This window comes from Streptomyces sp. NPDC012825 (genome assembly GCF_042900925.1).
Lineage (GTDB): Bacteria > Actinomycetota > Actinomycetes > Streptomycetales > Streptomycetaceae > Streptomyces.
The window spans coordinates 1-220,190 of the sequence record NZ_JBIBBZ010000001.1; the positions used below are offsets into that span (position 1 = coordinate 1).

218 protein-coding genes, 1 tRNA gene, 3 pseudogenes and 1 riboswitch (1 of these 223 running past the window's edge) are annotated in these 220,190 nt (G+C 72.7%); of the genes and pseudogenes, 123 read left to right on the forward strand and 99 right to left on the reverse strand.

Annotation, left to right across the window (positions count from 1 at the left end; all coding sequences use genetic code 11):
- Both ACFY7E_RS00005 and ACFY7E_RS00010 read left to right on the forward strand, forming a co-directional pair.
- Positions 1-919: NlpC/P60 family protein (locus ACFY7E_RS00005; protein ID WP_389478961.1), on the forward strand; the 919-nt coding region annotated here is incomplete at its 5' end.
- 206 nt (positions 920-1,125) lie between these two features.
- A complete protein-coding gene (locus tag ACFY7E_RS00010; RefSeq protein ID WP_389478963.1) occupies positions 1,126-1,857 on the forward strand; it encodes a phosphatase PAP2 family protein in 732 nt (243 codons plus the stop codon).
- Positions 1,858-1,894: 37 nt separating this feature from the next.
- On the opposite strand, the gene ACFY7E_RS00015 is transcribed toward ACFY7E_RS00010, so the two are convergent.
- Positions 1,895-2,080 (reverse strand): hypothetical protein, encoded by a 186-nt coding sequence (locus tag ACFY7E_RS00015; protein WP_389478966.1) that lies wholly within the window; start codon positions 2,078-2,080, stop codon positions 1,895-1,897.
- Positions 2,081-2,206: 126 nt separating this feature from the next.
- On the opposite strand from ACFY7E_RS00015, the gene ACFY7E_RS00020 reads away from it, so the two are divergent.
- Both ACFY7E_RS00020 and ACFY7E_RS00025 read left to right on the forward strand, forming a co-directional pair.
- Positions 2,207-3,049 (forward strand): hypothetical protein, encoded by an 843-nt coding sequence (locus ACFY7E_RS00020; RefSeq protein WP_389478968.1) that lies wholly within the window; start codon positions 2,207-2,209, stop codon positions 3,047-3,049.
- A gap of 139 nt (positions 3,050-3,188) precedes the next feature.
- Entirely contained in the window at positions 3,189-3,374 is a 186-nt protein-coding gene (locus ACFY7E_RS00025) for a hypothetical protein (protein WP_125667292.1), read from the forward strand.
- A gap of 43 nt (positions 3,375-3,417) precedes the next feature.
- On the opposite strand, the gene ACFY7E_RS00030 is transcribed toward ACFY7E_RS00025, so the two are convergent.
- Entirely contained in the window at positions 3,418-3,801 is a 384-nt protein-coding gene (locus ACFY7E_RS00030) for a metal-sensitive transcriptional regulator (RefSeq protein WP_389478970.1), read from the reverse strand.
- Between the two features lie 192 nt (positions 3,802-3,993).
- On the opposite strand from ACFY7E_RS00030, the gene ACFY7E_RS00035 reads away from it, so the two are divergent.
- Complete coding sequence (locus ACFY7E_RS00035; RefSeq protein ID WP_365548667.1) at positions 3,994-4,614, forward strand: DUF47 family protein; 621 nt, start codon at positions 3,994-3,996, stop codon at positions 4,612-4,614.
- 6 nt (positions 4,615-4,620) lie between these two features.
- Positions 4,621-5,619: an anion permease gene (locus ACFY7E_RS00040; RefSeq protein WP_389478974.1), complete on the forward strand. Its 999-nt coding sequence runs from the start codon at positions 4,621-4,623 to the stop codon at positions 5,617-5,619.
- Between the two features lie 184 nt (positions 5,620-5,803).
- Here the strand turns inward: ACFY7E_RS00040 and pstB are convergent, their stop codons facing one another.
- The 11 genes from pstB to mshD form a co-directional block, all read right to left on the reverse strand.
- Positions 5,804-6,580 (reverse strand): phosphate ABC transporter ATP-binding protein PstB, encoded by a 777-nt coding sequence (pstB, locus tag ACFY7E_RS00045; RefSeq protein ID WP_383444489.1) that lies wholly within the window; start codon positions 6,578-6,580, stop codon positions 5,804-5,806.
- Positions 6,581-6,605: 25 nt separating this feature from the next.
- Positions 6,606-7,679 (reverse strand): phosphate ABC transporter permease PstA, encoded by a 1,074-nt coding sequence (gene pstA / locus ACFY7E_RS00050; protein WP_389478976.1) that lies wholly within the window; start codon positions 7,677-7,679, stop codon positions 6,606-6,608.
- Positions 7,676-8,650, reverse strand: a complete 975-nt coding sequence (gene pstC / locus ACFY7E_RS00055) for a phosphate ABC transporter permease subunit PstC (protein WP_383444518.1) — start codon at positions 8,648-8,650, stop codon at positions 7,676-7,678. The genes pstA and pstC overlap by 4 nt, the downstream gene beginning before the upstream one ends.
- Positions 8,651-8,762: 112 nt before the next feature.
- A complete protein-coding gene (gene pstS / locus ACFY7E_RS00060) occupies positions 8,763-9,905 on the reverse strand; it encodes a phosphate ABC transporter substrate-binding protein PstS (protein WP_389478979.1) in 1,143 nt (380 codons plus the stop codon).
- 567 nt (positions 9,906-10,472) lie between these two features.
- Positions 10,473-10,886, reverse strand: a complete 414-nt coding sequence (locus ACFY7E_RS00065) for an NUDIX hydrolase (RefSeq protein WP_389478981.1) — start codon at positions 10,884-10,886, stop codon at positions 10,473-10,475.
- Positions 10,883-11,866 carry a CHAD domain-containing protein gene (locus ACFY7E_RS00070; RefSeq protein WP_389478983.1) on the reverse strand — a complete coding sequence of 328 codons (984 nt, stop codon included), beginning with the start codon at positions 11,864-11,866 and terminating at the stop codon, positions 10,883-10,885. Before ACFY7E_RS00070 ends, ACFY7E_RS00065 begins: the two co-directional genes overlap by 4 nt.
- The gene (locus tag ACFY7E_RS00075) at positions 11,853-14,081 is read right to left on the reverse strand and encodes an RNA degradosome polyphosphate kinase (RefSeq protein ID WP_389478985.1); all 2,229 of its coding nucleotides are present in this window, start codon (positions 14,079-14,081) and stop codon (positions 11,853-11,855) included. The genes ACFY7E_RS00070 and ACFY7E_RS00075 overlap by 14 nt, the downstream gene beginning before the upstream one ends.
- Before the next feature lie 208 nt (positions 14,082-14,289).
- Positions 14,290-15,237, reverse strand: a complete 948-nt coding sequence (locus ACFY7E_RS00080; RefSeq protein WP_389478987.1) for an ABC transporter permease — start codon at positions 15,235-15,237, stop codon at positions 14,290-14,292.
- Positions 15,234-16,076 (reverse strand): ATP-binding cassette domain-containing protein, encoded by an 843-nt coding sequence (locus ACFY7E_RS00085; RefSeq protein WP_389478989.1) that lies wholly within the window; start codon positions 16,074-16,076, stop codon positions 15,234-15,236. Before ACFY7E_RS00085 ends, ACFY7E_RS00080 begins: the two co-directional genes overlap by 4 nt.
- A complete protein-coding gene (locus tag ACFY7E_RS00090) occupies positions 16,073-16,462 on the reverse strand; it encodes a GntR family transcriptional regulator (protein WP_389480977.1) in 390 nt (129 codons plus the stop codon). The genes ACFY7E_RS00085 and ACFY7E_RS00090 overlap by 4 nt, the downstream gene beginning before the upstream one ends.
- Before the next feature lie 89 nt (positions 16,463-16,551).
- Positions 16,552-17,478 carry a mycothiol synthase gene (gene mshD, locus ACFY7E_RS00095; protein ID WP_383444512.1) on the reverse strand — a complete coding sequence of 309 codons (927 nt, stop codon included), beginning with the start codon at positions 17,476-17,478 and terminating at the stop codon, positions 16,552-16,554.
- A 156-nt stretch (positions 17,479-17,634) separates the two neighbouring features.
- Here mshD and ACFY7E_RS00100 point away from each other — a divergent pair, with 156 nt between their 5' ends.
- On the forward strand, positions 17,635-19,464 hold the full coding sequence (locus tag ACFY7E_RS00100) for a bifunctional metallophosphatase/5'-nucleotidase (protein ID WP_389478993.1): 1,830 nt from the start codon (positions 17,635-17,637) through the stop codon (positions 19,462-19,464).
- A 111-nt stretch (positions 19,465-19,575) separates the two neighbouring features.
- Complete coding sequence (locus ACFY7E_RS00105; protein WP_389478995.1) at positions 19,576-20,430, forward strand: phosphatidylinositol-specific phospholipase C domain-containing protein; 855 nt, start codon at positions 19,576-19,578, stop codon at positions 20,428-20,430.
- Here ACFY7E_RS00105 and ACFY7E_RS00110 read toward each other — a convergent pair.
- The 5 genes from ACFY7E_RS00110 to ACFY7E_RS00130 all read right to left on the reverse strand — a co-directional run bounded on the left by ACFY7E_RS00110 (position 20,395) and on the right by ACFY7E_RS00130 (position 25,781).
- The gene (locus ACFY7E_RS00110) at positions 20,395-21,786 is read right to left on the reverse strand and encodes an ATP-binding protein (protein WP_389480979.1); all 1,392 of its coding nucleotides are present in this window, start codon (positions 21,784-21,786) and stop codon (positions 20,395-20,397) included. The two genes, ACFY7E_RS00105 and ACFY7E_RS00110, sit on opposite strands and share 36 nt — an antisense overlap.
- Before the next feature lie 104 nt (positions 21,787-21,890).
- Positions 21,891-22,613 carry a response regulator transcription factor gene (locus ACFY7E_RS00115; RefSeq protein ID WP_383436121.1) on the reverse strand — a complete coding sequence of 241 codons (723 nt, stop codon included), beginning with the start codon at positions 22,611-22,613 and terminating at the stop codon, positions 21,891-21,893.
- Between the two features lie 20 nt (positions 22,614-22,633).
- A complete protein-coding gene (locus ACFY7E_RS00120) occupies positions 22,634-23,761 on the reverse strand; it encodes a S1C family serine protease (RefSeq protein WP_389478998.1) in 1,128 nt (375 codons plus the stop codon).
- Between the two features lie 124 nt (positions 23,762-23,885).
- Positions 23,886-24,947 (reverse strand): LacI family DNA-binding transcriptional regulator, encoded by a 1,062-nt coding sequence (locus tag ACFY7E_RS00125; RefSeq protein WP_389479000.1) that lies wholly within the window; start codon positions 24,945-24,947, stop codon positions 23,886-23,888.
- Between the two features lie 24 nt (positions 24,948-24,971).
- Positions 24,972-25,781 carry a winged-helix domain-containing protein gene (locus ACFY7E_RS00130; protein WP_389479003.1) on the reverse strand — a complete coding sequence of 270 codons (810 nt, stop codon included), beginning with the start codon at positions 25,779-25,781 and terminating at the stop codon, positions 24,972-24,974.
- Positions 25,782-26,226: 445 nt separating this feature from the next.
- Here ACFY7E_RS00130 and ACFY7E_RS00135 point away from each other — a divergent pair, with 445 nt between their 5' ends.
- The 7 genes from ACFY7E_RS00135 to ACFY7E_RS00165 all read left to right on the forward strand — a co-directional run bounded on the left by ACFY7E_RS00135 (position 26,227) and on the right by ACFY7E_RS00165 (position 30,649).
- Complete coding sequence (locus tag ACFY7E_RS00135) at positions 26,227-26,481, forward strand: MoaD/ThiS family protein (RefSeq protein WP_125668242.1); 255 nt, start codon at positions 26,227-26,229, stop codon at positions 26,479-26,481.
- Between the two features lie 11 nt (positions 26,482-26,492).
- Complete coding sequence (locus tag ACFY7E_RS00140; RefSeq protein ID WP_389479007.1) at positions 26,493-27,809, forward strand: hypothetical protein; 1,317 nt, start codon at positions 26,493-26,495, stop codon at positions 27,807-27,809.
- Between the two features lie 147 nt (positions 27,810-27,956).
- Complete coding sequence (locus ACFY7E_RS00145) at positions 27,957-28,643, forward strand: DUF2993 domain-containing protein (RefSeq protein WP_389479010.1); 687 nt, start codon at positions 27,957-27,959, stop codon at positions 28,641-28,643.
- 214 nt (positions 28,644-28,857) lie between these two features.
- Positions 28,858-28,938, forward strand: coding sequence for a putative leader peptide (locus ACFY7E_RS00150; protein WP_350497993.1), 81 nt, complete (start codon positions 28,858-28,860; stop codon positions 28,936-28,938).
- A 151-nt stretch (positions 28,939-29,089) separates the two neighbouring features.
- Positions 29,090-29,935 carry a sulfurtransferase gene (locus ACFY7E_RS00155; RefSeq protein ID WP_383436103.1) on the forward strand — a complete coding sequence of 282 codons (846 nt, stop codon included), beginning with the start codon at positions 29,090-29,092 and terminating at the stop codon, positions 29,933-29,935.
- Positions 29,936-29,987: 52 nt separating this feature from the next.
- Positions 29,988-30,275 carry a DUF1416 domain-containing protein gene (locus tag ACFY7E_RS00160; RefSeq protein WP_030220952.1) on the forward strand — a complete coding sequence of 96 codons (288 nt, stop codon included), beginning with the start codon at positions 29,988-29,990 and terminating at the stop codon, positions 30,273-30,275.
- A gap of 110 nt (positions 30,276-30,385) precedes the next feature.
- Positions 30,386-30,649: a DUF3099 domain-containing protein gene (locus ACFY7E_RS00165; RefSeq protein ID WP_389479013.1), complete on the forward strand. Its 264-nt coding sequence runs from the start codon at positions 30,386-30,388 to the stop codon at positions 30,647-30,649.
- An 18-nt stretch (positions 30,650-30,667) separates the two neighbouring features.
- Here ACFY7E_RS00165 and ACFY7E_RS00170 read toward each other — a convergent pair whose 3' ends face one another.
- The gene (locus ACFY7E_RS00170) at positions 30,668-31,030 is read right to left on the reverse strand and encodes a DsrE family protein (protein ID WP_383436097.1); all 363 of its coding nucleotides are present in this window, start codon (positions 31,028-31,030) and stop codon (positions 30,668-30,670) included.
- Between the two features lie 103 nt (positions 31,031-31,133).
- On the opposite strand from ACFY7E_RS00170, the gene ACFY7E_RS00175 reads away from it, so the two are divergent.
- The 6 genes from ACFY7E_RS00175 to ACFY7E_RS00200 all read left to right on the forward strand — a co-directional run bounded on the left by ACFY7E_RS00175 (position 31,134) and on the right by ACFY7E_RS00200 (position 36,019).
- Entirely contained in the window at positions 31,134-31,937 is an 804-nt protein-coding gene (locus ACFY7E_RS00175; protein ID WP_389479016.1) for a hypothetical protein, read from the forward strand.
- Positions 31,938-31,954: 17 nt separating this feature from the next.
- The gene (locus ACFY7E_RS00180; protein WP_389479018.1) at positions 31,955-32,749 is read left to right on the forward strand and encodes a hypothetical protein; all 795 of its coding nucleotides are present in this window, start codon (positions 31,955-31,957) and stop codon (positions 32,747-32,749) included.
- Positions 32,746-33,648 carry a hypothetical protein gene (locus ACFY7E_RS00185; protein ID WP_389479021.1) on the forward strand — a complete coding sequence of 301 codons (903 nt, stop codon included), beginning with the start codon at positions 32,746-32,748 and terminating at the stop codon, positions 33,646-33,648. The genes ACFY7E_RS00180 and ACFY7E_RS00185 overlap by 4 nt, the downstream gene beginning before the upstream one ends.
- A gap of 241 nt (positions 33,649-33,889) precedes the next feature.
- On the forward strand, positions 33,890-34,462 hold the full coding sequence (locus ACFY7E_RS00190) for an FABP family protein (protein WP_383436086.1): 573 nt from the start codon (positions 33,890-33,892) through the stop codon (positions 34,460-34,462).
- 70 nt (positions 34,463-34,532) lie between these two features.
- A complete protein-coding gene (locus ACFY7E_RS00195) occupies positions 34,533-34,979 on the forward strand; it encodes a Fur family transcriptional regulator (protein ID WP_389479023.1) in 447 nt (148 codons plus the stop codon).
- A 59-nt stretch (positions 34,980-35,038) separates the two neighbouring features.
- Positions 35,039-36,019, forward strand: coding sequence for a YgfZ/GcvT domain-containing protein (locus ACFY7E_RS00200; RefSeq protein ID WP_383436080.1), 981 nt, complete (start codon positions 35,039-35,041; stop codon positions 36,017-36,019).
- 13 nt (positions 36,020-36,032) lie between these two features.
- On the opposite strand, the gene dtd is transcribed toward ACFY7E_RS00200, so the two are convergent.
- A complete protein-coding gene (dtd, locus tag ACFY7E_RS00205) occupies positions 36,033-36,458 on the reverse strand; it encodes a D-aminoacyl-tRNA deacylase (protein WP_383436077.1) in 426 nt (141 codons plus the stop codon).
- A 129-nt stretch (positions 36,459-36,587) separates the two neighbouring features.
- Between dtd and ACFY7E_RS00210 the strand changes: the two genes are divergently transcribed.
- Both ACFY7E_RS00210 and ACFY7E_RS00215 read left to right on the forward strand, forming a co-directional pair.
- Entirely contained in the window at positions 36,588-37,187 is a 600-nt protein-coding gene (locus ACFY7E_RS00210; RefSeq protein WP_389479026.1) for an ABC transporter substrate-binding protein, read from the forward strand.
- Positions 37,188-37,274: 87 nt separating this feature from the next.
- On the forward strand, positions 37,275-38,519 hold the full coding sequence (locus ACFY7E_RS00215) for a GNAT family N-acetyltransferase (RefSeq protein WP_389479029.1): 1,245 nt from the start codon (positions 37,275-37,277) through the stop codon (positions 38,517-38,519).
- Between the two features lie 240 nt (positions 38,520-38,759).
- On the opposite strand, the gene ACFY7E_RS00220 is transcribed toward ACFY7E_RS00215, so the two are convergent.
- A complete protein-coding gene (locus tag ACFY7E_RS00220) occupies positions 38,760-39,179 on the reverse strand; it encodes a VOC family protein (protein ID WP_383436068.1) in 420 nt (139 codons plus the stop codon).
- A 68-nt stretch (positions 39,180-39,247) separates the two neighbouring features.
- Positions 39,248-39,643, reverse strand: a complete 396-nt coding sequence (locus ACFY7E_RS00225; protein ID WP_383436132.1) for a helix-turn-helix domain-containing protein — start codon at positions 39,641-39,643, stop codon at positions 39,248-39,250.
- A 140-nt stretch (positions 39,644-39,783) separates the two neighbouring features.
- Between ACFY7E_RS00225 and ACFY7E_RS00230 the strand changes: the two genes are divergently transcribed.
- Positions 39,784-40,347, forward strand: a complete 564-nt coding sequence (locus ACFY7E_RS00230) for an HAD domain-containing protein (protein WP_389479031.1) — start codon at positions 39,784-39,786, stop codon at positions 40,345-40,347.
- Here the strand turns inward: ACFY7E_RS00230 and ACFY7E_RS00235 are convergent.
- On the reverse strand, positions 40,344-41,300 hold the full coding sequence (locus ACFY7E_RS00235; protein WP_389479033.1) for an endonuclease/exonuclease/phosphatase family protein: 957 nt from the start codon (positions 41,298-41,300) through the stop codon (positions 40,344-40,346). The two genes, ACFY7E_RS00230 and ACFY7E_RS00235, sit on opposite strands and share 4 nt — an antisense overlap.
- A 153-nt stretch (positions 41,301-41,453) precedes the next feature.
- On the opposite strand from ACFY7E_RS00235, the gene ACFY7E_RS00240 reads away from it, so the two are divergent.
- From ACFY7E_RS00240 to ACFY7E_RS00250, 3 genes are all read left to right on the forward strand, one after another.
- Positions 41,454-41,843 (forward strand): helix-turn-helix domain-containing protein, encoded by a 390-nt coding sequence (locus ACFY7E_RS00240; RefSeq protein ID WP_383436033.1) that lies wholly within the window; start codon positions 41,454-41,456, stop codon positions 41,841-41,843.
- Between the two features lie 31 nt (positions 41,844-41,874).
- Positions 41,875-42,465 (forward strand): hypothetical protein, encoded by a 591-nt coding sequence (locus ACFY7E_RS00245; protein WP_389479034.1) that lies wholly within the window; start codon positions 41,875-41,877, stop codon positions 42,463-42,465.
- Positions 42,466-42,553: 88 nt separating this feature from the next.
- A complete protein-coding gene (locus ACFY7E_RS00250; protein WP_383436129.1) occupies positions 42,554-42,892 on the forward strand; it encodes a DUF2516 family protein in 339 nt (112 codons plus the stop codon).
- A gap of 43 nt (positions 42,893-42,935) precedes the next feature.
- Here ACFY7E_RS00250 and ACFY7E_RS00255 read toward each other — a convergent pair whose 3' ends face one another.
- The 3 genes from ACFY7E_RS00255 to ACFY7E_RS00265 all read right to left on the reverse strand — a co-directional run bounded on the left by ACFY7E_RS00255 (position 42,936) and on the right by ACFY7E_RS00265 (position 46,704).
- Positions 42,936-44,171: a PP2C family protein-serine/threonine phosphatase gene (locus ACFY7E_RS00255; protein ID WP_383436126.1), complete on the reverse strand. Its 1,236-nt coding sequence runs from the start codon at positions 44,169-44,171 to the stop codon at positions 42,936-42,938.
- A 456-nt stretch (positions 44,172-44,627) separates the two neighbouring features.
- A complete protein-coding gene (locus tag ACFY7E_RS00260) occupies positions 44,628-45,674 on the reverse strand; it encodes an NlpC/P60 family protein (RefSeq protein ID WP_389479037.1) in 1,047 nt (348 codons plus the stop codon).
- Positions 45,675-45,909: 235 nt separating this feature from the next.
- Entirely contained in the window at positions 45,910-46,704 is a 795-nt protein-coding gene (locus ACFY7E_RS00265) for a class I SAM-dependent methyltransferase (protein WP_389479039.1), read from the reverse strand.
- Positions 46,705-47,012: 308 nt separating this feature from the next.
- On the opposite strand from ACFY7E_RS00265, the gene mshA reads away from it, so the two are divergent.
- On the forward strand, positions 47,013-48,380 hold the full coding sequence (mshA, locus tag ACFY7E_RS00270) for a D-inositol-3-phosphate glycosyltransferase (protein WP_389479042.1): 1,368 nt from the start codon (positions 47,013-47,015) through the stop codon (positions 48,378-48,380).
- A complete protein-coding gene (locus tag ACFY7E_RS00275; protein ID WP_389479044.1) occupies positions 48,373-48,906 on the forward strand; it encodes a YbjN domain-containing protein in 534 nt (177 codons plus the stop codon). Before mshA ends, ACFY7E_RS00275 begins: the two co-directional genes overlap by 8 nt.
- A gap of 16 nt (positions 48,907-48,922) precedes the next feature.
- Here ACFY7E_RS00275 and ACFY7E_RS00280 read toward each other — a convergent pair whose 3' ends face one another.
- Positions 48,923-50,299, reverse strand: a complete 1,377-nt coding sequence (locus tag ACFY7E_RS00280; RefSeq protein ID WP_389479047.1) for an MDR family MFS transporter — start codon at positions 50,297-50,299, stop codon at positions 48,923-48,925.
- 124 nt (positions 50,300-50,423) lie between these two features.
- Here ACFY7E_RS00280 and ACFY7E_RS00285 point away from each other — a divergent pair, with 124 nt between their 5' ends.
- Entirely contained in the window at positions 50,424-51,185 is a 762-nt protein-coding gene (locus tag ACFY7E_RS00285; protein ID WP_383436012.1) for a phosphoglyceromutase, read from the forward strand.
- A 207-nt stretch (positions 51,186-51,392) separates the two neighbouring features.
- Here the strand turns inward: ACFY7E_RS00285 and ACFY7E_RS00290 are convergent, their stop codons facing one another.
- Together ACFY7E_RS00290 and ACFY7E_RS00295 are read right to left on the reverse strand one after the other, a co-directional pair.
- Entirely contained in the window at positions 51,393-51,512 is a 120-nt protein-coding gene (locus tag ACFY7E_RS00290; protein WP_389479051.1) for an LPXTG cell wall anchor domain-containing protein, read from the reverse strand.
- Between the two features lie 30 nt (positions 51,513-51,542).
- Positions 51,543-51,935 (reverse strand): hypothetical protein, encoded by a 393-nt coding sequence (locus ACFY7E_RS00295; RefSeq protein WP_389479053.1) that lies wholly within the window; start codon positions 51,933-51,935, stop codon positions 51,543-51,545.
- Between the two features lie 324 nt (positions 51,936-52,259).
- On the opposite strand from ACFY7E_RS00295, the gene ACFY7E_RS00300 reads away from it, so the two are divergent.
- Positions 52,260-52,757 (forward strand): GNAT family N-acetyltransferase, encoded by a 498-nt coding sequence (locus tag ACFY7E_RS00300; protein WP_389479056.1) that lies wholly within the window; start codon positions 52,260-52,262, stop codon positions 52,755-52,757.
- Between the two features lie 52 nt (positions 52,758-52,809).
- Here the strand turns inward: ACFY7E_RS00300 and ACFY7E_RS00305 are convergent, their stop codons facing one another.
- Both ACFY7E_RS00305 and phoU read right to left on the reverse strand, forming a co-directional pair.
- Positions 52,810-52,962 (reverse strand): hypothetical protein, encoded by a 153-nt coding sequence (locus ACFY7E_RS00305; protein WP_383436000.1) that lies wholly within the window; start codon positions 52,960-52,962, stop codon positions 52,810-52,812.
- A gap of 215 nt (positions 52,963-53,177) precedes the next feature.
- A complete protein-coding gene (gene phoU / locus ACFY7E_RS00310) occupies positions 53,178-53,858 on the reverse strand; it encodes a phosphate signaling complex protein PhoU (RefSeq protein WP_389479059.1) in 681 nt (226 codons plus the stop codon).
- A 305-nt stretch (positions 53,859-54,163) separates the two neighbouring features.
- On the opposite strand from phoU, the gene ACFY7E_RS00315 reads away from it, so the two are divergent.
- Complete coding sequence (locus tag ACFY7E_RS00315) at positions 54,164-55,390, forward strand: sensor histidine kinase (protein WP_383435994.1); 1,227 nt, start codon at positions 54,164-54,166, stop codon at positions 55,388-55,390.
- Positions 55,387-56,067 carry a response regulator transcription factor gene (locus ACFY7E_RS00320; RefSeq protein ID WP_017242433.1) on the forward strand — a complete coding sequence of 227 codons (681 nt, stop codon included), beginning with the start codon at positions 55,387-55,389 and terminating at the stop codon, positions 56,065-56,067. Before ACFY7E_RS00315 ends, ACFY7E_RS00320 begins: the two co-directional genes overlap by 4 nt.
- A gap of 82 nt (positions 56,068-56,149) precedes the next feature.
- On the opposite strand, the gene ACFY7E_RS00325 is transcribed toward ACFY7E_RS00320, so the two are convergent.
- A complete protein-coding gene (locus ACFY7E_RS00325) occupies positions 56,150-56,794 on the reverse strand; it encodes a DUF461 domain-containing protein (protein ID WP_389479062.1) in 645 nt (214 codons plus the stop codon).
- 729 nt (positions 56,795-57,523) lie between these two features.
- Between ACFY7E_RS00325 and ACFY7E_RS00330 the strand changes: the two genes are divergently transcribed.
- From ACFY7E_RS00330 to ACFY7E_RS00355, 6 genes are all read left to right on the forward strand, one after another.
- Positions 57,524-58,006 (forward strand): CarD family transcriptional regulator, encoded by a 483-nt coding sequence (locus ACFY7E_RS00330; protein ID WP_003953493.1) that lies wholly within the window; start codon positions 57,524-57,526, stop codon positions 58,004-58,006.
- Positions 58,007-58,332: 326 nt separating this feature from the next.
- Complete coding sequence (ispD, locus tag ACFY7E_RS00335) at positions 58,333-59,082, forward strand: 2-C-methyl-D-erythritol 4-phosphate cytidylyltransferase (RefSeq protein ID WP_389479064.1); 750 nt, start codon at positions 58,333-58,335, stop codon at positions 59,080-59,082.
- On the forward strand, positions 59,072-59,581 hold the full coding sequence (gene ispF, locus ACFY7E_RS00340) for a 2-C-methyl-D-erythritol 2,4-cyclodiphosphate synthase (protein WP_389479067.1): 510 nt from the start codon (positions 59,072-59,074) through the stop codon (positions 59,579-59,581). Before ispD ends, ispF begins: the two co-directional genes overlap by 11 nt.
- A gap of 73 nt (positions 59,582-59,654) precedes the next feature.
- Entirely contained in the window at positions 59,655-61,052 is a 1,398-nt protein-coding gene (gene cysS / locus ACFY7E_RS00345; protein WP_389479070.1) for a cysteine--tRNA ligase, read from the forward strand.
- 77 nt (positions 61,053-61,129) lie between these two features.
- Positions 61,130-62,086 carry a 23S rRNA (guanosine(2251)-2'-O)-methyltransferase RlmB gene (gene rlmB, locus ACFY7E_RS00350; RefSeq protein WP_389479073.1) on the forward strand — a complete coding sequence of 319 codons (957 nt, stop codon included), beginning with the start codon at positions 61,130-61,132 and terminating at the stop codon, positions 62,084-62,086.
- Positions 62,087-62,192: 106 nt separating this feature from the next.
- Positions 62,193-63,827 carry a DoxX family protein gene (locus tag ACFY7E_RS00355; protein WP_389479076.1) on the forward strand — a complete coding sequence of 545 codons (1,635 nt, stop codon included), beginning with the start codon at positions 62,193-62,195 and terminating at the stop codon, positions 63,825-63,827.
- Between the two features lie 84 nt (positions 63,828-63,911).
- Here ACFY7E_RS00355 and ACFY7E_RS00360 read toward each other — a convergent pair whose 3' ends face one another.
- The 3 genes from ACFY7E_RS00360 to ACFY7E_RS00370 all read right to left on the reverse strand — a co-directional run bounded on the left by ACFY7E_RS00360 (position 63,912) and on the right by ACFY7E_RS00370 (position 66,492).
- Positions 63,912-64,628, reverse strand: coding sequence for an NDP-sugar synthase (locus ACFY7E_RS00360; protein ID WP_389479078.1), 717 nt, complete (start codon positions 64,626-64,628; stop codon positions 63,912-63,914).
- A 130-nt stretch (positions 64,629-64,758) separates the two neighbouring features.
- Entirely contained in the window at positions 64,759-65,169 is a 411-nt protein-coding gene (locus tag ACFY7E_RS00365; RefSeq protein WP_389479080.1) for a hypothetical protein, read from the reverse strand.
- Between the two features lie 225 nt (positions 65,170-65,394).
- A complete protein-coding gene (locus tag ACFY7E_RS00370) occupies positions 65,395-66,492 on the reverse strand; it encodes an ABC transporter ATP-binding protein (RefSeq protein WP_383441488.1) in 1,098 nt (365 codons plus the stop codon).
- A gap of 182 nt (positions 66,493-66,674) precedes the next feature.
- Here ACFY7E_RS00370 and ACFY7E_RS00375 point away from each other — a divergent pair.
- A tRNA-Thr gene (locus ACFY7E_RS00375) sits at positions 66,675-66,751 on the forward strand.
- Between the two features lie 189 nt (positions 66,752-66,940).
- Positions 66,941-67,294 (forward strand): hypothetical protein, encoded by a 354-nt coding sequence (locus ACFY7E_RS00380; RefSeq protein WP_389479082.1) that lies wholly within the window; start codon positions 66,941-66,943, stop codon positions 67,292-67,294.
- A gap of 536 nt (positions 67,295-67,830) precedes the next feature.
- Here ACFY7E_RS00380 and ACFY7E_RS00385 read toward each other — a convergent pair.
- Complete coding sequence (locus ACFY7E_RS00385) at positions 67,831-68,583, reverse strand: GIY-YIG nuclease family protein (RefSeq protein ID WP_389479084.1); 753 nt, start codon at positions 68,581-68,583, stop codon at positions 67,831-67,833.
- A gap of 147 nt (positions 68,584-68,730) precedes the next feature.
- Here ACFY7E_RS00385 and ACFY7E_RS00390 point away from each other — a divergent pair, with 147 nt between their 5' ends.
- Both ACFY7E_RS00390 and ACFY7E_RS00395 read left to right on the forward strand, forming a co-directional pair.
- Entirely contained in the window at positions 68,731-70,035 is a 1,305-nt protein-coding gene (locus ACFY7E_RS00390; RefSeq protein ID WP_389479086.1) for a DNA cytosine methyltransferase, read from the forward strand.
- Complete coding sequence (locus ACFY7E_RS00395) at positions 70,032-70,808, forward strand: very short patch repair endonuclease (protein ID WP_389479089.1); 777 nt, start codon at positions 70,032-70,034, stop codon at positions 70,806-70,808. The genes ACFY7E_RS00390 and ACFY7E_RS00395 overlap by 4 nt, the downstream gene beginning before the upstream one ends.
- A 258-nt stretch (positions 70,809-71,066) precedes the next feature.
- Here the strand turns inward: ACFY7E_RS00395 and ACFY7E_RS00400 are convergent.
- Positions 71,067-71,831: pseudogene (locus tag ACFY7E_RS00400) on the reverse strand (IS5 family transposase); the annotation flags it as partial.
- Positions 71,832-72,396: 565 nt separating this feature from the next.
- Here ACFY7E_RS00400 and ACFY7E_RS00405 point away from each other — a divergent pair.
- A complete protein-coding gene (locus ACFY7E_RS00405) occupies positions 72,397-74,481 on the forward strand; it encodes a hypothetical protein (protein WP_389479091.1) in 2,085 nt (694 codons plus the stop codon).
- Between the two features lie 412 nt (positions 74,482-74,893).
- Here ACFY7E_RS00405 and ACFY7E_RS00410 read toward each other — a convergent pair whose 3' ends face one another.
- The 3 genes from ACFY7E_RS00410 to ACFY7E_RS00420 form a co-directional block, all read right to left on the reverse strand.
- Positions 74,894-75,196 (reverse strand): hypothetical protein, encoded by a 303-nt coding sequence (locus ACFY7E_RS00410; RefSeq protein WP_389479093.1) that lies wholly within the window; start codon positions 75,194-75,196, stop codon positions 74,894-74,896.
- Positions 75,193-75,888, reverse strand: coding sequence for a GntR family transcriptional regulator (locus tag ACFY7E_RS00415; protein ID WP_389479095.1), 696 nt, complete (start codon positions 75,886-75,888; stop codon positions 75,193-75,195). Before ACFY7E_RS00415 ends, ACFY7E_RS00410 begins: the two co-directional genes overlap by 4 nt.
- Positions 75,889-76,496: 608 nt before the next feature.
- Positions 76,497-76,775, reverse strand: coding sequence for a hypothetical protein (locus tag ACFY7E_RS00420; protein WP_389479097.1), 279 nt, complete (start codon positions 76,773-76,775; stop codon positions 76,497-76,499).
- A 78-nt stretch (positions 76,776-76,853) separates the two neighbouring features.
- Here ACFY7E_RS00420 and ACFY7E_RS00425 point away from each other — a divergent pair, with 78 nt between their 5' ends.
- Together ACFY7E_RS00425 and ACFY7E_RS00430 are read left to right on the forward strand one after the other, a co-directional pair.
- On the forward strand, positions 76,854-77,612 hold the full coding sequence (locus ACFY7E_RS00425) for a GntR family transcriptional regulator (RefSeq protein ID WP_389479099.1): 759 nt from the start codon (positions 76,854-76,856) through the stop codon (positions 77,610-77,612).
- A 683-nt stretch (positions 77,613-78,295) separates the two neighbouring features.
- Positions 78,296-78,493 (forward strand): hypothetical protein, encoded by a 198-nt coding sequence (locus tag ACFY7E_RS00430; RefSeq protein WP_389479101.1) that lies wholly within the window; start codon positions 78,296-78,298, stop codon positions 78,491-78,493.
- Positions 78,494-78,651: 158 nt separating this feature from the next.
- Here the strand turns inward: ACFY7E_RS00430 and ACFY7E_RS00435 are convergent, their stop codons facing one another.
- Complete coding sequence (locus ACFY7E_RS00435) at positions 78,652-79,167, reverse strand: hypothetical protein (protein WP_389479103.1); 516 nt, start codon at positions 79,165-79,167, stop codon at positions 78,652-78,654.
- A 220-nt stretch (positions 79,168-79,387) separates the two neighbouring features.
- On the opposite strand from ACFY7E_RS00435, the gene ACFY7E_RS00440 reads away from it, so the two are divergent.
- Together ACFY7E_RS00440 and ACFY7E_RS00445 are read left to right on the forward strand one after the other, a co-directional pair.
- Entirely contained in the window at positions 79,388-80,080 is a 693-nt protein-coding gene (locus ACFY7E_RS00440; protein ID WP_389479105.1) for an HAD family hydrolase, read from the forward strand.
- Positions 80,081-80,659: 579 nt separating this feature from the next.
- Positions 80,660-82,699, forward strand: coding sequence for a restriction endonuclease (locus ACFY7E_RS00445; RefSeq protein WP_389479107.1), 2,040 nt, complete (start codon positions 80,660-80,662; stop codon positions 82,697-82,699).
- Positions 82,700-82,782: 83 nt separating this feature from the next.
- On the opposite strand, the gene ACFY7E_RS00450 is transcribed toward ACFY7E_RS00445, so the two are convergent.
- Positions 82,783-84,171: an NAD(P)/FAD-dependent oxidoreductase gene (locus tag ACFY7E_RS00450; protein ID WP_389479109.1), complete on the reverse strand. Its 1,389-nt coding sequence runs from the start codon at positions 84,169-84,171 to the stop codon at positions 82,783-82,785.
- Positions 84,172-84,291: 120 nt separating this feature from the next.
- Between ACFY7E_RS00450 and ACFY7E_RS00455 the strand changes: the two genes are divergently transcribed.
- The 3 genes from ACFY7E_RS00455 to ACFY7E_RS00465 all read left to right on the forward strand — a co-directional run bounded on the left by ACFY7E_RS00455 (position 84,292) and on the right by ACFY7E_RS00465 (position 86,123).
- Entirely contained in the window at positions 84,292-85,185 is an 894-nt protein-coding gene (locus ACFY7E_RS00455) for an aminoglycoside phosphotransferase family protein (RefSeq protein WP_389479111.1), read from the forward strand.
- A 68-nt stretch (positions 85,186-85,253) separates the two neighbouring features.
- Positions 85,254-85,736 carry a GNAT family N-acetyltransferase gene (locus tag ACFY7E_RS00460; RefSeq protein WP_389479113.1) on the forward strand — a complete coding sequence of 161 codons (483 nt, stop codon included), beginning with the start codon at positions 85,254-85,256 and terminating at the stop codon, positions 85,734-85,736.
- Between the two features lie 9 nt (positions 85,737-85,745).
- Positions 85,746-86,123, forward strand: coding sequence for a hypothetical protein (locus tag ACFY7E_RS00465; protein ID WP_389479115.1), 378 nt, complete (start codon positions 85,746-85,748; stop codon positions 86,121-86,123).
- Between the two features lie 12 nt (positions 86,124-86,135).
- Here the strand turns inward: ACFY7E_RS00465 and ACFY7E_RS00470 are convergent, their stop codons facing one another.
- Positions 86,136-87,146, reverse strand: coding sequence for a zinc-binding dehydrogenase (locus tag ACFY7E_RS00470; protein WP_389479117.1), 1,011 nt, complete (start codon positions 87,144-87,146; stop codon positions 86,136-86,138).
- A gap of 93 nt (positions 87,147-87,239) precedes the next feature.
- Positions 87,240-88,403 (reverse strand): NAD(P)-binding protein, encoded by a 1,164-nt coding sequence (locus ACFY7E_RS00475; RefSeq protein ID WP_389479119.1) that lies wholly within the window; start codon positions 88,401-88,403, stop codon positions 87,240-87,242.
- Between the two features lie 99 nt (positions 88,404-88,502).
- On the opposite strand from ACFY7E_RS00475, the gene ACFY7E_RS00480 reads away from it, so the two are divergent.
- Positions 88,503-89,192 carry a pentapeptide repeat-containing protein gene (locus tag ACFY7E_RS00480; protein ID WP_389479121.1) on the forward strand — a complete coding sequence of 230 codons (690 nt, stop codon included), beginning with the start codon at positions 88,503-88,505 and terminating at the stop codon, positions 89,190-89,192.
- Here the strand turns inward: ACFY7E_RS00480 and ACFY7E_RS00485 are convergent.
- From ACFY7E_RS00485 to ACFY7E_RS00500, 4 genes are all read right to left on the reverse strand, one after another.
- Positions 89,189-89,689 (reverse strand): hypothetical protein, encoded by a 501-nt coding sequence (locus tag ACFY7E_RS00485; protein ID WP_389479123.1) that lies wholly within the window; start codon positions 89,687-89,689, stop codon positions 89,189-89,191. The genes ACFY7E_RS00480 and ACFY7E_RS00485 overlap by 4 nt on opposite strands.
- 189 nt (positions 89,690-89,878) lie before the next feature.
- Positions 89,879-91,090, reverse strand: coding sequence for an FAD-dependent monooxygenase (locus ACFY7E_RS00490; RefSeq protein WP_389479125.1), 1,212 nt, complete (start codon positions 91,088-91,090; stop codon positions 89,879-89,881).
- A gap of 115 nt (positions 91,091-91,205) precedes the next feature.
- A complete protein-coding gene (locus tag ACFY7E_RS00495) occupies positions 91,206-91,829 on the reverse strand; it encodes a response regulator (protein ID WP_383441486.1) in 624 nt (207 codons plus the stop codon).
- Between the two features lie 58 nt (positions 91,830-91,887).
- Entirely contained in the window at positions 91,888-93,054 is a 1,167-nt protein-coding gene (locus tag ACFY7E_RS00500) for a sensor histidine kinase (protein ID WP_389479127.1), read from the reverse strand.
- Positions 93,055-93,327: 273 nt separating this feature from the next.
- Here ACFY7E_RS00500 and ACFY7E_RS00505 point away from each other — a divergent pair, with 273 nt between their 5' ends.
- Positions 93,328-93,867 carry a heme-binding protein gene (locus ACFY7E_RS00505; RefSeq protein WP_389479129.1) on the forward strand — a complete coding sequence of 180 codons (540 nt, stop codon included), beginning with the start codon at positions 93,328-93,330 and terminating at the stop codon, positions 93,865-93,867.
- 104 nt (positions 93,868-93,971) lie between these two features.
- Positions 93,972-95,399 (forward strand): M1 family metallopeptidase, encoded by a 1,428-nt coding sequence (locus tag ACFY7E_RS00510; protein ID WP_389479131.1) that lies wholly within the window; start codon positions 93,972-93,974, stop codon positions 95,397-95,399.
- 114 nt (positions 95,400-95,513) lie between these two features.
- Here ACFY7E_RS00510 and ACFY7E_RS00515 read toward each other — a convergent pair whose 3' ends face one another.
- Positions 95,514-96,089 (reverse strand): TerD family protein, encoded by a 576-nt coding sequence (locus tag ACFY7E_RS00515; protein WP_030221799.1) that lies wholly within the window; start codon positions 96,087-96,089, stop codon positions 95,514-95,516.
- Between the two features lie 116 nt (positions 96,090-96,205).
- Here ACFY7E_RS00515 and arfB point away from each other — a divergent pair, with 116 nt between their 5' ends.
- Entirely contained in the window at positions 96,206-96,643 is a 438-nt protein-coding gene (gene arfB / locus ACFY7E_RS00520) for an alternative ribosome rescue aminoacyl-tRNA hydrolase ArfB (protein ID WP_389479135.1), read from the forward strand.
- A gap of 14 nt (positions 96,644-96,657) precedes the next feature.
- Here the strand turns inward: arfB and ACFY7E_RS00525 are convergent, their stop codons facing one another.
- Positions 96,658-97,227 carry a flavin reductase family protein gene (locus tag ACFY7E_RS00525; RefSeq protein WP_389479137.1) on the reverse strand — a complete coding sequence of 190 codons (570 nt, stop codon included), beginning with the start codon at positions 97,225-97,227 and terminating at the stop codon, positions 96,658-96,660.
- A 276-nt stretch (positions 97,228-97,503) separates the two neighbouring features.
- Here ACFY7E_RS00525 and cdgB point away from each other — a divergent pair, with 276 nt between their 5' ends.
- On the forward strand, positions 97,504-99,201 hold the full coding sequence (gene cdgB, locus ACFY7E_RS00530; RefSeq protein WP_389479139.1) for a diguanylate cyclase CdgB: 1,698 nt from the start codon (positions 97,504-97,506) through the stop codon (positions 99,199-99,201).
- A gap of 108 nt (positions 99,202-99,309) precedes the next feature.
- Complete coding sequence (locus ACFY7E_RS00535; RefSeq protein WP_389479142.1) at positions 99,310-100,281, forward strand: CBM35 domain-containing protein; 972 nt, start codon at positions 99,310-99,312, stop codon at positions 100,279-100,281.
- 15 nt (positions 100,282-100,296) lie between these two features.
- Here ACFY7E_RS00535 and ACFY7E_RS00540 read toward each other — a convergent pair whose 3' ends face one another.
- From ACFY7E_RS00540 to ACFY7E_RS00550, 3 genes are all read right to left on the reverse strand, one after another.
- Complete coding sequence (locus ACFY7E_RS00540; RefSeq protein WP_389479143.1) at positions 100,297-101,223, reverse strand: 1-phosphofructokinase family hexose kinase; 927 nt, start codon at positions 101,221-101,223, stop codon at positions 100,297-100,299.
- Positions 101,224-101,345: 122 nt separating this feature from the next.
- On the reverse strand, positions 101,346-102,500 hold the full coding sequence (gene nagA / locus ACFY7E_RS00545; protein WP_389479145.1) for an N-acetylglucosamine-6-phosphate deacetylase: 1,155 nt from the start codon (positions 102,498-102,500) through the stop codon (positions 101,346-101,348).
- Complete coding sequence (locus tag ACFY7E_RS00550) at positions 102,500-103,450, reverse strand: ROK family protein (protein WP_389479148.1); 951 nt, start codon at positions 103,448-103,450, stop codon at positions 102,500-102,502. The genes nagA and ACFY7E_RS00550 overlap by 1 nt, the downstream gene beginning before the upstream one ends.
- Before the next feature lie 265 nt (positions 103,451-103,715).
- Here ACFY7E_RS00550 and ACFY7E_RS00555 point away from each other — a divergent pair, with 265 nt between their 5' ends.
- The 3 genes from ACFY7E_RS00555 to otsB are packed head-to-tail and all read left to right on the forward strand — an operon-like array spanning position 103,716 to position 106,148.
- Positions 103,716-104,999 (forward strand): ABC transporter substrate-binding protein, encoded by a 1,284-nt coding sequence (locus ACFY7E_RS00555; protein WP_389479150.1) that lies wholly within the window; start codon positions 103,716-103,718, stop codon positions 104,997-104,999.
- Between the two features lie 12 nt (positions 105,000-105,011).
- Positions 105,012-105,284: a DUF3263 domain-containing protein gene (locus tag ACFY7E_RS00560; RefSeq protein WP_389479153.1), complete on the forward strand. Its 273-nt coding sequence runs from the start codon at positions 105,012-105,014 to the stop codon at positions 105,282-105,284.
- 30 nt (positions 105,285-105,314) lie between these two features.
- Entirely contained in the window at positions 105,315-106,148 is an 834-nt protein-coding gene (otsB, locus tag ACFY7E_RS00565) for a trehalose-phosphatase (RefSeq protein WP_389479156.1), read from the forward strand.
- Between the two features lie 19 nt (positions 106,149-106,167).
- Here otsB and ACFY7E_RS00570 read toward each other — a convergent pair whose 3' ends face one another.
- The gene (locus tag ACFY7E_RS00570; RefSeq protein ID WP_389479158.1) at positions 106,168-106,845 is read right to left on the reverse strand and encodes a hypothetical protein; all 678 of its coding nucleotides are present in this window, start codon (positions 106,843-106,845) and stop codon (positions 106,168-106,170) included.
- A gap of 284 nt (positions 106,846-107,129) precedes the next feature.
- Entirely contained in the window at positions 107,130-108,020 is an 891-nt protein-coding gene (locus tag ACFY7E_RS00575) for an NAD(P)-dependent oxidoreductase (protein ID WP_389479161.1), read from the reverse strand.
- 98 nt (positions 108,021-108,118) lie between these two features.
- Between ACFY7E_RS00575 and ACFY7E_RS00580 the strand changes: the two genes are divergently transcribed.
- Positions 108,119-108,532: a winged helix-turn-helix transcriptional regulator gene (locus ACFY7E_RS00580; RefSeq protein ID WP_389479163.1), complete on the forward strand. Its 414-nt coding sequence runs from the start codon at positions 108,119-108,121 to the stop codon at positions 108,530-108,532.
- Positions 108,529-108,723 carry a hypothetical protein gene (locus ACFY7E_RS00585; protein ID WP_389479166.1) on the forward strand — a complete coding sequence of 65 codons (195 nt, stop codon included), beginning with the start codon at positions 108,529-108,531 and terminating at the stop codon, positions 108,721-108,723. The genes ACFY7E_RS00580 and ACFY7E_RS00585 overlap by 4 nt, the downstream gene beginning before the upstream one ends.
- A gap of 18 nt (positions 108,724-108,741) precedes the next feature.
- Here ACFY7E_RS00585 and ACFY7E_RS00590 read toward each other — a convergent pair whose 3' ends face one another.
- From ACFY7E_RS00590 to ACFY7E_RS00600, 3 genes are all read right to left on the reverse strand, one after another.
- Complete coding sequence (locus ACFY7E_RS00590) at positions 108,742-110,103, reverse strand: trehalose-6-phosphate synthase (protein WP_389479168.1); 1,362 nt, start codon at positions 110,101-110,103, stop codon at positions 108,742-108,744.
- Between the two features lie 128 nt (positions 110,104-110,231).
- Complete coding sequence (locus ACFY7E_RS00595) at positions 110,232-110,468, reverse strand: hypothetical protein (protein ID WP_389479170.1); 237 nt, start codon at positions 110,466-110,468, stop codon at positions 110,232-110,234.
- A gap of 113 nt (positions 110,469-110,581) precedes the next feature.
- Positions 110,582-111,523, reverse strand: coding sequence for a glucosyl-3-phosphoglycerate synthase (locus tag ACFY7E_RS00600; protein ID WP_389479172.1), 942 nt, complete (start codon positions 111,521-111,523; stop codon positions 110,582-110,584).
- Between the two features lie 149 nt (positions 111,524-111,672).
- A riboswitch (SAM riboswitch) is annotated at positions 111,673-111,820 on the forward strand.
- A gap of 17 nt (positions 111,821-111,837) precedes the next feature.
- Here ACFY7E_RS00600 and thrC point away from each other — a divergent pair.
- The 5 genes from thrC (at position 111,838) to ACFY7E_RS00625 (ending at position 119,711) form a co-directional block, all read left to right on the forward strand.
- Positions 111,838-113,124: a threonine synthase gene (gene thrC / locus ACFY7E_RS00605; RefSeq protein WP_389479175.1), complete on the forward strand. Its 1,287-nt coding sequence runs from the start codon at positions 111,838-111,840 to the stop codon at positions 113,122-113,124.
- Positions 113,125-113,155: 31 nt separating this feature from the next.
- Positions 113,156-113,434 (forward strand): MoaD/ThiS family protein, encoded by a 279-nt coding sequence (locus ACFY7E_RS00610; protein WP_389479177.1) that lies wholly within the window; start codon positions 113,156-113,158, stop codon positions 113,432-113,434.
- A 440-nt stretch (positions 113,435-113,874) separates the two neighbouring features.
- Complete coding sequence (locus ACFY7E_RS00615; RefSeq protein WP_015035246.1) at positions 113,875-114,078, forward strand: cold-shock protein; 204 nt, start codon at positions 113,875-113,877, stop codon at positions 114,076-114,078.
- A 319-nt stretch (positions 114,079-114,397) separates the two neighbouring features.
- Positions 114,398-116,026 (forward strand): chaperonin GroEL, encoded by a 1,629-nt coding sequence (gene groL / locus ACFY7E_RS00620; protein ID WP_383441602.1) that lies wholly within the window; start codon positions 114,398-114,400, stop codon positions 116,024-116,026.
- A gap of 547 nt (positions 116,027-116,573) precedes the next feature.
- Entirely contained in the window at positions 116,574-119,711 is a 3,138-nt protein-coding gene (locus ACFY7E_RS00625) for an FG-GAP-like repeat-containing protein (RefSeq protein WP_389479180.1), read from the forward strand.
- Positions 119,712-119,789: 78 nt separating this feature from the next.
- Here ACFY7E_RS00625 and murQ read toward each other — a convergent pair whose 3' ends face one another.
- Together murQ and ACFY7E_RS00635 are read right to left on the reverse strand one after the other, a co-directional pair.
- Positions 119,790-120,722 carry an N-acetylmuramic acid 6-phosphate etherase gene (gene murQ / locus ACFY7E_RS00630; RefSeq protein WP_389479182.1) on the reverse strand — a complete coding sequence of 311 codons (933 nt, stop codon included), beginning with the start codon at positions 120,720-120,722 and terminating at the stop codon, positions 119,790-119,792.
- A 62-nt stretch (positions 120,723-120,784) separates the two neighbouring features.
- A complete protein-coding gene (locus ACFY7E_RS00635; protein ID WP_389479184.1) occupies positions 120,785-121,702 on the reverse strand; it encodes a MurR/RpiR family transcriptional regulator in 918 nt (305 codons plus the stop codon).
- A 110-nt stretch (positions 121,703-121,812) separates the two neighbouring features.
- Here ACFY7E_RS00635 and ACFY7E_RS00640 point away from each other — a divergent pair, with 110 nt between their 5' ends.
- Positions 121,813-122,169 carry a hypothetical protein gene (locus ACFY7E_RS00640; RefSeq protein WP_383445009.1) on the forward strand — a complete coding sequence of 119 codons (357 nt, stop codon included), beginning with the start codon at positions 121,813-121,815 and terminating at the stop codon, positions 122,167-122,169.
- 34 nt (positions 122,170-122,203) lie between these two features.
- A complete protein-coding gene (locus ACFY7E_RS00645) occupies positions 122,204-122,473 on the forward strand; it encodes a DUF4031 domain-containing protein (protein WP_389479186.1) in 270 nt (89 codons plus the stop codon).
- Between the two features lie 70 nt (positions 122,474-122,543).
- Here the strand turns inward: ACFY7E_RS00645 and ACFY7E_RS00650 are convergent, their stop codons facing one another.
- From ACFY7E_RS00650 to ACFY7E_RS00675, 6 genes are all read right to left on the reverse strand, one after another.
- Positions 122,544-123,767: a Cmx/CmrA family chloramphenicol efflux MFS transporter gene (locus ACFY7E_RS00650; protein WP_389480982.1), complete on the reverse strand. Its 1,224-nt coding sequence runs from the start codon at positions 123,765-123,767 to the stop codon at positions 122,544-122,546.
- A 197-nt stretch (positions 123,768-123,964) separates the two neighbouring features.
- A complete protein-coding gene (locus ACFY7E_RS00655) occupies positions 123,965-126,067 on the reverse strand; it encodes a LamG-like jellyroll fold domain-containing protein (RefSeq protein WP_389479189.1) in 2,103 nt (700 codons plus the stop codon).
- A gap of 177 nt (positions 126,068-126,244) precedes the next feature.
- Complete coding sequence (locus ACFY7E_RS00660; RefSeq protein WP_389479191.1) at positions 126,245-126,913, reverse strand: hypothetical protein; 669 nt, start codon at positions 126,911-126,913, stop codon at positions 126,245-126,247.
- 36 nt (positions 126,914-126,949) lie between these two features.
- On the reverse strand, positions 126,950-127,906 hold the full coding sequence (locus ACFY7E_RS00665) for a hypothetical protein (RefSeq protein ID WP_389479193.1): 957 nt from the start codon (positions 127,904-127,906) through the stop codon (positions 126,950-126,952).
- Positions 127,907-128,059: 153 nt separating this feature from the next.
- A complete protein-coding gene (locus ACFY7E_RS00670) occupies positions 128,060-128,269 on the reverse strand; it encodes a hypothetical protein (RefSeq protein WP_389479195.1) in 210 nt (69 codons plus the stop codon).
- A gap of 23 nt (positions 128,270-128,292) precedes the next feature.
- Positions 128,293-128,532 (reverse strand): hypothetical protein, encoded by a 240-nt coding sequence (locus tag ACFY7E_RS00675; protein WP_389479197.1) that lies wholly within the window; start codon positions 128,530-128,532, stop codon positions 128,293-128,295.
- A 109-nt stretch (positions 128,533-128,641) separates the two neighbouring features.
- On the opposite strand from ACFY7E_RS00675, the gene ACFY7E_RS00680 reads away from it, so the two are divergent.
- Together ACFY7E_RS00680 and ACFY7E_RS00685 are read left to right on the forward strand one after the other, a co-directional pair.
- Complete coding sequence (locus ACFY7E_RS00680) at positions 128,642-129,451, forward strand: Scr1 family TA system antitoxin-like transcriptional regulator (RefSeq protein ID WP_389479199.1); 810 nt, start codon at positions 128,642-128,644, stop codon at positions 129,449-129,451.
- Positions 129,444-129,626 (forward strand): DUF397 domain-containing protein, encoded by a 183-nt coding sequence (locus ACFY7E_RS00685; protein ID WP_389479202.1) that lies wholly within the window; start codon positions 129,444-129,446, stop codon positions 129,624-129,626. Before ACFY7E_RS00680 ends, ACFY7E_RS00685 begins: the two co-directional genes overlap by 8 nt.
- Positions 129,627-129,636: 10 nt before the next feature.
- Here ACFY7E_RS00685 and ACFY7E_RS00690 read toward each other — a convergent pair whose 3' ends face one another.
- Entirely contained in the window at positions 129,637-130,161 is a 525-nt protein-coding gene (locus ACFY7E_RS00690; protein ID WP_389479204.1) for a DUF6328 family protein, read from the reverse strand.
- A gap of 166 nt (positions 130,162-130,327) precedes the next feature.
- Between ACFY7E_RS00690 and ACFY7E_RS00695 the strand changes: the two genes are divergently transcribed.
- From ACFY7E_RS00695 to ACFY7E_RS00705, 3 genes are all read left to right on the forward strand, one after another.
- On the forward strand, positions 130,328-130,606 hold the full coding sequence (locus tag ACFY7E_RS00695) for a hypothetical protein (RefSeq protein WP_389479207.1): 279 nt from the start codon (positions 130,328-130,330) through the stop codon (positions 130,604-130,606).
- A gap of 70 nt (positions 130,607-130,676) precedes the next feature.
- Positions 130,677-130,991 carry a DUF2087 domain-containing protein gene (locus ACFY7E_RS00700; RefSeq protein ID WP_389479209.1) on the forward strand — a complete coding sequence of 105 codons (315 nt, stop codon included), beginning with the start codon at positions 130,677-130,679 and terminating at the stop codon, positions 130,989-130,991.
- Positions 130,988-131,599 (forward strand): LysE/ArgO family amino acid transporter, encoded by a 612-nt coding sequence (locus ACFY7E_RS00705; RefSeq protein WP_389479211.1) that lies wholly within the window; start codon positions 130,988-130,990, stop codon positions 131,597-131,599. Before ACFY7E_RS00700 ends, ACFY7E_RS00705 begins: the two co-directional genes overlap by 4 nt.
- A 27-nt stretch (positions 131,600-131,626) precedes the next feature.
- Here the strand turns inward: ACFY7E_RS00705 and ACFY7E_RS00710 are convergent, their stop codons facing one another.
- The 3 genes from ACFY7E_RS00710 to ACFY7E_RS00720 form a co-directional block, all read right to left on the reverse strand.
- Positions 131,627-132,001, reverse strand: a complete 375-nt coding sequence (locus ACFY7E_RS00710) for a hypothetical protein (RefSeq protein WP_389479213.1) — start codon at positions 131,999-132,001, stop codon at positions 131,627-131,629.
- A gap of 74 nt (positions 132,002-132,075) precedes the next feature.
- Complete coding sequence (locus tag ACFY7E_RS00715) at positions 132,076-133,359, reverse strand: DUF418 domain-containing protein (protein ID WP_389479215.1); 1,284 nt, start codon at positions 133,357-133,359, stop codon at positions 132,076-132,078.
- A gap of 115 nt (positions 133,360-133,474) precedes the next feature.
- Entirely contained in the window at positions 133,475-134,443 is a 969-nt protein-coding gene (locus ACFY7E_RS00720) for a helix-turn-helix domain-containing protein (RefSeq protein ID WP_389479217.1), read from the reverse strand.
- A 262-nt stretch (positions 134,444-134,705) separates the two neighbouring features.
- Between ACFY7E_RS00720 and ACFY7E_RS00725 the strand changes: the two genes are divergently transcribed.
- Positions 134,706-136,226 (forward strand): chitinase, encoded by a 1,521-nt coding sequence (locus ACFY7E_RS00725; protein WP_389479219.1) that lies wholly within the window; start codon positions 134,706-134,708, stop codon positions 136,224-136,226.
- Positions 136,227-136,301: 75 nt separating this feature from the next.
- Here ACFY7E_RS00725 and ACFY7E_RS00730 read toward each other — a convergent pair whose 3' ends face one another.
- On the reverse strand, positions 136,302-138,569 hold the full coding sequence (locus ACFY7E_RS00730) for a heavy metal translocating P-type ATPase (protein ID WP_389479222.1): 2,268 nt from the start codon (positions 138,567-138,569) through the stop codon (positions 136,302-136,304).
- A gap of 92 nt (positions 138,570-138,661) precedes the next feature.
- Complete coding sequence (locus tag ACFY7E_RS00735) at positions 138,662-138,949, reverse strand: cation transporter (protein ID WP_389479225.1); 288 nt, start codon at positions 138,947-138,949, stop codon at positions 138,662-138,664.
- 263 nt (positions 138,950-139,212) lie between these two features.
- On the opposite strand from ACFY7E_RS00735, the gene ACFY7E_RS00740 reads away from it, so the two are divergent.
- The 3 genes from ACFY7E_RS00740 (at position 139,213) to ACFY7E_RS00750 (ending at position 141,991) form a co-directional block, all read left to right on the forward strand.
- Positions 139,213-140,139, forward strand: a complete 927-nt coding sequence (locus tag ACFY7E_RS00740) for a hypothetical protein (protein WP_389479227.1) — start codon at positions 139,213-139,215, stop codon at positions 140,137-140,139.
- A gap of 52 nt (positions 140,140-140,191) precedes the next feature.
- Positions 140,192-140,902: a copper homeostasis protein CutC gene (locus tag ACFY7E_RS00745; protein WP_389479230.1), complete on the forward strand. Its 711-nt coding sequence runs from the start codon at positions 140,192-140,194 to the stop codon at positions 140,900-140,902.
- Positions 140,903-141,106: 204 nt separating this feature from the next.
- The gene (locus ACFY7E_RS00750; RefSeq protein WP_389479232.1) at positions 141,107-141,991 is read left to right on the forward strand and encodes an aminoglycoside phosphotransferase family protein; all 885 of its coding nucleotides are present in this window, start codon (positions 141,107-141,109) and stop codon (positions 141,989-141,991) included.
- A gap of 7 nt (positions 141,992-141,998) precedes the next feature.
- On the opposite strand, the gene ACFY7E_RS00755 is transcribed toward ACFY7E_RS00750, so the two are convergent.
- Complete coding sequence (locus tag ACFY7E_RS00755; protein ID WP_389479235.1) at positions 141,999-144,071, reverse strand: HelD family protein; 2,073 nt, start codon at positions 144,069-144,071, stop codon at positions 141,999-142,001.
- A gap of 247 nt (positions 144,072-144,318) precedes the next feature.
- Here ACFY7E_RS00755 and ACFY7E_RS00760 point away from each other — a divergent pair, with 247 nt between their 5' ends.
- On the forward strand, positions 144,319-144,507 hold the full coding sequence (locus ACFY7E_RS00760) for a hypothetical protein (protein WP_389479238.1): 189 nt from the start codon (positions 144,319-144,321) through the stop codon (positions 144,505-144,507).
- 478 nt (positions 144,508-144,985) lie between these two features.
- On the opposite strand, the gene ACFY7E_RS00765 is transcribed toward ACFY7E_RS00760, so the two are convergent.
- Positions 144,986-146,626 (reverse strand): DNA repair helicase XPB, encoded by a 1,641-nt coding sequence (locus ACFY7E_RS00765; protein WP_389479240.1) that lies wholly within the window; start codon positions 146,624-146,626, stop codon positions 144,986-144,988.
- Between the two features lie 134 nt (positions 146,627-146,760).
- On the opposite strand from ACFY7E_RS00765, the gene ACFY7E_RS00770 reads away from it, so the two are divergent.
- Complete coding sequence (locus ACFY7E_RS00770; protein ID WP_389479242.1) at positions 146,761-146,952, forward strand: hypothetical protein; 192 nt, start codon at positions 146,761-146,763, stop codon at positions 146,950-146,952.
- On the opposite strand, the gene ACFY7E_RS00775 is transcribed toward ACFY7E_RS00770, so the two are convergent.
- Positions 146,915-149,470, reverse strand: coding sequence for a helicase-associated domain-containing protein (locus tag ACFY7E_RS00775; protein ID WP_389479245.1), 2,556 nt, complete (start codon positions 149,468-149,470; stop codon positions 146,915-146,917). The genes ACFY7E_RS00770 and ACFY7E_RS00775 overlap by 38 nt on opposite strands.
- Before the next feature lie 72 nt (positions 149,471-149,542).
- Here ACFY7E_RS00775 and ACFY7E_RS00780 point away from each other — a divergent pair, with 72 nt between their 5' ends.
- Positions 149,543-150,691: a hypothetical protein gene (locus tag ACFY7E_RS00780; RefSeq protein WP_389479247.1), complete on the forward strand. Its 1,149-nt coding sequence runs from the start codon at positions 149,543-149,545 to the stop codon at positions 150,689-150,691.
- A 158-nt stretch (positions 150,692-150,849) separates the two neighbouring features.
- Positions 150,850-151,470, forward strand: a complete 621-nt coding sequence (locus tag ACFY7E_RS00785) for an HAD family hydrolase (protein WP_383439293.1) — start codon at positions 150,850-150,852, stop codon at positions 151,468-151,470.
- Here the strand turns inward: ACFY7E_RS00785 and ACFY7E_RS00790 are convergent.
- Complete coding sequence (locus ACFY7E_RS00790; protein ID WP_389479250.1) at positions 151,458-151,736, reverse strand: hypothetical protein; 279 nt, start codon at positions 151,734-151,736, stop codon at positions 151,458-151,460. The two genes, ACFY7E_RS00785 and ACFY7E_RS00790, sit on opposite strands and share 13 nt — an antisense overlap.
- Before the next feature lie 135 nt (positions 151,737-151,871).
- Between ACFY7E_RS00790 and ACFY7E_RS00795 the strand changes: the two genes are divergently transcribed.
- A complete protein-coding gene (locus tag ACFY7E_RS00795; RefSeq protein ID WP_383439291.1) occupies positions 151,872-152,255 on the forward strand; it encodes a cold-shock protein in 384 nt (127 codons plus the stop codon).
- On the opposite strand, the gene ACFY7E_RS00800 is transcribed toward ACFY7E_RS00795, so the two are convergent.
- The 4 genes from ACFY7E_RS00800 to ACFY7E_RS00815 all read right to left on the reverse strand — a co-directional run bounded on the left by ACFY7E_RS00800 (position 152,252) and on the right by ACFY7E_RS00815 (position 155,952).
- On the reverse strand, positions 152,252-153,148 hold the full coding sequence (locus tag ACFY7E_RS00800; RefSeq protein ID WP_389479253.1) for a 1,4-dihydroxy-6-naphthoate synthase: 897 nt from the start codon (positions 153,146-153,148) through the stop codon (positions 152,252-152,254). The genes ACFY7E_RS00795 and ACFY7E_RS00800 overlap by 4 nt on opposite strands.
- The gene (locus tag ACFY7E_RS00805; RefSeq protein ID WP_389479255.1) at positions 153,139-153,963 is read right to left on the reverse strand and encodes a futalosine hydrolase; all 825 of its coding nucleotides are present in this window, start codon (positions 153,961-153,963) and stop codon (positions 153,139-153,141) included. Before ACFY7E_RS00805 ends, ACFY7E_RS00800 begins: the two co-directional genes overlap by 10 nt.
- Positions 153,964-153,970: 7 nt before the next feature.
- Positions 153,971-154,453, reverse strand: coding sequence for a DUF2771 domain-containing protein (locus ACFY7E_RS00810; protein ID WP_383439285.1), 483 nt, complete (start codon positions 154,451-154,453; stop codon positions 153,971-153,973).
- A gap of 119 nt (positions 154,454-154,572) precedes the next feature.
- Positions 154,573-155,952 carry an MFS transporter gene (locus ACFY7E_RS00815; protein WP_389479258.1) on the reverse strand — a complete coding sequence of 460 codons (1,380 nt, stop codon included), beginning with the start codon at positions 155,950-155,952 and terminating at the stop codon, positions 154,573-154,575.
- A 448-nt stretch (positions 155,953-156,400) separates the two neighbouring features.
- On the opposite strand from ACFY7E_RS00815, the gene ACFY7E_RS00820 reads away from it, so the two are divergent.
- Both ACFY7E_RS00820 and ACFY7E_RS00825 read left to right on the forward strand, forming a co-directional pair.
- Entirely contained in the window at positions 156,401-157,330 is a 930-nt protein-coding gene (locus ACFY7E_RS00820; protein ID WP_389479260.1) for a DUF3027 domain-containing protein, read from the forward strand.
- Between the two features lie 129 nt (positions 157,331-157,459).
- Positions 157,460-160,639 carry a sacsin N-terminal ATP-binding-like domain-containing protein gene (locus ACFY7E_RS00825; protein ID WP_389479262.1) on the forward strand — a complete coding sequence of 1,060 codons (3,180 nt, stop codon included), beginning with the start codon at positions 157,460-157,462 and terminating at the stop codon, positions 160,637-160,639.
- 49 nt (positions 160,640-160,688) lie between these two features.
- On the opposite strand, the gene ACFY7E_RS00830 is transcribed toward ACFY7E_RS00825, so the two are convergent.
- The 3 genes from ACFY7E_RS00830 to ACFY7E_RS00840 all read right to left on the reverse strand — a co-directional run bounded on the left by ACFY7E_RS00830 (position 160,689) and on the right by ACFY7E_RS00840 (position 164,002).
- The gene (locus tag ACFY7E_RS00830) at positions 160,689-161,078 is read right to left on the reverse strand and encodes a hypothetical protein (RefSeq protein ID WP_389479264.1); all 390 of its coding nucleotides are present in this window, start codon (positions 161,076-161,078) and stop codon (positions 160,689-160,691) included.
- Between the two features lie 148 nt (positions 161,079-161,226).
- Positions 161,227-163,635 carry an HAD-IC family P-type ATPase gene (locus ACFY7E_RS00835; protein WP_389479266.1) on the reverse strand — a complete coding sequence of 803 codons (2,409 nt, stop codon included), beginning with the start codon at positions 163,633-163,635 and terminating at the stop codon, positions 161,227-161,229.
- Positions 163,636-163,723: 88 nt separating this feature from the next.
- The gene (locus tag ACFY7E_RS00840) at positions 163,724-164,002 is read right to left on the reverse strand and encodes a DUF2530 domain-containing protein (RefSeq protein ID WP_389479268.1); all 279 of its coding nucleotides are present in this window, start codon (positions 164,000-164,002) and stop codon (positions 163,724-163,726) included.
- A 156-nt stretch (positions 164,003-164,158) separates the two neighbouring features.
- Here ACFY7E_RS00840 and ACFY7E_RS00845 point away from each other — a divergent pair, with 156 nt between their 5' ends.
- Positions 164,159-165,610: an NCS2 family permease gene (locus ACFY7E_RS00845; RefSeq protein WP_383439271.1), complete on the forward strand. Its 1,452-nt coding sequence runs from the start codon at positions 164,159-164,161 to the stop codon at positions 165,608-165,610.
- Here the strand turns inward: ACFY7E_RS00845 and ACFY7E_RS00850 are convergent.
- Entirely contained in the window at positions 165,580-165,837 is a 258-nt protein-coding gene (locus ACFY7E_RS00850) for a hypothetical protein (RefSeq protein WP_389480984.1), read from the reverse strand. The genes ACFY7E_RS00845 and ACFY7E_RS00850 overlap by 31 nt on opposite strands.
- Before the next feature lie 270 nt (positions 165,838-166,107).
- Between ACFY7E_RS00850 and ACFY7E_RS00855 the strand changes: the two genes are divergently transcribed.
- Both ACFY7E_RS00855 and ACFY7E_RS00860 read left to right on the forward strand, forming a co-directional pair.
- Complete coding sequence (locus ACFY7E_RS00855) at positions 166,108-166,551, forward strand: MarR family winged helix-turn-helix transcriptional regulator (RefSeq protein WP_062753095.1); 444 nt, start codon at positions 166,108-166,110, stop codon at positions 166,549-166,551.
- Between the two features lie 26 nt (positions 166,552-166,577).
- Positions 166,578-167,915 carry an MFS transporter gene (locus ACFY7E_RS00860; protein ID WP_389479271.1) on the forward strand — a complete coding sequence of 446 codons (1,338 nt, stop codon included), beginning with the start codon at positions 166,578-166,580 and terminating at the stop codon, positions 167,913-167,915.
- A 67-nt stretch (positions 167,916-167,982) separates the two neighbouring features.
- Here the strand turns inward: ACFY7E_RS00860 and ACFY7E_RS00865 are convergent, their stop codons facing one another.
- Positions 167,983-168,483: a GNAT family N-acetyltransferase gene (locus tag ACFY7E_RS00865; protein WP_389479274.1), complete on the reverse strand. Its 501-nt coding sequence runs from the start codon at positions 168,481-168,483 to the stop codon at positions 167,983-167,985.
- Positions 168,484-168,520: 37 nt separating this feature from the next.
- On the opposite strand from ACFY7E_RS00865, the gene thpR reads away from it, so the two are divergent.
- Both thpR and ACFY7E_RS00875 read left to right on the forward strand, forming a co-directional pair.
- Entirely contained in the window at positions 168,521-169,093 is a 573-nt protein-coding gene (gene thpR / locus ACFY7E_RS00870) for an RNA 2',3'-cyclic phosphodiesterase (protein WP_389479275.1), read from the forward strand.
- 149 nt (positions 169,094-169,242) lie between these two features.
- Complete coding sequence (locus tag ACFY7E_RS00875; protein ID WP_383447595.1) at positions 169,243-170,232, forward strand: aldo/keto reductase; 990 nt, start codon at positions 169,243-169,245, stop codon at positions 170,230-170,232.
- Between the two features lie 60 nt (positions 170,233-170,292).
- Here the strand turns inward: ACFY7E_RS00875 and ACFY7E_RS00880 are convergent, their stop codons facing one another.
- From ACFY7E_RS00880 to ACFY7E_RS00890, 3 genes are all read right to left on the reverse strand, one after another.
- Positions 170,293-170,985, reverse strand: a complete 693-nt coding sequence (locus tag ACFY7E_RS00880) for a GDSL-type esterase/lipase family protein (protein WP_389479278.1) — start codon at positions 170,983-170,985, stop codon at positions 170,293-170,295.
- Between the two features lie 70 nt (positions 170,986-171,055).
- Complete coding sequence (locus ACFY7E_RS00885; RefSeq protein WP_389479280.1) at positions 171,056-171,766, reverse strand: class I SAM-dependent methyltransferase; 711 nt, start codon at positions 171,764-171,766, stop codon at positions 171,056-171,058.
- A 97-nt stretch (positions 171,767-171,863) separates the two neighbouring features.
- Complete coding sequence (locus tag ACFY7E_RS00890; protein WP_389479282.1) at positions 171,864-172,706, reverse strand: alpha/beta fold hydrolase; 843 nt, start codon at positions 172,704-172,706, stop codon at positions 171,864-171,866.
- A 70-nt stretch (positions 172,707-172,776) separates the two neighbouring features.
- Between ACFY7E_RS00890 and ACFY7E_RS00895 the strand changes: the two genes are divergently transcribed.
- A complete protein-coding gene (locus ACFY7E_RS00895) occupies positions 172,777-173,769 on the forward strand; it encodes a WD40 repeat domain-containing protein (protein ID WP_389479284.1) in 993 nt (330 codons plus the stop codon).
- 73 nt (positions 173,770-173,842) lie between these two features.
- Here the strand turns inward: ACFY7E_RS00895 and serC are convergent, their stop codons facing one another.
- Positions 173,843-174,961, reverse strand: a complete 1,119-nt coding sequence (serC, locus tag ACFY7E_RS00900) for a phosphoserine transaminase (RefSeq protein WP_389479286.1) — start codon at positions 174,959-174,961, stop codon at positions 173,843-173,845.
- Between the two features lie 51 nt (positions 174,962-175,012).
- On the opposite strand from serC, the gene ACFY7E_RS00905 reads away from it, so the two are divergent.
- Positions 175,013-177,967 (forward strand): FAD-binding and (Fe-S)-binding domain-containing protein, encoded by a 2,955-nt coding sequence (locus ACFY7E_RS00905; RefSeq protein WP_389479288.1) that lies wholly within the window; start codon positions 175,013-175,015, stop codon positions 177,965-177,967.
- A 47-nt stretch (positions 177,968-178,014) separates the two neighbouring features.
- Here ACFY7E_RS00905 and ACFY7E_RS00910 read toward each other — a convergent pair whose 3' ends face one another.
- Positions 178,015-178,884, reverse strand: coding sequence for a LysR family transcriptional regulator (locus ACFY7E_RS00910; RefSeq protein ID WP_389479290.1), 870 nt, complete (start codon positions 178,882-178,884; stop codon positions 178,015-178,017).
- 134 nt (positions 178,885-179,018) lie between these two features.
- Here ACFY7E_RS00910 and ACFY7E_RS00915 point away from each other — a divergent pair, with 134 nt between their 5' ends.
- From ACFY7E_RS00915 to ACFY7E_RS00930, 4 genes are all read left to right on the forward strand, one after another.
- Positions 179,019-179,963: a DMT family transporter gene (locus tag ACFY7E_RS00915; RefSeq protein WP_389479292.1), complete on the forward strand. Its 945-nt coding sequence runs from the start codon at positions 179,019-179,021 to the stop codon at positions 179,961-179,963.
- 156 nt (positions 179,964-180,119) lie between these two features.
- Positions 180,120-180,458 (forward strand): SCO0607 family lipoprotein, encoded by a 339-nt coding sequence (locus ACFY7E_RS00920; RefSeq protein WP_389479295.1) that lies wholly within the window; start codon positions 180,120-180,122, stop codon positions 180,456-180,458.
- A gap of 274 nt (positions 180,459-180,732) precedes the next feature.
- The gene (locus ACFY7E_RS00925) at positions 180,733-181,038 is read left to right on the forward strand and encodes a VOC family protein (RefSeq protein ID WP_389479298.1); all 306 of its coding nucleotides are present in this window, start codon (positions 180,733-180,735) and stop codon (positions 181,036-181,038) included.
- Between the two features lie 286 nt (positions 181,039-181,324).
- Positions 181,325-181,507, forward strand: coding sequence for a DUF1272 domain-containing protein (locus ACFY7E_RS00930; RefSeq protein WP_389479300.1), 183 nt, complete (start codon positions 181,325-181,327; stop codon positions 181,505-181,507).
- A 19-nt stretch (positions 181,508-181,526) separates the two neighbouring features.
- Here ACFY7E_RS00930 and ACFY7E_RS00935 read toward each other — a convergent pair whose 3' ends face one another.
- The gene (locus ACFY7E_RS00935) at positions 181,527-181,742 is read right to left on the reverse strand and encodes a hypothetical protein (RefSeq protein ID WP_389479302.1); all 216 of its coding nucleotides are present in this window, start codon (positions 181,740-181,742) and stop codon (positions 181,527-181,529) included.
- Positions 181,743-181,879: 137 nt separating this feature from the next.
- Between ACFY7E_RS00935 and ACFY7E_RS00940 the strand changes: the two genes are divergently transcribed.
- From ACFY7E_RS00940 to ACFY7E_RS00980, 9 genes are all read left to right on the forward strand, one after another.
- Entirely contained in the window at positions 181,880-183,238 is a 1,359-nt protein-coding gene (locus ACFY7E_RS00940; protein ID WP_389479304.1) for a hypothetical protein, read from the forward strand.
- 735 nt (positions 183,239-183,973) lie between these two features.
- Entirely contained in the window at positions 183,974-184,132 is a 159-nt protein-coding gene (locus ACFY7E_RS00945) for a hypothetical protein (protein WP_389479306.1), read from the forward strand.
- Between the two features lie 491 nt (positions 184,133-184,623).
- Positions 184,624-185,067 (forward strand): hypothetical protein, encoded by a 444-nt coding sequence (locus ACFY7E_RS00950; RefSeq protein WP_389479308.1) that lies wholly within the window; start codon positions 184,624-184,626, stop codon positions 185,065-185,067.
- Between the two features lie 126 nt (positions 185,068-185,193).
- Positions 185,194-186,039, forward strand: coding sequence for a TIGR03084 family metal-binding protein (locus ACFY7E_RS00955; RefSeq protein ID WP_389479310.1), 846 nt, complete (start codon positions 185,194-185,196; stop codon positions 186,037-186,039).
- On the forward strand, positions 186,039-187,736 hold the full coding sequence (locus ACFY7E_RS00960) for an acyclic terpene utilization AtuA family protein (RefSeq protein WP_389479312.1): 1,698 nt from the start codon (positions 186,039-186,041) through the stop codon (positions 187,734-187,736). The genes ACFY7E_RS00955 and ACFY7E_RS00960 overlap by 1 nt, the downstream gene beginning before the upstream one ends.
- A 58-nt stretch (positions 187,737-187,794) precedes the next feature.
- Positions 187,795-189,408 (forward strand): acyl-CoA carboxylase subunit beta, encoded by a 1,614-nt coding sequence (locus tag ACFY7E_RS00965; protein WP_389479315.1) that lies wholly within the window; start codon positions 187,795-187,797, stop codon positions 189,406-189,408.
- 34 nt (positions 189,409-189,442) lie between these two features.
- A complete protein-coding gene (locus ACFY7E_RS00970) occupies positions 189,443-191,374 on the forward strand; it encodes an acetyl/propionyl/methylcrotonyl-CoA carboxylase subunit alpha (RefSeq protein WP_389480986.1) in 1,932 nt (643 codons plus the stop codon).
- Positions 191,371-192,504, forward strand: a complete 1,134-nt coding sequence (locus ACFY7E_RS00975) for an acyl-CoA dehydrogenase family protein (protein WP_383435260.1) — start codon at positions 191,371-191,373, stop codon at positions 192,502-192,504. Before ACFY7E_RS00970 ends, ACFY7E_RS00975 begins: the two co-directional genes overlap by 4 nt.
- A gap of 134 nt (positions 192,505-192,638) precedes the next feature.
- The gene (locus ACFY7E_RS00980) at positions 192,639-193,448 is read left to right on the forward strand and encodes an excalibur calcium-binding domain-containing protein (RefSeq protein ID WP_389479318.1); all 810 of its coding nucleotides are present in this window, start codon (positions 192,639-192,641) and stop codon (positions 193,446-193,448) included.
- 37 nt (positions 193,449-193,485) lie between these two features.
- Here the strand turns inward: ACFY7E_RS00980 and ACFY7E_RS00985 are convergent, their stop codons facing one another.
- A complete protein-coding gene (locus tag ACFY7E_RS00985; protein WP_389479320.1) occupies positions 193,486-194,265 on the reverse strand; it encodes an NAD(P)H-dependent oxidoreductase in 780 nt (259 codons plus the stop codon).
- A 142-nt stretch (positions 194,266-194,407) separates the two neighbouring features.
- Between ACFY7E_RS00985 and ACFY7E_RS00990 the strand changes: the two genes are divergently transcribed.
- Positions 194,408-195,256, forward strand: a complete 849-nt coding sequence (locus tag ACFY7E_RS00990) for a helix-turn-helix transcriptional regulator (protein WP_389479322.1) — start codon at positions 194,408-194,410, stop codon at positions 195,254-195,256.
- 144 nt (positions 195,257-195,400) lie between these two features.
- On the opposite strand, the gene ACFY7E_RS00995 is transcribed toward ACFY7E_RS00990, so the two are convergent.
- The gene (locus tag ACFY7E_RS00995; RefSeq protein WP_389479325.1) at positions 195,401-197,098 is read right to left on the reverse strand and encodes an FG-GAP repeat domain-containing protein; all 1,698 of its coding nucleotides are present in this window, start codon (positions 197,096-197,098) and stop codon (positions 195,401-195,403) included.
- A gap of 325 nt (positions 197,099-197,423) precedes the next feature.
- On the opposite strand from ACFY7E_RS00995, the gene ACFY7E_RS01000 reads away from it, so the two are divergent.
- From ACFY7E_RS01000 to ACFY7E_RS01015, 4 genes are all read left to right on the forward strand, one after another.
- Complete coding sequence (locus ACFY7E_RS01000; protein WP_389479327.1) at positions 197,424-199,010, forward strand: 4-coumarate--CoA ligase family protein; 1,587 nt, start codon at positions 197,424-197,426, stop codon at positions 199,008-199,010.
- On the forward strand, positions 199,007-199,732 hold the full coding sequence (locus ACFY7E_RS01005) for an enoyl-CoA hydratase family protein (protein ID WP_389479329.1): 726 nt from the start codon (positions 199,007-199,009) through the stop codon (positions 199,730-199,732). Before ACFY7E_RS01000 ends, ACFY7E_RS01005 begins: the two co-directional genes overlap by 4 nt.
- A complete protein-coding gene (locus tag ACFY7E_RS01010; protein ID WP_383435281.1) occupies positions 199,720-200,298 on the forward strand; it encodes a TetR/AcrR family transcriptional regulator in 579 nt (192 codons plus the stop codon). Before ACFY7E_RS01005 ends, ACFY7E_RS01010 begins: the two co-directional genes overlap by 13 nt.
- Positions 200,299-200,717: 419 nt before the next feature.
- Positions 200,718-201,761: an isopenicillin N synthase family dioxygenase gene (locus ACFY7E_RS01015; protein ID WP_389479332.1), complete on the forward strand. Its 1,044-nt coding sequence runs from the start codon at positions 200,718-200,720 to the stop codon at positions 201,759-201,761.
- Here the strand turns inward: ACFY7E_RS01015 and ACFY7E_RS01020 are convergent.
- A complete protein-coding gene (locus ACFY7E_RS01020; protein ID WP_383435287.1) occupies positions 201,740-202,840 on the reverse strand; it encodes a citrate synthase 2 in 1,101 nt (366 codons plus the stop codon). The genes ACFY7E_RS01015 and ACFY7E_RS01020 overlap by 22 nt on opposite strands.
- A 322-nt stretch (positions 202,841-203,162) precedes the next feature.
- Between ACFY7E_RS01020 and pdxH the strand changes: the two genes are divergently transcribed.
- From pdxH to ACFY7E_RS01045, 5 genes are all read left to right on the forward strand, one after another.
- Positions 203,163-203,792, forward strand: coding sequence for a pyridoxamine 5'-phosphate oxidase (gene pdxH / locus ACFY7E_RS01025; RefSeq protein WP_389480988.1), 630 nt, complete (start codon positions 203,163-203,165; stop codon positions 203,790-203,792).
- Between the two features lie 413 nt (positions 203,793-204,205).
- Positions 204,206-205,549 carry a PAS domain-containing protein gene (locus ACFY7E_RS01030; protein ID WP_389479336.1) on the forward strand — a complete coding sequence of 448 codons (1,344 nt, stop codon included), beginning with the start codon at positions 204,206-204,208 and terminating at the stop codon, positions 205,547-205,549.
- A gap of 1,238 nt (positions 205,550-206,787) precedes the next feature.
- On the forward strand, positions 206,788-207,156 hold the full coding sequence (locus tag ACFY7E_RS01035) for a hypothetical protein (protein WP_389479339.1): 369 nt from the start codon (positions 206,788-206,790) through the stop codon (positions 207,154-207,156).
- A 76-nt stretch (positions 207,157-207,232) separates the two neighbouring features.
- Positions 207,233-207,937: an ABC transporter ATP-binding protein gene (locus ACFY7E_RS01040; protein ID WP_389479341.1), complete on the forward strand. Its 705-nt coding sequence runs from the start codon at positions 207,233-207,235 to the stop codon at positions 207,935-207,937.
- 17 nt (positions 207,938-207,954) lie between these two features.
- A complete protein-coding gene (locus ACFY7E_RS01045; protein WP_389479343.1) occupies positions 207,955-210,186 on the forward strand; it encodes an ABC transporter permease in 2,232 nt (743 codons plus the stop codon).
- Between the two features lie 446 nt (positions 210,187-210,632).
- Here the strand turns inward: ACFY7E_RS01045 and ACFY7E_RS01050 are convergent, their stop codons facing one another.
- The 3 genes from ACFY7E_RS01050 to ACFY7E_RS01060 are packed head-to-tail and all read right to left on the reverse strand — an operon-like array spanning position 210,633 to position 213,107.
- The gene (locus ACFY7E_RS01050) at positions 210,633-211,421 is read right to left on the reverse strand and encodes an ABC transporter permease (RefSeq protein ID WP_389479345.1); all 789 of its coding nucleotides are present in this window, start codon (positions 211,419-211,421) and stop codon (positions 210,633-210,635) included.
- Positions 211,418-212,401: an ATP-binding cassette domain-containing protein gene (locus ACFY7E_RS01055; RefSeq protein WP_389479347.1), complete on the reverse strand. Its 984-nt coding sequence runs from the start codon at positions 212,399-212,401 to the stop codon at positions 211,418-211,420. Before ACFY7E_RS01055 ends, ACFY7E_RS01050 begins: the two co-directional genes overlap by 4 nt.
- A gap of 43 nt (positions 212,402-212,444) precedes the next feature.
- Positions 212,445-213,107, reverse strand: coding sequence for a DUF4097 family beta strand repeat-containing protein (locus ACFY7E_RS01060; RefSeq protein ID WP_389479349.1), 663 nt, complete (start codon positions 213,105-213,107; stop codon positions 212,445-212,447).
- 241 nt (positions 213,108-213,348) lie between these two features.
- Here ACFY7E_RS01060 and ACFY7E_RS01065 point away from each other — a divergent pair, with 241 nt between their 5' ends.
- Complete coding sequence (locus ACFY7E_RS01065) at positions 213,349-214,089, forward strand: helix-turn-helix domain-containing protein (protein WP_389479351.1); 741 nt, start codon at positions 213,349-213,351, stop codon at positions 214,087-214,089.
- Positions 214,090-214,197: 108 nt separating this feature from the next.
- On the opposite strand, the gene ACFY7E_RS01070 is transcribed toward ACFY7E_RS01065, so the two are convergent.
- A complete protein-coding gene (locus ACFY7E_RS01070) occupies positions 214,198-214,548 on the reverse strand; it encodes a helix-turn-helix domain-containing protein (protein ID WP_062753009.1) in 351 nt (116 codons plus the stop codon).
- Between the two features lie 91 nt (positions 214,549-214,639).
- Here ACFY7E_RS01070 and ACFY7E_RS01075 point away from each other — a divergent pair, with 91 nt between their 5' ends.
- The 5 genes and pseudogenes from ACFY7E_RS01075 to ACFY7E_RS01095 all read left to right on the forward strand — a co-directional run bounded on the left by ACFY7E_RS01075 (position 214,640) and on the right by ACFY7E_RS01095 (position 217,228).
- Positions 214,640-215,539: an NAD(P)-dependent oxidoreductase gene (locus ACFY7E_RS01075; RefSeq protein ID WP_389479353.1), complete on the forward strand. Its 900-nt coding sequence runs from the start codon at positions 214,640-214,642 to the stop codon at positions 215,537-215,539.
- 143 nt (positions 215,540-215,682) lie between these two features.
- On the forward strand, positions 215,683-215,955 hold the full coding sequence (locus ACFY7E_RS01080; RefSeq protein ID WP_389479355.1) for a hypothetical protein: 273 nt from the start codon (positions 215,683-215,685) through the stop codon (positions 215,953-215,955).
- Between the two features lie 39 nt (positions 215,956-215,994).
- Positions 215,995-216,258 carry a hypothetical protein gene (locus tag ACFY7E_RS01085; RefSeq protein WP_389479357.1) on the forward strand — a complete coding sequence of 88 codons (264 nt, stop codon included), beginning with the start codon at positions 215,995-215,997 and terminating at the stop codon, positions 216,256-216,258.
- 56 nt (positions 216,259-216,314) lie between these two features.
- Positions 216,315-216,820 (forward strand): annotated as a pseudogene (locus tag ACFY7E_RS01090) (transposase).
- Positions 216,821-216,861: 41 nt separating this feature from the next.
- Positions 216,862-217,228: pseudogene (locus ACFY7E_RS01095) on the forward strand (AAA family ATPase).
- A 160-nt stretch (positions 217,229-217,388) separates the two neighbouring features.
- Here the strand turns inward: ACFY7E_RS01095 and ACFY7E_RS01100 are convergent.
- A complete protein-coding gene (locus ACFY7E_RS01100) occupies positions 217,389-218,144 on the reverse strand; it encodes an SIS domain-containing protein (protein ID WP_389479359.1) in 756 nt (251 codons plus the stop codon).
- Between the two features lie 162 nt (positions 218,145-218,306).
- Here ACFY7E_RS01100 and ACFY7E_RS01105 point away from each other — a divergent pair, with 162 nt between their 5' ends.
- Both ACFY7E_RS01105 and ACFY7E_RS01110 read left to right on the forward strand, forming a co-directional pair.
- Positions 218,307-218,996, forward strand: coding sequence for a metal-dependent transcriptional regulator (locus tag ACFY7E_RS01105; protein WP_121828282.1), 690 nt, complete (start codon positions 218,307-218,309; stop codon positions 218,994-218,996).
- A gap of 585 nt (positions 218,997-219,581) precedes the next feature.
- Positions 219,582-220,190: the 5' portion of an alpha/beta fold hydrolase gene (locus tag ACFY7E_RS01110; RefSeq protein ID WP_389479361.1), read on the forward strand. Its footprint extends 318 nt past the window's final position; the window shows 609 of its 927 coding nt (coding positions 1-609); its start codon is at positions 219,582-219,584; its stop codon lies beyond the right edge, outside the window.

Genomic DNA, 220,190 nt, shown 5'->3' on the forward strand with positions numbered 1-220,190 from the left:
CGCCGGCGCGGGCAGCGGCAGGAACGGCACCGTGGGGCTCGCCAAGGGCGCCGTCCCGGCCCTCTACCAGGGCCTCGTGCAGCGGTGGGGGAACCCCTGTCCCGCCATCAACCCGGCCCTGCTCGCCGCACAGCTCTACCAGGAGAGCGGCTGGAACCCGCGGGCCGTCTCGCCGGCCGACGCCCGGGGCATCGCCCAGTTCATCCCCGGCACCTGGGCCGGCCACGGCATCGACGGGGACGGGGACGGGGACCGGGACATCTGGGACCCGAAGGACGCGATCCCGTCGGCCGCCTCGTACGACTGCCAGCTCGCCGAGTACGTGAAGGACGTGCCCGGGGACCCGGCGAGCAACATGCTGGCCGCGTACAACGCGGGCGCGTACCGGGTGATCCGGCACAGCGGGGTGCCGCCCATCAGCGAGACCCGGAACTACGTCCGCATCATCAAGTCCCTGGAGAAGAGCTTCGCCCGGCCCGTCGGCCGCGTCGACCCGTCCCGGCAGGCCGCGGGCGCCATCCACTACGCGCAGCAGAAGCTCGGCACCCCCTACCTCTGGGGCGGCACGGGCACGGCCGCGCAGAACGGCCGGTTCGACTGCTCCGGGCTCACCCAGGCCGCGTACGACAGCGTCGGCGTCCAGCTGCCGCGCGTGGCCAACGACCAGTACAACGCCGGGCCGCACCCCGCGCGCGAGGAGCTGCTCCCCGGCGACCTCGTCTTCTTCTCGGACGACCTGACCGATTCGCGGGCCATCCGGCACGTCGGCGTCTACGTCGGCGGCGGCTACATGATCAACGCGCCGCGGACCGGGGCGGTGATCCGCTTCGACCGGATCGACACCCCGGACTACTTCGGCGCCACCCGGGTCACCCCGGAGGGCGCCGCCGCCCTGCCCACGCATCCGCCGCAGACGTAGGGAGGCGTTCGGGGCGTACGGGACATGGCCGGAACTCTCCGTCATGCACAGGCCCTGAGCTGCGGCGGGCCGTCACTCTTCGATAACGTCGTCATGATCCACCGGAGAGAGCGGAACGTGCGCCTCGGGCGGTTCGTTCCCTGATCCGACCGCTCTGACCACGGGGGTTGGAAACCACAGATCACGAGAGCAAGGGGCCGCAGCAGATGGCTGTACTCGCATCGGACGGTTCGAACCCCGATGTCAGCCTGCTCTACGACATCAACGGACTGGCCAGGTCCGCTCCGCCGTGGTTCGACCGCGTCATGGCGTACGTCGGTGAGTACGGGATCGTCCTCGCGATCGTCCTCACCGTGATCGGGTGCTGGTGGAGCGTCCGCCGGCGCGGCACCCTCGCCGACTCCGTCTCGGCCGTCGCCGGTCTCGCCTGGGCCCCGCTGGCCGCCGGGACCGCCCTCCTGGTCAACATCCCCATCCGGGGCTTCGTCGAGCGCCCCCGCCCCTTCGTGGACCACCGGGGCCTGGAGGTCCTCGTCGGCGGGAAGACCGACTTCTCCTTCGTCAGCGACCACGCCACCCTGGCGATGGCCCTCGGCGTGGGGCTCTTCGTCGCCCACCGGGGCTTCGGCCTCGCCGCCATCGGCCTCGCCCTCGCCGAGGGCTTCGCCCGGGTCTACATGGGCGTCCACTACCCGACCGACGTCATCGGCGGCCTCGCGCTCGGCACGGCGGTGGCGCTGCTCCTCGCCCCGCTCGCGCTCGCCCTGCTGACCCCGGTCGTCTCCGCCGTCGCCCGCTCGGGCCGCGGCGCCCGGCTCGTCCGCTCCCGGCGGGCCGAGGCGGTGCGGCACCCGGAGACGGTCGAGATCCCCGGGTCCCGCGTCGGCGGAGCGACCGCCGGAACCGGCCACAAGGACCGGAAGGACCTGGCGGCCTGAGGTCCCGTCACCCCGGCCGCCGTCACTCCGGTCCGCGTCACCCCGGTTCGTGCCGTTCCGGCCAGTCGTTCCTGTTCGCCGTCTCCGCGTGGTCCGACGCGTCCGCGCGCGCCCGGTCCCTCGATCTGCGGGCCGGGCCCGTCCAGCCGCAGCTGCAGCGCGCCAGCGCGAACGAGCCGCGTTCCGTCGTCGTGGTCGTGTGGGAGGAAGCCTGCGCGTGCACGCCTCCACCGTACTGCGCGTGACGGCTCGTCCGGGCCGTCGTTATCCGGATCGGGTGTCCCCCGTCCCGGGCCGGGGCGAGGGGGGCCCGGCCGGACGGCGACGAGGCGCTGGGGGTTGGCAGGCGATGACGGTGCAGGAGTACGGACGTCCGCACGGCCGGGGGAACGGGGCGTTCGCCGCCACCGTCGTCCTGGTCGGCTCCCTCGTCGGGTCCGCCGCCGTCTCCGGGTGCGCCGTGCCCCGGGACCCGAAGCCCGCGGTCGATCCCGCGCTCGCCGTGCGGGGCGCCGCCGACGCGCTGGCGCGGGCCGGCACCGCCAAGGCCAGCACCGCCCTGGAGATGGCCTCGGGCGGGACCCGGGTCACCATCCGGGGCGAGGGCGGCTACGACTTCCGGCTCCGGACCGGCCACCTCCAGGTGGTGCTGCCCAAGGACCCGGCCGGTACGAGCGGGCACCGGCCGATCACCGAACTCCTCACCCCCGGCGTCCTCTACATGAAGAACCGCGGGGCCGGGGTGCCCGTCGACAAGTGGGTCCGCGTCGACACCACCGCCCTCGACGACGGGAACCTCGTCACGGGCGGCGCCACCGACCCGGCCGCCGCGGCCGAACTGCTGCGGGGCGTCCGGGAGGTCGCGTACGTCGGAGAGGTCGACCTCGCGGGGGAGAGGGTCGGGCACTACCGGGGGGTCGCCGACATCGCGCACGCGGCCCGGGCCGCGTCGCCGCAGCTGCGCGGGGCGCTCGCCGCGGCGGCGAAAGGGTTCTCCGACGACGCGGTGCCGTTCGACGCGTACCTGGACGGGGAGGGGCGGCTGCGGAAGGTCCGCCACCGGTTCAACTTCAGCAACGAGGGCCGCACGGTCGCCGTCGCCTCGACCACGCTCCTGTACGGCTTCGGGGTCCCCGTCCGGGTCGTGCTGCCGGACCGCCGGGACCTCTACGACGGGAAGGTCGAGACCTGACCCGTCCGCACCCCGCCCCGGTCCCGGGCGACGGTGGCACGGGCCATCGGCAAATGGTCCGGACGTGTCATGCGCGGGGCGTGGCTCCGTACCTACGCTGGGAGACCGCTGGGAGACCGACGCCGGCAGGAAGAGGTGGATGCGCGTGGCCCCGCCCGGTACCGCGACCGTGCCCGCAGACCAGGAGCGCGTCGCCCTCGCCGAGATAGAGCTCTGCGGCGAGCTGATCATCGCCGCCTCCGCCGCCGACGGGGAGCGGCTCAGCGCCGACCGGATAGACGAGGTCCTGAGGGTGGCGGCGGAGCGGACCGCACGCGGTCGCTGACCCCGCTCTGCTCCGGTCGGTCCCGCGCCGCCCCCCCCGTGGCTCAGGTCCGCATCATGCGGGCGATGGCCTTCGTGGCCTCCTCGACCTTGGCGTCGACGTCGTCGCCGCCCTTGGTCGCCGCGGCCGCGACGCAGTGCCGCAGGTGCTCCTCCAGGAGCTGGAGCGCGAAGGACTGGAGCGCCTTCGTGGAGGCGGAGACCTGCGTGAGTATGTCGATGCAGTAGACGTCCTCGTCGACCATCCGCTGGAGGCCCCTGATCTGGCCCTCGATCCGGCGGAGGCGCTTGAGGTGCTCGTTCTTCTGCTGGTGGTAGCCGTGCACGGTGTGCTCGTGACCGGCGGTCTCGGTGGTCCCGGCGGTCTCCGCGGTTTCGACGGGCCCGACGGCCTCGGGGGTGACCTGGTCCGCCTCGGTGGTCGTCATCGCGTCCTCCCGTTGTCCAGAAAGGGGGTGTATACCCCTCGTGGGTATATGGTACCGATCCCCGCCGAACCGGGCGGGGGCCCGTGCAGATCACTGTGCCCGATGGGCGACACTGAGAGGACGCCGGTTAGCCGTGGCCGGATGATGCGCCTAGCATCAGCCTGACCCAACCCAGCACCCCGAGGACCCCACGTGCGATTTCGTCTGACCCCCAGGGAGACGAGCTTCTACGACATGTTCGCCGCGTCCGCGGACAACATCGTCACGGGCTCGAAGCTCCTGATGGAACTGCTCGGAGCGGAGCCTTCCGCCCGGGCCGAGATCGCGGAGCGGATGCGGGCAGCGGAACACGCCGGCGACGACGCCACCCACGCGATCTTCCACCAGCTCAACTCCTCCTTCATCACGCCGTTCGACCGCGAGGACATCTACTCCCTGGCCTCGTCCCTCGACGACATCATGGACTTCATGGAGGAGGCCGTCGACCTGGTCGTCCTCTACAACGTCGAAGAACTCCCCAAGGGCGTCGAGCAGCAGATCGAGGTCCTGGCCCGGGCGGCGGAGCTGACCGCCGAGGCCATGCCGAACCTGCGGACGATGTCCAACCTCACCGAGTACTGGATCGAGGTCAACCGGCTCGAGAACCAGGCCGACCAGATCCACCGCAAGCTGCTCGCCCAGCTCTTCAACGGCAAGTACGACGCCATCGAGGTGCTGAAGCTCAAGCAGATCGTGGACGTCCTCGAGGAGGCGGCCGACGCGTTCGAGCACGTGGCCAACACGGTGGAGACCATCGCGGTCAAGGAGTCCTGAGGCTTCGTGGACACCTTCGCCCTGATCGTGACCATCGGCGTCGCGCTCGGCTTCACGTATACGAACGGATTCCACGACTCCGCCAACGCCATCGCCACCTCGGTGTCGACCCGGGCGCTGACGCCCCGGGCGGCCCTGGCGATGGCGGCGGTGATGAACCTCGCGGGCGCCTTCATGGGCCAGGGGGTCGCCAAGACCGTCAGTGAGGGGCTCATCGCGACCCCCACCGGCGACAAGGGGATGGGCATCCTCTTCGCCGCGCTCGTGGGCGCGATCATCTGGAACCTGGTCACCTGGTACTTCGGCCTGCCGTCCTCCTCCTCGCACGCGCTGTTCGGCGGCATGGTGGGCGCGGCGCTCGCCGGCGGCACCGAGGTGATCTGGGGTGGGGTGCTCGACAAGGTCGTCATCCCGATGTTCATCTCGCCGGTGGTCGGCCTCGTGGCCGGTTACCTGGTGATGTGCGCGATCATGTGGATCTTCCGCAAGGCCAACCCGCACAAGGCGAAGCGCGGCTTCCGCATCGCGCAGACGGTGTCGGCGGCCGGCATGGCGCTCGGCCACGGCCTCCAGGACGCCCAGAAGACGATGGGCATCGTGGTGATGGCCCTGGTCATCGCCGACGTGCAGGAGGCGGGCGACGACATCCCGGTGTGGGTGAAGATCGCCTGTGCGGTGATGCTGTCGCTCGGTACGTACGCGGGCGGCTGGCGCATCATGCGGACGCTCGGCCGGAAGATCATCGAGCTGGACCCGCCGCAGGGCTTCGCGGCGGAGACCACGGGCGCGTCGATCATGTTCGGCTCGGCGTTCCTGTTCCACGCGCCGATCTCGACCACGCACGTCATCACCTCCGCGATCATGGGCGTGGGCGCGACGAAGCGCGTCAACGCGGTCCGGTGGGGCGTCGCCAAGAACATCATCCTGGGCTGGTTCATCACGATGCCGGCCGCGGCGCTGGTCGCTGCGCTGAGCTATTACGTGGTGAGGCTCTGCTTCGGCTGACGGCTGACAGGCGCTGCGCCCCGGTACTGCTGGGGGTCCGGGGGTCGTCCCCCGGGGGATGCGGCGTGGTGAAGCTCTGCTTCGGCTGAGTGCTTCCGTACGGAAACGGGCCCGGTTCCCCTGGTGGGGGAGCCGGGCCCTTCGTCATGCGGTGGCACCGCCATGCAGCACCGCAGGACGGTCCTTATCCGAAGCGGCCGGAGATGTAGTCCTCGGTCGCCTGGACGCTCGGGTTGGAGAAGATGCGCTCCGTGTCGTCCAGCTCGATCAGCTTGCCGGGCTGGCCGACGGCCGCCAGGTTGAAGAAGGCGGTGCGGTCGGAGACGCGGGCGGCCTGCTGCATGTTGTGCGTCACGATGACGATCGTGAAGCGCTCCTTCAGCTCGCCGATCAGGTCCTCGATGGCGAGGGTGGAGATCGGGTCGAGGGCCGAGCAGGGCTCGTCCATCAGCAGCACGTCGGGCTCGACCGCGATGGCGCGGGCGATGCACAGGCGCTGCTGCTGGCCGCCGGAGAGGCCGGAGCCCGGCTTGTTGAGGCGGTCCTTGACCTCGTTCCAGAGGTTGGCGCCCTTGAGGGACCTCTCGACGATGTCGTTGAGCTGGGACTTCTTGTAGGTGCCGTTGAGGCGCAGGCCCGCCGCCACGTTGTCGAAGATCGACATGGTGGGGAAGGGGTTCGGGCGCTGGAAGACCATGCCGACCGTGCGGCGCACGGCGACCGGGTCGACGTTCGTGCCGTACAGGTTCTCGTCGTCCAGCATCACCTTGCCCTCGACGCGGCCGCCGGGGGTGACCTCGTGCATGCGGTTCAGGGTGCGCAGGAAGGTGGACTTGCCGCAGCCGGAGGGGCCGATGAAGGCCGTCACGGAGCGGGGCTCGACGGTCATCGAGATGTCGTCGATCGCCTTGTGGGCGCCGTAGTAGGCGGAGAGGCCGCTGACGTCGATTCGCTTGGCCATCTGAATCACTATCCCATCGCCGCGGTCAGCGGCCGGTCTTCGGGGCCTTCCAGCGGGCGATGCCGCGGGCCACCAGGTTGAGGATCATGACGAAGGCGATCAGGACGAGCGCGGCGGCCCAGGCGCGGGCCACGGCGGCGTCGGTGCCGACCGCGTACTGCTCGTACACGTAGAGCGGCAGGGAGGACTGGGCGCCTTCGAAGGGGTTCGGGTTGATGAGCCGGGTGCCGAACACGAGGAGCAGGACGGGGGCCGTCTCTCCGGTGATGCGGGCGACCGCGAGCATGACGCCCGTGGTGATGCCGCCGATCGCGGTGGGCAGGACCACCTTCAGGATCGTGCGCCACTTGGGGATGCCGAGGGCGAGGGAGGCCTCGCGGAGCTCGTTCGGGACGAGCTTGAGCATCTCCTCGGTGGAGCGGACCACGACCGGCATCATCAGGATGGCGAGGGCCATCGCGCCGGCGAAACCGGAGGGGCCGAAGCCCAGGATCTGGTTCCAGGTGGCGAGGATGAAGAGGCCGGCGACGATGGACGGGATGCCCGTCATGACGTCGACGAAGAAGGTGACGGCCTGGGCGAGCTTCCCGCCGCCGTACTCGACGAGGTAGACCGCGGTCAGCAGGCCGATCGGGGCGGCGATCAGGGTCGCGATGCCGACCTGCTCGATGGTGCCGAGCAGCGCGTGGTAGACGCCGCCGCCGGCCTCGGCGTCGAGGACGCCGTTCATCGAGTGGGTCAGGAAGTAGCCGTCGAGGACGGCCGTGCCCTTGCCGATCGTGACCCAGGCGAGGGAGAGCAGCGGGACGACGGCGAGGACGAAGCAGACCCAGACGAGGCTGGTGGCGACGCGGTCCTTGGCCTGGCGGCTGCCCTCGACCTTGCTGGTCAGGGCGTAGGTGACGAGGACGAAGAGGAGGGCGGAGATCAGGCCCCACTGGACCCTGCTGTGCCAGCCGGCGGCGAGGCCGATGCCGACGCCCGCCAGGACGGAGCCGACGGCGACGGCGGCCGGGGTCCAGCGGGGGAGGCGGGCGTGGGAGAGGGACCCGCGGCTCGGGGCGACCGAGAGCGGACGGTCCTGAATGGCGTGGCTCATGCCGCTGCCCCCGAGTACTCCTTGCGGCGGCCGATGATCCAGCGGGCCGCGCCGTTGACGAGCAGGGTGATGGCGAAGAGGACGAGGCCGGACGCGATGAGGGCGTCCCGGCCGTACTCGTTGGCCTCGTTGAACTTGGCGGCGATGTTCTGGGCGAAGGTGCCGCCGCCCGGGTCGAGCAGGTGGCCCGAGATGAGGAAGCTGGGGGAGAGGACCACGGCGACGGCCATGGTCTCGCCGAGCGCGCGGCCGAGGCCCAGCATGGAGGCGGAGATGATGCCGGAGCGGCCGAAGGGCAGCACCGACATGCGGATGACCTCCCAGCGCGTGGCGCCGAGGGCGAGGGCGGCCTCCTCGTGCATCTTCGGGACCTGGAGGAAGACCTCACGGGTCACGTTGGTGATGATCGGGAGGATCATGATCGCCAGGAGGATGCCCACGGTGAAGAGGTTGCGGGCGACGCCGTCCTGCGACTTGTCGAAGACGTACGTCCAGCCGAGGTACTGGTCGAGCCACTCGTTGAGGCCGGCCAGGTAGGGGACGAGGAAGATCGCGCCCCAGAGGCCGTAGATGATGCTGGGCACGGCGGCGAGCAGGTCGACGACGTACGCGAGCGGCTTGGCGAGCCGGCGCGGGGCGTAGTGCGAGATGAAGAGGGCGATGCCGATCGCGACCGGTACGGCGATGACCATCGCGACGACCGAGGAGACGACGGTGCCGAAGGCGAGGACGGCGATGCCGAAGACCGGCGGGTCACCGGCCGGGTTCCACTCGAAGGTGGTGAAGAAGTTCGTGCTGTCCTTCGAGACGGCGAGGACGGTGCGGTAGCTGAGGAAGACCGCGATCGCGGCCATGATGACGAGGAGGGTGATGCCGGAGCCCCGGGAGAGGCCGCTGAAGACGCGGTCTCCGGGGCGGGAGGCGCTCTTGGCGCTCCGGCTCCTCTTGAGCTCTGGTGTGGTGGTGGCCATCTGCTTCTCCGGTCTGCGGGGCCGGTACGGGTCGTACGGCTCCTGGCGGCGGTGCACCGGATGCCGGGGGCGGCTCCTCCACGGGAGGTGGGGGGCCGCCCCCGGCCGGGGGTCAGGACAGGGTGGGGACGATCGTGCGGACCTTGGCGGCGATCTCGGCCGGGAGCGGGGCGTAGCCGGCGTCGGCGAGGACCTTCTGGCCCTCCTCGCTCACGGTGTAGTTGAGGAAGGCCTTCAGGGTCGGCAGGGTCTCCGCCTTGTTGCCCTTGTCGCAGGCGATCTCGTACGTGACGAGGACGATCGGGTAGGCGCCCTCGGCCTTGGTGGCGTAGTCGAGGGAGAGGGCCAGGTCGCTGCCGGTGCCCTTGACCTTGGCGGCGGCGATGGCCTTGGAGGCGTTCTCCGAGGAGGCGGCGACCGGGGCGGCGGCGCCGGTGTTGATGCTGACCGTGGAGATCTTGTTCGCGGTGGCGTACGAGAGCTCGAAGTAGCCGATGGAACCCTCGGCGTCCTTGACCGCGGTGGCGACGCCGGAGGAGCCGTTGGCGGCCTGGCCGCCCTGGGCGGGCCACGACTTCGACTTCGGGTCGTGCTTCCAGTCGGCCGCGGCGGCGGTCGAGAGGTACTTGCCCAGGTTCTGGGTGGTGCCCGACTCGTCGGAGCGGTGGAAGGCCTGGATGGTGGAGTCGGGGAGCTTGGCGCCCGGGTTCAGCTTGGCGATCGCCGGGTCGTTCCACTTGGTGATCTTGTTGTCGAAGATCTTGGCGATGGTGGAGGCGTCCAGGACCAGGTTGTCCACGCCCTCCAGCTTGTAGCCGATGGCGATGGGGCCGCCGACCATGGGCAGGTTGACGCCCTTGCCGCCCTTGCAGATCTTCTGGGACTCGGCGACCTCCTCCTCCTTCAGGGCGGAGTCGGAGCCGGCGAAGGAGACCTGGCCCTGGTTGAACTTGGTGATGCCGCCGCCGGAACCGATGGCCTGGTAGTTGATCTCGACGCCGGAGCAGGCGGCCTGGAAGTTCTTGACCCACAGGTCCATCGCGTTCTTCTGCGCGCTGGAGCCGGCGGCGAGGAGCTGCCCCTTGGCGCCCTCACAGGCGATGTTCGAGGCGGCGGCCGAGGACGTGGTGTCGCCGTCCTTGGCCGGGGTCTCCGTGTTGTTGTCCGAGCCACACGCCGAGAGGACCAGGGCGCCGGAGACGACGAGGGCACCGATCGCGGAGGCGCGAAGCCCGTTCTTGCGCGAAAGCTTCACTTTCGGGTGTTCCTTCCAGAAGCCGCCCTGTCGCGGACCGGGTGTCCCGAGCGTTCTACGGCGGCGTGTGTCGGTTTGGCGGGTGCTTCACTGTGCTCCGAGCACCTCGTAAGGCCGAAATTAGGCAGAACAGGTGAAGCCGCCGACGGGGGAGGGTGAACGGGAAGTGAACCGTGCCGGAAGCCCGGGTGCGGGGCCCTTGGGCGGGCGGCGGCGGGGTGGGGTTGCGGGGCGGGTGACCGCGGTCGGCGTGTTTCCGGCCTTCGGCCGGGACGTTTCCCACCCGCACCGCCCGTGCGGGTGGGAGGGCAGAGGTGCGGGTCCTCCCGTGGTCGGTGCTCGCCGTCGGCGGCGGGACGGTTGCGGGGCGGTGTCGCTTCGGGGGCGGGTCGGCTGCGTGGAGGGGCGCCCTCGGGGGCGGGTCGCCGCGTGAAGAGTCGCCCCGGCGGCGGGACGGCCGTGTGGGGGTCCTTCCAGGGACGGGCCGACCGCGTGGGTGTCGCCCTGGTGGTGAGCCGGTCGTGTGGGTGGTGTCTCGGGGGCGGGCCCGTCGCGTGGAGTGGTGTCTCAGGGGCGGGGCGTCGGCAGTGCCTCGTCCAGGAGGTCGCGGTCCCGTGGTCGGGTGAGGCGGGGGCGGGCGCGGTCCGGGGGGAGCCAGACGAGGGCGTCGATCTCGGGGCCGGGGGTGAAGGCGCCGTCGAGGGCGCGGGCCGACCAGTAGGCGACCTCCTTGGGGCGGCCCGCCACCGTGTAGTGGACCGTGCGCAGGCGGGGGCCGAGCTCGCAGCGCCGGCCCGTCTCCTCCAGGACCTCGCGCCGGGCGCACTCCTCCGCCGTCTCGCCGCGCTTCAGCTTCCCCTTCGGGTGCGACCAGTCGTCGTACTTCGGCCGGTGGACGAGCGCGATCTCGATGCCCCGGCCCGAGGGCGACGGGCGCCACAGGACGCAGCCCGCCGCCAGGATCGGGTCCCGGCCGGTCATGAGACCGGGGCCGTCGTGCGGCGCCAGGCGCGCTGGAAGGCGAAGCGGGCGGCCTCGACCTCGTGGCGCTGGTCGGCGTGGAGGACGCCGAGGGCGTAGGCCGTCGCCGGGGCGATCCGCGGGGTGCGGGCGGCGGCCGCCGCGGCCGCCGCGGCCTCGGCGGCGTCGCGGTGCCGGTCCAGGGCGCGGGCCCCCTCGTACAGGACGGGGTCCGGTTCGCCCCCGGCGCGCAGGGCCTCGGTGGCGTACCGGTGCAGGCGCAGCAGCAGCCGGGTCTGGTGCCAGGGCGCGTCCTGGTTCTCGCCGGCGGCCAGCGCGAGGGCCTCGGCGTTGTACGGGTGGGCCGCCCGGGTCAGCGGGAGGGCGGCGACCGCGTCCAGGAAGCGCCTTTCGGCCACCTCGGCGGAGGCGTCCAGGACCTCGGCGGCCGGGGCGGAGGCGACGGGTCCGAGCGGGACCTCGGAGGCCAGGAGGGCGACGGCGTCCGCGACCGCGTGGAAGCGGGCGGAGCCGAGCGCCTGGAGGGCCGCCGAGTGGGCGCGCGTACGGGCCAGGGTCAGCTGGCGCTCCAGGAGGGCGCCGGCCCGGGCCGCGCCGACCGAGAGCCCGGCGGACTCGCTGCCCCGGGCGGCGGGGACGGGCCCGCCGCCGTTCGACAGGCGGGACAGCGCGTCCACCAGGCGGACGAGCCGCGAGGTGCACGCCTGTTCCACGGCCAGGGTGCCCGAGAGCCAGGCCAGCTCGGTGCGCAGCTCGTCGGCCCAGGCGGCGTCGAGCAGCGGCCGGAAGGTGTGGAGGGTGGCGCCGATCCGCCGGGCGGCGGCCCGCAGCGTACGGGCCGCCTCCTCCGCCCCGGCGGTGTCGGAGCCGCTCTCGCCGTGCAGGCGCAGGCCGCGGAGGAAGTCCGCGGCCCGGGCGTGGAGGTACGGGGCCAGGACCTCGCCCGCCGTGACGTCCTGCGACTGGTCAGGGTTGTGCACGCCTGCGCCTCCGCGCGTCGATGAGCATCTCCTGGACGTGCCGCAGGGGCCGTCCCTCGGGGTCGGTCGCGTGCCGCGTCCAGTTCCCGTCCGGGCCGAGGTGCCAGGAGGAGGTGGTGTCGGACATCCCGGTCTCCAGGAACCGGATGAGAGCCGCCCGGTGCCCCGGGTCGGAGACCCGTACGAGGGCCTCGATCCGGCGGTCCAGGTTGCGGTGCATCATGTCGGCGCTGCCGAACCACACCTCGGGCTCGCCGCCGTTGCAGAAGGCGAAGACCCGGGAGTGCTCCAGGAAGCGGCCGAGGACCGAGCGGACCCGGATGTTCTCGGAGAGTCCGGCGACCCCGGGCCGTACGGCGCAGATGCCGCGGACCCAGATGTCGACCGGGACGCCCGCCCGCGAGGCCTGGTAGCAGGCGTCGATGACGGCCTCGTCGACCATCGAGTTGACCTTGATCCGCACGTACGCGGGCCGGCCGGCGCGGTGGTGGGCGATCTCCTTGGTGATCCGCGAGACCAGGCCGTCCCGCAGCGACTTCGGGGCGGTGAGCAGGCGCCGGTAGGTCTCGCGCCGCGAGTAGCCGGAGAGCCGGTTGAACAGGTCGGAGAGGTCCGCGCCGACCTGCGGGTCGGCGGTGAGCAGGCCGAGGTCCTCGTAGAGCCGGGCCGTCTTGGGGTGGTAGTTGCCGGTGCCGACGTGCGAGTACCGGCGCAGGAGGTCGCCCTCCTGCCGCACCACCAGGGACAGCTTGCAGTGGGTCTTGAGGCCGACGAGGCCGTAGACGACGTGGCAGCCGGCCTCCTCCAGCTTGCGCGCCCACTTGATGTTGGCCTGCTCGTCGAAGCGGGCCTTGATCTCGACGAGGACGAGGACCTGCTTGCCGGACTCGGCGGCGTCGATGAGGGCGTCCACTATCGGGGAGTCGCCGGAGGTCCGGTACAGCGTCTGCTTGATCGCGAGGACGTCCGGGTCGGCCGCGGCCTGCTCCAGGAAGGCCTGGACGGAGGTGGAGAACGAGTCGTACGGGTGGTGCAGGAGCACGTCCCGCTCGCGCAGCGCGGCGAAGACGTCCGGCGCGGACGCGGACTCGACCTCGGCGAGGTCCCGGTGGGTGCCGGCGACGAACGTCGGGTACTTCAGCTCGGGCCGGTCCTGCCCGGCGATCCCGAAGAGGCCGGTGAGGTCGAGCGGGCCGGGCAGCGGGTAGACCTCGGCGTCGGAGACCTTCAGCTCGCGCACGAGCAGGTCGAGGACGTACGGGTCGATCGACTCCTCGACCTCCAGGCGGACCGGCGGGCCGAAGCGGCGCCGCATGAGCTCCTTCTCCAGGGCCTGGAGCAGGTTCTCGGCGTCGTCCTCCTCGACCTCCAGGTCCTCGTTCCTGGTGACCCGGAACATGTGGTGCGCGAGCACCTCCATGCCGGGGAACAGCTCCTCCAGGTGCGCGGCGATGACGTCCTCCAGGGGGACGTACCGCTGCGGGGAGGCCTCCAGGAAGCGGGAGAGCAGCGGGGGCACCTTCACGCGCGCGAAGTGGCGGTGGCCGCTGACCGGATTGCGCACGACCACGGCGAGGTTGAGCGAGAGGCCCGAGATGTACGGGAAGGGGTGGGCCGGGTCGACGGCGAGCGGGGTGAGGACGGGGAAGATCCGCTGGCGGAAGAGGGTGAAGAGCCGGGCCTGCTCCTTCTCCGTGAGTTCGGGCCAGCGGATGAGGTGGATGCCCTCGTCGGCCAGGGCCGGGGCCACGTCCTGCTGGTAGCAGGCGGCGTGCCGGGCCATGAGCTCGCGCGAGCGGGTCCAGATCAGGTCGAGGACCTCGCGGGGCTGGAGGCCGGAGGCGGAGCGGGTGGCGACGCCGGTGGCGATGCGGCGCTTGAGGCCGGCGACCCGGACCATGAAGAACTCGTCGAGGTTCGAGGCGAAGATCGCGAGGAAGTTCGCCCGTTCGAGGAGGGGGGTCGTGGGGTCCTCGGCGAGTTCGAGGACGCGCTCGTTGAACGCGAGCCAGCTGCGCTCCCGGTCGAGGAACCGCCCCTGCGGCAGTTCGTCGCCGATCGCGCCGTCGCTCTCGTACGCGTCGGGATCGCTGTCCAGACCGGAGTCGAGGTCGGTGACCGCCTGGGGGCGGTGCGCGGCTGTGGATCCGAGGGAGGCGGAGGACGCGGAGGCGGCGGAGGGCTGGACCGGGACCTCGGCGGGCTGCTGGCTCATGACCCCATTCTTCCGCGCGAGGGGCTGCTCGGGCGCGTCGGAGCGGGCCGCGGGGGAGGGAAGCCTCCCTTTGGGAAGGCCGGACACGGAGCGCTTCATTGCGTGAGCGTCGCAAGCGCTTCTGAATGGCCGGTAACGACGACATGACGTACGGGAATCGGGGGCGGGGCCGTGCGCGGGCCCCGCCCCCGGTTTTTCTTGCGGGGGGTTACGGGTGGCGGGCGCGCAGGACGCGGAAGGCGGCGTAGGCCGCTAGGGCGGCGAGGGCGAGGAGGATGCCGGTCTCGATGAGTTGGGTGGGCCAGAAGTGGGAGGCGGGGTGGTAGTCGGCGTACTGGGCGGTGACGTCCTCGCCGGGACGGCAGTGCTCCGCCGGGGCGTCGGGGGAGCAGAACCAGCCGGGCAGCCGTTTTCCGGAGACGCCGATCAGCCCCTGTTCGACGAGCAGGCTGTCTCCGGAGACGCTGAGGACGGAGGCGTCCGCCACGGCCGGGCCGGTGATCGTCCGTACGGACAGGAAGTCCCACCGGAGGGAACCGAGGACGAGCATGACCACGCCGACGAGTCCTCCGGTCACGGCCATGGCCGGGAGCGTGCGCCGGACCGACTGGCCGACGAGGGCGCCGACGGCGACGGCGAGGAGGACGTACGAGACGAGGACGGTACCGGTGGTCTCGTACGGTCCGCGGTCCGCCCAGTGGAACTGCCAGGTGCCGGACACCCGGCCCCAGCCGATCAGATAGACCGCGGTGAGGACCAGGGTCGTCCCGACGGTGACGGCGGTCGTGGTGAGGAGTTTGGCGCGGAGCCAGGCCGCCGGGCTCACCGACTGGGTGAGCGAGAGCCTGTACGTCCCCGACTCGAACTCTCGGGCGATCAGCGGGCCCGCGACGAAGACGCCGACGAGGAAGGGGAAGGCGACCATGCCGACGGACAGATGCTCCATGGCCCCGCGCAGCAGGTCGTACCCGCTGCCGTAGATGCCCAGGAACCTGAAGTCGCCCTCCTCGTACCTGTCGGGCGTCCGCGCGTCCCAGATCCGCAACCCCCCGATCACCGCCAGGGCCAGGAACACGAGGCCGCCCATGAGCCACAGGGTCCGCCGATACTGGCGGACCGTCACCCAGTAGGAGCCCTTCAGGGCGAGCGTGCTCATGCTGCGGCTCCCTCGGGGGTGCGGAGGTGGGCGAGGAGGAGTTCTTCCAGGGAGGGTTCGGAGGTCTCCCAGGGGCCTTCGACCGGGCCCTCGCGGCGGATCAGGGCGGTGAGCTGGCGGCCGGTGGTGCGGGAGTCGATCACCGTGTGCGGGGCGAGGTCGGCGATCGGGCCGGTGAGCAGGGTGTGGGCGGAGAGGAGGTCCTCGACGGGGCCGTCGAGGCGGATCCGGCCGCCGTGGAGCAGGAGGAGGTGGTCGCAGGAGCCCTCCAGCTCGGTGAGGATGTGGGACGACATGACGACGGTGGTGCCGTGTTCGGCGGCCTCGGCCATGAGCAGGCCCATCAGCTGGTGGCGGGCGAGCGGGTCGAGGTCGGCCATCGGCTCGTCCAGGAGAAGCAGTTCGGGCCGCTTGCCGAGGGCGAGCGCGAGGGCGACGCGGGTGCGCTGGCCGCCGGAGAGGTGGTGCACGAGGGTGCCGGAGGAGAAGCCACCGCCTTCGACGACCCGTTCGGCGAGGGCGTGGTCCCAGCGCCCGGGGTTGAGTTCGCGGCCCATGCGCAGGGTGTCGCCGACGCTGAGCCGGGGGTGGAGCGGCTTGTCCTGGGCGACGTAGGCGAGGAGTGCGCGACCGGGGGTCTCGACGGTGCCCTCGGTGGGGCGCAGGAGGCCGGCGGCGAGGGCGAGGAGGGTGGACTTGCCGGCGCCGTTGGGACCGACGAGGGCACAGATCCGACCCCGGGAGAGGTCGAAGTCGCACTCCCGCAGGGCCCAGCCGCCCCTTCTTCCGCCGTACTTCTTGCCCAGCAGGTCCGCCCTCAGGGCGGTGTCCTCGGTCATCGGTCGTCGTCCCCCTCGAAGTGTTCTTCCAGCACGGCGGTGAAGAGCGCGGCCACGTCCTCCCGTTCGAGCCCCGCCGCCCGCGCCCGGCGTGCCCAGTCGGTGAGTTCGCCGCGGAGGGGCGAGTCGGCCGGGTGGGTGCCGAGGGTGGCGCGGACGAAGGTGCCGAGGCCGCGGCGGGCCTCGACGAGGCCTTCGCGTTCGAGCTCGCGGTAGGCCTTGAGGACCGTGTTGGGGTTGATGGCCGTCGCCTCGACGACCTCGCGTGCGGTGGGCAGCCGGTCGCCCGGTTCCAGGAGGCCCATGCGGAGGGCCTGTTTCGTCTGCTGGACGATCTGGAGGTAGGTGGCGACGCCACTGCGCCGGTCGATGCGGTACTCGACCACGATCCCTTCCACCACCCTTTTACTAATCAAGTAGTGAAAGGGTGGTGGAGAGAAGGGGGCGGTGTCAACCGCCCCCCGGAAAGAAGGACTTACGACTCCGTGCGGTACATCAGGTCCACCTCGTGCGTGGTGAAGCCGAGCCGCTCGTAGACCGTCACCGCCGCCGTGTTGTCCGCGTCCACGTACAGCATCGCCGTCGGCAGCCCCTGCGCCGCCAGGTGCCGCAGGCCGATCGCGGTGAGCGCCTTGCCGAGGCCCCCGCCCTGGGCCTCGGGCAGGATGCCGACCACGTACACCTCGCCGAGCCGGTCCTCGGCGTGCGTCTTCGTCCAGTGGAAGCCGACGAGCCGGCCGTCCCGCTCCGCGAGGAAGAAGCCCTTCGGGTCGAACCACGGCTCGGCGGCCCGGTCGTCCAGGTCCCGCTGGGTGAGCGAGCCCTGCTCGGGGTGGTGGGCGAAGGCGGCGGAGTTGACGGCGAGCCAGGCCGCGTCGTCCTGCCCGGGGACGAAGGTGCGGACGGTGACGCCCTCGGGCAGCACCGGCTCGGGGAGGTCGAGCGGCACCAGGGACCGCCGCAGCTGGCGCAGTTCGCGGAAGAGGGTCAGGCCGAGGACCTGCGCCAGGTGCCGGGCCGCCGGCTTGCCGCCGTGCGCCCAGACGCGCAGCCGCTTGCCGGAGGCGTCGAGCAGGGCGGTGCCGAGCGCCCGGCCGTGCCCGCGCCCGCGCCGGTCGGGGTGGACGACCAGCTCGGCGGCCGGGGCCTCGATCGGGTCGGTCTCCTCCAGCTGGGCGTACCCGTAGAGCCGGGGGCCGACGGTCAGCAGGAAGTGCCGCACCCCCTCGCGCCGGCCGTTGCGCAGGTAGAGCCGGCCCTGTTCGGACACGGCGTGCATCCCGTCGGCCCGGTCCGCGGCCTCCAGGAGCTCCCCGACGTCCTGGATCTGCTCGGGCGTGAGCTCGTCGTACGTGTGGATCTGCCGTCCGGGTTCGAGGGCCGGCGCCGTGTCGGAAGTCATGGCACGAGCCTACGGCGGCCCGCCGCCGCCGGGTGGAAAGAGAGCGGCAACCGTCTTGTAATCGGCTACCCCCTGTTGCGCTACGCGCGTTGACCCTAGGCTGCACCGGCATACGGGAAGTGCGTCCCGTAGAGGTGCAAGGGGAACAGAGGGCAGATGGCAGCGACAGCGAGGAAGAACAGGGCGGCGCGGCGGATACTCGCCGCGGGGGCCGGGATCGTGACGGTCGGGGCGCTCGTCGCCGCGATGCCGTCGGCCGGTGCGGCCGGTGACCGGTCCGGCGGCGGACACGGCCACGGGCACGGCAAGGGGCAGGGCCGTCTGGTCGACGTCCAGTTGCTCTCCTTCAACGACCTGCACGGCAACCTGGAGCCGCCGACCGGTTCGTCGGGCCGGCTCACCCGCCTCAAGGCGGACGGCGGGACCGAGACCATCGAGGGCGTCGGCGGCGTCGAGTACCTCGCCACGCACCTGCGGCAGGCCCGGCAGGGCCACCGGTACTCCGTCACCGCCGCCGCGGGCGACATGATCGGCGCCTCGCCGCTGGTCTCCGGCATCTTCCACGACGAGCCGACCGTCGAGGCGCTGAACAAGCTCGACCTGGACGTGACCTCGGTCGGCAACCACGAGTTCGACGAGGGCGCGCGCGAGCTGGCCCGCATGCAGAACGGCGGCTGTCACCCGGTCGAGGGCTGTTTCGAGAAGGGCCGGACCTTCGAGGGGGCCGACTTCCCGTACCTCGCTGCCAACGTGACGAACGAGAAGACCGGCAGGCCGCTGCTCGACCCGTACTTCGTCTGGGAGAAGGACGGCGTCCGGATCGGCTTCATCGGCGTCACCCTGGAGGGCACGGCGAACATCGTGTCCGCCGAGGGCATCAAGGGCCTGAAGTTCGGCGACGAGATCGAGACGATCAACAAGTACGCCAAGGTGCTGGAGCGCAAGGGCGTGAAGTCGATCGTCGCCCTGCTCCACGAGGGCGGCATGCCGGCCTCGGGCGCGTACAACTACGACTGCGACAGCCCGGGTCCCGGCGACGGCATCTCCGGCCCGATCGTCGACATCGCCAAGAAGGTCAGCCCGCAGGTCGACGCCCTGGTCACCGGCCACACCCACCAGGCGTACGCGTGCACGATCCCCGACCCGGCGGGCAAGCCGCGCACGGTCACCTCGGCGGCCTCCTTCGGCAGGCTCTACACCGACACGACGCTCACCTACGACCGGCGCACGAAGGACATCGTCCGCACCGCCGTCGCCTCCGCGAACCACGTCGTCACCCGCACCGTGGACCGGGCCGGTGACATGGAGGGCCTGATCAAGCGCTGGAAGGCCCTGGCCGCGCCGATCGCCGACCGTCCCGTCGGCTACAGCTCCGCCGACATCGAGAACCCCGCCGACGCGTACGAGAAGCCGCTGGGCGACCTGATCGCGGACGCGCAGCTGGAGGGCATGGCCCCGGCCGACAAGGGCGGCGCCCAGCTCGCCCTGATGAACCCGGGCGGCATCCGCGCACCCCTGACCAACAAGGTGTCCGGGTCCGAGGCCCCGGGGGTCGTGACCTACGGCGAGGCGTACACGGTCCAGCCGTTCACCAACATGATGACGGCGGTCGACCTGACCGGCGCGCAGCTCGTCACCACGCTCCAGCAGCAGGTCAGCGGCGCCAACCTGGACGCCCCGAAGATCCTCCAGGTGTCGAAGGGCTTCACGTACACCCTGGACATGACGAAGACCGGCGCCGACCGGATCGTGGTCGGCTCGGTGCGCCTGAACGGTGAGGCGATCGATCCGGCGAAGACCTACCGCGTCGCGATGAACGAGTTCCTGTCCGGCGGCGGCGACGGCTTCGCGATCCTGAAGGAGCACAGGAACAAGCTGGTCGGCGCGTCCGACCTGGACATGTTCACCGCCTACCTGGCGGCCCACTCCTCGCCCACCGCACCGCTTCCGGTGCCGGTGCCGAACCGCATCACCGTCATCAAGTAACCGGCTCGGGGCGAGGGGCGGCGGACCGTTTCGGCGGTTCGCCGCCCCTCGCCGTTTCCCGCCCGCCGCACCCTGGCGGAATTTGAAGTGCACCTGTCATAGTGCGGTGCCATGGACCGACGACGATTCCTCGTGGGAGCCCTGGCCGCCGGGGCCGGCGTGATGCTCGGGGCGCCCGTCGCCTCGGCCGTGGACGTGCGGGCGTGGATGGGCGCGCACGGCGACGGGACCGAGCTGACCCGGCTCACCATCCCCGGCACGCACGACTCCGGCGCCCGGTTCGGCGGGCCCTGGAGCGAGTGCCAGAACACCACGATCGCCCAGCAGCTGGACAGCGGCATCCGCTTCCTGGACGTGCGGTGCCGGGTGACCGGGGGATCGTTCGCGATCCACCACGGGGCCTCGTACCAGAACATGATGTTCGGCGACGTGCTCGTCGCCTGCCGGGACTTCCTCGCCGCGCACCCCTCCGAGACCGTCCTCATGCGGGTCAGGCAGGAGTACTCCGAGGAGTCCGACGCCACCTTCCGGGCCGTCTTCGACGACTACCTCGACCGTCGCGGCTGGCGCCCCCTCTTCCGCATCGGCGACCGGCTGCCGCTCCTCGGCGAGGCCCGCGGGAAGGTCGTCCTCGTCGCCGACAACGGCGGACTGCCGGGCCTGAAGTGGTGGGACGGGTCCCAGATCGCCCTCCAGGACGACTGGAACGCGCTGCCCGACGCCAAGTACCCCAAGGTCCAGGCCCACTTCCGTGCCGCCGTCGAGCGGCCGGGACGGCTCTACGTCAACTTCGTCAGCACCTCCGCGTACCTCCCGCCCCGCTGGAACTCCGACCGGCTCAACCCCCGCGTCCACGGCTTCCTCGACAGCGCCGAACTGGCCGGCCGGACCGGGCTCGGGATCGTCCCCCTGGACTTCCCGAACACCCGGTCAGGGCTGGTCGAGGCCCTCCTCCGGCACAACTGAGGCGCCGCCCGGCGGCGGCGTCGGCGCCCCCGGCAGCCGGACCGTCGCCACCGTCCCGCCGCCCTCCGCCGGGGCCAGCGCGACCGTGCCGCCCGCCTGCCGGACCGTGCGCGCCACGATCGACAGGCCCAGGCCCGAGCCCGGCAGACTGCGGGCCGACGGCGAGCGCCAGAAGCGGTCGAAGACGCGCGGCAGCTCGTCCGCCGGAATGCCCGGACCGTGGTCGCGGACCGTCAGCTCGCCCCGCATGAGGGTCACCTCGACCGTCCCCCGGGGCGGCGAGAACTTCACCGCGTTGTCCAGGACGTTCACCAGGGCCCGTTCGAGCGCCGCCGGCTCCGCCCGTACGTACCAGGGCGCCAGGTCCGTCACGAAGGCCAGCTCCGGGCCGCGCAGCCGCGCCCGGTCCAGGGCCGCCCGCAGGACCGTGTGCAGCGGCACCACCTCCAGCGGACCCGACCGGCCCGCGTCCGGCCGGGCCAGCTCCTGGAGGTCCCCGATCAGCGACGCCAGCTCCGTCATCTGCGCCTTCACCGAGGCCATCAGGGCCCGCCGGTCCTCCGGCGGGATCGCCCGGCCCGTCTCCTCGCTCCGCGCGAGCAGCTCGACGTTCGTACGGAGCGAGGTCAGCGGCGTCCGCAGCTCGTGCCCCGCGTCCGCGATCAGCCGCGCCTGGAGGTCCCGGGAGGTCGCGAGCGCCGCCGTCATCGCGTTGAACGAGCGCGAGAGACGGGCGATCTCGTCCTCGCCCTCCACCGGGATGCGGACCGTCAGGTCCTCGGTCGCCGCCACGTGCTCGACGGCCCCCGTCAGCCGGTTCACCGGCTCCAGACCGGTCCGCGCCACCCACAGGCCGGCCGCGCCCGCGCCGACGACCCCGATCCCGGAGACCAGGAGCAGCACCCAGCGCAGCGTGGACATCGAGTTGTCGATCTCGGCGAGCGGCCGGGCGAGGGAGACCGCGAGGCCGGGCGTCCTGTCCTGCGGATAGGTGTAGACGCGCATCTCGCGCCCGCCGGCGTCCTTCGCCGTGTGCAGGACGTCCTCCAGACGGCCCTGCGCCACCGCGAGGTCGTCGGGCCCGACGGGGATCGCGGCCTCCCCCGAGGTGCACACGCTCCCGTCGGCGAGGATCACCCGCACCGTGTACGAGCCCGCCACCGACGGCGGCGTGGTGCCCTGGCGGCAGAACAGCAGGAGGTTCTGCACCCCGTTCGGGTCGAGCCGGGTGGAGCGCAGCGAGGAGTCCAGCTCGGCCTCCAGCTGCTCCCGCGTCACGAACCAGCACGCGAGCGACACCGCCGCCACCGCGAGCGCCACCGCGACGGCGGTGAGCAGGGCGAGCCGGGAGCGCAGCGGCCGGGAGCGGAACCAGGCCGGAAACCCGGAGCGGGGGCCGGACCGGCCGGAGGGCGAGGACGGAGCGGTGGGCGCGGGCCCGTGCGGAGGAACCGTCGTCGTCACTCCCCGCCCCCTCCGCGCAGCGCGTACCCCACGCCCCGCACCGTGTGGACCAGGCGCGGCTCGCCGCCCGCCTCCGTCTTGCGCCGCAGGTACATCACGTACACGTCGAGCGAGTTCGAGCTCGGCTCGAAGTCGAAGCCCCACACGGCCTTGAGGATCTGCTCGCGGGTCAGCACCTGGCGCGGGTGCGCCAGGAACATCTCCAGGAGCGTGAACTCGGTCCGCGTCAGCTCCACGGTCCGGCCGCCCCGGGTCACCTCGCGGGTGGCCGGGTTCATCCGCAGGTCCTCGAAGGAGAGGACGTCGTCGGCCGGGGCGGCGGACGACGCCGCGTACGAGCTGCGGCGCAGCAGGGCCCGGATGCGGGCGAACAGCTCGTCCAGCTCGAAGGGCTTCACCAGGTAGTCGTCCGCGCCCGCGTCGAGCCCGGTGACCCGGTCGCCGACGGTGTCGCGGGCGGTGAGCATCAGGATCGGCACGGTCGAGCCGGACGCCCGGATGCGGCGGGCCGCCGTCAGGCCGTCCATGCGGGGCATCTGCACGTCGAGGACGACGAGGTCGGGGGCGTACGACTCCATGGCGGCGAGCGCGTCCAGACCGTCGACGGCCTCCCGCGTCCCGTACCCCTCGAAGGCGAGGCTGCGGCGCAGGGCCTCCCGGACGGCGGGCTCGTCGTCGACGACGAGGATCCGCTCGGCTTCGTTCTGCTGTCCCGTCATGGGGGCAGCGTCCCACGTGTTCAGTTGCCGCCGCCCGAGCGGAGGGCGTCCAGGTCGGCCTTCACGGTGTCGATCGGGATCGCGAATCCGAGGCCGACGCTCCCGGCGGTGGAGCCGCTCGAAGAGCTGGGCGAATACATGGCCGAATTGATTCCGATGATCTCGCCGTTCATATTGATCAGCGCGCCGCCGGAATTCCCGGGATTGAGCGAGGCGTCGGTCTGGAGCGCCTTGTACGTGGTCTTCGACGAGCCCGTGTCGCCGTTGAACTGCTGCCCGCCGAACTCGAACGGCCAGCCCTGCCGGGGGTCGTACTGCTGCCGGCCCTGGCCTTGGTCCTGACCCTGTCCCTGGTCCTCGTCCTTGGCGACGGTCACGTCCCGGTCGAGGGCGGAGACGATGCCGCTGGTGACGGTCCCGGTCAGGCCCTCGGGGGAGCCGATCGCCACGACCTCGTCGCCGACCTTCACGTCCTTCGAGTCCCCGAGCGAGGCGGTCTTCAGCCCGGAGGCGCCCTTCAGCTCGATGAGCGCCAGGTCCTTGTCGGGGTCCGTGCCGACGACCTCGGCCGGGTAGGTCCTGCCGTCGTCCAGCCGCACGGTGATCTCGGAGGCCCCGGAGACCACGTGGTTGTTGGTGACGATCTCGCCGCCGGAGGTGATGATCACGCCCGAGCCGGTGGACTTGCCGGAGTTCGAGGCGGCGGAGATCTCCACGATGGAGGGGGAGACGGCCGCGGCGACCCCGGCGACGGTGCCGGCGCCGCGCGCCGCCACGTTCGTGCCGGCCACGGGGGCGGAGGCGGAGGCGGTCGCCGTGCCGTCGGCGGCGAGCTGCTGGACCAGCGTGGCCGTGCCGCCGCCGATCGCGGCGGCCGCGATGGCCACGGCCGCCATGAGCCCGACCCCGCGCTTCGCACGGCGGCGGGGACCCGGGACGGGGACGGGGGCGGCGGTGGGCGCCGGGCCCGCCGGCGGCGGGACGTGCCCGCCGTGCCCGGCGTATCCGGCGTGCTCACCGTGCCCGCCGGACGGCCAGATCGTGGTGCCGTGCTCGGTGGTGAACGGCGCGTACGGGGCCCGTCCGGGCTCGTACGGCGGCCTCGGCGGGTGGTACGGCTGCTGCGGCTGCTCCTGGTGATCCGTCATGGGAAGACTGTCGGATCCCCACATGAGAGCCGTCTGAGGAGCGGCTGAGAAGCCCGACAGAAGCCCGTATGCCCGATATAAAGCCCCGTACGGGAAGCAAGGGATCGAAGCCCCGGGCCGGGCGTCAGCGCAGGGCCGAGACCCGCGCCAGGTCCGGCCCGCCCCCGTCGCAGCCGCAGGAGCGCCGCACGATCAGGGCCGACGGGAAGAGCTTCACCCGCTCGCGGCGCGAGCCCGCCACCCGCAGCGAGTCGTCGAGGACCAGGTCGACGGCGGCCCGGGCCATCGCCGGGCGGTCCGAGTAGACCGTGGTCAGCGGCGGGTCGGTGAGCGCCGCCTCCTTCACGTCGTCGAAGCCCGCGACCGCCAGCTCGGTCGGCACCTCGATCCGCAGCTCGCGCGCCGCCCGCAGCACGCCGAAGGCCTGGTCGTCGGTGGAGCAGAAGATGGCCGGCGGCCTGTCCGGGCCCGCGAGCAGCTTGAGGGCCACCTGATAGGCGTCGTAGCGGTTGTACGGCGCCTCGAAGAGCCGGCCCTCGGTGGAGCGGCCCGCCTCGACCATGGCGCGCCGCCAGCCCTCGACGTGGTCGGCGACCGGGTCGCCGACGGCCGGGGTGTTCGGGACGCCGCCGAGGCACGCCACGTACGGGTGGCCGTGCTCCAGGAGGTGGCGGGTGACGAGCTGGGCGCCGCCGACGTCGTCGGTGACGACGGCCACGTCGTCGATCGCCTCGGGCCGCTCGTGCAGCAGCACCACGCGCGCGTCCCAGGCCTCGATCTCGCTCGCGGCCTGCTCGCTCATGCCCTGGCTGACCAGGATCAGACCGGAGACCCGCATCCCGAGGAAGGCGCGCAGGTAGTGGATCTCGCGCTCGGTCCGGTAGTCGGAGTTCCCGACGAGGACCATCTTGCCGCGCTCGGCGGCGGCCTGCTCGACCGCGTGGGCCATCTCCGCGAAGAACGGCTGGCGCGCGTCCGGGACGATCATGCCTATGAGGTCGGTGCGCCGGGACGCCATCGCCTGGGCCACCCGGTCGGGGCGGTAGCCCAGCTCCTTGATGGCGGCGAGGACACGCTCGCGCGTGGCCGGGGCGACCGGCCTGGGTCCGTTGTTGATGACGTAGCTCACGACCGCGGTCGAAGTACCCGCCAGTCGAGCTACGTCATCCCGCGTCACCTTGGCCACGCGCGGCAGTCTACGCGGGGGGACCTACCTACCGGCAGGCCGTACTGTGGCGTCCGCCACGTTCCTGTCCTCCGTGGGGGTGACGTCCTCCGTGGCGCCCTTGACGCGGGCGCTCGCGCGCGCCTCCTCCTTGGCCCGGGCCTCCTCGGCCGCCCGCTCCACCTTCTCGGGGGTGACGAAGCGGTAGCCGACGTTGCGGACGGTGCCGATGAGGGACTCGTGCTCGGGGCCGAGCTTGGCCCGCAGCCGCCGCACGTGGACGTCGACCGTGCGGGTGCCGCCGAAGTAGTCGTACCCCCACACCTCCTGGAGGAGCTGCGCGCGCGTGAAGACGCGGCCCGGGTGCTGGGCGAGGTACTTCAGGAGCTCGAACTCCTTGAAGGTGAGGTCCAGGACCCGGCCCTTGAGTTTCGCGCTGTACGTCGCCTCGTCGACCGACAGGTCGCCGTTGCGGATCTCCATCGGGGAGTCGTCGGAGACGATCTGCTGGCGGCCCGTCGCGAGCCGCAGCCGCGCCTCGACCTCGGCCGGGCCCGCCGTGTCGAGGAGGACGTCGTCGATGCCCCAGTCGGCGGTGACGGCCGCCAGGCCGCCCTCGGTGACGACGAGGACCAGCGGACAGCCGGGTCCGGTGGACCGCAGCAGCTGGCAGAGCGAGCGGACCTGCGGGAGGTCGCGCCGGCCGTCGACGAGGATCACGTCCGCGCCGGGGGTGTCCACGAGGGCCGGGCCCTCGGCCGGGGCCACCCGGACGTTGTGCAGCAGCAGGCCGAGTGCGGGGAGCACCTCGGTCGACGGCTGGAGGGCGTTGGTCAGGAGGAGCAGTGAACTCATCGCCCACCACCTGCCCCGGTCGTGGTCATGCGATCGTGCTCGGTTCGCTCGCCCATAAGGTCGGTTCCTCCTCGGTCCCTGCGAGGACGTGCACTGCTTCGTACGGATCACTGCCTGCTCTCGCGCCCTGAGAGCTTTTGTTCATCCGTCCGTAACAACGGCCGGAAAACGCAAAAGGACCCGGTGGCTGCGTCGCCCGGATCCTCTGCTCAGCAGAATAGCCCAGATGCCTTCCGGTGGAGAGGGCGGATTTCACATCGTGGATGTCTCTTCGCTCACTCCCCGCATCCGGAACGCAATGTCGAGCGGGGACGAGGCCTCCGTGTCGCGGCGGTTCGCGCGCCTCCTCGCGCGAGGATCACCGGTACGGCGGTCACCGGTCCGGCCCACGCGCGCATGGCCCATCATGGGGAGCGGCGCGCACACGAACGAAGGGAGCGCCGCTATGGCAGCGGGAACCATCCGCTACTGGGCCGCGGCGAAGGCGGCCGCCGGTGTCGCCGAGGAGCCGTACGCCGCAGAGCACCTGGCCGAGGCCCTCGACGCGGCCCGCGCGAAGCACCCGGGCGAGCTCGTCCGGGTCCTCCTGCGGTGCTCGTTCCTGGTCGACGGCGACCCCGTCGGCACCCGGAGCCATGAGACCGTACGGCTTGCCGAGGGCGGCACGGTCGAGGTGCTCCCCCCGTTCGCAGGAGGGTGAACCCCAGAGCAATGAGCAACGACCAGTACTACGGCGGGCAGCAGCCGGACCCGTACGCGGGCGGGCAGCGGCCGTACGACCCGTACGCGGGCGGGCAGCAGGACCCCGAGGTCACGCAGACGTGGGAGGGCCAGACCTGGGACACCCAGTACCAGCCGGCCGTCCGGCCCCAGGGGGAACAGCCCCACGGGGAGCAGCGGCCCGGGCCGCCGTCGTACGGGGAGCAGCAGCCGTACGCGCCGCAGTCGTACGGGGGCCAGGGGTACGAGCCGCGGCAGGCGTACGGACAGCAGCCGTACGGGGAGCGGCCGCAGGCACAGGCGTACGGGGAACAGCCGCAGGCACAGCCGTACGGACAGCAGTCGTACGAGCAGCAGGCGTACGGGCAGCAGCAGCCGTACGCGGGCGCGTACCAGCCGCAGCAGACCCCCGCCCCGGCACCCGCTCCGGCTCCCGCGCCCGCCCCGGCCCACACCCCGGCCCCCGCGCCCGCCCCCGTGTCCGCCGCGCCCGCCCCCGCGGTCGACGACGGGCCCGCGTACTCCCCGCCCACCACCTCCGGGAACACCCGGATCACCGACGCCCAGCGCGCCCGCGCCGAGGGGCGCTCGCCGATCATCGAGCCCGGCATGCAGCCCGCCGCCCTGACGGCGGTCCTCGGCCTGCTGATCGCCGGTGGCGCCGCCCTCGGCCCGTACGGCCTGCTCCTGCCGCTGGTCCTGCTCCAGGGGCTCACCGCGGCCGGCTGGTTCCGGCTCAACGGCATGTGGCCCGCCCGGCAGGGCATCGCCCTCGCCTTCCTCGGCGGCCTCGTCGCCGACGGCGCCCTGCTCGTCGTCGGCCGGGAGAACGCCGCCCCCGCGATCCTGGGCACGCTCGGCGTCTGGGTGCTGCTCTGCCTCGTCCTCCAGCTGCGCAGCCACGCGGACCCGGACGAGCGGATGTACGGCCTGATGGCCACCGTCGCCTCGGCCGCCCTGACCGTGATCGCCACCGGGCACCTCGGCGCGGCCCCCGACGCGGTGGTCGTGGGCGGGGCTGCGGTCGCCGCCGCCGTCCTCGCCAAGGCGCTCCCGCTGCCCGGCCCGGTCCCGGTCGTCGCCGCGCTGCTCGCCGCGGCGGGCGCCGGGATCGCGGCCGGCGGCCTCACGGACCTGGGCGCGTCCGGGGCGCTGCTCGGCCTCGGCGCCGGGATCTGCGCCCTGGTCGGCCTGCGGGCGGCCAGTTACGACTACCCGTCGAGGTTCGTCCACATGACCGCGGGCGTCGCGCTGCCGCTGACCGCCGCCGCGCCCGCCGTGTACCTGCTGGGCCGCGCCCTGGCCTGACGCCCCGCTCCGGCGCGCCGCCCGGACGGTCCCGTAGGGGCGACCCCGGTCCGTCCCCGAGACCGCCGGGCGCGGGAACCAACCGGACCCCCGGCACGTCGATCTTCGTGTCGGGGGTCGAAAACTTTCACGGGGGGACGCAATCCCATGCGAGCACTGCGGATTCTGCTCATCCTGGCCGTCGTCCTCGGCGGGATCCTCGTCGGGGTCGACCGTCTCGCCGTGGCGTACGCGGAGTCGGAGGCGGCGAGCCGGACGAAGCTCTCCGGCGCGCGGAGCGAGTCGATCGAGGTCGACATCAAGGGCTTCCCCTTCCTCACCCAGGCCGCGGCCAAGCGCTTCGACCGGGTCGACGTGCGGGCGACCGGCATCCAGGCGCGTGCGGGCGACCGGAAGATACGGATCGGCGAGCTGGCCGTCGTCCTGCGGGACGTGACCGTGAACGGCGAGTTCGTGGGCGAGAGGGCCGGCTCCGCGGCCGGCACCGCCCTCATCTCGTACGAGGACCTCACCGCCGCCTCCGAGCACGAGGCCACCCTCGCCTACGGCGGGAACGGCAAGATGAAGGTCACCGGCAGCGTCGAGTTCCTGGGCCGCACCCTGACCCGCTCGGTCCTCTCGACGGTGACCGCGGTGAACGGCGACACGATCAGGGTCCGCGCCGACGAGGTGCCCGGCGAGGGCATCCCGGGCGTGGAGGAGCTGGTCCGCGCCCGCACCGACTTCGAGCGTCCGCTCCACGTGCTCGCCGGCATGAAGGTGGAGAAGGTCGAGCCGCGCCCGGAGGGCCTGGCGGTCACGGTCTCGGGCAAGGACATGGCCCTGGTGGGCTGAGCCCGCCGGGGAGGCCGCGAGGCCCCTCGTCCCTACCGGCTGGTCACATGCTGAGACGGAGCCGTCCGATCCGCAGAAACGGAATCGGACACCTCGGTGCGCAGGCGCCCGGAGCCGTACGGCACCGTGATCGCGTCTCGCATCTCGGACGATCGCGTCTCAAAATACGACACGCCGGTGACACGGCCGCCTGTCCGTCCCTACGATCGTGGCCATGAAGCGACAGGCGGATCTCACGAAGCGGCGGGCAGTGGACCTGTGCCGCGTCGCCGCCATGCTCTGTCGCTCCGTCTGAGCGGGACGTCCGACCCCGCCCTCCCGCACGGCCCGCCGACCGAAGTCGGGGCCACATCCCGCGCAGCCGTACGCCGTCGCCCGCACGTTTCCGACGCGTACCCGCACCACCCCGCACCGCACCGCCGCACACTGCCCCGGAGGAGAACAACATGGCTCGCAGCGACGTCCTGGTCGACGCGGACTGGGTCGAGGCCAACCTCGACAACCCGCAGGTGGCCGTCGTCGAGGTCGACGAGGACACCTCGGCCTACGAGAAGAACCACATCCGCAACGCCATCCGCATCGACTGGACGAAGGACCTCCAGGACCCGGTCCGCCGCGACTTCGTCGACCAGGAGGGCTTCGAGAAGCTCCTCTCGGCCAAGGGCATCGCGAACGACACCACGGTCGTGCTCTACGGCGGCAACAACAACTGGTTCGCCTCCTACGCCTACTGGTACTTCAAGCTCTACGGCCACCAGGACGTGAAGCTGCTCGACGGCGGCCGCAAGAAGTGGGAGCTCGACTCCCGCGACCTGGTCGACGGCTCCGAGGTCCCGAACCGCCCGGCCACCGCGTACAAGGCCAAGGCCCAGGACGCCTCGATCCGCGCCTTCCGCGACGACGTCGTGTCCGCGATCGGCGCCCAGAACCTGGTCGACGTGCGCTCGCCCGACGAGTTCTCCGGCAAGCTGCTCGCCCCGGCGCACCTTCCGCAGGAGCAGTCGCAGCGCCCCGGCCACGTGCCGAGCGCCCGCAACATCCCGTGGTCGAAGAACGCCAACGACGACGGCACCTTCAAGTCGGACGACGAGCTCAAGGCCCTCTACGAGGCCGAGCAGGTCGACCTGGCGAAGGACACCATCGCCTACTGCCGCATCGGCGAGCGCTCCGCGCTCACGTGGTTCGTCCTGCACGAGCTCCTCGAGGTGCCGAACGTCAAGAACTACGACGGCTCGTGGACCGAGTACGGCTCCCTCGTCGGCGTGCCGATCGAGCTCGGCGCCGCCAAGTAACCCCTCCGGACCTCCCTTCTTCCGGACCCCTCGACCGTAAGGAAAGAACAGCATGTGTGGAGCGCAGCCCGGCGGCCCCGACGCCTCGACGATCAAGCCCGGTGAGACCACCATCCAGGGCTTCGTGACCAAGGACGGCGAGCCGGTCACCGGTTACGTCCGCCTCCTGGACTCGACCGGCGAGTTCACGGCCGAGGTTCCGACCTCCGCCACCGGACAGTTCCGCTTCTACGCGGCCGAGGGCACCTGGACCGTCCGCGCCCTGGTGCCGGGCGGCACCGCCGACCGCAAGGTCGTGGCGCAGAAGGGTGGCCTCGCGGAGGTCGCCATCGCGGTCTGACCCGCGACGAACGACCGGCCGAAGGGCCGTGCCTCCTGGGGGGTTGGACGCCATTCCGGGACTTGGGGCACGGCCCTTCGGTCTGCCCGCGCCGGACGTACGCTGAAGGGGTGTACGCACGCCGTCGCCACGTCTACTTCTGGATGATGGGCGCCTGCCTGTTCCTCTTCGTGGGCGCCTGGGCCGTCGTACGCCTCTTCTCGACACCGGCCGCCGTCGCCATGTGCGTCGTCGCCATGCTCATCCCCCCGGTCGCCGCGATGGTCGCCAACCGCCGCGGCCCGGAGGACCGCTGGTGGGACGACCCCTCGGGCGACCCGCAGTCGGACGAGTGGTGGGACGAACTGGACGGGAAGAGGCGCCGGGAGCGGTAGGGGCGGCCCGGGGACTTCTCAGTAGACGAGGGCCTGCGTCCCGTCCGCCGTCGCCTCCTGGACGAAGACCTGCGCGCCGGCGATGCGGACGCCGTCCAGGACGTCCTTCTCCGTGATCTCGCGGCGGGCCGCGCACTGGGTGCAGAGCGTCACGCGCCCGCCCACCAGGATCGAGTCGAGCAGGTCCGGCAGCGGCGCGGCGTGCGGGAGGTCGAACTCGGCGGCCCGGCCCGGGAGGGCGAACCAGGAGGACTCGCCGGTCAGCCAGAGCGAGACCTCGACCCCGCTGGCGACGGCCACGGCGGCCACCGTGAAGGCCTGCGAGCAGCGTTCGGGGGAATCGGCCCCCGCGGTCACCTTGATCACGAGCTTCTTCGCCATGTACCGAACTGTAATGCGCGGCACCGCAACCCCCTGCACCCCTCGCGTGTCAGGTGGGTGCACGGATGACGGAATCCGTGCTTCAGGTCTCGTGGGGGGACTCTTGAGCAGCGAAGAAAACGTCCCTGAACAGGGAAAAACACCACCGGACGACGCCGTGCCCGTGCCCGCGCCCGCCGCGCGGCCCCGCCGCCGGGGTCTCCGTACGCTCGGGCTGATCGCCGTCGCCGCCGTCATCGGCCTCGTCGGCGGCACCGCCGTCGGCTACGGCATCCAGGCCCAGCGCGAACCGACCGCCCTTCCGCCGCTGAACCAGCTCGGCCTCGTCCAGCCGAAGCCCCTCCCGAAGGGGCAGGAGGCGAAGCCGCTCCCGGCCTCGGAGGACCTCCGGTCGAAGGCGCAGGGCGACCTGCGGAAGCTGCTGGTCCCGAAGCCCGCCGGAGCGAAGAGGGCCGAGTACGCCGAGAACGGCGGCTGGATGAACGTGTCCGAGTTCGCTTCGATGTTCGAAGACCCGGGCGGTGCCCTCGACCACCAGCTGGACCTCGGTGTCCGGCGGATCGCGGTCACGTCCTGGACGACGGGCGAGCACGGGCGGACCGAGGTCCGGCTGATCCAGTACCGCTCGAACGACACCCTCGGAGCCCGGGAGTTCGTCGAGAACCAGCAGGGCTACATGCCGGACGAGGACTTCGCGGGGAACGAGGGCCGGGAGCTCAAGGGCTCGTCCAACGGCCGTTACTACGTCCTCCCCGTGGAACGGGAGGCCGGCTACCTGGACCTGTACGAGGCCAGGGCCTACTTCCACCGCGGTGACATCGCGGTCGAGATCTTCGTCGTGGACACGAAGAAGATCTCCGAGAAGGACATCCGTTCGCTGGCCGAGCGACAGCTGGGGCGCCTGTGAGTGAGGACCGCAACGACGTGACCGAACCCGCGAAGGACGAGAACGGGAAGAAGGGCGCCGGCCGGATCCTGCTCCGCGTCGTCCTGCCCTCCGTGCTCGTCCTCGGCCTGATCGGCGGCGGCGTCACGTACACCGCCCTCACCGTCTCCTCCGCCGACCGCACCGCGCCGACGCGGGTGTGGGGCGCGACGGAGAGGACCGCGCGGGACGGGGACCCGGCCGCCGACGGGAAGCGCGGCAAGGCCGACACCCCGCTGAGCAAGCTGCTCCTCCCGCTGCCCGAGGGGTACGAGTTCGGCCCCGACGAGGAGCTGTACGGGAACGACGGCGAGCTCGGCGCCGCGGCGGCCACCGCGCTGACGAAGCAGGCGGGCAAGGGCCTCTCCGGCAAGAAGCGCCGCGCGTTCGAGAAGAAGATCGACGAGCTCGGCATCCAGGGCGTCGGCGTCCGCACCTTCGCCGACACGGACGACGACGTCGTCGTCTCCGTCCAGATCGCGCGGATGAAGGACAAGAAGCGGATCAAGGACGGCTACCGGCTGCGCAAGGAGGTCATGGACGCCCTGGACTTCCCGAAGGGCCCCGAGGTGAAGGGCCACCGCAACGCCGTCTGCTACACGGCGCCCGAGAACAAGGCGCTGGACAAGGAGGAGCGGGCCGTGGAGCTGGAGGAGATGATCTGCCTCGCGTACGACTCCGAGGTCTCCGTCACCCTCACGGCGGCGGGCGCCAAGCCCTTCGACGAGGCGCGCGTGGCGGACCTCCTGAAGCAGCAGCTCGACCACATCGAGTCCCCGGGGGAGTACGTATGACCGAGCAGACCCTGACGCCGGAGCCGTCCGCGCCGACCGAGCCGACCGCGCCGCCCGGCGCCGAAGCCAGGGCCGTCCCCGAAACCGCGTCCGTGCCCGAAACCGCAGCCGCAGCCGCAGCCGCAGCAGCCGCGCCCGCGCCGAAGAAGACCCGTCGCGCCCTCCGGGGCGTCGCCCGCTGGACCGCCGCCGTGCTCGTGTGCGGCGGCGTCGGCGCCGGTGCGGCCATGGGCATCACCGCCGTGGAGCGCACCGACGTGCCGGGGCTCGCGACCGAGTCCGACGGCCGCTGGGACTACCCGGAGCTCGCCCTGCCGGCGCTCCCCGAGGGCGCACCGCGCCCGTGGACCGACGGCAACGAGGGCGAGATCCACCACGCCGACCTGCGGAAACTCCTGCTGCCCGCCCCGAAGGGCGCCACGGTCGACCCCGGGCTGAACGGCGGCTGGGCCGGCCTCGACTCGTACCTCGCGCTGCTCGCGGAGAAGGACCGCGGCGAGGCGGAGCGGTACGTGGCCGACTCGGCGCTCCGGCACGTCGCCGCCCGCGGCTGGACCACGCCGGACGGCACGACCACCCGGGTGCACCTGCTGCGGTTCGCCTCGGTGGCGTTCGCGGAGGACTTCAAGGACGTGACCACGGAGAAGATCTCCAAGAGCGGCGGGCTGCCCCCCGGCGTCGAGGAGGCGGAGGTCGACACGTCCGTCGGGGGGATCGACGTGCCGTACATCTCCCTCTACGCCTACGCGGAGGCGGAGCCGTACGGTCCCGAGCAGACCCGGTGGGCCTACATCCAGGCCGGGGACACCTTCGGGGTGGTCACCCAGACCCGTAGGGGCGGCACCCCGACCGTGCCGTTCCAGCAGACCGTCGCCCTCCAGGCGCAGCTGCTCGGCTGACCGTCCGCGCGGGACCCGCCCCCGAGACCCACCTCACCGAGTGGGCCGGACCCCCGGCCACTAAGCTGGGGTCCGGCCCGTTCCGCCTTCACACCTCAGTCGAGGAGCACCCCGTGATCATTTTCTTCGAAGCTCTGCTGGTCCTGGTCTGCGTCGGCGTGCTCGCCTTCGCGGGTCTGACCGTGAAGAAGCTGTACCAGGGCCAGCGGTAATCCCCCTCTAGAGAACGCCAGAGCTGCTCATGATCGAGATCCCGTCCGACCTCAACCCGGACCTCGTCCCCCTCGCGTTCCTGCTCGGCACGTGGGAGGGCGCGGGCGTCTCCGACTTCCCCGGCGCCGAGAAGTGCAACTTCGGCCAGTCCGTGACGTTCAGCCACGACGGCCGGGACTTCCTGGAGTACCACTCGCACTCCTGGGTCCTGGACGAGAAGGGCGAGAAGGTCCGTCCGCTGGAGAGCGAGAGCGGGTACTGGCGGATCGACGAGAACCGCAAGGTCGAGGTCGTCATGGTCCGCGACCAGGGCGTCGTGGAGATCTGGTACGGCGAGCTCGCCGACCAGAAGCCGCAGATCGACCTGGCGACGGACGCCGTCGCCCGTACGGCCGCCTCGGGCCCGTACAGCGGTGGCAAGCGCCTGTACGGCTACGTCAAGAGCGACCTGATGTGGGTGGGCGAGAAGGCGACCCCCGAGGTCCCGCTGCGTCCGTACATGTCGGCGCACCTGAAGAAGGTCGTCACGCCGGAGGAGGTCGCGGAGATGGCCCGCAACCTGCCCGACATGCCGGACGACGGCATCGCCTTCTTCCGCTAGGAGCCGTCCGGACGGAAGCCGTTCGAAGAAGTCCTGGGGTCGCCCGCCGCGCCCTCCTACACTGGGGGGCGTGGTGAGCACCGACTGGAAAAGTGACCTGCGGCAGCGCGGCTACCGGCTGACGCCGCAGCGCCAGCTCGTCCTGGAGGCCGTCGACGCGCTGGAGCACGCGACGCCCGACGACATCCTCTCCGAGGTCCGCAGGACGGCCTCCGGGGTGAACATCTCCACCGTGTACCGGACCCTGGAGCTCCTGGAGGAGCTCGGGCTCGTCAGCCACGCGCACCTGGGGCACGGGGCGCCGACGTACCACCTCGCCGACCGGCACCACCACCTCCACCTGGTCTGCCGGGACTGCTCCGAGGTGATCGAGGCGGACGTCGAGGTGGCCGCCGAGTTCACCGGGAAGCTCCGCGAGACCTTCGGCTTCGAGACGGACATGAAGCACTTCGCGATCTTCGGACGGTGCGGGGACTGCGCCGCGAAGAAGCGCGGGGAGGCCCCGGCGGGCGAGTAGGGCTCCTCGCGCGCCCCGGGCCCCGGCGGGCCCTGGACACGGGGTCGTAGGCTTTCCCCATGCAGCGACATTCCACGACCAGCCCCCTGCTGTCCCTGCCCGGCGCCGTCGCCGCCGAAGGGCGCGACGAGGGCGTCGCCGCGCACTACGGCGACCTGTTCCGCGAGCAGCGCGCCCTCTCCGGGGGCGAGGGCTTCGTCGACCTCTCGCACCGCGGCGTCGTCGCCGTCTCCGGCGACGACCGGCTGAGCTGGCTGCACCTGCTGCTCACCCAGTACATGACCGACCTGCCGCCCGGGCGGGCCACCGAGGCGCTGATCCTCTCCGCCAACGGGCACATCGAGCACGCCCTCTACCTCGTCGACGACGGCGAGACGGTGTGGGCGCACGTCGAGCCGGGCACGCAGGGCGAGCTGATCGCCTACCTGGAGTCGATGAAGTTCTTCTACCGGGTCGAGGTCGCCGACCGCACGGAGGACACCGCGGTCGTCCACCTCCCGGCCGGCTCCATCGCCGAGGTGCCCGAGGGCGTCGTCGTACGGGAGACCCCGCACGGGCGCGACCTGTTCCTGCCCCGCGCCGACCTGGAGGCCTTCGCCGCCTCGCACGGCCCGGCGGCCGGGATCCTCGCGTACGAGGCGCTGCGGGTCGAGGCGTACCGGCCGCGGCTCGGCTTCGAGACCGACCACCGGACCATCCCGCACGAGGTCGGCCTCATCGGCGGCGCCGTCCACCTCCAGAAGGGCTGCTACCGGGGGCAGGAGACCGTCGCCCGCGTGCAGAACCTGGGGAAGCCGCCGCGCCGCCTGGTCTTCCTGCACCTGGACGGCAGCGAGGTGCTCCTGCCGGGGCACGGCACCCCGGTCCGGCTCGCGTCCGACGGCGAGGACGGGCGGCAGCTCGGCTTCGTGACCACCGCCGTCCGCCACCACGAGCTGGGCCCGATCGCCCTGGCCCTGGTGAAGCGGAACGTCCCCGTGGACGCCCCGCTGGTCGCCGGGACGACGGCGGCGGCGCAGGAGGTCGTCGTCGAGCCGTAGGGACCGACCGGGCTCAGACCTCGACGATCACCGTGAACGGGCCGTGGTTCGTGAGCGAGACGCGCATGTCCGCTCCGAAGCGGCCCGTCTCCACGTGTGCGCCCAGCTCGCGCAGCCGGCGCACGACCTCGTCCACGAGGGGCTCGGCGACCGGTCCCGGCGCGGCCGCGTTCCAGGTGGGGCGGCGGCCCTTGCGGGCGTCTCCGTAGAGGGTGAACTGGGAGATCACGAGCAGCGGCGCGTTCACGTCGGAGCACGACTTCTCGTCGTCCAGTACCCGGACGGACCAGAGTTTTCCGGCCAATCGGGCGGCCTTCTCCGGGGTGTCGTCATGGGTCACCCCGACCAGGACGCACAGCCCCTCGCCCTTGATCTCACCGACGGTCTCCCCTGCGACGACGACGCTCGCGCCGTCGACCCTCTGCACCACAGCTCGCATGCGCCCCAACCTACCCACCCGAACGCGCCAGGGGCCGAACGGGTGCAGAGCGCCTGCACACGCACGGGTGGGAGTGGCACCATGCGTGTCAGGCGGTGCGGCTCCGCACCGGTCGAGGGGACGAAACTCATGAGTGCATCTGGCACCGGGCCCACGCCGTCCGGTCCCGTACCGCTGACGCGGGCGGGCGGTTCCTCCGTGACGCGGCCGCCCGCGCAGCGGGCCCCCGCGCCCGTCCTGCCGGACCGGGCGCGGCCGGACCTCGGCACGCTGAGACTGCCCGAGCTGCGCGCGCTGCGCCGGGACACCCGGAGCGACGAGGCCGACCTGAGCTACGTGCGGCGGATGCTCCAGGGGCGGATCGACATCCTGCGGGCCGAACTGGCGCGCCGGACCGACCCGGAGGCGCCGGTCCTCGACCGGCTCTCGGAGATCCTCGCGGACGTGCCCTCCCGGCACCGCACGTCGGCCCGGCACGTGACGCTGTCGACGCCGCGCGGGGAGGAGTACCGGCGGCTGGCGACCGAGATGCTGTCCGAGGTCGAGCTGTCGGACCTGACGGCCCGCACGGACGACGAGCTGCATGCCGCGATGGGGCGGCTCGCGGGGTACGAGCAGCGGGTCTCCCGGCGCCGGCAGGAGCTCCAGCGGACGGCCGACGACTGCGGGGCGGAGATCGCCCGCCGGTACCGGGAGGGCGAGGCCCAGGTCGACGACCTGCTGGCCTGAGGCCTTCCGGGCGGGGGCTTTCCGGGCCGCCCCGGGGTGTTCGAAAACCCGGTGCGGGTCCGTCGGGCCCCTGCGTAGGGTCGAGGGATGACTGTCGACGTACGCGCGGTGACGGAGTCCGAGTTCCCCGACTGGCTGCGGGCCCTGCGCACCGGTTTCCTCCGTCCGCCCGTCGTGCCCGACGAGGACGTGGCCGACCGGCTGCCGCACACGGACCTGGCGCGGACCCTCGGGGCGTTCGACCGGGACCGGGTCGTCGCCACCTTCCGCTCGTTCCGGCAGGAGGTCAGCACGGTCGGCGGGGGGAGCCTCACCGCCGACGCGATCACCCAGGTGACCGTCTCGCCGACGCACCGGCGCCGGGGCCTGCTGAGCCGCATGATGGCCGCCGACCTGGCCGCCGCGAAGGAGCGGGGCGACGCGCTCGCGACCCTGATCGCCGCCGAGTACCCGATCTACGGCCGGTTCGGCTTCGGCCCGGCGAGCTGGGTCACCGAGTGGAGCGTGGACCTGCGGCGGGCCGGACTCGACCCGCGCCGCTCGGGCCGTCCCGAGGACGGCGGCCGGGTGGACCTGTCCGACGGCGACGAGATCCGCAAGATCGGCCCCGGCCTGCACCGCCGCCTCGCCGGGATCCGGGCCGGGGTCACCGACCGCACCGAGCGCCTCTGGGCGCAGGGCACCGGCCTCGGCTTCCAGATCGACCCGTGGACGGAGCCCTACTACGCGGTGTACCGGTCGGAGTCCGGCGAGCCCGAGGGGTTCGTGTCCTACCGCTCCGACGACAAGTGGGACGACGCCAAGCAGCCGGTGAACACCGCGACCGTGCGGGACCTGGTCGCCGTCACCCCGGCCGCCGAGCGCGCCCTGTGGCTCTTCCTCTGCTCGCTGGACTGGGTGACCACCGTCCGCTCCGGCTACCGCGCGCCCGACGACCCGCTGCCGGACCTCCTTCCGGACCCGCGCGCGGCGAGGACGGTGTCCCACGCGGACATGCTGTGGGTCCGGGTCCTGGACGTGCCCCGGCTCCTGGAGGGGCGTGCGTACCCGGTGACGGACGGCCTCGTCCTGGAGGTGCGGGACGCGGACGGCCTCGCGGGCGGGCGCTTCCGCCTCGACGCCTCGCCGGAGGGCGCCTCCTGCGTCCGTACGGACGCGTCCGCCGACCTCGTCCTCGACGTCGCGGAGCTGGGGACGCTGGCGTTCGGCGACCACTCGGCGGTACGGCTCGCCCGGCTCGGGCGCGTCGAGGAGCCGACGCCCGGCGCGGCGGCCCGCGCCGAGCTGCTGTTCCGCACCCCGCTGCGACCGTTCTCGCCGGACGTCTTCTGAGCCCTCGCGGGGACGGGCGTCGAGCGCGGCCGCTCACCCGGGCCGTGGCGCGTCCGACGCCCGTGCGGGAGCTCCTGGAGCACTCGCGGCCTCCGACTCCCCGTACAGGGAGGTGAGTCCGGCGCCGACGCGGGCGAGGGCGGTACGGGCCTCCGGCGGGCCGAGGAGTTCGACGCGGGCGCCGAGGCCGGCGAGCCTGGCGGCGAGCAGGAGGCCGACCGCGCCGGCCTCGGCGGGAGGTCAGCCGGCGGTACGGCGGCGGGCGAAGCGGATCATGTTCCCGGCCGGGTCGCGGAAGGCGCAGTCGCGGACGCCGTACGGCTGGTCGAACGGCTCCTGGAGGACCTCGGCGCCGGACTCCCGGAGCCGCTCGAAGGTGGCGTCCACGTCGTCCGTGGAGAAGATCACGCCGCGCAGCAGGCCCTTGGCGAGCAGTTCCGCGGCGGCCCGCCGGTCGGCGGGGGAGGCGCCCGGGTCGGCGAGCGGCGGTTCGAGGACGATCTCCACGCCGGGCTGCGCGGGCGACCCGAGGGTCACCCAGCGCATCCCCTCGAAACCGACGTCGTTGCGGACGTCGAGGCCGAGGGCGTCGCGGTAGAAGGCGAGCGCCTTGTCGTGGTCGTCGACGGCGATGAAGCACTGGGAGAGGGTGATGTCCATGGCGTCGACGCTACGGCGGGGGCCGGGGGTCGCGCTTCTCCGATCCTGACCGTTCGGGAGGGCTCCGGCTACCCGTTCCTGACGGGCCGGGTGAGCACCTTCGCGACGCACGCGGGGATCCGGGCGCCCTCCTCGTGGTCACGGGCGCGGTAGGCGCTCGGCGTCTCCCCGACCAGCTCGGTGAAGCGTGAGCTGAACGACCCGAGCGAGGTGCACCCCACCTCGAAGCAGACCTCGGTCACGCTCAGGTCGCCCCGGCGCAGCAGGGCCTTGGCCCGCTCGACGCGACGGGTCATCAGATAGCTGTACGGCGTCTCCCCGAAGGCGGCACGGAAACTCCGCGCGAAGTGCCCGGTCGACATCAGGGCGACCTTCGCCAGGGCGGGGACGTCGAGGGGCGACGCGTAGTCGCGGTCCATCGTGTCGCGTGCGCGCCGCAGCCGCACGAGGTCCTCCAGGTTCACCTTCCCGCTCACCTTCCCAGAATGGCACGGGACGGACGCGCGGTCCGGGTCTCGGGGGATCCGGTGGTCCGGGTCTCCGTGTCTCCGGGGATCCGGGTTTCCGGGGACTCGGTGGACGCCCCTCCGCGTACGGTGCGAACGTGACCACGGAACAAGGGACTCGGCGACGGAACCCTTCGCCCCTCCCTCTCCTCTTCCTGGACGTCGACGGTCCTCTCATCCCCTTCGGAGGGCCGTCGACGCGACACCCGGAGGGGTACCCCACGTACCTCCCGCCCGCCGGCCGGCCGGACGAGGGGATGAACCCGCTCCTCGCGCGGATCGACCCCGGGCTCGGGCCGCGCCTGGCGGCGACGGGGTGCGAGCTGGTGTGGGCGACGACGTGGATGGACGACGCGAACGCGTACGTCGCTCCCTGGCTGGGCCTGCCGGAGCTGCCGGTGGTGTTCTGGCCGGACGAGACCGACGAGGACATGGCCGAGCGCGAGCGCACGGGCCTCCACTGGAAGACCCGCCCCCTCGTGGCCCGGGCCGCGGGCCGGCCCTTCGTCTGGGTGGACGACGAGATCACCGGGGCCGACCGCGCCTGGGTGGCCGCCCACCACGCGGGCCGGGCCCTCCTGCACCGCGTCGATCCCCGGGACGGCCTCACGGACGCGGACTTCGGGGCCCTGGTGGAGTGGCTGGACGGCCTCGCCCCCTAGGGGGTGTCCGGCGTGACCCGGGCGAGGACCGGCAGGTGGTCGCTGCCGGTGGCGGGCAGGGTGCGGATCCGGCCGACGGTCGCCGAACGGGCCATGACCTGGTCGATGCGGGCCACCGGGAAGGCGGCGGGGAAGCTGAGGGCGAGGCCGCGCCCGGCGACGCCCATCCGCGAGGTCAGCGGGTCGAGGCCGCGGTCGTCGACGGTGCCGTTGAGGTCGCCGAGCAGGATCACCGTCCCCACCTCCTCGGCGGCGACGGCGTCCCCGAGCCGCCCGGCGCTCTCGTCGCGCCGGGAGGACGCGAGCCCGCTCGCCCGGACGCGTACCGAGGGCAGGTGCGCCACGTACACCGCGACCTCGTCGTGCGGCGTCCGGGCCACGGCCCGCAGCCCGCGGTCCCAGGGCTCCGTGACCCCCCGGGGCTTGAGGTCCACCGGCCGCACCCCCGCGAGCGGGTGCTTCGACCAGAGCCCGACCGTGCCGTGGACGGCGTGGTACGGGTACGCGGACGCGAGGACCTCCTCGTAGACGGACAGCGCCGGGGGCACCAGCTCCTCCAGGGCGACGAGATCGGCCCCCGCCCCGGCCAGCGCGCGGGCGGTGCCGGCCGGGTCGGGGTTCTCGTCGCTCACGTTGTGCTGCACGACGACCAGGCCGTACGCCCCGGACCCCGCCCCCTCCCCGGGCAGGAACAGCCCGCCGCACACGTACGCCCAGGCCACCACCGGCAGGACGAGCGCCACCAGCGCGACGCCGGAACGGCGCAGCAGCGCGAGCCCGAACAGCACCACGACCACCGGTCCGAACCAGGGCAGGAACGACTCCAGCAGACTCCCCACGGAACCGGGCACGCCCCGGTGGAACAGCAGAAGCCCGGCCACCACCACGGCGAACCCGGCGACCACCCGCCCCCGCCGCCCCGGCCCCTCCCTCCCGGCCCCCCACCACCGCACGCCTGCCTCCACTCCCGGATTCCCGGACTCCCCGACTCCCGGAAGGGAGGACGAGCCGCCGCCCCGCGTCGGTTTCCGCCGTTTCGCGCAGCGGGAAGCGACTTTTGCAAGCAGTCGCTTGCAATAGTTAGCAGAGGCTGGCATGGTCGGAGCATGGCATCGCTCAACGTCGGGAACCTCGGTGACTACCTCCGTGAGCAGCGGAGGACCGCGCAGCTGTCCCTGCGGCAGCTCGCCGAGGCCGCCGGGGTGTCGAACCCGTACCTGAGCCAGATCGAGCGGGGGCTGCGCAAGCCCAGCGCCGAGGTGTTGCAGCAGGTCGCGAAGGCACTGCGGATCTCCGCCGAGACGCTCTACGTGCGGGCCGGGATCCTCGACGAGAAGGAGCGGGAGGAGCTGGAGACGCGCGCCGTCATCCTGGCCGATCCCTCGATCAACGAGCGGCAGAAGCAGGTGCTGCTCCAGATCTACGACTCGTTCCGCAAGGAGAACGCCGCCGAGGCCGCGCCCGTGCCCGATGCCGACGAACCGCCTTCGAGCTAGTACGTACGCCACATCCGGGAGGACCACCAGCATGGCCATCATCGACGAACTGCGTACCCCCCTCTACTTCGCCGCCGGCACCGCCGACCTCGCCGTGCGGCAGGCCCGGAAGGTTCCCGGCCTGATCGAGCAGATCGCCGCCGAGGCGCCCGCGCGCATCGAGGCCGTGCGGAAGACCGACCCGAAGGTCGTGCAGGAGAAGGTGACTGCGCAGGCCAAGGAGGCCCAGGCCACCGCGCGGACGAAGTTCGCCGAGGTCGTCGAGGTCCTCGACACCGACTTCAAGAAGCTCGGCGAGACCGCCCAGGACCTCGCCCTGCGCGGGGTCGGCGTCGCCGCCGAGTACGCGGTCAGGGCGCGCGAGAAGTACGAGGAGGTCGCCGCCCACGGCGAGGAGACCGTCCGCACCTGGCGCGGCGAGGCCGCCGAGGAGATCACCGAGATCGCCATCGCCGTCGAGCCCGACCCGGAGCCGAAGGCCGCCGAGCCCGCCGAGTCCACCGAGGCCAAGACGGTCGGAACGATCCGGGCCGAGGCCGAGGCCGCGAAGGCGCCCGCCAAGAAGGCCTCCACCCGCAAGGCCCCCGCCAAGAAGGTGTCGGTCGCCGCCGAGAAGGAGTAGGGGCGGCCCCCGCACGGGTACACGGAGCGCCGTACCGGGTACCTTGACCGTGAGGCGCTCTCCCCATCCCCATTAGGCGGTGCTCAGCATGTTGCGCGCGGGATTCGATTCCCTCCTTAACCTGGTGCTGTTCCTGGTCTTCACCGGCTTCGCCGTCGCCGCGCTCGTCTTCGCCGCCATGGCGCGCGAGGACGCCTACCGCGCCGCGGAGAAGCAGACGAAGAAGTTCTGGCTGATCATCCTGGGTGTCAATCTCGTCCTGAACCTGCTCCTGCCGATGCTGTTCCTGCAGATCGCCGGAGTGATCGCCGCCATCGTCTTCATGGTGGACGTGCGCCCCGCGCTCGCGCAGGTGTCGGGCGGCGGCCGCCGCGGCGGCGGTTCCAGCAGCGACGGACCGTACGGCCCCTACAACGGCGGCCGGTAGCGGCACCGGAGAACGAGTACGCGTGGGCGGACAGGGCCCGGGGCTATCCCCGGGTCCTGTCCCTTTCCAGGGCCAGGACGGCCACGTCGTCCGTCAGCTCGCCGCCGTTCAGGGACCGGACCTCCGTCACGGCCGCCTCCAGGAGCTCCTCGCCGCGCAGGCCCCCGGCCAGCTGCCGGTTCATCATCGCGACCATCCCCTCCTGGCCGAGCCGCGGTGAACCGGGCCCGGCCGAGCGGCCCTCGATCAGCCCGTCCGTGTACATGAGCAGGCTCCACGCCCCGCCCAGCTCCACCTGGCGGCGCGGCCACCGGGCGCGCGGCAGCAGTCCCAGGGCCGGGCCGCCGTCCTCGTACGGGAGGAGCCGGGCCGCCCGTCCCTGCCGGGCGATCAGGGGCGACGGGTGCCCGGCCAGGCACAGGCCCGCCCGGCGTCCGTCGGGCGCGATGTCGACCGTGCAGAGCGTCGCGAAGATCTCCTCGCTCTCCCGCTCGTGCTCCAGGACCTGCTGCATCGTCGAGAGCAGCTCGTCCCCGCACAGGCCCGCGAAGGTCAGGGCCCGCCAGGCGATCCGCAGCTCGACCCCGAGCGCCGCCTCGTCCGGGCCGTGCCCGCAGACGTCGCCGATCATCGCGTGGACGGTGCCGTCCGGGGTGCGGACCACGTCGTAGAAGTCGCCGCCGAGCAGCGCGCGCGACCGGCCGGGCCGGTAGTGGGCCGCGAACCGCAGGTCGGAGCCCTCCAGGAGCGGCGTCGGGAGCAGCCCGCGCTCCAGGCGGGCGTTCTCCTGGGCCCGCAGCCGGGACTCGGCCAGCTTCACCTGTACGGCGTCGGCCCGCTTGCGCTCGACCGCGTACCGGATGGCCCGGCTGAGCAGCCGCCCGTCGAGCTCCTCGCGGAAGAGGTGGTCCTGGGCCCCGACCCGTACCGCCTCGGCCGCCAGCTCCGCGTCGGCCGAGGTCGCGAGCGCGAGGACGGCGTGGCGCGGGGCGAGGCGCAGGATGTGCCGGAGCGGGGCGAGCGGGTCGTCGCCCGCGGCGGCGCGGGGGCCGGGCAGCGAGAGGTCGACGAGGACGCAGTGGACGTCGTCGGTGAGGAGCCGCTCGGCCTCGGTGAGGTTGCGGGCGGTACGGATGCGGACCCGGGTGCCGGCGGCGTCCGCCGCGTCGAGGAGCTCGGGCACGGCGAGGGCGCCCGCCGGGTCGTCCTCGACGACCAGGAGGGTCAGATCGGTGCGGTCGGTGCCTGTGACTGTGCCTGTCATAGCGGTGGCGTCCATGGCGCCGGCGTCCGTATCGGTGGCGTCCGTGTCGGTGGCGTCACCGGGGCCCGGGGCGGCGGAGACGTTTCTCTGACGCGGTACGGATACGGGCATCGGTCCGGTTTTCCTTCCCTCCCCCCGGAGGCGCGCGGGACGCCGGGTGGCACCCCGCCCGTCCCGGACCATAGCGGTAGGGCGGTGCACAGCGGAATGGTGATCAGCTGTGAGTGCGCGCGTCGCGGTTGGCATATGCCGCGGAAGGGGAGGTACTCGCCCCCGCACGGCCCGCGGGGCGGCCGCGGGGGCAATGAGAAAGGTCACGCGGGCGGGGGCGGGAAGCCCGTCCGACCGGGCCCTTCTCCGTCACGTCGGGGCGTGGGGAGGTACGGAGCAGTAAGGAAGACGCGGGGTGATACGGGCAGATGGGGGACGCACAGGCCGTATCGGGCGTGACGGCCGCACCACCCGCGACCGTCACATCGGGCGGACGACCCCCAGGATCTCCATCGAGCCCGCGCCCGCGAGGGTGATGTTCCGCCCGGGGCGCGGCGCGTGCACGATCATGCCGTTCCCCACGTACATCCCGATGTGGCTCGCGTCCGCGAAGTAGACGATCAGGTCGCCCGGCCGCATGTCCTTGACGTCCACGCGCGGCAGCAGCCGCCACTGCTCCTGCGAGGTGCGCGGGATCCCGCGGCCCGCCGCGCCCCAGGCGCTCTGGGTCAGGCCGGAGCAGTCGAACGCGTCGGGGCCCTCGTCGCCCCAGCCGTACGGCTTGCCGATCTGGGCCGTCGCGAACGCGACCGCCCTCCTGCCCTCCTCGGTCGCCTCCGCCTTCGGCCCGACGAGGGCGCCGGCACGGAGCCAGTTCCTCTGGGCCTCCTTCTGCGCCAGCTCCTCCAGACGGCGCAGCCGCTCCCGCTCCTCGGCGGCGAGCTCGGACTCCAGCTTCTCGGCCGCGGCGATCTTGGCGTTGATCTCTTTCCTCGCCCCGGCCTGGCGGACGCGGTTGGCCTCCAGCCTGCTCCAGTGGTCGCTCGCCTCCTGGGCGTAGACGTCCAGGGAGGCCTGGGTGCGGGTCATCTCGGCGAGGAGGTCCTTGGTGGCCTTCACGCTCTCCTTGATGCGTCCCGCCGCGTCGAGGAAGAGCTGCGGGTCGTTGGTGAGGACGAGCTGCGCGCCCTCGGGGAGCCCGCCGTTGCGGTACTGGGAGCGGGCGGCGGCGCCGGCCTCGACCTTGAGGCCGGCGATCTTCTCGCGCCCCTCGGTGAGCAGCCGGTTGACCCGGACGATCTCGGAGGACTGCTCCTTGGCCTTCTCCTCGGAGAGGTTGTACGCGTCGGTGGCGACGGCGGCCTGCCGGTACAGGCCGTCGATCTCCTTGCGCACCTCCTCCAGGCTCTTCTTCGGCGGCGGAGGGGGGAGGGGCGCGGCGGAGGCCCGGAGGGTCAGCGAGGGAGAGGCCAGCACGGCCAAAGCACAGATCACGGTGATCGCGGCGGCACGGCGGCGTCGGTTCACTAACTCCCCCTCTGGTGACCCAGAACTGATTTACCGTCGGTAACCCGGCGGTGGCCCTGGTGATGGTGCCACGCGAAACCGGCAAGTAACAAGGGAAAGCGAGCCCTGTCGGGCGCGTTCCCCCCATGGGTGACGTGTGTGACGGGAGGGGCGTTCCCCGCACGGGAAGAATTCAGGGGGAGGCCGGGGAAAATTCGGGGGGAGCCCGGGGAAAGGGAAAGGACCGCCCGTCCGGTCACCCCCGGGGCGCCAGCGCCTCCCACCGCACCGTCACCTCCCCCTGGCGCCACCGCCGCGGGCCGTCCGCCAGCGGCCAGTCCGCCGCCAGGTCGCGCGCGGAGCGGATCCAGCGCTGGCGCGCACCGAGCGAGGCGTACGGGGCGGCCGCCGCCCACGCGCGGTCGAAGTCCCGCAGGAAGGCGTGCACCGGCTCGCCCGGCACGTTCCGGTGGATCAGCGCCTTCGGCAGCCGTTCCGCCAGGTCGGAGGGGCGGTCGAGCGAACCGAGCCGGGTCGCGAAGGTCACCGTGCGGGGCCCGTCCGGGCCGAGCGCCACCCACACGTGCCGGCGCCCGATCTCGTCGCAGGTGCCCTCCACGAGCAGCCCGTCCGGGGCGAGCCGCCCGCACAGCCGCTCCCAGACGGCCGCGACCTGCTCCTCGTCGTACTGGCGCAGCACGTTCGCCGCCCGGATCAGGGCGACCCGGCCGGGGACCGGCACCTCGAAGCCGCCGTGCAGGAAGGAGAGCCCCTCGTGCTCGTACGGCCGGGCGGCCTCGACCCGGGCGGGCTCGATCTCGATGCCGTACAGCCGGGTGCGGGGGTCGGCGGTGCGCAGCCGGGCGAGCAGCTCGACGGCGGTCCAGGGGGCGGCCCCGTACCCGAGGTCGACGGCGAGGGGCGGCTCGGGGGAGCCGCGCAGGGCGGCCCCGTGGACGGCGGCGATCCAGCGGTCCATGCGGCGCAGCCGGTTGGGGTTGGTGGTCCCGCGGGTGGGCGTGCCGACGGGGCGGGTGGTGCGCGGGGCCATGCCAAGAGCGTAAGGGGTGCGGAGGACGGGACCTCCCGGCAATGAATTGGCAAAACGCGCCCGGCACCGGAAATGAAGGGGGTCGTTCCACTGTTGTCGCCGCTGGAGGACGTGCCGCGCCCTCCGGCCGCCATGCCCGACCCGGTTCAGCCCGATCGGCCCGAAGACCGACCCGGACCAGTCCGGAGACCGACCCGAACCGAGCCGACCCGGTCCGGCCCGAAAGCCGAAACCGAAAGCCGAAGACCGAAGGCCCCGGTGCGCAACCCCGGCCCCGGCTCCGGCCCCCGAGCGGAAGGACCGCCGACGTGAGCCAGTACGTGTCCCGGTTCGCCGGTACCCGGCACCGGCACCCGGCGCCGGCCCGGCTCCGGCTTCCCGGCCGGCCCCGCGTCCCCCGGCGCGTGGCCATGCTCAGCGTCCACACCTCGCCGCTGCACCAGCCGGGGACCGGCGACGCGGGCGGCATGAACGTCTACATCGTCGAGCTGGCGAAGCGGCTCGCGGCCATCGACATCGAGGTGGAGATCTTCACCCGGTCCACCACCGGCGGCCTGCCCCCGGTGGTCGAGCTGGTCCCGGGCGTGCTCGTGCGGCACGTGGACGCCGGCCCGTACGAGGGCCTGGCCAAGGAGGAGCTGCCGGCCCAGCTCTGCGCCTTCACGCACGGCGTGATGCAGGCGTGGGCAGGCCACCGACCGGGGTACTACGACCTCGTCCACTCCCACTACTGGCTCTCCGGCCACGTCGGCTGGCTCGCCGCCGAACGCTGGGGCGTCCCGCTCGTCCACGCCATGCACACCATGGCGAAGGTCAAGAACGCCTCGCTCGCCGAGGGCGACACCCCCGAGCCGGCGGCCCGCGTGATCGGCGAGACCCAGATCGTCTCCGCCGCCGACCGGCTGATCGCCAACACGGCCGAGGAGGCCGACGAACTCGCCCGCTTCTACGACGCGGACCCCGGCAAGATCGCGGTCGTCCACCCGGGCGTCAACCTCGACCACTTCCGTCCCGCCGACGGGCGGGCCGCCGCCCGCGCCCGGCTCGGGCTGCCGCGGGACGCCTTCGTACCGGTCTTCGCCGGCCGGATACAGCCGCTGAAGGCTCCGGACATCCTGCTCAGGGCGGCCGCCCGGCTCCTGGACCGGGACCCGTCCCTGCGCTCCCGCATGGTCGTCCCGGTGGTCGGGGGCCCGAGCGGCAGCGGCCTGGCCAAGCCGGAAGGGCTCCAGAAGCTCGCCGCCCGGCTCGGCATCGCGGACATCGTGCGCTTCCACCCGCCGGTGGGGCAGGAGCGGCTGGCCGACTGGTTCCGCGCGGCGAGCGTCCTCGTCATGCCCTCGTACAGCGAGTCCTTCGGCCTGGTCGCCGTGGAGGCGCAGGCGGCCGGCACCCCGGTCGTCGCGGCGGCGGTGGGCGGCCTGCCCGTGGCCGTACGGGACGAGGTGACCGGCTTCCTCGTCCAGGGGCACGACCCGGCGGACTACGCGCGGGCGCTCGGCCGCTTCGTCGACGACCCGGCCCTGACGGACCGGATGGGCGCGGCGGCGGCGGCGCACGCGGGCTCCTTCGGCTGGGACACGGCGGCCTCGGCCACGGCGGACGTCTACACGGCCGCCGTGCACGACCACAGGCTGCGCGAGAACCGGCGTCGCGTACGCTCCCACCATGGCTGAGGACAGGACCGCCGAGGACGTCAGGCAGACGATCGAGTCCACGCTCGACGACGCGGAGCTGGAGTGGGAGTCCCCGGAACCGGGCTCCTACGTCGTCAGGCTCCCGGGGACGCGCAAGCTCTTCACGACGCTCTCGCTCCGCGCGGGCCGCCACTCCCTCTCCCTCAACGCCTTCGTCGTCCGCCACCCGGACGAGAACGAGGCGGGCGTCCACCGCTGGCTCCTGGAGCGCAACCTCAAGCTGTACGGGGTGGGTTACGCCGTCGACGGCCTCGGCGACGTCTACCTCACCGGCAAGCTCCCGCTCGCCGCCGTCACGCCCGGCGAGCTGGACCGGCTGCTCGGCTCGGTCCTGGAGGCGGCGGACGGCGACTTCAACACGCTCCTGGAGCTGGGCTTCGCGACGTCGATCCGGCGCGAGTACGAGTGGCGGGTCTCGCGGGGCGAGTCGACCCGCAACCTGGACGCGTTCAAGAGCCTGCTGCGGAAGGCGCCGGAGGAGCCTTCCGGGAAGCGGGCGGACTGAGCGGTCCCCCGGGCGCTCAGGCGCCGACGGGGGAGCCCTCGGCGTCCTCGCCCTCGACGACGACGACGACGGGCGCGGGCGCGGGAACGGGCGTGGGCACGGCCACGGGAACGACGGCCCCGGTCTCCCTCGTGTCTCCGGCCTCCCCCGTCCCCCCGATCTCCTTCGTCTCCCCGCTCTCCTCCACGAGGGCCTTCCGCAGCAGGGTGGCGTACCCGGCGGCGGCGAGGACGCCGATCGCGGCGGTGGCGGCCCAGAGGACGTCGGGGCCGGGACCGTCGACGATCGCACCGGCGAGGATCGGGGCGACGAAGCCGGCCACGGCCCAGGACATGCCCATGACGCCCTGGTAGCGGCCGCGGGCGTGCTCGGGGGCGAGGAGGGCGGTGGCGGCGGCGTTGGTCGGGACGTGGATCATCTCGCCGACGGTCCAGACGACCACGGTCGCGGCGAAGGCGACGGAGGAGCCGGCGAGGGCGGTGGCGCCGGTGCCGAGGCCGAAGAGGAGGGAGGAGAGGACGAGGAGGAGGACGGGGGAGCGCTTGTCGGTGAGCTTGTTGACGAGGAGCTGGAAGCCGACGATGACGATGCCGTTGACGGCGATGACGGCACCGTAGGACGAGGGGGAGAGCCCCTGTCCGGCCATGGTGAGGGGAAGCCCGATCCAGGGGGCGGTGAACACCAGGCAGACGAGCAGGTTGAGCAGGACGAGCGTGCGGAAGGGCACGTCCCGCAGCACGGTGAGCGTGCTGACCTTCGGCTCGGCGACGGACTTCCCTTCGGCCCGGGGCCGCTGCTCGGGCCGGGTCTCGGGGAGCCGGAGGAAGACGATGACGGCGCACAGGACGGTGGCGACGGCGTCGACGACGAAGAGGGTGCGGTAGCCGAGGAAGGCCGCGGCGCCGCCGCCGATGGAGGCGACGGCGAAACCGAGGTTGAGGGCCCAGTAGTTGAGGGCGTAGGCCCGGCGCACGTCGTGGGCGGGGACCATGTCGGCGATGGTGGCGTTGATGGGGGGCCGGACGGCCTGCATGGCGACGCCCATCAGCAGGACGACGGCGGCGATGCCCCAGGCACTGGTGACGACGGCGAGGGCGGCGGCACAGGCGGCGCCCGCGAGGTGCATGGTGACCATGGTCGGGCGGCGGCCCCAGCGGTCGGTGAGCACGCCGCCGAGCGGGGAGCCGGCGACGCCGCCGAGGCCGTGGAGGGCGACGACGAGCCCGGCGAACCAGGCGGAGTGCCCGAGTTCCAGGGTCAGGTAGAGCGAGAGGAAGGTGAGGACGAAGGCGCCGGTCCGGTTGACGAGGGTGGAGAGCCAGAGCCACCAGAAGCCGGGCGGAAGGCCGGAGACCGTCTCACGGGCCGATCGTCTGAGCGTACTGATGGACATGTGTGGCGCCCCCTGGCGTGCGTAAGCCCCTATATGGCTCTGCGTAACTTACGCATCTCTCATGCCGGACACCACTCAATTGACGGCGCGCATCGAGCGCCGGAGGTCGATTAGGCTCGTGCGCATGGCCGACGCACCGTACAAGCTGATCCTCCTCCGCCACGGCGAGAGCGAGTGGAACGAGAAGAATCTGTTCACCGGATGGGTGGACGTGAACCTCACCGCGAAGGGCGAGAAGGAGGCGACGCGCGGCGGCGAGCTGCTCAAGGACGCCGGCCTGCTGCCCGACGTGCTGCACACCTCCCTCCAGAAGCGCGCCATCCGCACGGCGCAGCTCGCGCTCGAGTCGGCGGACCGCCACTGGATCCCGGTGAACCGCTCCTGGCGCCTGAACGAGCGCCACTACGGCGCCCTCCAGGGCAAGGACAAGGCGCAGACGCTCGCCGAGTTCGGCGAGGAGCAGTTCATGCTGTGGCGCCGCTCGTACGACACCCCGCCGCCGGCGCTGTCGGACGACAGCGAGTACTCGCAGGCGCACGACGCCCGCTACCAGACGATCCCGCCGGAGCTGCGTCCGCGCACGGAGTGCCTCAAGGACGTCGTCGAGCGGATGCTCCCGTACTGGTACGACAGCATCGTCCCGGACCTCCTCACCGGCCGCACGGTCCTGGTCGCCGCCCACGGCAACAGCCTCCGCGCCCTGGTCAAGCACCTGGACGGCGTCTCGGACGCCGACATCGCGGGCCTCAACATCCCGACCGGCATCCCCCTCGTCTACGAACTCGACGAGAACTTCAAGCCCCTCAACCCGGGCGGCACCTACCTCGACCCGGAGGCGGCGGCGGCGGCGATCGAGGCCGTGAAGAACCAGGGCAAGAAGAAGTAGCCCTGCCCCGACACATGAATCGGCCCCCCGCCAGTGGGTTCTCCCGCCGGCGGGGGGCTTGTTCGTTCCGTGGGCCGTCCACGGGCCGTCGGGGCGCCGGGGCCGCGTCAGGGGCGCGGTCCGGCGACGACTCCGGCGACGACTCCGGCGGCTGACGGACAGCGGCCCGCCCGTGTCGACTCGCCGGCCCCGGCCCGGCCGTCGGCCTCAGCGTCTCCGCCGGTAGGCCAGGACGATCCCGATTGCGACCAGCACCGCGACCGCGAGGACGAACCACGTCGGCATGGAGTCGAGCCCCTTGTAGGCGAGGGGGGCGGTCATGGGCATCAGGCCTCCTCAAGCGCGAGAAGTCTCCGACTACCCGCCGTCGGGGCCGGGATGCCGGCTGCCGTGGCGAGGCTCCGTGAACTCGCCGAACAGAGGGCCGAACGCCTCCCCGGTGCCATCGGTCACGACGTAGTCCGGTTCGGTCTCCGAGGCGGTCGCGTGCAGCCGGACGACGAGGTCGGCGGCGGGCAGGATCCGCAGCGACAGGGCCGCGGCCACCCGGGCGGCCTCGTCGTCCATGTCCGGGTAGTGCGCGGCACGGTGGCGTTCGAGGCGTCGGGCGGAGGCCTGCATGACCTCCACGTCGCCGCCGCCCGAGAAGGAGAGGCAGTCCCGCCACTCCAGCCCGATGATGATCTCCAGCGCTTCCGCGAGGTCGTCGGCGATCAGTCCGCCCTCGCCCTCGGAACTCGCGAACACCACCGGCCGGCGACCGTTCCGCTCGGCGCACAGGAAGTACGCCCCGCCGGCTGGCCCCCGGGGTCCTCGGCGTCGACGTAAAGGGTCGCCCCGTCCACGTGCTCCTCGCACACCGCGATCACCCCGACCGGTGTGCCGTCCTTCCCCACCGTCACCCCCGCGACGCCCGCGATCGGTACGGTGCAGCCGGACAGGAGGAACACCGTGCCCACGGCGGCGACGAGCGGAGTGCGGCGCATCGGCATGGGCGCATTCCGGCGTACGCGCGGAAGCGCGAGTAGCGTAAATCGCACGACTGTTCCGTACGCCCCCGCTAGCGTCCGGACCATGAGCAACGCCCCCGACACCCCCGGCGCCCCCCGTACGGCCCTCCGTCTGGAGCAGGTCACCCCCGCCACCGTCGACGCCGCCCTCGACCTCCGCGTCCATCCCCACCAGGAGCGGAACGTCGCCCCCGTCGTGCGCTCCCTCGCCGAGGCCTACGCGTTCGGGGAGGCCGCCTGGCCGCGGCTGATCCTCGACGGGGAGCGGCTCGTCGGGTTCCTCATGGCCTTCCTCGACATCCCGTGGGGCGAGGAGGGGGACGGCGACCGCCGCAGTGGGCTCTGGCGGCTCAACATCTCCGCCGACGCGCAGGGCGAGGGGTACGGGCGCTTCGCCGTCCTCGCCGTCGCCGACGAGCTGCGGCGGCGCGGCGTGCGGCGGATGTACGTGACCTGGGAGCCCGGCGACGACGGGCCCGGCGCGTTCTACCGCCGGCTCGGGTTCCGCACCACCGGGGAGACGAGCGGGCGGCAGGTCGTCGGCGTGCTCGACCTCCCGTAGGGGGAGGAGGGGGTGCGGATCGCCACACCCCCTCCGTACGGTCCCGTCCGCGTCAGCCCGAGCAGCCCCCGCACTGGCACGGCCCGCCCGACTGGCAGCCGCAGCCGCAGCCCGAGCCGCAGCCGCAGGCGCCGAGGACGGGCAACAGGACCGCCTCGCGCGGCGGCTCCGGCCCGGAGTCGGTCGTCATCGGGGAATCGGCCATGAGGGTCCCTCCCTTTCGAGGCGCGGTTCGCCTCCCCCCATTGCATGCCCACCCGGACGGGCGCATCAACGGCGCACCGGAGCCCGCACACCCGTGCGCCCCTCGAACAGCACCGAGCCGCGCCGAACCGCCCCGAGCAGCCCCGGACCAGCCCGAACAAGACGCGAACCGCCCCCAACAGCTCCGGACCACCCCGAGCCCACCCCGACGAGCGGCTACGCCCCCTCCACCGGCGCTTCCGCCGCCTGGAGTTCGTCCGCGTGCTCGCCCGTCACCAGGTAGACCACCCGCTTCGCCACCGACACCGCGTGGTCCGCGAACCGCTCGTAGTACCGCCCGAGCAGCGTCACGTCCACCGCCGTCTCGATGCCGTGCTTCCACCGGTCGTCCATCAGGTGCCGGAACAGCGTCCGGTGCAGCAGGTCCATCTCGTCGTCGTCCTGCTCCAGCTGGAGCGCCAGGTCGACGTCCTTCGTGATGATGACCTCCGCCGCCTTCGCCATCAGGCGCTGCGCCAGCTGCCCCATCTCCAGGATGGTCGCGTGCAGGTCCCGCGGCACCGCCGACTCCGGGAACCGCAGCCGCGCCAGCTTCGCCACGTGCTGCGCCAGGTCGCCCGAGCGCTCCAGGTCGGCGCTCATCCGCAGCGAGGTCACCACGATCCGCAGGTCCGTCGCCACCGGCTGCTGCCGCGCGAGCAGCGCTATCGCCCGCGCCTCCAGGTCGTGCTGGAGGTCGTCGACCTTCTGGTCCGCGGCGATCACGCTCTCCGCGAGCTTCAGGTCCGCGTCGAGCATCGCCGTCGTGGCGCGCCCGACCGCCGAACCGACGAGCCGGGCCATCTCGACCAGGCTCTCCCCGATCGAGTCCAGTTCCTCGTGGTACGCGTCCCGCATGGATGTCCCTCTCTACGCAAAGCTGCAAAGCCGCGAGGCTCCGGAGGCTCTGGGGGCTCCGGAGGCCCCGGGATACGGATGGGGTCCGAACCCCACGCTCCCACGTTCGGCCCCGTACGCGTCCGGCTCCACCCCCTCGTGTGAACCACCACCGTCTCCCGGGTGAACTCTGGGCGACGCGCGCCACCGCGCCCGTCGGGGCAAGTGAACCGGCCGGGTCCCCACGGTGAACTCTGGGCGACGACTGTTCGAGGAGCCGCTCGGGCGGCTGGGAGGGGGGCCGCGGACCCGCATAACCTTGAGACATGGACGTGAACGCGGCGGTCGCCGCATTGGCAGCGATCGCCGGCGTGTGCACCGGCGTGATCGCCATGCTGGCGTTCCGCTGGAGCGAACGCGACCAGACGCGACCCACCCGTACCTCGCTGCACACCGACGCCGTGCTCCCGCCCGGCGTCGACACCGTGCTGTCCGTACTGCGCTCCTCCGCGGTCGTCCTCGACGAGAGCGACTCCGTGGTGAAGGCCAGCTCGGCGGCGTACGCGCTCGGTCTGGTCCGCGGCGGCAAACTGGCCGTCGACCCCATGCTCAACATGGCCCGCGACACCCGCCGGGACGGGGAGATACGGCAGGTCGAACTGGACCTGCCCCGGCGCGGCACCGGACGCGGCGAGGCCCTCGCCGTCTCCGCCCGCGTCGCCCCCCTGGGCTCCCGGCTCGTACTGCTCCTGGTCGAGGACCTCACCGAGGCCCGGCGCATCGAGGCGGTGCGACGGGACTTCGTCGCCAACGTCAGCCACGAGCTCAAGACCCCCACGGGCGCGCTCTCGCTGCTCTCCGAGGCCGTCATGGACGCCTCGGACGACCCCGAGGCGGTCACCCGCTTCGCCGGCCGGATGCAGATCGAGGCGACCCGCCTGACCAACCTCGTACAGGAGCTCATCGACCTCTCCCGCGTGCAGAACGACGATCCGCTGGAGGACTCCGAGCCGGTGTCCGTGGACGAGCTGGTCGCCGAGGCGATCGACCGCTCCCGGCACACCGCCACCACCAAGCAGATCACGATGGTCTCCGGAGGCGCCGCCGACCTGCGGGTCTGGGGGAGCCGCGGCCAGCTCGCCGCCGCCCTCGGCAACCTCGTCGAGAACGCCGTCAACTACTCACCCGCCCACACCCGCGTCGGCATCGCGGCCCGCAAGGTCGCCGCGCCCGGCGGCGACCTCATCGAGATAGCCGTCACCGACCAGGGCATCGGCATCCCCGACAAGGACAAGGAGCGCGTCTTCGAGCGCTTCTACCGGGTCGACCCCGCCCGCTCCCGTGCCACCGGCGGCACGGGCCTGGGCCTCGCCATCGTGAAGCACGTGGCCGCCTCGCACGGCGGGGAGGTCACCGTCTGGAGCACCGAGGGTCAGGGCTCCACCTTCACCCTGCGGCTGCCCGAGGCGGGCTCCGCACGGGACCGCCGGCCCGCCTCCCCCACCCCCGATCTCATGACCGAACCGCTTCCCGCCCCGGAGGTCCTTCCGTGACCCGAGTGCTCGTCGTCGAGGATGAGGAATCCTTCAGCGACGCCCTGTCGTACATGCTTCGCAAGGAGGGCTTCGAGGTCGCCGTCGCGGCGACCGGGCCCGACGGCCTCGACGAGTTCGAGCGCAACGGAGCCGACCTCGTCCTCCTCGACCTGATGCTTCCGGGCCTTCCCGGTACCGAGGTGTGCCGCCAGCTGCGCGGCCGCTCGAACGTCCCGGTGATCATGGTGACCGCCAAGGACAGTGAGATCGACAAGGTCGTCGGCCTGGAGATAGGGGCCGACGACTACGTGACCAAGCCCTTCTCCTCGCGGGAGCTGGTCGCCCGCATCCGCGCGGTCCTGCGCCGCCGCGGCGAGCCGGAGGAGGTCACCCCGGCGGCCCTGGAGGCCGGCCCGGTCCGCATGGACGTCGACCGGCACGTGGTGACGGTCTCCGGCGGCAAGGTCGACCTGCCCCTCAAGGAGTTCGACCTCCTGGAGATGCTGCTGCGCAACGCGGGCCGCGTGCTGACCCGCATGCAGCTCATCGACCGGGTCTGGGGCGCGGACTACGTCGGCGACACCAAGACCCTCGACGTCCACGTCAAGCGCCTGCGCGCCAAGATCGAACCGGACCCGGGCGCCCCGCGCTACCTGGTGACGGTCCGGGGCCTTGGCTACAAGTTCGAGCCGTAGGGATACGCGGGGACGTACCGGTACGCGTGAAGGGGCGCCCCCTCGGTGGGGGCGCCCCTTCACGTACGGGCGGGTACGGCCCTCAGTGGCCGGCCTCGTGGCTCGCCTCGCCCGACGGCGTCGCGGAGCCCTCCGCGCCGTGCTCGGCGCCGTGCCCGGCCTCGCCCGACGGCGACGCCGAGGCGGACGGCGTGGCGCCCGGGGGAGCGGGGACGACCTCCGGGCCGAACTCCGTGAAGTAGCCCTTCGCGGGGACGACGAAGGCCTCCAGGCCCACCTCGCCGGTCCTGCTCAGCTTGAAGAGGACCTTCTGCGCGTCGCCGAGCTTGGCGGACTCGGTGCCGTTCTCGATCACGGCGGTGGCGTTGCCCTTGCCGCCGATGACGACGGAGCCGCCGGCCGGGACGGTGACCGCGCCGGTGCCGCCGGCCGGCGTCAGCTTCACGGTCGCGCTCGTACCCGGCAGGGTGATCGCGTCGAGGGTCTGCGGCTGGGAGCCGCCGTTGAAGACCGTGGCCGAGACGGCGGCCGGGCCCTTGACGCCGGTCTCGGGCTGCGTGATGACCAGGGCGTTCTGGATCTTGACGTCGTCCACGGTGACGGCGGCGTTGTCCGGACGGATCTGGAGGGTCTGCGCGTCGTTGCCCGCACCGCAGGCGGACAGGGCGGCGACGGAGAACACGATGGCGGTGGCGGCGAGGGCGCCGCGTCGAAGGCTGCGGCTCACGGCGGCGGCATCTCCTAGGACGTACGGACGGGCTTGAGGACCAGGGGCCGACTGAAGGCGTGTCAGCGCGCTTAGGTTACCGAGCCGCGCTCTCCGTCCCGCACCCGACCCGCCCCTAACCGGCCCCGCCCGTCTCCGGCGGCCCCGCGAACGGCCCGGGGCGCGGCCTCCGGGGCGATCCCGAGGACCGCCGCCGGGGCCGGTCCGCGACGGCCGCGTGCGGCGAGCACCGGCGAGCGCGCCGGCCGGCACCGCCCCGGCCCCCGGCGCCTCCGCTCGCTCAGCGTGGCCGGATCACGACCCATTGACCTGTTGTTCACATAACCGCCTTGATCAATTCGGGGGCCGCCGCGCATTCCCCGGAGCCGCCCCTCCGGGAAATCCCGGACCGATCTCGGCCGATCCCGGCTGATCAATTTCCGGAATCACCCCACGATGCATCCGTACGAGTGACCGATCCTCGAACGGAGTACGTGAAGAAGGCCACTCCGAAGCAGACAAACCAGGACATCGTGCCCTCTCCGTGAAGACCCGGGTAGGTGTAACGTGCGCGTTTCTCTCCGTCCGCACAGCCGCTCCGACCTGCGAATACCCCCTTCCGGAAGCTCTCCGCAGCACGTCCGCGTCGCTGTTGTCAAGCCCTGAGATATGCCCTGACCTGCGAAAACGCCATTCAGAAGAAGCCGTATCCGTGTTACTCTGGATAGCCACGGAAGGGGTACCTGTCACATGACGTTCAAGGTTGGCGACACCGTGGTCTATCCCCATCACGGGGCCGCGCTGATCGAGGCCATCGAAACTCGCCAGATCAAAGGCGTGGACAAGACCTACTTGGTGCTCAAGGTCGCGCAGGGTGACCTGACGGTCCGCGTGCCGGCGGACAACGCGGAGTTCGTCGGGGTCCGCGACGTGGTCGGTCAGGACGGGCTGGACCGGGTCTTCGAGGTGCTGCGCGCGCCGTACGCCGAGGAGCCGACGAACTGGTCCCGTCGCTACAAGGCAAACCTCGAGAAGCTCGCCTCCGGCGACGTCATCAAGGTCGCCGAAGTGGTGCGCGACCTGTGGCGCCGCGAGCGCGAGCGGGGTCTCTCCGCAGGTGAGAAGCGCATGCTCGCCAAGGCACGGCAGATCCTGGTCAGCGAGCTGGCCCTCGCGGAGAACACGAACGAGGACAAGGCCGAGGCTCTCCTCGACGAGGTCCTCGCGTCCTGAGCGTGTTCCGGCCCGGCCGGAGCGCGTTCCTCCAGTGAAGCGATGCCGCGGTGCCCGCTGACGTGCTGTGAATCCACACAGCACTGTCGCCGGGCGCTGCGGCATGTTCGCGTACGGTTCGCGTACGAAACCTCCCGGACGCGTCCGGGACCCTGTACGTCGGGTTCATGCGTACCGGTTCCCCGACACGTACGTCCGAATCCCCTGTGCCGGGCGGCAACGCCTCGACCGTCGTCACGGAAAGGGCCCGGTCAAGGCGGAGCGTCCGGCACGGTGAATGCCATACCCATGTCGGCCGCGGAAACAAACCTGCCGGAGTGCAACCGATGTCAGACGAAGCGCGTCCCCGTCGTACCGCCGTCGTGATCCCGGCGGCCGGACGGGGCGTACGCCTCGGCCCGGGCGCCCCCAAGGCGCTGCGCGCGCTGAACGGCACCCCCATGCTCGTCCACGCCGTCCGCGCGATGGCCGCCTCCCGCGCGGTCTCGCTCGTCGTCGTGGTCGCGCCCCCCGACGGTGCCGCCGAGGTCAAGAACCTCCTCGACACCCACGCCCTCCCCGAGCGCACGGACTACCTGGTCGTGCCCGGCGGCGAGACCCGCCAGGAGTCCGTGCGCCTCGGACTCGAAGCGCTCCCCGAGGGCGTCACCACCGTCCTCGTCCACGACGCGGCCCGCCCGCTCGTCCCCGTCGACACCGTGGACGCCGTCGTCGAGGCCGTACGGGACGGGGCCGTCGCCGTCGTCCCCGCGCTGCCCGTGGCCGACACCGTCAAGGAGGTCGAGCCGGCGGCGAAGCCCGGCGACCCCGAGCAGGTCGTCGCCACCCCGGTCCGCGCCCACCTCCGCGCGGTCCAGACCCCGCAGGGCTTCGACCGCGACACCCTCGTCAACGCCCACGCCACCGTCGCCCTCGCCGGAGAGGGCGCCACCGACGACGCCGGCATGGTCGAGAGGCTCGGCGCGCCCGTCGTCGTCGTGCCCGGCCACGAAGAGGCCTTCAAGGTGACCCGCCCCCTCGACCTCGTCCTCGCCGAGGCCGTACTCGCCCGCAGGAGGGCCAACGATGGCTTCTGAGCCGATGAACCTTCCCCGCACCGGCATCGGCACCGACGTCCACGCCTTCGAGAAGGGCCGCGAGCTGTGGTGCGCGGGCCTCCTCTGGGAGGGCGAGGAGTACGGACTCGCCGGGCACTCCGACGGCGACGTCGCCGCCCACGCCGCCTGCGACGCCCTCTTCTCCGCCGCCGGCATCGGCGACCTCGGCGCCCACTTCGGCACCTCGCGCCCCGAGTGGTCCGGCGCCTCCGGCACCACCCTGCTCGCCGAGGCCGCCCGGATCGTCCGCGCCGAGGGATACGAGATCGGCAACATCGCCGTGCAGGTCGTCGGCGTCCGCCCCAAGGTCGGCAAGCGCCGCGACGAGGCGCAGAAGGCGCTCGGCGAGGCGGCCGGCGCGCCGGTCTCCGTCTCCGGCACCACCACCGACGGCCTCGGCCTCACCGGCCGCGCCGAGGGTCTCGCCGCCCTGGCGACCGCCCTCGTCTATCCCGTACAGAACCCCGTACAGCAGTAGGGGCGACGAAAAACGTGCCCCGTGGCCGGGAACAGGTCGCGGGGCACCACCGTGCGCCCACTACCCTGGAGGGGTGACTATTCGCCTGTACGACACCAGCGCCCGGCAGATCCGTGACTTCACCCCGCTCACACCGGGCTGTGTCTCGATCTACCTCTGTGGCGCCACCGTCCAGGCGGCCCCGCACATCGGCCACATCCGGTCGGGGCTGAACTTCGACATCATGCGCCGCTGGTTCGAGTACCGCGGCTACGACGTCACGTTCATCCGCAACGTCACCGACATCGACGACAAGATCATCGGGAAGGCGGAGCAGCAGGACCGCCCCTGGTGGTCCATCGGGTACGAGAACGAGCGCGCGTTCAACTCCGGCTACGACGCCCTCGGTTGCCTGCCGCCGACCTACGAGCCGCGCGCCACCGGGCACGTCCCCGAGATGGTCGAGATGATGCGCGGGCTCATCGAGCGCGGCCACGCCTACGAGGCGGACGGCAGCGTCTACTTCGACGTGCGCTCCTTCCCGGGCTACCTGGAACTGTCCAACCAGGACATCGACGACCTGCGCCAGCCCGACGAGGGCGTCTCCGGCAAGCGCGACCCCCGCGACTTCGCCATGTGGAAGGCGACCAAGCCGGGCGAGCCCGACTGGGAGACGCCGTGGGGCCGCGGCCGTCCCGGCTGGCACCTGGAGTGCTCGGCGATGGCCCACAAGTACCTGGGCTCCGCCTTCGACATCCACGGCGGCGGCCTCGACCTGATCTTCCCGCACCACGAGAACGAGATCGCCCAGGCCAAGGCCTTCGGCGACGCGTTCGCCCAGTACTGGGTGCACAACGCCTGGGTCACCATGAGCGGCGAGAAGATGTCGAAGTCGCTCGGCAACAGCGTGCTCGTGTCCGAGATGGTGAAGAACTGGCGCCCCGTCGTCCTGCGCTACTACCTGGGCACCCCGCACTACCGCTCGATGATCGAGTACAGCGAGGAGGCCCTGCGCGAGGCCGAGTCGGCGTTCGCCCGCATCGAGGGCTTCGTCCAGCGCGCCACCGAGAAGGCCGGGGCGCCCGTCGCCCCCGCCGCCGAGGTGCCGCCGGCCTTCGCCGAGGCCATGGACGACGACCTGGGCGTGCCGCACGCGCTCGCGATCATCCACACCACCGTCCGCCAGGGCAACAGCGCCCTCGCCGCGGACGACAAGGACGAGGCCATCGCCCGCCTCGCCGAGGTCCGGGCCATGCTCGGCGTCCTCGGCCTGGACCCCCTCGACCCGCACTGGGCCGAGGAGTCCGGCGGCGGCGAGGAGCTCCACGGCGTCGTCGACACCCTCGTACGGCTCGTGCTCCAGCAGCGCGAGTCGGCGCGCGAGCGGAAGGACTGGGCGACCGCGGACGCGATCCGCGACCAGCTCAACCAGTCCGGGCTCGCCGTCGAGGACAGCCCCGACGGTCCCCGCTGGACGCTGGGCAACCGTTAGAAGACGTGCCGCTCGGACCTCCGGGCGGCACACTTCAGTTACAGACTTCGTACGTCAGCAGAGGAAATCGGGTAGTCATGGCCGGGAACAGCCAGCGCAGGAACCGCCGCACGTCGAACAAGAAGGGTGCGACGGTCGGCAGCGGTGGCCAGCGGCGCAAGGGCCTCGAAGGCAAGGGCCCGACGCCCAGGGCCGAGGACCGCAAGGGCCACAAGGCGTACCGCGTCTCCAACGCGATGGCCCGGCAGGCGGCCAAGCGCAAGCCCGTCGCCCGCCGCGGCGGCAAGGGCCTGTCCGAGATGGTCGTCGGCCGCAACCCGGTCTTCGAGGCCCTGCGCGACGGCGTGCCCGCCACGACCCTGTACGTGCAGCAGTTCATCGACAACGACGAGCGCGTGCGCGAGGCCCTGAACCTCGCCACCGGCCGCGGCAACATCCACATCATGGAGGCGCCGCGCCCCGAGCTGGACCGGATGACGAACGGCCTGAACCACCAGGGCCTCGTCCTCCAGGTCCCGCCGTACGAGTACGCGCACCCCGAGGACCTGGCCGCCGCCGCGTTCGACGACCACGAGGACCCGCTGATCGTCGCCCTCGACGGCGTCACCGACCCGCGCAACCTCGGCGCCGTCGTCCGCTCCGTCTCCGCCTTCGGCGGCCACGGCGTCGTCGTCCCCGAGCGGCGCGCGGCCGGCATGACCGCCGGCGCCTGGAAGACCTCGGCCGGCACCGCCGCCCGTACCCCGGTCGCCCGCGCCACCAACCTGACCCGCTGTCTGGAGCAGTACCAGAAGGCCGGCGTGACGGTCGTCGGCCTCGCCGCCGACGGCGACCGCGAGGTCCACGAGCTGGAGGAGCTGGGCGGCCCGGTCGTCATCGTCGTCGGCTCCGAGGGCAAGGGCCTGTCCCGGCTCGTCGGCGAGACCTGCGACTTCCTGGTCCGCATCCCGATGCCGGGCGGCGCCGAGTCGCTCAACGCCGGTGTCGCCGCCGGTGTCGTGCTGTACGAGGCGGCCCGCCGCCGCATGGCCTGACACCGGCCGCGGAGGTACCCCGGTCCCGGCCGTGGCGTGATCTTGACGGGTCTCGGACATTTGCGCCCCGTCAAGGCAGTGTCCTAAACCCGGATCACTCGGTTAGATGAGTGTGGACACCAGAACGCCCCGGCCGGGGTTCGACGATCAGCCCCCGCTGAGCATGGTCAAGGTGGATTCCGATCCCGCCCAGGTGATCGTGAACCACGCCAGCTTCCGTGTGCGGCTCGCGCCGGCCCCGCAGCCGAAGTTCGCCGCCGGCGCCCGTACCGCGGCCCTGTCCGGAGCCGGGGCCCGCGCCGGCGCCGGCCCGCGCCGGCGCCCCGTCGTGTGGACCGGGAAGTCCTCGCCGGGCGCGACCGGCCTCCTCCAGGCGGTGCGCGAGTCCTCCGTCGCCATGCTCGAACCGGTCGGCGGCCCGTCGGCCGGCCACGGCGGGCACGGGGGCCTCGACGCGGGCGCCACCCAGGCGATCCCCGGCATCGGCGACACCATGCCCACCCCCGTGGTGCCCGCCGGGGCCGCGCCGCTGCTGCCCCCGATGCGGCGCGCCGAGGGCGCCTACGACGACCTGTACGAGCCGCGGCCCGGGCCGGAGGAGCCGTACGAGGACGAGGACGGGGCCGAGGAGCGGCGGGCCGACCGGCGGCACGGGCAGGACTCCGTCCGGCACGCCTACTACCCCGGCCGCCGGATGAACCTCGGCGTCGTCCTCCTCCCGCTCCGCGTCTTCCTCGGCTTCATCTCGGTCTACGCGGGCATGGGCAAGCTCTGCGACCCCGTCTACTTCGACGGCGGCGAGCGCGGCTCCATGGTGAAGTGGCTCAACTCCCTCCACCCCTGGGCCCTCGCCGAACCGCTCCGCGACTTCGCCCTCCAGCACCCCGTCGGCGCCGGACTCACCGTCGCCTTCCTCCAGGTCGTCGTCGGCGTCCTCACGATCCTCGGGCTCTGGCAGCGCGTCGCCGCCGTCGTCGGCGCCCTGCTCTCCGCCGCGCTGCTGCTCACCGTCAGCTGGAAGAGCGTCCCGGTCTACGACTCCGCCGACATCATCTACCTGGCCGCCTGGACGCCGCTGATCATGGCGGGCGCCCCCGTCTACTCCCTCGACGGGCGCCTCGCCGGGGAGGCCTGGCGCACCCTCGGCCCCCGCGCCGACCTCCTGGACCTGCGCCGCCGGGTGCTGCGCCGCGGCACCCTCCTCGCGGCCGTCGTCGTCGGCCTCACCCTCCTCGTCGGCTCCGTCCTCGGCGGCGCGGTCCGCTCCACCGAGATGGTCACCGTCCCGGGCCCCAACGACGATCCGGTCAACCACCTTCCCGGCCGCCCGCTCCAGGAGCCGCGCGACGAGACCCCGTCGAAGCCGGCGTCCACCGCGCCCGAGCCGGCCGCGACCGCCGAGAAGACGACCGAGGCCCCGGCGGAGAGCGAGCCGACCCGGGAGGCGACGGACGACACGACCGAGCCGACCCGCGAGTCCACCCGGACCCGGGAGCAGCGCCCGACCGCCACGCAGGGCGTCGGCACCGGGACCGGCGGCTCCGACGACGACGCGCCCACGCGGTCGGACCCGGAGCCCCCGCCGTCCACCAGCGACACCCCGAGCGGCACGGGCGGCACGTCGAGCGGCGGCTCCACGGGCTCGACCGGCTCGACCGGCACCCCGTCGGAGAGCGGCTCGACGACGAGCGGCGGCGGGGACGGCGGCGCCCGGAACCCGATCGGCGGCCTGCTGGGCTGAGCCCCGTACGTACGGAGCAAGGAGAAGGGCGGCACCGCTTCCACGCGGTGCCGCCCTTCTCGTACGCCCGGGGCCGTGGGTGTGTCAGGCCCTCTGCGCGGCCAGTTCCCGGGCGGCCTCGGTGAGGTCCTTGGCGGTGTCGATGGCCCGCCAGTACGCCCCCTGGGGCAGCGGGAAGCCGGCCAGGCGCTGCTCGCGGGCGAGGCGGGGGAAGGTGGTCCGCTCGTGGTCGCCGAGGTCGGGCAGGAGCGCGGTGAAGTCGGCGGAGAAGACGTACACGCCGGCGTTGATGAGGAACGGCGACGGCGGCGCCTCGATGAAGTCGGTGATGTGCCCGAAGGTGTCGGTCTCGACGGCGCCCCACGGGATGCGGGGGCGGGCCAGGGCGAGGGTGGCGAGGGCGTCGCGCTCGGCGTGGAAGGCGGCCATCTCGCGCAGCGAGAAGCGGGTCCAGATGTCGCCGTTGGTGGCGTACCAGGGCTCGTCGGGCGCGGGGAGGTGCGCGGCGGCGTACTTGAGGCCGCCGCCGCGGCCCAGCGGCTCGGTCTCGACGACCGTGGTCACCCGCAGGGGCAGTTCGGCGCTTTCCAGCCACTCCTGGAGCACCTCGGCGAGGTGGCCGCAGGAGACGACGGCGTGGGTGACGCCCTCGGCGGCCAGCCAGGAAAGCTGATGGCCGATGATCGGGGTCCCGGTGCCCGGGATCTCGACCATCGGCTTGGGGCGGTCGTCGGTGTAGGGGCGCAGCCGCGAGCCCTGGCCGCCCGCCAGGACCACGGCCTGCGTCGGAGTGGAGTGCATACGGGCACGATAGGCGCCCGGTGCGCGAACTCCGCGGCACGGGGACCGGTTCGCGGGGCTGCGGACCCGGCGTGCGGGGCCGCGGGGGAGGCGTGCGGGGCCGCGTGCCCGGCGTGGGCGGTGACGGGGCTCAGCTCGTCCGCATGACGCCGGTCGCGTACGAGGTGTCGCAGACCGGGCGGGAGAAGGACTGGGCGCGGGCGGGGCCGTAGCGCTGGACGGCGGCGCGGCCGAGGTCGCGGGCGATCGACATGCAGTGCCGGGCGAGGGAGGGCCGGTTCTCCACCTCGCGCTGGAGGTGGGTGAGGGCGGTGCCGGGGTCCTTCGCGCGGAGCTCGTCGAGGAGCTGGTCGCGCAGGACGTCCTGCGGGGCGCGGACCTTGGCGGGCACGGAGACGTCCTTGGAGGAGGCCGTCAGCTGGGTCGTGGAGTCCTGACCGGCCCACGGAACGGCGGACACCGCGAGCGTTCCCGAGAGCACCAGGACGACGGGGAGGACGAGGGCGAGGGAGCGGCCGATTCGGCGGGCAGAGTGGTTCACGCAGGCGAGCGTAGCGGGCGGTAATGATATGGCGACATTTAGTCACTCTCCCGGGGGATGGTTCGAGGTGGCTTTTCGAATTCCGTGTTGACGCGGGGAGGGGTTTTGGCGGGGTACGGCCCCGGAATGCCGGGGTTTCCCGCCGTAAACCCCTCTATGGGGGCCGAATGGACGAAAGACCCCGTGTCCGGGGGGACGCGGGGCCTTTCGTGTGCTGTCCGGGGGTCAGTCGCTGAGGCGGGCGCCCGTGGAGGTGGAGAAGACGTGCAGTTCGCCGGCGCGGGGCACGACGTGGAGCGTGGAGCCCTTGGCGGGGACGTCGCGGCCGCCGACGCGGACGACCAGGTCCTTGTCCTCGCCGCCGACGCGGGTGGAGCCGTAGACGAAGCCGTCGGAGCCGAGCTCCTCGACGACGTTGACGGTGATGGCGAGGCCGTCCTTGCTCGTGGGGCCCGAGACGTCGAAGTGCTCGGGGCGGACGCCGACGGTGACGGTGGTGTCGCCGTTGGCGGAGGCGGCGGCGATGGCGTCGCGGGAGACCGGGACGACGCTGTTGCCGAACTTCACGCCGCCGTCGGTGATCGGGACCTCGACGAGGTTCATGGCGGGAGAGCCGATGAAGCCGGCGACGAAGAGGTTCGCGGGCTTGTCGTACATGTTGCGCGGGGAGTCGACCTGCTGGAGCAGACCGTCCTTGAGGACGGCGACGCGGTCGCCCATGGTGAGCGCCTCGGTCTGGTCGTGGGTGACGTAGACCGTGGTGATGCCCAGGCGGCGCTGGAGGCTCGCGATCTGGGTGCGGGTCGAGACGCGGAGCTTGGCGTCGAGGTTCGACAGCGGCTCGTCCATGAGGAAGACCTGCGGCTCGCGGACGATGGCGCGGCCCATGGCGACGCGCTGGCGCTGACCGCCGGAGAGCGCCTTCGGCTTGCGGTCGAGGTACTCGGTGAGGTCGAGCATCTTCGCGGCCTCTTCGACCTTGGCGCGGATGTCGGCCTTGTTGACGCCGGCGATCTTGAGCGCGAAGCCCATGTTGTCGCCGACGGTCATGTGCGGGTAGAGCGCGTAGTTCTGGAACACCATGGCGATGTCCCGGTCCTTGGGCGGCAGGTGCGTGACGTCGCGGTCACCGATGCGGATGGAGCCGGCGTTGACGTCCTCGAGACCCGCGAGCATGCGCAGGGAGGTCGACTTGCCGCAGCCGGAGGGCCCGACGAGGACGAGGAACTCGCCGTCGGCGATCTCGATGTCGAGCTGGTCGACGGAGGGCTTGGTGGCACCGGGGTAGACCCGGGTCGCCTTGTCGAACGTGACGGAGGCCATGGTGATGTGTCCCTTCACCGGCAGGAACGTGCCGGACGATCCGAGTAAAGGAGGGATTGAGGTCTAGTCCACCTGGGTGAACCACGGGTGACGCTACCCGGCGGCGCGGGATCTGTCAGCACTCCTCGCCCCGTGAGATTCCCGACCACCACGGGACGGTCGTTGGATACACTGCACGGGTTGCCTCCTTAGCTCAGCTGGCCAGAGCACCGCTCTTGTAAAGCGGGGGTCGTCGGTTCGAACCCGACAGGGGGCTCCAGGTAGGAGACGCGAAGACCCCCAGCCGATCTTGGTTGGGGGTCTTTGACATCCACGGGTGACATCAACGGGGGCGGTCGGGCCGTTTCCGCGTGAGGAGTCGGTCCCGCGGTCCGCCTCCTCGACGCCCTGGACGATAAGGGCCGCACGTCCGCAGCCACGACGGTCGGCACCTCCTGAAGAAGTCCGCGTGACCGAGGCGAAGCATGTCGACGAGTGCCGTGGCGTGTACGACTTCCTGGATCAAGTCCGCCTTCGGTCAGGCATGTTCGTCCGTAATGGCTCCCTCCTGGGGCTCCACTTCATGCTGTACGGCTTCCGTGTCGCCTCCGCGATCTACGGCCCTCAGGCGGTCCTGGACTTCGAGCGCGGAGGCTCCTTCACGGAGTGGCTGTGGCCGCGACTGGGCCGGACGCACAGCAGCCCCTTGGGCTGGGCCATCGAGATCACGAAGGTTGCGCAGGTAGCCAACAGAGCCAGCATCGATCTGTTCTTCGACCTGCTGGACGAGTTCAAAGCCGAGCGAAGCCCAGAAGTGCGGTAAGAGTTTCCCTACTTCATCAAGTGCCCGCGCAAGCGCGGGCTGGCCCCTGGAGTCCGACCCCTCTGCGCCTTCGGCGCCGGACCCCTGGGGCCGCAGCAGGCTACGGCCCATGAGTAGAGAGCTGGACACGGAGTACTCCGGTCAGAACATGCCTCCGGCGGGGGCGCTCAGGCTCCGAGATGGTGGGGACGCCGTTCGCGTGTGCCGGCCGAGTGCGGCGTGCGCGGGGTGCTCCCATCCCGTCTGCCGTCGACCCAGGCAGAGCCGAGCGGGCGTGGTCCAGGGCGTCAAGGTCGTTCGTCCAGCGGGGCGCTCCACCTTGACGCCCTGGACCACGCCCGCTCCACGGTGTGTGGGTCGACGGCAGACGGGATGGAAGCTAGGTCGAGTAATGGGATCGGACGGTGGATTGCTGCCTTGGCAATTGCCCCAGCCCCTGACATGAGGGCGTCAGTAATTGACGAGCTCAATCGCGCGTGTCATAAACGGCCCCTGGCATTCCGCTCATCTGACCAGGGCCTATTAGCGTGCACGCCCTAGGTCAGATCCTCAGGGGCGTATTCTTCACCGGAAATGTAGTACTTGCGTGCGCTCTCTGAGCGCAGCTCCTTCGGATACATGACCACGTAGCCCGGCAGAGCCATGATCTGCCAGTCGTCTGGCAGAGTCGCACTAAGGAAGAGGAAGAACTCGTGCGCCGTCATCTCGGGGCGGTCGATGGTCACGTCAAATCGCTCATAGAATTTCTCGGCGGCAGTCCGATAATAGGCATAGCGAAATGTATAGGGAAGCTGCGTCTTCACGTTCTTCAGTAGCGGACGCAGGTTCTGCCCCCCAAGGTCGAGGTCGCGTATCACCCAATTGAGATTCGCCGGATAGAGCTGATCAAAATGATCGCTCGCAAACACCGTGGTATCCCGCTTATCGCCCGGATCATTAATGCCGAACCCGTTTTCATTCCACGGCGCCTCACCAGCGCTCTGAAACCTGTCGATCAGGAGCTTTTCGGGAGCAACTGCGGAAAAGTCTTCGTCGACCGAAAGCGCCGTAAAGGAGATTTCCTCCAAACGAATCCCCTCGCGGCCACTCAGTTTCCGCAGATGCTTTCCAAGGCGCTGGGGCAGGGTAACCTCGGCCTTTCCTACATAAAGTAGTTCCTTGCCTCGGCGTAGCTGGTAAACACCCTTGTGTGGAGGCAGGAGGCGAAGGTTAGCCTCGGTGAGCGGGGCTGGCGTGAGCGCTTCCAGGTCTGCAGCCAATTGATCACCAAGGGCCTTGGTGATGCTCAACTTGAACTCAGCGTGGTTCCCCAACGGCACCGTCGCGACTCCCTTCCCGGAGTGATCGTCGTCACTCTAACCGGTGATCCCGGGGGGCATGATGCGTGTTTCCTCAACGCGCGTCGATGATCGCTAGCTCCGCGGTATAGTTCCCTCATGTCTGAGCTGCGAATCAAGCATCCCCAGGTAGGCACCTGCGTCGAGCTGTTCGCTGGCGGTGGGGGTCTCGCCATGGGCGTACACGCCGCCGGCTTCCGTCCACTGCTCGTGAATGAGTACGCCAAGCGGGCGATCGAGACGCTTCAGGCCAACCCCACTCCAGAGGGCGGAAAGTGGCCAGTCAAGCCTGGCGATGTCCGCGATCTCATCGACGACTTCAAGGCCCTCGACGGAAAGGTTGACATCCTGGCTGGGGGTCCGCCTTGCCAGCCGTTCAGTCTCGGCGGCGCGCACAAGGGAATGGAGGACGAGCGGAACATGTTCCCTCAGATGTTCCGAGCCATTCGCGAGATGAAGCCAAAGGCGGTCATTTGTGAGAACGTTCGCGGTCTCTTGCGTCCCTCCTTTGGGCCCTACTTCGAGTACATCCTCAACGAACTGCGCCTTCCCTTCGAGAAGCGCAAGGCTGGCGCATCGTGGGAGGATCACAACGACATCCTGAAGAAGAAACTCGCCAACGACGAAGTGCCGCCCTCGGAGCGCTACTTCGTCAAGCACATCCCAGTGAACGCGGCGGACTTCGGGGTCCCTCAGATCCGACAGCGCGTGATCATCGTCGCCTTCCGTGCCGACCTCGGCGTCGACGAGGAAACCTGGAACAGATTCGAACCCAAGCAGACTCATTCCGACGAGGCGCTGATCCACTCCATGCGAGAGGGTGGGGAGTACTGGAACCGGCACGACTACGTCGCCGACGACGCCAAGGCTCGCACCATCGCGAATCTATCGAAACTCGACTACGACGACCACAAGACCAAGAAGAAGCTGGAACTCCAGCCTTGGCGCACATTGCGCGACGCCATCCAGGGCATCGATGAGTTCGAGGGACGCCCCTTGCCGTTCATCGAGGTCGACGCCGTTGAGAACAAGCTTCAAGTAGGCGAAGTCTCTGATCATTTTGGCTGGCCCGGAGCCCGCGTCTACACCGGGCATACTCCGAACCTTCTTGATCGGCCGGCCAAAACCGTCAAGGCAGGGGTGCATGGTGTCCCTGGTGGCGAGTCGGTCATGCAGATGGATGACCCTACGTTCAACGGCACGGGATATCGCTACATGACCGTGCGTGAGACCGCCCGCGTCATGACTTTTCCCGACGAGTGGCAGCTTGCTGGCCCACGTGGGGAAAAGATGCGGCAGCTCGGCAACGCCGTGCCCGTGAAGCTCGGCGCGACCTTCGCGAATGCTGTGGGCAACGCGCTCCGTTCCGTCGGTGCCTTGCAGCAGTCCGGCGGGAAGCCGTGACCCCGGCGGCGGTCGTGAAACAACGGGGGTGGAACGATCGCCCGCCGCCGGAGAATGCGTACAAACCGCGGCCGGGCCTGTCTCGGGACAAACGGACAGCAGAGCAGGACAAAGCGGCAGGTGGACGCTATCGCCGCGCAGTGCCGCTCGGGGAAGGCCGATACGCGCGGGCATCAATCCTGCTCCGACTTTATCGACGCACTCGACGTATCCGGGCATATCTCCGGTGGTCGGTCAATGGCAACACAGAGGAGCGCTACGTCTGCGACGTCGATGGACCCACCCGCGCAGCCAATCTCGCCGCCGCCTGGAGCGAGGCACGCGAGGCCGGAATGGTCGTCGACGAACCGCTTCCCGAGAACTCCTCCGCCAGCTCGATGTCTGTCCGGGCGGTCATGACTGCGAACAAGGGCAAGGACACCAAGCCAGAGCTCTTGTTGCGATCGGCGCTCCATCGCAGGGGTTTGCGGTATCGCGTAGGCATCCGTCCGTTGCCGAACCTGCGTCGAACCGCTGACGTCGTTTTCCCGAAGGCGAAAGTGGCTGTCTTTGTTGACGGTTGCTTTTGGCACGGCTGCCCTCAACACTATCGGCCAGCCAAGAAGCAGGGACAAAAATGGCAGGAGAAAATCCAAGCCAACCGAGAGCGCGACGCTACAACCAACATAGCTCTCAAGGAAGCCGGTTGGGCCGTCGTCCGGGTCTGGGAACATGAAGAGGTCGATGACGCGGCCGAACGAATCGAAGACATCGTCAGCGCCTTGTCCCAGTGATGCCGCATCCGCACTCGGCCACGTGTCAAGCGAAGTGTGCTGCATGCAACCAGCGGCAAGCCCGTGGGCTCCCGGCGAGGGCCGACCAAAACTTGCAGCAGAGTCCTCCCTTCCCTAACTGTCGATGGAACGTCAGGAGATCCCGCGCCCGAGCGTCACACCCCATGCTGACCTAGGTTCTGTCGTCAAATGTCACGCCCACATCAGGAGCGACGCGAGGGTGACGGCTGCTTCGTAGGACTGGGCGGTCTTGTCTTAGCGGGTGGCGATGCCACGCCACTGCTTCAAGCGGTTGAAGCACCGTTCCACGACGTTGCGGCGTTTGTAGACCTCACGGTCGAAGGCCGGCGGGCGGCCTCCGCGGTTGCCTCGTCGAGCCCGGTTGCGGACCTGGTCGGCCCGCTCGGGAATCATGTGGGCGATGCCTCGGCGGCGGAGCTAGGTGCGGATCGCCTTCGAGCTGTAGCCCTTGTCGCCGATGACGTGATCGGGCCTGGTCCGCAGCCGACCGGGCCCGGTCCGGGGCACCCGGATGGCGTCCATCACGGTGGTGAACTGGGTGCAGTCGTGGGTGTGGCCGCCCGTCACGACGAAGACGAGCGGGCGGCCCCGGCGGTCGCAAGCCAGGTGGATCTTGCTGGTCAGGCCACCTCTGGACCGGCCGAGGGCCGGGTCGCGGAGCCCCCTTTTCGGGTCCCGGCCGCATGCTGGTGGGCCCGGACGACCGTGGAGTCGACGGACACCAGCCACTCGATGTCGCCGACCGCGTCCGCCTTCGCCTGCGCGGCCCCCAGCATCCGATCGAACGTCCCGTCCGTCGCCCACCTGCGAAAACGCGTATGCAGCGTGGCCCACGGGCCGTAGCGTTCGGGCACGTCCCGCCAGGCAGTCCCGGTGCGGAACTTTCACACGATCCTGTTCAGGACCCGGCGGTTGTCCAGCCGCTTCCGCCCCCCGCAACGACTCGGGCAGCAACGGCCGGACGAACTCCCACTCGAGATCCGACAGTTCATGGCGACGTATCACGGCACCATGGTCCATCAGCTGTGATCGTTTGAAGGCGCTGCCTAGCGGTGTAAGGCGTCAACCATTGCGCCTCTAACTCGATGTGACGGTCATGCGCCCACTGTGACGGACCTCGCAGGGCGACATCCCGCCCAGCGGGACGGTCCGAACCAAGCGTCCGCCGGCAGCAAGGGCCCCATATATCAGAGCCCGCCGACCTGAGACTCAAGAATGGGGAAAGTCCCCCAACCGCCTGAAGTCTCCGGCAGACTAATGTCATTGGACGTACTTGTTCCCGGCACGTCGCGACATATGGCACTCGTCCCATGTGTTGGCAGTGGTCGCACCGTCGCATCGACGGGGGACCCGACAGACGACCGGCACCGAGTGCGGCCGCTCGGCAACACCGGAATCACCGGGATGCCGCAGCGGGGACAGTTGGTCGCCTAGCGGCCCTTCGTCTCCAGGTGAGGCAGAAGGGTCTTTCCTATGTCCGACGTGGCATGTCCCACGGAGGGCCCTGATCGCCTCAACGAACCCGGCGCCGCCGCAGTTCGTTCCACGCAGATCGGAAGGACCCCCCGTGGAAGACCACGCCTCTCAGCCAGGACCCGACGGCTCCGAGCTGAATGCGACACCCTCTGCTGAGGCCACCCCGCATTCTCCCGCCTTGCCACTGGCCAGTGTGGATGAGATCAGCACCACCGCCCCTGAGACGAGTGAGGCGCGTGTTGATGAGATTGACCCCGTGGAAGAAGATCTTCCATCGTTGCCTGACGGGCTACCTGCCCTTCCGCGGACGGCGGCGGTGCGTAAGCTCGCAAGCGCACTCGTGGGCTATGGGTTCAGTGAGGGTGCCGCCACAGCCGTCGCACGAGCAATCGCACGACCTGAAGAGGCTCGCAAACGCCTCCAGAATCCCGACATCATGCGGGTACCTGGAGGAATTCTCCACACGATCACTACCCAGGTGTGGGCGCCTGCAGTCTGTCACTTCCCAGGCAACAACCGGGAAGCGGGATACAGGGTCTATCCCCTCTCGGGAACACTGTCACCAGGACACTTCCCCCCCTTGCGTGGCCTAGAAGCGGCGCCGGGGGAAACCGGGGAACTTATTCTCCAAGCCCAATCGCGTGCGCATGTTGTCAGCGCTATGGACAAGTCGAATAGCTTCCTTGCTCGACACAACGACCTCACTGAGACTATCGGGCAGCACGGCATCCTGAGGGAGCTGCTGCTTACGGTTGTCAGAATCGACCACGACTCGGAGGATGAATCGCCGGTATGGGCACTAGCCGGCGCGGACGGGAGCAGCCGAATTTCGGCAAGTCACCGCATTCATGCACTCGGCGCGAGCGACGTTCTCTATGGCCTACCGGGTGACGATCGGAAGTATCGGCAGCTACTGAGCCAGGTCCTTGGCACGGGTGAGCGTCCGCGGGAAGAGGTCACGCCTGACGACGTGAAACGCGCCCGTGCGCTCGTGGCTCCGGCGACCCTCGTACTGCGGTTCATCCCGGACGAAAGCTCCCAACTGCAGTACGACCAGGCGGTGAAGTTCATCGTAGGCATCACCCACGTCGAGCCTCCGAAGCCCTGGGGAGCCGCAAGTGAGAACGACGCTTTGGCGGATCCGGTCATTGAGGAGTTCCTGAGGGCAGGCCGGCTCACTCGCACTCGTGCGGAGTGGTTCGCCGCAGACCTGACGCCGGATGAAGTCCGCTCAAACGTCCTCGACCCGTGGCCTGACACTCGGGTCGCGGAGATCGTATCCGCATTCCTCAATGCCGAAGAGCACGCCCTCTTCCGTAAAGGCGTCTTGAGGATCACGGCCAAAAGCAAAGTCACGGTCGACTTTAAAGCTAAGGTAGTCACGGAGATGATCCTGCGCCCCTGGCGCGCTGCTAACGCTGACGCAGATGCCGCAGATCGGGTGAGCGGAACCCGCAGCACACTGCAACGCATGCTGAAATGGACGCCACTTCAGGCGTCAAGCTGGCATGTCAGTGGGGACAACGATCCGGACAAGATGCTGGAATCAGCTCTTCGCAGCCTGAAAGAGGGAGGCTCCTCCGAAGGGGCAGGCGTCGAGCTGGGGCTCCGTGGGGGTTACTACCTGGCAGTGCACGGAACTTTGGTCCGAGAGGCGCGAGGACGCACCGTCGACTATCGCACTCCGTCATCCGTGCTCCAACGAATGACGGAGAATCCCCACGGACTTAGGACCCTTCACAGGGCAATCATCGACGGACGCCAGAACAGGAAACCACAGAGGGTAGATGAGATCGGAACGCCGCAACTCAACCTGAATAACAAGCCTCTCGAAGCCGACGACACGTGGCTCCGAACCACGTTCACCGCCGTCGGTGAGGCAGTCTCTTCCCCTCCGATTGAAGGGGACGTCACGACGCCAGAGAGCGAATTCGAAGCGGCCAAAGCTCACTTCGCGAACCTCGTAGCTTCACTGGAGAGCGCACTCGTCGCAGCCGAGAGCGTTCGCGGACACAGCCGCGCGTTCGTCAGAGAACAGGGATGGCCTCAGGTTCACGCGGAGGACCTAGGTATCCGTCTCGACAAGATCAGCGGACGGTTGAAGATGTATGCGGCAATCGCCGAAGCCGCAGAAGAGGCGCACACGGGCAGCGCGGACGAGTCTGACGAAACCTGACGGCCGACTGTGCGCCGTCGCAATCAGCTCGACGGCGCGCAGCTCCGCAACCGACTAGGTTGTAACACCGGGCAAGGCGCCTCGCGCCCATGCCGACAAACCGTAGGGAACAGATGCAGGATGCCTGCGAACCGCCGCTACAGGTGACACTGCAGTCGTCAATGTCTCGGTTGTAAAGGTTGACCATGGTCAGCCACGTGCATAAAGGAGCGGGTCACCGCACCGGCTGTGGACCATTTGTGGACCAGCCCCGGACCTCTGGTCCTTTGACAGGCTCTCACCTGGGCCGACGTGACGGCTGGAACCCCCTCCGGAGCCGTTTGCCAGAGGAGCCCCCGGCAGACGCTGGGGGCTCCATAGTGGGCAGGGGAGAGTAGCCTCGACATAAGGCCAGAAGAACGGCGGCTGCTTCCTAGACGTTGATGGATCTTGCCTGCGGAAGGCGTCGGCCACGGCTCTCTGCCACGCGTAGCGCGTGGCAGAGAGCTTCCGTCAGGTTGATTGATACGGCGCGCAAGTCTTCCGAGTCGGCCTCCGGCAGGTTCAGCACCTCGGTCGCGTGGTTGAGGATCTCTGCTGCCAGGTTGAGGTAGGTCGCTTCGAGGGCGTCGGCCAGGTTGGAGAGGTGGCTCTCGTTGTCGTCGGTGCTCAGGAAGCACGGTTTGCCGTCTGGACCGGCCCAGGGGAGGAGCCGTAGTTCGTCGTGGGAGGTCACCTGTCGGTCTTCTCCTCCTTTGGTGCCGGGTGGCTGATGAAGACTGCGTCTGCGTTGTCGCCGGGGAGGGCCAGGAGTGCGGCTTCGATCACGCGGCCTGTGGCGTCGGTGGCAACGCTCGTGATGGTAAGGACCGTCCGCGTCGGGCTGATGCGGAGAGCTGCTGATTCCTCCGGGGTGGGGAGGCGGGCGGCGACCGTCTCTCGGGTCTCCACCCAACCTGCCGCTCGTCCGTTGGGCCATGAAGTGGAGTCGAGCTGTGAGGCCGGCGTGAGATCGCGCGGGATGTAGATGCGGGCCATGCTTCTGGGGTTCTCGCCCTCGTAGGTGGTGCAGTGGAACTCGGTCAGGGGGGTGTTCGCCGGTACCCGGAGCAAGGTGCAGAGGCGCCCGCAGGCGCGGAGGTGGGTCGTGCGGATGGTGGTCTGGAGCTCTGGGACGAGCGGTATGCGGGCACCGCTGGTGTAGGTGATGCGGCGGAGCAGTGGACGGACGAAGTTGCCCTTTCCGTGGCTCTTCTCGATGAGTCCCTCGGCCTGGAGGAGGGCCAGGGCCTGCCGGACGGTTGGGGTGCTGACCTTGTAGTGGGTCGCGAGCTTCGGTTCCGAGGGGAGGCGGTCGCCGGGCTTGAGTCGGCCGGCGGCGATCTGGGCGCGCAAGTCCTCGGCGATGGTGTCGCGGAGCGTGGGCATGGGGTGGTCACCACCTTCTGTGGACGCGGAGGGCGACCAGGCGGGTGCGGGGGTGCATTGTCAGTTGCTCGCCCGTTTCGAAGAGAAGGCGCTTTGCTCCGAGGGGGAGTTGTCGGAGGTCGGCCACGCGGCAGGGCATGCCGCCGATCTGGATGACGTCGCCTCACTGGACGTTGAGCGAGGTGATTTCGATGGGGGCGGCCACGGCAGCGTTCGGGGCCCAGGGCTTCATGCCGTCGCCTCCGTGCGGGGCGCGTGAGTGGTCGGCGTGTGGCAGGGGCAGGCGCACGCCTCGTAGGTCACGGGGATGTCCACTGGGGCCGTCGCCGGAGAGAAGTGAGCGCACTCGTGGTGCGTGCCGATTCGGCATGCGGACGAGCGGTATGGGGGCGTTTTCGGCTGGGGCATCAGATGGCCTCCGCAAACGTGAGGAGGCGTTCGACGGGCGGGACGTACGGTCGGACCGGGACGGTCTCCTCGCCGCGGATTGTGTCCGGACCGAACTGGATGCCGAGGGGTAAGGCCGTGTAGCGGCGGGAGTTTCGGGCGTGCCGCGCTCTGGTGGGCCGGAGCGCGCGACGGATACGGTTGAACATGCTGGTCAGCTCCTATCGCTGATGGCCAGGTCCCCGGACGTCGCCTGTCGCGGGGACCGCTTTGTTCACGGCGGCCCAGAGGGTTCGGCCGCCCAGGCTGGTGGCGAGCAGGCCGAAGCGGTCTGCGTGTGCCAGGACTTCCAGGACCTCCCGCCATGTCTCGGTGGGGAGGGCCTCCGGTACCTCCGCTTCGATCGACGTGTGTCTGGTGTGGTCCAGCACGCGTGTGGTGAGTCCCAGGTCGGACAGCCGGGCGGCGAGGGCCTCCGCGCTTACTTTTGAAGCAGGCACAGGGCAGCCTCCGTTACCGGTGATCGCTTTCAGTGAAGCTAGTTAACTAGATTAGAGCTAGTGGACTAGATTTTTCATATGCCTGAGCAGCCGCCATACCTCCGTATCGCCGACGAACTACGGAGGCGGATCGCGGAGCACGAGTGGACCCCCGGTGACCGGCTGCCCTCGCGGGCCCAGATCGGCCAGGAGTGCGGGGTGGGCGAGAACGTCGTTCGACGGGCCCAGGAGTTGCTGATCTCCCAGGGCGTGCTGAAGGGGCGGGCCGGGTCTGGGACCTATGTCGCCGAGCCCCGGCAGCGGGTGTGGATGGTGCGGTCCGCGGCCCGTGAGCAGCCGGATGGGTCGCCATTCCGAGCGGACATGAAGGCCGTTGGGCGGAACGGTGGCTGGGATAGTCGGACCGATGCGAAGGTGCCCGCGCCGCTGGAGATCGCTGCGCGGCTCAGGATCGGTGAGGGCGAGCTGTGCGTCCGGACCGTGTACGAGTTTCTCGCCGACGGGCGGCGGCCCGTGCAGTTGTCGACGAGCTGGGAGCCGTACGACCTCACCGGCGGGACCCTCGTCGTCCTCCCGGAGGGCGGGCCGCACGCCGGCGCCGGTGTCGTGAACCGAATGGCCGAGATTGGCGTCACCGTCAGCCACGCCGTCGAGCAGCCCGAGCCGCGGCAGGCCACCGCCGAGGAAGCCTCACTTCTCGGGATCCAGAAGGCCGCGCTCGTCACGCACATCCGGCGGACGTACTACAGCGACCAGGGACAGCCCGTGGAAACTGCGGACATCGTCGTGCCGGCCGCCCTGTGCGAGATCGTCTACGAGATCCCGATCAATCGCTGACGGAGCATTGCGCAAGGGGGAGTCATGGAATCGCTTCGTCTTCTCATTGGTGGTTTGGTCTGGGGCGCACCCGCTGCCGCTCTTGTGACCTTGGTGGTCGTGTCCGTCGTGGTCCGCCGATGGCAGCGGAAGGCCATCGAGGCTCTGGAGAACGAGGAGTTGGAGGTGGACAGGCAGCGCATGCCCGGGCGGCCGGTCGCCACAGCGGAGGAAGTCTGAGCACATCCTTCGGTGCGTGTGCTGTCGGCGTGCTGCTGTCCGCCGCGCTTGCGCCTCCCCCTTCTACGGCCGAGCGCTGGAAGCATTCCCGCGTCCGGTGACGAAGGGGAACGGGATGGTTCAGCCGAAGTGCGGTGCTCCTACCCAGAGCGGAGGCCGCTGTCAGAACAAGGCGATCACGGGTACCTCGCGGTGCTCCAAGCATCAAGGGCCGTGGTCCCCGTACGGGGTCGAGCAGCGGAAGAAGAAGGAAGCCGAAGCCAAGATGAAGAAGCTCCGGAAGAAGCGGTAGCGCGCCGCCGGGTCGGCCCGGCTGACATCCACAGGTGACATCAACGACGGTGGACGGGGACGGTCACCCCCGGACCGCCGCAGCAGCCGCCAGCAGTGCCCCTCCCTTGCTCAGGACCGCTCGGCCGAACTTGTAAAGGGGTGGGCTCGGGGGCGCTCCTACCATGGTGGTCATGACCGAGGAGCAGGGCAGTGGCAGGCTCAGTGACGTAGAGGTCGCGCAGATGATGGATCTGTTGCGGCGTTACTGCGCTTACGACCTGGACCTGTGGGAGTCGCTCCAGGCGGAGACACCGTATGGGCCCGCCTATATTTATATGACCCGGCTCCTTCCTTCATGGTGGGACCCCTCAGGGGTGCGGCAGTTCTGAGCCGCCCGGTCGAGCGTGTGAAGCGGGGGTCGTCGGTTCGAAGCCGGTAGGGGGCTCCAGGTGGGATGCATGAAGGCCCCCGCCCGGTCTTGGTCGGGGGGCTTCGGCGTTTACGGGTGTGGTCGGTCGGGGGCGGGCGCGAGTGTCCTGCCGTTCCGTCAGTGCTTCGTTGTCGTCAGGTGCTGTGCCGTTGTCGTGATGTCCGTCAGGAGGGCGTCTATCTCGTGTTGCTCGGTCGTCGGGTTGAGGAAGACCAGTTTCAGGTGGACCTGTGGGGTGCCGTCCGGGGCGGTGAGCTTCGTTCGGGCGAGTAGGGCTCGGCCGTCCGTCATCAGCTTTCTGCGGACCGCCGCGTTCCCGGGCGTTCCGTCGCCCGTGGGCTCGCAGCGGAAGACGACGGTGCTGAGCAGTGGCTCCGCCACCAGTTCCAGGCCTTCGGTGGCGGCGATCCGGGTGGCCGCGTAACGCGCCTGGTCGTGGCAAACGTCCACCCACGTTTTCATGCCCTCGCGGCCGACCGTGAGCAGCGTCGCGGCCATCTTGAGGGCGTCGGAACGGCGAGTGGTCTGCAGCGAGGTGCCCAGCAGGGCGGTGAAGCCGAGGGCCTCGTCGTCGGACGGGTCGAGGTGGACGGCCTGCTCGTCCAGGCACTCCCTGTTCCGCCGGTCGCGCACCAGGAGCACGCTCGACGGGGCCGGGACCCGGCCGAACGTGTGACGCGTCCTCCTGGTACGGCCCGATCCGCCCGCATAAGGTCGTCGTCACGGGCGAGACGAGCGGACATCCACGACCTCGTGGGCGAGGGCGGTGAGACGTCCGGTGGAGCCCGGCAGGTCCAGCAGGCCCGGACGCGGTGCGACGGCGTCCGGGAGAGCATCGGAAGGGACTTCGACCGTGACGCACGCCGACCCGCTCATCGAGACCCTGGCGAACGCCCGTGTCCTCCTCTTCGTCTTCGACGGGCCCGTGTGCGACGTGTTCGCGGGACTGCCGGAGTCCGAGGTCGCGCGAGAGCTGACCGCGCTCCTCTCCGCCCGGGACGGAGCCGCGGGCGCGAAGGCCGCCCGGACCGGCGACCCGATCGAAGTCCTGCGCGTCGCGCACGAGGCCGACACCGAGCTGGGCCAGACGATCGAGCAGGCCCTGACGGCCGCCGAGGTGCGCGCCGTCGCGATGGCCGGGCAGCCGACCCCGGGGGCGGCGGAGGCCTTCCGGGCGGCGCGCGCGGCCGGCCGGGGGGTCGCGGTGGTGAGCGACAACTCCGCCGAGTCCGTACGGGCCTTCCTGGAGCTCCACGGCCTGGAGGAGTACGTCACGGAGATCGTGGGCCGCCCCTCCGGGCAGCTCCATCTGATGAAGCCCAACCCGTTCCCGTTCATCACGGCCGCCGAGCGGATGCACATCGACGTCACGAGCTGCACCGTGATCGGCGGCTCCGTCACCGACGTCCGGGCGGCCCGCGCGGCCGGCGCGACGGTCGTCGGCTACGCCGACGAGCCGCACGAGGCGGACCTGTTCGGCGAAGCGCAGGCCGACGTCGTCATCGAGGACATGCAGGACGTCGCCGACGCCCTCACGGCGGAGTAGCCGGAAAGCGGCAGGGACCGGATCGGCGCACCGGCGGCCGGCCACGCCGGTCGGACAGCTCCTCCACCCGCTCGGCGAGGCCCTCGGGCACGTCCACTCCCATGGCCCGAGCCGTCGCGATCCTGTGCCTGATGTGCCCGAGGAAGTCGCCCAGCCCTTCGTCACCGCGCGCGGCGCAACCGGCCGGCTCTCGTCGCATACGGGCCGTCCGGTCGTCCTCCGAGTGCATCACGGCAGGGAGCATGGGCGGCTCGGAAGCCGGAGGGTCTTCGCGACCGTGGGGCACGATCAAGTCGCGGCGGTGTGGTTCCGCGCGGCCGTGAGGCCGGACGGCGACCGTCCACGACCCCGCGACGTCCGGGAACACGGACGGACGTCGGCGGCCGGCCACGTCCGGTCCTTCTCGGCCCGTTGCCGCACGGAGCCCCCGAGGGCCTCGTACTCGGCGGGGGTGAGCAGCCGGTCCGGCTTTCGGAACGGGTGTGGAGTTTCTGTGTGCAAGCGCTTCGCCGTCCGGGACAATCTGGCGTCACGGGGGTGTTCACGTGGCACGGGGTGTTTTCGGGGAGGGGTGCGCGCATGGGGCGGCGTTCCGGGGGGCTGATCGGGATCTGGGCCGAGCAGCAGAGGGTGGCGCAGCGGCAGCGGGAGGGGCAGCAGCAGGCCGTGCTGCGGCAGCGGCGGGAGGCCGAGCGGCAGCAGCGGGCGTACGAGCGGGACGTGTCCCGGATGCAGCGGGAGCAGCGGGCCGCCTACCGGCGGCACCGGGACGCCGACGCCCTGAGGAAGACCCGCGAGATCGACGAGCGGGTGGCCGCGCTCGAAGGGCTGCTCGCCGCCGGGTGCCGGGCGCCCGCCTTCCGGGTGGAGTCGCTGCGGCGGGCCGAGGAGGTCGAGCCGTTCGCGCCGGGGACCTTGGCGCAGCCCGTACCCGTGCCCGACCAGCGGCACTACTCGGGGCGCGACGGGCGGGCCCGGTTCGAGCGGGACTGGTACGCTGCGCAGGCCGCCGAGGCGCGGCGCCTGGAGTCGCTCGCCGCGTACCGGAGGGAGTACGACGCCTGGGCCGCCGCCCGGACCGCCGAGATCCGGGAGTACAACAGGGGCGTCGCCGGGACCGGCGAGGCCCTGGCCGGTGGTGACGCCGAGACCGTCGTGGACTACTTCTCCGCCGTGCTCTTCGCCTCCGGCGCCTGGCCCGACGGGTTCCCGCGCGAGGTCTCCGCCGCGTACGACCGGGGCGGGCGCGGGTTCGTCCTCGACTGGGACCTGCCCGGGTACGAGGTCGTCCCCGGGATCAAGGGCGTCAAGTACCTGCCTGGCACCGATCAGGAGAAGGAGGTCGCGCGGCCCGTCACCCAGCGGCGGGCGCTCTACCGGAGCGTGATCGCCCAGAGCGTGCTGCTCGCGGTCCGGGAGCTGTTCGCCGCCGACCGCTTCGGGGCCCTGGAGTCCGTCGCCCTCAACGGGTACGTGGGCGGCGTCGACCCGGCCACCGGGCTCGCCTCCCGGGTGTGCGTGGCCTCCCTCGTCGTGGGACGGCAGGACTTCGACCGGCTCAACCTGGAGCTCGTCGCCGCCGTCGACTGCCTGACCGGCGCGCTCGCCGGGCGCCTCTCCGCGAAGCCCGAGGAACGGGCCGCCGTCGCCCCCTTCCGTACGCCCGACCAGGTCGGTGGTGACGTCGTCGTGCAGGGGGACGGGGAGGAGCCCGATCTGCTCTCCATGGACCCCGTCGCCTTCGAGGGACTCGTCGCCGAACTCTTCCGGGCCCGCGGGCTCCAGGCCGTCACCACCCGCCGCTCCAACGACGGCGGGGTCGACGTCGAGGCCCTCGACCCCGACCCCATCAGCGGTGGTTCGATCCTCGTCCAGGTGAAGCGGTACCGGAACACCGTCCCGCCCTCCGCCGTCCGCGACCTCTTCGGGACCGTGCAGGGCGCCGGCGCCAACAAGGGCGTCCTCGTCACCACGTCGAAGTTCGGGCCCGGGTCCTACGCCTTCGCCGACGGCAAGCCGCTGACGCTGATCTCCGGCACCGAGCTCGTCGACCTGCTCCACCGGCACGGACTGCGGGGGCGGTTGGGCGCTCCCGCGGCGGAGACGGCCCCCGCTCACGACGCCCCGCCCTCCGAGGACTTCAACCTGCTCGGGATGGTGTGGCGCGGCTCCGTCGCCCTCGACGTCTGCGCGCTCGTCTGCGAGGGCGGGCGGGTGCTCGGCGACGAGTGGTTCGTCTTCTACAACAACCCCGCCACGCCCGACGGTTCCGTCGCCGTGGTGACCGCCGCCCCCGGCGACCGCGCCGCCGTCCGCGTCGGGTTCGACGCCCTGCCCGCCCGGGCCGACCGGCTCGTCCTCGTCGCGGCCGTCGACCCCGAGGTCGACCCGGACGCCGACCTCCGCGGGTTCACGGAGGCCGGGATACGGCTCCGGGACGGCTCCGGCGGCGAGCTCGACCGGCTCGACGTGTCCGACGGGCGGGACGGCGAGACCGCCCTCGTCCTCGGGTCGTTCCGGCGGCGGGCCGGGGGCGACTGGGACTTCGTGGTCGGGGGGAAGGGGTACGCGGGCGGGCTCGGGGAGTTGGTCGGGGACTTCGGCATCCGGGTGGAGTGAGGCCGCCCGCCCGTTCCGGGGCCCGGGTCTCCGTCCCGGGGCCGCCCTCCCGTCTCGGGGTCGGGCCCCCTTCCCGGCGCCCCCTACCTCCCGCTCAACCTGTTCGCCAGCACCGCCACCCGGTCCGTCCGGGCCGAGTGCCCCAGGGCCTCGCGGCGGTCCGCGCCCCGGAACGCCGCGTACATGGTCTGCACGCCGAGCCAGCGCAGCGGCTCGGGTTCCCACTTGCGGACCTTGTGGTCGACCCAGGGGAGGGCCGTCAGGTCGGTCGGGCCCGACTGGCCGGAGTCCTGTTGGATCAGGTCGCGCAGGGTGCGGGCGGCGAGGTTGGCGGTGGCGACGCCCGAGCCGACGTAGCCGCCCGCCCAGCCCAGGCCCGTGGAGCGGTCGAGGGTGACCGTCGCGCACCAGTCGCGCGGGACGCCGAGGACGCCGGACCAGGCGTGGTCCACCCGCACCCCCGCGAGCTGCGGGAAGAAGCGGACCAGGATCTCGCGCAGGGCCTCGACCGTCTGCGGCCGGGTGCGCCCGTCGTTGTCGGTCTTCGAGCCGAAGCGGTACGGGACGCCCCGGCCGCCGAGCGCGATCCGGCCGTCGGCGGTGCGCTGGGCGTACATGTACGCGTGCGCCATGTCGCCCAGGGTCTCGCGGCCCTCCCAGCCGATGGACTCCCACTGCGCGTCGGTGAGCGGCTCGGTGGCGATCATCGAGGAGTTCATGGGGAGCCAGGTGCGGCGCTGGCCGGAGAGGGAGGCCGTGAAGCCCTCGGTGCAGCGCAGGACGTACGGGGCGCGGACCGTGCCGTACGGGGTGACCGCGTGCTTCGGCCTGATCTCCGTCACCGGGGTCGACTCGTGGATCGTGACCCCCAGCGCCTCGACCGCCGCCGCGAGGCCCTTCACCAGCTTCACCGGGTGCAGGCGGGCGCCGTGCGGGGTCCAGGAGGAGCCGACGGCGCCGGTGACGCGGACGCGTGCGGCGGTGTCCCGGGCCCCGTACAGCACGCGGTCGGTCTCGCCGAAGGCGATCTCCACCGAGTGGAAGTCCCTGAGCCGGGTCAACTGGGCGGGCGATAGGGCGACTTCGAGGACGCCGCCCCGGTGCACGTCGGCGTCGATCTTCTCCCGCTCGCAGACGTCGACGACCTCGGTGACGGTGGCGTTCATGGCCTGCTGGAGGCGGACGGCCGCCTCGTGGCCGTGGAGCTTCGCGTAGCGGTCGCGGCCGGCGATGCCGTTGTAGAGCCAGCCGCCGTTGCGCCCGGAGGCGCCGTACCCGCAGAACTTCGCCTCCAGGACCGTGATGTTGAGGAAGGGCACGGCCTTCTTCAGGTAGTAGGCGGTCCACAGGCCGGTGTAGCCGCCGCCCACGATGCAGACGTCGGCGTTCGTGTCGCCGGGGAGCGGCTCGCGGGGAGCGGGGGTGCCCTCCTGCGCGTACCAGAACGAGATGCCGCCGTTGACCGTGCTCATGTCTACCCCTGGATTCGGAATGCGTGGGCGGGACGTTACCCGGCACCCCCGGCCCGTGGATACGGCTGTCGTGGTGGGGGATTCCGCGCCGGACCCGGCACCGTGTCTAGGCTCGGCGGCATGATTCACGTACCGGAGGAACTCGCGCGGTCACAGGCGAAGTACAACGGTGAGGCGGGGCGGGCGTTCGTCGCCGGGCTGCCCCGGACGGCCGAGGAGTTCCTCGGCCGGTGGGGGCTGCGGGTCACCGGGCCCTCGATGTACGGGGTGGCCTCGCTGGTCCTCCCGGTGGAGCGGCGCGCGGACGGGACGCCCGCCGCGCTGAAGATGCAGCTCCTCGACGAGGAGAGCGAGGGCGAGCCGGCCGGGCTGCGCGCCTGGGCCGGGGCGGGTGCCGTACGGCTCCTCGACCACGATCCCGCCACCGGGACCATGCTCCTGGAGCGCCTCGACGAGGCCCGGCCGCTGTCGTCCCTCGCGGACACGCGGGAGGCGGTGCGGATCGCCGCAGGCCTCCTCGCCCGGCTCACGGCCGTCCCCGCGCCGCCCGGTCTGCGCACGCTCGGCGACATCGCGGCCGGGATGCTCGCGGAGGTGCCCGGGGCCGCCGCCCGGCTGGGTCCGGAGGACGCGGCGGTGCTGCGGGACTGCGCGGCGGCGGTACGGGAGGTGGCGGGCGAGCCGGGCGACCGGCTGCTCCACTGGGACCTGCACCTCGGGAACGTCCTGGCCGCCGGGCGCGAGCCCTGGCTGGCGATCGACCCCAAGCCGCTCGCGGGCGACCCCGGCTTCGACCTCCTCCCGGCGCTCGTGGACCGCTTCGACCCGGACCCGGACGAGGTGCTGTGGCGGTTCGACCTGCTCGCCGGGGTCGTCGGGGACCGGCGGCGCGCGGTGGCGTGGACGCTGGGGCGGGTCCTCCAGAACGGGCTGTGGGACGTCGAGGACGGCGAGCCCTCCCTCGACGCCGGACAGGTCGCGGTCGCGCGGATCCTGCGGGAGCGGCGGGGCTGACGCCGACGGCGGGTCCACGACGTGGATCCCGCTGGTCACGGAGGCCCGTCCCGGGGCACCCTGGCCCCATGATCCGTACCGCCACCCCCGCCGACGTCCCCGCCGTCCACGCCATGGTCCGCGAGCTCGCGGAGTACGAGAAGGCCCTCGACGAGGCCCGCGCCACCCCCGAGCAGCTGCACGAGGCCCTCTTCGGCGAGCGACCCGCCGCCTTCGCGCACATCGCGGAGGACGCGGCCGGCGAGCCGGTCGGCTTCGCGCTCTGGTTCCTCAACTTCTCGACCTGGCGCGGGGTCCACGGCATCTACCTGGAGGACCTGTACGTCCGTCCGGAGGCGCGCGGCGGCGGCCACGGCAAGGCCCTGCTGCGCGAGCTGGCCCGGATCTGCGTCGAGCGCGGCTACGAGCGCCTGGAGTGGTCCGTCCTGGACTGGAACGAGCCCTCGATCGCCTTCTACGAGTCCCTGGGCGCCCGCCCGCAGGACGAGTGGACGGTCTACCGGCTGACGGACGGGGCCCTGGCGGAACTCGGCGGGGCGGCGGGAGTGTAGGAAAGGGCCATGGACAACACCATGGACAGCGACAACGGCAACGGCAACGACGGCAACGACATCGAGCAGCGGTTCCGGCGGATCACCGACTTCGTCGAGGCCCGCCTCACCCCGCTCTTCGACCCCGCGAACGGCAGCGACCACGGCTTCGGCATGGACGACACCTCCCGCGCGCTGCGGGCCGCCCGCTACACCGTGCAGGCCGCGTCGGCCGTCTCCGGCCTCGTGGAGAAGCGCGCCACGGCGCCGGAGCTGCGGCAGGTCGTGGACCAGGCCCTCGAACACAACTGGGACGTGCTGCGGTCCGTCGCCCGGATGTGGGAGGACCACCCCGACTTCCTGAAGGAGTTCAAGGCGCACTCCTGGGACGTGGTCGGGGCCGTCTGAGGCCCGGGACCCCTATGGGACCAGGACCACCTTGCCCGTCGTGCCCCGGTTCTCCAGGGCGCGGTGGGCCCGTGCCGCCTCCGCGAGGGGGAAGCGGTGGACCGCCGGGCGGAGGGAGCCGTCGGCCGCGGCGGCGAGGGCGGCGCGTTCGAGGACGCGGATGTCGCCGCCCGCCTTCTCGATCATCACCGGGCCGAGGACGGACTCCGAGGTGATGCCCCGCTCGGCCAGCTCCTCGGGGGTGAAGGCGAGCGGTTCGCCGTCGTGGAGGCCGGCCCCGGACCAGCCGAAGACGACGTGCTGCCCGCCCTTGCCGAGGAGGTCCACGGCGGCGCGGCCGGTGTCGCCGCCGACCGAGTCGAAGACGACCGTGGCCGTACGCCCGCCCAGGGACCCGTCCAGGTACGCGCAGACCTTCTCCGGCCAGTCGGGCTCCAGGTAGTCGACGGCCAGGTCGGCGCCGTTCTCCCGGACCAGGGCGGTCTTCGCGGGCCCGCCCGCGAGGCCGACGACGGTGGCGCCGGCGTTCCTGGCGTACTGGACGAGCAGGGTGCCGATGCCGCCCGCCGCCGCGGGGACGATCGCGACCGACTCGGGCCCCAGTTCCGTGAACCGGAGGATGCCCAGGGTCGTGCGGCCGGTGCCGATCATGGCGACGGCCTCCGCCTCGCCGAGGTGGTCGGGCAGGGCGTGGAGCCGGGCGGCGTCGGTGACGGCGAGCTCCGCGTACCCCCCGGGGGCCATGCCGAGGTGGGCGACGACCCGCCGGCCGAGCCAGGACGGGTCGGTGCCGTCGCCGAGCGCGTCGACCGTGCCGGCGACCTCGCGGCCGGGGACCGTGGGCAGCTCGGCGGGTGCCGGGAAGGGGCCCGGCGCGCCCTCCCGGAGCGCGGTGTCGAGGAGGTGCACCCCGGCGGCCGCGACCCGGACGCGGACCTGTCCGGGGCCCGGGACGGGGTCGGGCACCTCCTCGTACGTGAGGTTCTCGGCGGGCCCGAAGGCGTGGAGGCGGACGGCGTGCATGGCGGTTCCCCTGTCGTCGTGCGACGGATCGCGGTGGTCGTGACGGGGAAAGCCTCCGACCTCGAGCGCGCTTGAGGTCAAGGCCGTGAGGGATCAGTGCGTCCCGTGTGCGAGCCGCTCCGCGCGCAGCGCCAGCGACACCGCCTCGACCGCGCTGGTGAACGACACCTCCGACAGGACGCCCGGTGCCGCGACCTGGTCGCCCACCAGGTACACCCCGTCGCCCCGGTCGACGGCCGGCCGGTCGCGCCAGGTGGTGCCGGGGCGGTCCACCGCTCCCGTACGGCCCCGGGAGAGCGACGCGCGCCGCCACACCGTCCGCTCGCGCCAGCCGGGGAAGCCGAGGTCGAGCAGCCGTTCCGCGTGGGCGACCCCGTCCGCCCGCGTCCCGTCGGGCCCGACGGGCAGCTGGGCCTGGAGGAGCTGCTGCCCGGCGGGGGCGAGCGAGGGGTCCTGTGCGGTGAACCGCTCGATCCAGCCGGGCGCGTCCAGGTCGGAGACGACGAACGGGTCCCCCTTCCGGGTCCGCAGCGCCAGGTCGACCAGGACCGTCCGGCCGCTCTCCCAGGTCAGCGAGGGGTCGTCGAGGAGCCGGGCGGCGGCGGGCAGGGCGGTGGCGACGATCACCGGCCCCCCGCCGGCCGGCAGCGCGTCGACCCGGGACGAGGTCTCGATCCGTACGCCGAGCTCCCGCGCCCGGTCCGCCATCCGCCCGATCAGCGCGCCCCAGCCGCCCCGGACGTAGTGCGCCTCGGGCGGCAGGGCGGCGGCCCGGTGCAGCCGTTCCTGCACGAAGCGGGCGGAGAGCGCGCCGGGGTCGTGGTGGAAGAGCGCGACCCCGCTGTACGCGGCGGCGACGCGGGCGGTCCGCGCGCCGGCGAGCCCGGTGGCCCAGGTGCGGAAGTCGGTGTCGACGGGGGCGTTCCGGGCGGTGCGGAGGGACTGGCGGAGCAGGCCGGGCGGCGGAGTGCGGCGGAGGGCGCCGTCGCGGTGGAAGCGGAAGCGGAAGACCTCGGCGGGCGGCAGCGGGGCGAGCGGCCCGAGGAGGCCGCGCTGCTTCAGCCAGGTCCAGTGCGGGCCGCCGCTGTAGAGCGCGTGCGGGCCGTCGTTCGTGCGGTACGGGCCGTCGGCGGTGCGCGCCCGGCCGCCGAGGGTCCGGTGGGCCTCGTACAGGGTCACGGCGGTGCCGGCCTCGGCGGCGGTGACGGCCGCGGTCAGTCCGGCGAAGCCGCCGCCGACGATCGTGAGCTTCCGCATGTCGCTCTCCCTCGTTCTCGGGTTCCGTACGGGGGACGGGACGGACGAGCGCGTTCGTGACACGGGGGCGTTGTCGGTGTCGTACCTCACCATGGGGGGATGGCGAACCACGGCGCGAGGGCGACGACGCGGAAGAGGAAGGTGCCGGGGGCCCGGCGGCCGGAGGTGCGGCTGCCGCCCCTGGAGCCGTACAGGGGAGGTCTGGAGCCGGACGGGGACTACGACGGCCTGGAGCTGTCCGGGCTCGATCTGACCGGGCAGTCGGGGGAGGGGTCCCGGTTCCTGGACTGCGCGCTGCGCGAGTGCGGCCTCGACGGGGCGCGGCTGACGAACGCGCGGTTCCTGGACTCGGTCCTGAGCGGGGTGCGGGGCGTGGGGACGGACCTGGCGGGGGCGCAGCTGCGGGACGTGGAGTTCCTGGAGGCGCGGCTCGGCGGGACACAGCTGCACGGCGCCGTCCTGGAGCGGGTGGTGGTCCGGGGCGGCAAGATCGACTACCTGAACCTGCGGTCCGCGCGGCTGAAGGACGTCGTCTTCGAGGGGTGCGTGCTGAGCGAGCCGGACTTCGGGGGCGCGGTCCTCGAACGGGTCGAGTTCGTGGACTGCGCCCTGACCGGGGCGGACTTCTCGGGGGCGCGGCTCGGGGACGTGGACCTGCGGGGGGCCCGGCGCCTGGAGATCGCGCGCGGGGTGGAGTCCCTGGCGGGGGCCGTGGTCTCGACGGCCCAGCTCTTCGACCTGGCGCCGGTGCTCGCGGCGCAGCTGGGGGTGCGGGTGGAAGAAGGCTAGGGCATCCGGGGGAAGCGGGCCTGGAGGGACCAGACGGCCGGGTTGTCGGCGAGGCCCTCGTGCATGTCGGTGAGGTCCGCGATCAGGTCGTGCAGGAAGTCGCGGGCCTCGCGGCGCAGTTCGGCGTGGTTGAAGGTCACCGGCGGTTCGTCGCCCGGCATCCAGTCGGCCTCGACGTCCACCCAGCCGAAGCGGCGCTCGAACAGCATCCGGTCCGTGGACTCGGTGAAGTCGAGCTCCGCGTACTGCGGCTGCGCGGCCCGGCTCCCGCGCGGGTCCCGGTCGAGCTGCTCCACGATGTCGCAGAGCGCCCACGCGAAGTCGAGCACCGGCACCCACCCCCAGGCCGTGGACACCTCCCGGTCCGCCTCGGTGTCCGCGAGGTACACGTCCCCGCAGAACAGGTCGTGCCGCAGCGCGTGGACGTCCGCGCGGCGGTAGTCGGTCTGCGGGGGGTCGGGGAAGCGACGCGAGAGGGAGTAGCCGATGTCGAGCACGGGGTCGATGGTGTCACGGCCCCGGACCTCGCGGCCCCGGGCCCGGTTCGTACGGCCCCGGACCCGGTCCTCGCGGCGCCGGGCCCGCTCCTCGTAACCCCGGGCCCGCCCCGTACGAGAAGGCCACCGACCCCGTACGAGAAGGCCACCGACCCCGTACGAGAAGGTCACCGACCCCGTACGAGGAGCTCACCGACCCCGCCCGTGCACCGCCCGCGCCACCCGGGGGCCCAGCCAGCGCTTGAGGCGGCGGAGGGGTTCCAGGCTGCCGGCGGCGCGGTCGAGGCGGTAGTACAGCTGGGGCGGGACGTGCGGGAGGAGGGGTGAGTGGCGCTGGCCGAGGAGGGCGAACATGCGGGCCGGCTCCAGGCGCATGTAGCGGGGGAGGTTCTCGTACCAGCGGGCGCTGTAGCGGGCGGCGCTCTGGGCGGAGACGAGTTCGGCGCGGCGCCGCTTCCCGTACAGGGTCAGGGCCGTGTCGAGGTCCCGGCCGGGGGAGTCCAGGGCGTCCGCGAGGGCGAGCGCGTCCTCCAGGGCCAGGGTGGTGCCCGCGCCGATCGAGTAGTGCGTGGTGTGGGCGGCGTCCCCGAGGAGGACCAGGTTGCCCCGGTGCCAGACGCGGTTGGTGAGCGTGCGGAAGGTGAGCCACCGGGCGGGCTCCTCCGCCCGGTCCCGGCCGATCAGCTCGTGCCCGTCGAGCAGGTCGTGGAAGAGCTTCTCCAGGAGGCGCAGGCCGTCGGCCTCCCCGAGCGCGTCCAGGCCCAGACCGGTCCAGGTCTCCGGGGAGCACTCGACGACGCAGGTGGAGCGCTCGCCGCTGAAGCCGTAGGCGTAGCACCAGATCCAGCCGTGCTCCGTCTCCTTGAAGGCGAAGCTGAACGAGTCGAAGACCTTGGTCGTGCCGAGCCAGACGTACCGGTTCCGGCCGCCGGTGACCTCGCTGCCGAAGTGGTCCGCGTACGCCTCGCGCAGCGCGCTGTTCACCCCGTCGGCGGCGACCACCAGGTCCGCGTCCGCGAGCTCGGGCGCGTCCGGGCCGCTCACGCCGTGCTCGAACTCGATCCGCACGCCCAGGTCGCGGGCGCGGGCCGCGAGCAGCGCCAGCATCCGCCGGCGCCCGATGCCGAAGCCCGCGTCGCCCCGGTGGACGGTCCGCTCGTCGCGGACGATCGCGACCCCGTCGGTCCAGGTCACGGAGGCGTCCGCGACGGCCCGCGCGGACTCCGGATCGCCCGCGCGCAGCTTGCCGAGGAGCCCGGCCCAGTACGTGACGCCCCAGCCGTACGTGGAACCCTCCGGGTTCCGCTCGTACACCGTGATCTCGTGCGACGGGTCCCGTCGCTTCAGCAGGACCGAGAGGTAGAGGCCGGCGGGACCGCCGCCGACGATCGCGAGCTTCACGTGCGCTCCACTGGGACTGAGGCATGACACCGTGCGGTTGTGAGGTGACGCACGGTAGCAGTGGAGGGTGGGTGCGGAGGCGAACGCCGTACGGGGACGTACGGGTGGGGCGCCGTCAGGGCAGCAGCCTGCGCTCCTTCGCCACCGCCACCGCGCCCGCCCGCGTGTCCACGCCGAGCTTGGCGTAGATCCGGCCCAGGTGGGTCTTCACCGTCGCCTCGCTGATGAACAGGGCCCGCGCGATCTCCCGGTTGCCGAGGCCGCGCCCCAGCTGTCCGAGGATGTCCCGCTCCCGGTCGGTGAGGCTCGGGGCCGCCGCGCCCCGCATCCGGTCCATGACCCGGCTGGCCACCGGCGGCGAGAGGGCCGTACGGCCCTGCGCCGCCGCGTGGATGGCCGCGAACAGCTCCTCCGGCCGTTCGGCCTTCAGGAGGTAGCCGGTGGCGCCCGCCTCGATCGCCCGCGTGATGTCGGCGTCCGTGTCGTACGTGGTGAGGACGAGGACGTGGACGCCGGTGGGCGCGATCCGGCGGGTCGCCTCCACCCCGTCGATGCCCGGCCCGAGCTGGAGGTCCATGAGGACGACGTCCGGCTTCAGCTTCGCCGCCATGGCGACCGCCTCCTCGCCGCTGCCCGCCTCGCCCACGACGTCGATGTCGGGGGTGCTGCCGAGGAGGGCGAGCAGCCCGGCGCGGACGACCACGTGGTCGTCGCAGAGCAGGATCCGTACGGAGGGCATCACGACTCCAGGGAGGGGCGGGGGCGGGGGAGCGACGGGCGCGGCGGGTCCGGTGGCGTCACGGCTGCGGGTCCAGCGGGATCGCGGCGGAGAGCACCGTGCCCTCGCCCGGGGCGGACTCGACGGTCAGGGTGCCGCCGAGCTGCTCGGCCCGCACCCGCATCGCGGGCAGCCCGTGGCCGCGCAGTCCGCCCGGCCGGTCCGCCGGGTCGAAGCCGCGCCCGTCGTCGGCGACGTCCAGGACCACCTGGTCGTCGAGGTACGTCAGGGTCACGGCGGCCGAGTCGGCGCCCGCGTGCTCGCGGATGTTCGCCAGGGCGCCCTGCGCGATCCGCAGCAGCGCCGACTGCGCCCGGTCGGGCAGCGGCACCGGAACCCCGTCGACCCGGAACGCCGCCGACTCCCGGGCGGCCAGGCCCCGCAGGGCCTCCTCCAGGCCGCCGCCCTCCGCCAGGTCGGCCGGCGCGAGGTCGTGGACGAAGCGGCGGGCCTCGGCGAGGTTGCGCTCGGCGATGGACGCGGCGGTACGGACGTGCCGGCGGGCCTTCTCCGGATCGCCGTCCCAGGTGCGGTCGGCCGCCTGGAGCAGCATCCGCTGGCTCGACAGGCCCTGCGCCAGGGTGTCGTGGATCTCCATGGAGAGCCGCTGCCGCTCGGCGAGCGTCCCCTCGCGGCGCTCGATCGCGGCGAGTTCGCGCCGGGTGCGGAGCAGGTCGTCGATCAGGGCCCGCTGGCGCGCCGCCTGCCGGTCCGCGTACACGAACACCCCGGTGGCCAGGGCGGCGACGGCCGGCGGGGCGACGATCAGGTTCGGGTCCCAGCCGCCGTGCGCGAGCCGGACCTGCGCGAAGACCACGAAGGCGGTGAGCAGGGCGACCAGGCCGAGCGCGGCGCGCGGCGGGAGGGTGCGCAGGCCCGTGTAGAAGAGCGGCACCGCGCACCAGGCGAAGCTGGGCGCGAGGACGACGAGGAGCACCCAGACGGCGACGACCGTACCCAGCCAGGCGATCCGGCGCGGGGTGGCGCGGACACGCCCCGAGACGGGGCCGAGGAGGTAGAGGGAGGCGAGCGCGCCGGTGAGGGCGACGATCCAGGGGCTGCGGGTCTCCCAGTCGTGCCGCAGCAGGAAGCGGGCGAGCGAGGCGCCGAGCAGCAGGAAGAACGCGATGTGCATGATCCTCGCCAGCCGGCGGGCGTCCGGGTCCCGCTCCACGTCCTGCTCCATGTCGTGGTCCTTCTGCTCGTGGTCCCTCTGGTCCGTTCGGCGGTCCGACCTGCGCGTACCCCTTCATCCTGGCCCGGTGGGACCAGACCGGCATCAGCCGATCGGCTGACCCGGCCGTCCACCGGTACGCCCCCGGAGGGCAGCCGGACCGTGGACCGGGGGGCCCCGGGAGCGGCCACAGGATGGACGACAGAGCGAGACGGACGCACGGATCGCTCGGGCCGGGGCCCCGCGCCCCTCGTCCCCCTCGCCCACTCGTCCCACGGAGTCCCCATGAAGAAGATCCTCTTCGGTGCCACCGCCGCCGCCGCCATCGCCGCCGGTACCTTCGGCGTGGTCTCCGCGAACGCCACCTCCCCGGCCGCCGCCCCCGCCGCCGCCGTCCGCGCCGACGCCTCGAGCGGCAACCTCCAGCAGTCGACGCACCTGACGATCGAGGCGGCGACGAAGGCCGCGCGGGCGACCCTGAAGGCCGCCGAGCAGGAGAACCAGCGCGTCTCGGTCGCCGTCGTCGACCGCAACGGCAACACGATCGTCACCCTGCGCGGCGACGGCGCCGGCCCGCAGTCCTACGAGTCGGCCGTGAAGAAGGCGTACACCGCCGTCTCCTGGAACGCCCCGACCTCCGAGCTGGCCAAGCGCCTGGCCAACGCCCCCACCCTCAAGGACATCCCGAACACCCTCTTCCTCGCCGGCGGCGCCCCCGTCACCGCCAAGGGCGCCCCCGTCGCGGGCATCGGCGTCGCGGGCGCCCCCTCGGGCGACCTCGACGAGAAGTTCGCCCAGGCCGGCGTCGCCTCCCTCGGCCGGTAAGGCGGGGCGGCAGGACCTCCCCCGATCGGCCGTGGCGCCCGGACCCCCCGCCGGGCGCCACCGCCTTTTCCGTACGAACCCTCCCGTCTGCCTACGATCGGTCCGTGACACACCTTCACCGGACCCGGACCGGAACCCAGACCCGGACCGGAGCCGCCGCCCTCGCCGCCCTCGTAGCCCTCGCCCTGCTCGCGGGCGGCTGCACCGGCGCCGGCGCCGGGGTCCGGGGCACCCCCGGGGCCGCCGGGCTCCGCGACCCGTACTTCCCGAAGCTCGGGAACGGCGGCTACGACGTGGGGCACTACGCCCTCTCCCTCGCGTACGACCCGGACACCGGGCGGATCGACGGCACCGCCGAGATCACCGCCCGCGCCACCCAGGACCTCAGCGCCCTCAACCTCGACCTGTCCGGGCTCACGGTCGGCGGCGCGAGCGTGGACGGCGTCCCCGCCGCGTACCACCGGGCCGGGACCGAGCTGACCCTCCGCCCGCGCGAGGAGATCCGGAAGGGCGCGGAGTTCCGCGCCACCGTCACGTACGCGGGCGTGCCCGAGCCGCTCACGGACGCGGACGGCTCCGAGGAGGGCTGGCTGCGCGACGACGACGGCGGGGTCGTCGCGGTCGGCGAACCGGCCGGTTCCACGACCTGGTTCCCCGGCAACCACCACCCCTCCGACAAGGCCGCGTACGACATCGCCCTCACCGTCCCCGCCGGGACCGACGCCTTCGCCAACGGCGTCAGGACCGGACTCCGCACGGAGGAGGACGGGCGCGTCACCACCGTCTGGCACACGCCCGAGCCGATGGCGAGCCACCTCGCGACGGTCGCGATCGGCCGGTACGAGACGGGGACGGCGACCGCCCTCGGCACCGTGCCCGTGCTGACCGCCGCCGAGCCGGAGGTCGCGGCCGACAGCGCCGCGCTGCGGGCCGAGGTCCCGGCGATCCTCGCCCGGCAGGTGCGGCGCTTCGGCCCGTACCCCTTCTCGGCCGCCGGGGCGGTCGTCACGGAGGACGGGACCCTCGGCTACGCCCTGGAGACCCAGACCCGGCCGGTCTTCCCGGCCTCCTCCTTCGACCGGACGACCCTCGTCCACGAGCTGGCCCACCAGTGGTTCGGCAACTCGGTGACCCCCGCGACCTGGCGGGACCTGTGGCTGAACGAGGGCTTCGCGACGTACGCGGAGTGGCTGTACGCGGAGGAGTACGAGGACGTCCCCGCCCGCACCGCCTTCGAACGGGCCTTCGCGGAGAAGGCCAACTGGGCCTTCCCGCCGGCCGCCCCGCCCGCCGCCGGGAACCTCTTCGACCCGCCCGTCTACCAGCGGGGCGCGATGGTCCTGCACAAGCTGCGCGAGACGGTCGGGGACGGGGCCTTCGACGAGATCCTGCGCGGCTGGCCCGAGGAGCACCGGCACGCCAACGCCACCACCGCCGACTTCACCGCCTACGCGGAGGAGACCGCGGGGGAGGACCTCGGCGACCTGTGGGACGTCTGGCTGTACGGCGAGGAGAAGCCGGACGGGCCTTAGGGAGTGTCCGGCGGCCCCGGCTCCCGGGGGCCGGGGCGACCGCGGCAAGGGCCGAGCCCCGGCGGGGGATCCCCGCCGGGGCTCAGGAGCGGCGGTCCGCCGCGCGCGTCGGGGTCAGAGGTTGACGCCGAAGTCGCGGGCGATGCCCTCCAGGCCCGAGGCGTAGCCCTGGCCGACGGCGCGGAACTTCCACTCGGCGCCGTTGCGGTAGAGCTCGCCGAAGACCATGGCCGTCTCGGTGGCGGCGTCCTCGGAGAGGTCGTAGCGGGCGAGCTCGGCGCCGCCGGCCTGGTTCACGATGCGGATGTACGCGTTGCGGACCTGGCCGAAGTTCTGCGAGCGGGAGACCGCGTCGTAGATGGAGACCGGGAAGACGATCTTGTCGACGTTCGGCGGGAGGGCCGCGAGGTTGACGTTGATCTGCTCGTCGTCGCCGCCGCCCTCGCCGGTGCGGTTGTCACCGGTGTGGACGATGGTCTGGTCCGGCGTCGACTTGTTGTTGAAGAAGACGAAGTGGGCGTCGGAGGCGACCTTCCCGGCGGCGTCCACGCCGATCGCGGAGGCGTCGAGGTCGAAGTCGGTGCCGGTGGTGGTGCGGACGTCCCAGCCGAGGCCCACGGTGACGGCGGCGAGGCCCGGGGCCTCCTTGGTCAGGGAGACGTTGCCGCCCTTGGACAGGCTCACAGCCATGGAAAGTCCCTTTCATCGTGGTGTCGTCGCCTGGAGAAACGCGCGCGACCCCCCGGCGGTTCCCGTTCCGGCCCGGACGGAAATGAGGATGACTCCGACGGCCCAGTGCGGGGAACATGGGGGGCATGTCCGGTCCGTATCCCGTCCGCGGCTCCGTCTCGCTCCCCGAGGCCGAGCTCCAGTGGCGTTTCTCGCGTTCGTCGGGCCCGGGCGGACAGCACGTCAACACCAGCGACTCGCGGGTCGAGCTGCGCTTCGACCTCGCGGCCACCGACGCGCTCCCCGAGGTGTGGAAGGCCCGCGCCCTGGAGCGCCTCGCCTCCCGCCTGGTCGACGGCGTCGTGACCGTACGGGCCTCGGAGCACCGCTCGCAGTGGCGCAACCGGGAGACGGCGGCGGTCCGCCTGGCCGCCCTCCTCGCCGAGGCGACGGCCCCGCCGCCGAAGCCCCGCCGGCCGACGAAGATCCCGCGCGGCATCAACGAGCGGCGGCTGCGGGAGAAGAAGCAGCGCTCGGAGACCAAGCGCACCCGGCGGTCCCGCGACTGGGGCTGAGCGGCGGCGCCGGGCTATCGCCCCAGCTGCCGGTACTTCCCCTGGAAGTACGTCAGGGGCCCGCTGCCGTCCGCCGGGGACGCGCCCGCCGTCAGGACCCGGCCCACCACGAGCGTGTGGTCGCCGGCCACGACGCGGTTCTCGGTGCGGCACTCCAGGACCGCGAGCGCGCCGCCCACGAGCGGGGCGCCGCTCGCCCCGCCGCGCGTGTACGGCAGGTCGGCGAAGAGGAGCCGGTCGCTGACGCGGTTCTTCATCGAGAAGCGCCCGGCGACGTGCCGCTGGTTCTCGGAGAGGACCGAGACCGCCCAGACGGGGACCTCGGTGAGCAGGTCGTCCATGCGGGAGCCGTTGCGGAGGCTGATCAGGACCAGGGGCGGGTCGAGGGAGACCGACGTGAAGGCGGTGGCCGTCATGCCGACGTCCTCGCCGCGCGGGCCGTCGTCGGGGTCGTGCGCCGTCACCAGGACCACGCCCGACGCGAGGCGGGACATCGCCGCCCGGAAGTCTTCGTTGCTCACCCCCTCAGCATGGGGGATCGCCAGGTCGGTCACGGGGGGCGGGGAGGCGGTCTTCTGCAGCACCCTCCCGACGCTAGGACGGCTCCCCGGCGGCCGCATCGGGCGCGGGGACCAGACCCCCCACCCCCGCCGGTCCTAGGACCCGCCCCGAAACCCGGCCGACCCGCCATGACCTGCTGTGACTTGAGTCACAGCAGCCAGTATTTGTTGACCCTGTGTACCGGGTGCGCAGCTCACTGTGATTCAGTGGCAGGCACAGTCCATATGGAAACGCGATTGTGCGACAGGAAGCCGATCAGAACCCTGGAGTTGCTGTCGAGGTCTCGGGGAGAGCGAACGATGGAGACCGAGTCGGAGCCCTACGTCCGCCTCTCGACCCTGCGGCAACTGCACCAGGTCGTGACGGACCTCAACACCGCCCGCAGCCTGGCGGACACCCTGCAGACCGTCGCGGACGGCGTGGTCGCCGGTCTCAACTACGAGCTGGCCTGCGTCAACCTCGTGCGCCCCGACGGTGACCTCGTCGTCGCCGCCTTCGCCGGAAGCTCCGCCGCCGAGGCCCTGATCACCGGCCGGGTCGGCTCCCGCGAGGCCTGGGACCGCCGCCTCTCCATGGGGACCGCCTGGGGCGACCTGCGGTTCATACCGCACACCGAGGGCTGGGTCCTGCTGGACGACGACGTCCCCCAGTGGCACACCGACGGCCCCGCGCCCCGCTTCGAGGACGAGTGGCACCCCCACGACCGCCTCTACGCCCCGATGTACGCCTCCGGATCCGGCCGCGAACTCCTCGGCGTCATATCCGTCGACCGCCCGCGCAACGGCCGGCACCCCGGCCCCTGGGGCCAGGAGGCGCTCCAGATGTACGCCTCGCAGTCGGCCATCGCCATCAGCAACGCCCGCCTCCGCTCCAACATGCAGCGGGCCCTGGTCCGGCTCGAACGGGAGCAGCAGGCCCTGCGCGCCAGTGAGGAATCCTTCCGCCAGGCCTTCGAGTACGCCCCCTCCGGCATGGCCATCGCCGAGATGGGCGGCGACCAGCACGGCCGGCTCCTGCGCACCAACGACGCCCTGTGCCGGCTGCTCGGCCGGCCCGCCTCCGTGATGCGCCGCTACTCCTTCGCCGACCTCGTGCACCCCGAGGACATCGGCACCCTGCTGCGGACCTCCGCCGAGGGCGGCCGGGCCGAGCTGCGGCTCGCCCGCCGCGACGGCACCTACGTGTGGGTCTCCCTGCGGAACTCCGTCGTCGCCGACACCGCCGACGGCCCCCGTTTCCTCCTCACCCACGTCGAGGACATCGAGGAGCGCAAGCGCCACGAGCTCCAGCTCGCCCACCGCGCCTCGCACGACGCCCTCACCGGCCTGCCCAACAGCGCCGAGCTGCGCTCCCGGCTCTCCGCCCGCCTCTGCGAGCGCCCGGCGGACGCCCCCGGCGCGTACGGCGACGGCTACGGATACGGGCCCGTGCCCGGTTCCGGCTTCGGCTATGAGCCCTACGAGCCGTACGAGCCGTACGAGCCCTACGAGCAGCACGAACACGAGCACGGCTTCGGCTTCGAGCCGGCGGGCGGCGCGGGGCCGTACGACCACCACGTCCACATGGTGGCCCCCTCGGGCGGCGAGACCGACGACGGCACCAAGGGGCTCGCGGTCCTCTTCTGCGACCTCGACGGCTTCAAGTCGATCAACGACCGCTTCGGGCACCACACCGGCGACGCCGTCCTCATCGAGGTGGCCCGGCGGCTCACCACCGGCGTGCGGGACGGGGACACCGTCGCCCGGCTCGGCGGCGACGAGTTCGTCGTCCTCGCCGACGGCCTCGGCGCGGCCGACGCCGCCGACCTGGCCGTACGCCTCCGGAACGCGATCATCCCGCCCATCCGGGTGGACGGCCGGGCGGTCCGCGTCGGGGCCAGTTTCGGCATCGGCTGGGCCGAGTGCGGGATGTCCGTGGAGGAGGTCCTGAACTCCGCCGACCAGCGCATGTACGTGGAGAAACGCTCCCGCGCCAAGGTCCAGCGCCGGGCCGGCTGACCCGCCCGCCGGCTCCCACCGGGTCAAGGGTCCGAGTCGGGGAATGGTCCGTTCGGGGTAGGCTCGGCCGGTCGGCGACGGCTGGCGAGCATGGAGAGGATGACCCGGATGGCTGCCGGTAACGACGGCTCGAACAAGCCCGAGGACGACGATCCGTTCGGCTACCTGTACGAGGACGGACGGGCGGCGGGCGCGCAGCCCCCGCAGGGCGGCGGCTACGGCTACCCCGGCCCCGGGCCCGCCCAGCCGGGCGTGCCCCGAACCTCGTACAACCAGGTCAGAACGGTCGGCGACCGCCGCCAGTACGGCGGTCAGCAGCACACGCAGCCGTACGTGCCGCCGCAGCAGCAGGCGCCGTACGGGCAGCCGCACGCGCAGTACGCCGCGCCCGAGACCTACGGCGCCCAGCCGCCCCACCGGACCCCGCCGCCGGCCCCGCAGCGCGGCGGCTCCGGCCGCGGCCCCAACACCAGGGGCCTGCTGATCGGTGCGGTCGCTGTGGTGGCGGTCGTGGTGCTCGGCATCACGGCGGCGGTGATCACGAACAAGAACAAGACCCCCGAGGACGACAAGGCCGGCGGCACCCCGCCCGCCTCGACGGCACCCTCCCGGCCGTCGGAGACGCCGAGCGACGAGCCGAGCGCCGACGAGACGCCGGTCGAGCTGCCGAAGCAGGACGCGGCGACGCTGAAGCTGGGCGGTTCGGCCACCACCGACAAGACGGTCCAGGGCGCCGAGGGCGTGAGCGGCACCTACGTCGCCGGCTTCAACCAGGTCGGCGCCTCGGTGACGTGGAAGGCGAAGATGCCGACGGGGGGCGCGTACCGCCTCACCGTGCGCTACGCCATCCCGGCCGTCGACGCCAACGCCACCCTGACGGTCAACGGCAAGCCGAACACCCTGCCGATCGGCCTGAAGAACTTCGTCCACTCCTCGGACCCGAACCTGGAGAAGAACTGGCAGACCACCTGGGCGCCGGTCACCCTCCAGGAGGGCGAGAACGAGATCAAGATCTCCTGCGAGCAGGGCAACCAGTGCGACGTGCTGCTCGACTGGCTGGAAGTCACACCGGAGAAGTGACCCCGGTGCGGGAGGTCACGGAGCGGCCGAGTCCTCCGTGACCTTCACCCGCCCCAGCAGCTCCTCGTACGCCCCCGCGTCGAACTCCCCCGCCACCGGGGAGAGGACCGTCGCCGCCGAGAGGGCGACCGCTCGGGTGAGGCGGTCCGGCCAGGGGGTGTCGTCGACCAGGCCGGAGAGCAGGCCGGCGACGGCCGAGTCGCCCGCGCCCGTGGGGTTGCCCCGGACGGGGGCCGGCGGGGCCGCGCGCCACAGGCCCTCGGGGGTGGCGGCGAGCAGGCCCTCGGGGCCGAGCGAGGAGACCACCGCGTGGGCGCCCCGGCGGCGCGCGTCGAGGGTGGCCCGGCGGGGTTCGCGGGCGCCGGTGAGCTGGGCGAGCTCCTCCGCGTTGGGCTTGACCAGGTCGGGGCGGGCGGCGATGCCCCGCCGCAGGGGCTCGCCGCTGGTGTCGAGCAGGACGGGCACGGCGGCGGAGCGGGCCAGCCGGACGAGTTCCGCGTACGCGCCGACGTGGATGCCCGGCGGGAGGCTGCCGCAGAGGGCGACGGCGGCGGCGCCGTCGAGGAGCGCGGCGAAGCGGGCGCGGAAGGTCTCCCACTCGGCGGCGGTGACGGTCGGGCCGGGTTCGTTGAGCTGGGTGGTGTCGCCGGTGGCGGCGTCGACGACCGCGACGGTGCGGCGGGTGGCCCCGGCCGTCCCGACCAGCTCGTCCCGGACCGGGGTCGCCGCGAGCCGGTCCCGGAGGACGGCCCCGGTGGCGCCGCCCGCGAAGCCGGTGGCGACGGTCTCGTACCCGAGGGCGGCGAGGACCCGGGCCACGTTGAGCCCCTTGCCGCCGGGGCGCTCGATCACCTGGGTGACCCGGTGGGAGGCGTGCGGGGTGAGGGCGGGGACCCGGTAGGTCAGGTCCAGCGCCGTGTTGAGGGTGACCGTGACGATCACCTGCCCACCCCCGTACTCCCCGTGAAGACCTCTGGAACGTGTGTTCCGACGGCCCCTGATCATGCCAAAGGAAGGGCGGCAGGCCCAGACCCCGGCCTGCCGCCCTTCCGCACGGCCCCTGATCAGACGGCCGCGGCGATCGCCGGTTCGACGATCCAGGCGCCCTTGCGCATGACGCCCCGCAGGGTGAGGTCGGCGTCGAGGACGACGATGTCGGCGTCCTTGCCGGGCTCCAGGGAACCGACGCGGTCGTACACGCCGAGGAGGCGGGCCGGGTTGGCGGAGATGGCCCGGACGACCGACTCGACGGGCAGGCCGTCGACGGTGACGGAGCGCTTGAAGGCGCGGTCCAGGGTGAGGGTGGAGCCGGCGATGGAGCCGCCCTCGACGAGCCGCGCGACGCTGTCCTTGACCTCGACCTCCAGCGTGCCGAGCATGTAGCGGCCGTCGCCGAAGCCGGCGGCGTCCATGGCGTCGGTGATGAGGGCGACGCGCCCGGGCCCGGCGTGGCGGAAGGCCAGCTCCAGGGCGGCGGGGTGCAGGTGGGTGCCGTCGTTGATGAGCTCGACGGTGACCCGCTCGTCCTCCAGGAGGGCCGCGATCGGGCCGGGCGCGCGGTGCCCGAGGGCGGGCATCGCGTTGTAGAGGTGGGTGGCGACGGTGGCGCCCGCGTCGATGGCGGCGACGGTCTGCTCGTACGTGGCGTCGGTGTGGCCGATGGCGGCGGTCACGCCGTGCTCGGCGAGCATGTGTACGGAGTCCAGGCCGCCGGGCAGCTCGGTGGCGAGGGTGACCATCGTGGCCCGGCCGCGCGCGGCGTCGACCAGCTTGCGGACCTCGGCCGGGTCCGGGTAGCGCAGCAGCGTCTCGTCGTGGGCGCCCTTGCGGCAGGGGGAGATGAACGGGCCCTCGAAGTGGATGCCGGCGATCTCGCCCTGCTCGGCCAGCTCGGAGAGGAGGCCGGCCCGCGCGGTGAGGAAGTCCATGTCGCCGGTGACGAGGGAGGCGGCGGTGGTGGTGGTGCCGTGCAGGCGGTGGGTGCGGACGCCCTGGAGGACCTCCTCGGCGGTGCCGGAGGTGAAGGACGCGCCGCCGCCGCCGTGGTTGTGCGTGTCGACGAAGCCGGGGACCAGCCAGTGGCCGGTCAGGTCGATGGTCTCGGCGCCCTCCGGCGCGCTGCCGACGATGCGCTCGCCGTCGACGATCACGCGCCCGTTCTCGACGATCCCGGTGGGCAGCACGACGTGTGCGCCGACGAGAACCTTGTGATCGGCCATCAGGCGGAAACCTCCGAGTCGGTGGGGCGCTGGGCGGCGAGCAGGTCCCAGGCGAGCAGGCCCGCGCCCAGGCAGCCGGCGGTGTCCCCGAGGGCCGCCGGGACGATGGCGGGCAGCTTCTGGAACGTGACTCGCTCCTCCACCGCGGCCCGTAGTGGTGTGAACAAGGTTTCCCCGGCTTCGGCGAGTCCGCCACCGATGATGAGCGTGCGGGGGTCGAGGAGGGTGAGCGCGGTGACCAGACCGTCCGCGAGGGCGTCGACGGCGTCCTGCCAGATCCGTACGGCCGTGGGGTCGCCGGACTCGACGGCCTTGGCGCAGTCGGCGGCGTCCGCCTCCGGGTCGCCGCCGGCCTCGGCCCAGGCGAGGGAGACGGCGGAGGCGGAGGCGTACCGCTCCAGGCAGCCGCGCTGGCCGCAGCCGCAGGCGGTGCCGCCGGGGCGGACGACGATGTGGCCGATCTCGCCGGCGTAGCCGTGGGCGCCGGCCTCGATGCGGTCGCCGATGCCGATGGCGCCGGCGATGCCGGTGCCGAGGGGCACGAAGAGGAAGCGGTCGGCGCCGTGGCCCGCGCCGATGCGTCCCTCGGCGAGGCCGCCGGTGCGCACGTCGTGGCCGAGGGCGACGGGGATGCCGTCGAGGCGGAGGCTGAGGAGTTCGCGCATGGGAACGTCGCGCCAGCCGAGGTTGGCGGCGTAGACGGCGATGCCGTCGTCGGCGTCGACGATTCCGGGGACGGCGACTCCGGCGGCCGCGGCGGGCTCTCCGTACCGCTCCTGGCCGAGGAGGCGGAGGTCCTCCGCGAAGCCGAGGATCGTCTCCACCACGGCCTCGGGGCCCCGGTCGCGCCCGGTGGCGCGGCGGGCCTCGTGCAGCAGGGTGCCGTCCGCCCCGACGAGGGCGGCCTTCATGCCGGTGCCGCCCACATCCAGGGCGATGACGTGTTTCACGGGGAATAGTCTGGCCGCCACGGGGCAAAAGGTCTAGTCCACTGCCGAGGATTGTTGCGTACGGATACAAATTCGATTACCGGTCCGTCCCCTTCGTTCCCGGGGCGCGCCGGGCCTCCGCGCCCCGCCCGATCCGCGGCATTTCGGAAAGGGTGTTGCGGAAGTGATACCCGAGTGGTGTAGACCTCACGCCGGGTACGAGGCAGACTTGCGGCCCTGACAAGAGCAAACGTGCAGCTCAGTGCAGCTCAACGACGAGCAAAAGGTGGATGAAGCCGTGGAGCGGCGACGATTTCTTGGACTGACCGCGGCCGTCGCGGCCCTCGGACTGACCGCCACGGTCTCCGGCTGCGGCTCCCTGGGCGGCGACTCCGGCGACGTGACCCTGAAGCTGGTCGCCGCCGAGTACGACCTCACCGGCGGCGACTCCTCCAAGAAGTACTGGACCGATCTCGCCGCCGCCTTCGAGGCGAAGCACCCCGGGATCAAGGTCCGGGTCCAGGTCGAGTCCTGGGACGACGTCGACCGCAAGGTCGCCGAGATGGTCGAGGCCGGCGAGGCGCCCGACATCGCCCAGATCGGCGCCTACGCCGACTACGCGACCGCCGACCAGCTCTACGCCGCCGACGAGCTGCTCTCCATACCCGTGCAGGCCAACTTCCTCGCCCCGCTCGCCACCGCCGGCGAGCACAAGCGCACCCAGTACGGCCTGCCCTTCGTCGCCTCCACGCGCTCCCTCTTCTACAACAAGGACCTCTTCGAGAAGGCCGGCGCCGAGCCGCCCACCACCTGGGACGAGCTGGCCGAGGCTGCGGAGAAGCTCAAGAAGAAGGGCGTCCGCACCCCCTTCGCGCTGCCGCTCGGCCCCGAGGAGGCCCAGGCCGAGGCCATGATGTGGCTGCTCGCGGGCGAAGGCGGCTGGACCGACGCCACCGACCACTACGCGGTCGACTCCGAGGCCAACGTGCGCACCTTCGACTGGCTGCGCAAGAACCTCGTCGGCAAGGACCTCACCGGCCCCGTCGCCCCCGGCAAGCTCAACCGCAAGGCCGCCTTCGCCGCCTTCGCCGACGGCGAGGTCGGCATGCTCAACGGCCACCCCTCGCTCCTCAAGGAGGCCGCGAAGAAGGGCGTCGAGGTCGGGCAGGTCCCCCTCCCCGGCGTCGAGGGCCCGTCCCGGTCCTTCATGGGCGTCGCCGACTGGATCATGGGCTTCAAGCAGAACGGCCACCGCAAGGAGATCGGCGACTTCCTCAACTTCGCCTTCTCCGACGAGAACGTCCTGAAGTTCGCCGGGGACAACGACCTGCTGCCGGTCACCGTCAGCGCCTCCACCCGCATGGAGACCGACCCCGAGCACGCCAACCTGCACGTCTTCCTCAAGGTCCTCCCCGACGCGCAGCTCCCGCCGGTCGGCAAGACCTCGTGGGCCAAGGTCAGCGAGAACATCAAGCAGAACATCGGCAAGGCCGTCACCCCGGACGGGCGCCCGGCCGAGGTCCTGGGCTCGATCGGCCGAGTGGCGACGGCGGCCGAGGCCGCCGAGTAATAGGTTGGTCTTATGACCGAAGAGCCGGAAGCGACGCACGAGGGGGGCAGCGGGGGACCTGCCGGGCTCACCGAGCAGGAGCGGGCCCTCCTCGCCGTCGAGCGCCGCTCCTGGCCCGGCCCCGGCGCCAAGGAGCGGGCCGTCCGCGAGCGGCTCGGCCTCTCCCCGACCCGGTACTACCAGCTCCTCAACGCGCTCCTCGACGACCCGCGGGCCCTGGCCCACGACCCGGTGACCGTCAACCGGCTGCGCCGGATCCGCGAGGAGCGCCAGCGCAGGAGGTAGGGGAGGCCCCGCCTGGGTAGGGTCGGAAGCATGGTCAACAGCCTTCCGCACCCGACCACGTCCGCCGGCCGTGACGGTCTGGCCGCGATCCTCGCGCGGCCGCAGGAGACCGTCGTCGCCCTCGACTTCGACGGCACCCTAGCCGACATCGTGCCCGACCCCGAGTCGGCCCGCGCCCACCCCGGCGCGGTGGCCGCCCTCGCGGCGCTCGCCCCCCGGGTCGCCTCCGTGGCCGTCGTGACGGGCCGGCCCGCCGGGGTCGCCGTCCGCCACGGCGGCTTCGCCGGCGTCCCCGGCCTGGAGCACCTCGTCGTCCTCGGCCACTACGGCGCCGAGCGCTGGGACGCGGCGACCGGCACCGTGCGGGCGGCCCCCGTCCACCCGGGCGTGGCCGCCGTCCGCGCCGAGCTGCCCGGCTTCCTCGACCGGGCCGGGGCCTGGCAGGGCGTCTGGATCGAGGAGAAGGGCCGCGCGGTCGCGGTCCACACCCGCAGGGCCACCGACCCGGAAGGCGCCTTCGAGGCGCTCAAGGCCCCCCTCGCCGACCTGGCCGCCGGGCACGGGCTCGTCCTGGAGCCCGGCCGGATGGTCCTGGAGCTGCGGCCCCCGGGCGTGGACAAGGGCGTGGCGCTCACCGCGTACGTACGGGAGACGGGCGCCGGGTCCGTGCTCTACGCGGGCGACGACCTGGGCGACCTGCCCGCCTTCGCCGCCGTCGAGAAGCTCCGCTCCGACGGCACCCCCGGCCTCCTGGTCTGCAGCGGCTCCGTCGAGGTCCCGGAACTCTCCGACCGCGCCGACCTCGCGGTCCCGGGCCCGGCGGGGGTGGTGGACTTCCTGACGGCGCTGGCGGAGGCGGTGTAGGGGGCGGGTCCGCCCGGGTTCAGTTCTGCGCCTGCCGGAGCCGGTCGGCCTGCTTCGCGATCAGCCCGTCCGGGAACGACCGTACGGTGTGGCCGGCGACCGACAGCTTGCTGAAGGCCGCCACGGTGTTCCCCACCCGGACCACGGTGTACTCGGTCACGTGCGGGCCCGCCTCGGAGGGGGCGCTGATCTCGAACCGCGCGGACTCGTCCCCGACGCCGGGGGCGGCGCCGAGGGTGACCGCGCCCTTGTAGAGCCCGGCTCGGCCCTGCTCGTAGTACCGGCAGGTCTTCAGGCCCTCGCCCACGGCCGCGAACGCCTCCTGCGCGCCGGTCCCCTCGTACGAGGCGAGCACGGTCTCGCCGCCGTAGACGTCGCCCTTCCAGTTGAACGTCTGCCCGGCCGCGCCGGGGGCGCTCCGGGCGCCGAGGGCGTCGAGGGAGGGGACGCAGGCGGGCTCGGACGGGGGCTCGACCTCGGGGTCGTCGTCCCCGCGCTCCAGGACGGAGACGGGATTGGCGTACGAGCCGGAGACCGCCTCGGCGGTCAGCGCGGCCGCGACCAACTGCTCGGGGGTCAGCCTCCGTACGGCCTCTTCCGGAGCCGGGGTCGCCGTCGTGGCCGCCCCCGCCGCCGGGGAAGCCGGCGCGGACGGCTCCGCCGCGCAGTCGGCGGCGCCCAGCACGAGAGCGGTCACCAGACCGAGAACGGCGGAAGCGCGCGGAGGGCCTGTGCGCAGGGGACCTGTCCCTGAACGATGCGGATGATCAGGCGGACGGTACCGGCCGCGCACGCGGGCCACCAGGAATTTCCGGTGGTCGCCCGTACTCCTCGGCGGGCGGAGGCGGAATGGCGGCGACGCGCGGGTTCCGACCCCGTCAGTCGTCGGACCCGATCGGCCGGATCATCGCGGTGAGCACCGGAGACTCCGGGGACGGATGGTTGAGGCGGTCCGGGAGGGCCCGTCGTGCCGGAGCCCCGTCAGCCCTCCCGTGCCAGCAGGTCGATCACGCCCGTCAGGTCCTCCTTCCCGCCGCCCAGGTCCAGGCGTCGTCGCATCAGGGTGAAGTAGGGGGTGAGCAGCTCCGGGCTGACGCCCTGCTGGTCGGCCGTGCGGAGGAAGGTCGGGGTGCCCGCCACCTGCATGGCGAGGCGGGAGACGACGCCGTCGGTGTAGTCGCCGCTCGCGAGCTGCCGGGCGGTCTGTTCGACCGACGGGCCGGCCATCGCCGTGATCCAGTCCCGCAGCAGCGGGGCGAACGCGACCGGGTCGACGTCCTCCCGGCGGATCAGGGCGAAGGCGTGCGCGGCCCCGGCGAACATGCCGTACATGGCGCTGAGCAGGGCCACGTCATGGAGGGCCGCGAAGCCCGGGTCCTCGCCGACGTAGGTGGTGCCGGCCGGGACGGCGAGCGTGTCCCGGTGCCGCTCGAACAGTTCCCGCGAGCCGCTGTAGAAGACGTAGCCGCCGGCCCCGGAGACGCCGATCATCGGCGGGACGGCCATGATCCCGCCGTCCAGGTAGCGGGCGCCGCGCTCCTCGGCCCACGCGGCGCGGGACCGGGCCTCGGCGGGTGTCGTCGTGGTCAGGTTGACCAGGTCCTTCCCGGCCAGGTCGACGCCGTCCAGGGCGGCGCCCACGGAGGCGTCGTCGAGGAGGCAGACGAGGACGAGGGGGCTCGCGGTGACGGCCCCGGCCGCGCTCCCGGCGGCCTCCGCCCCTTCGGCGGCGAGCGCCTCGGCGCGGGCCGGGGTGCGGTTCCAGACGGTGAGCGGGTGGTCGGCGGCGAGCCAGGCGCGGGCCAGGGCGGTGCCCATGGTGCCGAGGCCGAGCAGGGTGACGGGGGTTTTCCCCACAGTGCTTCGTGTCATGGCCGTTAGGCTGGTTCCAGGGTCCGGGGGCCATCAAGTACGCACTTCGGAGTGGGTGGTTACCCCGGGGGAAGCGAGCAGGTCGGAGGGGCGGGGACATGGCGACGCCGAACAGGCCGGGCACGCCGGACGGGCACGTCTGCGGGATCGACACCGCCATGGAGGTCATCGGCGGCAAGTGGAAGGTGCTCCTCCTCTGGGCGCTCCACGAGCAGCCGTACCGCCGCTTCGGGGAGCTGCGCCGCCTCGTCCCGGGCATCACCGAGAAGGTCCTCGCCTCGCACCTGCGCGAGATGGAGGCGGACGGCATCGTGGACCGCGTCTCCTACGACGAGGTCCCGCCCCGCGTCGAGTACACACTCACCGATTCCGGCGTCCGCCTCAACGACGCCCTCGAACCGCTGGCGGAGTGGGGGAGGGGGCGGCGGGCCCCCGCCCATCACCTCTCCGGGACTTCCGGAGGGGACCTCATGGACGGGACGCGCCGGCTTCCGCCGTCGGGCAGCCGATGAGGAGGATCGTCGATCTCGTCGCCCTGCCGGACGGTGGATACCGCGCGGTGTTCACCCTCTGCCTGGTCGACTCCGCCTACTTCGCCCAGGAGCCGTTCCAGATCGGGGTGGGGTGTCTCCGGGAGCACGTGGACGCCTTCGCGCCGGGCCTGGCGAAAGCGGTCTCCGAGGCCACCGGCCCCCCGCTTTGATCCGGCCTCTCCATACCCCTACGGGGCTCCCCTCAGGGCCTCCAGCTGGTTCAGGAACCAGCGCTGCGGGGGCAGGGCCGTGGAGGCCGTCGCCAGGCGCTTGGTGCGGTCGGCGCGTTCGGGCGGGGGCATCGTGAGGGCCGTGTGGAGGGCCTCGGCGGTCTCCGAGACGTCGAAGGGGTTCACCGTGAGGGCGTCCTCGCGCAGTTCCTCGTACGCGCCCGCCTCCCGGGAGAGGACCAGGGCGCAGCCCGCCTCCGAGACCACCGGTATCTCCTTGGCGACCAGGTTCATGCCGTCGCGGACCGGGTTCACCAGGGCCACGTCCGCGAGGCGGTAGGCCGCGAGGGAGCGGGTGAAGTCGTCCTTCACCGAGACCAGGACCGGCGTCCAGTCCTCCGTGCCGAACTCGGCGTTGATCTCCTCCGCCAGGGTCCCGACCGCGGTCGTGTACGAGCGGTAGACCTCCAGGTCCTGGCGCGAGGGGTACGCCGAGGCCAGGTGGACCACCCGGCCGCGCCACTCCGGGTGGGCGGTCAGGAGTTCGCGGTAGGCCAGCAGGCCGCGCAGGATGTTCTTCGACAGCTCGGTGCGGTCCACGCGGACGATGGTCTTCCGGTCGCCGACCTCCGCCCGCAGCTCCGCGAGCCGCTCGTCCACCGCCGGCCGGTACGCCAGCGCCCGCAGCTCCTCGGCGTCGACGCCGAGCGGGTACACCGAGACGCGCGTCCCGGTGCCCTCCACGTCCGCGCCGGCCGCGAAGGCCTCGGCCCAGGCCGTCGTGTGGAAGCCCAGCTCGTCCGCGCCGAGCATGCCCCACAGCAGCTCCTCGCGGATGTCGTCCGGCAGCATCCGCAGGTACTCCGGGGACGCCCACGGGGTGTGGGTGAAGTGCGCGATCCGCAGGTCGGGGCGGAGCTCGCGGAGCTGTCCGGGGACCAGGGCCAGGTGGTAGTCCTGCACCAGGACCGCCGCCCCCTCGTCCGCCGCCCCGGCCAGCGCCTCCGCGAAGGCGCGGTTGTAGGCGCGGTACGACTCCCAGCGGCGCCGGAACTCCGCGTCGTACACCGGCTCGCGCGGGACGTCGTACAGGTGGTGGTGGAGGAACCACAGCACCGAGTTCGCGATGCCGTTGTACGCGTCCGCGTACACGTCGGGATCGATGTCCAGCATCCGCACGCCGGGCTCCCCGACCCCGCGCCGGACCGCCTCCCGGTCGCCCTCGCCGAGGGCCGCGCACACCCACACGCTGTCCTGCGAGGAGACGGCGCTCAGGCCGGAGACCAGACCGCCGCCGCCCCTGCGGGTGTCGAGCGAGCCGTCCTCGCCGAGCACGTAGGAGACGGGTCCACGGTTGGATGCCACGAGCACAGTAGCCATGTGGCGAACCTAGCCCGTCCCGTAAACGCTCAAACGTACGTATACAAGACGAGGGGGTTCCGGCCACGGAGGGTCAGCGGAGGGTCGGCGGGGAGGGCGCGGAGAGGCTCGGTGGGGCCCGGAGGGGTTCAGAGGTCGGGGTGGTCGCGCAGGGCCGCCCTCGCCACCAGGCCCGTCGCCGCGAGCGCCGTCACCAGGCCGCCGAGCAGCCAGAGCCGTTCCTCGCCGCCCCGGGACCCGGGCGGGGTGACCGCCCTCCCCGGCGCGCCCGGTGCCGGGGAGGCGTGGACGGGGGCCGGTGGCGCCGGAGCGGCGGCCGCCGTCGCGGGCGCCCACGTGACCGCCGTCAGGACCGCCGCCGTCACCGCCGGCGTCCTGCCCCTGCCCCTGCCCCTACCTCTGCCCCTGCACCTGCGTCGTCCGAAGTCCATGGAACCCATGGAAGCCGAATGTATGTAAATCGGGTCGTATGGTCGCGTTACGCCACGCGGCGGCGCGCGTACTCCGCGATCTCCACCATCGGAGGCCGCTCCTCCGTGTCCACCGGGTACGTGCGGGGCTCGAAGCCCTCCTCCCCCCGCTCGAACTGCGTCAGCCACGGCCGCACCAGGTGTCCCCGCGACAGCCTCAGCTGCGCCGTCCGGTAGATCGTGGCCGCCATGCGGCCGAGAGCGTGACCGTCCTGGTGCCGGTGCTTGCGGACCCCCACGTCCACCTGCGCCAGCCCGTCCAGGCCCACCGTGTGCAGCGCGTCCACGAGGAGCCCCAGCTCCACCCCGTAACCGACCGGGAAGGGCAGCCGCTCCAGGAGCGAGCGGCGGGCCGCGTACTCGCCGCCGAGCGGCTGCACGAAGCCCGCCAGCCGCGGCCAGTGGAGGTTGAGGACCGGGCGCGCCATCAGCTCCGTCACCCGGCCGCCCTGACCGGGGGCGTCGCCCAGCGGCCGGTCGTACATCGCCTTCACGAGGTGCACCTCGGGGTCGGTCAGGAGCGGGCCCACGATCCCCGTCACGAAGTCCGCGGAGAAGTCCCGCAGGTCCGCGTCCACGAAGCACACCACGTCCCCGCCGGTCACCATCAGCGACCGCCACAGGACCTCGCCCTTGCCGGGCACGGCCGGTATCCGGGGGAGGACGTCGTCCCGCGCGACCACCCGCGCCCCGGCCGCCGCCGCGACCTCCGCCGTGCGGTCCGTGGAGCCCGAGTCGAGCACCACCAGCTCGTCGACCAGCGGCACCGCCTCCGACATCAGCTCGCGGCGGATCACGCCCACGATGTCCCCGACGGTCGCCTCCTCGTTCAGCGCCGGCAGCACCACGCTGACCGTCGTCGAGCGCTTGGCGGCGAGGATCCGCTCCAGCGGCCGGTCCGCCACGGACCAGGACCGCCGGGACAGCCAGCGCTCCACCTCTTCCAGCACGTGATCTCCATCTCGCGGTTCGGACGGGCCGTCCAAGCGCCCGGGCCTTCGGTTACAGTCTTGAACAACGCAGCGACCCCCCGCACGTCGGGGTGGCGACCGCGCCGGAGCACGGGAACGAAAGTCCCGGCGTTTCCACAATCGAATACCGCTCATCCAGAGGGGCAGAGGGAAACGGCCCGTTGAAGCCCCGGCAACCCTCCAGTCGGTTCGTCTCGTGATCCACCGAGGCCCCCGGCTAGGGAAGGTGCCAAATCCGTCTCAAGGCGAAAAATTCGTCATTGAGAAAGATGAGGAGAAAGGGCCTCCCCTCCATGGCTGTACAGACCGTCGCACCCGCCACCGCCGTCGACCTCGGTTCCGCTTCCGGACTCTCCTGTCGCGAATGCGGCGAGGTCTTCGCCCTCGGTCCGATCTTCGCCTGCGAGCTGTGTTTCGGACCGCTCGAAGTCGCGTACGACCTGCCCGTCGGCGACCCCGAGGAGCTGCGGAAGCGGATCGAGGCCGGCCCCGCCAGCATCTGGCGCTACGCCCCCCTCCTGCCCGTCCCGGCCGACGTCGCCGAGAAGCCGAACCTGAACCCCGGCTGGACCCCGCTCGTCAAGGCCGACAACCTCGCCCGCGAGCTCGGCGTCGCCCCCGGCAAGCTCTTCGTCAAGGACGACTCCGGGAACCCGACCCACTCCTTCAAGGACCGGGTCGTCGCCCAGGCCATCGAGGCCGCCCGCGCCTTCGGCTTCACCACCCTCTCCTGCTCCTCCACGGGCAACCTGGCCGGCGCCGTCGGCGCCGCCGCCGCCCGCGCCGGCTTCCGCTCCTGCGTGTTCATCCCGCACGACCTGGAGGACGGCAAGGTCGTCATGGCCGGTGTCTACGGCGGTGACCTCGTCGCCATCGAGGGCAACTACGACGACGTCAACCGCTTCTGCTCGGAGCTCATCGGCGACCCGCTCGGCGAGGGCTGGGGCTTCGTGAACGTCAACCTGCGCCCGTACTACGGCGAGGGCTCCAAGACGCTCGCGTACGAGATCTGCGAGCAGCTCGGCTGGACGATCCCGGACCAGCTCGTCATCCCGATCGCCTCCGGCTCCCAGCTCACCAAGATCGACAAGGGCATCCAGGAGCTCATCAAGCTGGGCCTCGTCGAGGACAGGCCGTACAAGATCTTCGGCGCCCAGGCCGAGGGCTGCTCCCCGGTGTCGGTGGCCTTCAAGGAGGGGCACGACGTCGTGCGGCCCCAGAAGCCGAACACGATCGCCAAGTCGCTCGCCATCGGCAACCCGGCCGACGGCCCGTACGTCCTCGACATCGCCCGCCGCACCGGCGGCGCCGTGGAGGACGTGAACGACGAGCAGGTCGTGGACGCGATCAAGCTGCTCGCGCGCACCGAGGGGATCTTCGCCGAGACGGCGGGCGGCGTGACCGTCGGCGTCGCGCGCAAGCTGGTGGAGAACGGTCTGATCGACCCGGAGCTCACCACCGTCGTCATCAACACCGGCGACGGGCTCAAGACCCTGGACGCGGTGGCCGACACCTCCCGGGAGACCGCCACCATCCGCCCGAGCCTGGAAGCGTTCCGCGACGCCGGCCTGGCGCACTGAACTCCTCAGGTCCCCCGAAAGGTTGAGAAGCATGGCCGTGAACGTCCGCATCCCCACCATCCTCCGCACCTACACCGGCGGTCAGGCCGAGGTCCGGGCCGAGGGCGCGACCCTCGCCGAGGTCATCGAGGACCTGGAGAAGAACCACACGGGCATCGCCGCCCGCGTCCTGGACGACCAGGGCAAGCTGCGCCGCTTCGTCAACGTCTACGTGAACGACGACGACGTGCGCTTCGAGCAGGGTCTGGAGACGGCCACCCCGGCCGGCTCGGGCGTCTCGATCATCCCGGCGGTCGCCGGCGGCTGCTGAGCCGCGTCCGCCGAGCCGCGTCCGCCGAGTCGCGCACGCCGAGCGGTTCCCGTTGTCCCGTCTTTCTTGAATTGCCCCTTCCGCGTCCACAAGCGGAAGGGGCAATTCTGCATGGTTGAGCGCGGTAGAGTTGGGGAAGTCCCCTCCGCTGCTCATGCCGGGTGCATATGAGAACGCGCCCCGACCTGACAAGAAGCAGCCAAAGTGCACGCGCCTTCTGTACCTTCTGCGCGTTTTGCCGGGCCCGACTTGCCCCGTGATTCGGGGAAACCTCCCCAATTCCCCTTTCCGGGCCGCCCAGAATTCCCGTCCGGATGACCTGTTGCAGAGGGCAGTTGGGCAGATACATTCAGCCGCGGTCGACGCGCTCCGGCGCAGGGTCTGACCCGGGGTTCGTGAAGTGCGGCCCCGCGCAAGGGCCAGTAACAGGGGAGTTAGGCATGGCTCAGGGCACCGTCAAGTGGTTCAACGCGGAGAAGGGCTACGGCTTCATCGCGGTCGACGGTGGTGCGGATGTTTTCGTCCACTACAGCGCGATCCAGATGGATGGCTACCGCAGCCTCGAAGAAGGACAGCGAGTCGAGTTCGAGATCTCGCAGGGCCAGAAGGGTCCGCAGGCGGACATGGTCAAGCTCGCCGTCTGAGCGCGGCGCGATCGGCCGACGACGCAACGCCGTCGAGGGGCCCGCATCCCCCAGGGGACGCGGGCCCCTCGCGCGTTCCCGGACCTCCCCGGATCCCTGCCTCCCCTTCCCGAAACCCGAGAGTCGCTTGCACTCTCCTAGGGCGAGTGCTAATCATTGGCGTTAGCACTCGGAAGGTGAGAGTGCTACGAGGATCGGGCAGACGAGGCCGCCGGCCGGGTGGGGCAAGGAACCACGCGGAGCTGCGGAGGCCGTCCGTCGCGGGCGTCGGCGCGGTCCTGGAGCGTTATCCACCCCATGTCCGGGAGGACCACTTCACATGGCCAAGATCATCGCGTTCGACGAGGAGGCCCGGCGCGGTCTCGAGCGCGGCATGAACCAGCTCGCTGACGCCGTCAAGGTCACCCTCGGCCCCAAGGGCCGCAACGTCGTCCTCGAGAAGAAGTGGGGCGCCCCCACGATCACCAACGATGGTGTCTCCATCGCCAAGGAGATCGAGCTCGAGGACCCGTACGAGAAGATCGGCGCCGAGCTGGTCAAGGAAGTCGCCAAGAAGACGGACGACGTCGCCGGCGACGGCACGACCACCGCCACCGTCCTCGCCCAGGCGCTCGTCCGCGAGGGCCTCCGCAACGTCGCCGCCGGTGCCAACCCGATGGCCCTCAAGCGCGGCATCGAGAAGGCCGTCGAGGCCGTCTCCGGCGCCCTGCTCGAGCAGGCGAAGGATGTCGAGACCAAGGAGCAGATCGCCTCCACGGCCTCCATCTCCGCCGCCGACACCCAGATCGGCGAGCTCATCGCCGAGGCGATGGACAAGGTCGGCAAGGAAGGCGTCATCACCGTCGAGGAGTCCCAGACCTTCGGTCTGGAGCTGGAGCTCACCGAGGGCATGCGCTTCGACAAGGGCTACATCTCGGCGTACTTCGCCACCGACATGGAGCGCATGGAGGCGTCGCTCGACGACCCCTACCTCCTGATCGTCAACTCCAAGATCTCCTCGGTGAAGGACCTCCTCCCGCTCCTGGAGAAGGTCATGCAGTCGGGCAAGCCTCTGCTGATCATCGCCGAGGACGTCGAGGGCGAGGCCCTGTCGACCCTGGTCGTCAACAAGATCCGCGGCACCTTCAAGTCCGTCGCGGTCAAGGCCCCGGGCTTCGGCGACCGCCGCAAGGCCATGCTGAACGACATCGCCATCCTCACCGGCGGCACGGTCATCTCCGAGGAGGTCGGCCTCAAGCTGGAGAACGCGGGCCTCGACCTGCTCGGCCGCGCCCGCAAGGTCGTCATCACCAAGGACGAGACCACCATCGTCGACGGTGCCGGTGACAGCGACCAGGTCGCCGGTCGCGTGAACCAGATCCGCGCCGAGATCGAGAACTCCGACTCGGACTACGACCGCGAGAAGCTCCAGGAGCGCCTCGCGAAGCTGGCCGGCGGCGTGGCCGTCATCAAGGCCGGCGCCGCGACCGAGGTCGAGCTCAAGGAGCGCAAGCACCGCATCGAGGACGCCGTGCGCAACGCGAAGGCGGCCGTCGAGGAGGGCATCGTCGCCGGCGGTGGCGTGGCCCTGCTCCAGGCGTCGACCGTCTTCGAGAAGCTGGAGGCCGACCTCTCCGGCGACGAGGCCACCGGTGCCGCGATCGTGAAGCTGGCCCTGGAGGCCCCGCTGAAGCAGATCGCCGTCAACGCCGGCCTCGAGGGCGGCGTCGTGGCGGAGAAGGTCCGCAACCTGCCCGTCGGCCACGGCCTGAACGCCGCGACCAACGAGTACGTCGACCTCATCGCCGAGGGCATCATCGACCCGGCGAAGGTGACGCGCTCCGCGCTCCAGAACGCCGCGTCGATCGCCGCGCTGTTCCTCACCACCGAGGCCGTCATCGCCGACAAGCCGGAGAAGGCCGCCGCGCCGGCCGGCGGCGGCATGCCGGGCGGTGACATGGACTTCTGATCCTCGGGGATCTCCTGATCCCGGGATCGGCGGTTCATCGCTGAACGCGAACGAGGGCGGCACCCCTGCCGGGGGTGCCGCCCTCGGGCGTTGTACGAGCCCGTTGCCACGACGTCGCCGACCGTGCGGACGCGACGGTGTGCGGTATCCGTACGGACTCCCCTTCCGAAGTCCCTCCGTCCGGGTACGGGACGTCAAATCCCTGGTTCGGCGAGGGCGTCGAGGGTTCCTGTGCGGGCTTCGTACGGTTGCCGTACGCGCCGGCCGGTACGCCGTGACCCGTCGGACGCGGGACCCGGCAACGTCCCCGGACCCGAAGGCGCGGTTTTTCCGGTGGCGTTGCGCTTGCGCACGCCTGTACGATCCGGCTGCCGGCAGATGGGGGGCATCGGGCCGGCTCCCGGCTCCGGCACGCGCGCGTACCCGTACGCGGACTCCAGTACGCCCGCATCCGTACGCGCCCTGCCGTTCCCGCCTCCCCTGTCGCACCCGACATCACGCCGCACGGCACGACGCCGTCCCGGCCCACCCGCACGAGGGGACCCACTTGTCCGTCCGAAGAGCCGTCGCGCTCGCGCTGAGCGCGGCGCTGGGAATCACCGGTCTGGCGGCCGCGGCGCCCGCCGCGACGGCCGCGCCCGACTCCCCGTACGAAGTCACCGTCGCCGCGCCGCCCAGCAGCGTCCCGCCGGCCCGGCGCCTCCTCGACGCGGGGACCGGCCTGCAGAGCTACAACCCGGTCACGGAGAAGCTGGAGTGGCAGAGCCTCGCGGACGGGCGGACCGCCGCCCCCCGCGACCTCTGCGACTCGCTCATCGGCATCGTCTTCCAGGGCGACAGGTTCGGGTGCTTCAGCTCCCACCACGACACGGGCACGGCCACCGTCCACGACTGGACGACGGGCGAGACCCTCACCCGGGAACTCCCCGCCGGTCACCGGTGGATCGAGATCCTCGGCGGCGCGAACCGGCTGCTCACCTCCAGCACCGACGCCGAGGGCACCACGACGCTCCACCTCCTCGGACTCGGTCCCGGCGCCCCCGAGGACATCGCCGTGCGGATGCCGGAGTCCTCCGTGGGACGCCCCGGCATCCTCGGTTACGACGCCCGGGGCGCGGTCGTCGAGTACCAGCGGGCCGCGGGCGACAAGGGCCTCGCGGTCCTCGACTTCGCCACGGGCGCCCTGACCGCCCTGCCGGATCTGCCCGCGTGGCCCCTGGGGTACGTGTTCGCCGGTCTCAGCGCGGACCGGGTCGTCGTGTACGGCCTCTCCAGCGCGTCGAGCGTCTTCGTCCTCCCCCGCGGCGGCGGGCCCGTCACCACCGTGAAACTGCCGGACGGCGGTGACGCCCACCACGGCCGGGCCGCCCTCCTGGGCGACTGGATGGTCAGCCACTACGGCCCGCTGGACGGGACCCGCCCGGTCAGGGCGACCTCCCTCGTCACCGGCGAGACCCGCTCCCTGGGATTCTCCACCGTCGTCGGCTACCAGATGGCGGTCGGCGCGGACGGCGGCCTGTACCTCGAGGGCGGCACCGACCTCGGCCACTGGGGCGTGCGCCGCGTGGCCCCGGGCGCCGCGGGCGCGCCGGTCGCCACGCAGGTCCTGGCCCTCCCGTCCCGGACGGTCGACCGCGTCGGCCTGACCCTGGCGAACGGCCTGCTCACGGCCGGGCACGAGGACTTCGGGAAGCGGAGTGCCGTCCGGTACGACCTCTCCCCGACCGAGCCGCGCACGGTCACCGAGCGCTGGAGCTGCGATGCCGGCACCGGCACCGGCACCATCTCGAACTGCCCGCCCGCCGGCGCCGCGGACGTCGGCCCGAAGTGGTGGGCCGACACGGGTGACGGGCGGCTGGTCACCCTGTTCACCGAGGACATCCCGCCCTTCCGCGGCGACCCGCCGTGCATCGGCTGCGTCATCACGGCACGGGTGACCACGCCCGGCCCCGGCGGGGGCACCCGCAGCGTCAAGCTGGACACCGACCGGAGGATCAGCCCGGTGCGCGTCCTCGGCGCCGCCGGACGCTACCTGCACTTCCTGGCCACCGAGAACTACGAGACCCGCTCGGTCGTCGCGGACGTCGAGACCGGGAAGGTCCTCTCCGTCTCCGACCGGACGAACCAGGCCCTGTGGGGCAGCTGGCTCTGGACGTCGTCCACGGCGAACGACACCGTCTCGGCGGTCGACCTGCGCACGGGCGCCACCGTCGCGACGGTGGACCTCGGCACCGACTGCGGCGTCCTCGACTTCGACGTCGTCGGCAAGTGGATCTACGCCCGCTGCGGCGACGGCACGTCCGCCGTCGTGTACGACCGGGAGAAGAACGCCCCGGTCCGCTTCCAGGTGTCCCGGTACGCCCAGCCGCGCCTCGGTGACGGCTTCGTCGCCCACACCGTGCCCGGTGGCGGTGCCGACGACGCGCTGAGCGTGACCGACGTCCGTTCCGGCGCGCCGGTGGTCCGTGCCCTCGGGAGCGTCGCGTCCTCCCTGCCCAACTACGAACAGGGCTGGGCGGTCGACCGGTTCGGCGGGGGAGTCGCCTTCGTCGACTCCCGGCGGACGATCCACGTCGTCGGCCTCGGCGGCGCCACCAGCCGCCTCGCCGTGACCGACTCGGCCGTGCCGGCGTCGGTGAACCTGAAGTCGTCCGGGTGGCAGCCGCGCTGGAACCTGTCCAAGCCCGGCACCTGGACGCTCACGCTCACGCACAGGGCGTCGGGCAAGGCGGTCCGTACCCTCGCCGGCGAGGGCCGGGGCGTCGCCGCCCCCGTCTGGGACGGCAGGGACGCCGCCGGGAAGTACGCCGCCAACGGCGCGTACGCCTGGACCCTGACCGTGCGGCCCGCCGACGGGCAGGGCGCCGGCCTGGCGCTGTCCGGCGCGGTGTCGGTGACCGGCGGCGCCGCCGTGTGGCGCGACCTGGCCGGGTACGACGGCTTCGGCGATCTGCTGGCGGTGGACCCGGCGGGTGCGGTGTCGATGTACCGGGGGACGGGCACGGGCGCGCTCTCGGGCCGGATCGCCGGTACGGGCGCGAAGTTCCCGGCCGGCACGGTCCTGGTCCCGTCGGGCGACACGAACGGCGACCGCTGCGACGACGTGTACGCGCGCGTGGGCGACGAACTGCGGTCGTACCGGCCGGCCTGCGGGACGGTCGTCTCGGCCTCCTCGCCGTACGCGTCGGCGGGCGGGGGGTGGGGCCAGTACGACGTGCTGACCTCGCCCGGTGACGTGAACGGCGACGGGTACGCCGACCTGGTGGCGCGGCAGGCGTCCACGGGGGACGTGTACTTCTACGCGGGCACGGCCGACCAGCGGCTGAGGGCCCGGGTGCGGATCGGCACGAACTGGAAGACGTACAAGAGGATCGCGGGCGCCGGTGACCTGAACGGCGACGGGCGGGGCGACCTGCTCGGCCTCGACGCCTCGGGCGTGCTGTGGCGGTACTACGGCACGGCGACCGGCGGCGTGACGGCCCGGGTGAGGGTCGGCGGCGGCTGGGGCGGCTACTCGTCCCTGGTCGGCGTCGGCGACCTGAACGGCGACGGGCGCGGGGACCTGGTCGCGCGGGAGGCGGCCACCGGCAGGCTGTGGCGCTACACCAACCCCGGCACCGGCCTCTACGCCGCCCGGGTCATGATCGGCGCCGGCGGCTGGAACGGGTTCGGGGAACTCCACTGATCCACCACCCCCCGTGGGCCCGGCCGGGAACGGCCGGGCCCACGGGCGTTCCCGGCCGCGAGCCCTCCCGTACGGGGTCTACCCGGCGTGCAGCGCGGCGCGCAGGTGGCCCCGGGAGGCGGTGAGGCGTTCGGCGGCGGTGGGGGCGTCGACGTCCGCGAGGATCATGAGGATGGCGTTCTTCACCTCGCCGTCGGCGGCGGCGAGCGCGGACTCGATCTGCTCGTCGGGCGCGCCGGTGGCCAGGGCGACGATCCGCCGGGAGCGGGCCCGGAGCTTCTCGTTGGAGGCGCGGACGTCGACCATCAGGTTCCCGTACGTCTTGCCGAGCCGGATCATCGTGATCGTCGAGATCATGTTGAGGACGAGCTTCTGGGCGGTGCCGGCCTTGAGCCGGGTGGAGCCGGTGAGCAGCTCGGGGCCGGTGACGACCTCGATGCCGTGCTCGGCGGCGGCGGCGAGCGCGCTGTCGGCGTTGCAGGACAGGCCGACGGTGAGCGCGCCGAGGGCGCGGGCGTGCTCGACGGCGCCGACGGCGTACGGGGTGCGGCCGGAGGCGGAGACGCCGACGACGGTGTCGTCCGGGGTGAGGCCGAGCGCGGTGAGGTCCTCGACGGCCAGCTCCTCGGAGTCCTCGGCGCCCTCGACGGACTTGACCATGGCGGAGGGGCCGCCGGCGATGAGCCCGACGACCTCGGAGGGGTCGGTGTTGAAGGTGGGCGGGCACTCGCTGGCGTCGAGGACGCCGAGCCGGCCGGCGGTCCCCGCGCCCAGGTAGATCAGCCGGCCGCCGCGGGCCATCCGCTCGGCGGCGGCGTCGATGGCGGCGGCGATGGCGGGCAGCTGCCGGGCGACGGCGGCGGGGACGGCGCTGTCCTCGCCGTTCATGGTGCGGGCGATCTCCAGGGTCGGGAGCTGGTCGATCTCCGCGAGCTCGGGGCGGAAGGCCTCGGTGGTCAGGGTGGCGAGCTGGGCGCGGAGTTCGGAGTACGTGGAAGCGGAAGCGGACACGTGCGGCTCTTTCGGTACGGCGGCGTCGTCGGCGCCGGGGCTTTACGGGTGCGGGTCGCGGCTCAGCGGGTGCGGGGCGCGTGCCGGTGGGCCAGGGCCTCGTAGGAGGCGGCGAGGGCCGGGGCGGCCGTCTCGTACGTCCGCTGGGTGACGCAGGTGAACAGGCAGTCCACGACCAGGAGTTGGCTGGTGCGGGACGACATGGCCGCGGGGCGCAGTTCGCTCTCGCGGGCGGTGGAGGTGGTGAGGACGTGGTCGGCGTACTGGGTGACGGGGCCGTCCGGGCGGCCGGTGATCGCGACGGTGGTGGCGCCGTGGTCGAAGGCGACCCGGAGGGGTTCTATGACGTCGCCGGTCGAACCGGAATGGGTGATGGCGATGGCGACGTCGCCGGAACGGAGCTGCACGGCGTTGGTGACGGCGAGGTGCGGGTCGCTGTGGGCGTGGGCGACCAGGCCGATGCGGAGCAGTTTCTGCCCGAGGTCCTGGGCGACGAGCCCGGAGGCGCCGACGCCGTAGATGTCGACGCGGCGGGCGGTGGCGAGGGCGGCGACGGCGGCGCCGAGCTGGGCGGTGTCGAGTCCGGCGGCGGTGTCGGCGAGGGTCTGCTGCTCGTCGTGGGCCAGTTTGGCGACGACGTCGGCGATGGGGTCGTCCACGGCGATGTCGGCGGTGACGGCGGGCGCGCGGCCCGACTGCTGCTGGGCGGCGAGTCCGGCGAGGGCGAGGCGCAGGTCGCGGTAGCCGGGGTAGCCGAGGAGGCGCGCGGTGCGGACGACGGTCGCCTCGCTGGTGCCGGTGAGTTCGGCGAGGCCGGTGACCGTGAGGGCGGCGCAGCCGGCCGGGTCTCCGGCGACGGCCTCGGCGACGCGCTGCATGGAGCGGGTCATGGAGGGCGCCAGGGTCCGCACCTTGGCCGCGAGGGCGGCGGGGGCGGGGGGCGCGTCGCTGGTGAAACTTTCCTTCACGTCATTGGTCACGCCTGGAAGATACTTTCGGAAGGGTGGTGCGACAAGCCCCTTCCGGCGGCCGGAACCGGAAGGGACCTTCGCCCTTCCCGCCGCCTTCCGGACCGGGTGACAATGAGGGCATGGACGACATCGACGCGGTGGAGCAGGCGCTGCACACCGCCCGTGCGCTGGTACTGGCCGACCTCGCGGCCCGGCGGGTCGCCGCGGCCGAGATGGTGTCGATGGTGGAGGACGCGGTGACCCACCGGCGCTGGTGGGTCGAGCAGTGGCCGGAGGGGGTGTCGTACGTGGCGGGGCTCGTCGCCCAGGACGTGCAGGACGCCCTCCTCGAACGGCACGGGCGCTGGCCGATCTGCCCCGTCTGCGCCTCGGGCGACCCGCACGCCCTCGACGTGGAGCCGGAGCTGGGCCCGGACCCGCACTGGGTCTGCGGCAAGCAGGGCGTGGTGGTGGCGCCGGTGGGCGGTCTGACGTGAGCGGCGGGGCCGGAGCGACGGGAGGGGTCCGCGGATGACGCTGTACATCGACCCGCCGACCTGGCCGGGGCACGGTCGCATGTGGTCGCACCTGGTCAGCGACGTCTCCTTCGAGGAGCTGCACGCCTTCGCGGCCACGATCGGCGCCCCGCGCCGCGCCTTCGAGCGGGACCACTACGACATCCCGTCCCACTACTACGCGGCCGCGGTGACCGGCGGCGCGGTCGAGGTCGGCTCGAAGGAACTCCTCCGCCGCCTCACGAAGGCGGGCCTGCGGCGGCCGAAGGGGCGGGCGGCGGGCTGAGGGCCCGGTCGGGCGGGGACGTACGCGAAGGGGCCCGGCCGGGCGGGGGCGTACGCGAAGAGGCCCGGCCTCAGCCCGACAGGGACGACTCCCGGCCGTCCTTCGCGGGGGCGGCACCGTTCCCGGTCACGACGTGGCCGCCGCCCGGCGTCCGCCGGGACAGCTTCAGGGCCACCGCCGCCACCCCCAGCCCCGCCGCCGTCATCGCCGCGCCCGCCCAGGCCGTGGCGGGGTAGCCGAGGCCCGCGTCGATGACGGTGCCGCCGAGCCAGGGGCCGCCGGTGTTGCCGAGGTTGAAGGCGGCGGTGGTGGTGGCGCCGGCGAGGGTGGGGGCGGCGCCGGCGACGTTGAACATGCGGGCGTTGAGCGCCGGAGCGGTGTAGAAGGCGGAGGCGCCGAGGAGGAAGGCCAGCAGGACGGTGGCGACCGGGCTGGACGCGAAGAGCGCCAGGGCGACCAGGAAGACGGTCGAGGCGGCGATGCCGCTGAGCAGCACCCCGAAGAGGTGCGCGTCCGCGACCCGGCCGCCGATCGCCGTCCCCACCAGGGCGCCGACGCCGAAGAGCCCGAGGACGACCGAGACCCAGCCCTCGTCGAGGCCGGAGACGCCGGTGAGGAGCGGGGCGAGGTACGAGAAGGCGCAGAAGACGCCGCCGGCCGCGAGCGCGGTGACGACGACGGCGAGCAGGACCTGGCGGTCGCGGTAGATCGTCAGCTCCCGCTTGAGCCGGGGCCGGGTCTCGGGGACCGGGATGCGCGGGATGCGGGTGAGGACGCCGACGAGGGCGACGGCGGAGGCGAGGCCGACGGCCCAGAACGCGGAGCGCCAGCCGAGGCGCTCGCCGAGGAAGGCCCCGGCGGGGACGCCGAGGACGTTGGCCGTGGAGAGCCCGCCGATCATGACGGCCATGGCCCGGGCCCGCGCGCCCACCGGCACCATCGCGATGGCGACGGCCGCGCCGACCGCCCAGAACCCGGCGCAGGCGAGCGCGCTCACGACCCGGGAGGCGAAGAGCACTCCGTAGTTCGGCGCGAGGGCCCCCGCGACCTGTCCCAGGCCGAAGACGGTGATCAGGGCGACCAGGGTCGTCTTGCGGGGCAGCCGCAGGGTCGCCACGGCGAGGAGCGGGGCGCCCACGACCATGCCGATGGCGAACGCCGAGATGAGCAGCCCGGCGCGCGGTATGGAGACGTCCATGTCCTCCGCGATGGCCGGGAGCAGCCCGGAGAGCATGAACTCGCTCGTCCCGAGCGCGAAGACGGAGAGGCCGAGGATGTAGACGGCCGTCGGCATGCGGGTGGGGGCGGGCGTCGCGGACTCGGCTGAGGAAGGCGGCATGACATGCGTCAACCGCGGATTCATGCCTGTCATTCCGTCCTGCCGGACCGTCTTGGCATGTGGATACGCCCCTGGGGGCGCGTGTCCCGGGGACACGGAGGGGCCGCCCGTTCCCGGCCGGGAACGGGCGGCCCTTCACCGGGGGACGCCGCTCAGCAGAGGCAGGGCTCGCCGCCGCCGCCGAGCCCGATGACATCCCTGTCCCGCAGCGCGCCGGAGTACGCCTGGACCTCGTCCACGTCCCCGCGCAGGTACTCGCCGGGACCGCGGGCGGTGAGGCCGCGGCCGATCTGGAGCGGACCGGTGCCGCGCCAGGACGTCGGAAGGGCGGCGGTCGCACCCGCGTTGGTGTACCCGTCGAGGTACAGCTTGACCGTGTCGGTCGCGTCGTCGTAGACGACGGCCAGGTGGTGGCCCTGGCCCTGGCCGCCGTCCGCCGGGACGATCTGCGAGAGGACCAGCTCGGGCGCGCCGGCCTTGTCCCGCTTCGGCACGACGAGCTGCCAGGCGCGGGCCGACGGGCTGTAGCGCACCTTGAAGGCGTCGGCGTACGTGCCGGGCACGGACAGCACGGTCATCGGGCGGGCCGGTTCGGGGTCCGCGAGCCGCACGGTCACGCCGACGCTGAAGCTCTCCGAGGTGTCCACGACCGGCCCGTCGGCGACGGCGTGACCGGCCTTGCCGTCCAGGGTCAGGTGGCCGTCGCCGACCAGGGCGTACGGCACGTCCGGGCAGTCGGGGTCGAGGTCCGGGACGCAGGACCCGTCGGGGCTCCGGTGGATCGTCGCGCCGGTGCGGAGCCACAGCGGTCCGTCACCGGCCGCCCCCGGGCTGGCGCCGTCCGTCGCGGTCTCCAGGGCCCAGTGGCCGAGCCGCTTCGGCTGTCGGTGGGCGAGCCGGGTCACCTCGTCGGCGACGACGACGCGGTCGTGGACCCGGACGTCCCCGAGGTCGCCCTTCCAGTGCCGGTCGTAGCCGGTTCCCTGACGGGCCCGGCCGAGCTGGAACGCGCCGGTCGCCGCGGCGGGGACGGCTCGCACGGCAGTGCCCACCGGGCGGCCGTCGACGTACAGCCGGACGTCGCCGGTCTCGGCGTCGCGGAGGCCAAGGAGGTGCGCCCACTCGCCGGTCTCCGGAGCACCGCCCGACACCCGTGCGTCGCCGAGGGCGAAGGACCAGACGGGGCCGGAGGCCTCCGTGCGCAGATCGAGGACGTAGGCGGACCCGCCGGCCGCGTCCTGGCTCGCGACCGTCATGGCGCGGTCGGTCCGCGCGGGGCGGACCCAGGCGCTGACGGCGAAGGTCCCGCGGGTGTCGACGGCCGGGGCGGGCGCGGTGAGGAAGGCCTGGCGGCTGCCGTCGAGCGCGGCCGTGGAGGTGAGGGAGGTGCCGGTGGGCGCCGCGCCGCCGAAGGTCACGCCGGTGCCGGCCCGGGCGGCCGTGCCCTTCTCGGCGGCGGCGCTCGTGGACCCGGCGGCGTCGGCCAGCTTCCAGTGGGCGACCGGCACGCGGCCGGCGTTCACGAAGAAGTGGTGGTAGACGCTCGTGCTGCTCCGGCCCGCCCGGTCGATCGCCCGGACGGTCAGGTAGTCCGGGCCGTTCCTCTGCGGCAGGAAGCGGATGGTCGCGCCGCCGCCGGGCTCGGCGGGACGGGCGGTCCCGTAGGGGCCGCCGACGAAGCCGTACTCGTACGCGACGACGTCGGGCGACGGGGAGTCCACGGTGAAGGAGCCGTACACGCCGACGCCGTCCCGGTACTGGTCCGCCGGGTACTCCTCGGAGGTGACGACCGGGGCGTTCGGGCTCACGCGGTCGATCACGAACCGGCAGGCCGCGCCCGCCCCTTCGGAGCTCCACGCGGAGACCGCGGTGCCGTCGTTCGCGCGGACGTGCCACGAGACGACGGTGTCGGCCGGTACGTCCGGCGGGAGCTGCCAGCGCTGGGCGGTCCCGGAGGGCAGCGGGTACGAGGAGGCGTAGGTGCGGCGCTGCTCGGCTCCGGAGGCGTCCGTCCACCAGGCCTCGAACTCGCCGGAGACCATGTTGGCCTCGGAGGGCTGGTTGTCCTCCACCGGGTCGCGCAGCACGGCCGTGACGAAGGGCTCCGTCGCGACGTACGCGGGCGCGTCGCCGGTGGCGCAGGGCTCGGAGTTCGTCCGGAGGTCCTGGACGAGCGGCTGCTCCGGCGGCAGGTTGTCCGCCGCGTGCGCGGTGCCGGGCACGGCCGTCACGACCGACGCGACGACCGCGGCCACGGTCGCCGCCGCGCCCCACCCCGCGTACGACCCTCTTCCGGCGCGTCTCGCGCGACCGGGCTTCCGACTGGACAAGCGTCCCTCCCCTGAAAGCGGTCGCGGTCCGTGATCACGGACCGCGTGCCGGAGGCTAACAAGGGCCGCTGACGAGCGAGTAGTGGTTTTGTCGCGGGCGCCTCAGCCCGCCCGTCCCGTCAGCTCCTTCAGCTCCCGCTCCACGTTCTCCCGTGCCTTCTGCTCCCACACCGCCGCCCCGTACGGCGTGCGGAAGAGCCGGGGCAGGTCGAGGAGGTGGCGCAGGACGGCGGCGCGGCCCTCGCGGAAGGCGGTGTCGGGGACGAAGGCGTACTCCTCGCGGACCGCTGCCGCGTACTCCGCGTACGCGTCGGGGCCGCCCGCCAGGACCGCGAGGTCCGCGTCGCAGAGCGTCTCGCCGTTCAGGTCGCCCTCGGCCGGGTCGTGGGTGACGGTCAGGCGCACCAGGCGGGCGACCTCGGCCACCTCGTGCGGGGTCAGGCCCGCCTCGGTGAGGGCCCTCTCCGCCAGGACCGCCGACCGTTCCTCGTTCTCGGAGCGGTCGGGACGGTAGACGGCGTCGTGGAACCAGGCGGCGAGCCGTACGAGCTCCAGTTCACCGCCCTCGCCGCCCTGGTCGGCCAGTTCGTCGATGCGGTCGAGGACCGCCCGCAGGTGGTCGACCGTGTGGTACCGGCGCTGCGGCTCGGCCCAGCGGGCCAGCAGGTTCCGTCCGTACGGTGCGGGGTCGGGGCCCTCGCGGCCGGCGCGGGCGGCGAGCAGGGTGGCGTTCCAGCGCCGGAGGAGCGCGGGGTCCTGGTCTGCGGTCATGGGGGCATTGTGCCCGCCGGGGCCGCCCGGCGGCCGTCACGCACCGGGCGGCTCACCCCATGTCCCGGTCCCGGATCCGGCCCGGGGCGCGCACTCCCGGCAGAGCGTCTCGTCCGCGACGGGCCGGAACAGCATCGGCTGTACGTGCTCCCCGGCGCACTCCCGCGCCCCGGCCAGCCGCGCGGACAGCCGGGGCCCCTCGGACACCGGGGGCGGCACTTCGCGGGGCGGCACCTCCCGCAGCAGGTACCGCACCAGCCCGCCGGGCCGGTGCACGGGCGTCCCCGCGCCGGGCAGGCCGCGCAGCACGTGTTCGTGGATGTCGGCGGAGGTGTGCCCGGCCTCCAGCCAGCGCGCGGCGAGCCGGGCGAGCTCGTCGCGCATGCCGGGCGGGATACGGCGCAGGGCGGGGGAGAGGAGCGGGAGGGCGCCGACGAGGGCGCGGGCTTCTTCGAGGGGTCGGGGCTCGCCGGGGGCGGGCGGGACCGCCGCCTCTTCCGGTGCCGCCACCGCCTTCGGCTCCTCCGGAAGGTGGGAGGTGTCCTCCGGGAGGTCTTCTTCTGGATGACCGCCGGTGGGCGAGTTCGCCGGTGAACCAGTGGCCGGGTTTCCGGTCGCCGGTGCGGCCTGCGGGTTCGCGGGCACGCGGTGGAGGAGGCGCGGGTCACGGGCGAAGAGCTTGACGGCCTGCTCGCGGCTCAGCGGAACGTTGGAGACGAGCTGTTGCGTCGCCCACCTCCCGCCGGCCACCTGCACCCGCCGCTCGTGCACGAATCCCTCCGCGATGAGCTGCCGCTTGGCCTTGATGAACGCGTCTCCTCCGATCCCGGCCCGTTCGGCGGTGCGGGACAGGTTCTCGCGAGCGTCCCCGGGGAGGGAGAGCTGCCAGGTCAGCAGCCGTACGGCGTGGGAGCTGAGCCGGGGGTGCCGGATGAGCTCGTGCGAGAACTGGGTGAAGCGGCGGGAGGGCGCGCTAAAGTTCCGGTAGATCACAGTGGTGGGTCTTTCCACTAGTGGTTCAGGCCCTCGCTGATGGGTCTCAGGTCATCGGCGGGGGCCGTTTTCCGCGAACGTAGCGCAGTGGCATATGCCCGCACAGGCGCGTGGAGTGAAGACCGCCCATTCGAGTGACGCGCGGTCACATCATCATTCAGGTGCGGGAGTCGGTTCCCGGGACGAGGTGCTGATGACCCGTACGGCTCCGCGCGGTGTCAGGCTCGCGCGCTCCTCCGGGCTCGCCGTCCAGCACTGGTCGGCCGGGGCCTCCCACAGGTAGCCGCTGGGGCGGACCAGCGTCAGCAGGTTCCCGTGCACGTCCCGTACGCGTCCGGTGAGCGCCCTCTGCGCGTCGGTCACGACGTCGCCGATCCGGTAGTGCCTCACCGGCCGGCCGCCCGCGCGGTCCGCAGCAGCACGGCGAGCCGCTTGGCGCCGCCGACGCCGACGGTCCCGAGCCCGTACCGGTGGACGTCACCGGCGGGCCCGCGCGTGACGTCCCGGTAGAGCCCGTTCGTGGGGAGCCCGGCGGTCTCCATGGCGTCCTTGAGGTCACGGTAGACACGGGCGGCCTCCGCCTCGGAGACGGGGCGGGAGGGGGGTGGGGGCGTGGGTGCGCTCATGGAGGTCTCTCTTTCTGGTGGATCTCCTCCGGTACGCCTTCACGATGACGGATGCGGCCCTACGCTCACCAGGAGTTGGGTTTCCGGCGGGGAACGGGGAACGTGGCATATGCCGGCCGAGAACGAGATCGATCCGAGCGAGAGCCTGGAGAGCTTCATCGCCGAGCTGATTCGCGACGCGCGCAAGCAGCTCGGCTGGCGACAGCAGGACCTCGCGGCGAAGGTCTTCAGCAGTACCACCCGGATCTCCGCGATCGAGAACGGCGACCCGCCGGACCTGAAGCTCGGTCGTCAGTTGGACCAGGTCCTCGAACTGGGCGGGAAGCTGACGAACCTGTTGGCCATCCGGGATCGAGTCGCCTTCCGCGACTACGCGCAGGGCTTCCTGCGGGACCAGGCGCGGGCGCGGACCATCCACGAGTTCTCGCTCGTGGTCCCGGGTCTGCTCCAGACGCCCGGTTACGCCAGGTCGATCATGCAGCTCGCGGACCCCGGCGGCCGGACGGACATCGAGGCCGCCGTGAGGCGGCGCGTCGAGCGGCAGGCGGTGTTCGACGGCCCCCAGCCGCCCTGGCTGTGGGTGGTCCTGAACGAGAACGCGCTACGAGAGGACATGGGGACGAAGGCCATCATGAGGGAGCAGATCGAGAGGCTGCTCGAAGCCGTCGAACTCCCTTACATCAACGTGCAGATCCTGCCCGCGCACCGTGCCTCCATCCCTGGTTCCGTGAGCCTCCTGACCTCACCGTCGGGCGAACGCACGGCCTACACTGAGGGCTTCGGGACGGGCCGCTACATGGTCGAACCGGCTGATGTCGACCGGTACCAGAGAATCTATGATCGGCTCCACGCCGACGCCCTCGGGACCGTTGAGTCGCAAGTGATCATCCGCGAAGCACTGGGGAAGCACGATGACTGAGCCTGACTGGCACAAGAGCACGTACAGCGGTGACAACGACAACTGCGTCGAGGTCGCCGACAACCTCCCCCTCGTCCACGTCCGCGACACCAAGAACCACGCTCGGGGCGAGCTGACCGCCACCCCGGCCGCCTGGTCCGCGTTCACCGCGTTCGCGCGGACGTACGCGGGCTGACCCTCTTCGCCTACTCCCGGCTCGTGTAGTGGCGTCTCGCCCACAGGGGGAGCGCGAACCACAGGGTGAACAGCCAGACGCCGACGGCACCCGCCAGCCAGGCGGCGAGCGTGTCGTCGAGGGCCACCCGCAGCAGCATGAGCAGGGTCAGGACGGTGGTCACCGCGAGCAGCAGCAGACCGGTCCTGGCCATCCGGGCGGCGAGCACCACCGTCTGCGGCTTGATGCGGCGGCCCGCGACCATCCGGTGCAGGGACACCGGGCCGATGAGGGACCCCGCGCTGGCCGCGCCCAGCACGACCGCGGTGACGTAGAGGGCGCGGTCGGTGTCGCCGAGGTCGGCGAAGGCGGGCTGGAAGACGGCGATGAACAGGACGCCGAAGAGGATCTGCACGCCGGTCTGGGCCACCCGCAGCTCCTGCAGCAGGTCGGCCCACATCCGGTCCGCGCGCTCCTCGGCCGACTCGTCGCGCCCCCGGCGCGGGGCGGGAGGACCGGGCGCGGCGACCCCGCTGTCTTCCGGTTCCGGTGCCATGGCGCGCTCCTCGCCGTGGTTCCCCACGGTGTCCTCCGGCCCCCTACGGGAAAGTCTCCCACCGCTCCGGGCCCCTTCGCCCGTTCGGGCCCGCCGTCGTGCGGGGACCGGGGACGGCTGGTGTGCTGGCCGGGACCCCTTCCCGTGCGCGTACAGGAGCGACACCATGGCCGTCATCGTCACCGTCGAGATCCCCGGGGGAACCCGGGAGCAGTACGAGGAGACCATCCGGCAGCTCGGGGCCACCGACTGGTTCCCGGCGAGCGGGCTCATCGCGCACGCGGCCGGGCCCGACGGGGACGGCGGGTGGAAGGTCGTCGACTTCTGGGACTCCGAGGAGGAGTTCCTCGCCTTCGTGGAGCGGGCACGGCCGATCATGGAGCGGGCCGGCATCGCGACGATGCTGCCGACCGTGCAGCAGGCCGTGAACGTCATCCTGCGCTGACCCCACCGGGCGCGCGGCCCGTCGAAAACCCTTTGCGGCGGGCGGGGCACGGGCGCCAGGCTCCTCGTCCATGACCAGTCATCCCTCTCCCCTTCCTCCCGTCGCGGACCTGTTCTCCGCCGACGGGCGCATCAGAGTGATCCCGCGCCGGGTCGCCCGCCGCGAGGCGCTGCTCGCGCACCTCGCCGCGACCCTCTTCGAGGACGGCCGGGCCTACCGCGAGCCCGAGGTCAACGAGGCCCTGAAGGGCGTGCACGACGACTTCCCGGCCCTCCGCCGCCACCTCGTGACCGGCGGCTTCCTCTCCCGTACGAGGGACGGCGCCGCGTACCGCCGACAGCAGCGGACCGGGACCCCGGGGGGCGCGACCACCGCCGTCGCGTGACGGGGGCGGTGGTGGCCGGCCTCCTGGCCGGCTACGGCATCGCGATCCCGGTCGGCGCCGTCGGCGCCCACCTGGTGGCGGTCGCGGCCCGTTCCCCGTGGCGTACGGGGGCGGGCGCGGCCCTCGGCATCGCCACCGCGGACGGGCTGTACGCCCTGCTCGCCGTCCTCGGAGGGGCGGCCCTCGTCCCCCTCCTCGCCCCCGTGGCGACCCCCCTGCGCCTGGGCTCGGCCCTGGTCCTCGTCGCCCTCGCGGCGCACTCCGCGCGGCGGGCCGTACGGACGTACCGCGCCGACACGAGCCCGGAACTCCCGCCCGGCCCCGCTCCCCGGCGCGCGTTCCTCACCTTCCTGGGGATCACGGTCCTCAACCCGCTGACCGTGCTCTACTTCACCGCCCTGGTCCTCGGCGGCCGTCCGGCGACGGGCCCGGCCGCGGCGACCGTCTTCGTCCTCGCGGCCTTCGCCGCCTCCGCGAGCTGGCAGCTCCTCCTGGCCGGCACGGGCACCCTCCTGGGCCGTGCCGTCACCGGCCCCCGCGGCCGCCTGGCGACGGCCCTCGCGTCGAGCGCGCTGATCACGGCGCTGGCGGCGGGGGTGGTGGTCTGAGGGGAGGGCCCAAAGCGGCCCGGCCGGTCAGCGCCCCCGTCGCGCCCCCGCGGTCAGGACGACCGCTCCCGCCGTCAGGCCCACCGCCGCCCCCAGCGCCAGTACGCCGCCGCGCGAGCGCCAGGAGAGGACCGCTCCCTTCGACCGGGCCGAGAAGACCGAGCCGACGCTCAGCCAGGAGCCGACCGAGCCGACCGAGAGGGCCGAACCGACCGAGCCGACGCTCGCCCAGGACCCGATCGAGGCGACCGAGTGGGCGGAGCCGACCGAGCCGATGGAGAGGAACGAGCCCACCGAGCCGATGGAGAGCATCGAGCCGACGGACCCGATCGAGAGGAACGAGCCCCGGGACCAGAGCGAGAAGGACGAGTCCCCCGAGCGGGAGGAGGGGTGAGAGGTCATGGGGCGATCCTAGGGACGCACCGGGGGCGGGGCATCCCCCCAACGCGCCCGTTCTGTACGCCCCTCCCGCGCCGTCACCGCGTGACGCCCCCGGGCCGGTCCGGTTCCGGCTCTCCGCCGGTTCCGCCGGTTCCGCCGGTTCCGGCGTACGCCCCGGGAGCGCGGTCGCGCGGGAGGCGGGCCAGGGTGACCGTCCGGAGGAGCCACTCCGCCGGGCCGTGCCGGTGGGTGGCCGTCAGCCTCCGGCTGAGGGCGAGTTGGGCGGCGTACAGGACGAGCGCGCCGAGCGTGACGGCGGCCGTGCCGAGGCGGTCGTAGAGGGCGAGGCCGTAGCCGGTGAAGACGAGCGCCAGGACCAGGGACTGGGTCAGGTAGTTCGTCAGGGCCATCCGGCCGGCCGGGGCGAGGAGGGCGCCCGCCCGCGCGCCGCGCGCGGTCCGCAGCAGGAGGAGCGCGCCGCAGACGTACGCGGCGGTGAGGGCGGGCGCCGTGACCACGCCCACCGCCTGGCCGAGCACGGCCCACCGGGGGCCGAGCGGGCCGACCACGGTCATGGCCAGGAAGACGCCGCCGGGCAGGCCCACGGCGGTGCCGAGCAGGCAGACGCGGCGCAGCCGCGCCCGGTGGGCCCCCGTGGCGGAGGCACCGGAGAGCAGTCGCCGCTTGCCGCAGTGGAGCCCGGCCAGGAAGGCCGTCACGACGAAGCCGCCCATCGTGAACAGGGAGGAGAACCCCTCGGGCAGCAGCCCGGCGTTGGTCGCCACGACGGACGCGGCGTCGCCGCGGTAACCGGCGACGAGTTCGGGGACGGAGGCGGTCAGCTCGGCGTTCATGCCGGCCACCTCGGCGTCGGACAGGAGCAGGGTGAGCAGCCCCAGGAGCAGCATGAAGACGCTCGCGCAGCCGTACACGACCCGGGCCGCGGTCCGTGCCGCCCCCGGCGAGCAGCCGCGCGCGGCGACCAGGACCAGGCCGAGCAGGGCGTACACCATGAGGATGTCCCCGGAGTACAGCAGTACGGCGTGCGCGAGCCCGAGCGCGAACAGGCCGAGGGAGCGGCGCAGCAGCCGGGGCACGGCCCGGGCGCCGTCGCGGTCGGCCGCCTCCAGCTGGAGGGTGAAGCTGTAGCCGAAGAGGAACGAGAACAGCAGGTAGAACTTGCCGACCACGAAGACGTGGACGACCGCCTCCACGGCCCTGTCGAGGGCGGAGGCGCCGGGGGCGAGGAGCCCGTAGAGGCTGTACGGGCCCGCCGCCATCGGCGCGTTGACCAGGAGGATGCCCAGGAGCGCGAAGCCCCGGAGGACGTCGACCTCCGTGACGCGCGGTCGGGCTCCTCGTATGTGTGCGGCCGTCACCGGCACCGTTCCCCCCGTCGGGCGCGTGCGGCCGGGTGCCTTCCCGGGCCGTGGACGCCGGTGTTCGCTGTGCGGTGTCCAGTGTCGTACGGGCGCGGCGGGCGGGACAGGGCCCCTACGGGTCGTCCCGGGGCGCCTTCGTCCCCCGGAACGTGCGCCGGTACGTGTCCGGTGGCACCCCCAGGGCGTGGTGGAAGTGGCGGCGCAGGGTCGTCGCCGTGCCCATGCCCGTGCGGGCGGCGACGAGTTCGACGCTGTCGTCCGTGGTCTCCAGGAGTTCCCGGGCCCGGTGGATGCGCTGGGTGTGCAGCCAGCGCAGCGGGGTGGTGCCGGTGGTGGCGGTGAAGCGGCGGGTCAGGTTCCGGGTGCTCATGTTGATCCGGCGGGCGAGGTCGGGGACCGTCAGGGGGGTGTCGAGCCGGGCGCCCGCCCAGGCGAGGAGGTCCGCGAAGGCGTCGGCGGCGTCGGCGGACGTCGGCGCGGCGACGTACTGCGCCTGGCCGCCGGCCCGGCGGGCCGGGACCAGGAGCCGGCGGGCCAGTTCGGCGGCGACGGCGGCGCCGTGGTCGGCGGCGACCAGGTGCAGGCACAGGTCCATCCCGGCGGCCTTGCCCGCCGAGGTCAGGACGGTGCCGTCCTCGACGTAGAGGATGTCCGGGTCGACCTCGACCAGGGGGTACCGGGCCGCCAGGTCGTCGGTGTGCGCCCAGTGGGTGGTGGCGCGGCGGCCGTCCAGTACGCCCGCGGCCGCCAGGACGAACGCCCCCGTGCACAGCGACACGATCCGCGCGCCCCGCGCGTGCGCCGCGCGCACGGCCTCCAGGAGGTCGGCGGGCGGGGCGGCGTCGACGTCGGTGCAGGACGGGACGACGACGGTGTCCGCGCCGGCGAGGTCGTCGAGGCCGTGCGGGGCGTCGATCCGGAGCCAGCCGCCGACCCGGGCGGCGGCGGTGTCCCGCGCGGCGCAGACCTTGAAGTCGTACCAGCCGTCCGTGATCCCGCGGTCGACGCCGAACACCTCGCAGGCCGCCGCGGTCTCGAACAGCATCGTCCCGTCGTGGACCGCCAGCGCCACAGAAGTCATGCGGGGGAGTGTACGGAGCCGTCCGGGCCTTCCCCCTCCGGCTTTTCGGACCACGCGCCCCGCCCGCGCGCATCGTCCCAGTACCGCCCCCGTCCCCGTGCGTGTACCACGCAACAAGACCTCGGATTGGTCTAGTCCAAGACTCCTTCAAGTTTGGTCCAGTCCATTGACGCGTCCGGCGCGGCGGGGCTAACTCCGTATGCCAACAGCCGCGTCCAACAAAGCCGTTGGCGCCCACGCCCCCCACATCCACGGGACTGTCATGAGACGCGTACGTTCGCTCCGCTCGGCCCTCACCGCCGCGGTGACCGCCGTCGCCGCCCTCGGCCTCGCCGCCGTCGGCACCGCGCCCGCCCAGGCGGCCACCCCCCTCCCCGCGCACGTCTTCGCCCCCTACTTCGAGGCCTGGACCGGCGAGAGCCCCGCCGCCCTCAGCGCCCAGTCGGGCGCCAAGCACCTGACGATGGCCTTCCTCCAGACCGCCGCCAAGGGGTCCTGCACCGCGTACTGGAACGGCGACGGCTCCCTGCCCGTCGCCGCCTCCTCCTTCGGCGCCGACATCAAGACCATCCAGTCCCGCGGCGGCGACGTCATCCCGTCCTTCGGCGGGTACACGGCCGACACCACCGGCACCGAGATCGCCGACAGCTGCACGGACGTCAACCAGATCGCCGCCGTGTACCAGAAGGTGATCACCACCTACGACGTCACCCGGCTCGACATGGACATCGAGGTCGACTCCCTCGACAACGCCGCCGGCATCGACCGCCGCAACAAGGCCATCAAGGTCCTCCAGGACTGGGCCGCCGCCAACGGGCGCCGGATCGAGATCTCGTACACCCTGCCGACGACCACCCGGGGCCTCGCCGCCGGTGGGCTCGCCGTCCTCAAGAACGCCGTCGCCAACGGCGCCCGCGTCGACGTCGTCAACCTGATGACCTTCGACTACTACGACAACGCCGCCCACGACATGGCCGCCGACACCAAGACGGCCGCCCAGGGCCTGTACGACCAGCTCGCCAAGCTCTACCCGGCCAAGACCCCCGCGCAGCTCTGGGCCACGGTCGGCATCACCGAGATGATCGGCGTCGACGACTTCGGCCCCGCCGAGACCTTCACCCTCGCCAACGCCCGCACCGTCTACGACTGGGCCGTCTCCAAGGGCATCAACACCCTGTCCTTCTGGGCCCTCCAGCGCGACAACGGCGGCTGCCCCGGCGGCGCCGCCGCCGACAACTGCTCGGGCATCCAGCAGAACACCTGGGACTTCTCCCGGATCTTCGCCCCCTTCACCAGCGGGACGACCGCCCCGGCCGACGACTTCTCGGTGGCCGTGACCCCGGCCTCCGCCACCGTCGCCGCCGGCTCCTCCACCACCGCCACCGTGAAGACCGCCGTCACCGCCGGTGCGGCCCGGACGGTGGACCTCACGGTCGGCGGTCTGCCCGCCGGCGTCACCGCCTCCCTCAGCCCCGCCTCCGTCACCGCCGGCGGCTCCTCGACCCTCACCCTGAACACCACGACGGCCGCGGTCTCCGGCACGTACCAGATCGTGGTCAACGGGACGAGCCCGTCCGCCGGGCACGCCGCCGTCCTCTCCCTGACCGTCACCGGCGGCGCCACCCAGTGCACGGCCGCCCCGTGGGCCAGGGCCTCCGTCTACACCGCCGGCCAGCAGGTCTCCCACAAGGGCCACACCTGGAAGGCCAAGTGGTGGACGACGGGCGAGGAGCCCGGCACCACCGGCGAGTGGGGGGTGTGGCAGGACCTCGGCGCCTGCTGAGCCGTCACCGCCCCACGTACACGGGCCGGGGCCCGTCCGCAGTCGGACGGGCCCCGGCCCCGTACTCCGGCCCGCTCAGCCGTCGGTCGCCTTGAAGCCCCGCAGCCGCAGGCTGTTGCCGACCACGAAGACCGAGGAGAAGGCCATGGCCGCGCCCGCGATCATCGGGTTGAGCAGCCCGGCCGCGGCGAGCGGCAGCGCCGCCACGTTGTAGGCGAAGGCCCAGAAGAGGTTCGAGCGGATCGTGCCCAGCGTCCTGCGGGCCAGCCGGATGGCGTCGGCCGCCGCCCGCAGGTCCCCCCGTACGAGGGTCAGGTCGCCGGCCTCGATGGCGGCGTCCGTGCCCGTGCCCATGGCCAGGCCCAGGTCGGCCTGCGCGAGCGCGGCGGCGTCGTTCACGCCGTCGCCGACCATGGCGACCGAACGCCCCTCGCCCTGGAGGCGCTTGACGACGTCGACCTTGTCCTGCGGCATGACCTCCGCGATCACCTCGTCGATGCCGACCTCGGCGGCGACCGCCTCCGCGACCGCCTTGTTGTCGCCGGTGAGCAGGATCGGCGTCAGACCCAAGGCGCGCAGCCGGGTGATGGCCTCGGCGCTGGTGTCCTTGACCGCGTCCGCGACCTCGAGGACCGCGCGCGCCTCGCCATCCCAGGCGACCGCGATCGCGGTACGGCCCGCGGCCTCTGCGTCCGCCTTGGCGCGCGCCAGACCGTCCGGCAGCTCCATGGACCACTCGTCGAGCAGCTTGGTCCGGCCCACCAGAACCGCATGACCGTCGACCACGCCCTGCACGCCGAGGCCGGGCACATTGGCGAAGTCCTCCGTCGCCGGCAGGGCGCCGACCCGTTCGGTGGCGCCTGCCGCCACTGCCTGGGCGATCGGGTGCTCAGAAGCGTGCTCCAAGGCTCCGGCCAAGCGCAGGACGTCCTTCTCCTCCACACCTTCGGCGGTGTGGACGGCGAGGAGGGTCATCCGGCCGGTGGTGACGGTGCCGGTCTTGTCGAGGACGATCGTGTCGACCTTGCGGGTGGTCTCCAGGACCTCGGGGCCCTTGATGAGGATGCCGAGCTGCGCGCCCCGGCCGGTGCCGACCATGAGGGCGGTCGGGGTGGCCAGGCCCAGGGCGCACGGGCAGGCGATGATCAGGACGGCGACGGCGGCGGTGAACGCGGCGGTGAGGCCCTGTCCGCTGCCGAGCCAGAAGCCGAGGGTGCCGAGGGCGAGCGCGATGACGACCGGGACGAAGACGGCCGAGATGCGGTCGGCGAGGCGCTGGGCGGCGGCCTTGCCGTTCTGCGCGTCCTCCACGAGCTTCGCCATCCGGGCGAGCTGGGTGTCGGAGCCGACGCGGGTGGCCTCGACGACGAGCCGGCCGCCGGCGTTCAGGGTGGCGCCGGTGACGGTGTCCCCGGTCCCGACCTCGACCGGGACGGACTCGCCGGTGAGCATGGAGGCGTCCACGGCGGACGAGCCCTCGACCACGGTGCCGTCGGTGGCGATCTTCTCGCCGGGACGGACCAGGAAGCGGTCCCCGACGCGGAGTTCGGCGGTCGGTACGGTGACCTCCCGCCCGTCCTTCAGGACGGTGACCTCCTTGGCCCCGAGCTGCATCAGGGCCTTCAGGGCCGCGCCCGCCTTCCGCTTGGAGCGGGCCTCGAAGTACCGGCCGGCCAGGAGGAAGGCGGTGACGCCGGCGGCGGCCTCCAGGTAGATGTTCCCGGCGCCGTCGGTGCGGGCGATCGTGAACTCGAAGGGGTGCGTCATGCCGGGCGTGCCGGCGGTGCCGAAGAACAGCGCCCACAGCGACCACAGGAACGCGGCGCCCGTGCCGACCGAGATCAGGGTGTCCATGGTGGCCGCGCCGTGCTTCGCGTTGGTCCAGGCGGCCTTGTGGAAGGGCCAGGCGGCGTACGTCACCACGGGCGCGGCCAGGGTCAGGCTCAGCCACTGCCAGTACTCGATCTGCAGGGCCGGGACCATCGCCATCGCGATGACGGGGACGGCGAGCACGACGGCGGTGACGAGCCGCTGCCTCAGGGGCCGCAGCTCCGCGTCGGCCCTCTCCTCGTCGGAGGGGCCCGCCCCGGCGGTCTCGTCCCTCGGGGGTGCGGGCTCGGCGGCGGTGTAGCCGGTGGCCTCGACGGTGGCGATGAGGTCGGTGACGTCGACGCCCGCGCCCGCGTCGAAGGTGACCTTCGCCTTCTCGGTGGCGTAGTTGACGGTGGCCTCGACCCCGTCCATGCGGTTGAGCTTCTTCTCGATGCGGGCCGCGCACGAGGCGCAGGTCATGCCGCCGATGGCGAGCTCGACCTGAGCCGTGCCGGATGTCGTCGTTGCCATGGACTCTGCTCCTCGTGGTGTACGGGTCCGGGGCCGGGGCCCGGGTGGGGCGCGGTGCGGCGGGCCCCGGCGGCCGGGGGAAGAACGGCGGATCAGGCGCGGCCGGTCGGCTCGTAGCCCGCGTCCTCGACGGCCGCGGCGATCGCGGCGTCGTCGGGCGCACCGCCGGTGGTCACGGTCACCAGGCCGCCGTCCACGTCCACGTCCACGGAGACGACGCCGGGGAGCGCGCCGACGGCGGCGGTGATCGCGGCCTTGCAGTGGCCGCAGGACATGCCGGAGACGGTGTAGGCGGTCGTGACGGTGTCGGCGACGGCGGCGGGGGTCGCGCCGTCCGCGCCGGACGAGCAGCTGTGGTCGGGGGTGCAGCAGGAGCCCATGGCTTCCTCCTCGGTCGGTCTTCCGGGAATCGATACCCTAGGGGGGTATCACCTCGCGATTCCATGTATACCCCCCGACCGTATTGATGGCAAGCCGAACCCGGCTTGACTTGGTACCCCCCAGGGGTATGGTGAAGTGCATCGAAGGGTTCGGCACGTGACCACCCACCCCCTCCGCACCACCCACCCGCACCCTTCACCCCCTCCACCCCATCCACGCGTGACCCGCGCACGACGCGCACACGACTCACGGGAGAGCAGCCATGAACACCGGTGCGAAGATCACCGCCTTTGCCGCCGCGCTCGCCGCGGCCTTCGGGGGCGCGTACGGGATCGGCGCGGCCGTCGGCCCCTCCGGCGCCCCGGCGAAGCCCCCGGCGACCGGCGGGCACACGGGCCACGAGGAGGAGGCGGCCCCCGCCGCGGACGCGCCCGGCGGCCTCCAGGTCTCCGACGGTGGCCACACCTTCGCCCTGGAGACCCCGACCCTCCCCGCCGGCGGCGGAGCCCTGAGGTTCTCGATCAAGGACGCGGCGGGGAGGAAGGTCACCGCCTTCACCCCCGAGCAGGGCAAGGAGCTGCACCTCGTCGTCGCCTCGCGCGACCTCACCGTCTACCGCCACCTGCACCCGGTGAAGGCCGCCGACGGCACCTGGACGGCCCGGGCCGACCTGCCGGCCGCCGGCCCCTACAAGGCCTTCGCCGACTTCAAGCCCGCCGCGCCCGGGTCCCGCGCCCTCACGCTCGGCGCCGACGTCTCCGTACCGGGGGAGTACGCGCCGAAGCCGCTGCCCGCCCCCGCGCCGACCGCGCGGGTGGACGGCTACGAGGTCCGCCTCGGCGGCACCCTGGACCCCGGCAAGCCCGGTGAGCTGCGGTTCACCGTCTCCAGGGGCGGGAAGCCGGTCACCGACCTGGAGCCGTACCTCGGGGCGTACGGCCATCTCGTCGCCCTGCGCGCCGGTGACCTCGCGTACCTCCACGTCCACCCGAACGAGGGTGGTCCCGGCCCGGACGTCTCCTTCGCGGCGACGGCGCCCAGCGCGGGCGCGTACCGTCTCTTCCTGGACTTCCGGCACGAGGGCGAGGTGCGGACGGCGGCCTTCACGGTACGGGCGGGCGGTTCCGGGGCATCCGTTCCGGAGGACGGTGGGGCCGAGCACGGTGCGGGCGGGCACGAGCACGGCTAGGCTGACCATTGGACTAGACCTATAGCCGTCATTCATGGAGGAATGGGCTTCGATGAGCAACCGTGCAGTCCTTGAGGTGATCGCCCTCGACGAGGAAGACGCGGTCGCCGCCCAGACCGGCGGCGCCGACCGGCTCGAACTCGTCACCGACATGGCGGCGGACGGGCTCACCCCGTCCGGGGCCGGCTTCGCCGCGATCCGCGCCGCCGTCGACATCCCGCTGCGCGTGATGCTCCGGCTCACCGACGGTTTCTCGGCCGGCGGCCCCGAGGGCGTCGAGGCCCTCGTGACCCGCGCCGCCGACCTCCGGGAGGCCGGCGCGGACGAGTTCGTCCTCGGCTTCCTGACCCCCGACGGCGCACCGGACCTGGTCGCCGTCGAGCGCCTGATCGCCGTCCTCGACGGCTGCCGCTGGACCTTCCACCGGGCGATCGACCGCGCCGCCGACCGCGACGCCCTGCGCAAGAGCCTCGCCGACCTGCCCGGCCTGGACACCTACCTCACGGCCGGTTCCGCCACCGGTGTCGACGACGGCCTCGCCACCCTCAAGGCCGAGGCCGCCCGCGCGGGCGAGCCCGGCTACGAGGCCCGCGTCCTCGTCGGCGGCGGCCTCCGCCTCGACCACCTCCCCGAACTGCGCGCGGCGGGCCTCGACGCCTTCCACATCGGCGGCGCCGCCCGCCCCGAGGGCTGGACGGCCCCGGTCTCGGCCGCCGCGGTCCGCACGTGGCGCGAGGCGGTGGACGCGCCGCCGGCGACCTGACGGGGCGGCGGGCCCCGTCGGCCGGCGGAGACGCGGGCGTGCCCGGATGGGACGGTCTCGGGCGGCTGCGGGGCCGGAGCGCGCCCGCTTCGGGACCGGGGGCGTTCCCCGGTCCGGGGGAGACCCGCCCCGGACCGCGGAACGCCGGCCTCCGGACCGGAAAGCACGTGGACCACCGTCGCCCCGCCGACTAGCCTCGCCCGCATGCCCCCCACTCCCCCCGCCGTCGACACCGCCCTCGTCCGGCGCCTGATCGCCGCGCAGTTCCCCGCGTGGGCCCGTCTGCCCGTGCGGGCCGTGGACTCGGCGGGCACGGACAACACCGTGTTCCGGCTCGGGGACGACCTCGCCGTACGCCTGCCGAAGGCCGAGTGGGCCGAGGGGCAGGCCGAGAAGGAGCGGTACTGGCTGCCGCGCCTCGCCCCGCACCTGACGCTCCCGGTCCCCGTGCCCGTCGGACACGGCGCGCCGGGGGAGGGGTTCGACCGGCCCTGGACGGTGTACGGATGGCTCGACGGGGACGACGCGTACAACGCCCCGATCACCGATCCGGCCCACGCCGCAAAGGAGTTGGGACGCTTCGGCGTCTCGCTGCGCGCGGTGGACGCGACCGGCGGCCCGGCCTCCTTCCGGGGCGGCCCGGTCACCGACTGGGAACAGGGCGCCATGGCACCGGCGATCGAGACCCTCGGGGCGGACGGCACGCTCGACGCCGCCGCCGTCACCGAGGCCTGGGAGGCGGTCCTGCGCCTCCCGCCGTGGCGGGGCGACCCGGTCTGGGTCCACGCCGACCTGCTCCCCGGCAACCTCCTCACCCGCGACGGACGCCTGCACGCCGTCATCGACTTCGGCGGCCTCGGCACGGGCGACCCGGCCTGCGACATGCTGGCCGCCTGGTCCCTCCTCACCACCGGCACCCGCCCCCTCTTCCGCGAGGCCTCCCGCGTCGACGACGCCACCTGGGCCCGCGGCCGGGGCTGGGCCCTGTGCTGGGGCGTCGTGACCGAGGCGTACTACCGGGGAAGGAACCCGGCCCTGGCGTCCATCGCCCACCGCACCTGGACCGAGGCCCTGACGGAATTCCCCTAGGGGACGGTCACACCTCCCCCAACTGCTCGGGCAGGGACGCCGAGTGAACGACCGTCAGGCCCGACACCGCTCGCGTCAGCGCCACGTACAGGCGGCGCAGGCCCGTGCGTTCGTCGGGTTCGCCGTCCACGACCGCCGCCGGCTCGTCCAGGACCACGTAGTCGTACTCCAGACCCTTCGCGAGCGACGCCGGGACCAGGGTCAGCCGCGACTCGGCCGTCGTCTCCTCGCCGGGCGAGAGGTGCGGCAGGCCCCCCGCCGCCAGCGCCTCCGCGAGCGGCGCGATCCGCGCGTCGGCGGCGATCAGACCGATCGAGCCCTCGTGCCCCAGCGCCTCGACGCAGGCCGCGACCACGGCCGCGTCCAGGTCCTCCGTACGGCTGTGCCGGACGTCCAGCGAACCGGGGTTCTCCCGCACCGACTCCACCGCCGCCAGCCCCGGCGACATGTGCGGAAGCAGCCGCGAGGCGTACGCGATGACCTCGCGCGGCACGCGGAAACCGGCCGTCAGCTCCTCGACCACCGCCTCCGGCTTCCCCAGGTGCCCGAGCGCCTGCGCCCAGCTCTCCGTCGCCCACGGCGTCGTCCCCTGCGCCAGGTCGCCCAGGACGGTGGCCGAACCGGTCGTGCAGCGCCGCCCCACCGCCCGGTACTGCATGGGGGACAGGTCCTGCGCCTCGTCCAGGACCACGTGCCCGAGCGAGTGCGTCCGCTCCACCAGGTCCATCGCCTCGTCCACGAGCACCGCGTCCGCCGCCGACCACTTCGCCGACTTCACGCTCCGGCCCGGCCTCTCCCGGAGGAGCAGCTTCTGCTCGTCCTCCGTGAGCACCCCCTCGGCGTGCTCGGCCAGGAACTCCGCGTCGCCCAGCAGCCGCAGCACCAGCTTCGCCGGGTCCACCGGCGGCCAGCACTCCTTCACGACCGCCTTCACCGCCGCGTTCCGCGCCACCGCGTTCTGCACCCGGTCGTCCGGCGCCTCGCCCGCCTGCTCCATCCGTACGAGCACGGCGTGCGCGATCCGCTGCGGAAGCGCCTCGCGGGCCGCCCCGTACCGGATGTCCCGGTCCAGCAGCTCCCGCACCATCTCCTCGATCTCGTACGCCGGGACCCGCCAGCGCCGCGAGCCGCGCACCACCATCAGGGACTCCTCCGGCAGCTTCACGTGCGAGCGGACCGCCCGCCGCAGCACCTCCGCCATCCGGGCGTCGCCCTTCACGACCGCCGTCGCCGCCGCGTCCGTCCCGCGCACCTCGACGTGCGCCACGAGGTCGTCCACCGTCGCCTGCCTCACCTCCAGCTCGCCGAGCGCGGGCAGCACCTGCTCGATGTAGTGGAGGAAGGACCGGTTCGGCCCGATGACCAGCGTCCCGGTGCGGGCGAGCCGCTCCCGGTGCGCGTAGAGGAGGTACGCGACACGGTGCAGGCCCACGGCCGTCTTGCCGGTCCCCGGCCCTCCCTGCACGCACACCGACCCCGACAGGTCGGAGCGGACGATCTCGTCCTGCTCGGGCTGGATCGTCGCCACGATGTCCCGCATGGGACCCACGCGCGGCCGCTCGATCTCCGCCTGGAGCAGCCGGCTGGTCCGTTCCAGCTCCTCCGGGTCGGACAGGTGCTCGTCCTCGTACGCGGTGAGCTCGCCGCCCGTGTAGCCGAAGCGCCGCCGCAGCCCCACGTCCTGCGGGTCCTTGCGCGACGCCCGGTAGAACGGCTGCGACACCGGCGCGCGCCAGTCGATCACCATCGGATCGCCGTCGGCGTCGTGCACGTGCCGCCGCCCGATGTAGAACCGCTGCCCCTCCTGCGTGGTGTGCAGGTAGTCGAGCCGCCCGAAGAAGAGCGGCGTCCCGGACAGGTCGGCCAGCGCCTTGATCCGGTCCTCGATCTGCCGTTCCAGGACGGCCGCGTTCACCCAGTTCGCGGTGACGTCCTTGATGTCGAGCGCCTGCACGTCCTCGCGCATCGCGCGCAGGGCGGCGCGGGAGGCGGCCAGGTGGGCGCGTTCGCGCGCGAGCGGATCGTCGGCGGACGGCGGCTGCTCGGATTCGAGGTCGGGTACGGGCACGGACACGGACACGGCGGAGCCTCCGGGGCGGATACACGGACACGGTGAGGTGGCCGCCGGTTTCCGACCGGGCGGCGGCTCTCCACGGGGGAGGCGGGGAAGCTGGCGAGTGTAGACCCTGCGAACGGGCCGGGGCGAACGGATTCCCCCCGGATCCACCCCGTAGGGGACGGGGTAGGTCTCACGTCGGACCCCGGGCCGGTCCCGGATCGACCCCCAGGGCGATGTGTTCGCAATGTCCGGATTGCATCATGGAAACATGTCCGCGACGACCTTCACCCTCGTGACCACCGCCCCCCGCCTCCACCGCGTGGGCCTCGCCCTCCGCGCGATACGCGCCTTCGGCGGCGCCGCGGCCGGCGTCGTCCTCCTCGGCGACTACGGCCCGCCGGAGGCGGGGGTACGAGACCCCCGCCCGAAGTACGCGCCCGAGCGCACGTCCACCTGAGTACGCGCCCGAGCGCACGTCCACCTGAGCACGCGCCCCGCCGTGCGGCCCCCTTCCGAGGCGCCCCCGCTCTGAGTACGCGCCCCCGCCCGACCGAGTACGACGACGCCTGACGCCGTCCCGCCCCCGCTTGACGGGATCGGGACATGACGACACCGACGACCCCCGCAGCCGACCTCACCGACCGCACCGCTCCCGACCCCACCGCCCCGAACACCCGCGCCCTGCGCGTCCTCGCGCTCTGCGGGTTCCTCCTCCTCGCCGGGTGCCTGGTGCTCACCGCCGTCCTCGGGCTCGTCGACGCCGTCGAGGGCGACGGCGTGGGCGGCGGCTTCCTCACGGCCGGACTCCGGGCCGCGGCCCTCGGCGCCGTCGCGGGCGCGGCGGCCCTCGCCGCACCCCGCCGCGCGCTCGTCGCCGCCCAGTACGCCCTGGCCCTCGCGGCCCCGGTCCTCGCCGCCCTGGACCGAGCGGCGCGCTACGGCGCCAGCAGCTCGTCCGCGTCCACGATCCGGTACGCGTACCCCTGCTCCGCCAGGAACCGCTGCCGGTGCGCCGCGAAGTCCTGGTCGATGGTGTCCCGGGCGACCACCGAGTAGAAGTGCGCCTGGTGCCCGTCGGCCTTCGGCCGCAGCACGCGGCCCAGCCGCTGGGCCTCCTCCTGCCGGGAACCGAAGGTGCCGGAGACCTGGATGGCGACCGTGGCCTCGGGCAGGTCGATCGAGAAGTTCGCGACCTTCGAGACGACGAGCACGCTGATCTCGCCGGAGCGGAACGCGTCGAAGAGCCGCTCCCGCTCCTTGTTCGACGTCTCGCCCTTGATGACCGGCGCGTCGAGGTGCTCGCCCAGCTCGTCCAGCTGGTCGATGTACTGGCCGATGACGAGGATCTGCTGCCCGGCGAACTTCCTCACCAGCGCCTCCGTCACCTTCCGCTTCGTCGCCGTCGTCGCGCAGAAGCGGTACTTCTCCTCCGGCTCGGCCGTCGCGTACGCGAGCCGCTCCGAGTCGGTGAGGTTCACCCGGACCTCGACGCAGTCGGCGGGCGCGATGTACCCCTGCGCCTCGATCTCCTTCCACGGCGCGTCGAACCGCTTCGGCCCGATCAGCGAGAACACGTCGGACTCGCGCCCGTCCTCGCGCACGAGGGTCGCGGTGAGGCCGAGGCGGCGGCGGGCCTGGAGGTCGGCGGTGAACTTGAAGACGGGCGCGGGCAGCAGGTGCACCTCGTCGTAGACGATGAGGCCCCAGTCGCGGGAGTCGAACAGCTCCAGGTGCGGGTAGACGCCCTTCCGGCGGGTGGTCAGCACCTGGTAGGTGGCGATGGTGACGGGCCGGATCTCCTTCCTCGTACCGGAGTACTCGCCGATCTCGTCCTCGGTCAGCGAGGTCCGCTTCACCAGCTCGTGCTTCCACTGGCGGGCGGAGACGGTGTTGGTCACCAGGATCAGGGTCGTCGCCTTCGCCTCGGCCATCGCCCCGGCCCCGACCAGGGTCTTGCCCGCGCCGCAGGGCAGCACGACGACGCCGGAACCGCCGTGCCAGAAGCCCTCCACGGCCTGCTTCTGGTACGGCCGCAGGCTCCAGCCGTCCTCGGCGAGGTCGATCCGGTGCGCCTCCCCGTCCACGTACCCGGCGAGGTCCTCGGCCGGCCAGCCCAGCTTCAGCAGGGTCTGCTTGATCTGCCCGCGCTCGGAGGGGTGCACGGCCACGGTGTCCGGGTCGATCCGCTCCCCGACGAGCGGCTGCACCTTCTTCGACCGGAGGATCTCCTCCAGGACGGGCCGGTCGGTGGTGGTGAGCACGAGCCCGTGCACGGGGTGCTTGGAGAGCGTGAGACGCCCGTACCGGTCCATCGTCTCGGCCACGTCCACGAGCAGCGCGTGCGGCACGGGGTAGCGCGAGTACTCCACGAGCGCGTCCACGACCTGCTCGGCGTCGTGCCCGGCGGCCCGCGCATTCCACAGCCCGAGCGGCGTCACCCGGTACGTGTGGATGTGCTCCGGCGCCCGCTCCAGCTCCGCGAAGGGCGCGATGGCCCGCCGACACGCCTCGGCCAGCTCGTGGTCGACCTCCAGGAGCAGCGTCTTGTCACTTTGAACGATGAGGGGCCCGCTCACGCGCGATCAGATCCTTCCCGGGCCGCTCCGACGACGGCCAATCCTCCAGTCTGCCTGATCCCGGGCCGATGTCGGCAGGGGCCACCACACCGGCGGCACCGGTTTCCGCGCGAGGGAGGTGGCGGGAGATGGGCGTGGCTCACGATGTCTCCGAGCGGCGGGACGGCCACCACGTGGAGCGGCTCGTCGCCGAGGCCGGGCGCGAGACGGCCGTGGAGGCGCCGTTCACGCTGAAGCTCGACCCCGGTGTCCTGGTGGCCCCGCGCGCTGAGGCCGGCTCCGGCCCCCTCACACCTGGTCGTCCGCCAGCTCCGCCACGCCCGTGATCCGGTGCAGCGGATACGTGCGCATCTCGTCGGCCGTGTGGTCGTAGCCCGTCACGAAGCCGCCCTCCACGCGGACCGGGGCGATCACGCGCTGGCTCGCCGCGCCGTCCGCGTTCACGTAGCCGATCCAGACCGCCGAGCCGGTCATCGCGGCCGCCTGGACGGTCGCCAGGGTCTCGGCGGACGAGGTGCGGGGGAGCGAACCGGCCGGGGCCGGGGCCGCCGGTTCCCTGCGGACCGCCGTCGCCGCCCGGTCGCCGGCCCGGATCGCCTTCACCGCCGCGCCCAGGAGGGTGGCGTCGGGGGCGGGCGGCCCGTCCGGGACGGGCACGGGGGCCGTACGCGCGGGCGTGCGGTACGCGTCGGCGCGCGTGACCAGGACGTCCCCCTCCGCCGACTCGGCCGCCGGGGCGTACCCCATCGCCCGCAGCCCGTCGAGCAGCGACGCCGGGTCCGCCTGCGCGGCGAGGACCGTCGGCGCCAGGCGCCGCAGGCCCAGGGCGGCCGAGCGCCGGTCGGCCAGGATCTCGCCGAGGACGGTGTCGTCGTCGCAGCGCACGTACGCGGACGCCGCCCCCACCCGCAGGTGCCCGTGGCGCCGGGCCACGTCGTCCACCAGGTACGCGAGCGGCTGCGGCACCGGCGTGCGGGAGTGCGCGGCCAGGAAGTCGTGCAGGCCGGACGCGGTCAGACCGGAGTCGAGCGCCCGCCGTACGGAACCGGGCGTGAACCGGTACACCGTCGCGCCGCCCTTCGACTCCACGTCCGCGAGGACCGCGAGCGCGTCCGCCAGGGGCCGCCGCAGCGGACCGGGCGCGACGGCCGTCAGGTCGGCCTGGAGCAGCACGTGGTCGACGGCCTCCGGCAGCAGCGGCGCGAGCAGCGTCGCCGCCCGCTCGGCGGCCACCGACTCCTCCACCCCGCCGCCCTCGTCGGCGGGCGACGCGGCCTCGGCCAGCGGCAGGTTGAGCAGCGCCCGCGCCGGGGCCGACAGGGCGCCCCGGCCGGTGAGCCCCAGGAGTTCGGCCTCCGCGAGCGCCCAGCGCGCGAGCCGCGACCGCAGGTCGTCGGGGAGGCCGGAGCCGGTGCCTTCCGCACCGGGGGCGGCGGGACCGGTGGGGGCCCCGCCCCGCAGCGGCCGCTCCCACCGCAACCGCGCGAACAGCGTCTCCGGATCGGCCGCCGCACCCGGCGGAAGCGTCGCCAGGAGACCGAGCACCCGGTGCCGCACCTCGGGCGCGGCCGCCCGGTCCAGATCCGGGCCGAGCGCGGAGAGCGCGCGTCCCTTCGCGTCCTGGCCGCCGACCAGACCCGGCGTACGGGTCGAGGCGAGCCAGGGCGTGACGAGCCGTGCCCAGCGCTCGGCGGGCGGCAGGTCCAGCCAGTCGTCGTAGGCGGGCGTCGGCGCGTACCGCTCGTCCGCCTCCCCGTCCGACGCGAGCAGCCCCGCCCCGTGGCAGAGCTCCAGCCAGAACGCGGCGACCTCCTCCGTCACGTCCAGGGCGGCGGCGGTCCGCCGCAGGTCCCGCACGGAGAGCCCGCCCGCCCGCAGCACCTGCGGACCCCCCTCGTCCCAGGACTTCAGCAGCTCCTCGACGGTCGCCAGCGCCGTGTACGCCTGTCCGGCCGCCGCGCTGTCCACCACCTGGGGACGGTGGTCGCGCAGGACGCCCACCTCCGGCGCCACCGGCTCCGGCATCCGGTGCGCCCGCCCGCCCCGCAGGTGCAGCGCCACCTCGCGCGGCAGCACCATCGTCCGCGCCGACACCGGAAGCAGCAGGCCCCGGTCGCGCAGCCAGCGCACCGGCGGGGCCGGGTTCGCCGTCACCTCGCCGTACGGCGGCCCCCACACGAGCCGGTCCAGGACGGCCAGCGCCTCCGGCGGCGCCCCGTCGAGGAACGCACTCATCCGGGCCCGGTCGGTGAAGAGCCCGGTCAGGGCCGCCACCGCCGACACCGGGTCGTGCGTCGCGGCGAGGCCGACCGCCGCGATGATCTCCTGCACCCGGCCCGGCGACATCCCCGACGTCGCCTCGGCGACCGTCGGCCCGAGCCCGGTCGGCGAGGGGTGCTGCGGCGACGGCGAGAGCAGCTCGCGCGCGGTCCGCACGAGCCGCAGCCGGTCGTCCTCGCCCCACACGAGCGCCTGTTCGCGCAGCAGCGCCACCGCGCCCGGCAGCGTCGCCCCGATCACCGGATCGCCCTCGTCACCGGTGAGCAGGGCCAGGAGTACGGAGTACGGGGCCGGGTCCGGGGCGACGGCGAGCGCCTCGGCCGTCTGGAGCGCGAACCGGTCGAGCCGCTCCAGGGCCCGCACCACCGAGCCCCGCGTCCCGGCGCGGGTCGCCAGCTGCGTCAGGTCGTTCGGCACGGGGTTCAGCAGGTCGGGGCGGGCGCGCAGCAGCGCGGCGAGTCCCTCGTCGCCCCGTGCGCGAAGCGCCTCCGCGAGCGTGCGGGGCGCCACGGCGCCAGTCCCCTCGGCCACGTGCGCCTCCCGGTCGAGCTCACCGATCCCCATCCGGACCACGTTAACCGCTGCGCAGGCGCTAACGTCGGGCCGTACCGGGCGAACCGGCCGTGGAGGGGCACCGTGGGCATCGAGAGCGACCAGTTGGTCTACGACTACCTGAGCCGGGTCGGCGATCTGGCCCAGCAGCGCCACCTGCCGGCGGGCGACCGCGCACGGCTCGTGTCGACGCTCCGCGACGAGATCGACCGCCGGCGCGCCACCCAGCACGAGGAGACCCCGGCGGCGGTACGGGGCATCCTCGGCGCCCTGGGCACCCCGGCCGAGGTCGTGGACCGCGCGGGGGCGCCGGGGGACGCCGGAAACCCGGAGACCACCGGGGGACCGCTGCCGCGACCACGCGGGGGAAGGCCGCCCCGGGGGACGGAGACGGGGACCCGTACGGGAAAGTCCGGAGGCACCCCGACCGGCGGCGGGTCGGACCGCGACGGGGGGCCGGCTCGCGGCGACCGGACGGGCCGTAACGGCCGAACGCCCCGAGAGGGCTCCGCTCCCGCAGCCGGGACGCCCCGCGACGGCTCCGTCTCCGGCGGGCCCGGAATCCCGGCCCCCCGCCCCGGCGTGTCGGCCCCGGACCGTCCGCTGTTCCACGGCGGAACGGAGAGGGCCGCCTTCGACGGCGCGGAGGGACCGGACTGGTGGCGGACGGAGGACGTCACGGACGGCGTCCCCGGCTTCTTCGGCGGGGTCGAGCGCCCGGACCTCTTCAGGCCGCCCGTCCCCGAGGAGGACGAGGAGGACGGGGAAGCGGAGGCCGAGGGCTCCGCGCCCGGGAAGCGCCGCCGCCTCGCCCGGCTCCTGCGCCCGCGCAAGGCCGCGCCCGCCCCGGCCCCCGGGACGGAGGCGCCGGTGGCGGCGGTACCGGCCCGCCCCCGCCTCGCCAACCCCTTCGTCCTGCTCGCCGCGCTGCTCCTGCTCGGCGGCGCCGTCTTCGGCTCGCTCCTCGCCCTCGCCGGGGGCTGGCTCCTCGCGTACGCCTCCCGCCGGCTGACCCCCGGCGAGGTCAAGGGCGCGGTCCTGGTGATCCCGGGCCTCGCCGCCGGCTCCGGGATCCTCTGGCTGTGGGGCCGCCTCCAGGGCCGCTGGGGCGCCCCGGTGACCCCGGGCGGCGAGGCGATGGCCGCGGCGGTCGCGGAGACCTGGCCGTGGGTCCTGCGGGGGGCGGCGGTCGCGTCGGCCCTGTTCCTGCTGTGGCGCTCCCGCAAACACTGAGCCGCCCCGGAGCCACACCCCCGAGGAACCCGGCCCCCGACCCCCGAGATGTCCTCCCCACACCCCCCGGATGTCCTCCCCGTGCCCCCGGGATGTCCTCCCCGCATCTCCGGGGGGCTCTGGTCCCACTCCTCGAACGCCTGCCCCAGAATGGGGACATGACCTCTCCGAGCGCTCCCCTCACCGTCGGTTTCGACCTCGACCTGACCCTCCTCGACACCCGCCCCGGCATCAGGGCCACGTGGCAGGCGTTCGCCGCCGACACCGGCGTCGCGATCGACGCCGACCTCGTCGTGACCCGCCTCGGGCCGCCGCTCGACCACGAGATGGCGTACTGGTTCCCCCAGGAGCGCGTCCCCGAGATGGTGGCCCGCTACCGGGCGCTCTACCCGGAGCACGCGATCGGACCCACCGTCCCGATGCCGGGCGCCGAGGACGCGCTCCGGGCCGTGCGCGAGGCGGGCGGGCGGACGCTCGTCGTCACCGCCAAGAACGGCCCGCACGCCGAACTGCACTTCAAGAGCCTCGGCATCGAGCCCGACGCGCTCGTCGGCGGCCTGTGGGCCGAGGGCAAGGCGGAGGCCCTGCGCGCCCACGACGCCCGGGTGTACGTGGGGGACCACACCGGCGACGTCCGGGGCGCCGCGGCGGCGGGCGCCCTCTCGGTGGCCGTGGCGACCGGCCCCTGCCCCGCCGAGGAGCTGCGGGAGGCGGGCGCCGACGTGGTCCTGACGGACCTGACGGACTTCCGTGCCTGGTGGGAGGGCTACCTGGCCTGAGCGGAGGCGCCCGCGCCGGCCCTGGCCTGGCGGCGCTGGGCCGCGATCGAGCGCATCACACCGGCGGCGGCGAGGAGGAATCCGACCCCCATCAGCATGGAGACGGCGTACGCGACGGTGGGGAAGGGGTCCGTTCCGAGGAACAGCGGAGCCACGGTGACCAGCGTCGCGACCGCGCCGATCGCGAAGACGACCACACCGGCCTTGACGAGGCCGTCGCCCGGGGCACTGTCGTCCACCGGCGCGGCAGGGGTTTCACTGTGCATCCGGCCAGGGTAGTTCCCAGGCCGTAGGAACACATCGGCGACGTCTTGTCACCGGCCTCCGGACCATTAGCCTTGGTGCCGGCGGGTCGGTCGACCCGCTGTTTGCCATCCCCATCGACGAGGACGAGGACGGACGTGCCTACCGGCAAGGTGAAATGGTTCAACAGCGAGAAGGGCTTCGGCTTCCTCTCCCGTGACGACGGCGGCGACGTCTTCGTCCACTCGTCGGTGCTCCCCGCCGGAGTCGAGGCGCTGAAGCCGGGCCAGCGGGTGGAGTTCGGAGTCGTCGCAGGTCAGCGCGGCGACCAGGCGCTGTCCGTCACGATCCTCGACCCCACCCCGTCCGTCGCCGCGGCCCAGCGCCGCAAGCCCGACGAACTCGCGTCCATCGTCCAGGACCTGACGACGCTCCTGGAGAACATCACGCCGATGCTGGAGCGCGGCCGCTACCCGGAGAAGACGGCGGGCAAGAAGATCGCCGGCCTGCTGCGGGCGGTCGCGGACCAGCTCGACGTCTAGGGCCTGTCCGGCCCTGATCCGCCGGACAGGTCCTGGTCCCCCTCGGGGAACGACAGCGCGTCCGGGCCGAGGGGCGGTACGAGTCCCTCGGCCGCGGCGCGGGTGAGCAGTCCGCGGACCGCCGCGTAGCCGTGCTCGCCGAGGTCGGCCGTGAACTCGTTCACGTACAGGCCGATGTGCTGGTCCGCCACCTTCGGGTCCATCTCCTGGGCGTGCTCCATGACGTACGGCCGGGAGGCGACCGGGTCGTCCCAGGCCATCCGCACGGACGTGCGGGCCGACTCGGCGAGCAGCCGGAGGGTCTCCGCGCCCAGCGAGCGGCGGGCGACGATCGCGCCGAGCGGGATCGGCAGGCCCGTCGTCGTCTCCCAGTGCTCGCCCATGTCGGCGAGCCGGTGCAGCCCGTACTCCTGGTACGTGAAGCGGGCCTCGTGGATGACGAGTCCCGCGTCGACCTTGCCGTCGCGGACGGCGGGCATGATCTCGTGGAACGGCATCACGACCACCTCGCCGACCCCGCCGGGCACGGCCTCGGCCGCCCACAGCCGGAACAGCAGGTACGCCGTCGAGCGCTCGCTCGGCACGGCGACGGTCCTCCCGGCCAGGTCGGCGCCGGTCCCGGCGTCCCGGGTCAGGACGAGCGGCCCGCAGCCCCGGCCCAGGGCGCCGCCGCAGGGCAGCAGGGCGTACTCGTCGAGGATCCAGGGCAGCACGGCGTACGACACCTTCAGGACGTCGTGCGGGTCGGCGCCGCTCTCGGCCCAGCCGTTGGTGACGTCGATGTCCGCGAAGGTCACGTCGAGCCGGGGGGCGCCGGGGACGCGGCCGTGGGCCCAGGCGTCGAAGACGAAGGTGTCGTTCGGGCAGGGCGAGTAGGCGATCTTCAGGTGCACGGAGCCTCCACGAAGACGGTCCGGCCGAGGAGCCGGACGGTGTGCCGGAGCGTGTCCAGGGCGTCCCCGATGCGCCAGGCGGCGCGGTCGCGGGGGCCGACGGCGTTCGACACGGCACGGAGTTCGACGACGGGCACGCCGTACGCGGCGGCGGCCTCGGCGACGCCGAAGCCCTCCATCGCCTCGGCGGCGGCCCCGGGGTGGCGCTCCGTCAGCTCGGCGGCGCGCCGGGCGCTGCCGGTGACGGTGGAGACGGTGAGGACGGGCGCGACGGCGCACGGCACGTCCCCGGCGGCCAGGGCGGTGGCGACGCGGCCGGTCAGCGCCTCGGGCACGGGGTGGACGGACCGTCCGAAGCCGAGCTCCTCGACGGCGAGGTACCCGTCGGGGGTCTCCGCCCCGAGGTCGGCGGCGACGATCGCGGAGGAGACGACGAGGGAGCCGGGCGGGGCGGACGGCTGGAAGCCGCCGGCGATCCCGGCGGAGACGACGAGGTCGTAGGGCCGCTCGCGGCGGTCCGTACCCGTCAGCGCGGCGTACGCGAGGGCCGTTCCCGTCGCGGCGGCGACGGCCGCGGGGCCGACCCCGCCGACGAGGACGTCGACGCGCGCGCGGTCGCCGTCCGTGTGACGGCGCAGCACGAGCCCCCCGGGCAGCGGAACGCGCTCCGGGCCGGCGGGGACGTCCCGGGTGTCCGGCGTGTCGGGGGCTTCCGCGGCGAAGGAGTCCGCTCCCGGCACGACGGACGCGAGGCCGGTGGTGACGGAGTCCGCCTCCGCCGCCACGGCCGTCACGATCAGGATCCGGTGGGTCACCGGCGGATCAGGATTCCTTCTTCAGCTGGAAGTGCCAGATGCCGGTCAGCTTCTTGCCGGTGTTCTCGACGATGGTCACCTGGGTGTCGTTCACGGTCTCGCCGGTCTGGCTGGACGTGAAGAAGGCGCTGGCCGGAATGGTCCGGTAGGTCTTCTTGTACGGCTCCGCCTCGGCCTGCTGGCCGCCGAGGAAGATCGTCCAGCCGTTGTCGGCGATCTCCGGGTCGACGCCGAAGCGGATCTTGTCGTCCGAAGCGACGGTCAGGGACTTCTCGGCCTTCTTGTTGAGGCAGCCCTGGACCTCCGACTCCTTGATGGCGTCGCCGCCGTTGTAGCAGGAGGCCTCGGCGTGGACCGAGTCGGTTCCGACCGTCAGGGTCGCGACCGGGGTCGGCTTGTCGCAGGCGGAGAGGACGAGGAGCCCGGCGGAGACGGCCCCGAGGGCGACGGCGGTCCGGCGGCGCGAGCCGGAGAAGAACGCAACGGTCATGAGCCGAAGGCTATCGGGCCGTCGCTTCCGCGCCACGCGGGGGTACGGCGTGCCGCCTTCCGGTACGGGACGCGCCGGGCCGTCCGTACGCCCCGGGACCCGTGGCCTCCCCGTCCGCACTACGCCACCCGCGTCTTCGGGCGGTCCTTCGGGCCCGGGCGGCGGCGGGCGGCCGAGAGCAGGCCGCGGACGGCCAGGAGGGCGCCCAGGGCCAGGATGGCGGCGGCGACGGACATGCCGAGGGTGCCGTTCAGGGGGAGCGCGATGCCGATCGCGCCGCCCACCACCCACGCCATCTGGAGGGCGGTCTCGGAGCGCGCGAACGCCGAGGTGCGCACCACCTCGGGGACGTCCCGCTGGATCAGCGCGTCCAGGGACAGCTTCGACAGGGCCTGGGTGAGGCCCGCGACCGCGCCGAGGACGGCGACCATGACGCCGCCGAAGAAGACCGCCGTGCAGATCGCGGTTCCCAGGACCACGCTGATCATCGTGGCGATGATCACCTCGGGACCGTGGCCCCGGTCCCGGAGCAGGGAGCCGGCCGCCGTCCCGCAGGCGTTGCCGACGCCCGCCGCCACGCCCACGATGCCGAGGGAGACGGCGGCGCTCTGCCCGGAGAGCGGGTGCTCGCGCAGCAGGAACGCCAGGAAGAAGATCAGGAACCCGGACAGCATCCGCTGGGCCGAGTTGGCCGCCAGACCGCGCAGCACGGCCGGGCCGACCGTCCGCAGGCTCGGCTTCTTCTCGCCGTGGGTCAGCAGGTGCGCCCGCCGCTCGCCCCGCGCGGAGTCCACCTTGGGCGGCATCCGCAGCGCCCAGAACACGCCGAGCAGGAACAGCGCGCACGCGCCGTACAGCGGCCAGCCCGGCCCGATCATCTGGAGGCCCGCGCCGACGGGCGCGGCGATCCCGGTGGCGAGCAGCCCCGCCAGGGTGACTCTGGAGTTCGCCTTCACCAGCGAGAAGCCCGGTGGGAGGAGGCGGGGCACGACCGCGCTGCGGACCACCCCGTACGCCTTGGAGGCGACGAGCACGCCGAGCGCGGCCGGGTACAGCTCGATGCCGCCGGTGGCGACGGCGCCGGACATCATGATCGCCAGGACCGCGCGGGTCCCCATGGCGCCCGCCATCGCCGCGCGCCGACCGTGCGGGACGCGGTCCAGGAGCGGGCCGATCACGGGAGCGAGCAGGGTGAAGGGGGCCATGGTGATGGCGAGGTAGAGGGCGACGCGGCCGCGGGCCTCGTCGGTGGGCACGGAGAAGAAGACGGTGGAGGCGAGGGCGACGGTGATCATGACGTCCCCGGCGCCGTTCACGGCGTGCAGTTCGATCAGCTTGCCGAGCCCCGACTCGCCCGCGCCGTGCGCGTGGGTGGCCTTCCGGATGCCCTTCGCGGTGCCGGTGAAGGGCAGGTGCAGGGCACGGCCGACCGCCCGGCCCGCTCTCCGGAGCGGCCCGGCCTGATCCTCGGATCGTGCGGGGGACCGTGCGGCTGCCACCCCGTCATAGTGCCCCAAGGCCGGGAGGTGAATCGTGGCGTGACGCGGGATACACCCGGACCGGCCGGACCGCGTGCGGCGCGGCGGCGGACCCGGGGACGCGCCGGAGGCCCGCGCGGGCGTCCCCGTGCTCCGGGCGTGTCGCCCCCCGCCCGGGGGCTCTCCGACCGGCCCGTTCGTCCGTGATGCGGGCCTCTTGGGGCGGGCAGGTGGGCGGACGCCCGGGAACGGGGTAGCGTGCGTAGCGCGTCACCGGCGGAAGCTCTCGGCCGCGCGCCTCTTCGGCATCCCGCAGAATGGATGGCGTTAGGTGTGCCCGAGACGCGCGAGACACGTCGGGCGCGGACGTCGATGCGGCCCCCCGGTCCGCTCCGCCCGCCGCCCGCTGCCCCGCTCCCGCCTCCCGGCCGGCGCACCCGTGAGACGGCGTAGGAGAGAAGCGATACCTGTGAGTGCTGCGACGACGCGAAGCGGTACCCCGCGTGCCCCGCGAGCCACGCGTACCCCCGACCGCCTGTGCGCCGAGGCGGTGGACCTCGCCCGGGAGGCCGCCGAGGAGGCGGCCGCGCCGGGGATCGTGGGCGCGCACGTGGAGGTCGTCGCGGAGGGCGACCGCGTCGTCACCCACTTCTTCGCGTGCGAGGAGCCCGGCTACCGGGGCTGGCGCTGGGCGGTGACCGTCACGCGCGCCTCCCGCGCCAAGAACGTCACGCTCGACGAGACCGTCCTGCTGCCCGGCCCCGACTCCCTCCTCGCCCCCGAGTGGGTGCCGTGGAGCGAGCGGCTGCGCCCCGGCGACATGGGTCCGGGCGACCTGCTGCCGACCGAGCAGGACGACCCGCGCCTGGAGCCCGGCCACACCGGCGAGGACGCGCCGCCGCCGAACTCGGCGGTCTCGGAGGAGCTGGCGGACCACCTCGACGCCGAGGACGCCGAGATCGTGACCCGTACCCCCTCGCGGGGCGCGATCGCGTCGGTCGCCGACGAGCTCGGCATGCGCCGGGCCCGGGTGCTGTCCCGCTACGGCCTGCACACGGCCGCGGACCGCTGGGACGAGGCCTTCGGCGCCAAGACCCCGATGGCGCAGGCGGCCCCCGCCACCTGTGACTCCTGCGCCTTCCTGGTGCCGATCGCCGGCTCCCTGAAGCAGGCCTTCGGCGTCTGCGCCAACGAGTTCTCCCCGGCGGACGGCCGGGTCGTCTCCCTGGCGTACGGCTGCGGGGGGCACTCGGAGGCCGCGGTCATGCCGAAGCCGCCGCGCGCCGCGCTCCCGGTGCACGACTCGACGGCCGTCGACGCCTTCCCCCTGCGTCCCGCCGGGGACTCCGGCTCCACGACGGAACCGGACGAGGTCCTGGAGGACCTGGGTCACTCGTAGGGGCGGGCCCTCCGCCGGGAGGGGCGCCCGGCGCGGCGCGGTACCTTCGGGCCCCGGGACCTCCGGTCCAGGGCCCAAGGCCCGGGAGCGGCACCGCACCGGTCCCGCCCCGAATCACCGCCCCGCAGAGTGGAGTCAGACGTGAGCGTCAGCGTCCGGACGACGACCGACGGAACCGATCCCTTCGGCACCGCACGGCTGCGGCGCGGGGTCCTCGACGCCTGGGGGGCCTCGCCCGCCAGATTCCGCGAGGACGCCAACGCCGAGGAGGACCTCGCGCTCGGCGGCTACCGCGACCGGCTGGTCGTCGAGCTGGCCCAGAACGCCGCCGACGCCGCCCGCCGCGCCGGCGTCCCCGGCCGCCTCCGCCTCACCCTGCACCCGGCGGACCGCGAGGGCCCCGCCGCCCTGGCCGCCGCCAACACCGGCGCCCCCCTGGACGCCGCCGGCGCCGAGTCGCTGTCCACCCTCCGCGCCTCCGCCAAGCGCGAGCAGGGCGGGGAGGGGGACACGGGGGCCGTGGGCCGCTTCGGCGTCGGCTTCGCCGCCGTCCTCGCCGTCACCGACGAGCCCGCCGTCCTGGGCCGCCACGGCGGCGTCCGCTGGTCCCTCGCGGAGGCCCGCGAACTGGCCGCCGAGGCCGCCCGGTACAGCCCGGGCCTCGGCGACGAACTGCGCCGCCGCGACGGCCACGTGCCCCTGCTGCGCCTGCCGCTGCCCGCCGAGGGCACCGCGCCCGAGGGGTACGACACGGTGGTGGTCCTCCCGCTGCGCGACGCGGCCGCCCACGACCTCGCCGAGCGGCTCCTCTCGTCGATCGACGACGCCCTGCTGCTCACTCTTCCGGGTCTGTCCGAGGTCGTCGTGGAGACACCCGAAGGTGTACGAACGCTCCGCCGTTCCGAGGCCGACGGCTACGTCCTGATCGAGGACTCCGCGAGCGACCGGGCGGGCGGTTCCACGAGCGGCGCGCACCGCTGGCGGACGGTCGGCCACGCCGGCCCGCTCGACCCCGAGCTGCTCAGGGGCCGCCCGGTCGAGGAGCGCCTGCGCCCCCACTGGTCGGTCACCTGGGCCGTGCCCGTGGACGACGCGGGGGCCCCGCGCTACCCGCGGACCACCCCCGTCGTGCACGCCCCGACCCCCACGGACGAACCCCTGGGCATCCCCGCCCTCCTCATCGCGTCCCTGCCGCTCGACACCGCCCGCCGCCACCCGGCGCCCGGGCCGCTCACCGACTTCCTGGTGCAGCGGGCGGCCGACGCGTACGCGGAACTCCTCGCGGACTGGCGGCCGGTGACGACCTCCGCGCTCGACCTCGTGCCCGGCCCGTTCGGCAAGGCCCCGCTCGACGGGGCGCTGCGCGAGGCGATCCTCGACCGGCTGCCGCGCGTCGGGTTCCTGGCGCCCGCCGTCCCGACCGAGGAGCTGCCCGCGCTCCGCCCGATCGAGGCGGAGGTCGTGGAGGGCGCGGGCGCGGAGACCGTGAACGTGCTCGCGGAGGTCTTCCCGACGCTCCTGCCGGCCGGTCTGGAGCGCCGCCCGGAGCTGCGCACGCTCGGTGTCGGCCGGGTGCCGCTGACGGAGGCGGTCGACCGCCTGGCCGGGGTCGACCGGCCCGCCGGCTGGTGGTGGCGGCTCTACGACTCCCTCGCGGGCGTCGACCCGGACCGGCTCACCGGCCTGCCGGTGCCGCTGGCCGAGGAGGACGGGGACACCCGCTCCCGTACGGCGATCGGCCCCCGTCAGGTCCTCCTGCCGCAGGAGGGCACCCCGCCCGAGCTGGCCCGGCTCGGCCTGAAGGTGGCGCACCCGGACGCGGCCCACCCGCTCCTGGAGAAGCTGGGCGCCCTGCCCGCCACGCCCCGCGCGATCCTGACGACCCACCAGGTGCGGCTCGCGGTCGCGGCCTCCCTCGACGTGGGCGAGATCTGGGACGAGGACATCGACGCCCTGGACGCGGACGAGCTGGCGGAGACCGTCCTCGGCCTGGTCAGGGACGCGGAGCTGGCCCCGGGCGAGGAGCCGTGGCTGGGCGCGCTCGCCCTCCCCGACGAGGACGGCGAACTCGCCCCGGCCGGTGAACTCGTCCTGCCGGGCTCGCCCTTCGCCGCCGTCGTCCGCGAGGACGAGATCGCCCTCGTGGACGCCGGCCTGGCCGCCCGCTGGGGCGAGCAGCCCCTCACCGCGTGCGGGGTGCTCGCCACCTTCGCCCTCGTCCGCGCGAACGACCTCGTCCTCGACCCGGACGAGGTCGAGCCCCGCGAGGGCGACTACCCGGAGCCGGACGACGCCGGGCTCCTCGACGCGGTCGACGTGTGGTGCGAGGACGTCCTCGACCGGCTCCCGGAGACGCCGGTGCCGCCGGTGGCGACGGAGATCGTCGCCGTGCGGGACCTGGACCTGGTCGACGACGACGCCTGGCCGCGGGCGCTCGCCCTGCTCGCCGCACCGCCCCTGAGGGACGCCCTGATCGAGCCCGTACGGGTCCTCCTGCCGGACGGCAGGACGGAGACCGTCCGCTCGTACACGGCCTGGTGGCTCCGGGACCATCCCGTACTGGACGGCCGCCGCCCGGCCGGACTGCGCGCGGCCGGCACCGACCCCCTCCTGATGGGCCTGTACGACTCCGCCGACGCGACCGGCTTCGAGGACGAGCAGGTCCTGCGGGCGCTCGGCGTCCGCACCTCGGTCCCGGCGCTCCTGGACGAGCCGGGCGGCGCGGCGGAGCTGCTGGGCCGCCTGGCGGACCCGGACCGGGACGTGACGGCCCCGCAGCTGCACGCCCTCTACACGGCGCTCGCGGACCTGGACCCGGAGCAGGTGACCCTCCCGGACGAGTTGCGGGCGGTCGTGGACGGGGTGGTGACCGTGGTCGACGCGGCGGACGCGGTGGTGGCGGACGCCCCCGACCTCCTGCCCCTGACGGCCGGGCTGCCCCTCCTGCCGGTCTCCCCGTCCCGGGCGGTGGACCTGGCTGAGCTGTTCCAGGTACGCCGCCTGAGCGAGACGGTGGAGGCGCAGGTCACGACGAGCGGCGAGGAGCACGGCGTCCCGGACGCGGTCACGGCCCTGCTGGGGCCCGCCACCCCCGGCTTCTACGTCGAGCACGAGGAACTCCGCGCGGGCGGCGTCGAACTCGACTGGCGCCGCACCCCCGACGGCACCGTCCACGCCGCCACCCTCGAAGGCGTCGCCGCCGGCCTCGCCTGGTCCGCCGGCCAGTGGCCCCGCCGCTTCGAGGTCGCGGCCCTCCTGGAGGACCCGACCCGCACGGAGGAACTGTCGCGGGACCGCTGGTTCGACTGACCCCCGCCACACACGGGCGGCGCGGCAGGGGCCTGGGCACGGACCGGTCCTAGGCGATCCAGACCCCGCTGTGCCGGTGCCGGGCCGGGGGTACGTCGACGGCGTCGGCGGCGGCGAGGTCGAGGACGCCGTCGGGGGTGTTCACCAGACGCAGGACCGTGCCGACCCGCTCGCGGAGGCGCTGCCGCGCCCGGCGCTCCTGTTCGGCGGCCCAGTGCGCGACGGTCTTGTCCCAGCGGTGCCGGGGCAGCGAGTGGACCGCGACCGCCCGCCGGACCGGGCGCGGGCGGGGTCGCCGGGACTCCCGGGCGGCTTCGGCGAGGTCCCCGGCGCCGTACCTCAGGTCGTGGAGCACGACGGCGTGGAAGGGTTCGCCGGTCAGGTGGTCCGGAGAGAGCCTCCGGCGGGCGCGGGAAGGGTGATGAGCGGTACGGGCCACGGGGACTCCCTCGGGCAGCCACCGCCAGGCGTCTCCTGGCGGGCTACCTGAAGCCCCGGGGGCCGGTCGCGCGCGCGTTCCTCATGGGGGCACGGTATTCCGGCGCGCGCCCCGCCGCATCCGAATTCGGCGGGACCCGCCCGTCCTCCTACGCCGGGAACCTCCGGTCCACCCACCGCCAGGCCATTTCCAGGAGCGCCGCGCCCGTCGCCGCGATCGCGACCGCCGCCCAGGGCATGGTCGTGCCGACCAGTCGCAGGGCGAAGAAGTCCTGGAGCCAGGGGACGACGAGGACGAGGAGGAAGGCGCCGGCCATGGTGGCGACCAGGGCGAGCCGCCACCAGGTGTAGGGGCGGGCGATGATCGCGAGGACCCAGAGGGAGACCAGGAAGAGGGTCAGGGTCGCCGCGCTGGTCTCGGCCCCCAGGGCGTCCGTGCCGCTGTAGTGGTGGCGGGCCAGGAGGTAGGTGGTGAAGGTGGCCGCCCCGGCGATGATCCCGCCGGGGATCGCGTACCGCATGACCCGGCGCACGAAGTGCGGCTTCGCCCGTTCCCTGTTCGGGGCCAGGGCCAGGAAGAAGGCCGGGACGCCGATCGTCAGGGTGGACAGCAGGGTCAGGTGGCGGGGAAGGAAGGGGTACTCCACCTGGGAGCAGACCACCAGGACCGCGAGGAGGACCGAGTACACCGTCTTGGTCAGGAACAGGGTCGCCACGCGCGTGATGTTGCCGATGACCCGGCGTCCCTCCGCCACCACCGACGGCAGGGTGGCGAAGGAGTTGTTCAGGAGGACGATCTGCGCGACCGCCCGGGTCGCCTCCGAGCCCGAGCCCATCGAGACGCCGATGTCGGCGTCCTTCAGGGCCAGGACGTCGTTCACGCCGTCCCCGGTCATCGCGACCGTGTGCCCCCTCGACTGGAGCGCGGCCACCATGTCCCGCTTCTGCTGGGGGGTGACCCGGCCGAAGACCGCGTTCTCCTCCAGCACCTCCGCCATCTTCTCCCGGTCCTCCGGGAGCGTGCGGGCGTCCACGGTGTTCTCCGCGCCCGGCATGTCCAGCTTCCCGGCCACCGCGCCCACCGAGACCGCGTTGTCGCCGGAGACGACCTTGGCGGCGACGTCCTGGTCGGCGAAGTACGCGAGGGTGTCGGACGCGTCCGGGCGCAGCCGCTGCTCCAGGACCACGAGCGCGGCCGGGCGGGCGGCCTCCGCCGCCCCGGGGGCGCCGGGCTCCCGGTCCGTACGGGCCAGGAGGAGGACCCGCAGGCCCTGCTCGTTCAGGTGGTCGGTCTCGGCGAGCGCCGGGTCCCCCTCCGCCAGGAGCACGTCCGGGGCGCCGAGCAGCCACGACGAGCCCTCGCCGCCGTCCTCGTCGAACGCGGCGCCGCTGTACTTGCGGGCCGAGGAGAACGGCAGCGCCTGCGTGCAGCGCCACCCGTCCGGGTCCGGGTAGGCGTCGACGACCGCCCGGAGGGAGGCGTTCGGGTGCGGGTCGGACGCGCCGAGCGCGCCGAGGACCTTCCGTACGTACGCCTCGTCGGAGCCGTTCAGCGGACGGAGGTCCGTCACGTCCATGCCGCCCTCGGTCAGCGTGCCCGTCTTGTCCAGGCAGACGACGTCGACCCGTGCCAGGCCCTCGATGGCCGGCAGCTCCTGCACGAGGCACTGCTTGCGGCCGAGGCGGACCACGCCGATCGCGAAGGCCACGGAGGTGAGGAGGACGAGCCCCTCGGGGATCATCGGGACGATGCCGCCGACGGTCCGGGCGATCGAGTCCTTGAGGTCGGTGTCCTTGACGACCAGCTGGCTGATGATCAGGCCGATCGCGGTCGGGACCATCATCCACGTCACGTACTTGAGGATCGTGGAGATGCCGGTGCGCAGCTCGGAGCGGACGAGCGTGAAGCGGGACGCCTCCTCCGCGAGCTGCGCCGCGTACGCCTCGCGGCCGACCTTCGTGGCCGTGAACGCGCCGCCGCCCGCCACCACGAAGGAGCCCGACATCACCGGGTCGCCCGGCTTCTTCACCACCGGGTCCGCCTCGCCGGTGAGCAGCGACTCGTCGACCTCCAGGCTGTCCGCCTCCGCCACCACCCCGTCGACGACCGCCTTGTCCCCGGGCGCCAGCTCGATCAGGTCCCCGAGGACGATCCCGGAGGTGGACAGCTCGGCGGCGGTCCCGTCGCGCCGGACCCTCGGTTTCGCCTCGCCGATGACGGCGAGCCCGTCGAGGGTCTTCTTGGCGCGGAGCTCCTGGACGATGCCGATGCCGGTGTTGGCGACGATCACGAAGCCGAAGAGGCTGTCCTGGATCGGCGCGACGAAGAGCATGATCACCCACAGCACGCCGATGATCGCGTTGAAGCGGGTGAAGACGTTGGCCCGGACGATGTCGACGGCCGAGCGGGAGTTCCGTACGGGGACGTCGTTGACCTCCCCGCGCGCGACCCGCTCCGCGACCTCGGCGGAGGTGAGTCCGGCCGGGCGGTGCTCGACGGGAGGGCCGTTCCCCGCCGTCCCGCCGCTGTCCGTGTCGATCTTCGCCCGCTGCGTCATGCTCTCGACGGTACGACCGGAACCGGGCGTTCACCTGCCGGGAGCGGGACACGGGGGGCGGGTGGTCCCGTGGTGCTGCCGCCCGGCGCTACGGCGCCTGTCGCTCCCCGGCCTCGCGCGCCGCCGCCGCGTGCCGTCGGAGCGCCGCGTCGCGCTTCCGCACGTACCAGATGCCGATCAGTCCGAGACCCGCCCCGGCCAGGCAGGTCCACACCCACCAGGTCAGGTCCCGGTCGTCGAACCAGCGGTAGAAGGGGAGCTGGGCGAGGAAGAGGACGAACCAGAGAATCGTTCCGCCGGTGATGGTGGCGACGACGGGCCCTTCCAGGGGCTCGGGTGCCTCGTGCTTCGGTGTCCACTTCGCCATGGGGCCCAGTCTAGGTGGCGCCCGGATGGCCGAAAGTCGTGTCTACGCGCGGAGATGGACTCCCACTCGTTCATGTGTTCATACTGAAACGGTTTGCCTGTGGCGGGTTTCCTTCGTATGAACCGCCAAAACGGACACTCTCCTACGAGGACTCCCATGAGCACCACGGCCACCGCCAAGGCCTCTTCCCCCGAGCCGTCCGGTTCCCCCGAACCGACCTCCGGCCTCGACCGCTACTTCAAGATCTCCGAGCGCGGCTCGACCGTGGCCCGCGAGGTCCGGGGCGGCTTCGCCACCTTCTTCGCGATGGCCTACATCATCGTGCTGAACCCGATCATCCTCGGCAGTGCCAAGGACATGTACGGGCACCAGCTCGACAGCGGCCAGCTCGTCACCGCCACCGTCCTCACGGCGGCGTTCACGACCCTCCTCATGGGCGTCATCGGCAACGTGCCGATCGCCCTCGCCGCCGGCCTCGGCGTCAACACGGTCGTCGCGCTCCAGCTCGCGCCCCGGATGTCCTGGCCCGACGCCATGGGCATGGTCGTCCTCGCCGGCATCGTCGTGATGCTGCTCGTCGCGACCGGCCTGCGCGAGCGCGTGATGAGCGCCGTCCCGGCCGGCCTCCGCAAGGGCATCGCGATCGGCATCGGCCTCTTCATCCTGCTGATCGGCCTCGTCGACTCGGGCTTCGTCTCCCGCATCCCCGACGCCGCGCACACCACCGTCCCGCTCCAGCTCGGCGGCGCCGGCCACCTCACCGGCTGGCCGGTGCTCGTCTTCGCCCTGGGCGTGCTGCTCACCCTCGCGCTGATCGTCCGCAAGGTCCCCGGCGCCATCCTCATCTCGATCGTCGTCATGACGATCGTCGCCATGGTGATCAACGCGGTGGCCGACGTCCCGTCCTGGGGCCTGACCACCCCGGAGTGGCCCGGCAACCCGGTCGCCTCGCCCGACTTCGGCCTCTTCTGGCAGTTCAGCCTCTTCGGCGGCTTCCACAAGGTCGGCGTCCTGACCGGCGTCCTCTTCGTCTTCACCGTGCTGCTGTCCTGCTTCTTCGACGCCATGGGCACGATCCTCGGCGTCGGCGACGAGGCCAAGCTGACGGACAAGGACGGCAACTTCCCCGGCATCAACAAGGTCCTCCTCGTCGACGGCCTGGCCGTCGCCTCCGGCGGCGCGACCTCCTCCTCCGCCACCACCTGCTTCGTGGAGTCCACGGCGGGCGTCGGCGAGGGGGCCAGGACCGGCCTCGCCTCCGTCGTCACCGGCGGCCTCTTCTCCGTGGCGCTGTTCCTCACGCCGCTGGCCACCATGGTCCCGTCCCAGGCCGCCACCCCCGCGCTGCTCGCGGTCGGCTTCCTGATCATGGCCGGCTCGGTCAGGGACATCGACTGGAGCGACTTCACCATCGCGGTGCCGGCGTTCCTGGCCATGGTGATGATGCCGTTCACGTACTCGATCACGAACGGCATCGGCATCGGCTTCATCGCCTTCAGCGTGCTGCGCCTCGCGGCCGGCCGGGGCCGTGAGGTCCCGGTCGCCATGTACGTCGTGTCGGCGGTGTTCGTCTTCTACTACGCGATGCCGGCGCTCGGCCTCACGTGATCCCGGGGCGGGGCGGGCGCCTGAGGCGGCGCCGCCGCCTCCGTCCCCTCCGCACCGTAGAACTTCTCCGTCTCGTCGACGGCGGTCTTGAACCGCTCGTCGAAATCCTCGCGAATGAGCGTCCGGGCCACGTAGTCCTGGACGCTCATTCCTCTTTTCGCGGCGTGACTCCTGAGCCGGTCGAGCAGCTCACCGTCGATGCGCAGGCTGAGCACTGTCGATCCCATGCCGTCAGGGTCGGGGCAGCCGGTGCTTCTTTGCGTCACTTTCTGGATCTGACTCACTCGTTCGGGTGATACATGGATGCCGAAGCGTGATCTGTGCCGGTGTGTGTTGTCGCGGGCGGGTGCGTACGGGGGTGGGCGGGTGTGAGCGGGCGCGGGCGGGTGTGTGCGTGCGGGTGCGTGCAGGTGTGGGCGGGGCGGGGCGTGTGATTCGTGCGACGTCGGCGGGTTTCCGGTGGTATTTAGGTAGAGTAATGAGTTACGCTAACGAACATGCCTGACCTGTCCCACGGGACCGCCGACGACGTCGCGGCCGTGAACGCGCTCCGCTCCTCCGTCATGCGGCTGGGCCGACGCCTCAAGCACCAGCGCGTCGACGAATCGCTGAGCCCCACCGAGATGTCGGTGCTCGGCACCCTGTCGCTCTGCGGCTCCGCGACCCCCGGCGAGCTGGCCCGCAAGGAGCACGTCCAGCCGCCCTCGATGACCCGCATCGTCGCGCTGCTCGAAGCCAAGGGACTGGTCCGGCTGGAGCCGCACCCCGACGACCGCCGGCAGAAGGTGGTCAGCCAGACCGAGCAGGCCGAGGCCATGCTCGAGGAGTCCCGCCGCAAGCGGAACGCCTGGCTGGCCGCGCTCGCCGAGGGTCTGGACGAGGACGAGTGGGCCAAGCTGCGCGCGGCCGCCCCCGTCCTGGAGAAGCTCGCACACCTGTAGACCCCGAGCCGAGGAGGCGACGCACTTTGAGTACGGGACCCGGAGCAGACTCCGCACCCGTCCACAAACCCGATACCCACACCCGCCGGGGCGGGGGGACCTTCTCCTCGCTCGGGATCCGGAACTACCGGCTTTTCTTCACCGGGGCGATCGTCTCCAACACCGGTACGTGGATGGCCCGGATCACCCAGGACTGGCTGGTCCTGAGCCTCACCGGCTCGGCCGCCGCCGTCGGCGTCACGACGGCCCTCCAGTTCCTGCCGATGCTGCTCTTCGGCCTGTACGGCGGTGTCGTCGCCGACCGGTACCCGAAGCGGCAGCTCCTTCTCGTCAGCCAGGCGGCCCTCGGACTGTGCGGGGTCGCGCTCGCCGTACTCACCCTGTCCGGGCACGTTCAGGTCTGGCACGTCTACCTGATCGCTTTTCTGCTGGGCATGGTCACCGTCGTCGACAATCCGGCGCGGCAGTCCTTCGTGTCCGAGATGGTCGGGCCCGGGCAGCTTCGCAACGCCGTCTCCCTGAACTCCGCGAACTTCCAGTCCGCGCGGCTCGTCGGGCCCGCCGTCGCCGGTGTCCTCATCGCCGGGGTCGGGAGTGGGTGGGCCTTTCTGCTGAACGGTCTTTCCTTCGTCGCGCCGATCGTCAGCCTGTTGCTCATGCGGACCGGTGAGCTCCACAAGGTGGAGCGCGTACCGCGGGGGAAGGGGCAGCTCCGGGAGGGGCTGCGGTACGTGGCCGGGCGGCCCGATCTGCTGTGGCCCATCGTGCTGGTCGGGTTCATCGGGACCTTCGGGTTCAACTTTCCGATCTGGCTCACCGCTTTCGCCGATGGGGTTTTCCACGTCGGGGCCGGTACGTACGGGTTCCTCAACACGTTGATGGCCGCCGGGTCGCTCGTGGGCGCCCTCGCCGCGGCCCGGCGGGGCTCGACCCGGCTGCGGATGCTCGTGATCGCGGCGGGTGTCTTCGGTGTCCTGGAGGTCGTCGCCGCCCTGTCGCCGGCGTTCTGGCTGTTCGCGCTGCTGCTCGTGCCGATCGGCATGATCGGGCTCACGGTCAACGTCACCGCCAACTCCGCCGTGCAGATGGCCACGGATCCCGCGATGCGGGGGCGGGTGATGAGCCTGTACATGATGGTCTTCGCCGGGGGGACGCCGATCGGCGCGCCGCTGCTCGGGTGGGTCACCGACGCGTACGGCGCTCGGGTCGGGTTCGCCGTGGGTGGGTTGATCTCGTTTGCCGCGGCTGTGGTCGTCGGGCTCGTGCTCGCCCGGATCGGGGGGCTCAAGGTCGCCGTCGGGTGGCGGCGGGGGCATCCGCAGGTCCGGTTCGTGGCGCGGGAGCGTCTGACCACCGCGGCGTAGCCCTGGGGCGGGCGGTGGTCGGGGTGGTGCCTGGTGCGACGGGGCCGGGGCCTCCCGTACGTCGTCGTCAGACCCGCCGCTCCAGGATCTGGCCCCGCCAGTCGCCCACCGCGAAGGTGTCCGTGCGGGTGAAGCCCTGGTTCTCGTAGTACGCGATCAGGCGGCCCTCGCTGCCCGCGAAGCAGTCCACGCGGAGGAGGGAGACCTCCTGGCGCCGTGTCTCCGCCACGGCCCGGTCGAGGAGCGCCGCTCCCACGCCGCGGTGGTGGAAGCGGGCGTCCGTCGCCAGGAGGCGCACGTAGACCTCCGGTTCGGTCGCGGGGGGTACGTGCCGGCCCGGGTGGGGGGTCAGGGTCATCGTGCCCGCCGGTACGCCGTCGATCTCCGCCAGCCAGAGGTCTCCCTCGGCCACCGTCCGTTCCACCTGCCGGACGGCGGCGGGGCGCGACGTGAAGGGCTCCGTGCCCCACTGGGCGGTGATGCCCTTGCCGTTCAGCCATGCGACGGCGCTGTCCAGGACGGCGAGTGTCGCGGGTACGTCTTCGGGCCCGCCCCTACGGATCTTCATGCGGGTGAGGTTAGCCGCGGCCTGTCAGACTCTTCCCATGAGGCTCTTCGCCGCCGTTCTGCCGCCCCCGGAGCGGTTGGACGAGCTCGGACACGTCGTCGACCGGCTGTGCCGGTCGCCCGGGGCGGAGGGGGTGCGCTGGACCGCGCGGCCCGGATGGCACCTCACGCTCGCCTTCATGGGGGAGGTGGAGGAGGCGCTGCTGCCCGAGCTGCGGGTGCGGCTCGAACGGGCCGCGTCCCGTACCTCCCCGTTCTCGCTGCGGCTCCACGGGGGCGGGCACTTCGGGGGACGGGTGCTGTGGGCCGGGGTCGCCGGGGACCTGGACGCGCTGCGGCTCCTCGCCGAGCGGTCCGACGCGGCCGCGCGCCGGACCGGGATCGCGATGGAGGAGCACCGCCGGTATCGGGCCCACCTGACCGTCGGGCGCGGGGACGGGGTGGACCCGGGACCCTTCCTGGACGTGCTCGACGGGTTCGAGGGCGGCCGGTGGGAGGCGACCGAGCTGGCCCTGGTGCGGTCGGAGCTGCCGGTGAGCGGGGTGCGGGGGGAGCGGCCCCGGTACGAGAGGGTCGGGGGGTGGCCCCTGGGCGGGGGCGGGGCGGGTTAACCTCGGAGGGTGGACCCGAAGACTCGTAACCGGATCATGGCCGGTGTGCTCGTACTGATGTTCGCCATCGTCGCGGTGGCGTCGGTGGTCGGTCAGTAGCCGAAGGGGTGCTTGCTTCGAGCGCACTCGAAGCAGTTGGCTGGTGACCCATGGAGTACACGCAGCTCGGACGCACCGGACTCAAGGTCAGCCGACTCGTCCTCGGCACGATGAACTTCGGTCCTCAGACCGACGAAGCCACCAGTCACACGATCATGGACGCGGCGCTGGACGCGGGGCTCAATTTCTTCGACACCGCCAATGTGTACGGGTGGGGTGAGAACAAGGGGCGGACGGAGGAGATCGTCGGCTCCTGGTTCGCCAAGGGCGACGGCCGCCGCGACCGTACCGTCCTCGCCACCAAGGTGTACGGGAACATGGGCGCCGACGGTGAGGCGTGGCCCAACCACGACAAGTTGTCCGCCCTCAACATCCGGCGGGCGGTCGAGGGCAGCCTGAAGCGGCTCGGGACCGACTACATCGATCTGTACCAGTTCCATCACGTCGACCGCGCCACTCCCTTCGAGGAGATCTGGCAGGCCGTCGACGTGCTGATCCAGCAGGGGAAGATCCTGTACGCGGGGTCCTCCAACTTCCCCGGCTACAAGATCGCCCAGGCCAACGAGACCGCCGCCCGGCGCGGCGCGGTCGGGCTCGTGAGCGAGCAGTGCCTCTACAACCTGTTCGAGCGACGGGCCGAGATGGAGGTGATCCCGGCCGCGCGGGAGTACGGACTCGGGGTCATCCCCTGGTCCCCGCTGCACGGCGGCCTGCTCGGCGGGGTCCTGAGGAAGGAGGCCGAGGGCAGGCGGCGTACGGAGGGGCGCGCGGCGGCCACGCTCGCCGACCCCGCCTCCCGGGCGCGGCTCCAGGCCTACGAGGACCTGCTCGACAAGCACGGCCTTGAGCCGGGCGAGGTCGGGCTGGCCTGGCTGCTGACCCGGCCCGGTGTGACGGGGCCGATCGTCGGACCCCGCACCCCGGAACAGCTGGCCGGCGCCCTGCGCGCCCTGGAGGTCGAGCTGGGCGAGGAGCTTTTGGCCTCGCTCGACGAGATCTTCCCCGGGCCCGGTCCTTCCCCGGAGGCCTTCGCCTGGTGACGTCTCCGGCCCCGGGCCGGCGTGGGTCGTCGTCCGGGGCCGGGCGTCAGGGGTCGTACGTCAGGGGCCGGGTGCGTACGGGCCGCCCAGTCCCCACGCCCCGTGCATCGCGTCCGCGAAGGCCGCCGCCAGTTTGTGTTCGCCGGTGGGGCCCGGGTGGGTGCCGTCGTAGGTGTCGGCGGGGAGGGCGTACGACTCCGGGACCGCCCCCAGGAGCAGCGGGGAGGCGGGGGTGTCCAGGTCGGCCACGGCCTTCGCGAGGAGGTCGTTGAAGCGGGCGCACTCGGCGGCGAAGGGGGCGTCGTACGTGGCGCGGACGTTCGGGATGACCGGGAGGAGGACCGCCCGGACGCGCGGGTTCGCGGCGCGGGCGGCTTCGAGGAAGGACCGGACGTTCTCGTCGGTCTGGTCGCTGTTCGTGTAGAAGCCCAGGTCGATCAGGCCGAGGGAGACGAGGAGCACGTCCGCCCCGGTCGTCGCGACCGCCTCCCCGATCACCGGCGCCATGTGCAGCCAGCCCTCGCCCCAGCCGGCCAGGTGGCGGCGGGCGGGGGCGGGGAAGTCCGGCGCCGCGTACGCCTCGCCGTCGTGGGGGCCGTCCGGGGCCTCCGGGTCGTACAGGCCCGTGCGGGGGCCGACGATCTCGTACCCGCCCGGAAGCGTGGCCTCCAGGTGCCGCCACATCCGGTAGCGCCAGGTCCAGTCGCCGGCGCGTCCGATGGTCATGCTGTCGCCGACGAACAGAAAACGCATGGTCACATCATCGTGGATCGTGTGGCCCGGCCTGTTGTGATCCGGGGCACCCCCGGGGCCCGTCCCGGTGTCAGCGCAGGCGGCGGGCCCGCAGGACCACGTCGTCGGTGTGGTGCGCGCCCGCGCCGCCCTCGGGCACCACGCGGGGCCGCTCCTCGTCCACCTCGACCCGCCAGTCGTCGCCGAGGAGCGCGGCGACCATCGAGGGCCAGACGTAGTCGGCGGGGTCGAAGCCGCCGTCCTGCCGCTCGGCGTGGTGCTCGTCCATGCCCGCGTGGTGGACGAGCAGGAGGACGCCGCCGGGCGCGACGGCGGCGAGCAGGGCGTGCTCGGCCGCCGCGTCCGGCGTGCGGAGCAGCGCCGGGTACTGCGCGGAGACCAGGTCGAAGGAGGCGGGCGGGAGCGCCGCCTCGGCCAGCCCGGCGTGCACCCAGCGGACGTCGGCGCCGGCGTCCCGCGCGTGGGCGGCGGCCCGGGCGAGCGCCACCCCCGAGACCTCCAGGGCGGTGACGTCCCAGCCGGCGCGGGCGAGCCAGATGGCGTCCGCGCCCTCGCCGCAGCCGACGTCGAGCGCGCGTCCGGGGGCGAGATCGGCGGTCTCCGCGACGAGCGCCCCGTTGGGCTGCCCGCTCCAGAGCCGGTGGTGTTCGGAGTAGCGGCCGTCCCACTCGTCGCGCACGGCGGGGTCGCCGACGTAGCCGTCGGTGAAGGAGCCGGCGGAGGGGTCGGTGAAGGAGTCCGTGGAGGCGGGGAGGTCTTCTGCCGTGGTGTCGTCTGCCATGGCACCACCGTCGCGCAGCGTCTCCTCACCCGGCCAGTTCTGTTGCGGAAACGGCAAAGGAAGGGGGAGGGTTCGCGGCTCCGGGCCCGCGCGGGGCTCAGGCCGTGAGGAAGCCGTTCACCCTCCTCGTGAAGCCCTCCGCGTCGTCGTGCCACGGGAAGTGGCCCGCCCCGGGCAGTACGGTCGGTTCCGCCTTCGGGAACAGGGCCGCGTACGCGGCGGCCGTGGGCGGCGGGGTGTTCACGTCCCCCTCGCCCGCCACCACCAGGACCGGACGGTCGAACTCCGCGAGCACCGCGCGCGTGGCGGGCGGGTCGAAGGCGCCCTCACCCGTGTAGGCCGCCGCCGCCTCGTCGTTGCGCCGCCGGGCGCTCTCGGCGTGCCACTCCCGCGTGGCCCCGTCCCAGGTGCCGTGGAAGAACGGCGCGACCGCCTCGAACGCCTCCGCCGTGCCCCGTCCCGCCGTGACCTCCTCCAGGGCCGCGTACGCCGGGCCGAACCACGGCTCCCCGCTCCGCAGCCGCGCCGTCGCGAGCCGCTCCTCCGGGGGCGTGTCGAGCGCCACCGCCGCCGTGCCCGGGGTGACGAGCACCAGCCGGGCGACCCGCTCCGGGTACCGGGTCACGTACAGGGCGGCCAGGTTCGCGCCGGCCGAGTGCCCGAGCAGGTCGACGGTGTCGAGGCCGAGGTGCGCCCGCAGCGCCTCCACGTCCTCCACCTGCCGGTCGCAACGGTACGAGGCCGGGTCGTCCGGCACGGCCGACGCCCCCGTGCCGCGCGGGTCGAGCCGGATCAGGCGGCGGTGGGCGGCGAGGCCGCCGAGGTCGTCCAGATAGGCGGAGTCCCGCATCGGGCCGCCGGGGAGGCAGAGCAGCGGGGCCCCGGAGCCGGAGTCGTGGTAGGCGAGTTCCGTGCCGTCGGGGGCGGAGAAAGTAGGCATGGGCGCGACCATGACAGCCGATCCGATCATGGTCAACGGATTACCGGCACCCCGTGGCAGGCTTGGACGCATGCGATCTGCTCTGTGCGCCCTCGGTGCGGCGGCGGCCCTGGTGCTGCTCCCGGCCGCCCACGCCCGTGCCGAAGGGCCGCAGCCCGACCGGGACTTCACGATCGAGGACCCCCGGATCACCGAGTCCAGCGGCCTCGCCGCGAGCCGCGCCCACCCCGGGATCTACTGGACGCACAACGACCAGGACGCGCCCCTGATCTACGGCGTCGACTCCCGTACGGGAAAGACGGTCGCGACCCTGACCATGGAGGGGGTCGGCACCCCCCGGGACATGGAGGCGATCTCCGTCGGCCCCGACGGCGACGTCTACGTCGGCGACATCGGCGACAACCTCGGCGGCTCCTGGGACCACGTCTGGATCTACCGCTTTCCCGAGCCGAAGGTCCTGAAGGACCAGAAGGTGACGGCGGAGCAGTACGTCGTGAAGTACGCCGACGGGCCGCGCGACGCCGAGGCCCTGATGGTCCATCCGAAGACCGGCCGGGTGTACGTCGCGAGCAAGAACCAGGACGGCGGCGGCCTGTACGCGGGTCCCGAACGGCTCTCGTCGTCCGGGACGAACGTCTTCCGGCGCGTGGACGAGGTGCCGTGGGTGACCGACGGCGCCTTCTCGCCGGACGGCGGACGGCTGGTTCTGCGCGGCTACTTCAGCGCTCAGGAGTACGCCTGGAAGGACGGGCGCCCCGGTGACGGGGGGACGTCCGTGGGGGCTCCCTTCCAGGGACAGGCGGAGTCGGTGACGTACACGGCGGACGGCTCGGCCCTCATGTTCGGCTCGGAGGGGAGGAACAGCCGCGTCCTGCGCGTGGACCCGCCGTCGACCGGCGGCGGAGGCCGGGGCACGAAGCCCCCGGCCGCCCCCGGCGCCTCCGCCTCCCCGTCCGCGACCCCGGACGGCGGCGAACAGGGCAACGCCACCCTCGGCTTCCTCGTCCTGGCGGGCGCCACGCTCCTGGTGGTGGCGGGGAAGCGGCTCGTGCGCCGCAAGTGACGCCCGTACGCACGCGAAAGGGCCCGGCACCACGTGCGCGTGGTGCCGGGCCCTCCGTACGGGGAAAGGGGTGTTACAGCTTCTCGATCACGTAATCCACGCAGGCCGTCAGGGCGCGGACGTCCGCCGGGTCGATCGCCGGGAACATCGCGATCCGCAGCTGGTTGCGGCCCAGCTTGCGGTACGGCTCGGTGTCCACGATGCCGTTGGCGCGCAGGACCTTGGCGACCGCCGCCGCGTCGATCTCGTCCGCGAAGTCGATCGTGCCGATGACCTGCGAGCGCTTGGCCGCGTCCGTCACGAACGGGGAGGCGTACTTGGACTCCTCGGCCCACGTGTACAGCGCGTCCGACGACTCCTTCGTGCGGGCCACGGCCCAGTCCAGACCGCCCTGGCCGTTGATCCACTTCAGCTGCTCGTTGAGCAGGAAGAGGGTCGAGAGCGCCGGGGTGTTGTACGTCTGGTTCTTCAGCGAGTTGTCGATCGCCGTCGGCAGCGAGAAGAACTCCGGGACGTGCCGGCCGGAGTCGTGGATCCTCTGCGCGCGCTCCAGGGCGGCGGGCGAGAACGCCGCCAGCCACAGGCCGCCGTCGGCCGCGAAGGACTTCTGCGGGGCGAAGTAGTAGACGTCCGACTCGGTGATGTCGACGGGCAGGCCGCCCGCGCCGGAGGTCGCGTCGACCAGGACGAGCGCGCCCTCGTCGGCGCCCGCGACCCGCTCGATCGGGGCGGCGACACCGGTGGAGGTCTCGTTGTGGGTGTACGCGTAGACGTCGACGCCCGCCTCGGCCACCGGCTCCGGGTGGGTGCCCGGGTCGGAGGAGATCACGGTCGGCTCGGCCAGCCAGGGAGCCAGCTTGGCGGCCTTCGCGAACTTGGAGGAGAACTCGCCGAAGGTGAGGTGCTGGGACTTGTTCTCGATCAGTCCGTGGGTCGCGACGTCCCAGAAGGCGGTGGAGCCGCCGTTGCCCAGGATCACCTCGTAGCCCTCGGGCAGCGAGAAGAGGTCACGGATGCCGGCACGCACCTCGCCGACCAGGTTCTTGACCGGAGCCTGGCGGTGGGACGTGCCGAGGAGGGAGGTGCCGGTGGCGGCCAGGGCGTCCAGCGCCTCCGTACGCACCTTGGAGGGGCCCGCGCCGAAACGGCCGTCGGCGGGCTTGATGTCAGCGGGAATCTGGATATCAGCCACGAGGCGGAGAGTATCGGGTCGCGGCGGGACCGGTCGCCGGATGTCCGCCCGATGAGACGAGGAACGGGACATCCTGGGGTTGTGGGAAGACACGAGGAACACGCGTTTGAGCTCGCCGCGGCCCTGCGGTCCACCGTCGCGGGGGAGGTCGACTTCTCCGCCGGGGCCAGGGCCCTGACCACCATGGACGCCTCCAACTACCGCCGCGTTCCGGTCGGTACGGTCGCCCCGCGCGACGCCGCCGACGTCGCGGCGGTCCTGGAGGTGTGCCGGGCGCACGGCACGCCCGTGGTCGCCCGGGGCGGCGGGACGTCCATCGGCGGGCAGGCCACGGGCACCGGCGTGGTGCTCGACCTCACACGGCGCATGGGCGGGATCGTCTCCCTGGACCCGGAGGTGCGGACCGCGGTCGTCCGGCCGGGGCTCGTCCTCGACCGGCTGCGGGCGGCGGCCCGCCCGTACGGGCTGACCTTCGGCCCCGATCCGTCCACGCACGGCCGCTGCACGCTCGGCGGGATGATCGGCAACAACGCCTGCGGGGCGCACTCGGTCGCGTGGGGCACCACGGCGGACAACGTGCGCTCGCTGGAAGTGGTGACCTACCGGGGCGCGGAGTTGACGCTCGGGCGGGACGGGCGGGGCGCGCCGCCCGGACTGCGGGAGCTGGTGGACGGGAACCTCGCCCTGCTGCGGACCGGCTACCCCGAGGGGCTCCCGCGCCGGATCTCCGGGTACGCCCTCGACGCGCTGCTCCCGGAGCGGGGCCGGGACGTGGTCCGCTCCTTCTGCGGCAGCGAGGGCACCCTCGGGGTGGTCACGGAGGCGACCGTACGCCTCGTCCCGCTGCCCGCCGAGCCGGTGCTCGTGGTGCTCGGGTACGCCGACGAGGGCGCGGCGGCGGACGCGGCGCCGGGGCTGCTGGAGTACCGGCCGCTGACGGTGGAGGGGATGGCCCTCGACCTCGTGCCGGACGCGGTGGGGCTGCCCCGGGGCGGGGCGTGGCTGTTCGTGGAGGTGGACGGTGCGGAGGCGGCCCGGCGGCTGGTCCGGGCGGCGGACGCGCTGGACTCCGCCGTCGTACGGGACGCGGCCGGGCAGCGGGCGCTGTGGCGGATCCGGGAGGACGCGGCGGGCACGGCGACCCGGGCGCTCGGCGGGGGCGAGGCGTGGCCGGGGTGGGAGGACTGCGCGGTGCCGCCGTCCCGGCTCGGCGCGTACCTGCGTGAATTCCGTGCTCTGCTGGCCGATTTCGGCCTCCGGGGGATCCCGTACGGGCACTTCGGGGACGGCTGCGTCCACGTCCGGATCGACTTCGACCTGTGGACGGCGGAGGGGGTACGGCACTTCCGCCGCTTCTCGGAGGCGGTGGCGGACCTGGTGGTCGCCCACGGCGGCTCGCTCTCCGGCGAACACGGCGACGGGCGGGCGCGGGCCGAGCTGCTCCCGAGGATGTACGGGGAGGAGCTGGTCTCCCTCTTCGGCGCCGTCAAGGACGTGTGGGACCCGGACGGGGGGCTGAACCCGGGGATGCTGGTCCGGCCGGGCCGGCTGGACGAGGGGCTGCGGTTCGAGGGGCTTTCGGGGGCACGGCTTTCGGGGGCGGGGACTGAGGGGGCGGGGGCTGTGGGGGCGGGGTCCGCGTCGGCAGGGGCTGCGGGGGTGGGGTCCGCGTCGGTGGGGCTTCCGGTGGTGGGGGTCGGGCGGGCCGCCGCCCGGTGCGTCGGGGTCGCCAAGTGCCGTGAGGAGGGGCCGGGTTCGGGGGACGGCGTGATGTGTCCCTCGTACCGGGCGACCGGTGAGGAGCGGCACTCGACCCGGGGGCGGGCGCGGCTGCTGCACGAGATGGCGCTCGGGGAGGTGATCACCGACGGCTGGCGCTCGGAGGAGGTCCGCGAGGCGCTCGACCTGTGCCTGTCCTGCAAGGGCTGCCGCAGCGACTGCCCGGTGGGCGTCGACATGGCCGCGTACAAGGCGGAGTTCCTCGACCGGCACTACGCGGGGCTGCGCGGCCTCCTGCGCCGGCCGCGCTCGCACTGGACGATGGGGCGCCTCCCGCACTGGCTCGACCTGTTCGGGCGGGGCCTGAACGCGGGGCTGCGGCTGCCGTTCGCGGCGCGGCTCGCGGGGGTGACGCCCGAGCGGACGATGCCGAGGGTGGCGGAGGCCTCGTTCACGTCCTGGTTCGGGGAGCGCGCCTCGGACCGTCCGCCGGCCCTGACGCTCTGGCCCGACACCTTCACCGACCATCTGTCCCCGGAGGTCGGCCGGGCGGCGGTCCGGGTCCTGGAGGACGCGGGGCTCGGGGTGGCGCTGCCGGAGGGGCGGGTGTGCTGCGGGCTCACGTACGTGTCGACGGGGCAGTTGGGGGCGGCGAGGAAGGTGATGCGGAGGGCGTTGGACGTGATGCTTCCGGGCGGGACGGGCCTCTCGGGCCTCTCGGTTTCCTCAGGGGTGGCCCCGGGCGGGTCGGCCCCGTCGCCTCCTTCCGAGGTGGCCCTCCCCGTCGTGGTGCTCGAACCCTCCTGCGCGGCGACCCTCCGCACCGACCTGCCCGAGCTGTTGCCGGACGACCCCCGGGCCGCTCGCCTCGCCGCCTCCGTCCGCACCTTCGCCGAGGTCCTGGAGGAGCTGGCCCCCGACTGGACCCCGCCCCGTCTCGACCGGCCGGTCACCGGCCAGACCCACTGCCACCAGCACGCCGTCCTGGGCGACGCCGCCGACCGGCGGTTGCGCGCCCGTGCCGGTCTCACCGGTGACCTCGCGGGCGGCTGCTGCGGCCTGGCGGGCAACTTCGGCTTCGAGCCGGGCCACTACGAGGTCTCGGTCGCCTGCGCCGGGGACCGGCTCCTGCCGTCCCTGCGGGACGCGCCCCCGGAGGCCGAGGTCCTGGCCGACGGCTTCTCGTGCCGCACCCAGATCGCCGACCTGACGGACCGGCGGGGACGGCACCTGGCGGAGCTGCTCGCGGAGGGGGTGGAGGAGGAGGCGTGGCGAGCGGGAGAGTGAGCGGTCCGGTACGGGAAGTCCCGTACCGGGGGACCCGTACGGGGGGTTCAGGAAGCCGTGCGGGTCTCCGCGACGATCTCGCGGGCCAGCACCGCCAGCGCCCCCGTCGCCGGGTGCGGGAAGGCGTCCCGCCAGGCCAGGACGACCGGGAGCGGGGGCGCGTCCGGCAGGGAGCGGTAGACGACGCCCGGGTACGGGTGGAGGGCGGCCGTGGAGGCGGAGGAGACGCCGACGCCCCGGCCGGCGGCGATGGCGGTGAGCCAGTCGTCGGTGTTGGCGACGGTCAGCGTGGCCGCCGGGCGGGCGGCGGCGGGCCACAGGGTGAGGGCGGTCGTGCCGGAGACGGTGTTGAGGACGACCGTCTCGCCCGCCAGGTCCCCGAGGACGAGCCGCGGCCGGCCGGCGAGCGGGTGGTCGGCGGGCAGCGCGGCCACCCGGGGCTCCGTGGCGAGCTCCGTGGTGACCAGGCCGGGCGCGTCCACCGGGCCCCGGAGCAGGGCGGCGTCGACCTCGCCGCGGGCGAGCCCGGCGGTGCGGTCGTCGACGCGGAGGAGTTCGAGCGGGGTGCCGGGGTGCTCCCGCTGCCAGCGCCGCAGCAGGGGAGTGGTGTACGGGCCGAACGCCGACCAGGCGTGCCCGAGGCGCAGGGGGCGGCGGCGGAGCCCGGCCGGGTCGACGGCCGCGTCGAAGGCGGCGAGGGCGGCGGCGGCCCGGTCCCGGAAGGCGAGGCCCTCGGCGGTGAGGGCGAGGTGGTGGGTGGAGCGGTCGACGAGCCGGATGCCGAGGTGCTGTTCCAGGGCGGCGAGCGTGCGGGAGACGGCGGGCTGGGTGAGGTGGAGCCGGGCGGCCGCCCTGGTCAGGCTGGACTCCTCGGCGATGGCGAGGAAGCAGCGGAGGTGGCGTAGCTCGATGCTCATGCGCTCGGAGCATAACCGCAGCGCAATCGGCATTTCCGCTGCCGCGCGGGGGCCCGTACGGTGAGGTGGTGCCGCACCGGGCCTCGGCGCGGTGGACCTTCGTACGCATCGCGTGTGGTGTTGAGGAGCAGCCGGTGGACAGTCCGGTCAAGGACGTGACCCCGGCCGCGACGGCCGCCGCGGGGTCCGGGGGAGTTCCCGTACGGGACGAGGGGCGGGGCGGGCGGTTCGGGCCGGTCGCCCTGGTCGTCACGAGCGGGCTGTCCGTGCAGTTCGGGGCCGCCGTCGCCGTCCTCCTCATGCCGCGCGCCGGTGCCCTCGGCGTCGTCACGCTGCGCCTCGTGCTCGCCGCGGTCGTGCTGCTCGCCGTCTGCCGGCCCCGGGTCCGGGGCTACGGCCGCGCGGACTGGGGGACGATCGTCGCCTTCGGCACCGCCATGGCGGGCATGAACGTCCTCATCTACCAGTCGTCGAGCCGGATCCCGCTGGGCGCCGCCGTGACCCTGGAGGTCCTGGGCCCGCTGATCCTGTCCGTGGTCGCCTCGCGCCGCTGGGCGAACCTGCTGTGGGCCGGGCTCGCCCTGGCCGGCGTCGTCCTGCTCGGCGGGGGCGGCTTCGACCGCCTGGACCCGCTGGGAGCGGCCTTCGCGCTCGGGGCGGGCGGCATGTGGGCCGCGTACATCGTCTTCGGCGCCCGTACCGGCCGCCGCTTCCCGCAGGCCGACGGGCTCGCGCTGGCCATGGCCTTCGGGGCGGTCCTCAGCCTGCCGCTCGGCGTCGCGGAGGCGGGCGGGCGGCTGCTCGTGCCGTCGACGCTCGCCCTGGGCCTCGCGGTCGCGCTGATGTCGTCGGTCCTGCCCTACACCCTCGAACTCCTCGCCCTGCGCCGCATGCCCGCGCCCACCTTCGCGATCCTGATGAGCCTGGAACCGGCCGTCGCGGCCCTGGCCGGCTTCCTCGTCCTGAGCCAGGCCCTGGCCGCCCCCGACGCCCTCGCCATCGCCCTCGTCATCGCGGCGAGCATCGGCGCGGTCCGCACCCGCCCCAAGGGGCCGGGCTCCGCGGGCTCCGGTGGGTGACCCGCCCGCGCGCCGTGTACGGTTTCCGGCCGACCGTGGCCGGTACCGGCTCTGCTGAGTAGGGGCGCGGCGGCCCGCTTGAGTACCGGTACTCAAGCTCCGGCGGTCTCCGGGAACGAGAGTGGGGGCAGACCGAACGACCGACGGGAGACGACCGTGACCACCCCCCTGACCGGCACCCACCGCCCCCTCCGCCGCCGGGCCCGCGCCTCCGCGGCCACCGCGCTCGCGGGAGCGGTCGCGGCCCTGACCCTGACCGGCTGCTCCGGCCTCTCCTTCCGGGACGACATCTGCAGCAAGGGCGAGTACCCCGTCATGACCGTCGGCGCGACCGGCTCCGCCTGCGTCAAGGACGGCGTGAAGGTCCCGGAGGGCTACACGCGCCACCCCGAGGGCAAGGTGCCGCAGAAGGTCGACGACGAGTGGGACGTGTACTGGCGCACCCACACCGTCGACAAGGAGGGCAACATCGTCGACGCGCCCGGGGTGGGCTGAGGGGGCTTTGCGCGGACTTGGGCGCTGCGCGGGCTTGGGCCCTGCGCGGGGCCCGGGCCTTAGGTGGCGGGGCCTGGGCCTTGGGCCTTGCGCGGGCTTGGGCTCTGCCTGGACCCGGGCTTCGCCCGGACCCGGCCTTGACCGGCCCCCAGACCCGGCCCTGTCCTGCCCGGGCCCGGGCCCCGCCCTTCCCGGGCCCGGCCCCCGTCCCGTCCGGACCCGCCCCCGCCCGGACTCGCCCCCTGGCCCACCGGACGCCCCCTGGACTCCCCGCGTGATCGCCGACTTCCAGTGCCTCGTCCTCGACTGTCCCGAGCCCCGCGCGCTCGCGGAGTTCTACCGGGCCGTGCTCGGCGGGGAGGTCGACCGGCCGGACCGGCGCTGGTCGCTCGACGAGGACTGGTCCACCCTCCACACCCCCGGCGGCCTCGTCCTCTGCTTCCAGGGCGTCCCCGACCTCGACACCGCCCACGCCCAGGTCCTGTCCCACGGCGCGACCCTCCTGGACGCGGGGGAGCACGGCCGGAGCTGGCGGGTGTACGCGGACCCGGCCGGGCATCCGTTCTGCCTGGTGGGGTGAGGGGGACGCGGCGGGTCGCCTCCGGAGCCTCCTGGCGCCTCGACGGGGCCCGCCCGGTCCGCCCGGCCGCGGACAGGACGCCGACCCTTCCCGCACCGTCCTCCGCACGGTGACCGATGCCGTTCCCGTGGATCATCTCCGCGGCCCGGTGCCCGCCCCCGGCCCGATCCCGTCGAAGCCTGGCCGACGGGCTGTTGAGGGGGCCGGGGCGGGCGAAGAGCATGGGGTGGTCACAGTCGTACGAGGCAGTCGTACGAGGCAGTCGTGAGAAGGAGGGGAGCCGGACATGGCCCTGGAGATGCGGGACCGGTGCGAGCGTTGTGGGACGGCGGAGCTGGTGGCGGACGGGCCCGCGCGGATCTGTTCGTACGAGTGCAGCTTCTGCGTTCCCTGCGCCGACGCCATGGCGGGGGTCTGTCCCAACTGCGGCGGCGAGCTGGTGGACCGGCCCCGGCGCGTCGGGGGATGAGGCGGGAGCGGTCCGGACGTCAGTCGGAGTCCGAGGGGGGAGGGGTGCCGGTGCCCGTCGTCGGAGGGCGCGGCGGCCCGCCGTTTCCGCGCCAGGCGGCGTAGACGCCGGACACCGCCACGGCGATCGCCGCGAGGGACTCCGGCGCCACCCCGCACAGGACGAGGACGGCCCCCGTGGCGAGTACGGCGAGGAAGGCGACGAGGTCCTGAACACGCCTGTCGTACTTGGGCATTGCGGAGCTCCGTTTCCCGGTGGGCGGTTTCTGCGACGATGTGCGACCAGGCTCGTCCGGGGCCGGGGTGCTGCGGAAGGCGCAGCACGTGCTGCCGGACGAACGGCAGCACGGGGTACGGGAGCGGGGGCGGCGCGATGTCCGAGCTGATGCCGGTCGACGGCGAGGGCACTCCGGAAGCGCAGGCGCTCGCACGGGCGTTGCGCGACCTCTTCGCCGGTCTGAACACCTCCCTCCGGCGCTACGCGGTCCGCCGCGCGTACGACTCCGCCACCGTCTCCCGCTACCTCGGCGGGCGCCGGCTGCCCCCGTGGAAGTTCGTCCTGGACCTCCTGCACGACGTGGCCGAGGAGCGGGACACCCCGCCGACCGAGCAGACGGTCGCCATGCTCCGGGCGCTGCACACGGCGGCGCTGGAGTCGGGCGGCGGCGCCACCCACAAGGTGCAGCTGCTGGAGCGCCGCCTCGCCGACGCGGACCGGGAGGCGCGGCGTGCGGTCGCCCGGATGCGCCTGCTGGAGGAGGCGCTCGAAGACCGCGAGCACCGCATCCGCGACCTCCAGCTGCGCGAGCGCGAACTGCGGGCGGGCATCGGCTCGCCCCTGTCCGGCGACGCCGGAGGCGCCCCGCCCTCCGGCGAGTACGCCCGGCTCCGCGAGGAGATCCAGGACCTGACGGAGGAGCTGGACCGGGTCCGGGACCTCCACCGGCAGGCGGAGGAGCGCTGCGAGCGGCTGGAGCGGCGGCTCGCGGAGGCGGAGGCCGAGGCCGAGCGGGGGGCCGGGGCGGAGGCCGGGGCCCTGGAGAGCCGGGAGACCGAGGTCGTGGAGTCGACCGGGGCACCGGTCGCCTTCCTGAGGGGCGAGGATCCCTCGTACCGGATCGGGCACATCAACGGGAACGTCCACTTCTTCACCGACGGCTGGCGGGTGGACGAGGAGGCGGTCGCCTCGGTGAGCGCCCAGGTGTCCTTGAAAGAGTTTCAGGTGGGGAACGGGCTGCTCCTCGATGCCAGGAGGGTCGTCGTCGTGGGGTGGGCCTCGAGAGAAGACGAGCTCCCGTACTGGCTGAAGCACGAACTCCACGTCCTCGTGGCGGGGAGCACGGCCCGGACCGAGTTGGAGGAGGTGCGGCTCGTCAGGGACGGCAGCCACACCCGCACCTGGGTGCCCTTCCTGGCGCTGCTGCGTCTGTCCGAGCCGGTCCCCGTCCTCCACGGCCACTTGGCGCTCGACCACCGCCCCGCCCTGAACAGCCGTCTCCTGGTGAACGCGTACGTGCGGCACGAGCCGTACTCGTGCCTCCTCGAGATGAAGGGCCGCTCGGGCGACTGGCTGCGGGTCTCCGGCGAGCTGGACGGAGGCCTCGTCGGCGCACCGGTGTTCTCCGGCGCGGGAGGGCTGGTCGGTCTGCTGCTGCCCCAGAGTCAGGACCGGGGGCTCGTCCTCCCCGCCAGTGCCCTGGGCCTCGTGGAAACCGCCGACCTCGACCAGTAGCCGTCCTCCCGCCGTCCGCGCGTCCCGCCACCTGCGCGATCCGGAGCCGGCTGCGGGATTGCCCGCTTCCCCGCCCAGTGCCGATATCGACAATTTGCGATGCGTCTTTGTCCAGAGCGTCAAATTGCCAGACTCTCTTTTATACACATACGGCTCGTGACGGCGGGGGGTGCGGGGGTGCTTCACTAGAGGCATGAACTCGAAATCCGAGACCCGCCCCGCGTTCGAACTCCGGGTCGGTGGAATGCACTTGACCATCCAGCGCGTTCCCGGATGGCTTGTGGCGCTGAGCGCCACGATCGCCGGGGCGGCGGGTGCGTGGTGGGGGCAGGGATAGCCCCGGAGGCGGCGACCGCAGGCTTCGGTGGGGGCTCGGTCCGTGACGACGGTGATACGTCCTGGGGGGATGAATCCACCGAGAGGGGCGCCTTAGGTGCCTTCGGTGCGGTTTACCTCCAGCGCTACTACCCGCACACTTCGCCCTCCGCCCTCGCCGGCCGTGGCGTGCGACCGGTGCGGTACCGGGATCCGGCCGGTCCTCGCCCCTCGCGCGGCCGATAGGCGCCCGGGTGTCCCTCGTCGCGGCATAGCGTCATCGGTGTCCTTTTCCCCTCGCCCCGCGTCGCGTCGCGGCGTCGTGTTCTTCCTTTCGTCGGCGTCACGCAACGGCGCGCGACGGGAGCCGGAGGGCATGCGGACCGGGCCTCCTGGAAACCGGTGGAAGGAAGGCGAACGATGAAGACGACTCGCGAGGTGGGCGACGGCACGCGGCGCCCGCAGTTCGAACTCCGCTTCGGCGGGCTGCACGTGACCGTCCAGCGCGTCCCGGGGTGGCTCGTCGTCCTGTTCACCACCGCGTCCGGGGTCGCGGGGACGTGGTGGGCGCAGCGGTAGAGGCGGAGTTCCGGAGCCCCGTTCCGTCCGGCTGGGCACCTGCCCCCGTCGTGGAACTCGGCCGTCGGCCGGGTCGCGTCGCCGCCGGGTACGGGTCACGGGCGGGACCGCTCGTCGGCCGGGACGCGAACCGGCGGGAAAAGGCCGGGGAGGCGTGCATGCCGTCGGCCTTCCGGGGCACACGGAGGGGGAGCGCGTGGGACCGCTCCAGAACGCCGGGCCTGCGGTTTCCCCCCCGTACCGCGGGCCCGGTGAAGCAGAGCGCGCGGCCCGTACACCTGGCGGAGGTGCGGGCCGCGCGTCGCTTCTCGTATGGCGTGCGTCGCGCGACGAACGGACTCCGCGCGAGACGACTTCCTCGCAGCCCTTACGGCCCTCACGGCGCGATGCGCGTGGCTTCCTGCTCCGATGCTCGGTGAAGCGAGGTGCTCATTCGTGACGCGCACCCTGCTATACATGCGGTGTATACATGATGCGTATAGTGCGGCGTCATGGCATCACCTGCACCCACACCCATACCCGCACCCCCGCTCACCCCCACCCTCCTTCGCCTCCTCAAAGCCCTGATCGTCTCTTCGGTCGGCGTCGCCGCCTCCCATCTGGTCCTGTCCGACACCCTCTACCTGTCGTTCGCCGCCCAGGCCTCCACCGCCCTCGGGGCCGGGGGTGGTTACTCCTCCGACCAGGCGTTCACCTCGGCGCTCGTCAACACCTTCCTGCTCATGCCGCTGGTCCTGTGGACCGGCATGCGGATCACCGGGGAGCGGAGGGTCGGCCCGATGGTGGTGGCCGGGACCGCCGGGTGGCTCGCCGCCGTCGGCCACGGTGTCGACGTGCTCGACAGCGGGCCCGGCGCGATCCTTCCCCTGGGTTCTCTCACCCTCGTCGTCGGCGCCGCCGCCCTCGCCTCGCTGGTGCGGCGGTCCCGGACGTAGACCGGATGGTCGGTTCAAGCTCTTTCCGAAACTAAAGCAAGCACGCTTGCTTGTTTCTGGTGTCACTGCCATGCTCCTCCGCGAAGGCCCGTGACCGGGACCGCCCGTCCCCGAGGGGAGCGCACCGTGTCCGACCCCGTCGTCCTCCTTGGCGACCTGCGCGACGAGAGTGACGAACTCGACCTTCTCGTCAGCGAGTTGAGCAAGGAGCAGTGGGGGGCGCCGACCCCCGCCCCCGGCTGGACGATCGCCCACCAGATCGCCCACCTCGCCTGGACCGACCGGGCCGCCCTCCTCGCCACCACCGACGCCGACGCCTTCGCCGCCGAGACGGAGAAGGCCCTCGCCGCCCCCGACCGCTTCGTCGACGACGGCGCCGAGGAGGGGGCCGCGCTGCCGCCCGCCGAGCTGCTCGCCCGCTGGCGCACGGACCGCGCACGGCTCCACGAGGCCCTGCGCACCGCCCCGCCCGGCACCCGCTTCCCCTGGTACGGGCCGCCGATGAGCGCCTCCGCCCTGGCCACCGCCCGGCTGATGGAGACCTGGGCCCACGGTCAGGACGTCGCCGACGCCCTCGGGGTCGTCCGCCCCCCGACCGCCCGCCTCCGGCACGTCGCCTGGATCGGCCACCGCGCCCGCGACTACGCCTACTTCGTCCGGGGCGAGCAGCCCCCCGCCGAGCCCTTCCGCGTGGAACTCGTCTCGCCGGGAGGGGAGTTGTGGGTGTACGGGCCCGAGGGCGCCGGCCAGAAGGTCACCGGGACCGCCCTCGACTTCTGCCTCCTCGTCACCCAGCGCGTCCACCGCGACGACACCGCCCTCGTCGCCCACGGCCCCGACGCCGCGCACTGGCTGACCATCGCCCAGGCCTTCGCCGGTCCGGCCGGAGCGGGACGACAGGCCGGATCGGGGCGGCAGGCCGGAGCGGGGCGCCCGGCCACGGGCAGCCGCACCGCCCCCGGGGAGGCCTGATGGTCCTCCGCATCGGCAACGCCTCCGGCTTCTACGGCGACCGCTTCGACGCCGTCCGCGAGATGCTCACCGGCGGCGGGCCCGGCGGTGAGCTGCACGTCCTCACCGGTGACTACCTCGCCGAGCTGACCATGCTCATCCTCGGCCGCGACCAGCTCAAGGACCCCGCCGCCGGGTACGCCAAGACCTTCCTGCGCCAGATGGAGGAGGGCCTCGGCCTCGCCCACGAGCGCGGCGTCCGGATCGTCACCAACGCCGGCGGCCTCAACCCCGCCGGGCTCGCCGACGCCCTGCGCGCCCTCGCCGACAAGCTCGGCCTGCCCGTGAGGGTCGCGCACGTCGAGGGCGACCGCCTGCCCGCCCGGGACGGCGCCCTCGCCGCCAACGCCTACCTCGGTGGCGCCGGCATCGCCGCCTGCCTCGCCGCCGGCGCCGACGTCGTCGTCACCGGCCGGGTCACCGACGCCGCCCTCGTCACCGGGCCCGCGCAGTGGCACTTCGGCTGGGGCCCGGAGGAGTACGACCGGCTCGCGGGCGCGGTCGTCGCCGGGCACGTCCTGGAGTGCGGCACCCAGGCCACCGGCGGCAACTACGCCTTCTTCCGCGACCACGACCCGGCCCTCCTGCGCCACCCCGGCTTCCCCGTCGCCGAACTCCACGACGACGGCTCCTGCGTGATCACCAAGCACCCCGGCACCGGCGGCCTGGTCGACGTCGGCACGGTCACGGCCCAGCTCCTCTACGAGACGGCCGGTGCCCGGTACGCCGGACCCGACGCGACCGCCCGGCTCGACACCGTACGGCTCACGCGGGAGGCCCCCGACCGGGTCAGGGTCGAGGGCGTCCGGGGCGAGGCCCCGCCGCCCACCCTCAAGGCCGGGCTCAGCCGCCTCGGCGGCTTCCGCAACGAGGTCGTCTTCGTCCTCACCGGCCTCGACGTCGAGGCCAAGGCCGCGCTCGTACGGGACCAGATCGAGGACGCCTTCGTACGGGGCGGGTCCCGGCCCGCCGAGGTGCGGTGGGACCTCGTCCGCACCGACCGGGCCGACGCCGCCACCGAGGAGACCGCGAGCGCCCTGCTGCGGCTCGTCGTCCGCGACCCCGGCCCCGACGCCGTCGGCCGCACCCTCACGGGGGCGGCCATCGAGCTGGCCCTCGCCAGCTACCCCGGCTTCCACGTCACCGCCCCGCCCGCCAAGGGTTCCCCCTACGGGGTCTTCGAGACGGTGTACGTGGACGCCACCGAGGTCCCGCACACGGCCGTGCTCCCCGACGGGACCCGTCAGGGGATTCCCGTACCGGCACGGACCCGCGCCCTTGAACCCGTACCCGAGCCGGAGCTCCCGCCGCCGCCGGCCGACGGGCCCGTCCGCCGCGTCCCCCTCGGCCGGATCGCCGGGGCCCGCAGCGGCGACAAGGGCGGCGACGCCAACGTGGGCGTGTGGGTGCGGACGGAGGAGGAGTGGCGCTGGCTGGTCCACGCCCTCACCGTCGAGCGGTTCCGCGCGCTGCTGCCCGAGACGGCGGACCTGCCCGTCGTCCGGCACGTCCTGCCGAACCTGCGGGCCCTCAACTTCACCGTCGCCGGGATCCTCGGCGAGGGCGTCGCCTCCCAGGCCCGCTTCGACCCCCAGGCCAAGGCCCTCGGCGAGTGGCTGCGCTCGCGCGAGACCGACGTACCGGAGGGGCTGCTGTGACCCCCGCCCACCACGCGGTCCGCCACGCCGCCCACCCCGTACCCCGAGAGGAATCCCCGTGACCGTCCTCGCCTCCGCCCTCGACACCGGCGGACCCGACTACGCCGACGCCCGCGCCGCCATGCTCGACAAGCTCGCCGCGCTCGACGCCGAGCACGCCAAGGCCCTCGCGGGCGGCGGCGAGAAGTACACGGCCCGGCACCGGGGGCGCGGCAAGATGCTCGCCCGGGAGCGGATCGAGCTCCTGGTCGACCCCGACAGCCCGTTCCTCGAACTGTCGCCGCTCGCCGCCTGGGGCAGCGACTACACCGTAGGGGCCTCCCTGATCACCGGCATCGGGGTCGTCGAGGGCGTCGAGTGCCTGATCACCGCCAACGACCCGACCGTGCGCGGCGGCGCCTCCAACCCGTGGACCCTGAAGAAGGCCCTGCGCGCCAACGAGATCGCGCACGCCAACCGGCTCCCCGTCGTCTCCCTCGTGGAGTCCGGCGGCGCCGACCTGCCCTCCCAGAAGGAGATCTTCATCCCGGGCGGGGCGCTCTTCCGCGACCTCACCCGGCTCTCCGCCGCCGGGATCCCCACGATCGCGGTCGTCTTCGGCAACTCGACGGCCGGCGGCGCGTACGTCCCCGGCATGTCCGACCACGCCGTGATGATCAAGGAGCGGTCGAAGGTGTTCCTCGGCGGGCCGCCGCTGGTGAAGATGGCGACGGGGGAGGAGAGCGACGACGAGTCCCTCGGCGGCGCCGAGATGCACGCCCGGACCTCCGGCCTCGCCGACCACTACGCCGTGGACGAGGCCGACGCCCTCCGCCAGGCCCGCCGGATCGTCGCCCGCCTCAACCACCGCAAGGCGCACCCCGATCCGGACCCGGCCTTCGTCGAGCCGCCGAAGTACGACGAGGACGAACTCCTCGGGATCGTCCCCGGCGACCTCAGGACCCCCTTCGACCCGCGCGAGGTGATCGCCCGGATCGTGGACGGCTCCGACTTCGACGAGTTCAAGCCGCTGTACGGACCGAGCCTGGTCACCGGCTGGGCGTCCCTGCACGGCTACCCGGTCGGCATCCTGGCCAACGCGCAGGGCGTTCTCTTCGGCCCCGAGTCGCAGAAGGCCGCGCAGTTCATCCAGCTCGCCAACCAGCGGGACGTCCCGCTGGTCTTCCTGCACAACACCACCGGCTACATGGTCGGCAAGGAGTACGAGCAGAGCGGCATCATCAAGCACGGCGCGATGATGATCAACGCCGTCTCGAACTCGAAGGTCCCGCACCTGTCGGTGCTGATGGGCGCGAGCTACGGCGCCGGGCACTACGGCATGTGCGGCCGGGCCTACGACCCCCGCTTCCTCTTCGCCTGGCCCAGCGCCAAGTCCGCCGTCATGGGCCCGCAGCAGCTCGCGGGCGTCCTGTCGATCGTCGCCCGCGCCTCCGCCGCCGCGAAGGGGCAGCCATACGACGAAAAGGCTGCCGAGGCCGACGCCGGCCTGCGGGCCCTGGTCGAGGCGCAGATCGAGTCCGAGTCGCTGCCGATGTTCCTCTCCGGACGGCTCTACGACGACGGGGTCGTCGACCCCCGCGACACCCGCACGGTCCTCGGGCTGTGCCTCTCCGCGATCCACACGGCACCGGTCGAGGGCGCGCGCGGCGGCTTCGGCGTCTTCCGAATGTGAGGCACATCCGTTGACCATCCCTGCGACCACCCCTCTGATCACCTCCGTCCTCGTGGCGAACCGGGGCGAGATCGCCCCCCGCGTCTTCCGCACCTGCCGCGACCTGGGGGTCTCCACCGTCGCCGTGTACTCCGACGCGGACGCCGGCGCCCTGCACGTACGGGAGGCCGACGCGGCGGTACGGCTGCCGGGGGCCGCGCCCTCGGAGACGTACCTGCGCGGCGACCTGATCGTGGCGGCGGCCCTCGCGGCGGGCGCGGACGCCGTCCACCCCGGCTACGGCTTCCTCTCCGAGAACGCCGGCTTCGCCCGTGCGGTGATCGACGCCGGGCTCGTCTGGATCGGCCCGCCGCCGGCCGCGATCGAGGCCATGGCGTCGAAGACCCGCGCCAAGGAACTCCTCGGCATCGAGCCCCTCGACCCGGCCCGCGTCACGGAGGCCGACCTGCCCGTCCTGGTGAAGGCGGCGGCGGGCGGCGGCGGCCGGGGCATGCGGGTCGTACGCGAACTCTCGCACCTACCAGGGGAGTTGGAATCGGCCTCGGCGGAGGCGGCGAGCGCGTTCGGGGACGGCGAGGTCTTCGTCGAGCCGTACGTGGAGGACGGGCGCCACGTCGAGGTGCAGCTGCTCTGCGACGCCCACGGCACGGTCTGGGCGCTCGGCACCCGCGACTGCTCCCTCCAGCGCCGCCACCAGAAGGTGATCGAGGAGGCCCCGGCCCCCGGCCTGCCCGCCGCCCTGGAGGCCTCCCTCCTGGACACGGCCGTCCGCGCCGCCAAGGCCGTCGGCTACGTCGGCGCGGGCACGGTCGAGTTCCTCGTCGCGGACGGCCGCGCGCACTTCCTGGAGATGAACACCCGCCTCCAGGTCGAGCACCCGGTCACGGAGGAGGTGTACGGGGTGGACCTCGTCGCCCTCCAACTCGCCGTCGCCGAGGGCGGGAAGCTGCCGCCGGAGCCCCCGGCCCCGCGCGGCCACGCGATCGAGGCCCGCCTGTACGCGGAGGACCCGGCCCGGGGCTGGGCCCCGCAGACGGGGCCCCTGCACCTCTTCGACGTACCGGGCGGAGTCCGGCTCGACACCGGCTACGCCTCGGGGGACACGATCGGCGTCCACTACGACCCGATGATCGCCAAGCTCACCGTCCACGCACCCACCCGCGCCGAGGCCGTCCGCAAGCTCGCCCACGCCCTGGAACGGGCCCGGATCCACGGCCCGGTCACCAACCGGGACCTGCTCGTGGCGTCCCTCCGCCACCCCGAGTACACGACCGTGGAAGCCCTCGACACCGGCTTCTACGACCGGAACCTGCCCGCCCTCACCACCGCCCCCGGGGGCGGGGGACTCGCGGCCGTCGCCGCCGCCCTCGCCGCCGCCTCCGCCCGCCGGGGCCGCTTCGGCGGCGGCTGGCGGAACCTCCGCTCGCAGGACGAGACGCGGACGTACGGGGACCCCTGCGGGAGCCACCGGGAAGACCACGAGGTCCGCTACCGGCCGACGCGGGACGGCGGGTACGAGGTCACGGCGCCGGAGGGCGTACGGGTCGTGGCGGCGGCCCCGGACCGGGTGAGCCTCGAAACGGCCGGAGTCGTACGCCACTTCGACGTGACGGCCTACGCGGACGGAACGGTCCACGCGGGAGGCCGTCGCCTCACCGCCCGCCCCCGCTTCACCGACCCCCGCGAGCAGACCGCCCCCGGCTCCCTGCTCGCCCCCATGCCCGGCACCGTCGTCCGGGTCGCGGACGGCCTCGCCGTCGGCGACGCGGTCACCGCCGGGCAGCCGCTCCTCTGGCTGGAGGCCATGAAGATGGAGCACCGCGTCACCGCTCCGGCCTCCGGCACGCTCACCGCGCTCCACGCCGCCCCCGGCCGCCAGGTCGAGGTCGGCGCCCTGCTCGCCGTCGTACAGGCACACGCACAGGCATCCGTACCGCCCGATGCACAGGAGGACCCGTCCGCATGAGCACCATGATCGAGACCGAAGAGCTCACCGCGCTCCGCGCCGCCGTCTCCGCGCTCGGCCACCGCCACGGCCCCGGCTTCGACCGGGCCGAGCTGTGGGCCGAGGCCGGGAAGCTCGGCTACCTGGGCGTGAACCTGCCCGAGGAATACGGCGGCGGGGGCGGCGGCATGGCCGAGCTGTCGGTCGTCCTGGAGGAGGCGGGCGCGGCCGGCGCGCCGCTCCTCATGATGGTCGTGTCACCCGCGATCTGCGGCACGGTGATCTCCCGCTTCGGCACGGAGGAGCAGAAGCGGGCCTGGCTGCCGGGGCTCGCGGACGGCACGCGGACGATGGCGTTCGGGATCACGGAGCCGGACGCCGGGTCGAACTCGCACCGCATCACGACCACCGCGACCCGCACGGAGGACGGCTGGGTCCTCAACGGCCGGAAGGTCTTCGTCTCGGGCGTGGACATCGCGGACGCGACCCTGATCGTGGGCCGCACCTCGGACGCGCGGACGGGGCGGCTCAAGCCCTGCCTCTTCATCGTGCCGCGCGACGCCCCCGGCTTCGGGCGCCGGCACATCGAGATGGAACTCGACGCGGACGAGAAGCAGTTCGAGCTGACCCTCGACGACGTGCGCCTGCCGGAGGACGCGCTCGTGGGCGACGAGGACGCGGGCCTCCTCCAGCTCTTCGCGGGGCTCAACCCGGAGCGGATCATGACGGCCGCGTTCGCGATCGGCATGGGCCGGTACGCGCTCGCGCAGGCCGTGACGTACGCGAAGGAGCGCCAGGTCTGGAAGGCCCCGATCGGCGCCCACCAGGCCGTCGCCCACCCCCTGGCCCAGGCGCACATCGAACTGGAGCTGGCCCGCCTGATGATGGCGAAGGCGGCGCAACTCTACGACGCGGGCGACGACTTCGGCGCGGGCGAGGCCGCCAACATGGCCAAGTACGCGGCGGCCGAGGCCTGCGTGAAGGCCGTCGACCAGGCCGTCCACACCCTCGGCGGCAACGGCCTCACCAAGGAGTTCGGCCTGGCCCGCCTGATCACGGCGGCCCGCGTGGCCCGGATCGCCCCCGTCAGCCGCGAGATGATCCTCAACTACGTCTCCCACCAGACGCTCGGCCTGCCCAAGTCGTACTGACGTTCCCGGAAGAGGTCCCGTCGGGTCCGTTTTCCGAAAGGAGAAGGTGCAGACGTGAACGACCTGTGTACGATCTCGTCACTTCGCACACAGGTCGTCCACGCCTGTGGTCCACGCCCGCCGGGGAGACGTACGTGTACACACCGCCGCAGCCCTGTCCGTACGCCCCTCCGCCCCCGCCCCCGCCCCTCCGGCGCTGGTGGCAGCACCCCGCCCTGATCATCACCCTGCTGGTGGTCTTCCCGCCCGCAGGCATCGCGCTGGCCTGGACGAGCCTCTGGAAGAAGTCGCAGAAGATCCTGGCGACCGTCCTCTCGGGCCTGTGGTTCCTGCTGCCGTTCCTCACGGCGGACCCGCCGGAGGACGACGCGAAGGCGGAGCGGCCGGCGGCCACGGCGTCCCCGAGCCCCACCCCCACCCCGACCCCGGCGCCCACCCCGACGGAGGCCGAGGAGCCCCCGGTGATGCCCTCGCTCGTCGGCGGCGACTACACGGCCGCCGAACGGATCGTCGCCGACAACCTGGGCCGGGCCTACGCCGCGTACAAGGACGTCGACCTCCCCGCCGAGTACGGCACCTGGCTGGTCTGCTTCCAGCGCCCGGAGGCCGGAGCCCCGGTCACGTCCGCGGTGCCGGTGGTGTACCTGACGGAGCCGGGCGTCCCGTGCCCGAAGTCCCCGAACGCGGTCCTCCACAAGCCGGCCCCGACCCCGCCCCCGGCGCCCAAGCCGACCCCGACCCCGAAGCCCCGCCCCGTCACCCAGCCGCCGACCACGGCCCCGGAACCCGAGCCGGAGCCCACGCAGGAGGCGGCCGACGAGAGCGTCTACTACGCCAACTGCACGGCCGTCCGCGCGGCCGGAGCCGCGCCCGTCCACGCGGGCGAGCCCGGCTACAGCCGCCGCCTCGACCGCGACGGCGACGGCGTGGCCTGCGAGAACTGACGCCCGCCGGCCTCGTGCGGGATGACGCCGCCCGGGGTCAGGCGCGCACGTGGAGCCCGAAACCCGTGCGGCCCGCGGCTTCCCGTCCCTCCTTCAGGCTCAGGGAGGGAATCTCGTAGTCACCGAAGTTCTGCCGCCGGAACGGAATCGGTTCGGTCGACTCCAGGGTGAGCAGGCGCTGCGTCCAGGCCTCGGCGACGGCCGGATACCCCTCGGCGGTCATCCGGTCGGCGCCGTACACCACGAACGGCGGCAGCACGTCGAGGCCCGGGTAGTGGAGGACGCCGTGCTGGATAGGGAACAGCAGGTCGTCGATGGGGCCGTTGATCCCGCGGGCGGCGTAGTGCGACCGGGGGCCGCCCACGGTCACCGACAGCAGGGCCCGTCTGCCCGCGAGGGTGCCCTCGCCGAAGCGCTCACCGTACCGGGTGTCGCTGTGCTCGCCGACGCCGTACGCGAAGTGGTGGGTGAAGACCCGGTCCACCCAGCCCTTGAGGATCGCGGGCATCGTGTACCACCACAGCGGGAACTGGAGGACGACCGCGTCGGCCCACAGCAGCTTCTCCTGCTCGGCGCGGACGTCCTCGGTGAGCGTCCCGGCGTCGAAGGCCCGGCCCGAGTCCGCGGCGACCTTCAGCGGACTCGACGCGTGGGAACCGTAGTCCGCGCCGTCCACGACGGCCTTCCAGCCCATCGCGTACAGATCACTCACCCGCACCTCGTGTCCGGCGTCCTCCAGGGTGGACACCGCGAGGTCCTTCAGGGAGCCGTTGAGCGACTTCGGCTCCGGGTGGGCGTGGACGATCAGCGTCTTCATCGGTGCTCTCCTCCGGGTCGGATGCCCTCGATCCTGGACGCCGGGGCGTCCGGTGTTCAGGGGCGCCCCGACCGTCGGACCGGACTTCCTGGTACCGGCAGGACCCCCCTCACCGCCGGGCGCCGCGCCCATACTGAGGGGCATGGACGATCTCGCAGGTTTCCTGAGGACCAGGCGCTCCCGGGTCGACCCGGCGGCCGTCGGCATCCCCGTCGACAACCGCCGCAGGGTCCAGGGGCTGCGCCGCGAAGAAGTCGCGCACCTGTCCGGCGTCAGCGTCGACTACTACGTACGTCTGGAGCAGGGCCGCGCCACCCAGCCCTCCGAGCAGGTACTCGACGCCCTCGCCCGGGTCCTCGGCCTCGACGAGGTCGAACGCGGACACCTCCACCGGCTCACACGGCAGCCCCGCCCCCGGGCGAAGGCGCCCGGTGGGCGGGTACGGCCGGAGCTGCTGCGCGTCCTGGACCTGGTCCCCCACGCACCCGCGCTGATCGTGAACCACCGGTTGGACGTGCTCGCCGCCAACCGTCTCGCCGGACTCCTCTACGGCCGGCCGGTACCGGGCCTGAACACCGCCCGGCACCTCTTCCTCGACGAAGCCGAACGCGGCCTGTACGCGGACTGGGAGACGTGCACCCTCGACGTGGTCGGGCACCTGCGCCTGGCCGCGGGCACACACCCCGAGGACCCCGGTCTGGCCTCGCTCGTCGGCGAGCTGGCCATGGGCAGCGAACGCTTTCGCCGGCTGTGGGCCCGCGCGGACGTCCGCGCCCGCACCCACGGACGCAAGGCGTACCGGCACCCGCTGGTCGGACCGCTCGAACTGCACCAGGAGAACTTCGCGCTGCCCGACGAATCCGGCATGGAACTCCTCGTCCTGTCCGCGCCCGCCGACAGCCCCGCCGAGGACGGCCTGCGCCTCCTCGCGAGCCTGGGCGCGGACGGCGCCGACACACGCCCCACCACGAACGCCCGGCTCCCCGAGTGACCCACCACGACCGCACGGGCCCGCGGGAGCCCGTCGTCCCACGGCGCGGACGGTCCCTACGGGTTCATCCGGGTCCGGAACGGCGGGGAGAGGGCACGGGCCGGAGTGCGTCCGGGACGGCGTGTCCTCCGGCGGGGCCCCGCCTCAGCTCACGTGCTCGTACTTCCAGCCCGACGCGATCTTGACGCGGCCGGCGAACACGGACGTGCCGCCCAGACCGGTGGCCGAGTAGCGGTACACGTCGCCGCCCGGGGTGACGGCGACCAGGTCGGACCGGCCGTCGCCGTCCATGTCGCCGGGCGAAGCCAGGTACGCGTACGCCTGCCAGCCCTTGCCGACCGCGACGGGCGCTCCGAACGGCGCGGTGGCCGAGCCGGTGCCCGGGTGCACGCGCAGCTGGACGCCGTCGTGGCGGGAGAGCAGGTCGGGGCGTCCGTCGCCCGTGACGTCGCCGGCGGCGATCACGGTGTCCAAGGGCCAGCCGGTGCCGACGCGCACGCCCTTGTCGCTGATGCTCGGCTTGCCGAACTCCTTCACGCCCGGGTGGAGGAACAGGTCGCCCCATTGGTCCTGGCCGAGGAGGTCGCCCACGCCGTCGCCGTCGACGTCACCCGGCACGATCCGCGCGAAGTACCCGTTGAAGACCCCGCTGTTGGCGATGAGCCCGCCCCGGACGCTCCACAGGCCCGGATTGGTGGCGGTCACCAGGTCGGCCCGGTCCGTGTCGTCCCTCGAGTGGCCGTTGACCGTCCCCCAGTGGTAGGCGTGGTCCCCGGCCGCGCCGTCCTGCTTGCGCGCGGTCAGAAGGCCGTTGGCCGTCGTCCCGTGGGTGAAGGCGGTACCCGCCGCGTCGACCGTGAACAGGTCGTGCTTGCCGAAGTCCGGCACCCCGCCCTGGCCGAGGTAGTACGAGAGGTTCTGTCCGCCGCCGCCGAAGTACGTCCGGGCCCCGAACTTCCCGCCGCCGGTGGAGAGGTACTGGTAGAACGCGCCGCCGTACGTACGGGCCAGCAGGTCGCCCCGGCCGTCGCCGTTCAGGTCGTCGGTGCCGATGACCTGGTTGTAGACGTTCCAGCCGCCGCCGATCCGGACACGGGCCTTGAACGGGGCGGTGGCCGAGCCGGTGCCCTTGTGGAAGTACAGGTCGCCCTTCGGCGTCCTGGCGACGAGGTCGGCGATCGCGTCGCCGTCCAGGTCGTTGGTGCCGACGATCTGGTCGTAGCCCTGCCAGCCGCCGCCGACCGCGACGCGCGTCAGGAACGGGCCCCGGTGGTCGAAGTCGCCGCCCTTGGCCGCGTACAGGTACAGCGCCCCGGACGGGGTGCGGGCCAGCAGGTCCTGGTGCCCGTCCCCGGTCAGGTCACCGGGGGCGATCACCTTGTTGTAGATCTGCCAGCCGGACCCCTCCCAGACGAGGTGGGCGGCGGTGGAGGTGGTGTTCGCGGCGGAGTGCAGCCGCAGTCCGCCGCGGGCGGTGAGGGTCAGCAGCTCCGGCGCGGTGGTGCCCCACAGGTCGCCCGCGGGCAGGATCTCCTTGGCGCCGGTGCCGCTCGCCTCGTCGTAACCGATCGTGAACGGGGCGCTGGTGTTCGTCTTCGACAGGAGGATCGTCGTCTTGCCGGTGGCGGCCGAGCGGAAGATCCGGTCGCTCCTGCCGTCGCCGTCCCAGTCGAACCGGGGCTTCGCGCGGACGGCGGCCGTGGCCGTGGTGGTGGCCGGAGTCGCGGCCGCGAGCGCGTCAGCGGCGGCGGCCGGGCCGACCGGGGCCAGGCCCGCGCCGAGCGCGAGGGCCGTACAGGTCGCCAGCCGGCGCGGACGGCGCCGGTGGTGCAGGTGCAGCAAAGTCCCTCCTGGGACGTGGTGGGGTGAACGCGGTCCGGCGGGCGGGGCCCGGTCGCGGGACCGCCCGAGCAGGGGGCCGACGGTGAGAGCGTCATGCGGAGTTGGCTCGGGCTTCCGGAATCGTAAGGTCGGCCGTCCGGGGAAAAGAAGATCTTCCGGATACAACCTTTCGCCGAACCGGCCGTCGGGCCCGCGTTCGGGCACCCTCCCGAATCATGCAGGCGTGCTTGCTTGTTTCCGGGTGTGCTGACAGGGTCTCCCCACATCGCCGCCCGTCCGCGATGCGATCCCGGCGCCCGCCTTCCACCTCTTCAGGGGGTCACACATGGTGTTCCACAGCGCGTACGAGGACGTCCCGGCCGTCTCCCTCCCCATCCACGACGCGGTGCTCGGCCGCGCCGCCGAGTACGGCGACACCCCCGCCCTCGTCGACGGCTCCGGCGCGGAGGGCGCGCTCACCCTCACGTACGCCCAGGTCGACGCCTTCCACCGGCTCGTCGCCGCCGGGCTCGCCGAGGCCGGGGTCCGCAAGGGGGACGTGCTCGCCCTGCACAGCCCCAACACCGTGCTCTTCCCCGTCGCCTTCTACGCCGCCACCCGCGCCGGCGCCGCCGTCACCACCGTCCACCCGCTCGCCACCCCCGAGGAGTTCGCCAAGCAGCTCCGCGACTCCTCCGCCCGCTGGATCGTCACCGTCTCGCCCCTGCTGCCCGTCGCCCGCGCCGCCGCCGAACTCGCGGGCGGAATCCAGGAGATCCTCCTCTGCGACCGGCCGCCGGCGGGGGACGCGACCCGCTCGCTCCAGTCCTTCCTCGGCTCCACCGGGCCCGTCCCCGACATCGAGATCGACCCCGACGAAGACGTCGCCGCCCTCCCGTACTCATCCGGCACGACCGGGGTACCCAAGGGAGTGATGCTGACGCACACCTCGATCGCGACCAACCTCGCCCAGCTGGAGCCGTTCATCCCGACGGGACCGGGAGACCGGATCCTCGCCGTCCTGCCCTTCTTCCACATCTACGGGCTCACCGCCCTCATGAACGCGCCCCTGCGCCAGGGCGCCACCGTCGTCGTCCAGCCCCGCTTCGAGCTCGACACCTTCCTGCGCGCCATCCAGGAGCACCGCGTCAACGGCCTGTACGTGGCCCCGCCGATCGTGCTCGCCCTCGCCAAGCACCCGGCCGTCGCCGACCACGACCTGTCCTCCCTGGAGTACATCGTCAGCGCCGCCGCCCCGCTCGACGCCGCCCTCGCCGAGGCCTGCTCGAAGCGGCTCGGGCTCCCGCCGGTCCGGCAGGCGTACGGCATGACCGAACTGTCCCCGGGCACCCACGTCGTCCCCCTCGACGCCGAGACGCCCCCGCCCGGCACCGTCGGCCGGCTCCTGCCCTCCACCGAGATGCGGATCCTCTCCCTGGACGACCCCGCGAAGGACGCCGCGCCCGGCGAGGAGGGCGAGATCGCCATCCGGGGACCCCAGGTCATGAAGGGCTACCTCGGCCGCCCCGACGCCACCGCCGCCGTGATCGACGCCGAAGGATGGGTCCACACCGGGGACGTCGGACGCGTCGACGCCGACGGCTGGCTCTTCGTCGTGGACCGCGTCAAGGAACTCATCAAGTACAAGGGCTTCCAGGTGGCCCCCGCCGAACTGGAGGCGCTGCTCCTCACCCACGAGGGCATCGCCGACGCCGCCGTCATCGGCGTCACCGACGACGACGGCACCGAGATCCCCAAGGCCTTCGTCGTCCGCCAGCCCTCCGCGCCCGGCCTCACCGCCGAGGAGGTCGTCGCGCACGTCGCCGCGCGCGTCTCCCCGTACAAGAAGGTCCGCGCCGTGGAGTTCGTCGACACCGTCCCCCGGGCCGCGTCCGGGAAGATCCTCCGAAGGGAACTGAGGCAGCGCTCATGACCGCACTCGTCACCACGTCCGAGGACCGGGGCATCACCACCCTCACGCTGAACTCCCCCGCCACCCGCAACGCCCTGTCCGCCGCCCTCGTCACCGAACTCGCCGACGCGCTCACCGCGTGCGGCAAGGACCCCGGCGTACGGGCCGTCCTCCTCGACCACACCGGCACCACCTTCAGCGCGGGCGCCGACCTGAAGGCGCCCCCCAGCCCGTACGACTTCGTGGCCCTCCTCCGGCAGATCGTCGAGCTGCCGAAGCCCGTCGTCGCCCGGGTCACCGGCCACGCGCGCGCGGGCGGCCTCGGCCTGCTCGGCGCGTGCGACGTGGTGGTGGCGGGGGAGGGGGCGGACTTCGCCCTCACGGAGGTACGGCTCGGGGTCGCGCCCTCCGTCATCTCCCTCACCCTCCTGCCGCGCCTCGAACCGCGCGCGGCGGCCCGCCACTACCTGACGGGCGAGCGCTTCGGCGTCCCGGAGGCCCTCGCCATGGGCCTGGTCACGGCCGGGGACGACGCCCTCGACGGCATCCTCGACGCCCTGCGCGCCGCGTCCCCGCAGGGCCTGCGGGAGGCGAAGCGGCTGGTCACCGCTAAAGTCCTGGAGACCTTCGAACGCGACGCGGAGGACCTGGTGCAGAGGTCGGCCACGCTCTTCGCCTCCGCCGAGGCGCGCGAAGGGATGACGGCCTTCCTCGAACGACGGGACCCCGCATGGCGGCTGTGACCGCACCCAAGCAGGACCGGAGCCGCGCCACCCGGCAGCGGCTCCTGGAGGCCGCCGTGTCCTGCCTGGCCGAACACGGCTGGGCGGGCTCGACGGTCTCCGCGGTGGCGGAACGGGCCGGCGTCTCCCGGGGCGCCGCCCAGCACCACTTCCCCACCCGCGAGGACCTCTTCACGGCCGCCGTCGAGTACGTCGCCGAGGAGCGCTCCCAGGCGCTGCGGGCCCTGCCCTCCGACGACCGCGCGGCGGCCGTCGCCGCCCTCGTCGACCTCTACACCGGCCCCCTCTTCCGGGCCGCCCTCCACCTCTGGGTCGCCGCCACCGGCGAGGACCAGCTCCGCGCCCGCGTCACCGAACTGGAGGCCCGCGTCGGCCGCGAGTCCCACCGCATCGCCGTCGAGGTCCTCGGCGCCGACGAGACCCGCCCCGGCGTCCGCGAGACCGTCCAGGGCCTCCTCGACATGGCCCGCGGCCTCGGCCTCGCCACCCTCCTCACCGACGACCGCGCCCGCCGCGAACGGGTGGTGTCCCAGTGGGCACGGCTGGTGAACGAGGCGCTGGCGTAGGACCCGCCCGGGCCGGAGCGGCGGTGCGTCCCCGGCCGGGAAGGGCGCCCGGGCCCGTAACGAGAAGACCGTCCCGTTCCGTGACCCGCGCCACACCCCTCCCGCCCCCCTCGCAGTACCCTGTCCGCATGCCTCCGCTCGTACGCCGTCGCCACGTGGACTTCGTCCGCGTCACGAGCATGAGCTGTCGACGCTCCGTCTGAACCCCACGGCCGACCGGGTCCGGGCCTCCGCCCGCAGGACCCCGGCCCCCGGGCCTCCCGGGTCCTCAGGACCCGCCCGGCCCCTCCCAGACCTTCCGGGGTACCACTCCACCCACCCCTCCGGGTCCGTCACCGAGCCCCAGCAGACCGGCACCCGCGGCCCCGCCCCACCCCCGGCGGACGCCCCGGGCACCCCGTAGACCCCGCGGACACCTCATGACCAGCAGCTCGTACTCCTCGCAGCTCCCCATCGTGGACCTCTCCGCCGCCGACCGCGGCCCGCAGGCCCGGAGGCTGCTCCACGCCCAGCTCCACTCGGCCGCCCACGACGTGGGGTTCTTCCAGCTCGTCGGGCACGGGGTGACCGAGGCCGAGACGCGGGCCCTCACCTCCGCCGTGCGCGCCTTCTTCGCGCTGCCCGAGGCCGACCGGCTCGCCCTCGACAACGTCAACTCGCCGCACTTCCGCGGCTACACCCGCATCGGCGACGAGCGCACCCGGGGCGCCCGGGACTGGCGCGACCAGCTCGACATCGGCGCCGAGCGTCCCGCGCACGCCCCCGCGCCCTGGGAGGCCCCGTACTGGTGGCTCGAAGGCCCCAACCAGTGGCCCGAGGCCCTCCCCGAGCTGCGCACCGCCGCCCTGCACTGGATCGACCGCCTCGGCGGCGTCGCCGAGCGCCTGCTGCACGAGCTGCTCGCCTCCATCGGCGCGCCCGAGGACTTCTACGACGACATCTTCGGCCCGCACGCCCACCCGCAGCTCAAGCTGGTCCGCTACCCGGGCAGCAGCGGCGAGGGCGACGACCAGGGCGTCGGCGCCCACAAGGACTACGGGTTCCTCACGCTGCTCCTCCAGGACCAGGTGGGCGGGCTCCAGGTCCAGCGGGAGGACGGGAACTTCCACGACGTGCCGCCGCTGCCGGGCGCGTTCGTCGTCAACCTGGGCGAGCTGCTCGAAGTGGCCACCAACGGCTACCTGCTCGCCACCAACCACCGGGTGGTCTCCCCGCCCGGCGCGACGGAACGGTTCTCCGTCCCGTTCTTCTACAACCCGCGGCTCGACGCCCGGATCGCCCCGCTGGACTTCCCGCACGCCTCCACGGCCCCGGGCGTCACCACGGACCCGTCGAACCCGCTGTTCGCCGAGTACGGGCGCAACGCCCTGAAGGGAAAGCTCCGCGCCCACCCGTCGGTGGCGGCCCGCCACCACGCGGAGCTCCTGACGCACTCCGCGGGTCAGCCGGCGATGTCGGCGTAACCCTCGATGTCGCGCGGGTCCCGGCGGCCGGGACCCGTGTAGCGGGCCGAGGGGCGGACCAGGCGGCCGGTGCGCTTCTGCTCCAGGATGTGCGCCGACCAGCCGGCCGTGCGCGCGCAGGAGAACATCGAGGTGAACATGTGCGCCGGGACCTCGGCGAAGTCGAGGACGATGGCCGCCCAGAACTCCACGTTCGTCGCCAGGACGCGGTCGGGGCGCCGGTTGTGCAGCTCCTCCAGGGCGGCCTTCTCCAGCGCCTCCGCGACCTCGAAGCGCGGCGCGGCCAGCTCCTTCGCGGTACGGCGGAGCACGCGCGCGCGGGGGTCCTCGGCGCGGTAGACGCGGTGGCCGAAGCCCATGAGCCGCTCGCCCCTGTCGAGGGCCTGCTTGACGTACGCGGTGGCGTCACCGGTCCGCTCGATCTCCTCGATCATGCCGAGGACGCGGGAGGGCGCGCCGCCGTGCAGCGGGCCGGACATGGCGCCGACGGCGCCGGAGAGGGCGGCGGCCACGTCGGCGCCGGTGGAGGCGATGACGCGGGCGGTGAACGTGGAGGCGTTCATGCCGTGCTCGGCGGCCGAGGTCCAGTACGCGTCGACGGCCTTGACGTGCTTCGGGTCGGGCTCGCCGCGCCAGCGGATCATGAACCGCTCGACGATGGACTGCGCCTTGTCGATCTCGCCCTGCGGGACCATCGGCAGGCCCTGGCCGCGCGCGGACTGCGCGACGTACGAGAGGGCCATGACGGCGGCGCGGGCGAGGTCGTCGCGGGCCTGCTCGGGCGAGATGTCGAGGAGCGGTTTGAGGCCCCAGACGGGCGCGAGCATGGCGAGCGCGGACTGCACGTCGACGCGGATGTCGCCGGAGTGGACCGGGATCGGGAACGGCTCGGCGGCGGGCAGGCCGGGGTTGAAGGCGCCGTCGACCAGCAGGCCCCAGACGTTGCCGAACGAGACGTGGCCGACGAGGTCCTCGATGTCGACGCCGCGGTAGCGGAGGGCGCCGCCCTCCTTGTCGGGTTCGGCGATCTCCGTCTCGAACGCGACGACTCCCTCAAGCCCGGGTACGAAGTCGGACATCAGGCGGCTCCTCTATCGATGATCGATCAACCGAGTTGGTCGATGGCGGGAATCAACAGTCATCCAGCCGAAGAGTCTGTACGGTTCCGATGATGCGGGGAAGCGTGACATCCGGCACACTCCGCCGATCCGGCGGAGAGGGTTGGACGCCTCCGGTGCCGGGCAGACTGGCCCGCTGCCGCAGAATGGCCCCGTGACCGATCCCGTGAACGACTCCGCGACCGATCCCGCGACCGACTCCGCGACCGATCCCGTGAACGACCCGGCGGGCGGCGGTCCCGCGCACCGCCCGGCGGCGGAGAGGACCCCGGACCCCGCCGACATGCGCGAGCAGTACCGCACCACGGAGCTGACCCCGGCCGACCTCGCGCCCGAACCGGTCGCGCAGTTCGCCCGCTGGTTCAAGGAGGCCGTGGAGGACCCGGCGATCCACGAGCCGAACGCGATGGTCGTCTCCACCGCCACCCCCGACGGCCGCCCGTCCTCCCGGACGGTCCTGCTCAAGCACTACGACGCGGCCGGCTTCGTCTTCTTCACCAACTACGACTCCCGCAAGGGCCGGGAGCTGGCGGCCAACCCGTACGCCTCGCTGCTCTTCCCCTGGCATCCGGCGGCCCGCCAGGTCGTCGTCACGGGCCGGGCCGAGCGCGTCGGGCGCGACGAGACGGCCGCGTACTTCCGCACCCGCCCGCACGGCTCCCGGCTCGGCGCCTGGGCCAGCCCCCAGTCCTCGGTGATCGCCTCCCGCGAGGAACTCCTCACCCGCTACGCGGACCTGTCCGCCCGCCACCCGGAGGGCACCGGGGTCCCGGTCCCCCCGCACTGGGGCGGCTTCCGCGTCGTCCCGGACGCGGTCGAGTTCTGGCAGGGCCACGAGAACCGCCTCCACGACCGCCTGCGCTACGTCCGCGCGGACGGCGACACGTGGCGGGTGGAGCGCCTGGCCCCGTAAAACCCCCGGAAACTCCACAGGGGCCCGTACACGCAGACGACCCGTGAGCCTTGGTCCCGCCCGCCCAGGCGCCTGGGTCGGACGGGAGCCGGCCGGACTCACCGGCGGCTCACGGGTCGGGTGACTGCGTTGGTCTTCGGCAGACTGGCCTGCCGAGGTGCACAGAGTGCGACGGCAGGCCTCAGCCCGCAGTCACCTCACGAGTCCGAAAAGAAACCATTTTTCCGGATCACCTCCTTTCGCGTGTACCCCCACAGTAGGCACCGTCCCGATCCCCTTCAAGGGATTTATTCGGGCCGTCGAAGAGGCTCGAACTCCCGTCCCCGTTCGTTTCCGGGAGGAAACAATGTGACGAACATGATGTGCTCTGCGTCACGTTCCAGTTGAATGGTTCACAGCATGGGGGGTGTCGGGTGAGTGCTTTCGCCGAGTCCGCGAGTGAGACCGCTTCCGTTCCCGGGGCGGGGGCCGATCTGCTGGCCGCGCTGCTCGACGGGATGGACGCGGCGCTCTGTGCCTTCGACGCCGAGGGGACGGTCACGCACTGGAACCGGGAGGCCGAGCGGATTCTCGGCTGGTCCGCCGGGGAGGCCGTCGGGCGGCGCGGGTTCGAGGGGTGGGCGGCGCGGAGCGCGGACGCCGAGGAGACCCTGGGGCGCCTGATGGGGGCCATGAAGGGGTCCGGCCGGCAGGTCCACGAGTTCGTGCTGTTCCGCAAGGACGGCGGGCGGGTGCTCGTGCGCAGCCAGGCGGCCGGGGTGCGCGGCGCGGACGGCGCGCCGGCCGGGGTGTACTGCGCGTTCAGCGAGGTCCACGTCCAGCTCGACCTGGAGCGTTCGGTCGCGCTCAGCGAGGCCCTGTTCGACGACGCCTCCTGGGGTGTCGTCCTGGTCGACGCCGACCTGCGCCCCGCCATGGTCAACGCCCACGCGGCCCGCGCCTTCGGGGCCGGGCGCACGACCCTGCTCGGGCGCCCGCTCGGCGACGTCGTCGTGCACGGGGCCGAGGAGCTGGAGGCCGCCCTCCAGCACGTCCTGGTGGAGGGCAGCCCGTCCGCCCCCACCGAGGTGTGGGTGTCGCTGCGGACGGCCTCGGGGGAGCGGCGCCGGTGCTGGCGCAGCGGTTTCCTGCGGCTCGGGTCCCCCATGACGGAGGCGGCGGTGCCGCTGGGGGTCGCCTGGCTGTTCCAGGACGTGACCGAGGAGCGGCTCGCGGCGCGCGAGGCGGACCGGCTGCGGTTCCGGTGGAGCCAGCTGCACCGGGCGGGCGCGGCGGCGGCCGAGTGCGAGGACCCGGCGGAGGCGGCGGCGGTCCTCCTGGAGTTCGCCCTGGCCGGGTTCGCGGACCACGCCCTGGTGGACCGGGTGGCGGGCGACCGGCGCCTGACGCGGGCCCTGGCCGTCCCCGCGGCCGTCCCCGGCCCGTCCTCCCCGCCCGTGGGCGGTGGCATCCCGCTGCGGTACGGGCCGAGGCACCCGGCGCTCCAGGCATGGGACCGGGTGGGCGCGGTCCGCGCGAGCGCGGGCCGTACCGCCGAGGTGTGGGCGGAGGCCCACCAGTGGCCCGGCGACGCGGCGCACTCCCTGTGCGTGGTGCTGCGCTCCCGGGGCCGTACGCTCGGCGTCCTCACCTTCCTGCGGGCCGCCTGCCGCCCGGCCTTCGAGCGCGAGGACGTGGTCTTCGCGGAGTCGGTGGCGACGGGGGTGGCGTCGTTCCTGGCGCTTCTCACGGAGAGCGGTCCTCCGGTGGCGTACTGACGCTGTTGGCGATTCCGGCCCGCCGAGTCCTGCTCGGCGGGCCGGAGGGCTGTCAGGCGGGAGGTGCGGGATCGTGAGGTGTCGGTCCACTGCCGTAGCGGCCGGACCAGTCATCCGGAGCCCGGCCGGCCACTCAGACTCGCAGGCGGCCACGCTGTCCAACACGGCCCGCAACGTCGCGCTGAGCCGAACCAGACCGTTGATCTGCCGGGCGGCGGACAAGCACGATCGTGGAGATGAGGGTGTCTCCGGTCAAGGCCGCCTTCGCGCGCGCCTTCGCCCGGACCTGCGGCTGCAGGCACTTCTTCACCGGCGCGGGTTACACCTCATGAGCTGGTGGATCGCTCGTACAGCGTCACTCGGCGGCCTCGGACCTGTTCCTCGGTCACGATCGAGAAGTACTGCTTCGACACAGCAATTTTTGTCTTGTCGCGTTCAGAGGGCACCTGTGTGGCCGCTTCGAGTACGTCCTTCACCAGCAGTATTCGTTGTTGGGCCGGCGTCGCAGCACGGATTCAGTAAGTGCCTGCTTCCAGGCTCTTGAGAGTTCCGGAAGTCTCAGCCACTGCGTCAGAGCTGTGTCGCTTCGGTCTTGCTCTGGCCTGGCTGGAAATGCGTAAAATGTGGCATCCGTCTTGGAAGGGTCGCAGATATGGCCGACCAGGGAATTTGATGCGCCTGGGAGATCATCATTTTGGCTTGGTATGGCCAATGTGGCTATTTTCTTTCACTTGCAAGTGAATTATGGGATATTTTCAGCCAGGAAACCGATTCTCTGTGGACCGAGGGGGTGCATCGGCTGCTCAGGTGTGTGATGCCCCTTGCCCAGCGTGAGGAGAGCAGCCGTTTGTACAGCTGTGGCACCGCCATCGAGGTCTGTCTTCCCTGTCGCTCCAGCTCTTGCGCGAGGTTGCTGGCGACTTTCAGTAGCACTGCACCCATAAAATGTCTGAAACCTTCTCCGTCCTGGTGGGGGAAAGTCTCGCGCGGGGCTTGCGTTACAGATGTCGACCTGGAATTACGTGCGCGAGGTTCGTGTGTTACTCGCTGTAACTTTCGAAATGAAGTGATCTTCGGTCATGTGGCCAATATGCGATCTGACGAATTAAAGAAAGGTTCTTGCGGTGCCGGGAGTCGCATGTGAGATTTGCGGGGTTGCAGTGACGAATGAGGGGAACCCATCGTTCCGCAGCGCATCTCTGTTCCATGACTGAAAGGGGAGGATTATGTCCTTCGGGATGGCAGTTGCCAGGACCGTGGCCGCAGCCGCTGCCGTAACGGCGCTGATGGGTGCCGGACAGGCGTTCGGCGCCGGCGCCGGCGAGAACCTGGATTCGCGGTACGAGACTTCCGCCTACGCCTACAGCAAAGCCCCCAACACCTCGGTGGGCATCGCCGACACGGCCGGGGACAGCATGGCTGTCTACACGCTGTACGACCGCAGGTACAACACGGGTCTGCGTCTCGACAACCATGACGGCAACGGCTCTACGAGGTACAGCGACGCGGACGCCACCAACTACATCAGCAAGGTGACCGCCTGCCTGAACGTCCAGCTCAACCCGGACCGGTGCGGGCCCGACGACCGCCCGGGTGACGGGCGCTAAAACTGTCTGAGGTGGAGCGGTCCGGACCGCTCCACCTCAGTTCGTCATCTCCCGGCCAGCACAGTGAGGACAGCAAGTGGGCACGGCACACGACACGGAAAGCGCACAACCCGTTCTGGAAATAAGGGGGTTGGCTCACTCGCTAGGGACACGGAAGCTGTTCTCCGATCTCTCCCTGACCTTACGGGCCGGTGAGTCTGTCGCGGTGACCGGTCCCAGCGGATCGGGCAAAAGCACGCTGCTGTCCTGTGTACTGGGTCTGGTCAAACCGGCAGCTGGGTCGGTGGAGGTGACAGGTACCAACATTGTCGGGCTGCGATCGGCCCGCCTGGCCATCTTGCGCGCCCAGTCGATGGGCATGGTCTTCCAGTTCGGTGAACTCCTCCCTGAACTGAGTCCGCTGGACAACGTGATGCTCGCAGCGCTCCTGGCCCGTACCGACCGTCACGTCGCAAAGGACAGGGCGCGGAAGCTTCTCGATGACCTCGGCGTGCCGCAGGCGAAGACGAGTGAGGAGTTGTCCGGCGGGGAGCGGCAGCGGACTGCGGTGGCCCGAGCCCTGATCAACGAACCCGCTCTGCTGCTTGCCGACGAACCGACCGGCGCGCTGGACACGGAGACGCGCGATCGTACGGCCGAGTTGCTCTTCGGCCTGCCACGGCGCTACGCGTGCGGGCTGCTCGTAGTGACCCACGATCCGGGTATCGCCGCACGGGCCGGCCGTACGCTGCGCCTCGAAGCGGGCATCCTGAAGCCGGTCTCCTCCGGGGTGTCCGAGTGAGGCCCGCCGGAGACAACATGAAGCTCGTACGGCAGCTTCTCGCCATCGGCCGTGTGGCGGGCCGTCGCGCCGAGGCGGGCAGCGTACGTTTCGCCGCTCTGGCTCTCGCGGCGCTGGTTCTCGCGCTCGGTCTGGGCAGTCTCGTCGCCGTTCATGCCGTGTACGCAGGCAAAGAGGAACGCCGAACGGCCAGAACACCTGTGCCTCTCGGTGGGGCCCGCGAACGGGCGGCCGACGCCACGGCATGGCTCGTGGGGTCCGATTCGCTCGACGGCGAACGTCGTTTCAGCGTTGTGTTCTTGGCTCCTTACAAGGGGAACGCACCGCTGCCCCCCGGGCTGGACCGCTGGCCGGACCCGGGTCAGGCAGTCCTGTCGCCAGCGCTATGGAAGGCGGGTGCCGGGGAGGGCATTGATCGTCGTTACGGCCGATTGGCCGGCACCATCGGCGAGGAAGGGCTGGATGAGCCGTCCGAATGGCTGGCGTATGTCCGGCCGCGCGACGGGCTGAGCGCTGAACGGCCCACCGACATCATCATGGGATTCGGCCCGACGGCCGGGCCTTTGGCGGCTGCCCTGGAGCCGGGTTCAGGACGGCTGGACGACAAACCCGAATGGATGTTCCAGGCCGCGGTCATCGGCATGCTCGTTCTCCCGGCCGTAGCTCTGCTGGTCGTGGCAGCACGCACCGGCGCACACGCACGTGACCGCAGAACCGCGCTCATCGCCGCACTCGGAGGACGGCGCCTGGACCGTGCCCTGATCGCCACCGGTGAGGCAGGGCCCCCGGCCGCCCTCGGCGCGGCCATCGGTGCCGTGGTGATCACTGCGGCCGTACTGAACGACGTCCGAATCCCCTACACCGACTACATTCTCTCCTCCTCCCACCTGCGCGGACACGTCCCGAGTGCCGTGCTGGCCCCCCTCTTGGCGTTCCTGATCGTCCAGATAGCAGTGGTGGTCGCGGATCTCGCACCCGGCCGGAACGGCTCCGGAACCCGGCCGCGCGTTACATCCCGTCAGACCTGGTTGCCCCGGCTGGCCGTGCTGTGTCCCCTCGCGATCATCCTGGCGGTACGTGGCCCGGACTTTTTCCCGCCCGATACCCCATTGCGTACACTCACCAGCTGGGCAGGCATCGGCGCCACAGTCCTGACCCTCCCGGCCGCCATCGCGACCGTCATCGCCAAGGCCGGAAACCTGCTCACCCGCCAAGGGCGGACATTCGGCCTGCCGGGAACGCTCGTGGCAGGCCGGCGTACGAGCACACATCCCGGCGGGACAGCCCGACTCGTCACCGGCGTCTCGATCGCGCTCATCGTGTTCATGCAGGCCATTGCATGGCAAGGGTTGTTCGGGGGACAGACGGCTGCGGCACGGGAAACCCTCGACCGCGTCGGCCGCAGCGTCGTCACCGTAGGCATCCGCGGGGCAGCGTCCGCATCCGCCGTGGCCGATTTTTTCACCGGCGCACCGGGCACGAAGGCCGTTCTGCTCGCCTCTCCCGATGAGGGTCGGGACACCCCTTTGACCCTGTACGGTGACTGCGCCGCCCTGACCGCCCTGCACCTGCCCTGCCCCGCACACGAGACACGCCTCGACAGGTTGCCGCCGGACCCGAAGCTGCGCGCACTGGTCCGGTGGACCCCTCACATGGATCCGACGCTTCTGGTCCGCCGCGTCGATGCCCGAACGCTGACGGAACGTGCCGCCTCCGCCGGCGGCAGTGCGACCTTTGCCGTCCTACGGCCGGACGGGGGCCCGCTGTCCGTGCCCGCTCTCAAGCAGTTGTCGTATGAAGCGTTTCCGCGCGGCGCGACCATCGGCACTCCGGGCGAGGACCAGCTCACCGCAGGCGTCCCCAACCGCGACCAGGGCCGCTGGAGCGCCCTGTTCGGAATGGCCGGCATCGCGGTACTCGCCATGACCGCGGGCCTCAGCGCCATGGCGGAATTCCTGCGCCAGGGCCGCGCACTCGCGCCCCTCTCCGTGCTCACCGGGGGGTTACGCGTCTTCCGCACCAGCGCGGCATGGTCGGTCCTTGCTCCACTGGTCCTCGCGGGAGTCGCAGGCACTGCGGTCGCGGCTGCACTCGCGGCGCCAGTCACGGCTAATGGCGAGTCCTACATCACCGGAGAGCTGATCCTTTCCACGATCGGCGTCGTACTCGTGGTCAGTGCGGCCCTATGGACCTGGGCCTCCCGCGTCGCCATCCGACAAGCACAGTCATGGCGCCCTAACGGAGATTGAGAGGCTGTCCCGTGGAATGAGTTTCGCAAGCTTCACGTGACAGGTGAGAGCGACGACCAGGCAGATCACACTGTTGTTGTCTTACCAAGAACGCTGTGCGTCCGGCAGGCTGACCGCAGGACGGAAAACGCCTGGATCCTGTCCTGTTCACGACACTGTTGGTGAATTCGGGGCTGAGCGTGACGTCGGCCTTCACGACCCGTTGTGGTCGTGAAGGCCGACGTTGGACAGCGTGGCCGCCTGCGAGTCTGAGTGGCCGGCCGGGCTCCGGATGACTGGTCCGGCCGCTACGGCAGTGGACCGACACCTCACGATCCCGCACCTCCCGCCTGACAGCCCTCCGGCCCGCCGAGCAGGACTCGGCGGGCCGGAATCGCCAACAGCGTCAGTACGCCACCGGAGGACCGCTCTCCGTGAGAAGCGTTCGTGTGCGTACGGGTCACGTCCTATTCCGGGTCCCGCCGGAACGCGGCCGTCGACCAGCGGTAGCCGAGTGCGGTGAGGGCCAGGGACCAGGCGACGGAGAGCCAGCCGTTGTGGCCGATCTCGGTGCCGAGCAGCAGGCCGCGCAGGGTCTCGATGGCCGGGGTGAAGGGCTGGTACTCCGCGACGGGCCGGAACCAGCCGGGCATCGAGTCCAGCGGCACGAAGGCGCTGGAGATCAGGGGCAGCAGGATCAGGGGCGTGGCGCTGTTGCTGGCTCCCTCGGCGTTGGGGCTGGCCATGCCCATGCCGACCGCGATCCAGGTGAGCGCGAGGGCGAAGAGCGCGATCAGGCCGAGGGCGGCCAGCCATTCCAGGGCGGTGGCGTCGGTGGAGCGGAAGCCGATGGCGAGGCCGACGGCGCCGACGAGGAGGACGCTGGCGAGCGACTGCATCACGCTGCCGGCCACGTGCCCGACGAGGATGGAGCCCCGGTGGATGGCCATGGTGCGGAAGCGGGCGATGATCCCCTCGTTCTTGTCCATGGCCACGGAGACGGCGGCGCCGACGACGGTGGAGCCGATGGTCATGAGCAGGATGCCCGGGACGATGTAGGCGATGTAGGCGTCGCGGCCCCCGCCGCCGGGCAGGCCCGCGCTCATCGCGTCGCCGAAGATGTAGACGAACAGCAGCAGGAGCATCACCGGGGTGAGCAGCAGGTTCAGGGTGAGGGAGGGGTAGCGGCGGGCGTGCAGGAGGTTGCGGCGCAGCATCGTGGACGAGTCGCGCACGGCGAGGGAGAGGGTGCTCATCGGACGGTCTCCTCGTTCTGGTCGTTCCGGCTGTCGTGGGTGCTCTGGGCGGGGACGTCGGCGGTGCCGGTGAGGGCGAAGAAGACGTCGTCGAGGTCGGGTGTGTGCACGGTCAGTTCGTCCGCCTCGATGCCGGCCGTGTCCAGCCGGTCCAGGACGGTGCGCAGGGCGCGCTGGGTCCCGTCGCTGGGGATCTGGAGCGTGAGCCCCTCGTCGTCCGTGGTCGCCCCGCGCAGCTCGGCGGCGGCGGACCGGTAGGCGACCGGGTCGGAGAAGCGCAGCCGCACGTGGCCTCCGGGGATCAGCCGCTTGAGCTCCTCGGTGGTGCCCTCGGCCGCGATCCTCCCGCCGTGCAGGACGGCGATGCGGTCGGCGAGCTGGTCGGCCTCCTCCAGGTACTGGGTGGTGAGGAGGACGGTGACGCCGCCGGCGACCAGTTCGCGGACGATCTGCCACATGGTGTGCCGCGAGCGCGGGTCGAGGCCGGTGGTGGGCTCGTCGAGGAAGATGATCCGGGGGGCGCCGACCAGGGTCATGGCGATGTCCAGGCGGCGCTTCATGCCGCCGGAGTAGCCGGCGGCGGGCTTCTTCGCCGCCTCGACCAGGTCGAAGCGCTCCAGGAGTTCGGCGGTGACCCGGCGTCCCTCCCGCTTGGAGAGGTGGTGCAGGTCGGCCATCAGGAGCATGTTCTCCTCGCCGGTGATCAGGCCGTCGACGGCCGAGAACTGCCCGGTGACGCCGATCGCGGCCCGTACCGCCTGCGGGTCGGCGGCCAGGTCGTGGCCGCCGACGCGCAGGTCACCGGCGTCGGCGGTGATGAGCGTGGAGAGGATCTTGACGGCGGTGGTCTTGCCGGCGCCGTTCGGGCCGAGCAGGGAGAAGACCGTTCCTTCGGGGACGGCGAGGTCGACGCCGTCGAGCACGACCTTGTCCCCGTAGGACTTGCGCAGCCCGGTCGCCGCGATGGCCAGGTCGGTCATGGGGTGCTCCTTGGGTGCTGGGGTACGGGCGGAGGGGGGCGGGTCAGAGGCTGCGGGCGGTGATGTCGCCCCGGGTGGTGGTCGCCCGGACGGCGAGGACGGTGGTGCCGTCGTTCTTCAGCTCGTTGACGACGCGGCCGAGGGTGGTGCCGGCGTCCAGGGAGGCGGAGACCCCGGCGGCGGCGGCGACCGCGATGTCGCCGTCCTGGGTGCGGAGCACGACCTCGCCGCGTACGGCCTCGGCGATCCGGATCGAGCCCCGCGCGGTGCTGATCTCGGCGGGGCCGTTCAGCCGGCCGACCTCGACGTCGCCGTCGGTGGCCGTGAGGCGGACGCTCACGGCCTCGTCGATCTTGATCTGCCGGTACGCGCCGTCGAAGGAGACGTCTCCGAGGCGGCCCACGGCCCGGAACTCGGTGGCGGCCGCCTTCGCCTCGACGCGGGAGCCGGTGGGCACCCGGACCGTGACCTCGACGGATCCGGAGGGTCCGAAGTGCCGGTTCTTGACGGGGACTTCGATCCGCAGGACGCCGTCGGCGCACGTGACCGCGACCTGCTCGGCGGCCTTCACGTCGCGGCTCTTCGAGGGGTTCGCGGGGAGGACCTCGACCACGGTGTCGTCGCGGTCGGCGGCGATGACCTGGATCCGTCCGGCGGGGACGTCGAGGACGGCGGTGACGGGGGCGGGGGTGGCGAAGGTCTGCATGACGGGTGCTCCTCGTTCCGCGCCGTCTCCGGCGCTTCCGTTGTTTCCGACATGGGAAAAGCTACGTTGCGTTCGAGGGGTTGGCAACGAGTTAGTTGCGAAGAAAACACATCAGCGCAGCTCAAGATAGCTAAATCGTTGCACTGAGGATGGATTTAACGCAACGTCAGGCGGTGTCAACGTTGCAATGAAATGAAAGTGAACGCTATGCTGGGGGCCTCAGGGAACGAAGGAGGCCGTGATGCCGGGTGGCAGGCTCACTCAGCAGGACCGTCAGCAGATCGCCCTCGGGCTGGCCGAGGGCCTCGCCTACGCGGAGATCGCCAGGGGCCTGGAGCGCCCGACCTCGACGATCACGCGCGAGGTGATGCGCAACGGCGGCCCCGCCGGGTACCGGGCGGACCTCGCCCACCGCGCCACGGAGCAGCGCACCCAGCGGCGCAGGCCCGCCCCGCCGCCCGGGGGCGCCGAGCCGGCCCCCCACCAGCCGTACGGGCGCGACCCCGAGGCCGTGCGCGCGTACGAGGAGCTGTTCACCACGCTCATGATGCAGTCGGGACTGCCCAAGATGATGTCCCGGGTGATGGTCGCCCTGCTCCTGACCGACTCCGGCAGCCTGACGGCGTCCGAACTCGCCCGGCGCCTCCAGGTCAGCCCGGCGACCGTCTCCAAGTCGATCGCCTTCCTGGAGAGCCAGACCCTCATCCGCAGGGAGCGCGACGAGCGCCGCCGCGAGCGGTACGTCGTCGACGCCGACGTCTGGTACCAGTCGATGATCGCCAGTGTCCGGTCCCTCGTCGACCAGAGCGAGCTCGCCCGGCAGGGCGTCGGCGTCCTCGTCCCCGGCACCCCGGCCGCCGTCCGCCTGGAGAACGTCGCCCGCTTCCTCGACTTCGTCGCCGAGAGCCTCGCCCGCGCCGCCGAGCAGGCCCGCGAGGTCCTCTTCACGAAGGCGGACCCGGACCGGGAGGCCGGTGCCTGACGGCGCGTCACCCTCTCCGAACACCCACTTTTTTGTGGGTGCTTGCCGGTGCCCGTCGCCCGGGAGAACCTGGTGGCGGGCCCGGACGCGGAAGGAGGGAGCAGGGCCTCAGGAGGCGGTCCGCGCCTCCGCGAGCCGGTCAAGACGCCGGTGGCCCCAGTCCGACAGGGGGCCGAGCAGTCCGGACAGTTCACGTCCGGAGTCCGTCAGCGAGTAGACCGTCTTCGGCGGCAGGACGTCGTGCGCCTCGCGGTGCACGAGACCGTCCTCCACCATCTCCCGCAGCGCCTGGGACAGCACCTTCTCGCTGATCCCGGGGAGCTCGCGGCGCAGTTCGCCGGGCCGGCGCGGCCCGGACTCCAGCAGCCACAGCAGCCACGTCTTCCACTTGCCGTCGATCACGGAGATCGCGGCCGTGACACCGCAGACGTTCGTGTCCTGGGTCCGGCGGCTCGCCATGCGCGCCCCTCTCCTCGCTCGGTCACCCGCGCACTCACACGTACTCACGCGTTTTCACGCGTACTCACTCGACCACAAAGGAAGCACACGCATGTCCTCTTCTCCCGAGCAGAACCCCTCCCGCCCCTCCGTCACGGTCCTCGGCCTCGGTCCGATGGGCCGCGCGCTGGCCGGCGCGTTCCTGGACGCCGGAGTGCGGACCACCGTGTGGAACAGGACCCCGGGCCGGGAGGGGGACCTGGTCGCGCGGGGCGCGACGTGGGCCGCGAGCGCCGAGGAGGCGGTCGCCGCGAGCCCCCTGACGGTGATCTGCCTGGTCAACTACGACGCCACCGACTCCGTACTGCGCAGGCCGGCCGTCACGGACGCGCTCAAGGGGCGGACGGTGGTGAACCTGAGCGCCGACGTCCCGGAGCGGTCGCGCGACACCGGCCGCTGGGCGGCGGAGCACGGCGTCGGCTACCTGGACGGCGCCGTCATGACCCCGGCCCCGACCGTCGGGTCGCCCGAGGGCGTCTTCCTGTACGCGGGTCCCGAGCCGCTGTACCGCGAGCACCGGCCGGTGCTCGACGCGCTGGGCGGCTCCCACACCCACCTGGGCGAGGACGTCGGCCGGGCCGCCGCGTACGACGTCGCGCTGCTCGACCTCTTCTGGACGTCGATGGCGGGGTACGTCCACGCCGTCGCCCTCGCGCGGGCGGAGGGGATCACGGCCCGGGAGTTCGCGCCGTTCGCGGAGGGCATCGCGGCGATCCAGCCGCCGCTGTTCCGGGAGTGGGCGGACGACGTGGACGACCGTACGTACTCGGGCGGGATCAACCCGATCACCTCGGGCCTGTCGACCATGGAGCACGTCGTGCACGCCGCCGAGGACCACGGCCTCGACGCGAGCGTGATGCGCGCCGTCGCGGCCCTGACCCGCCGCGCCGTCGACCGGGGCCACGGCGCGGACGGCTTCACCCGCGTGACGGAGCTGCTCGACCTCCGCTGAGGGGCGTCTTCCTCCGCGGTGCGTGGAGGCGCCGAACGGCCGAGTTCCTGATGCCGTCCGGCGGCTCCTCGGTCAGGCTGGGCGGCGGGGGGTCGCCTTCGGGAGCGCTGCCAGGTCTCCCGTCCGATCGAGGAGACCGCGCCATGGTCATGCTGGACAGGGCTTACATCGAGAACCACATGTCGACCGTGCAGAACTACCAGTCCTTCGGACGGAACGTGGTCGAGGGCGGCCTCCGCGAGGCGCTCGCTCGCGTCGACGGAGGGCCCGAGCAAGAGGTGGAGCTCGAAGCGACGGTGAACGTCACGCCCGTGGAGATCGACGAGGGGGGCCCCGAGCCGCGCATGTGCATCCACGTACGGATGATCGTCGGCGGCGTCGAGATGTCGGTCCACATCTACACGGGCGAGCAGTAGCCCCACCTCCCCGACCCCCGACGAACAAGGAGCAGCGCGATGGTCATGCTGGACAAGGCGTACATCGAGAGCCACGTGGCGGGTGTGCAGAACTACGAGTCCTTCGGCCGCAACCTGGCCGAGGCGATCCTCCTGGAGACGATGAAGAGGGTCGAGGACTCGCCGAAGGGGGAGGTCGAGTTCACGGCGAAGATCAAGATCGAGCCGGCCGAGATCGAAGGCCCCGCGCCGAGGCTGTGCATCTGGTTCACCGTGCACCTCGGGGCGATCCCGGTGTGGGTGCACGTCAGCGCGGAGGCCTAGGTCCTGTCCGGCGGATCATGTGACGGTCGCCTCGCGTCGGGAGCATTGTTGGGTTCGTGGGGCGGGGTGATCCGACGAATGACGAGTGGGCGCGACTTGCGCCACATCTGCCGAGGACCGGCGGCCGGGGCGGGCATGGGAACGACCACCGAACAGTGATCGACGGGGTGCTGTTCCAGGTGCGTACGGGAGTCCCGTGGCGGGATCTGCCGAACCGGTTCGGGAGCGGGCATCCACGGACCCGTCCCGACCACTTGGGCGGCGATAAGGCATACAGCTCCCGCTGCAATCGCCGCTACCTGCGCAGACGCCGGATCAAACACACCATCCCGGAACCGAAGGACCAGCGGGCCAACCGCAGGCGCCGAGGAAGTCGAGGAGGCCGGCCGGCGGCTTCGACAAGGAGAAATGCAAGCGCCGCAACGAGGTCGAGCGCACGATCAACCGGTTCAGGCACTTCCGCGCCGTGGCTACGCGCTACGACAAGCGCGCCTACGTCTTCCACGGCACTGTCACCGTGGCCTCCCTCCGCCTGTGGCTCAGTCCGTGCTCGGGCGGATAAAACGGCGGCCGCCTGATCGGCCTCCCTGCCACGATCTGGGTGTGACCACGTCGTTCCTGATGGTCGGCCTGCCAGGGGCCGGAAAGACCACGCGGGCCCGACAGCTCGCCGCGGATCACAGCGCGCTGCGTCCGACGCCCGACGAATGGATGATTCCCCTGTTCGGCGAGGGGGGGGCCGACGGGAAGCGCGACGTGCTTGAGGGACGCATGCTCCGGCTCGCCCTGGAGGCGGTCAGACTCGGTATCAACGTCGTCCTGGACTACGGCTGCTGGTCACGGGACGAACGATCCGCCATCCGCCGGCTCGTGGAGGCCGACGCGGCGGAGCTGTAGGGTCGCCGGCCCGCCGCCCGGGTGGATCGACTGGCGGGAATGGGCCGCCGACCGGTGGCCCTCGTTCGCGTGACTGCTGCGGCCCACGACAACTCAGCAGTACCAGCGGTGCCCTGCACCATCCCGAAATGATCCGCCGGACAAGCCCTGGGGGGTGTCCGGCGGGAGCCGGGCGGCGGCTCCCGCCGTGCCCCGGTGCCGCCGGAGGGCCTTCCGCCGGAGCGTGGCCCCCGTCACCGCCGGTAGAAGATCCGGTCCCCGTACTCCGTCATCACGCGCCCGTTCCACTCGTGCCCGCCGTCCACGTTCCCCGAGCGCAGCAGCGGCGGCTCGATGCCGTGCCGGACGAGCTCCTCGGCGGCGGCGGCGAGGGTGGCCTGCATGAGGGCGCTGGTGACGACGGTGGAGGCGGGCGCGAAGGGGGCCTCGATGCCCTCGTGCGTCAGCTCCGCGTCCCCGACGGCGATCCGGGAGTCGAGGACGATGTCGCAGTGGTCCTTGAGGTACGTCCCCGAGACGTGCCGGGACTTCGTCTCCGTCGCGTACGCCACCGAGGTGACCCCGATGACGGTGAGGCCGAGCGCGCGGGCGTTCATGGCCATCTCGACGGGCAGGGCGTTGCGCCCGGAGAGGGAGATGATGATCAGGACGTCCCCGGCCTTGACGGGGGAGGAGTCGAGGACCGCGCCCGCGAGGCCGTCGACCCGCTCCAGGGCGGAGCCGAGCGTGGCCGGCATGACGTCGACGCCGACGACGCCGGGGACGGCGAGCAGGTTCATGAGGGCCAGGCCGCCGGCCCGGTAGACGACGTCCTGCGCGGCGAGGGAGGAGTGGCCCGCGCCGAAGGCGAAGAGCCGGTTGCCGTTCGCGACGGCCTCGGCGATGGCCTCCCCGGCGGCGGCGATCTCGGCGGAGTCCCCGTCGCGCACCTCCTGGAGCAGGCCGATCGCGGCGTCGAAGAACTGTCCGGCCAGCTTGCTCTCGCCCATCGCGGCGGCTCCTTCTCGTCGTGGTCGCCGCTCACGGTGCGGTCTGGACCTTTGCTCTGTCAATACCGTCTCCGGTACCGCCGGACCCCGGCGAGAGCCGGTTGCCGGTCCGATGCGTCAGAATTGGGGCAGGGCCAGCGCACGACTCATCGAGGGGCACGTATGTCCGGACTGATCGACACCACGGAGATGTATCTCCGCACCATCCTCGAGCTCGAGGAGGAAGGCGTGGTCCCCATGCGCGCCCGGATCGCCGAGCGGCTCGACCAGAGCGGGCCCACGGTGAGCCAGACGGTGGCCCGGATGGAGCGCGACGGCCTGGTGGCCGTGGCGAGCGACCGCCATCTGGAGCTCACCGACGAGGGCCGCCGCCTCGCCACCCGCGTGATGCGCAAGCACCGTCTCGCGGAGTGTCTGCTCGTCGACGTGATCGGCCTGGAGTGGGAGCAGGTGCACGCCGAGGCCTGCCGCTGGGAGCACGTGATGAGCGAGGCCGTGGAGCGGCGGGTCCTGGAGCTGCTGCGCCACCCGACGGAGTCGCCGTACGGGAACCCGATCCCGGGCCTGGAGGAGCTGGGCGAGAAGGCGGAGGCCGAGGCCTTCCTGGACGACTCGATGGTCTCCCTCGCGGACCTGGACGCGAGCGGGGGCAAGACCGTGGTCGTGCGCCGGATCGGCGAGCCGATCCAGACGGACGCCCAGCTGATGTACACGCTGCGGCGCGCGGGCGTGCAGCCCGGCTCCGTGGTCTCCGTCTCGGAGTCCGCGGGCGGCGTCCTGGTGGGCAGCAGCGGCGAGGCCGCCGAGCTGGACGCGGAGGTCGCGGCGCACGTCTTCGTCGCGAAGCGCTGAGGTTCCGTACGCACGGAGCCGAGGCTCTGTACGCACGGAGCCGAGGTCCCGTACGCACGGAGCCGAGGTCCCGTACGCACGGGGCTGAGGTTCCTTACGTACGCAGGTGAGGGGCGCCCGTCGATCGGGCGCCCCTCACCGCTGCCCGGCCCCGGTCACCACCCGGCCCCGGGTCACCGCCCCGTGCGGGTGCTCCGGGCGCCGACGGCCCTCCCGCGCCCCGGTTTACGTCGGAATGGCCACGCCCGCCCCTTCGGCGTGCCACGCTGGTACGAGCCGGGTGCGGAGGGGTGGGGCCATGAGGGCGACGGACGACGCCACCGAGAACAGAGGACCCCGGCGCCCTTGGGCGCCGGGGTCTGTCCTCCCCGGTCATGACCTGGAGCCCCGAGCTCTCAAGGTCACTCCCCTCGGACCGTTTTTCCCCGAGCGGTCCGCCTCCCGCTCAAGATCTCCCCTCGGCAGCGGCCGTCAATCCTTGAGGGCCGTCACTCGAACGAGGGGTGTTGGGTGGCAGAAGAGCATTTTCGAATGCGAGTTCGATACTCTGGCGAGGTTCAACGGAAAAGAGGGGGTGCCGGAGACATGGCGCGACGACTCGACGTCACCGGGGCCGACGGCGTCCGGCTGACGGCCTGGGACTACACGCCCGGCCCCGCAGGCGACGGCACCCGGGCCCCCGTCCCGCGCCCGGGCGGCCACCCCGCCCCGGAGTCGCGCGCCCCGCAGGCCCACCAGCCCCCCGCCCCCGGCGTGTTACTGCTCCACGGGCTCATGGGCCACGCCGGGCACTGGGCCCGCGCCGTGAGCAGGCTCACCGGCGGGCACCGGCTCGTCGCCCTCGACCAGCGCGGCCACGGCGCCAGCGGGAAGCCCGCCGCCGGACCGTTCACGCGCGAGGCGTACGTGGCGGACGCGGCGGCCGTGGTCGAGCAGCTCGGCCTCGGTCCCGTCACCCTCGTCGGCCACTCCATGGGCGCCCTGACGGCCTGGCAGCTCGCCGCCGAGCGACCGGACCTCGTCCGCGCCCTCGTCATCTGCGACATGCGGGCCTCCGCCCTCGGCGCGGCATCGCAGCGCGCCTGGCGGGAGTGGTTCGAGGGCTGGCCGGCACCGTTCCCGTCCCTGGAGGCGGTCCACCGCTGGTTCGGCGACGAGGACCCCTGGGTGGAGACCCCGAACCCGGCCCGGGGC

What these genes read in the sequence shown, in the direction of transcription:
- ACFY7E_RS00010 (WP_389478963.1), top strand. Translation starts at nt 1,126, where the DNA reads ATGGCTGTACTCGCATCGGACGGTTCGAACCCCGATGTCAGCCTGCTC.
- ACFY7E_RS00020 (WP_389478968.1), top strand. Translation starts at nt 2,207, where the DNA reads ATGACGGTGCAGGAGTACGGACGTCCGCACGGCCGGGGGAACGGGGCG.
- ACFY7E_RS00025 (WP_125667292.1), top strand. Translation starts at nt 3,189, where the DNA reads ATGCGCGTGGCCCCGCCCGGTACCGCGACCGTGCCCGCAGACCAGGAG.
- ACFY7E_RS00030 (WP_389478970.1), bottom strand. Translation starts at nt 3,801, where the DNA reads ATGACGACCACCGAGGCGGACCAGGTCACCCCCGAGGCCGTCGGGCCC.
- pstB (WP_383444489.1), bottom strand. Translation starts at nt 6,580, where the DNA reads ATGGCCAAGCGAATCGACGTCAGCGGCCTCTCCGCCTACTACGGCGCC.
- pstA (WP_389478976.1), bottom strand. Translation starts at nt 7,679, where the DNA reads ATGAGCCACGCCATTCAGGACCGTCCGCTCTCGGTCGCCCCGAGCCGC.
- pstC (WP_383444518.1), bottom strand. Translation starts at nt 8,650, where the DNA reads ATGGCCACCACCACACCAGAGCTCAAGAGGAGCCGGAGCGCCAAGAGC.
- ACFY7E_RS00065 (WP_389478981.1), bottom strand. Translation starts at nt 10,886, where the DNA reads ATGACCGGCCGGGACCCGATCCTGGCGGCGGGCTGCGTCCTGTGGCGC.
- ACFY7E_RS00075 (WP_389478985.1), bottom strand. Translation starts at nt 14,081, where the DNA reads ATGAGCCAGCAGCCCGCCGAGGTCCCGGTCCAGCCCTCCGCCGCCTCC.
- ACFY7E_RS00080 (WP_389478987.1), bottom strand. Translation starts at nt 15,237, where the DNA reads ATGAGCACGCTCGCCCTGAAGGGCTCCTACTGGGTGACGGTCCGCCAG.
- ACFY7E_RS00085 (WP_389478989.1), bottom strand. Translation starts at nt 16,076, where the DNA reads ATGACCGAGGACACCGCCCTGAGGGCGGACCTGCTGGGCAAGAAGTAC.
- mshD (WP_383444512.1), bottom strand. Translation starts at nt 17,478, where the DNA reads ATGACTTCCGACACGGCGCCGGCCCTCGAACCCGGACGGCAGATCCAC.
- ACFY7E_RS00100 (WP_389478993.1), top strand. Translation starts at nt 17,635, where the DNA reads ATGGCAGCGACAGCGAGGAAGAACAGGGCGGCGCGGCGGATACTCGCC.
- ACFY7E_RS00105 (WP_389478995.1), top strand. Translation starts at nt 19,576, where the DNA reads ATGGACCGACGACGATTCCTCGTGGGAGCCCTGGCCGCCGGGGCCGGC.
- ACFY7E_RS00115 (WP_383436121.1), bottom strand. Translation starts at nt 22,613, where the DNA reads ATGACGGGACAGCAGAACGAAGCCGAGCGGATCCTCGTCGTCGACGAC.
- ACFY7E_RS00120 (WP_389478998.1), bottom strand. Translation starts at nt 23,761, where the DNA reads ATGACGGATCACCAGGAGCAGCCGCAGCAGCCGTACCACCCGCCGAGG.
- ACFY7E_RS00130 (WP_389479003.1), bottom strand. Translation starts at nt 25,781, where the DNA reads ATGAGTTCACTGCTCCTCCTGACCAACGCCCTCCAGCCGTCGACCGAG.
- ACFY7E_RS00135 (WP_125668242.1), top strand. Translation starts at nt 26,227, where the DNA reads ATGGCAGCGGGAACCATCCGCTACTGGGCCGCGGCGAAGGCGGCCGCC.
- ACFY7E_RS00140 (WP_389479007.1), top strand. Translation starts at nt 26,493, where the DNA reads ATGAGCAACGACCAGTACTACGGCGGGCAGCAGCCGGACCCGTACGCG.
- ACFY7E_RS00145 (WP_389479010.1), top strand. Translation starts at nt 27,957, where the DNA reads ATGCGAGCACTGCGGATTCTGCTCATCCTGGCCGTCGTCCTCGGCGGG.
- ACFY7E_RS00150 (WP_350497993.1), top strand. Translation starts at nt 28,858, where the DNA reads ATGAAGCGACAGGCGGATCTCACGAAGCGGCGGGCAGTGGACCTGTGC.
- ACFY7E_RS00155 (WP_383436103.1), top strand. Translation starts at nt 29,090, where the DNA reads ATGGCTCGCAGCGACGTCCTGGTCGACGCGGACTGGGTCGAGGCCAAC.
- ACFY7E_RS00160 (WP_030220952.1), top strand. Translation starts at nt 29,988, where the DNA reads ATGTGTGGAGCGCAGCCCGGCGGCCCCGACGCCTCGACGATCAAGCCC.
- ACFY7E_RS00170 (WP_383436097.1), bottom strand. Translation starts at nt 31,030, where the DNA reads ATGGCGAAGAAGCTCGTGATCAAGGTGACCGCGGGGGCCGATTCCCCC.
- ACFY7E_RS00185 (WP_389479021.1), top strand. Translation starts at nt 32,746, where the DNA reads ATGACCGAGCAGACCCTGACGCCGGAGCCGTCCGCGCCGACCGAGCCG.
- ACFY7E_RS00190 (WP_383436086.1), top strand. Translation starts at nt 33,890, where the DNA reads ATGATCGAGATCCCGTCCGACCTCAACCCGGACCTCGTCCCCCTCGCG.
- ACFY7E_RS00200 (WP_383436080.1), top strand. Translation starts at nt 35,039, where the DNA reads ATGCAGCGACATTCCACGACCAGCCCCCTGCTGTCCCTGCCCGGCGCC.
- dtd (WP_383436077.1), bottom strand. Translation starts at nt 36,458, where the DNA reads ATGCGAGCTGTGGTGCAGAGGGTCGACGGCGCGAGCGTCGTCGTCGCA.
- ACFY7E_RS00210 (WP_389479026.1), top strand. Translation starts at nt 36,588, where the DNA reads ATGAGTGCATCTGGCACCGGGCCCACGCCGTCCGGTCCCGTACCGCTG.
- ACFY7E_RS00215 (WP_389479029.1), top strand. Translation starts at nt 37,275, where the DNA reads ATGACTGTCGACGTACGCGCGGTGACGGAGTCCGAGTTCCCCGACTGG.
- ACFY7E_RS00220 (WP_383436068.1), bottom strand. Translation starts at nt 39,179, where the DNA reads ATGGACATCACCCTCTCCCAGTGCTTCATCGCCGTCGACGACCACGAC.
- ACFY7E_RS00240 (WP_383436033.1), top strand. Translation starts at nt 41,454, where the DNA reads ATGGCATCGCTCAACGTCGGGAACCTCGGTGACTACCTCCGTGAGCAG.
- ACFY7E_RS00245 (WP_389479034.1), top strand. Translation starts at nt 41,875, where the DNA reads ATGGCCATCATCGACGAACTGCGTACCCCCCTCTACTTCGCCGCCGGC.
- ACFY7E_RS00250 (WP_383436129.1), top strand. Translation starts at nt 42,554, where the DNA reads ATGTTGCGCGCGGGATTCGATTCCCTCCTTAACCTGGTGCTGTTCCTG.
- ACFY7E_RS00255 (WP_383436126.1), bottom strand. Translation starts at nt 44,171, where the DNA reads ATGGACGCCACCGCTATGACAGGCACAGTCACAGGCACCGACCGCACC.
- ACFY7E_RS00265 (WP_389479039.1), bottom strand. Translation starts at nt 46,704, where the DNA reads ATGGCCCCGCGCACCACCCGCCCCGTCGGCACGCCCACCCGCGGGACC.
- ACFY7E_RS00275 (WP_389479044.1), top strand. Translation starts at nt 48,373, where the DNA reads ATGGCTGAGGACAGGACCGCCGAGGACGTCAGGCAGACGATCGAGTCC.
- ACFY7E_RS00280 (WP_389479047.1), bottom strand. Translation starts at nt 50,299, where the DNA reads ATGTCCATCAGTACGCTCAGACGATCGGCCCGTGAGACGGTCTCCGGC.
- ACFY7E_RS00285 (WP_383436012.1), top strand. Translation starts at nt 50,424, where the DNA reads ATGGCCGACGCACCGTACAAGCTGATCCTCCTCCGCCACGGCGAGAGC.
- ACFY7E_RS00290 (WP_389479051.1), bottom strand. Translation starts at nt 51,512, where the DNA reads ATGCCCATGACCGCCCCCCTCGCCTACAAGGGGCTCGACTCCATGCCG.
- ACFY7E_RS00300 (WP_389479056.1), top strand. Translation starts at nt 52,260, where the DNA reads ATGAGCAACGCCCCCGACACCCCCGGCGCCCCCCGTACGGCCCTCCGT.
- ACFY7E_RS00305 (WP_383436000.1), bottom strand. Translation starts at nt 52,962, where the DNA reads ATGGCCGATTCCCCGATGACGACCGACTCCGGGCCGGAGCCGCCGCGC.
- phoU (WP_389479059.1), bottom strand. Translation starts at nt 53,858, where the DNA reads ATGCGGGACGCGTACCACGAGGAACTGGACTCGATCGGGGAGAGCCTG.
- ACFY7E_RS00315 (WP_383435994.1), top strand. Translation starts at nt 54,164, where the DNA reads ATGGACGTGAACGCGGCGGTCGCCGCATTGGCAGCGATCGCCGGCGTG.
- ACFY7E_RS00330 (WP_003953493.1), top strand. Translation starts at nt 57,524, where the DNA reads ATGACGTTCAAGGTTGGCGACACCGTGGTCTATCCCCATCACGGGGCC.
- ispD (WP_389479064.1), top strand. Translation starts at nt 58,333, where the DNA reads ATGTCAGACGAAGCGCGTCCCCGTCGTACCGCCGTCGTGATCCCGGCG.
- ispF (WP_389479067.1), top strand. Translation starts at nt 59,072, where the DNA reads ATGGCTTCTGAGCCGATGAACCTTCCCCGCACCGGCATCGGCACCGAC.
- rlmB (WP_389479073.1), top strand. Translation starts at nt 61,130, where the DNA reads ATGGCCGGGAACAGCCAGCGCAGGAACCGCCGCACGTCGAACAAGAAG.
- ACFY7E_RS00355 (WP_389479076.1), top strand. Translation starts at nt 62,193, where the DNA reads ATGAGTGTGGACACCAGAACGCCCCGGCCGGGGTTCGACGATCAGCCC.
- ACFY7E_RS00360 (WP_389479078.1), bottom strand. Translation starts at nt 64,628, where the DNA reads ATGCACTCCACTCCGACGCAGGCCGTGGTCCTGGCGGGCGGCCAGGGC.
- ACFY7E_RS00370 (WP_383441488.1), bottom strand. Translation starts at nt 66,492, where the DNA reads ATGGCCTCCGTCACGTTCGACAAGGCGACCCGGGTCTACCCCGGTGCC.
- ACFY7E_RS00390 (WP_389479086.1), top strand. Translation starts at nt 68,731, where the DNA reads ATGTCTGAGCTGCGAATCAAGCATCCCCAGGTAGGCACCTGCGTCGAG.
- ACFY7E_RS00415 (WP_389479095.1), bottom strand. Translation starts at nt 75,888, where the DNA reads ATGCCCACGCTCCGCGACACCATCGCCGAGGACTTGCGCGCCCAGATC.
- ACFY7E_RS00425 (WP_389479099.1), top strand. Translation starts at nt 76,854, where the DNA reads ATGCCTGAGCAGCCGCCATACCTCCGTATCGCCGACGAACTACGGAGG.
- ACFY7E_RS00430 (WP_389479101.1), top strand. Translation starts at nt 78,296, where the DNA reads ATGACCGAGGAGCAGGGCAGTGGCAGGCTCAGTGACGTAGAGGTCGCG.
- ACFY7E_RS00445 (WP_389479107.1), top strand. Translation starts at nt 80,660, where the DNA reads ATGGGGCGGCGTTCCGGGGGGCTGATCGGGATCTGGGCCGAGCAGCAG.
- ACFY7E_RS00450 (WP_389479109.1), bottom strand. Translation starts at nt 84,171, where the DNA reads ATGAGCACGGTCAACGGCGGCATCTCGTTCTGGTACGCGCAGGAGGGC.
- ACFY7E_RS00455 (WP_389479111.1), top strand. Translation starts at nt 84,292, where the DNA reads ATGATTCACGTACCGGAGGAACTCGCGCGGTCACAGGCGAAGTACAAC.
- ACFY7E_RS00460 (WP_389479113.1), top strand. Translation starts at nt 85,254, where the DNA reads ATGATCCGTACCGCCACCCCCGCCGACGTCCCCGCCGTCCACGCCATG.
- ACFY7E_RS00465 (WP_389479115.1), top strand. Translation starts at nt 85,746, where the DNA reads ATGGACAACACCATGGACAGCGACAACGGCAACGGCAACGACGGCAAC.
- ACFY7E_RS00470 (WP_389479117.1), bottom strand. Translation starts at nt 87,146, where the DNA reads ATGCACGCCGTCCGCCTCCACGCCTTCGGGCCCGCCGAGAACCTCACG.
- ACFY7E_RS00475 (WP_389479119.1), bottom strand. Translation starts at nt 88,403, where the DNA reads ATGCGGAAGCTCACGATCGTCGGCGGCGGCTTCGCCGGACTGACCGCG.
- ACFY7E_RS00480 (WP_389479121.1), top strand. Translation starts at nt 88,503, where the DNA reads ATGGCGAACCACGGCGCGAGGGCGACGACGCGGAAGAGGAAGGTGCCG.
- ACFY7E_RS00495 (WP_383441486.1), bottom strand. Translation starts at nt 91,829, where the DNA reads ATGCCCTCCGTACGGATCCTGCTCTGCGACGACCACGTGGTCGTCCGC.
- ACFY7E_RS00500 (WP_389479127.1), bottom strand. Translation starts at nt 93,054, where the DNA reads ATGGAGCAGGACGTGGAGCGGGACCCGGACGCCCGCCGGCTGGCGAGG.
- ACFY7E_RS00505 (WP_389479129.1), top strand. Translation starts at nt 93,328, where the DNA reads ATGAAGAAGATCCTCTTCGGTGCCACCGCCGCCGCCGCCATCGCCGCC.
- ACFY7E_RS00515 (WP_030221799.1), bottom strand. Translation starts at nt 96,089, where the DNA reads ATGGCTGTGAGCCTGTCCAAGGGCGGCAACGTCTCCCTGACCAAGGAG.
- arfB (WP_389479135.1), top strand. Translation starts at nt 96,206, where the DNA reads ATGGGGGGCATGTCCGGTCCGTATCCCGTCCGCGGCTCCGTCTCGCTC.
- cdgB (WP_389479139.1), top strand. Translation starts at nt 97,504, where the DNA reads ATGGAGACCGAGTCGGAGCCCTACGTCCGCCTCTCGACCCTGCGGCAA.
- ACFY7E_RS00535 (WP_389479142.1), top strand. Translation starts at nt 99,310, where the DNA reads ATGGCTGCCGGTAACGACGGCTCGAACAAGCCCGAGGACGACGATCCG.
- nagA (WP_389479145.1), bottom strand. Translation starts at nt 102,500, where the DNA reads ATGGCCGATCACAAGGTTCTCGTCGGCGCACACGTCGTGCTGCCCACC.
- ACFY7E_RS00560 (WP_389479153.1), top strand. Translation starts at nt 105,012, where the DNA reads ATGACCGAAGAGCCGGAAGCGACGCACGAGGGGGGCAGCGGGGGACCT.
- otsB (WP_389479156.1), top strand. Translation starts at nt 105,315, where the DNA reads ATGGTCAACAGCCTTCCGCACCCGACCACGTCCGCCGGCCGTGACGGT.
- ACFY7E_RS00575 (WP_389479161.1), bottom strand. Translation starts at nt 108,020, where the DNA reads ATGACACGAAGCACTGTGGGGAAAACCCCCGTCACCCTGCTCGGCCTC.
- ACFY7E_RS00580 (WP_389479163.1), top strand. Translation starts at nt 108,119, where the DNA reads ATGGCGACGCCGAACAGGCCGGGCACGCCGGACGGGCACGTCTGCGGG.
- ACFY7E_RS00585 (WP_389479166.1), top strand. Translation starts at nt 108,529, where the DNA reads ATGAGGAGGATCGTCGATCTCGTCGCCCTGCCGGACGGTGGATACCGC.
- ACFY7E_RS00590 (WP_389479168.1), bottom strand. Translation starts at nt 110,103, where the DNA reads ATGGCTACTGTGCTCGTGGCATCCAACCGTGGACCCGTCTCCTACGTG.
- thrC (WP_389479175.1), top strand. Translation starts at nt 111,838, where the DNA reads ATGGCTGTACAGACCGTCGCACCCGCCACCGCCGTCGACCTCGGTTCC.
- ACFY7E_RS00610 (WP_389479177.1), top strand. Translation starts at nt 113,156, where the DNA reads ATGGCCGTGAACGTCCGCATCCCCACCATCCTCCGCACCTACACCGGC.
- ACFY7E_RS00615 (WP_015035246.1), top strand. Translation starts at nt 113,875, where the DNA reads ATGGCTCAGGGCACCGTCAAGTGGTTCAACGCGGAGAAGGGCTACGGC.
- groL (WP_383441602.1), top strand. Translation starts at nt 114,398, where the DNA reads ATGGCCAAGATCATCGCGTTCGACGAGGAGGCCCGGCGCGGTCTCGAG.
- ACFY7E_RS00640 (WP_383445009.1), top strand. Translation starts at nt 121,813, where the DNA reads ATGGACGACATCGACGCGGTGGAGCAGGCGCTGCACACCGCCCGTGCG.
- ACFY7E_RS00645 (WP_389479186.1), top strand. Translation starts at nt 122,204, where the DNA reads ATGACGCTGTACATCGACCCGCCGACCTGGCCGGGGCACGGTCGCATG.
- ACFY7E_RS00650 (WP_389480982.1), bottom strand. Translation starts at nt 123,767, where the DNA reads ATGCCGACGGCCGTCTACATCCTCGGCCTCTCCGTCTTCGCGCTCGGG.
- ACFY7E_RS00660 (WP_389479191.1), bottom strand. Translation starts at nt 126,913, where the DNA reads ATGACCGCAGACCAGGACCCCGCGCTCCTCCGGCGCTGGAACGCCACC.
- ACFY7E_RS00675 (WP_389479197.1), bottom strand. Translation starts at nt 128,532, where the DNA reads ATGAGCGCACCCACGCCCCCACCCCCCTCCCGCCCCGTCTCCGAGGCG.
- ACFY7E_RS00680 (WP_389479199.1), top strand. Translation starts at nt 128,642, where the DNA reads ATGCCGGCCGAGAACGAGATCGATCCGAGCGAGAGCCTGGAGAGCTTC.
- ACFY7E_RS00685 (WP_389479202.1), top strand. Translation starts at nt 129,444, where the DNA reads ATGACTGAGCCTGACTGGCACAAGAGCACGTACAGCGGTGACAACGAC.
- ACFY7E_RS00690 (WP_389479204.1), bottom strand. Translation starts at nt 130,161, where the DNA reads ATGGCACCGGAACCGGAAGACAGCGGGGTCGCCGCGCCCGGTCCTCCC.
- ACFY7E_RS00695 (WP_389479207.1), top strand. Translation starts at nt 130,328, where the DNA reads ATGGCCGTCATCGTCACCGTCGAGATCCCCGGGGGAACCCGGGAGCAG.
- ACFY7E_RS00700 (WP_389479209.1), top strand. Translation starts at nt 130,677, where the DNA reads ATGACCAGTCATCCCTCTCCCCTTCCTCCCGTCGCGGACCTGTTCTCC.
- ACFY7E_RS00710 (WP_389479213.1), bottom strand. Translation starts at nt 132,001, where the DNA reads ATGACCTCTCACCCCTCCTCCCGCTCGGGGGACTCGTCCTTCTCGCTC.
- ACFY7E_RS00720 (WP_389479217.1), bottom strand. Translation starts at nt 134,443, where the DNA reads ATGACTTCTGTGGCGCTGGCGGTCCACGACGGGACGATGCTGTTCGAG.
- ACFY7E_RS00725 (WP_389479219.1), top strand. Translation starts at nt 134,706, where the DNA reads ATGAGACGCGTACGTTCGCTCCGCTCGGCCCTCACCGCCGCGGTGACC.
- ACFY7E_RS00730 (WP_389479222.1), bottom strand. Translation starts at nt 138,569, where the DNA reads ATGGCAACGACGACATCCGGCACGGCTCAGGTCGAGCTCGCCATCGGC.
- ACFY7E_RS00735 (WP_389479225.1), bottom strand. Translation starts at nt 138,949, where the DNA reads ATGGGCTCCTGCTGCACCCCCGACCACAGCTGCTCGTCCGGCGCGGAC.
- ACFY7E_RS00740 (WP_389479227.1), top strand. Translation starts at nt 139,213, where the DNA reads ATGAACACCGGTGCGAAGATCACCGCCTTTGCCGCCGCGCTCGCCGCG.
- ACFY7E_RS00745 (WP_389479230.1), top strand. Translation starts at nt 140,192, where the DNA reads ATGAGCAACCGTGCAGTCCTTGAGGTGATCGCCCTCGACGAGGAAGAC.
- ACFY7E_RS00750 (WP_389479232.1), top strand. Translation starts at nt 141,107, where the DNA reads ATGCCCCCCACTCCCCCCGCCGTCGACACCGCCCTCGTCCGGCGCCTG.
- ACFY7E_RS00760 (WP_389479238.1), top strand. Translation starts at nt 144,319, where the DNA reads ATGTCCGCGACGACCTTCACCCTCGTGACCACCGCCCCCCGCCTCCAC.
- ACFY7E_RS00775 (WP_389479245.1), bottom strand. Translation starts at nt 149,470, where the DNA reads ATGGGGATCGGTGAGCTCGACCGGGAGGCGCACGTGGCCGAGGGGACT.
- ACFY7E_RS00785 (WP_383439293.1), top strand. Translation starts at nt 150,850, where the DNA reads ATGACCTCTCCGAGCGCTCCCCTCACCGTCGGTTTCGACCTCGACCTG.
- ACFY7E_RS00790 (WP_389479250.1), bottom strand. Translation starts at nt 151,736, where the DNA reads ATGCACAGTGAAACCCCTGCCGCGCCGGTGGACGACAGTGCCCCGGGC.
- ACFY7E_RS00810 (WP_383439285.1), bottom strand. Translation starts at nt 154,453, where the DNA reads ATGACCGTTGCGTTCTTCTCCGGCTCGCGCCGCCGGACCGCCGTCGCC.
- ACFY7E_RS00835 (WP_389479266.1), bottom strand. Translation starts at nt 163,635, where the DNA reads ATGACGCAGCGGGCGAAGATCGACACGGACAGCGGCGGGACGGCGGGG.
- ACFY7E_RS00840 (WP_389479268.1), bottom strand. Translation starts at nt 164,002, where the DNA reads ATGGCGAAGTGGACACCGAAGCACGAGGCACCCGAGCCCCTGGAAGGG.
- ACFY7E_RS00845 (WP_383439271.1), top strand. Translation starts at nt 164,159, where the DNA reads ATGAGCACCACGGCCACCGCCAAGGCCTCTTCCCCCGAGCCGTCCGGT.
- ACFY7E_RS00850 (WP_389480984.1), bottom strand. Translation starts at nt 165,837, where the DNA reads ATGGGATCGACAGTGCTCAGCCTGCGCATCGACGGTGAGCTGCTCGAC.
- ACFY7E_RS00855 (WP_062753095.1), top strand. Translation starts at nt 166,108, where the DNA reads ATGCCTGACCTGTCCCACGGGACCGCCGACGACGTCGCGGCCGTGAAC.
- ACFY7E_RS00865 (WP_389479274.1), bottom strand. Translation starts at nt 168,483, where the DNA reads ATGAAGATCCGTAGGGGCGGGCCCGAAGACGTACCCGCGACACTCGCC.
- thpR (WP_389479275.1), top strand. Translation starts at nt 168,521, where the DNA reads ATGAGGCTCTTCGCCGCCGTTCTGCCGCCCCCGGAGCGGTTGGACGAG.
- ACFY7E_RS00875 (WP_383447595.1), top strand. Translation starts at nt 169,243, where the DNA reads ATGGAGTACACGCAGCTCGGACGCACCGGACTCAAGGTCAGCCGACTC.
- ACFY7E_RS00880 (WP_389479278.1), bottom strand. Translation starts at nt 170,985, where the DNA reads ATGCGTTTTCTGTTCGTCGGCGACAGCATGACCATCGGACGCGCCGGC.
- ACFY7E_RS00885 (WP_389479280.1), bottom strand. Translation starts at nt 171,766, where the DNA reads ATGGCAGACGACACCACGGCAGAAGACCTCCCCGCCTCCACGGACTCC.
- ACFY7E_RS00890 (WP_389479282.1), bottom strand. Translation starts at nt 172,706, where the DNA reads ATGCCTACTTTCTCCGCCCCCGACGGCACGGAACTCGCCTACCACGAC.
- ACFY7E_RS00895 (WP_389479284.1), top strand. Translation starts at nt 172,777, where the DNA reads ATGCGATCTGCTCTGTGCGCCCTCGGTGCGGCGGCGGCCCTGGTGCTG.
- ACFY7E_RS00905 (WP_389479288.1), top strand. Translation starts at nt 175,013, where the DNA reads ATGAGACGAGGAACGGGACATCCTGGGGTTGTGGGAAGACACGAGGAA.
- ACFY7E_RS00910 (WP_389479290.1), bottom strand. Translation starts at nt 178,884, where the DNA reads ATGAGCATCGAGCTACGCCACCTCCGCTGCTTCCTCGCCATCGCCGAG.
- ACFY7E_RS00930 (WP_389479300.1), top strand. Translation starts at nt 181,325, where the DNA reads ATGGCCCTGGAGATGCGGGACCGGTGCGAGCGTTGTGGGACGGCGGAG.
- ACFY7E_RS00935 (WP_389479302.1), bottom strand. Translation starts at nt 181,742, where the DNA reads ATGCCCAAGTACGACAGGCGTGTTCAGGACCTCGTCGCCTTCCTCGCC.
- ACFY7E_RS00940 (WP_389479304.1), top strand. Translation starts at nt 181,880, where the DNA reads ATGTCCGAGCTGATGCCGGTCGACGGCGAGGGCACTCCGGAAGCGCAG.
- ACFY7E_RS00945 (WP_389479306.1), top strand. Translation starts at nt 183,974, where the DNA reads ATGAAGACGACTCGCGAGGTGGGCGACGGCACGCGGCGCCCGCAGTTC.
- ACFY7E_RS00950 (WP_389479308.1), top strand. Translation starts at nt 184,624, where the DNA reads ATGGCATCACCTGCACCCACACCCATACCCGCACCCCCGCTCACCCCC.
- ACFY7E_RS00960 (WP_389479312.1), top strand. Translation starts at nt 186,039, where the DNA reads ATGGTCCTCCGCATCGGCAACGCCTCCGGCTTCTACGGCGACCGCTTC.
- ACFY7E_RS00975 (WP_383435260.1), top strand. Translation starts at nt 191,371, where the DNA reads ATGAGCACCATGATCGAGACCGAAGAGCTCACCGCGCTCCGCGCCGCC.
- ACFY7E_RS00985 (WP_389479320.1), bottom strand. Translation starts at nt 194,265, where the DNA reads ATGAAGACGCTGATCGTCCACGCCCACCCGGAGCCGAAGTCGCTCAAC.
- ACFY7E_RS00990 (WP_389479322.1), top strand. Translation starts at nt 194,408, where the DNA reads ATGGACGATCTCGCAGGTTTCCTGAGGACCAGGCGCTCCCGGGTCGAC.
- ACFY7E_RS01000 (WP_389479327.1), top strand. Translation starts at nt 197,424, where the DNA reads ATGGTGTTCCACAGCGCGTACGAGGACGTCCCGGCCGTCTCCCTCCCC.
- ACFY7E_RS01005 (WP_389479329.1), top strand. Translation starts at nt 199,007, where the DNA reads ATGACCGCACTCGTCACCACGTCCGAGGACCGGGGCATCACCACCCTC.
- ACFY7E_RS01010 (WP_383435281.1), top strand. Translation starts at nt 199,720, where the DNA reads ATGGCGGCTGTGACCGCACCCAAGCAGGACCGGAGCCGCGCCACCCGG.
- ACFY7E_RS01015 (WP_389479332.1), top strand. Translation starts at nt 200,718, where the DNA reads ATGACCAGCAGCTCGTACTCCTCGCAGCTCCCCATCGTGGACCTCTCC.
- ACFY7E_RS01020 (WP_383435287.1), bottom strand. Translation starts at nt 202,840, where the DNA reads ATGTCCGACTTCGTACCCGGGCTTGAGGGAGTCGTCGCGTTCGAGACG.
- pdxH (WP_389480988.1), top strand. Translation starts at nt 203,163, where the DNA reads ATGCGCGAGCAGTACCGCACCACGGAGCTGACCCCGGCCGACCTCGCG.
- ACFY7E_RS01035 (WP_389479339.1), top strand. Translation starts at nt 206,788, where the DNA reads ATGGCAGTTGCCAGGACCGTGGCCGCAGCCGCTGCCGTAACGGCGCTG.
- ACFY7E_RS01045 (WP_389479343.1), top strand. Translation starts at nt 207,955, where the DNA reads ATGAAGCTCGTACGGCAGCTTCTCGCCATCGGCCGTGTGGCGGGCCGT.
- ACFY7E_RS01050 (WP_389479345.1), bottom strand. Translation starts at nt 211,421, where the DNA reads ATGAGCACCCTCTCCCTCGCCGTGCGCGACTCGTCCACGATGCTGCGC.
- ACFY7E_RS01055 (WP_389479347.1), bottom strand. Translation starts at nt 212,401, where the DNA reads ATGACCGACCTGGCCATCGCGGCGACCGGGCTGCGCAAGTCCTACGGG.
- ACFY7E_RS01060 (WP_389479349.1), bottom strand. Translation starts at nt 213,107, where the DNA reads ATGCAGACCTTCGCCACCCCCGCCCCCGTCACCGCCGTCCTCGACGTC.
- ACFY7E_RS01065 (WP_389479351.1), top strand. Translation starts at nt 213,349, where the DNA reads ATGCCGGGTGGCAGGCTCACTCAGCAGGACCGTCAGCAGATCGCCCTC.
- ACFY7E_RS01070 (WP_062753009.1), bottom strand. Translation starts at nt 214,548, where the DNA reads ATGGCGAGCCGCCGGACCCAGGACACGAACGTCTGCGGTGTCACGGCC.
- ACFY7E_RS01075 (WP_389479353.1), top strand. Translation starts at nt 214,640, where the DNA reads ATGTCCTCTTCTCCCGAGCAGAACCCCTCCCGCCCCTCCGTCACGGTC.
- ACFY7E_RS01080 (WP_389479355.1), top strand. Translation starts at nt 215,683, where the DNA reads ATGGTCATGCTGGACAGGGCTTACATCGAGAACCACATGTCGACCGTG.
- ACFY7E_RS01085 (WP_389479357.1), top strand. Translation starts at nt 215,995, where the DNA reads ATGGTCATGCTGGACAAGGCGTACATCGAGAGCCACGTGGCGGGTGTG.
- ACFY7E_RS01100 (WP_389479359.1), bottom strand. Translation starts at nt 218,144, where the DNA reads ATGGGCGAGAGCAAGCTGGCCGGACAGTTCTTCGACGCCGCGATCGGC.
- ACFY7E_RS01105 (WP_121828282.1), top strand. Translation starts at nt 218,307, where the DNA reads ATGTCCGGACTGATCGACACCACGGAGATGTATCTCCGCACCATCCTC.